The sequence below is a fragment of the Streptomyces sp. NPDC032198 genome, assembly GCF_040636975.1.
Lineage (GTDB): Bacteria > Actinomycetota > Actinomycetes > Streptomycetales > Streptomycetaceae > Streptomyces.
The window spans coordinates 1-228,843 of record NZ_JBEZVL010000012.1; the positions used below are offsets into that span (position 1 = coordinate 1).

Annotated in this window: 203 protein-coding genes and 3 pseudogenes (1 of these 206 only partly in view); 92 read left to right on the forward strand and 114 right to left on the reverse strand. The window is 70.4% G+C overall.

The window, feature by feature from the left end; genetic code table 11:
* The 4 genes from AB0E78_RS29260 to AB0E78_RS29275 form a co-directional block, all read right to left on the reverse strand.
* Positions 1–9,749: type I polyketide synthase (locus AB0E78_RS29260; RefSeq protein ID WP_361838506.1), on the reverse strand; the 9,749-nt coding region annotated here is incomplete at its 3' end.
* Positions 9,750–9,892: 143 nt separating this feature from the next.
* A complete protein-coding gene (locus AB0E78_RS29265; protein ID WP_361838508.1) occupies positions 9,893–10,156 on the reverse strand; it encodes an acyl carrier protein in 264 nt (87 codons plus the stop codon).
* Between the two features lie 106 nt (positions 10,157–10,262).
* On the reverse strand, positions 10,263–11,705 hold the full coding sequence (locus AB0E78_RS29270; RefSeq protein WP_361839158.1) for an amino acid adenylation domain-containing protein: 1,443 nt from the start codon (positions 11,703–11,705) through the stop codon (positions 10,263–10,265).
* Positions 11,706–11,776: 71 nt separating this feature from the next.
* Complete coding sequence (locus AB0E78_RS29275; protein WP_361838511.1) at positions 11,777–12,916, reverse strand: acyl-CoA dehydrogenase family protein; 1,140 nt, start codon at positions 12,914–12,916, stop codon at positions 11,777–11,779.
* Between the two features lie 248 nt (positions 12,917–13,164).
* On the opposite strand from AB0E78_RS29275, the gene AB0E78_RS29280 reads away from it, so the two are divergent.
* Positions 13,165–13,602, forward strand: a complete 438-nt coding sequence (locus AB0E78_RS29280; protein WP_361838513.1) for an ester cyclase — start codon at positions 13,165–13,167, stop codon at positions 13,600–13,602.
* 162 nt (positions 13,603–13,764) lie between these two features.
* Here the strand turns inward: AB0E78_RS29280 and AB0E78_RS29285 are convergent, their stop codons facing one another.
* Positions 13,765–16,476, reverse strand: a complete 2,712-nt coding sequence (locus AB0E78_RS29285; RefSeq protein WP_361838515.1) for an AAA family ATPase — start codon at positions 16,474–16,476, stop codon at positions 13,765–13,767.
* A gap of 651 nt (positions 16,477–17,127) precedes the next feature.
* Here AB0E78_RS29285 and AB0E78_RS29290 point away from each other — a divergent pair.
* Entirely contained in the window at positions 17,128–17,643 is a 516-nt protein-coding gene (locus AB0E78_RS29290) for a hypothetical protein (RefSeq protein ID WP_361838518.1), read from the forward strand.
* An 87-nt stretch (positions 17,644–17,730) separates the two neighbouring features.
* The gene (locus tag AB0E78_RS29295) at positions 17,731–19,161 is read left to right on the forward strand and encodes an SPFH domain-containing protein (RefSeq protein WP_361838521.1); all 1,431 of its coding nucleotides are present in this window, start codon (positions 17,731–17,733) and stop codon (positions 19,159–19,161) included.
* A gap of 3 nt (positions 19,162–19,164) precedes the next feature.
* Here the strand turns inward: AB0E78_RS29295 and AB0E78_RS29300 are convergent, their stop codons facing one another.
* Complete coding sequence (locus AB0E78_RS29300) at positions 19,165–20,220, reverse strand: helix-turn-helix domain-containing protein (RefSeq protein ID WP_361838524.1); 1,056 nt, start codon at positions 20,218–20,220, stop codon at positions 19,165–19,167.
* 415 nt (positions 20,221–20,635) lie between these two features.
* On the reverse strand, positions 20,636–21,568 hold the full coding sequence (gene sigJ, locus AB0E78_RS29305; protein ID WP_361838527.1) for an RNA polymerase sigma factor SigJ: 933 nt from the start codon (positions 21,566–21,568) through the stop codon (positions 20,636–20,638).
* A 252-nt stretch (positions 21,569–21,820) separates the two neighbouring features.
* On the opposite strand from sigJ, the gene AB0E78_RS29310 reads away from it, so the two are divergent.
* Complete coding sequence (locus tag AB0E78_RS29310) at positions 21,821–22,294, forward strand: carboxymuconolactone decarboxylase family protein (protein WP_361838530.1); 474 nt, start codon at positions 21,821–21,823, stop codon at positions 22,292–22,294.
* Positions 22,295–22,333: 39 nt separating this feature from the next.
* Here AB0E78_RS29310 and AB0E78_RS29315 read toward each other — a convergent pair whose 3' ends face one another.
* The 6 genes from AB0E78_RS29315 to AB0E78_RS29340 form a co-directional block, all read right to left on the reverse strand.
* Positions 22,334–23,350 carry a TIGR03842 family LLM class F420-dependent oxidoreductase gene (locus AB0E78_RS29315; RefSeq protein ID WP_361838532.1) on the reverse strand — a complete coding sequence of 339 codons (1,017 nt, stop codon included), beginning with the start codon at positions 23,348–23,350 and terminating at the stop codon, positions 22,334–22,336.
* A gap of 11 nt (positions 23,351–23,361) precedes the next feature.
* Complete coding sequence (gene hydA / locus AB0E78_RS29320) at positions 23,362–24,765, reverse strand: dihydropyrimidinase (RefSeq protein ID WP_361838535.1); 1,404 nt, start codon at positions 24,763–24,765, stop codon at positions 23,362–23,364.
* A gap of 70 nt (positions 24,766–24,835) precedes the next feature.
* On the reverse strand, positions 24,836–26,119 hold the full coding sequence (locus AB0E78_RS29325; protein WP_361838538.1) for an aspartate aminotransferase family protein: 1,284 nt from the start codon (positions 26,117–26,119) through the stop codon (positions 24,836–24,838).
* On the reverse strand, positions 26,116–26,958 hold the full coding sequence (locus AB0E78_RS29330; RefSeq protein WP_361838541.1) for a nitrilase-related carbon-nitrogen hydrolase: 843 nt from the start codon (positions 26,956–26,958) through the stop codon (positions 26,116–26,118). The genes AB0E78_RS29325 and AB0E78_RS29330 overlap by 4 nt, the downstream gene beginning before the upstream one ends.
* 191 nt (positions 26,959–27,149) lie before the next feature.
* On the reverse strand, positions 27,150–28,868 hold the full coding sequence (locus AB0E78_RS29335; RefSeq protein WP_361838544.1) for a hypothetical protein: 1,719 nt from the start codon (positions 28,866–28,868) through the stop codon (positions 27,150–27,152).
* 106 nt (positions 28,869–28,974) lie between these two features.
* Positions 28,975–29,568 carry a TetR/AcrR family transcriptional regulator gene (locus AB0E78_RS29340; RefSeq protein WP_361839161.1) on the reverse strand — a complete coding sequence of 198 codons (594 nt, stop codon included), beginning with the start codon at positions 29,566–29,568 and terminating at the stop codon, positions 28,975–28,977.
* A 109-nt stretch (positions 29,569–29,677) separates the two neighbouring features.
* Between AB0E78_RS29340 and AB0E78_RS29345 the strand changes: the two genes are divergently transcribed.
* Both AB0E78_RS29345 and AB0E78_RS29350 read left to right on the forward strand, forming a co-directional pair.
* Positions 29,678–30,145, forward strand: a complete 468-nt coding sequence (locus AB0E78_RS29345; RefSeq protein ID WP_361838547.1) for a nuclear transport factor 2 family protein — start codon at positions 29,678–29,680, stop codon at positions 30,143–30,145.
* Positions 30,142–30,993: an NAD(P)H-binding protein gene (locus tag AB0E78_RS29350; RefSeq protein WP_361838550.1), complete on the forward strand. Its 852-nt coding sequence runs from the start codon at positions 30,142–30,144 to the stop codon at positions 30,991–30,993. Before AB0E78_RS29345 ends, AB0E78_RS29350 begins: the two co-directional genes overlap by 4 nt.
* 45 nt (positions 30,994–31,038) lie before the next feature.
* Here AB0E78_RS29350 and AB0E78_RS29355 read toward each other — a convergent pair whose 3' ends face one another.
* Together AB0E78_RS29355 and ggt are read right to left on the reverse strand one after the other, a co-directional pair.
* Entirely contained in the window at positions 31,039–31,299 is a 261-nt protein-coding gene (locus tag AB0E78_RS29355; RefSeq protein WP_361838553.1) for a helix-turn-helix transcriptional regulator, read from the reverse strand.
* Positions 31,300–31,399: 100 nt separating this feature from the next.
* Positions 31,400–33,211 carry a gamma-glutamyltransferase gene (ggt, locus tag AB0E78_RS29360; RefSeq protein WP_361838556.1) on the reverse strand — a complete coding sequence of 604 codons (1,812 nt, stop codon included), beginning with the start codon at positions 33,209–33,211 and terminating at the stop codon, positions 31,400–31,402.
* 104 nt (positions 33,212–33,315) lie between these two features.
* Between ggt and AB0E78_RS29365 the strand changes: the two genes are divergently transcribed.
* From AB0E78_RS29365 to AB0E78_RS29375, 3 genes are all read left to right on the forward strand, one after another.
* Positions 33,316–34,074, forward strand: coding sequence for a hypothetical protein (locus AB0E78_RS29365; protein WP_361838559.1), 759 nt, complete (start codon positions 33,316–33,318; stop codon positions 34,072–34,074).
* A gap of 162 nt (positions 34,075–34,236) precedes the next feature.
* Complete coding sequence (locus AB0E78_RS29370) at positions 34,237–35,400, forward strand: Ig-like domain-containing protein (RefSeq protein ID WP_361839164.1); 1,164 nt, start codon at positions 34,237–34,239, stop codon at positions 35,398–35,400.
* 148 nt (positions 35,401–35,548) lie between these two features.
* A complete protein-coding gene (locus AB0E78_RS29375) occupies positions 35,549–37,144 on the forward strand; it encodes an alpha/beta fold hydrolase (RefSeq protein ID WP_361838562.1) in 1,596 nt (531 codons plus the stop codon).
* 37 nt (positions 37,145–37,181) lie between these two features.
* On the opposite strand, the gene AB0E78_RS29380 is transcribed toward AB0E78_RS29375, so the two are convergent.
* From AB0E78_RS29380 to AB0E78_RS29400, 5 genes are all read right to left on the reverse strand, one after another.
* A complete protein-coding gene (locus tag AB0E78_RS29380; protein ID WP_361838564.1) occupies positions 37,182–38,051 on the reverse strand; it encodes an amino acid ABC transporter permease in 870 nt (289 codons plus the stop codon).
* Entirely contained in the window at positions 38,048–38,692 is a 645-nt protein-coding gene (locus tag AB0E78_RS29385) for an amino acid ABC transporter permease (protein WP_361838567.1), read from the reverse strand. Before AB0E78_RS29385 ends, AB0E78_RS29380 begins: the two co-directional genes overlap by 4 nt.
* Positions 38,693–38,701: 9 nt before the next feature.
* Positions 38,702–39,607, reverse strand: coding sequence for a glutamate ABC transporter substrate-binding protein (locus tag AB0E78_RS29390; protein ID WP_361839166.1), 906 nt, complete (start codon positions 39,605–39,607; stop codon positions 38,702–38,704).
* Between the two features lie 16 nt (positions 39,608–39,623).
* Positions 39,624–40,367: an amino acid ABC transporter ATP-binding protein gene (locus tag AB0E78_RS29395; RefSeq protein ID WP_361838570.1), complete on the reverse strand. Its 744-nt coding sequence runs from the start codon at positions 40,365–40,367 to the stop codon at positions 39,624–39,626.
* Positions 40,368–40,488: 121 nt separating this feature from the next.
* A complete protein-coding gene (locus tag AB0E78_RS29400; protein WP_361838573.1) occupies positions 40,489–40,929 on the reverse strand; it encodes a DUF6278 family protein in 441 nt (146 codons plus the stop codon).
* A 341-nt stretch (positions 40,930–41,270) separates the two neighbouring features.
* On the opposite strand from AB0E78_RS29400, the gene AB0E78_RS29405 reads away from it, so the two are divergent.
* Positions 41,271–43,037 carry an SGNH/GDSL hydrolase family protein gene (locus tag AB0E78_RS29405; RefSeq protein ID WP_361839169.1) on the forward strand — a complete coding sequence of 589 codons (1,767 nt, stop codon included), beginning with the start codon at positions 41,271–41,273 and terminating at the stop codon, positions 43,035–43,037.
* Between the two features lie 69 nt (positions 43,038–43,106).
* On the opposite strand, the gene AB0E78_RS29410 is transcribed toward AB0E78_RS29405, so the two are convergent.
* The 5 genes from AB0E78_RS29410 to AB0E78_RS29430 form a co-directional block, all read right to left on the reverse strand.
* The gene (locus AB0E78_RS29410) at positions 43,107–43,889 is read right to left on the reverse strand and encodes an exodeoxyribonuclease III (RefSeq protein WP_361838575.1); all 783 of its coding nucleotides are present in this window, start codon (positions 43,887–43,889) and stop codon (positions 43,107–43,109) included.
* 45 nt (positions 43,890–43,934) lie between these two features.
* Positions 43,935–44,567, reverse strand: coding sequence for an MBL fold metallo-hydrolase (locus AB0E78_RS29415; RefSeq protein ID WP_361839172.1), 633 nt, complete (start codon positions 44,565–44,567; stop codon positions 43,935–43,937).
* Between the two features lie 40 nt (positions 44,568–44,607).
* Complete coding sequence (gene pcaC / locus AB0E78_RS29420; RefSeq protein WP_361838578.1) at positions 44,608–45,906, reverse strand: 4-carboxymuconolactone decarboxylase; 1,299 nt, start codon at positions 45,904–45,906, stop codon at positions 44,608–44,610.
* Between the two features lie 32 nt (positions 45,907–45,938).
* Positions 45,939–46,538 (reverse strand): hypothetical protein, encoded by a 600-nt coding sequence (locus AB0E78_RS29425; RefSeq protein ID WP_361838580.1) that lies wholly within the window; start codon positions 46,536–46,538, stop codon positions 45,939–45,941.
* 367 nt (positions 46,539–46,905) lie between these two features.
* Entirely contained in the window at positions 46,906–47,475 is a 570-nt protein-coding gene (locus AB0E78_RS29430) for a TetR family transcriptional regulator (RefSeq protein WP_361838583.1), read from the reverse strand.
* A gap of 83 nt (positions 47,476–47,558) precedes the next feature.
* On the opposite strand from AB0E78_RS29430, the gene AB0E78_RS29435 reads away from it, so the two are divergent.
* The gene (locus AB0E78_RS29435; RefSeq protein ID WP_361838586.1) at positions 47,559–48,491 is read left to right on the forward strand and encodes an NADP-dependent oxidoreductase; all 933 of its coding nucleotides are present in this window, start codon (positions 47,559–47,561) and stop codon (positions 48,489–48,491) included.
* A gap of 48 nt (positions 48,492–48,539) precedes the next feature.
* On the opposite strand, the gene AB0E78_RS29440 is transcribed toward AB0E78_RS29435, so the two are convergent.
* Positions 48,540–49,478: an alpha/beta hydrolase gene (locus AB0E78_RS29440; RefSeq protein ID WP_361838588.1), complete on the reverse strand. Its 939-nt coding sequence runs from the start codon at positions 49,476–49,478 to the stop codon at positions 48,540–48,542.
* 153 nt (positions 49,479–49,631) lie between these two features.
* Between AB0E78_RS29440 and AB0E78_RS29445 the strand changes: the two genes are divergently transcribed.
* Positions 49,632–50,663: a helix-turn-helix domain-containing protein gene (locus AB0E78_RS29445; protein ID WP_361838591.1), complete on the forward strand. Its 1,032-nt coding sequence runs from the start codon at positions 49,632–49,634 to the stop codon at positions 50,661–50,663.
* A 651-nt stretch (positions 50,664–51,314) separates the two neighbouring features.
* Here AB0E78_RS29445 and AB0E78_RS29450 read toward each other — a convergent pair.
* Positions 51,315–51,490 (reverse strand): annotated as a pseudogene (locus tag AB0E78_RS29450) (MerR family transcriptional regulator); the annotation flags it as partial.
* An 871-nt stretch (positions 51,491–52,361) separates the two neighbouring features.
* The gene (locus AB0E78_RS29455) at positions 52,362–53,015 is read right to left on the reverse strand and encodes a hemolysin III family protein (protein WP_361839174.1); all 654 of its coding nucleotides are present in this window, start codon (positions 53,013–53,015) and stop codon (positions 52,362–52,364) included.
* Between the two features lie 200 nt (positions 53,016–53,215).
* Here AB0E78_RS29455 and AB0E78_RS29460 point away from each other — a divergent pair, with 200 nt between their 5' ends.
* A complete protein-coding gene (locus tag AB0E78_RS29460; RefSeq protein WP_361838593.1) occupies positions 53,216–53,728 on the forward strand; it encodes a hypothetical protein in 513 nt (170 codons plus the stop codon).
* Positions 53,729–54,024: 296 nt separating this feature from the next.
* Here AB0E78_RS29460 and AB0E78_RS29465 read toward each other — a convergent pair whose 3' ends face one another.
* The 6 genes from AB0E78_RS29465 to AB0E78_RS29490 form a co-directional block, all read right to left on the reverse strand.
* Entirely contained in the window at positions 54,025–54,228 is a 204-nt protein-coding gene (locus tag AB0E78_RS29465) for a cold-shock protein (protein ID WP_065965692.1), read from the reverse strand.
* Between the two features lie 242 nt (positions 54,229–54,470).
* Complete coding sequence (locus AB0E78_RS29470) at positions 54,471–54,809, reverse strand: MerR family transcriptional regulator (protein ID WP_361838596.1); 339 nt, start codon at positions 54,807–54,809, stop codon at positions 54,471–54,473.
* A gap of 1,723 nt (positions 54,810–56,532) precedes the next feature.
* Positions 56,533–57,258: a GAF domain-containing protein gene (locus AB0E78_RS29475; protein ID WP_361838599.1), complete on the reverse strand. Its 726-nt coding sequence runs from the start codon at positions 57,256–57,258 to the stop codon at positions 56,533–56,535.
* A 596-nt stretch (positions 57,259–57,854) separates the two neighbouring features.
* On the reverse strand, positions 57,855–58,499 hold the full coding sequence (locus tag AB0E78_RS29480) for a LysE family translocator (RefSeq protein WP_361838601.1): 645 nt from the start codon (positions 58,497–58,499) through the stop codon (positions 57,855–57,857).
* Positions 58,500–58,692: 193 nt separating this feature from the next.
* Positions 58,693–60,969, reverse strand: coding sequence for an FtsX-like permease family protein (locus AB0E78_RS29485; protein ID WP_361838603.1), 2,277 nt, complete (start codon positions 60,967–60,969; stop codon positions 58,693–58,695).
* 29 nt (positions 60,970–60,998) lie between these two features.
* Complete coding sequence (locus AB0E78_RS29490; RefSeq protein ID WP_361838606.1) at positions 60,999–61,709, reverse strand: ABC transporter ATP-binding protein; 711 nt, start codon at positions 61,707–61,709, stop codon at positions 60,999–61,001.
* A gap of 154 nt (positions 61,710–61,863) precedes the next feature.
* On the opposite strand from AB0E78_RS29490, the gene AB0E78_RS29495 reads away from it, so the two are divergent.
* Positions 61,864–62,712, forward strand: coding sequence for a histidine kinase (locus tag AB0E78_RS29495; protein ID WP_361838609.1), 849 nt, complete (start codon positions 61,864–61,866; stop codon positions 62,710–62,712).
* Positions 62,712–63,437 (forward strand): response regulator transcription factor, encoded by a 726-nt coding sequence (locus AB0E78_RS29500; protein WP_361839177.1) that lies wholly within the window; start codon positions 62,712–62,714, stop codon positions 63,435–63,437. Before AB0E78_RS29495 ends, AB0E78_RS29500 begins: the two co-directional genes overlap by 1 nt.
* A 5-nt stretch (positions 63,438–63,442) precedes the next feature.
* Here the strand turns inward: AB0E78_RS29500 and AB0E78_RS29505 are convergent, their stop codons facing one another.
* Positions 63,443–64,105 (reverse strand): response regulator transcription factor, encoded by a 663-nt coding sequence (locus tag AB0E78_RS29505; RefSeq protein WP_361838611.1) that lies wholly within the window; start codon positions 64,103–64,105, stop codon positions 63,443–63,445.
* Positions 64,102–65,304, reverse strand: a complete 1,203-nt coding sequence (locus AB0E78_RS29510) for a sensor histidine kinase (protein ID WP_361838613.1) — start codon at positions 65,302–65,304, stop codon at positions 64,102–64,104. Before AB0E78_RS29510 ends, AB0E78_RS29505 begins: the two co-directional genes overlap by 4 nt.
* Positions 65,305–65,513: 209 nt before the next feature.
* Here AB0E78_RS29510 and AB0E78_RS29515 point away from each other — a divergent pair, with 209 nt between their 5' ends.
* Positions 65,514–66,434, forward strand: coding sequence for an ABC transporter ATP-binding protein (locus tag AB0E78_RS29515; RefSeq protein ID WP_361838616.1), 921 nt, complete (start codon positions 65,514–65,516; stop codon positions 66,432–66,434).
* Positions 66,431–67,279, forward strand: a complete 849-nt coding sequence (locus AB0E78_RS29520) for an ABC transporter permease (RefSeq protein WP_361838618.1) — start codon at positions 66,431–66,433, stop codon at positions 67,277–67,279. The genes AB0E78_RS29515 and AB0E78_RS29520 overlap by 4 nt, the downstream gene beginning before the upstream one ends.
* A 69-nt stretch (positions 67,280–67,348) precedes the next feature.
* On the opposite strand, the gene AB0E78_RS29525 is transcribed toward AB0E78_RS29520, so the two are convergent.
* The gene (locus AB0E78_RS29525; protein ID WP_361838621.1) at positions 67,349–68,386 is read right to left on the reverse strand and encodes an AraC family transcriptional regulator ligand-binding domain-containing protein; all 1,038 of its coding nucleotides are present in this window, start codon (positions 68,384–68,386) and stop codon (positions 67,349–67,351) included.
* A 354-nt stretch (positions 68,387–68,740) separates the two neighbouring features.
* Here AB0E78_RS29525 and AB0E78_RS29530 point away from each other — a divergent pair, with 354 nt between their 5' ends.
* Both AB0E78_RS29530 and AB0E78_RS29535 read left to right on the forward strand, forming a co-directional pair.
* Complete coding sequence (locus tag AB0E78_RS29530) at positions 68,741–69,133, forward strand: DUF4267 domain-containing protein (protein WP_361838624.1); 393 nt, start codon at positions 68,741–68,743, stop codon at positions 69,131–69,133.
* The gene (locus AB0E78_RS29535) at positions 69,130–69,681 is read left to right on the forward strand and encodes a DUF2871 domain-containing protein (protein ID WP_361838627.1); all 552 of its coding nucleotides are present in this window, start codon (positions 69,130–69,132) and stop codon (positions 69,679–69,681) included. Before AB0E78_RS29530 ends, AB0E78_RS29535 begins: the two co-directional genes overlap by 4 nt.
* Here the strand turns inward: AB0E78_RS29535 and AB0E78_RS29540 are convergent.
* Complete coding sequence (locus AB0E78_RS29540) at positions 69,626–70,537, reverse strand: LysR family transcriptional regulator (RefSeq protein ID WP_361838629.1); 912 nt, start codon at positions 70,535–70,537, stop codon at positions 69,626–69,628. The genes AB0E78_RS29535 and AB0E78_RS29540 overlap by 56 nt on opposite strands.
* A gap of 237 nt (positions 70,538–70,774) precedes the next feature.
* Here AB0E78_RS29540 and AB0E78_RS29545 point away from each other — a divergent pair, with 237 nt between their 5' ends.
* The 5 genes from AB0E78_RS29545 to AB0E78_RS29565 all read left to right on the forward strand — a co-directional run bounded on the left by AB0E78_RS29545 (position 70,775) and on the right by AB0E78_RS29565 (position 75,430).
* Complete coding sequence (locus AB0E78_RS29545) at positions 70,775–71,710, forward strand: NADP-dependent oxidoreductase (protein ID WP_361838632.1); 936 nt, start codon at positions 70,775–70,777, stop codon at positions 71,708–71,710.
* Between the two features lie 87 nt (positions 71,711–71,797).
* Positions 71,798–72,415 (forward strand): Type 1 glutamine amidotransferase-like domain-containing protein, encoded by a 618-nt coding sequence (locus AB0E78_RS29550; RefSeq protein WP_361838635.1) that lies wholly within the window; start codon positions 71,798–71,800, stop codon positions 72,413–72,415.
* A gap of 43 nt (positions 72,416–72,458) precedes the next feature.
* Entirely contained in the window at positions 72,459–72,902 is a 444-nt protein-coding gene (locus AB0E78_RS29555) for a carboxymuconolactone decarboxylase family protein (protein WP_361838638.1), read from the forward strand.
* A gap of 190 nt (positions 72,903–73,092) precedes the next feature.
* On the forward strand, positions 73,093–74,004 hold the full coding sequence (locus AB0E78_RS29560) for an NAD-dependent epimerase/dehydratase family protein (protein ID WP_361838641.1): 912 nt from the start codon (positions 73,093–73,095) through the stop codon (positions 74,002–74,004).
* Positions 74,005–74,206: 202 nt separating this feature from the next.
* Complete coding sequence (locus AB0E78_RS29565) at positions 74,207–75,430, forward strand: MFS transporter (protein ID WP_361838643.1); 1,224 nt, start codon at positions 74,207–74,209, stop codon at positions 75,428–75,430.
* 57 nt (positions 75,431–75,487) lie between these two features.
* Here the strand turns inward: AB0E78_RS29565 and AB0E78_RS29570 are convergent, their stop codons facing one another.
* Positions 75,488–75,826 (reverse strand): hypothetical protein, encoded by a 339-nt coding sequence (locus tag AB0E78_RS29570; RefSeq protein WP_361838645.1) that lies wholly within the window; start codon positions 75,824–75,826, stop codon positions 75,488–75,490.
* A gap of 310 nt (positions 75,827–76,136) precedes the next feature.
* Between AB0E78_RS29570 and AB0E78_RS29575 the strand changes: the two genes are divergently transcribed.
* The gene (locus AB0E78_RS29575) at positions 76,137–76,319 is read left to right on the forward strand and encodes a hypothetical protein (RefSeq protein WP_361838648.1); all 183 of its coding nucleotides are present in this window, start codon (positions 76,137–76,139) and stop codon (positions 76,317–76,319) included.
* A 120-nt stretch (positions 76,320–76,439) separates the two neighbouring features.
* Here the strand turns inward: AB0E78_RS29575 and AB0E78_RS29580 are convergent, their stop codons facing one another.
* Complete coding sequence (locus AB0E78_RS29580) at positions 76,440–76,841, reverse strand: STAS domain-containing protein (RefSeq protein WP_361838650.1); 402 nt, start codon at positions 76,839–76,841, stop codon at positions 76,440–76,442.
* Between the two features lie 470 nt (positions 76,842–77,311).
* On the opposite strand from AB0E78_RS29580, the gene AB0E78_RS29585 reads away from it, so the two are divergent.
* Entirely contained in the window at positions 77,312–77,671 is a 360-nt protein-coding gene (locus AB0E78_RS29585; RefSeq protein ID WP_361838653.1) for a hypothetical protein, read from the forward strand.
* Between the two features lie 18 nt (positions 77,672–77,689).
* Here the strand turns inward: AB0E78_RS29585 and AB0E78_RS29590 are convergent.
* A pseudogene (locus AB0E78_RS29590) lies at positions 77,690–77,811 on the reverse strand (LysR family transcriptional regulator); the annotation flags it as partial.
* On the opposite strand from AB0E78_RS29590, the pseudogene AB0E78_RS29595 reads away from it, so the two are divergent.
* Positions 77,809–77,961, forward strand: a pseudogene (locus AB0E78_RS29595) (3-oxoacyl-ACP reductase); the annotation flags it as partial. The pseudogenes AB0E78_RS29590 and AB0E78_RS29595 overlap by 3 nt on opposite strands.
* A gap of 114 nt (positions 77,962–78,075) precedes the next feature.
* On the opposite strand, the gene AB0E78_RS29600 reads toward AB0E78_RS29595, so the two are convergent.
* Both AB0E78_RS29600 and AB0E78_RS29605 read right to left on the reverse strand, forming a co-directional pair.
* Positions 78,076–78,492: a DUF5994 family protein gene (locus AB0E78_RS29600; protein ID WP_361838655.1), complete on the reverse strand. Its 417-nt coding sequence runs from the start codon at positions 78,490–78,492 to the stop codon at positions 78,076–78,078.
* 72 nt (positions 78,493–78,564) lie between these two features.
* On the reverse strand, positions 78,565–79,551 hold the full coding sequence (locus tag AB0E78_RS29605) for an acyl-CoA desaturase (RefSeq protein ID WP_361838658.1): 987 nt from the start codon (positions 79,549–79,551) through the stop codon (positions 78,565–78,567).
* A gap of 797 nt (positions 79,552–80,348) precedes the next feature.
* Between AB0E78_RS29605 and AB0E78_RS29610 the strand changes: the two genes are divergently transcribed.
* Together AB0E78_RS29610 and AB0E78_RS29615 are read left to right on the forward strand one after the other, a co-directional pair.
* Complete coding sequence (locus tag AB0E78_RS29610; RefSeq protein WP_361838661.1) at positions 80,349–80,900, forward strand: DUF5994 family protein; 552 nt, start codon at positions 80,349–80,351, stop codon at positions 80,898–80,900.
* Positions 80,901–80,905: 5 nt separating this feature from the next.
* Positions 80,906–81,181 (forward strand): hypothetical protein, encoded by a 276-nt coding sequence (locus AB0E78_RS29615; RefSeq protein WP_361838663.1) that lies wholly within the window; start codon positions 80,906–80,908, stop codon positions 81,179–81,181.
* 233 nt (positions 81,182–81,414) lie between these two features.
* On the opposite strand, the gene AB0E78_RS29620 is transcribed toward AB0E78_RS29615, so the two are convergent.
* Together AB0E78_RS29620 and AB0E78_RS29625 are read right to left on the reverse strand one after the other, a co-directional pair.
* Complete coding sequence (locus AB0E78_RS29620; RefSeq protein WP_361838666.1) at positions 81,415–81,624, reverse strand: DUF6243 family protein; 210 nt, start codon at positions 81,622–81,624, stop codon at positions 81,415–81,417.
* 207 nt (positions 81,625–81,831) lie between these two features.
* The gene (locus tag AB0E78_RS29625; protein ID WP_361838669.1) at positions 81,832–82,896 is read right to left on the reverse strand and encodes an aldo/keto reductase; all 1,065 of its coding nucleotides are present in this window, start codon (positions 82,894–82,896) and stop codon (positions 81,832–81,834) included.
* Positions 82,897–83,129: 233 nt separating this feature from the next.
* Between AB0E78_RS29625 and AB0E78_RS29630 the strand changes: the two genes are divergently transcribed.
* From AB0E78_RS29630 to AB0E78_RS29640, 3 genes are read left to right on the forward strand one after another with little or no spacing between them, the layout of a single operon-like run.
* Positions 83,130–83,987: a helix-turn-helix transcriptional regulator gene (locus AB0E78_RS29630; protein ID WP_361838672.1), complete on the forward strand. Its 858-nt coding sequence runs from the start codon at positions 83,130–83,132 to the stop codon at positions 83,985–83,987.
* A gap of 47 nt (positions 83,988–84,034) precedes the next feature.
* Positions 84,035–85,084 (forward strand): hypothetical protein, encoded by a 1,050-nt coding sequence (locus tag AB0E78_RS29635; RefSeq protein ID WP_361838675.1) that lies wholly within the window; start codon positions 84,035–84,037, stop codon positions 85,082–85,084.
* Between the two features lie 59 nt (positions 85,085–85,143).
* Positions 85,144–86,079: an ornithine cyclodeaminase family protein gene (locus AB0E78_RS29640; protein ID WP_361838678.1), complete on the forward strand. Its 936-nt coding sequence runs from the start codon at positions 85,144–85,146 to the stop codon at positions 86,077–86,079.
* 4 nt (positions 86,080–86,083) lie between these two features.
* Here the strand turns inward: AB0E78_RS29640 and AB0E78_RS29645 are convergent, their stop codons facing one another.
* The 8 genes from AB0E78_RS29645 to AB0E78_RS29680 form a co-directional block, all read right to left on the reverse strand.
* Complete coding sequence (locus AB0E78_RS29645; protein WP_361838680.1) at positions 86,084–87,382, reverse strand: sulfite oxidase; 1,299 nt, start codon at positions 87,380–87,382, stop codon at positions 86,084–86,086.
* A gap of 53 nt (positions 87,383–87,435) precedes the next feature.
* Positions 87,436–88,053: a sugar kinase gene (locus AB0E78_RS29650; protein WP_361838683.1), complete on the reverse strand. Its 618-nt coding sequence runs from the start codon at positions 88,051–88,053 to the stop codon at positions 87,436–87,438.
* 3 nt (positions 88,054–88,056) lie between these two features.
* The gene (locus tag AB0E78_RS29655; RefSeq protein ID WP_361838686.1) at positions 88,057–89,214 is read right to left on the reverse strand and encodes an ROK family glucokinase; all 1,158 of its coding nucleotides are present in this window, start codon (positions 89,212–89,214) and stop codon (positions 88,057–88,059) included.
* A 221-nt stretch (positions 89,215–89,435) separates the two neighbouring features.
* Positions 89,436–90,257: an ATP-binding cassette domain-containing protein gene (locus tag AB0E78_RS29660; protein WP_361838690.1), complete on the reverse strand. Its 822-nt coding sequence runs from the start codon at positions 90,255–90,257 to the stop codon at positions 89,436–89,438.
* On the reverse strand, positions 90,254–91,324 hold the full coding sequence (locus tag AB0E78_RS29665) for an ABC transporter permease (RefSeq protein WP_361838693.1): 1,071 nt from the start codon (positions 91,322–91,324) through the stop codon (positions 90,254–90,256). The genes AB0E78_RS29660 and AB0E78_RS29665 overlap by 4 nt, the downstream gene beginning before the upstream one ends.
* Positions 91,321–92,334, reverse strand: coding sequence for a sugar ABC transporter substrate-binding protein (locus AB0E78_RS29670; protein WP_361838696.1), 1,014 nt, complete (start codon positions 92,332–92,334; stop codon positions 91,321–91,323). The genes AB0E78_RS29665 and AB0E78_RS29670 overlap by 4 nt, the downstream gene beginning before the upstream one ends.
* Before the next feature lie 95 nt (positions 92,335–92,429).
* Positions 92,430–93,431 (reverse strand): sugar ABC transporter substrate-binding protein, encoded by a 1,002-nt coding sequence (locus tag AB0E78_RS29675; RefSeq protein WP_361838699.1) that lies wholly within the window; start codon positions 93,429–93,431, stop codon positions 92,430–92,432.
* Positions 93,432–93,622: 191 nt separating this feature from the next.
* Positions 93,623–93,796 carry a CsbD family protein gene (locus tag AB0E78_RS29680; protein WP_361838700.1) on the reverse strand — a complete coding sequence of 58 codons (174 nt, stop codon included), beginning with the start codon at positions 93,794–93,796 and terminating at the stop codon, positions 93,623–93,625.
* A gap of 172 nt (positions 93,797–93,968) precedes the next feature.
* Between AB0E78_RS29680 and AB0E78_RS29685 the strand changes: the two genes are divergently transcribed.
* Both AB0E78_RS29685 and AB0E78_RS29690 read left to right on the forward strand, forming a co-directional pair.
* Positions 93,969–94,835: a SigB/SigF/SigG family RNA polymerase sigma factor gene (locus tag AB0E78_RS29685; protein ID WP_361838703.1), complete on the forward strand. Its 867-nt coding sequence runs from the start codon at positions 93,969–93,971 to the stop codon at positions 94,833–94,835.
* A gap of 104 nt (positions 94,836–94,939) precedes the next feature.
* Positions 94,940–95,500, forward strand: a complete 561-nt coding sequence (locus tag AB0E78_RS29690) for a DNA starvation/stationary phase protection protein (RefSeq protein WP_361838706.1) — start codon at positions 94,940–94,942, stop codon at positions 95,498–95,500.
* Between the two features lie 40 nt (positions 95,501–95,540).
* Here the strand turns inward: AB0E78_RS29690 and AB0E78_RS29695 are convergent, their stop codons facing one another.
* Entirely contained in the window at positions 95,541–96,290 is a 750-nt protein-coding gene (locus tag AB0E78_RS29695; protein WP_361839180.1) for a GntR family transcriptional regulator, read from the reverse strand.
* A gap of 127 nt (positions 96,291–96,417) precedes the next feature.
* On the opposite strand from AB0E78_RS29695, the gene AB0E78_RS29700 reads away from it, so the two are divergent.
* A complete protein-coding gene (locus AB0E78_RS29700; protein ID WP_361838709.1) occupies positions 96,418–97,437 on the forward strand; it encodes a Gfo/Idh/MocA family oxidoreductase in 1,020 nt (339 codons plus the stop codon).
* A 36-nt stretch (positions 97,438–97,473) separates the two neighbouring features.
* Here the strand turns inward: AB0E78_RS29700 and AB0E78_RS29705 are convergent, their stop codons facing one another.
* Positions 97,474–98,145 carry a response regulator transcription factor gene (locus tag AB0E78_RS29705; RefSeq protein WP_361838711.1) on the reverse strand — a complete coding sequence of 224 codons (672 nt, stop codon included), beginning with the start codon at positions 98,143–98,145 and terminating at the stop codon, positions 97,474–97,476.
* Positions 98,146–98,383: 238 nt separating this feature from the next.
* Here AB0E78_RS29705 and AB0E78_RS29710 point away from each other — a divergent pair, with 238 nt between their 5' ends.
* Positions 98,384–99,148, forward strand: coding sequence for an alpha/beta fold hydrolase (locus AB0E78_RS29710; protein ID WP_361838713.1), 765 nt, complete (start codon positions 98,384–98,386; stop codon positions 99,146–99,148).
* On the opposite strand, the gene AB0E78_RS29715 is transcribed toward AB0E78_RS29710, so the two are convergent.
* A complete protein-coding gene (locus AB0E78_RS29715) occupies positions 99,119–100,327 on the reverse strand; it encodes a histidine kinase (RefSeq protein WP_361838716.1) in 1,209 nt (402 codons plus the stop codon). The two genes, AB0E78_RS29710 and AB0E78_RS29715, sit on opposite strands and share 30 nt — an antisense overlap.
* A 159-nt stretch (positions 100,328–100,486) precedes the next feature.
* On the opposite strand from AB0E78_RS29715, the gene AB0E78_RS29720 reads away from it, so the two are divergent.
* Positions 100,487–100,693: a hypothetical protein gene (locus AB0E78_RS29720; RefSeq protein ID WP_361838719.1), complete on the forward strand. Its 207-nt coding sequence runs from the start codon at positions 100,487–100,489 to the stop codon at positions 100,691–100,693.
* A gap of 28 nt (positions 100,694–100,721) precedes the next feature.
* Here AB0E78_RS29720 and AB0E78_RS29725 read toward each other — a convergent pair whose 3' ends face one another.
* The 3 genes from AB0E78_RS29725 to AB0E78_RS29735 all read right to left on the reverse strand — a co-directional run bounded on the left by AB0E78_RS29725 (position 100,722) and on the right by AB0E78_RS29735 (position 102,636).
* Positions 100,722–101,150 (reverse strand): ribonuclease, encoded by a 429-nt coding sequence (locus tag AB0E78_RS29725; protein WP_361838721.1) that lies wholly within the window; start codon positions 101,148–101,150, stop codon positions 100,722–100,724.
* Positions 101,151–101,242: 92 nt separating this feature from the next.
* On the reverse strand, positions 101,243–101,677 hold the full coding sequence (locus tag AB0E78_RS29730; protein ID WP_361838724.1) for a hypothetical protein: 435 nt from the start codon (positions 101,675–101,677) through the stop codon (positions 101,243–101,245).
* Between the two features lie 44 nt (positions 101,678–101,721).
* Positions 101,722–102,636 carry a DMT family transporter gene (locus tag AB0E78_RS29735; RefSeq protein ID WP_361838726.1) on the reverse strand — a complete coding sequence of 305 codons (915 nt, stop codon included), beginning with the start codon at positions 102,634–102,636 and terminating at the stop codon, positions 101,722–101,724.
* Between the two features lie 199 nt (positions 102,637–102,835).
* Between AB0E78_RS29735 and AB0E78_RS29740 the strand changes: the two genes are divergently transcribed.
* Positions 102,836–103,576: an SDR family oxidoreductase gene (locus tag AB0E78_RS29740; RefSeq protein WP_361838729.1), complete on the forward strand. Its 741-nt coding sequence runs from the start codon at positions 102,836–102,838 to the stop codon at positions 103,574–103,576.
* An 85-nt stretch (positions 103,577–103,661) separates the two neighbouring features.
* Here AB0E78_RS29740 and alc read toward each other — a convergent pair whose 3' ends face one another.
* Positions 103,662–104,786: an allantoicase gene (gene alc, locus AB0E78_RS29745; protein WP_361838732.1), complete on the reverse strand. Its 1,125-nt coding sequence runs from the start codon at positions 104,784–104,786 to the stop codon at positions 103,662–103,664.
* 5 nt (positions 104,787–104,791) lie between these two features.
* Positions 104,792–106,126, reverse strand: a complete 1,335-nt coding sequence (gene allB, locus AB0E78_RS29750; RefSeq protein ID WP_361838734.1) for an allantoinase AllB — start codon at positions 106,124–106,126, stop codon at positions 104,792–104,794.
* Positions 106,127–106,533: 407 nt separating this feature from the next.
* Here allB and AB0E78_RS29755 point away from each other — a divergent pair, with 407 nt between their 5' ends.
* Entirely contained in the window at positions 106,534–107,349 is an 816-nt protein-coding gene (locus AB0E78_RS29755) for an IclR family transcriptional regulator (protein ID WP_361838737.1), read from the forward strand.
* Between the two features lie 80 nt (positions 107,350–107,429).
* Here AB0E78_RS29755 and AB0E78_RS29760 read toward each other — a convergent pair whose 3' ends face one another.
* Entirely contained in the window at positions 107,430–110,852 is a 3,423-nt protein-coding gene (locus AB0E78_RS29760; protein ID WP_361838740.1) for a helix-turn-helix transcriptional regulator, read from the reverse strand.
* A gap of 172 nt (positions 110,853–111,024) precedes the next feature.
* On the opposite strand from AB0E78_RS29760, the gene AB0E78_RS29765 reads away from it, so the two are divergent.
* The gene (locus tag AB0E78_RS29765) at positions 111,025–111,231 is read left to right on the forward strand and encodes a hypothetical protein (protein ID WP_361838744.1); all 207 of its coding nucleotides are present in this window, start codon (positions 111,025–111,027) and stop codon (positions 111,229–111,231) included.
* Between the two features lie 37 nt (positions 111,232–111,268).
* Here AB0E78_RS29765 and AB0E78_RS29770 read toward each other — a convergent pair whose 3' ends face one another.
* Positions 111,269–111,925 (reverse strand): response regulator transcription factor, encoded by a 657-nt coding sequence (locus AB0E78_RS29770; protein ID WP_361839183.1) that lies wholly within the window; start codon positions 111,923–111,925, stop codon positions 111,269–111,271.
* 29 nt (positions 111,926–111,954) lie between these two features.
* On the reverse strand, positions 111,955–113,184 hold the full coding sequence (locus tag AB0E78_RS29775; protein WP_361839185.1) for a sensor histidine kinase: 1,230 nt from the start codon (positions 113,182–113,184) through the stop codon (positions 111,955–111,957).
* 219 nt (positions 113,185–113,403) lie between these two features.
* Here AB0E78_RS29775 and AB0E78_RS29780 point away from each other — a divergent pair, with 219 nt between their 5' ends.
* Both AB0E78_RS29780 and AB0E78_RS29785 read left to right on the forward strand, forming a co-directional pair.
* Positions 113,404–114,495, forward strand: coding sequence for an ABC transporter permease (locus AB0E78_RS29780; protein WP_361838747.1), 1,092 nt, complete (start codon positions 113,404–113,406; stop codon positions 114,493–114,495).
* On the forward strand, positions 114,492–115,193 hold the full coding sequence (locus AB0E78_RS29785) for an ABC transporter ATP-binding protein (RefSeq protein WP_361838750.1): 702 nt from the start codon (positions 114,492–114,494) through the stop codon (positions 115,191–115,193). The genes AB0E78_RS29780 and AB0E78_RS29785 overlap by 4 nt, the downstream gene beginning before the upstream one ends.
* A 138-nt stretch (positions 115,194–115,331) precedes the next feature.
* On the opposite strand, the gene AB0E78_RS29790 is transcribed toward AB0E78_RS29785, so the two are convergent.
* A complete protein-coding gene (locus AB0E78_RS29790; protein ID WP_361838753.1) occupies positions 115,332–115,646 on the reverse strand; it encodes a DUF5955 family protein in 315 nt (104 codons plus the stop codon).
* Between the two features lie 205 nt (positions 115,647–115,851).
* On the opposite strand from AB0E78_RS29790, the gene AB0E78_RS29795 reads away from it, so the two are divergent.
* Together AB0E78_RS29795 and aceB are read left to right on the forward strand one after the other, a co-directional pair.
* Positions 115,852–116,463: a nucleotidyltransferase family protein gene (locus tag AB0E78_RS29795; protein ID WP_361838756.1), complete on the forward strand. Its 612-nt coding sequence runs from the start codon at positions 115,852–115,854 to the stop codon at positions 116,461–116,463.
* 226 nt (positions 116,464–116,689) lie between these two features.
* Complete coding sequence (gene aceB / locus AB0E78_RS29800; protein WP_361838759.1) at positions 116,690–118,309, forward strand: malate synthase A; 1,620 nt, start codon at positions 116,690–116,692, stop codon at positions 118,307–118,309.
* Positions 118,310–118,423: 114 nt separating this feature from the next.
* Here the strand turns inward: aceB and AB0E78_RS29805 are convergent, their stop codons facing one another.
* From AB0E78_RS29805 to AB0E78_RS29875, 15 genes are all read right to left on the reverse strand, one after another.
* Positions 118,424–119,329 (reverse strand): HipA family kinase, encoded by a 906-nt coding sequence (locus tag AB0E78_RS29805; RefSeq protein WP_361838761.1) that lies wholly within the window; start codon positions 119,327–119,329, stop codon positions 118,424–118,426.
* Between the two features lie 25 nt (positions 119,330–119,354).
* Complete coding sequence (locus tag AB0E78_RS29810; RefSeq protein ID WP_361838764.1) at positions 119,355–120,851, reverse strand: cytochrome P450; 1,497 nt, start codon at positions 120,849–120,851, stop codon at positions 119,355–119,357.
* A complete protein-coding gene (locus AB0E78_RS29815; protein WP_361838767.1) occupies positions 120,848–121,771 on the reverse strand; it encodes an SDR family NAD(P)-dependent oxidoreductase in 924 nt (307 codons plus the stop codon). Before AB0E78_RS29815 ends, AB0E78_RS29810 begins: the two co-directional genes overlap by 4 nt.
* A gap of 177 nt (positions 121,772–121,948) precedes the next feature.
* On the reverse strand, positions 121,949–122,368 hold the full coding sequence (locus AB0E78_RS29820; RefSeq protein WP_361838769.1) for an ester cyclase: 420 nt from the start codon (positions 122,366–122,368) through the stop codon (positions 121,949–121,951).
* Positions 122,369–122,441: 73 nt separating this feature from the next.
* Positions 122,442–124,850 (reverse strand): KR domain-containing protein, encoded by a 2,409-nt coding sequence (locus AB0E78_RS29825; protein WP_361838772.1) that lies wholly within the window; start codon positions 124,848–124,850, stop codon positions 122,442–122,444.
* Positions 124,851–124,869: 19 nt separating this feature from the next.
* Entirely contained in the window at positions 124,870–130,935 is a 6,066-nt protein-coding gene (locus tag AB0E78_RS29830) for an SDR family oxidoreductase (protein ID WP_361838775.1), read from the reverse strand.
* A 54-nt stretch (positions 130,936–130,989) separates the two neighbouring features.
* Positions 130,990–132,495 carry an acyltransferase domain-containing protein gene (locus AB0E78_RS29835; RefSeq protein ID WP_361838777.1) on the reverse strand — a complete coding sequence of 502 codons (1,506 nt, stop codon included), beginning with the start codon at positions 132,493–132,495 and terminating at the stop codon, positions 130,990–130,992.
* 104 nt (positions 132,496–132,599) lie between these two features.
* Entirely contained in the window at positions 132,600–133,952 is a 1,353-nt protein-coding gene (locus AB0E78_RS29840) for an NAD(P)/FAD-dependent oxidoreductase (RefSeq protein WP_361838780.1), read from the reverse strand.
* Positions 133,953–134,013: 61 nt separating this feature from the next.
* The gene (locus AB0E78_RS29845; RefSeq protein WP_361838781.1) at positions 134,014–135,477 is read right to left on the reverse strand and encodes an MFS transporter; all 1,464 of its coding nucleotides are present in this window, start codon (positions 135,475–135,477) and stop codon (positions 134,014–134,016) included.
* Between the two features lie 48 nt (positions 135,478–135,525).
* Positions 135,526–136,815, reverse strand: a complete 1,290-nt coding sequence (locus AB0E78_RS29850; protein ID WP_361838784.1) for a wax ester/triacylglycerol synthase domain-containing protein — start codon at positions 136,813–136,815, stop codon at positions 135,526–135,528.
* A 67-nt stretch (positions 136,816–136,882) separates the two neighbouring features.
* Positions 136,883–137,131, reverse strand: a complete 249-nt coding sequence (locus tag AB0E78_RS29855) for an acyl-CoA carboxylase epsilon subunit (RefSeq protein ID WP_361838786.1) — start codon at positions 137,129–137,131, stop codon at positions 136,883–136,885.
* Positions 137,128–138,672, reverse strand: coding sequence for an acyl-CoA carboxylase subunit beta (locus AB0E78_RS29860; RefSeq protein WP_361839188.1), 1,545 nt, complete (start codon positions 138,670–138,672; stop codon positions 137,128–137,130). The genes AB0E78_RS29855 and AB0E78_RS29860 overlap by 4 nt, the downstream gene beginning before the upstream one ends.
* Positions 138,673–138,897: 225 nt before the next feature.
* On the reverse strand, positions 138,898–139,218 hold the full coding sequence (locus AB0E78_RS29865) for a helix-turn-helix transcriptional regulator (protein ID WP_361838789.1): 321 nt from the start codon (positions 139,216–139,218) through the stop codon (positions 138,898–138,900).
* Positions 139,219–139,581: 363 nt separating this feature from the next.
* Positions 139,582–140,403 carry an IclR family transcriptional regulator C-terminal domain-containing protein gene (locus tag AB0E78_RS29870; RefSeq protein ID WP_361838792.1) on the reverse strand — a complete coding sequence of 274 codons (822 nt, stop codon included), beginning with the start codon at positions 140,401–140,403 and terminating at the stop codon, positions 139,582–139,584.
* Between the two features lie 261 nt (positions 140,404–140,664).
* A complete protein-coding gene (locus AB0E78_RS29875) occupies positions 140,665–141,309 on the reverse strand; it encodes a helix-turn-helix domain-containing protein (protein ID WP_361839191.1) in 645 nt (214 codons plus the stop codon).
* A gap of 93 nt (positions 141,310–141,402) precedes the next feature.
* Here AB0E78_RS29875 and AB0E78_RS29880 point away from each other — a divergent pair, with 93 nt between their 5' ends.
* The 11 genes from AB0E78_RS29880 to AB0E78_RS29930 all read left to right on the forward strand — a co-directional run bounded on the left by AB0E78_RS29880 (position 141,403) and on the right by AB0E78_RS29930 (position 151,195).
* On the forward strand, positions 141,403–142,614 hold the full coding sequence (locus AB0E78_RS29880) for a pyridoxal phosphate-dependent aminotransferase (protein ID WP_361838794.1): 1,212 nt from the start codon (positions 141,403–141,405) through the stop codon (positions 142,612–142,614).
* A gap of 35 nt (positions 142,615–142,649) precedes the next feature.
* Entirely contained in the window at positions 142,650–143,258 is a 609-nt protein-coding gene (locus AB0E78_RS29885; RefSeq protein WP_361838797.1) for a peptidase, read from the forward strand.
* 32 nt (positions 143,259–143,290) lie between these two features.
* Positions 143,291–144,529 carry an FAD-dependent monooxygenase gene (locus AB0E78_RS29890; protein WP_361838800.1) on the forward strand — a complete coding sequence of 413 codons (1,239 nt, stop codon included), beginning with the start codon at positions 143,291–143,293 and terminating at the stop codon, positions 144,527–144,529.
* 84 nt (positions 144,530–144,613) lie between these two features.
* Positions 144,614–145,930 (forward strand): VWA domain-containing protein, encoded by a 1,317-nt coding sequence (locus tag AB0E78_RS29895; RefSeq protein ID WP_361838803.1) that lies wholly within the window; start codon positions 144,614–144,616, stop codon positions 145,928–145,930.
* Positions 145,930–146,724, forward strand: a complete 795-nt coding sequence (locus AB0E78_RS29900; RefSeq protein WP_361838806.1) for a hypothetical protein — start codon at positions 145,930–145,932, stop codon at positions 146,722–146,724. Before AB0E78_RS29895 ends, AB0E78_RS29900 begins: the two co-directional genes overlap by 1 nt.
* Positions 146,725–146,801: 77 nt before the next feature.
* Positions 146,802–147,395: a histidine phosphatase family protein gene (locus tag AB0E78_RS29905; protein WP_361838809.1), complete on the forward strand. Its 594-nt coding sequence runs from the start codon at positions 146,802–146,804 to the stop codon at positions 147,393–147,395.
* A gap of 53 nt (positions 147,396–147,448) precedes the next feature.
* Positions 147,449–148,033, forward strand: coding sequence for a TerD family protein (locus tag AB0E78_RS29910; protein ID WP_361838811.1), 585 nt, complete (start codon positions 147,449–147,451; stop codon positions 148,031–148,033).
* A 137-nt stretch (positions 148,034–148,170) separates the two neighbouring features.
* Positions 148,171–149,076 (forward strand): TIGR03619 family F420-dependent LLM class oxidoreductase, encoded by a 906-nt coding sequence (locus AB0E78_RS29915; RefSeq protein ID WP_361838814.1) that lies wholly within the window; start codon positions 148,171–148,173, stop codon positions 149,074–149,076.
* 97 nt (positions 149,077–149,173) lie between these two features.
* Complete coding sequence (locus tag AB0E78_RS29920; RefSeq protein ID WP_361838817.1) at positions 149,174–149,821, forward strand: hypothetical protein; 648 nt, start codon at positions 149,174–149,176, stop codon at positions 149,819–149,821.
* Positions 149,822–149,863: 42 nt separating this feature from the next.
* Positions 149,864–150,286, forward strand: a complete 423-nt coding sequence (locus AB0E78_RS29925) for an acyl-CoA thioesterase (RefSeq protein ID WP_361838819.1) — start codon at positions 149,864–149,866, stop codon at positions 150,284–150,286.
* A gap of 96 nt (positions 150,287–150,382) precedes the next feature.
* On the forward strand, positions 150,383–151,195 hold the full coding sequence (locus AB0E78_RS29930; RefSeq protein ID WP_361838822.1) for an SAM-dependent methyltransferase: 813 nt from the start codon (positions 150,383–150,385) through the stop codon (positions 151,193–151,195).
* Between the two features lie 47 nt (positions 151,196–151,242).
* On the opposite strand, the gene AB0E78_RS29935 is transcribed toward AB0E78_RS29930, so the two are convergent.
* Positions 151,243–151,638, reverse strand: a complete 396-nt coding sequence (locus tag AB0E78_RS29935; RefSeq protein WP_361838825.1) for a helix-turn-helix domain-containing protein — start codon at positions 151,636–151,638, stop codon at positions 151,243–151,245.
* A gap of 75 nt (positions 151,639–151,713) precedes the next feature.
* On the opposite strand from AB0E78_RS29935, the gene AB0E78_RS29940 reads away from it, so the two are divergent.
* Positions 151,714–153,225 carry an MFS transporter gene (locus AB0E78_RS29940; RefSeq protein ID WP_361838828.1) on the forward strand — a complete coding sequence of 504 codons (1,512 nt, stop codon included), beginning with the start codon at positions 151,714–151,716 and terminating at the stop codon, positions 153,223–153,225.
* A gap of 114 nt (positions 153,226–153,339) precedes the next feature.
* Positions 153,340–154,272: a hypothetical protein gene (locus AB0E78_RS29945; RefSeq protein ID WP_361838831.1), complete on the forward strand. Its 933-nt coding sequence runs from the start codon at positions 153,340–153,342 to the stop codon at positions 154,270–154,272.
* An 18-nt stretch (positions 154,273–154,290) separates the two neighbouring features.
* On the opposite strand, the gene AB0E78_RS29950 is transcribed toward AB0E78_RS29945, so the two are convergent.
* Positions 154,291–154,725: an ATP-binding protein gene (locus tag AB0E78_RS29950; RefSeq protein WP_361838834.1), complete on the reverse strand. Its 435-nt coding sequence runs from the start codon at positions 154,723–154,725 to the stop codon at positions 154,291–154,293.
* Positions 154,726–154,881: 156 nt separating this feature from the next.
* On the opposite strand from AB0E78_RS29950, the gene AB0E78_RS29955 reads away from it, so the two are divergent.
* Together AB0E78_RS29955 and AB0E78_RS29960 are read left to right on the forward strand one after the other, a co-directional pair.
* Positions 154,882–155,706, forward strand: a complete 825-nt coding sequence (locus tag AB0E78_RS29955; RefSeq protein ID WP_361838836.1) for a helix-turn-helix transcriptional regulator — start codon at positions 154,882–154,884, stop codon at positions 155,704–155,706.
* Positions 155,703–155,948 carry a DUF397 domain-containing protein gene (locus tag AB0E78_RS29960; RefSeq protein ID WP_361838839.1) on the forward strand — a complete coding sequence of 82 codons (246 nt, stop codon included), beginning with the start codon at positions 155,703–155,705 and terminating at the stop codon, positions 155,946–155,948. Before AB0E78_RS29955 ends, AB0E78_RS29960 begins: the two co-directional genes overlap by 4 nt.
* A 6-nt stretch (positions 155,949–155,954) precedes the next feature.
* Here AB0E78_RS29960 and proP read toward each other — a convergent pair whose 3' ends face one another.
* Positions 155,955–157,478 carry a glycine betaine/L-proline transporter ProP gene (proP, locus tag AB0E78_RS29965; protein WP_361838842.1) on the reverse strand — a complete coding sequence of 508 codons (1,524 nt, stop codon included), beginning with the start codon at positions 157,476–157,478 and terminating at the stop codon, positions 155,955–155,957.
* A 181-nt stretch (positions 157,479–157,659) separates the two neighbouring features.
* Complete coding sequence (locus AB0E78_RS29970; protein ID WP_361838844.1) at positions 157,660–159,540, reverse strand: alpha-L-fucosidase; 1,881 nt, start codon at positions 159,538–159,540, stop codon at positions 157,660–157,662.
* A 261-nt stretch (positions 159,541–159,801) separates the two neighbouring features.
* On the opposite strand from AB0E78_RS29970, the gene AB0E78_RS29975 reads away from it, so the two are divergent.
* Complete coding sequence (locus AB0E78_RS29975; protein ID WP_361838846.1) at positions 159,802–160,209, forward strand: hypothetical protein; 408 nt, start codon at positions 159,802–159,804, stop codon at positions 160,207–160,209.
* Here the strand turns inward: AB0E78_RS29975 and AB0E78_RS29980 are convergent.
* A complete protein-coding gene (locus AB0E78_RS29980) occupies positions 160,178–160,531 on the reverse strand; it encodes a helix-turn-helix domain-containing protein (protein WP_361838848.1) in 354 nt (117 codons plus the stop codon). The two genes, AB0E78_RS29975 and AB0E78_RS29980, sit on opposite strands and share 32 nt — an antisense overlap.
* Positions 160,532–160,795: 264 nt before the next feature.
* Between AB0E78_RS29980 and AB0E78_RS29985 the strand changes: the two genes are divergently transcribed.
* The 3 genes from AB0E78_RS29985 to AB0E78_RS29995 all read left to right on the forward strand — a co-directional run bounded on the left by AB0E78_RS29985 (position 160,796) and on the right by AB0E78_RS29995 (position 164,786).
* Complete coding sequence (locus AB0E78_RS29985; RefSeq protein ID WP_361838851.1) at positions 160,796–162,988, forward strand: alpha-N-acetylglucosaminidase; 2,193 nt, start codon at positions 160,796–160,798, stop codon at positions 162,986–162,988.
* 148 nt (positions 162,989–163,136) lie between these two features.
* Positions 163,137–163,982 (forward strand): chitosanase, encoded by an 846-nt coding sequence (locus AB0E78_RS29990; protein ID WP_361838854.1) that lies wholly within the window; start codon positions 163,137–163,139, stop codon positions 163,980–163,982.
* Between the two features lie 159 nt (positions 163,983–164,141).
* Positions 164,142–164,786, forward strand: a complete 645-nt coding sequence (locus AB0E78_RS29995) for a LysE family translocator (RefSeq protein ID WP_361838857.1) — start codon at positions 164,142–164,144, stop codon at positions 164,784–164,786.
* A gap of 120 nt (positions 164,787–164,906) precedes the next feature.
* On the opposite strand, the gene AB0E78_RS30000 is transcribed toward AB0E78_RS29995, so the two are convergent.
* The 9 genes from AB0E78_RS30000 to AB0E78_RS30040 form a co-directional block, all read right to left on the reverse strand.
* Positions 164,907–166,112: an MFS transporter gene (locus AB0E78_RS30000; protein WP_361838859.1), complete on the reverse strand. Its 1,206-nt coding sequence runs from the start codon at positions 166,110–166,112 to the stop codon at positions 164,907–164,909.
* Positions 166,113–166,346: 234 nt separating this feature from the next.
* Positions 166,347–167,705 carry a nucleobase:cation symporter-2 family protein gene (locus AB0E78_RS30005; RefSeq protein ID WP_361838862.1) on the reverse strand — a complete coding sequence of 453 codons (1,359 nt, stop codon included), beginning with the start codon at positions 167,703–167,705 and terminating at the stop codon, positions 166,347–166,349.
* 371 nt (positions 167,706–168,076) lie between these two features.
* Positions 168,077–169,465, reverse strand: a complete 1,389-nt coding sequence (locus AB0E78_RS30010; RefSeq protein ID WP_361838864.1) for an 8-oxoguanine deaminase — start codon at positions 169,463–169,465, stop codon at positions 168,077–168,079.
* Positions 169,466–169,544: 79 nt separating this feature from the next.
* Positions 169,545–170,957, reverse strand: a complete 1,413-nt coding sequence (locus AB0E78_RS30015) for a nucleobase:cation symporter-2 family protein (protein WP_361838867.1) — start codon at positions 170,955–170,957, stop codon at positions 169,545–169,547.
* Between the two features lie 67 nt (positions 170,958–171,024).
* Entirely contained in the window at positions 171,025–171,948 is a 924-nt protein-coding gene (gene pucL / locus AB0E78_RS30020) for a factor-independent urate hydroxylase (protein WP_361838868.1), read from the reverse strand.
* Between the two features lie 5 nt (positions 171,949–171,953).
* Positions 171,954–172,343, reverse strand: coding sequence for a hydroxyisourate hydrolase (gene uraH, locus AB0E78_RS30025; protein WP_160507956.1), 390 nt, complete (start codon positions 172,341–172,343; stop codon positions 171,954–171,956).
* On the reverse strand, positions 172,343–172,855 hold the full coding sequence (uraD, locus tag AB0E78_RS30030; RefSeq protein ID WP_361838871.1) for a 2-oxo-4-hydroxy-4-carboxy-5-ureidoimidazoline decarboxylase: 513 nt from the start codon (positions 172,853–172,855) through the stop codon (positions 172,343–172,345). Before uraD ends, uraH begins: the two co-directional genes overlap by 1 nt.
* Positions 172,856–173,012: 157 nt before the next feature.
* Positions 173,013–173,381, reverse strand: a complete 369-nt coding sequence (locus tag AB0E78_RS30035) for a helix-turn-helix domain-containing protein (protein WP_361838873.1) — start codon at positions 173,379–173,381, stop codon at positions 173,013–173,015.
* The gene (locus tag AB0E78_RS30040; RefSeq protein WP_249586930.1) at positions 173,378–173,638 is read right to left on the reverse strand and encodes a hypothetical protein; all 261 of its coding nucleotides are present in this window, start codon (positions 173,636–173,638) and stop codon (positions 173,378–173,380) included. Before AB0E78_RS30040 ends, AB0E78_RS30035 begins: the two co-directional genes overlap by 4 nt.
* A gap of 125 nt (positions 173,639–173,763) precedes the next feature.
* On the opposite strand from AB0E78_RS30040, the gene AB0E78_RS30045 reads away from it, so the two are divergent.
* From AB0E78_RS30045 to AB0E78_RS30055, 3 genes are all read left to right on the forward strand, one after another.
* Entirely contained in the window at positions 173,764–174,591 is an 828-nt protein-coding gene (locus AB0E78_RS30045) for a TIM barrel protein (protein WP_361838875.1), read from the forward strand.
* 91 nt (positions 174,592–174,682) lie between these two features.
* The gene (locus tag AB0E78_RS30050; RefSeq protein ID WP_361838878.1) at positions 174,683–175,573 is read left to right on the forward strand and encodes a 2-hydroxy-3-oxopropionate reductase; all 891 of its coding nucleotides are present in this window, start codon (positions 174,683–174,685) and stop codon (positions 175,571–175,573) included.
* 212 nt (positions 175,574–175,785) lie between these two features.
* Complete coding sequence (locus AB0E78_RS30055) at positions 175,786–177,243, forward strand: catalase (protein WP_361838880.1); 1,458 nt, start codon at positions 175,786–175,788, stop codon at positions 177,241–177,243.
* 384 nt (positions 177,244–177,627) lie between these two features.
* On the opposite strand, the gene AB0E78_RS30060 is transcribed toward AB0E78_RS30055, so the two are convergent.
* Together AB0E78_RS30060 and gcl are read right to left on the reverse strand one after the other, a co-directional pair.
* Entirely contained in the window at positions 177,628–178,836 is a 1,209-nt protein-coding gene (locus AB0E78_RS30060) for a Shedu anti-phage system protein SduA domain-containing protein (RefSeq protein ID WP_361838882.1), read from the reverse strand.
* A 105-nt stretch (positions 178,837–178,941) separates the two neighbouring features.
* On the reverse strand, positions 178,942–180,729 hold the full coding sequence (gene gcl / locus AB0E78_RS30065) for a glyoxylate carboligase (protein ID WP_361839193.1): 1,788 nt from the start codon (positions 180,727–180,729) through the stop codon (positions 178,942–178,944).
* Between the two features lie 263 nt (positions 180,730–180,992).
* Between gcl and AB0E78_RS30070 the strand changes: the two genes are divergently transcribed.
* Positions 180,993–182,252, forward strand: a complete 1,260-nt coding sequence (locus AB0E78_RS30070) for a protein kinase (RefSeq protein WP_361838883.1) — start codon at positions 180,993–180,995, stop codon at positions 182,250–182,252.
* A 92-nt stretch (positions 182,253–182,344) separates the two neighbouring features.
* Here AB0E78_RS30070 and AB0E78_RS30075 read toward each other — a convergent pair whose 3' ends face one another.
* Positions 182,345–182,566 (reverse strand): hypothetical protein, encoded by a 222-nt coding sequence (locus AB0E78_RS30075; protein ID WP_361838886.1) that lies wholly within the window; start codon positions 182,564–182,566, stop codon positions 182,345–182,347.
* A gap of 157 nt (positions 182,567–182,723) precedes the next feature.
* Between AB0E78_RS30075 and AB0E78_RS30080 the strand changes: the two genes are divergently transcribed.
* Positions 182,724–183,083 (forward strand): hypothetical protein, encoded by a 360-nt coding sequence (locus tag AB0E78_RS30080; protein WP_361838888.1) that lies wholly within the window; start codon positions 182,724–182,726, stop codon positions 183,081–183,083.
* Positions 183,084–183,101: 18 nt separating this feature from the next.
* Positions 183,102–183,656 carry a GNAT family N-acetyltransferase gene (locus AB0E78_RS30085; RefSeq protein ID WP_361838891.1) on the forward strand — a complete coding sequence of 185 codons (555 nt, stop codon included), beginning with the start codon at positions 183,102–183,104 and terminating at the stop codon, positions 183,654–183,656.
* Here the strand turns inward: AB0E78_RS30085 and AB0E78_RS30090 are convergent.
* Positions 183,619–185,259 carry an AMP-binding protein gene (locus tag AB0E78_RS30090; RefSeq protein WP_361839196.1) on the reverse strand — a complete coding sequence of 547 codons (1,641 nt, stop codon included), beginning with the start codon at positions 185,257–185,259 and terminating at the stop codon, positions 183,619–183,621. The genes AB0E78_RS30085 and AB0E78_RS30090 overlap by 38 nt on opposite strands.
* Positions 185,260–185,297: 38 nt before the next feature.
* A complete protein-coding gene (locus AB0E78_RS30095; protein WP_361838893.1) occupies positions 185,298–187,016 on the reverse strand; it encodes an AMP-binding protein in 1,719 nt (572 codons plus the stop codon).
* A 149-nt stretch (positions 187,017–187,165) separates the two neighbouring features.
* On the opposite strand from AB0E78_RS30095, the gene AB0E78_RS30100 reads away from it, so the two are divergent.
* Positions 187,166–188,002: a LuxR C-terminal-related transcriptional regulator gene (locus tag AB0E78_RS30100; protein ID WP_361838896.1), complete on the forward strand. Its 837-nt coding sequence runs from the start codon at positions 187,166–187,168 to the stop codon at positions 188,000–188,002.
* 103 nt (positions 188,003–188,105) lie between these two features.
* Here the strand turns inward: AB0E78_RS30100 and AB0E78_RS30105 are convergent, their stop codons facing one another.
* Complete coding sequence (locus tag AB0E78_RS30105) at positions 188,106–189,338, reverse strand: winged helix DNA-binding domain-containing protein (protein WP_361838899.1); 1,233 nt, start codon at positions 189,336–189,338, stop codon at positions 188,106–188,108.
* Between the two features lie 214 nt (positions 189,339–189,552).
* On the opposite strand from AB0E78_RS30105, the gene AB0E78_RS30110 reads away from it, so the two are divergent.
* From AB0E78_RS30110 to AB0E78_RS30140, 7 genes are all read left to right on the forward strand, one after another.
* Complete coding sequence (locus tag AB0E78_RS30110) at positions 189,553–190,725, forward strand: magnesium and cobalt transport protein CorA (protein WP_361838901.1); 1,173 nt, start codon at positions 189,553–189,555, stop codon at positions 190,723–190,725.
* A gap of 98 nt (positions 190,726–190,823) precedes the next feature.
* Positions 190,824–191,666, forward strand: coding sequence for a mycofactocin-coupled SDR family oxidoreductase (locus AB0E78_RS30115; protein WP_361838903.1), 843 nt, complete (start codon positions 190,824–190,826; stop codon positions 191,664–191,666).
* A gap of 30 nt (positions 191,667–191,696) precedes the next feature.
* Positions 191,697–193,373 (forward strand): amidohydrolase, encoded by a 1,677-nt coding sequence (locus AB0E78_RS30120; RefSeq protein WP_361838906.1) that lies wholly within the window; start codon positions 191,697–191,699, stop codon positions 193,371–193,373.
* A 95-nt stretch (positions 193,374–193,468) separates the two neighbouring features.
* Positions 193,469–193,798 carry a PadR family transcriptional regulator gene (locus AB0E78_RS30125; RefSeq protein WP_361838909.1) on the forward strand — a complete coding sequence of 110 codons (330 nt, stop codon included), beginning with the start codon at positions 193,469–193,471 and terminating at the stop codon, positions 193,796–193,798.
* Between the two features lie 2 nt (positions 193,799–193,800).
* A complete protein-coding gene (locus AB0E78_RS30130) occupies positions 193,801–194,190 on the forward strand; it encodes a DUF1048 domain-containing protein (RefSeq protein WP_361838912.1) in 390 nt (129 codons plus the stop codon).
* Between the two features lie 245 nt (positions 194,191–194,435).
* Entirely contained in the window at positions 194,436–195,434 is a 999-nt protein-coding gene (locus AB0E78_RS30135; protein ID WP_361838914.1) for an ATP-binding cassette domain-containing protein, read from the forward strand.
* Positions 195,431–196,222, forward strand: a complete 792-nt coding sequence (locus AB0E78_RS30140; RefSeq protein WP_361838916.1) for an ABC transporter permease — start codon at positions 195,431–195,433, stop codon at positions 196,220–196,222. Before AB0E78_RS30135 ends, AB0E78_RS30140 begins: the two co-directional genes overlap by 4 nt.
* A 74-nt stretch (positions 196,223–196,296) precedes the next feature.
* Here the strand turns inward: AB0E78_RS30140 and AB0E78_RS30145 are convergent, their stop codons facing one another.
* Entirely contained in the window at positions 196,297–197,826 is a 1,530-nt protein-coding gene (locus tag AB0E78_RS30145; RefSeq protein WP_361838918.1) for an FAD-dependent monooxygenase, read from the reverse strand.
* On the opposite strand from AB0E78_RS30145, the gene AB0E78_RS30150 reads away from it, so the two are divergent.
* Positions 197,803–198,879: a PLP-dependent aminotransferase family protein gene (locus AB0E78_RS30150; RefSeq protein WP_361838921.1), complete on the forward strand. Its 1,077-nt coding sequence runs from the start codon at positions 197,803–197,805 to the stop codon at positions 198,877–198,879. The two genes, AB0E78_RS30145 and AB0E78_RS30150, sit on opposite strands and share 24 nt — an antisense overlap.
* Here AB0E78_RS30150 and AB0E78_RS30155 read toward each other — a convergent pair.
* On the reverse strand, positions 198,839–199,792 hold the full coding sequence (locus AB0E78_RS30155) for a helix-turn-helix domain-containing protein (RefSeq protein ID WP_361838924.1): 954 nt from the start codon (positions 199,790–199,792) through the stop codon (positions 198,839–198,841). The two genes, AB0E78_RS30150 and AB0E78_RS30155, sit on opposite strands and share 41 nt — an antisense overlap.
* Positions 199,793–199,863: 71 nt before the next feature.
* Between AB0E78_RS30155 and AB0E78_RS30160 the strand changes: the two genes are divergently transcribed.
* Positions 199,864–200,703: an alpha/beta hydrolase gene (locus tag AB0E78_RS30160; RefSeq protein ID WP_361838926.1), complete on the forward strand. Its 840-nt coding sequence runs from the start codon at positions 199,864–199,866 to the stop codon at positions 200,701–200,703.
* Between the two features lie 223 nt (positions 200,704–200,926).
* Entirely contained in the window at positions 200,927–202,222 is a 1,296-nt protein-coding gene (locus tag AB0E78_RS30165) for a phosphatase PAP2 family protein (protein WP_361839199.1), read from the forward strand.
* A gap of 30 nt (positions 202,223–202,252) precedes the next feature.
* Here AB0E78_RS30165 and AB0E78_RS30170 read toward each other — a convergent pair whose 3' ends face one another.
* The 6 genes from AB0E78_RS30170 to AB0E78_RS30195 form a co-directional block, all read right to left on the reverse strand.
* On the reverse strand, positions 202,253–203,428 hold the full coding sequence (locus AB0E78_RS30170) for an LCP family protein (RefSeq protein WP_361838929.1): 1,176 nt from the start codon (positions 203,426–203,428) through the stop codon (positions 202,253–202,255).
* 20 nt (positions 203,429–203,448) lie between these two features.
* Positions 203,449–205,590, reverse strand: a complete 2,142-nt coding sequence (locus AB0E78_RS30175) for a bifunctional polysaccharide deacetylase/glycosyltransferase family 2 protein (RefSeq protein ID WP_361838931.1) — start codon at positions 205,588–205,590, stop codon at positions 203,449–203,451.
* Positions 205,587–205,994, reverse strand: coding sequence for a hypothetical protein (locus AB0E78_RS30180; RefSeq protein ID WP_361838933.1), 408 nt, complete (start codon positions 205,992–205,994; stop codon positions 205,587–205,589). Before AB0E78_RS30180 ends, AB0E78_RS30175 begins: the two co-directional genes overlap by 4 nt.
* 480 nt (positions 205,995–206,474) lie before the next feature.
* Positions 206,475–206,843: an STAS domain-containing protein gene (locus AB0E78_RS30185; protein ID WP_361838936.1), complete on the reverse strand. Its 369-nt coding sequence runs from the start codon at positions 206,841–206,843 to the stop codon at positions 206,475–206,477.
* On the reverse strand, positions 206,840–207,967 hold the full coding sequence (locus AB0E78_RS30190) for a cobalamin B12-binding domain-containing protein (protein ID WP_361838939.1): 1,128 nt from the start codon (positions 207,965–207,967) through the stop codon (positions 206,840–206,842). Before AB0E78_RS30190 ends, AB0E78_RS30185 begins: the two co-directional genes overlap by 4 nt.
* On the reverse strand, positions 207,964–209,703 hold the full coding sequence (locus tag AB0E78_RS30195; protein WP_361838942.1) for a PP2C family protein-serine/threonine phosphatase: 1,740 nt from the start codon (positions 209,701–209,703) through the stop codon (positions 207,964–207,966). Before AB0E78_RS30195 ends, AB0E78_RS30190 begins: the two co-directional genes overlap by 4 nt.
* A 315-nt stretch (positions 209,704–210,018) precedes the next feature.
* On the opposite strand from AB0E78_RS30195, the gene AB0E78_RS30200 reads away from it, so the two are divergent.
* The 9 genes from AB0E78_RS30200 (at position 210,019) to AB0E78_RS30240 (ending at position 220,515) form a co-directional block, all read left to right on the forward strand.
* A complete protein-coding gene (locus AB0E78_RS30200; RefSeq protein WP_361839202.1) occupies positions 210,019–211,347 on the forward strand; it encodes a phytase in 1,329 nt (442 codons plus the stop codon).
* A gap of 748 nt (positions 211,348–212,095) precedes the next feature.
* Positions 212,096–213,622 carry an aminotransferase class V-fold PLP-dependent enzyme gene (locus tag AB0E78_RS30205; protein WP_361838944.1) on the forward strand — a complete coding sequence of 509 codons (1,527 nt, stop codon included), beginning with the start codon at positions 212,096–212,098 and terminating at the stop codon, positions 213,620–213,622.
* Positions 213,623–213,895: 273 nt separating this feature from the next.
* Positions 213,896–215,209: a hypothetical protein gene (locus AB0E78_RS30210; RefSeq protein WP_361838946.1), complete on the forward strand. Its 1,314-nt coding sequence runs from the start codon at positions 213,896–213,898 to the stop codon at positions 215,207–215,209.
* A 20-nt stretch (positions 215,210–215,229) separates the two neighbouring features.
* Complete coding sequence (locus AB0E78_RS30215) at positions 215,230–215,769, forward strand: hypothetical protein (RefSeq protein ID WP_361838948.1); 540 nt, start codon at positions 215,230–215,232, stop codon at positions 215,767–215,769.
* A 66-nt stretch (positions 215,770–215,835) separates the two neighbouring features.
* Positions 215,836–216,651, forward strand: a complete 816-nt coding sequence (locus tag AB0E78_RS30220; protein WP_361838951.1) for a hypothetical protein — start codon at positions 215,836–215,838, stop codon at positions 216,649–216,651.
* Between the two features lie 33 nt (positions 216,652–216,684).
* Complete coding sequence (locus tag AB0E78_RS30225) at positions 216,685–217,119, forward strand: hypothetical protein (RefSeq protein ID WP_361838953.1); 435 nt, start codon at positions 216,685–216,687, stop codon at positions 217,117–217,119.
* A 34-nt stretch (positions 217,120–217,153) separates the two neighbouring features.
* Positions 217,154–217,720, forward strand: coding sequence for a hypothetical protein (locus AB0E78_RS30230; protein WP_361838956.1), 567 nt, complete (start codon positions 217,154–217,156; stop codon positions 217,718–217,720).
* Positions 217,721–217,837: 117 nt separating this feature from the next.
* Positions 217,838–219,589: a CotH kinase family protein gene (locus tag AB0E78_RS30235; protein ID WP_361838959.1), complete on the forward strand. Its 1,752-nt coding sequence runs from the start codon at positions 217,838–217,840 to the stop codon at positions 219,587–219,589.
* Entirely contained in the window at positions 219,586–220,515 is a 930-nt protein-coding gene (locus AB0E78_RS30240; RefSeq protein ID WP_361838962.1) for a hypothetical protein, read from the forward strand. The genes AB0E78_RS30235 and AB0E78_RS30240 overlap by 4 nt, the downstream gene beginning before the upstream one ends.
* 25 nt (positions 220,516–220,540) lie before the next feature.
* Here AB0E78_RS30240 and AB0E78_RS30245 read toward each other — a convergent pair whose 3' ends face one another.
* From AB0E78_RS30245 to AB0E78_RS30270, 6 genes are read right to left on the reverse strand one after another with little or no spacing between them, the layout of a single operon-like run.
* On the reverse strand, positions 220,541–221,239 hold the full coding sequence (locus AB0E78_RS30245; protein WP_361838964.1) for a GntR family transcriptional regulator: 699 nt from the start codon (positions 221,237–221,239) through the stop codon (positions 220,541–220,543).
* A 51-nt stretch (positions 221,240–221,290) separates the two neighbouring features.
* The gene (locus AB0E78_RS30250; protein WP_361838967.1) at positions 221,291–222,292 is read right to left on the reverse strand and encodes a proline racemase family protein; all 1,002 of its coding nucleotides are present in this window, start codon (positions 222,290–222,292) and stop codon (positions 221,291–221,293) included.
* A gap of 52 nt (positions 222,293–222,344) precedes the next feature.
* Positions 222,345–223,247 (reverse strand): dihydrodipicolinate synthase family protein, encoded by a 903-nt coding sequence (locus AB0E78_RS30255; RefSeq protein ID WP_361838970.1) that lies wholly within the window; start codon positions 223,245–223,247, stop codon positions 222,345–222,347.
* A 50-nt stretch (positions 223,248–223,297) separates the two neighbouring features.
* Positions 223,298–224,770, reverse strand: coding sequence for an FAD-dependent oxidoreductase (locus AB0E78_RS30260; protein WP_361838973.1), 1,473 nt, complete (start codon positions 224,768–224,770; stop codon positions 223,298–223,300).
* Positions 224,767–225,087, reverse strand: coding sequence for a (2Fe-2S)-binding protein (locus AB0E78_RS30265; protein WP_361838975.1), 321 nt, complete (start codon positions 225,085–225,087; stop codon positions 224,767–224,769). Before AB0E78_RS30265 ends, AB0E78_RS30260 begins: the two co-directional genes overlap by 4 nt.
* 17 nt (positions 225,088–225,104) lie before the next feature.
* Entirely contained in the window at positions 225,105–226,283 is a 1,179-nt protein-coding gene (locus AB0E78_RS30270) for an FAD-binding oxidoreductase (protein WP_361838977.1), read from the reverse strand.
* A 110-nt stretch (positions 226,284–226,393) separates the two neighbouring features.
* Here AB0E78_RS30270 and AB0E78_RS30275 point away from each other — a divergent pair, with 110 nt between their 5' ends.
* The 3 genes from AB0E78_RS30275 to AB0E78_RS30285 form a co-directional block, all read left to right on the forward strand.
* Positions 226,394–227,824, forward strand: a complete 1,431-nt coding sequence (locus AB0E78_RS30275; RefSeq protein ID WP_361838980.1) for an aminopeptidase P family protein — start codon at positions 226,394–226,396, stop codon at positions 227,822–227,824.
* Positions 227,825–227,993: 169 nt separating this feature from the next.
* Entirely contained in the window at positions 227,994–228,737 is a 744-nt protein-coding gene (locus tag AB0E78_RS30280) for a polysaccharide deacetylase family protein (RefSeq protein ID WP_361839205.1), read from the forward strand.
* 39 nt (positions 228,738–228,776) lie between these two features.
* Positions 228,777–228,843, forward strand: partial view of an SRPBCC family protein gene (locus AB0E78_RS30285; RefSeq protein ID WP_361838983.1) — the start only. The gene runs 392 nt beyond the window's last position; only the first 67 of its 459 coding nucleotides appear in the window; it begins with the start codon at positions 228,777–228,779; its stop codon lies off the right edge, out of view.

Consider the following 228,843-nt stretch of genomic DNA (forward strand, 5'->3'; position numbering starts at 1 on the left):
AACGAAAACACCCCGGCAACATGCGCCGCAGCAATCTCCCCCACCGAATGCCCCAACAAGAAATCCGCCCGGACACCCCAACTCTCCACCAACCGAAACAACGCCACCTCAAACGCAAACAACGCACCCTGCGTAAACCGCGTCTGCGCCAACAACCCCTCATCATCAAAAACAGCGGCATCCAACCCCAACGCCGCACACACCTCACCCAACGCCTCGGCAAACACCGGAAACGCAGCAGCCAAACCACACCCCATCCCCACACGCTGCGCACCCTGACCCGAGAACAAAAACGCCGTCCGCACACCACCACGAGCCACACCCTGTTCGGTGACGCCGCCGGCCAGCTCGGCCAGTGCGGACATCAATTCGGCGCGGTCGGCGCCGGTCACCACGGCCCGGTGCTCCAGGGCGCCGCGGGTACGGACCAGCGCGTGGCCGACGTCGGCGGGGCGCAGCTCCGGGTGGGCGGCGAGGTGGGCATGCAGCCGCTCGGCCTGGGCGGGCAACGCCTCGGCGGTACGGGCGGACAGGGCCCATGCCACGACCTGGTCCCTCGCGTGCTCGACCGGGGGTTCGGCGACGTCAGGAGCCTGTTCCAGGATCAGGTGGGCGTTGGTGCCGCTCATGCCGAACGAGGACACACCGGCCCGTCGCGGACGGTCCGTCTCCGGCCACGGCCGGGCCTCGGTGAGCAGCGACACCGTGCCGCTGGACCAGTCGATGCGCCCCGAGGGCTCGTCCACGTGGAGGGTGCGCGGCAGGACGCCCGCGCCGAGTGCGAGCACCGTCTTGATGACGCTGGTGACTCCGGAGGCAGCCGCTGTGTGGGACACGTTCGACTTGACCGAGCCGAGCCACAGGGGGCGGTCGGCCTCGCGTCCCTGTCCGTACGTGGCGAGCAGCGCCTGCGCCTCGATCGGGTCACCGAGCGAGGTACCGGTACCGTGCGCCTCCACCGCGTCCACCTCGTCGGCGGACAGCCCGGACGCGGCGAGCGCGGCGCGGATGACGCGCTGCTGGGACGGGCCGTTCGGCGCGGTGAGCCCGTTGCTCGCACCGTCCTGGTTGACGGCCGAACCCCGCACCACCGCGAGGACCCGGTGCCCGTTGCGCCGCGCGTCCGACAGGCGTTCCACCAGGAGCACGCCAACGCCCTCGCCCCAGCCGGTGCCGTCCGCGCCGTCGGAGAACGCCTTGCAGCGCCCGTCGGGCGCGAGCCCGCGCTGCCGGCTGAACTCGGTGAACGCCCGTGGGCTCGCCATCACCGTGACGCCGCCGGCCAGGGCGAGCGTGCACTCTCCGCTGCGCAGCGACTGGGCGGCCAGGTGCAGGGCGACCAGGGACGAGGAGCAGGCGGTGTCGACGGTGACGGCCGGGCCCTCCAGGCCGAAGGTGTAGGAGATGCGACCGGAGATCACGCTGGCCGCGCTGCCGGTGAGGGCGAAGCCCTCCAGTTCCTCGGGGATGCGGTTCTCGCCGGTCGCGTATCCGGCGGAGCCCGCGCCCATGAACACGCCGACTTCCTCGCCACGCGCCGACGCCGGGTCGATGCCCGCCCGCTCGAACGCCTCCCAGGAAGACTCGAGCAGCAGCCGCTGCTGCGGGTCCATCGCCAGCGCCTCGCGCGGCGAGATGCCGAAGAAGTCGGCGTCGAAGTCGCCCGCATCAGCCAGGAACCCGCCCCGGCGCACATAGCTGCGGCCGGCCGCGTCGGCGTCCGCGTCGAAGAGCGAGTCGAGGTCCCAGCCTCGGTCGTCGGGGAAGTCGGAGAGTACGTCGTCGCCGTCGGCCAGGAGCTGCCACAGCTGCTCCGGCGAGTGGATGCCACCGGGCAGGCGGCAGGCCATACCGACGATCGCCACCGGCTCGTCCGGCGCCGGTACGGTCCGGTCGTGGTCGGTGCCGCGGGCGATGGGCCGCGGCTCGTCCCCGCCGGTCAGTTCGGTGCCCAGGAAGCGGGCGAGCGCGGCCGGCGTGGGGTGGTCGAACACCACCGACGCGGGCAGCCGCAGACCGGTGGCCTCGTTCAGGCGGTTGCGCAGCTCGACGGCGGTCAGCGAGTCGAAGCCCAGGTCGCGGAAGGCGAGTTGGGTGTCCAGGTCGCTCGTGCCGGGACCGGTGTGGCCGAGCACCCCGGCAGCTCCGGTGGTGACCAGGTCCTGCAGTATGCGTTCGCGGCCCGCGGGGGTGGACTCGGCTATTCGGTGTGCCAGTTCGGTGCGGGCCGACACCTCGTCGGTTTCGGTGTCCGCGGTCGGCACGGCCAAAGCCCGTACCTCGGGGATCTCGTCGAGCAGCGGACGCGGGCGGGCCACCGTGAACAGGGCGGCGAACCGTTCCCAGGTCACGGCGCTGACGACCAGGTTCGTCTCGTCGTGGTCCAGGGCCTGTCGCAACGCCTCGAACGCCAGCCGCGGATCCAGCCGGGGCAGGCCCTGCTGGCGGGAGCGTGCGGTGAGCAGTTCCCGCATGGTGGTGTCCTCGTCGCGTTCGTTGAACGCGTCCCAGATGCCCCAGGCGATGGCGGTGGCGGTGCGCCCGGCGGCGCGCCGCCGCTCGGCCAGCGCGTCCAGGTAGGCGTTGGCGGCGCCGTACGAGCCCTCGCCGCTGCTGCCCCAGACGCCGGCGATGGAGGAGAACAGCACGAACGCGTCGAGGTCGGTGTCGCCCAGGAGTTCGTCCAGGTTGCGGGCGGAGACCACTTTGGCCCGTACGGAGGTGGCGTACCCCTGGAGGGTGGCCTCGTTCATCGGACCGACATCGGCGACGACAGCCGCGTGCACGACGGCACGCAACGGGGTCTCCGCGGCGCGGAGTTCGTCGAGGAGGGCGGCGAGCGCGTCGCGGTCCGCCGCGTCGCAGGCGGCCACCGTGACGCGGATCCCGTGCCGTTCCTCGAGGGTGGCGCGCAGTGCGTCCGCGCCGGGCGCCGCCGGACCTCGGCGGCTGGTCAGCACCAGGTGTTCGGCGCCCTGTTCGGCGAGCCAGTGCGCGAGGTGCCCGCCGAGCGCGCCGGTGCCGCCGATGACGAGGACGGTGCCGCGGGGGCGCCAGGTGCGCGGGGCGGGGATATCACCGTAGGGGGCGCGCACCAGGCGCCGCACGAGGGTCCGGCTGCCGCGGATCGCGATCTGGTCCTCGTCGCCGGTGCCGGAGAGCGCGGCGCACAGCCGGTCCAGGGCCGCCGGGTCGGGGTGGGCGGGCAGGTCGGCGAGGCCGCCCCAGTACCCGGGATGCTCCAGGCCCGCCACCCGGCCCAGGCCCCAGATCTGGGCGTGCTCGGGCCGGTCGATGCCCTCGTCGTCCGCCGCGGCGACGGCCCCCTGGGTCAGGCACCACAGCCGGGCGCGCAGTGCGGTGTCACCGAGCGCCTGTACCAGGGTGAGGGTGCCCGCGACGCCTGCGGCGAGGTCAGGGTGGTTCGGGTGCGGGGTCTCGTCGAAGGCCAGCAGGGACACCACGCCGACGGCATCCGCGGCGCCGGGCAGTTCGCGCAGCAGGGCGGCGAGCGAGGCCCGGTCGGTGCGCCCGGCGTCGTACGTCACCGGCACGACCTGCGCCCCGCGCTCGGCCAGCGCCGAGCCGAGGGACTCGGTCCACTCGGTTCCGGTGGCGTCCTGCCCGGACGAACTCACCAGCAGCCAGGTGCCTGTGGCCGGGGCCGTCACGGCCGGGCCGGTCAGCGGGCGCCAGGTGACGCGGTAGCGCCAGTCGTCCAGCACCGTCCGCTCCTGTCGGCGGCGGCGCCAGGCGGACAAGGCGGGGACCAGTTCGCCGAGCGCACCAGTCGGACCGGCGGCCTCGGCGGCCGACTCGTCGTGGGTCAGCCCCAGCGTGCGGGCGACGGCGTTCAGGTCACCCTCGTCCACGGCGGCCCAGAACGCGTCGTCGGCCGGATCGCCGGCGCCGGCGGACGCGGGGCGGGTGGCGCCGGACTCCAGCCAGTAGCGATTGCGCTGGAAGGCGTACGACGGCAGCTTGACGCGTCGCCCGGCCGGTACGACCGCGGTCCAGTCGAGTTCGGCGCCGTGGACGAACGCGGTGGCCACTCCGCGCAACAGCGCCTTGTCCTCGGGCAGGTCCCCCCGCAGCAGCGGGACGGCAACGGCCTCGGAGTCCGCGCCCAGGCACTCCTCGACGAGCGCGGACAGCACGCCGGAGGGGCCGACCTCCAGGAAGCGGGTGGCACCCTCGCGGGCGAGGGTGCGCACACCGTCGGCGAACCGCACGGCCCGGTGCACGTGCTCCACCCAGTAGTCCGGCGAGCACAGTGTGGCGGGCTCGGCGAGTTCGCCGGTGACGTTGGAGATCACGTCCAGTCGGGGCTCGTGGTACGTGATCTCCTCGGCGATGCGGCGGAAGTCCGCGAGCATCGCCGCCATGCGCGGCGAGTGGAAGGCATGGCTCACCCGCAACCGCTTGGTACGCCGCCCCTGCTGCGCGAAGGTCTCGGCGAGGGCGAGCACGGCGTCCTCGTCACCGGAGACGACCACGGAATCGGGTCCGTTGACGGCGGCGACGCCGATCCGATCGGGTGATGCCGAGGCTGCCAGCGCCGCGGCCACCTCGGCCTCCGGCGCGGCGACGGCCACCATGGCCCCGCCCTCGGGCAGCGCCCCCATCAGCCGTCCACGGGCGGCGACCAGCCGGGCCGCGTCCGGCAGAGTGAACACACCCGCGACATGGGCGGCGGTGATCTCGCCGATGGAGTGACCCATCAAGTGGTCGGGCCGGATGCCCCAGGACCCGGCGAGCCGTGCCAGCGCGGTCTCCACCGCGAACAGGCTCGTCTGGGTGTACTGGGTACGGTCGATCAGCGTCGCCGTGTCCGAGCCTTCGGGTGCGAACAGCACCTCGTACAGGGGACGTTCGAGCCATCGGTCCAGTTCCGCGGCCACCTCGTCGAGTGCGTCGGCGAACACCGGGAACTTCTCGTACAACGTCCTGCCCATGCCGGGCCGCTGGCTGCCCTGGCCGCTGAACAGGAAGGCGGTGCCGCCCTCGCGTACCCGGCCGCGCACCACGGCCGCCGATGCCCGGCCGCCGTCCGGGCCGGCCAGCGCGGTCAGGCCCGCGAGGACGCCGTCTCGGTCGGTGGGCGCGGCCAGCACCACGGCCCGGTGCTCCAGGGCGGTACGGGTGGTGACCAGCGAGTGCACCGCGTCGGCGGGCTCAAGACCCGGCCGGTCGGCGACGAATGCGGCCAGTCGGCCGGCCTGGCCCGCCAGTCCGGCGGCGCCCCGCCCGGTGACCACCCACGGCAGCAGCGCGGGCACGCGGTCCGCCGCGGGCAGTGCGGGTACGGGGGCGGCGGGCGCCTGCTCGACCAGGACATGGGCGTTGCTGCCGCTGAAGCCGAACGAGGAGACGCCGGCCCGGCGCGGCCGGTCCCGCTCCGGCCAGGCCCGCAGCCGGGTGACCACCTCGACGGGCAGCGCGTCCCAGTCGATGCGACTGGAGGGGCGGTTGAGCAGGTGCGGCGGCAGTTCGCCGTGCTGCACCGCGAGGACGGTCTTGAGCAGGCCGGTGATGCCCGCGGCGGCCTCCAGGTGGCCGATGTTCGCCTTGGACGAACTGATCAGCACCGGGTTGTCCGCGTCTCGCCCCTCGCCGAGTGCCTCGGCCAGGGCACGCACCTCGATGGGGTCGCCCAGCGGGGTGCCGGTGCCGTGCGCCTCGACGTGGTCGACGTCCGCCGGGGCCCAGTCCGCGCGCGCCAGGGCCTGCCGGATCAGCGCCGTCTGAGCGAGGCCGCTCGGCACGGTGAAGCCGCCGCTCGCCCCGTCCTGGTTGATCGCGGTGCCGGGAAGCAGCGCGTGAATGTGGTCGCCGTCGCGTTCCGCGGCCTCCTGCGACTTGAGGACGAACATCACGGCGCCCTCGCCGCGACCGTACCCGTCGGCGTCCTCGTCGAACGTCTTGCAGCGGCCGTCGGGGGCCAGCGCCTCCTGCATGGCCACCGACACGGTCGGCGTGGAGATCACATTGACGCCACCGACCAGCGCGATCTCGCAGTCGCCGGACTGCAGCCCCTGGACGGCGAGGTGAACGGCGGTCAGCGACGCGGAACAGGCGGTGTCCACCGCGAGCGACGGGCCTCGCAACCCCAGGAAGTACGAGAGCCGGCCGGCGGAGGCCGCGAAGACGTTTCCGGTGCCGTAGTACAGGTCGATGTTGTCCATGTCCCGGGTGAGCAGCTCGTGGTAGTCGGCGGTGTTGAGTCCGACGTACACGCCTGCCTGGCGCTCGAGCAGCGCGGGAGTGGTGCAGCCCGCGTCCTCCAGCGCCTCCCAGCCGACCTCGAGCGCGAGCCGCTGCTGCGGGTCGAGCGAGAGGGCCTCGCGCGGCGAGATGCGGAAGAATCCGGCGTCGAATTCGGCGACGTCGTCCAGGTAGCCGCCCCGGGTCGGCACGCCGGGCCCGGCCTCCGCCCAGATCGGGTCCTCACGACGCCCGGCCGGGGGTTCGCCGGTGACATTGCGTCCGTCCTTGAGCAGTGCCCAGAACTCGTCCGGCGTCGACGCCCCCGGCAAGCGGCAGGCCATGCCGACGACGGCCACGGCGCCCTTGGGCCCGGGTGCCGAACCCTCGTGCCGCGCGTCCGGGGCTTCCTGCCGGGCCTGCGGGTTCCGGGACTCATGGCCGGCGCCGAGTTCGGTCAGGTGCGCGGCCAGGGCGGCGATGGTGGGGTGTTCCAAGACGAGGGTGGCCGGCAGGGACAGTCCGAACGCGGTCTCCAGGAGTCCGCGCAGCTGCACCGCGGTGAGCGAGTCGAGCCCTTGCTCGAACAGGCCGCGGCGACGCGGCAGCGGCCGATCGGGCCCGATGCCGATGACCTCGCGCACGGCCGCGTCGATCCGCTGCACCACCCACGACGCCGGCTTGACCGGCCCCGCCGTGGCCGTGCCCGCGGGCCGGCCCTGGGCCGTGGCCCGCTCCGCAGCCGTGGTGGCGACCGACTGCACCGGGGCATGGGCGGTGGTCGGCGCCGCCGGGGCGTCGGCCGGGATCCGTGTCGTCCGGTCTCCGCGCCGCAGGCCGGGCAGCCAGTGCCTCTCGCCGCTCCAGGACGGCACCGGCAGGTCGACGAAGCGGCGGGGCCGCCCGGTGATCTCGGCCCACTCCAACGGCACTCCAGCGACGTGCAGTTGGGCGAGCGTACGGTGCAGGGCCAGCGGGCCGGGCATCTCGCGGCGCAGGGTGCTCAGCACTTCGGCAGCGCTGTCCCGGTGCGCGACGGCGTCGGCCAGCGGGCGACGGAGCACGGGGTGCGGGCCGACTTCGAGGAGGAGCGGGGCGCCTTCTTCGGCCAACAGCCGGTCGACGGCGGGCCACAGTCGCACCGGCTCGGTGATGTTGCGCCCCCAGTAGGCGGCGTCGAGCAGGCCCGCGTCCTCGTCGGGGTCGACGCTGGACAGCAGGCGCAGTCCGGGCCGGGCCGGGGCGAGGTCCGCGAACTCGGTGGCCAGGCGCGGGCCGCACTCGGCGACCAGCGGGCTGTGGAAGGCGTAGTCGACGCGGGTCCGGCGGCAGCGCAGCCCGGCCTGTTCCAGGAGGGGTTCGGCGGCGGTCACCGCGTCGTCGAGGCCGGCGACCACCACGGAGGCGGGGCCGTTGACGGCGGCGATGGTGACCGGCAGACCGGCGGCGGCGAGGAGGCCGCCCACGGTGGTCGCGTCACCCTGCACGGCGAGCATCCGCCCCAGGCCCGCGGTCTCCTCGAGGAGCTGCCCGCGGCGCACTATGAGGCGTACCGCGTCCGGGAGTTCGAGGGCTCCCGCGGCGTGCGCGGCGGTGAGCTCGCCCACGCTGTGGCCGACCAGCGCCGCGGGCCGCACCCCGCGGGCGGTCAGCCACCGCACCAGTGCCACCTGGACGGCGAAGACGGCGGGCTGGGCGAGGTCGGTACGGTCCAGGCGGCTGTCCGTGGTGCGGCGCAACTCCTCGACGAGGGACCAGTCGGCGTCCCGGCGCACCAGGGCGTCGATCTCGTCGAGGGTGTCCCGGATCGCCGGGTCCGCGTCGTACAGGTCGGCCGCCATGCCGGGCCACTGGCAGCCCTGTCCGGAGAAGACCAGGACCGGCGCGGGCTCCCCGTCGTCGCCGACACGTCCGGTGAAGGCGCCGTCGGGCAGGTCCTCGGGGTCGGCGGAGTCGGCGAGCACGGCGGCGAGTCGCGCCCGCCCGGTGGCGACGGCCGTGTAGCGGTGGCGTTCGTGGGTACGCCGGGTGGCGGCGGCGGCAACCAGTTCGTCCAGGGGGACGCTCTCATCGGCCACCTTGGCGCGCATCGCCTCGACCTGCTCGGCCAGCGTGGCGGGCGCGCCGGCGGAGACCAACAGGATGTGGGGGCGCTCGTCGCCGGAGCCGTCGGCATCGGCATCGGCATCGGCATCGGCGGCCGGCTCGTCGGCCCCGGGCACGGGCGGCGCCTCGGCGATCAGGTGGACGTTGGTGCCGCTGAGCCCGAAGGCGTTGACACCGGCGCGCAGCGAGCGGTCGGCGGCGATGAGCTCGGTGCCGCCCGCGGCGGGCAGGGCGATGCCGTCACCCTGCCAGTCGACGGCGGGGGTGGGCTCGTCGACGTTCGGCTGAGCGGGCACCAGGCCGTTCTTGACGATCCAGATCACCTTGAGCAGGCCCACCACGCCGGCCGCCGAGTCGGTGTGCCCGAACACGGCCTTGTGCGAGCCGACGAGCAGCGGTGCCCGGTCCTGACGCGCCGCTCCGTAGACCTCGGACAGCGAGCCCAGCTCGATCATGTCGCCGAGCGGGGTGCCGGTGCCGTGCGCCTCGACGTAGTCCACCGCGTCGGACGTCAGACCCGCGGAGTCCAGCGCCTGCCGGGCCACGGCCGCCTGCGACTCGGCGTTGGGCGCGGTCATCCCCATCGTGGCGCCGTCGCTGCCTGCCGCCGAACCGCGGATGACGGCGTGGATGCGGTCACCGTCTGCCAGCGCGTCGGCCAGCCGCTTGAGCACCACCACGCCACAGCCCTCGCCGCGCACGATGCCGTCGGCCGAGGCGTCGAAGGGGCGGCACCGTCCGCTGGGCGAGATCGCGCCGATGCCGCTCATGAAGACACTGATCTCAGGGCTCAGCATCAGGCTGACCCCGCCGGCCACCGCGGCGTCGATGTCGCGGGTGCGCAGGCTCTGGCAGGCCTGGTGGACCGCGTAGAGGGACGAGGAGCAGGCCGAGTTGAGGGCGATCGCGGGACCGCGCAGATCGTAGGTGTACGCCAGGCGCCCGGCCGCGAAGCTGAACTCCATGCCGGTGACGTAGTGCGGGCCGAGCTCACTCAGGTCGACGTCCTTGGCGTGCAGCAGGTGGTAGTCGCCGGCGAGCAGGCCGACGTACACACCGGTGCGGGTGCCCCGCCACTGGTCCCGCGGGCGGCCGGCGTCGGCCATCGCCTCGGTCGCCACCTCGAGCAGCAACCGCTGCTGCGGGTCGACGGCGTCGGCCTCGCGCGGGGCGATGCCGAAGTACGCGGCGTCGAACCTGTCGACTTCGTCGAGGAAGCCGCCGACGTGGTTGACGACGGTGCCGGGCCGACCGCGCTCGGGGTCGTACAGGGCCCGTCCCCAGCGATCCTCCGGTACCTCGCGCAGAACGTCCTGGCCCGAGCCGAGCACCCGGCCGAGGGAGCCGAGGTCGCGGACGCCGCCGGGCAGGCGACAGCCCACACCGACGACAGCAATGGGCTCGACGGGGCTGACGGTCTCATCCGTGCTGGCGGCCATGGTCGCGAATTCGCCTTTCACCTCGGGCTCGGGACCCCCCGATGGGGCCGCGGGAACGGAATGCGCCGGAAACGTTCTGTGGGGTGTGCGGAGCAGGTGGTACCTCTGGTAGCCCCGTCGCGGGGCTACCAGAGCGGGAGGGGTCAGGCCGCGGCGGCGCTCTGACGGGTCACCAGGGTGGTGATGCTCCGCACATCGCGGAAGTTCTCCGAGTTGACCTGCATAGCGGGGATCTTGATGCCAACCGTCGTACGTATGTGGCCGATCAGCAGGGCGGTGTTCATCGAGTTGAGGACGCCCCACTCGAGCAGGGGGCTTGTCTCCTCGAGCTCGCCCTTGGTGTCTCCGTCGAGGAAGCGCTCGCGGATGTAGGCGGTGATGGACTCACGGATCTCGGACTCGTTCATCAGGGGTCACCTTTCGGGTGGGAGATGGTGGGGCAACAGGTGGTGAGCGCACGTCATGGCCCCGCCCGCCACCGGACGTGGCGGGCGGGATGGCGGTCGGACACGGTCAGGAGCCGCACTCCTCGAGGCCGGCGGCCAGCCGCCTGCGGTCGGTCTTGCCGTTGGCGGTACGGGGCAGTTCGGCGACGATGCGGACATCGTCGGCGAGCATGTAGCGGGGCAGTTGGCGGGAGGCGTGGGCCTTGAGGCCGAGCACGCCGGGCTCACGGCCCTGCGCGGGCAGGACGAACGCGGTCAGCCGGGTGTCCATGCCGGTGCCGGATACCACCACCGCGGCCTCGGCGACGTCCGCGTGCAGCGCGAGCACGGCCTCGATCTCGCCGAGTTCGATCCGGTGTCCGCGCACCTTCACCATGTGGTCGCGCCGGCCGACGTAGGCGTAGGAACCGTCGGGCAGTTCGCGCACCAGGTCGCCGGTGCGGTAGGGGCCGTCACCGTGCGGCTCGCGGCCCCAGTAGCCGAGCATGACGGTGGGTCCGTCGACGAGCAGTTCGCCCTGCTCGCCCGGTGCCGCACGACCGCCGTCGGGCGCCTCGGCCCAGACCCGGTCGCCGCTGACGGCCCGCCCGATCGGCAGCGGTCTTTCGCTTTCCAGGTCGGTGTGGGTGACCTCGTGGGCGGTGCACACATTGGTCTCGGTCGGGCCGTACAGGTTGAGCAGCCGACGTCCCGGGACCTGCGCGGCGAGCGCCTTGACCTGCGCGATCGGGAAGGGTTCACCGGCGAACAGAACGGTGCGCAGCGCCGGTGGCGCGGGCCGGTCGAGGAGTCCTCCGTCGCGCATCATCAGCGTCAGGGCGGACGGCACGGAGTACCAGACGGTGATCCCCTGCTCGTATACGAAGTCAGCCAACTGGGCGGGGGCGTAGGCGAGTTCGTGCGGGATCAGGTGAACGCTCGCTCCGGCGGAGAAGGCCGCGTACAGGTCGAGCACCGAGAGGTCGAAGCCGAAGGGCGCATGGCTGGAGAAGCGGTCGTCGGCGGTGGGCTTGAGCTCGTCGACCACCCAGTCCACAAAGGCGCGGGCGTTGCGGTGACTGACGCAGACGCCCTTGGGGGTGCCGGTCGAGCCGGAGGTGTAGAGGATGTACGCGAGGTCGTCCGGGCACACGGCGGCGTCGACGGGGGCGATCGCCGGGCCGGGCTCCTGCGCGAGGTCCGCGCACGGGATCACGCCGTCGAGTTCGGCCACCGTCGCGGCCAGGCGTGCGCCGTCGACGAGTACCACCGCTGCGGCGCAGTCCCGGGCCATGGTCGACACCCGGGCCACCGGCAGCGAACCGTCGGCCGGCACGTAGGCGGCGCCGAGCCGCAGCACCGCCTGCATGCCGACCACGACCGCGGCCGACTTGGCGCCGTACAGCACGACCCGGTCACCCGGGCGGACGCCGAGGTCGCGCAGCCGGTGCGCCAACGCATCTGCGGCTCGGTCGAGTTCGGCGTAGGTCAGCTCGGCGCCGGGGCCGGCCACGGCCAGTCGGCCGGGCATGGTGCGGGCGGCGTCGATGACCGGCCGGTGCAGGGCGCCGGCGGTGGTCGGGGATTCGGTCGGACGGCTGCTCACAGTCCCAGCTCCCTGGCTATGAGCTCCTTCTGGATCTCCGAGGTGCCGGAGAAGAGCGTGGTCGGTACGGAGTCGCGCAGCTGGCGCTCGATGCCGGCGTGCCGCAGATAGCCCTCGCCGCCGAAGATCTGGATCGCGTCCAGGCTGTTGGCCACCGCGGCCTCCGAGACGGCCAACTTGGACAGGGCGACCGCGGAGGTGTGTTCGCGCTCCTGATCCATCAGCCAGCAGGCGCGGTAGAGCAGCAGCCGTGCGCTCTCCAGGCGCTGCTTCATGCCGACGATACGGTGCGACACGGCCTGGAACTCGGCTATGCGGCGCCCGAACTGCCTGCGGCTGTCGGCACGTTCGACGCACTCCGCGAGCTGGCGATTCATCATGCCGAGGTAGCCGCCGAACAGGCAGGCGCGCTCCCAGCCCATGGATTGCTGGAAGATGGCGCCACCCTGGCCCTCGGCGCCGAGCCGGTACTCGGCCGGCACCTGGCAGTCACGGAACGACACCCGGCCGGCCGGGCAGCCCGCCAGCCCCATCTTGTCGAAGAGCGGCCCCGCTTCGGCGCCGGGCAGCTCGGCGGGCACCGCGAAGGCGGACACGCCGAGGAAACCGGCCTTCGGTGCGGTGACCGCGTAGGTGACGAACAGGTCGGCGAGCGGCGCGTTGCTGGCGAACGACTTGTCGCCGTGCAGGAGGTAGTTGTCGCCGGTGCGCCGGGCGGTCGTTGCCAGGGTGCCGACGTCGGATCCGGCCTCGTCCTCGGTCATCGCGTTCGCCGCGATCAGGTCGCCGCGTGCCATGCCGGTGAGCAGTTCGCCGCGGACCTCGGTCTGGGCGTGGTCGCGGACCGGCACCGCGCAGGCGAGCAGATGAGCGGAGACGCCGAAGACGAGTCCGGTCTCGGGGCACCCCTGTCCGAACGCCTCCAGACACAGCGCGGTGTCCAGGGCACCGAGGCCGCCGCCACCATATTCGGTGGGCAGGCACAGACCGGTGAGTCCGATGTCCGCGGCGGTCTTCCACTGAGCGCGGGTGAAATGCTGCCCGTCCGGTGTGTTCGAGGATCCGAGCCGGGTACGGACTTCACCCAGAATGTCATCGAAGCGTTTCCGCTGCTTTTCGGTGAGATCGAAATCCACGGGGCCCGGCACCCTTCGTATTCACTGCGGACGAGAAAACGCTTTGTAGGATGGCCAGATTAGGTCGGCTGCCGGGGGCCCGTCAGCCCCTAGGTCCACCCCCCTAGACCCCTAGACAACTCCCCCTGAGGGCCCGGCGCTCGCACCGGCAAGGGGCACCCATTCTGGGGTTGTGGCGTCCGTCGCGCAGCTCCTAGAGTCCATCTCCTGCAAGCCTTTGGTACACCCATCGTTCGGGACGGAGCACCATGTCTAAAACGCCCTCGGAAACAGTTCGCTGTCTTTACGACGCGTTCAACTCGAATGACCTGGAGGCGCTGCGCGAGATCATCGCGCCGGACATCATCGCCCATCTCCCCGGCACCTCCGCCGACGCCGAACACCCGCCGGGCACGCCGCGCGACCGCGAGGGCTGGCTCGGGGTGTGGCAGTTCACCCAGGCGTTCTTCCCGGACATGCAGGCCGAGGTCCAGCAGATAGTGGAGACCGGCGACACGGTGGCCACCCGATGCGTGGCGCGCGGCACCCACTCGGTGGAATTCATGGGGGCGCCCGCGAGCGGCAAGGTATTCGAGATGACGATGCTCAACATGAGCCGGGTCATTGACGGGAAGATCGTCGAGCACTGGACGATCAGCGACAACGCCACCATGCTCGCCCACCTCGGCATCAAGCTCAGCCTCTGAGTCCGCCGGGGTTCGTCTCGGCGCGACAGCCCGGCGGACACCACCGGCCCTCCGCATCGGTCCCCCTGAACCGCTCCACCGGAGCGGTTCAGGGGGACAAGCGCGTACAGCCGGACCGCCTCGGTCACCGCGCCCAGGACGCGTCGTCCGGCGTACGGCCCGCTACAGGTCGACCGGTATCTGGTCCCGCCTGGAGATCTGCAGCTTCTGATAGACGCGGGTGAGGTGCTGCTCGACGGTGCTGATGGTGATGCTGAGCCGTTGCGAGATCTCGCGGTTGCTGCGTCCGCGGGCGGCGAGTTCGGCGACCCGGCGTTCCGCCTGGGTCACCTTGCCCGGTGCCAGCGCGGTCGGCTCCTCGTCCTTGAGCACGGCGCGTTCCCGGGTGGACAGGGCACCGATGCGTCCGTCCCGGTCCAGCCGCCAGCACAGTGGCCCGGCCCCGCACTCCCGGGCCAGGTGCCAGGCGCGACGGCGGGCGGCGTCGGCGCGGTTGGGGCTGCCAGTGCTCTCGTGCGCGTCGGCGAGGTCGGCGAAGGTCTTGGCCAGCTCCAGCAAGTCGCCCGTGTCGTGCAGCAACTCCACGGCCTGGCCGAGCAGCAGGGGACGATCCGCGACCGGGGCGAGGGCAGCCCTCAGCCGCAGGGCGATGCCCCGGCTGCGGCCGTTGCTCGGCAGCTTCTTCACCTCCTGCTGGGCCAGCAGCTCGGACGCCTGTTCCGGCTCGTCCAGGCGGATCCAGGCTTCGGCCGCGTCGTAGCCCCACGACACGATGAGCGGGTGGTCGAGGCCGAGCCGGCGGGCGATCTTGCCGATGCGCAGGAAGTCGGAGAGCGCGGCGTGCGGCCGGTCGGTGGCCAGGTGCAGGCAACCGCGAGCTCGGAGGTAGCCGAGCCAGAAGATGCTCTTCTCCCAGTCCACGGGCACCGGCAGGTCGAACAGCCGGGTGGCCTCCTCGTACGCTCCCATCTCGGTGTAGATGACGCCGAGGACGGCGCGCGCGCCGCAGACCAGGACGCTCCAGGTGCGCTCCGGCAACACGCTCTGGGCCAGCTCGATGCAGGAAAGGGCGTCGGCCAGGCGGCCCTGACGTACCGCCACCATCCCCTGTATCACGGCGAACACGGCCTCCCATCCCGGGCAGCGCCGTCGCCGTGACTCCTTGACGAGCTGTTCGCACCAGTGCCATGCCGAGTCCAGCCGGTCCGCGAACAGGAGCGCCTTTATAGCGCTGCACAGCGAGCCCACGGCGGAGTCGGTGAGCGGGGTGACCTTGAGGAAGTTCTCCGCGGCCGACACCCACTGCGCCGGGTCGTGCGTCAGCAGCGTCTCCGCGGAACTCTTCAGCCGCGGCATCCCCGGAATGCGCGGGTCCGCGCCGTCGGGTACCGCACCGGGCACCGTGGCAGGGCCCTCGTCGGGGAACTCCAGCGCGTGGAAGCTGTAGCGCACCCACATCCAGGCGACGTCCGGGGCGATCTCGCTCTCGGTCTCCGGCGCGCTGTGCTGGTCCACGCCCTGCTGGTGCAGCGCCTCCAAGGCCTCCTCGATGCGGCCGTGGGCGATCAGGAGCCGTACGAGGACGCTGACGGCGGCGGGGGAAAGGCGCCCGGCCCGCATCGAGGCGATGAGTTCCGGCAGGTATCCGGACTCCACGGCGGCCGGGTCGATGCGCCAGGTGATCAGGCCGAGCCGCAGCAGGATCTCGATCCGCCGTTCGTCGTCCGGGCAGTTCTCCAGGGCGAGTTCGAGCAGGTCGATGGCGCGGCACGCGTCGTCCTCGGTGAGTGCCTCCTCCGCCGCGTGCCGCAGGATGACTTGCTGCCAGGGCTCGGCGCCGCAGCGCCCGAGCAGCAGCTGCGTCGCGACCACCGGGGACGGCAGGCCCGCCTCGTACAGTACGGAGGCCGCCGTGCGGTGCATTGCCTCGCGGGCCGCGGGAGTCATGTCGGCCAGCACCGTGGCGCGGGCGGCCGGGTGCCGGTAGCGCAGGCCGTCAATGATGCCGGCGCCGCGCAGCGCCTGGATGTGGTGGTCGAGCTGAGCCGAGGGACGGTCACTGACCCGCGCGAGCAGGGCGGGGGTGGCGACCTCCTCGAGAACCGCGAGGAGGTGCCCCAACTGCAAGGCCACTTCGCCGCTGCGGTACAGGCAGGTGAGCACCGCCTGTCCGTACATCCCGCCTTCCAGGGGCTGTGGTTCGGTGACCGCGTCGTCCCAGCGGCAGCACTCCTCGATCAACGCGCGCAGGAGCAGCGGGTTGCCGGCGCTGATGCGGTGCAGCTGATCGACGACCGTGCCTGCGTGCGGCCCGCCGATCCGGCCGTCGACCATCTCGGCGACGCCCTTCTTGTCCAGCGGGCCGAGGCGGATCCGCAACGAGTCGGACTGCCGCAGCAGTTCCGTCTTGATCACCGGGTCGCGGTGCGGGAGATGGAGGCTCTCCGCGAAGACCATCAGGGTTCGCGGTTCGCGGCCGACCGCTTGGAAGAGCTGGAACAGCGAGGCGTGATCGGTGTCCTGGGCGTCGTCCACGCAGATCACGATCGGCCCCTTCCGCGACAGGACACGCAGGGCGTCGGACAAGTGCCGTACCGGATCGGCCGCCGCCTCCTCGGGCTGTTCCCCGGAAGGCAGTTGAGCGTTCAGCTGATGGAGCACGGTCATGTACTTCTCCGGGTTCGCGCCCATGCCGCGCGCGCCGAGCACGGTGGCGCCCGCTTCCTCCGCGTACTCGGCGAAGGCGGCCAGCAGAGCACTCTTGCCGCAGCCGACGCCACCCTCCACGACGATCGTCCGTGACCGAATGCCGGAGCACTCCGCCAGCGCCGCTTTCAGGTAACCGAGTTCGCCATCACGATGGACAAGCAGCATCCCTAAACCATCCCCCCGTAAGCAGCACAACGATCCCTGCGGTTTCTGGGGCACGCCGATGGGCCCGCGCCAAGCTAGAGCAGGTCTGTGCCCTGCGAGGCGCCATCAGGGAAACTGCACTGCAATACTGCACAGCAATAGAGTTCACAGCGCGTCAATAAATGGAAAAGTCATTGCCGGGCGACCCTCGATAGCGGGCAAGTGAGAAGTCTCGGCCAGATCGAATGAATCTCGGACATCCGTGACATGCTCTCCCCCGATTTGTGACTCACTGCATCCAGCCATTGACACTATCGTGTACATGGCCCGCACACACGTCCTCCGAGTGGCGCACCGGCGCCTCGTCAAGCCCGACGGCAATGCGAGTTGGCGGCATGATGGACTCTGACCCCAGGTCAGCGACTTGCGGGCCAACCTTGGTATCCCCAGGGCCTGTTGGGCGAGCGCGGCCGACAAGCTGTCGGCATTCTCACTCCCGGGCAAAGCGAGGATGACGCGGAAACGGGCGCCGGGGCGTCGTGGGCCATGCGACGCGCAGACCGGCATGAAAGACCGCCGATGATTGCCGGATCACGGCAATGTGCCCCATCTGCCCCGCATGCGAAGATCCCCACCTCACCGAGACATCCGTCAAGTTGGGGAGGTGCTCCGGTGACTGTCTTTCTGGGTCTTGGTGTCGCGGGGATCGTGCTGCTGGTCCTCTCCCTCGTCCTCGACGGGGTCCTCGAAGGCCTCTTCGACGGTGTGGGCGTCCTCGACGGGCTCTTCGACGGGCTGCTGTCCCTTCCCGTCGTCGCCGGTTTCGTGTCCATGCTCGGCTTCGGCGGCGCGATCGCGCTCGGCACGACCGGCCTCGGCGCGGGCGCCGCCACCGCCGTCGGAGCGGCAGTCGGCGTGGGTGCGGGCCGGCTGACATGGACGTTCAGCCGCGCCCTGATGCGGGATCAGACCGCGGCCACGCCACGGGGCGACGATATCGTGGGCACCGCGGGGGCCGTGGTCACCGCGATCCCGGTCGACGGCTACGGCGAGGTACTGCTCCAACTGGGCGGTCAGCCGGTCAAGTTCGCCGCCAAGAGCGCCGAGGCCGTCACCCGCGGCACCGAGATCTGGGTGGAGGCGGCACTCTCGCCGACCTCGGTCGCGGTCCGCCCCGTGCGGCGCTGAGCACCGCCCTACGACCCCACCGCACCACCCGCGTCCACGTACAACATCACCGATCTGCCGCCCCCGGGAGGCAGGGGGGAATTCACCATGAGTCCAGTCCTGACCGCCGCCATCGGAGTCGTCGTACTCCTCGTGCTGCTCGCGCTCGTCGTCGTGACCCGCTACAAGGTCGCCGGGCCCAGCGAGGCCTTCATCGTGACCGGGCGGCGCGGCAAGAAGTCCACGGACCCCGACACCGGCCTGATCTCCACCGACAACAGCGGCCAGAAGGTCGTGGTGGGCGGCGGTGTGTTCGTCGTGCCGTTCGTCCAGCAGAAGTTCACGCTCGACCTGTCCTCGCGGCACATTCCCGTCGCGGTGCGCGGTGCGGTCACGCTGCGCGGGGTGAAGGCCAACCTGGAGGGCGTCGCGATCGTCAAGGTCGGCGGCACCGAGGACTCCATACGCGCCGCGGCCCAGCGCTTCCTCGCCCAGCAGGGCGGCATCGTCGGCTTCACCCAGGAGGTGCTCTCCGGCGCGCTGCGCTCCATCGTGGGCCGGATGTCGGTGGAGGACATCATCCGTGACCGCGCCGCCTTCGCCGGGCAGGTCGCCGAGGAGGCCGAGGCGAGCCTGTCCGGGCAGGGCCTGGTGCTCGACGCCTTCCAGATCCAGGACATCACCACCGAGGGCTCCTACCTGGAGGACCTCGGCCGTCCCGAAGCGGCCCGCGCCAAGCAGGAGGCGGACATCGCCGAGGCCGTGGCCCGCCGCGCCGCCGAGCAGGCACGGCTGAAGGCCGAGGAGGAGATCGCGATCGCCCAGCGGACGTTCGCCCTCAAGCAGGCCGAGATCAAGGCCGAGACCGACGAGGCGTCCGCCCGCGCGGGAGCCGCGGGACCGCTCGCCGACGCGGCCCGCCAGCAGGAGGTCCTCACCGAGCAGGAGAAGGTCGCCCAGCGGCAGGCCGCCCTGACCGACCGCGAGCTGGACACCAAGGTCCGCAAGCCCGCCGACGCCGCCCGCTACCAGGCCGAGCAGGAGGCCGAGGCCCGCCGCGTCTCCCTGGTCAAGCAGGCCCAGGCCGACGCCGACCGGGCCCGTCTGACCGGTGAGGGCGAGAAGGCCCGGCGTGCCGCGCTCGCCGACGCCGTACGCCTGGAGGGCGAGGCCGACGCCGCGGCGATCGGCGCCAAGGGGGCCGCGGAGGCGGAGGCGATGCGCAAAAAGGCCGACGCGTTCGACCGGTACGGCGACGCGGCGGTGCTCCAGATGCTCGTCGAGGTGCTGCCCAGCGTGGTGGCCAAGGCGTCCGAGCCGCTCAGCGCGATCGACAAGATGACCGTGATCTCCACGGACGGCGCGAGCCAGCTGTCGCGCACGGTCGCCGACAACGTCGCCCAGGGCGTCGAACTCCTCAGCTCCACCACGGGAGTCGACCTCGCCGAACTCCTCAAGGGCATCACCGGCGGCACGTCCCCCGTGCCCGCGGGCGCCGCTCCCGCCAAGCTCAACGGCAAGATCGACGTCACCGACTGATTCTCACAGCGAGGTGGCGGGCCAGCCGAGCAGCCGCGCGCCGATGACCGCCGTCTGGAGGGTGTAGCGGTCCAGCGGGTCGGCGGGGTCGGAGCCGGTGAGGGTGCGGACGCGCTCCAGGCGGTACGTGAGGGCTCGTACGCTCAGCGACAACTCCCGCGCCGCCTGGGCTGCCACGCACCCCGAGTCGAAGTAGGCGAGCAGGGTCTCCAGCAGGGGCCCGGCTCCGCCCCGCGCCTCCTCCAGCGGGCCGAGCGTGTTGAGCACCAGGTCCACCAAGGCCTGGCGGTCGCGGGCGAGGACGGGGAAGACCAGGAGGTCGGCGGCGCGCAGCACGGGCTCGTCGAAGCCCATGCGCGTGGCGAGGTCCAGGGTGCTGACGGCTTCCTCGTAGCTGTGGGCGATGCCTGCCGCTCCGGGCTGGGGGCGGCCGATGGCGATGCGGCCGCCGTCGGTGGCCGCGTGGGCCCGCTTGGCGAAGTGGGTGAGGACCTCCTCTTGATGGGCGGGGGCGATGCACACGAGGCGGCCGTCCTTGGTGGTGAGCAGGATGTGGCGGTCGCCGAAGCGGCCGACGAGGTCGCTCTCCACGTCACGTGACACGGGATCGGTCTCGTCGTACGCGGTCGGCCCCTCTGCCACGGCCACCGCGTGCGCGTGGGACAGCCGCAGGCCGAAGCGCTCGGCGCGTGCCGCGAGGCGCCCCAAGTCGCCTCTCCCGTACAGCAGGTCGTCGATCAACTCCCGGCGCGCGGCTTCCTCTTGGCGTACGACGAGACGCTGAGCGTGTTCGTAGCCCTCGGCGAAGGCGTCGATGGCCTGTTCCGCGGTCGCGAGCAGATGGTCAGGGTCGCCGGTCGCGGGACGGTGGACGCGGGTGGCGTTGAGGTGTTCGCGAATGAGGACGCGCCATGCGTATCCGGCGTTGGCGGCCTGCGCGCCGAGCGCCCGGCGTGACGTCAGCTCCTCACGGGTCAGGCGGCGGCCGGTCGCGGCGGCCCCGGTGAGAATGTCGGCGTAGCCGTCGAGGAGTCGCTCGGGAATCTCCTGGGTGGTCATCTGCTCTCCCTGGTCGGGTCGACGGCAGACGCGGCGGCGCGGCGCTGGCGCCGTCGGCAGGTGGAGGTGGGTGACGGCAACTGGGCGCACGCGGAACGGGGTCGGGACCCCGAAGGCGTCAGAGGCGCGGGCTGCTCGGCATTGGGCCGTCGGTATCAGGCACGCTGTCGCGGCCGGAGTTGTCGATGCGCACGACCCTGGGAGCGCGCACCTCGGCGCGGTCACGGAAGACACCGGACACGGGGAGCCGGGCGGCGCGCGTACTGCGACCCATCTCCTGCCCCCACCCCTCGGACCGTCGGCGATCAACGTCGCCGCTTGAGAATTGAGCAACTGTCAGCTCAATGGAGCGCCTTGGCTCAGTTCGTCAGTTTACCGTACGACAAAGATCACAAAAGGGCCACATCCCGCTGCGTCATGCCGTCCAGGCCCAGAGCTTCTCGGGGTTCCGGACCGCCCAGCAGCGCGTGATCCGGTCGCCCACGACCTCGAACGCGATCACCGACGTGGTGACGCCGGCGTGCTGGACCACCAGGCCGGGCCGGCCGTTCACCGTGCGCTCCAGGATCGTCTGGCGGGGCACCTTGCCTGCGACGGCGATCAGGTAGCGCGCGATCTGCTCGCCTCCGACGACGGGGTGGATCGCGGCGTCGACCAGGCCCCCTCCGTCGGCGAGCGCGGTGGCACCGGGGTCGAGGAGGCCGATGAGCGCGGCGATGTCCTTGGCTTCCCACGCCTGCTTGAAGTCCCTGACGACGTCCGCGCTCCGGGCCGCGGACATCGCGGGAGCGGGCGAGGCGCGCATCCGGCGCCGGGCCGAGGAAGCCAGCTGACGGCACGCCGCCGGACTCCGGCCGACGATCTCGGCGACTTCGGCGAAGGAGTAGCGAAAGACGTCGTGCAGGATGAAGGCGACACGCTCGGCCGGGGTCATCGATTCGAGGACGACGAGGAAGGCCATGCCGACCGACTCGTCGAGCGTGACCCGGTCGGCCGGGTCGGCGGCGGCGCCACCGGGCCGCCCCTCCCACCACTCCGTACGGTCGGGCAGCGGCTCCGGGATCCATGCGCCCACGTACCTCTCACGCCGGGCCCGTGCCGAGCGGAGCTGGTCGAGGCAGATGCGACCGGCGACTTTCGCCAGCCAGCCACCGGGTGATTCGATGGCCTCCCGCTGCCGCGGCGACATGGCGTACCAGCGGACGCAGGCCTCCTGCACGGCGTCCTCGGCGTCGGCCAGGGAGCCGAGGAGCCGGTACGCGAGATTGATCAGCTGACGCCGCTCGCCCATGATCACGCTCAGGCCCGGATCGAGCCGTGCCTCTCCGGGCTCGCACTGGGTCCCCATGAAGTCGCCGCTCCCTCCGCCGCGTCCGCGCGGCCGACTACGCCTGGCCGCCTACGTCTGGCCGCCTACGCCTTGTCGCGTCGGCCCCTCCCCCTACGACGAGACAGCCCCTCGGATTGTGACGTCGGCGCCTGGCCTCACCACCCGCCTCACCTTTCCAGAGGCTGCGTCGTCGGTGGTACCGAGACGAACTCGCCCCCGCGAAGGGCAGGTTCGTCCCTCCGCCAGCCCCTTCACGATGAGGAGAGCACCATGCAAACCCGTCTCGACTTCCTCGCCAATCCGGTCTCGGCCGGTGCCGTCAAGCACATCACCGCCGCGGGCAGGGCGCTCGCGGACTCGACGCTGCCGCCCTCGACACACGAGCTGGTCGCGCTCCGCGCCAGCCAGATCAACGGGTGCGGTTTCTGCGTCGACATCCACACCAAGGAGGCCGCGCACGCCGGGGAGACCCAGGTACGCCTCCACCTGGTCTCCTCCTGGCGCGAGGCCACGGTGTTCACCGACGCCGAGCGCGCCGCCCTGGAGCTGGCGGAGGAAGGCACCCGCATCGCGGACGCGGCCGGTGGCATCCCGGACGACGTATGGGCGAACGCCGCCGAGCACTACGACGAGGACCAGCTCGCCGCCCTGGTGTCGATCATCGCCATCATCAACGCCTTCAACCGCCTGAACGTCCTCACCCAGCGTCCTGCGGGCCAGTACAAGGTCGGCCAGTTCGGATAGCCGCGGGGCCGCGCACCGCCCGAGCCCGCCGCCGGCCACTCACGACAGCGCGGGGATGACGGTGGTTCCGTACCCGTCGATGACGTCCTCACGGGCGTCGTGCATCGCGTACAGCGCGAACTGGTCGACTCCCAGGCGCTTCAACTCCGCCAGTTTCGCGATGTGCCGGCTCGGCGTGCCGATGACGCAGAAGCGGTCCACGATGTCGTCCGGGACGAAGGTCGTGTCGGGGTTGTCGGCGCGCCCGTGGTGGGAGTAGTCGTAGCCCTCGCGGGCCTTGATGTACTCGGTGAGGGCCTCGGGGACGAGGTCCGAGTGCTCGCCGTACTTGGCCACCAGGTCGGCGACGTGATTGCCGACCATCCCGCCGAACCAGCGGCACTGTTCCCGGGCGTGGGCCAAGGAAGCCGGTGAGTCGTCCTGCGTCAGGTACGCGGGAGCCGCGACGCAGATCGTGACCGAGGACGGGTCGCGGCCCGCCGCCGCGGCGGCGTCGCGGACCGCCTTCACCATCGTCTCCGTCAGATACGGGTCGGCCAGCTGGAGGATGAACCCGTCGGCCTCCTCACCCGCCATCTTCAGCGCCTTGGGGCCGTACGCGGCCATCCAGACGGGAAGTTGCGCGTCCGGCTTGATCCAGGGGAAGCGGATCGTGGTGCCGCCCAGGTCCGCTTCCCCGCCCGATGCCAGCGCGCGGATGACCTTCATCGCCTCGCTGATCCGGGCGAGGGTGTTCGGGGTGCGGCCCGCCACCCGCATCGCGCTGTCGCCGCGCCCGATGCCGCAGACGGTGCGGTTGCCGTACATGTCGTTGAGCGTGGCGAACGTGGAGGCCGTCACCTCCCAGGTGCGCGTGCCCGGATTGGTGACCATCGGGCCGACGATCAGCCGTTCCGTGTGGGCCAGGATCTGGCTGTAGATGACGAAGGGTTCCTGCCACAGCACGGCCGAGTCGAAGGTCCAGCCGTAACTGAAGCCGTTCCGCTCGGCGCGCTTCATCAGGCTGATGACCTGCGCGGCCGGCGGATCGGTCTGCAGGACGAGTCCGAAGTCCATGGTCGCGTCTCCTAGCCGAGGTACTGGGTGGTGGAGCGCGGGACGTACGCGCCGTGCCCGGCGTGGCCGGTGAACTTCCGCTGGTCGATGACCACTTCACCGCGGGACAGGACCGTCTCCACCTGGCCCGTGACGCGCTTGCCCTCGTAGGCGGAGTAGTCCACGTTCATGTGGTGCGTGTCCGCCGACATGACCTGCTCGGCGGCCGGGTCGTAGATGACGATGTCCGCGTCGGCGCCCGGCGCGATCGTGCCCTTCTTGCCGTACAGGCCGAACATCCGGGCCGGGCTCGCGCAGGCGATCTCGATCCAGCGGCGGCGGCCGATGTGGCCGTCCACCACGGCCTGGTGGAGGAGGTCCATGCGGTTCTCGACCCCCGGCAGGCCGTTCGGGATCTTGGAGAAGTCCCCGCGGCCCAGCTCCTTCTGTCCCACGAAGCAGAACGGGCAGTGGTCCGTGGAGACCACCTGGAGGTCGTTCGTGCGCAGCCCGCGCCAGAGCGCGGCCTGGTGCTCGCGCGGTCGCAGCGGGGTCGAGCAGACGTACTTGGAACCCTCGAAGTCGGGCTCCGCGAGATTGTCCGTGGAGAGGAACAGATACTGCGGGCAGGTCTCCCCGAACACCGGCAGGCCCTCGTCGCGGGCCTTGGCCAGCTCGGCCACCGCCTCCTGCGCCGACACGTGCACCACGTACACCGGCGCGCCCGCCACCTGGGCGAGCTTGATCACCCGGTGCGTCGCCTCCGCCTCCAGGAGCGACTTGCGCACCTCGCCGTGGTAGCGGGGATCCGTCTCGCCCCGGGCGAGCGCCTGCTCCACCAGTACGTCGATGGCGAGGCCGTTCTCCGCGTGCGTCATGATCAGCCCGCCGTTGGCGGCGGCCCGCTGCATCGCGCGCAGGATCTGACCGTCGTCGCTGAAGAAGACTCCTGGATACGCGGTGAAGAGCTTGAAGGAGCTGACCCCTTCCTCGATCAGGTGGTCCATTTCCTTGAGGGTCCGCTCGTTGACGTCCGAGAGGATCATGTGGAAGCCGTAGTCGATCGCGCACTTGCCGTCCGCCTTCGCGTACCAGGCGTCGAGGCCCGCGCGCAGCGCCTGTCCCCGGGTCTGCACCGCGAAGTCCACGATGGTGGTGGTGCCGCCCCAGGCCGCCGCGCGGGTGCCCGTCTCGAAGTCGTCGGACGAGAACGTGCCGCCGAACGGGAAGTCCATGTGCGTGTGCGCGTCGACTCCCCCCGGGATCACGTACTTGTGGGAGGCGTCTATGACGCGGTCCGCGGTCCACGCCTCGGCGGCGCCCGAGCCGTGTGCGGCGAGGGCCGCGATCCTGCCGTCCTCGATCAGCACGTCGGCGTGGACCTCTTCGGCGGCGGTGATGACGAGTCCGCCGCGGATCAGGGTGCGGGTACTCATGATGGGGCGCTCCCTTTCATGCTCGTACGTTCATACCGGAAGGCACGTGAACTACCGCGAGGCACGTGAACTAGACGCTCCGCAGGGCCTGTTCGAGGATCGCCGCTCCTTCTTCCGCCTCCGCCACGGTCAGCGAGAGCGGCGGGGCGATGCGCAGGACGCTGGTGTCGTGGCCGCCGCCCTTGCCGATGAGGAGTCCTCCTTCACGGGCCGCTTCGAGGACGGCGGACGCCCCCTGCGGATGGGCCTCGCCGGTCTCAGGGTTGATCAGCTCGATGCCGATCATCAGGCCCCGGCCGCGCACCTCGCGTACGACGGGCAGCTGGGCGCAGATGGCGCGCAGCCGCTCGATGAGCAGACCGCCGACGCGCCGCGCGTTGCCCTGGAGGTCGTGTTCCAGGAGGTACGTGAGGTTGGCGAGGCCGGCCGCCATGGTGACCGGTGAGCCGCCGAAGGTCGAGATGGAGTTGGAGTCCAGGGAGTTCATGACCTCGGCGCTCGCGACGACACCGCCGATGGACATGCCGTTGCCGATGCCCTTGGCGAAGGTCAGGATGTCCGGCGGGCCGCTCGCGGCGTGCGCCTGCCAGCCCCAGAAGTGCTCGCCGGTGCGGCCCCAGCCGGTCTGCACCTCGTCCGAGATCCACAGGACGCCGTGCTCCCACAGGACTTCGCGGAAGGCGGCGTACAGCCCGTCCGGTGGTGAGGTGAAGCCGCCGACGCCCTGGATGGGCTCGGCGATCAGCGCCGCCACTCCCCCGCGCGCCTGCCCGAGCATGTCCTTCAGGTCGGCGACGCATGCCTCGATGAACTCGGCGTCGCTCAGCGCGGCGTACGGCCCCCGGCTGCGGACGCCGCCGTGCACGTACAGCGTCTGGAGCGGCGAGAGGCTGGTCGGCGACCAGGCGTTGTTGCCGGTGATGCCGACGGCCGTGAAGGAGCGGCCGTGGTAGCTGTTGCGCATCGCCAGGATCTGGTTCGAGCGGCGGTGCGAGGTGGCCAGGAGCAGGGCCGTGTCGTTGGCCTCGGTGCCCGACGTGGTGAAGAAGACCCGGGCGTCCGGGATGCCGGAGAGGCCCGCGACCCGCTCGGCGAGGTCGATCATCGGCCGGTTGAGGTAGAGCGTGGACGAGTGGATGATCCGCCCGGCCTGCTCGCTGACCGCCTTGGTGACCTCGGGCAGCGCGTGGGCGGTCATGGTGGTGAGGATGCCGCCGAAGAAGTCGAGGTACTGCCTGCCCTCCGCGCCCCAGACGCGGCGGCCCTCGCCGTGGGTGATCTCCAGCGGGTCGGCGTAGTAGAGGGCGAGCCACTCGGGCAGGACGGCCCGGTGGCGGGTGTGGAGGTCCTTCACGGCTGTACCAGTCCTTCGTACGCGTCGGGGCGGCGGTCGCGGTAGAACGCCCACTGCTGGCGTACTTCCTCGATGAGCCCCAGGTCCAGGTCCCTGACGACGAGTTCCTCGGCCTTGTCGCTCGCGGTCTCGCCGACGAACTGGCCGCGCGGGTCGACGAAGTACGACGTCCCATAGAAGTCGTTGTCGCCGTACTCCTCGACGCCGACGCGGTTGATCGCGGCGATGAAGTACTCGTTGGCGACGGCCGCGGCGGGCTGTTCCAGCTGCCAGAGGTAGGCGGAGAGGCCGCGGGAGGTGGCGGAGGGGTTGTAGACGATCTGGGCGCCGTTCAGGCCCAGCTGGCGCCAGCCCTCGGGGAAGTGGCGGTCGTAGCAGATGTAGACGCCGATCTTGCCGACCGCCGTGTCGAAGACGGGCCAGCCCGCGTTCCCCGGCTTGAAGTAGTACTTCTCCCAGAAGCCCTTGACCTGGGGGATGTGGTGCTTGCGGTACTTGCCGAGATACGAGCCGTCGGAGTCGATCACGGCGGCGGTGTTGAAGTAGAACCCGGACTGCTCGACCTCGAAGACCGGGACGACGACGACCATGCCGGTCTCGCGGGCCAGCTCCCGCATCCGTGTGACGGTGGGTCCGTCCGGCACGGGCTCGGCCCAGCGGTAGTGCTCGGGCTCCTGCACCTGGCAGAAGTAGGGGGCGTTGAACACTTCCTGGAAGCCGATGATCTTCGCACCCTGGCGGGCCGCCTCGCGGGCGTGCTCCTCGTGCTTGGCAATCATGGATTCGGTGTCGCCTGTCCAGGTTGCCTGGACCAGTGCGGCGCGTACGACGTTGGCCATGAGCTGCTCCTTCGACGGGACGTCAGAGAGCCTCTACGCCCGTAGACTTGGTGCGTAGACAGGAAAACGTAAGCCTCCCCGACGGGCTGGGCAAGACCATCGCCGTGAACCGGCGGAGTCGATCATGTTTCGCACCCAAGCGGACGAGAAGCGGAAGACAACGCGCAGGCGCGACGGGTGCGTCAGGCGGGTCAGGCGCTGAATCCGGCCACCCGCAGCGCGTGCACGAGATCCCAGTGGCGCTCGTCCGACACCCCCTCGGCCGCCCGGAGGAGCAGCGGGATGAGGCGGTAGGGATCGGTGTGCGCGCACGCGGCCGCGTCCTCGGGGGTACGGACGCGGATGTAGGCGTCGAGGAGGGCGCGGGCCTCGCGCTCACGGCCCGCGTCGACCAGCGCGAGCACCGCCTCGGCGATCTCCGGGGCGGGCCGGGAGACACCCTGCCGCAGCAGCTTGCGGCAGTCGTCGGCGCGGCCCGCTCCGGCGAGGGCGTCGGCGAGCGCGACGAGCCGGTCGGGCGGCAGCGACGCGGCCTCCCAGAGCAGTGTCGACCAGTCGGCGCCGAGGCCCGCGCGGTGCAGCTCACCGGCGAACACGGGCAGGCGCGCCGCGGGCCAGCAGGCGGCCTCGACGAGTACGCCGTGCGCCTCGCCGCTGCGGCCCTCGCCCCGGAGCTTGATGAGCGCGGCGACGGCTTCGGCGGTGACCCGCTCGGCGTCGCGGTCCGGCCCCGCGGAATCACCGCGCCCACCGTCACCGGTGCCGCCCGGCCCCTCGGCGGCGTGCGCGAACCGCGCCCCGCGCGGGGTGTTCGCGGCGGGCGACTGCGCGGCCGGCTCCGGTACAGCGACGGCCTCGGACCCGCCCTCGTCCTCGCTCTGCCCGACGAACCCCGCGAAACGGGCGCCGCGGGGGCGGCGCGGACGACGGGACGTGTCACGCGACTTGCGGCCCTGCTTGGGGACGCGGGGGGCTTCGGGGGCGGCTGCGCCAGATGGGGCGGATGGGCCTGATGGGGCGGATGGGCCTGATGGGTCGGCCGACAGGGTGCGGGCGTCGGGGGCCGGGTCACCCTCGCCGTCCGGGTAGGTGCCGAACTCGGGCGTGCGGGTGCCGGGATGCGGCGAACCCGCGTCGAGATCACCCGCCGTCGCTCCGAACCCGTCCGCGGCCCCGAACCCGTCCGCGGCCCGGACCCCGAAGGCGTTCCGTGTCTGCTCCCCGAAGTCGTCGAACTCCTCGGCCCCGAGAGCGGCACCGGCGCCGAAAGCCGCCGGCCGGCTCCGGAAACCGCCCGCTCCTGCGTCAGGGCCGCCCCCCGTTCCGTCCTCGAAGTCGTCCGCCCCCACGGCCGCGAAGTCGTCCGAGACCGGAGTGCCGAGGTCGACCCACTGCGGGCGGTCCGCCCGGTCCAACCGCTCGATGCGCTCCCGGAGTTCGGCGCACCGCGCGGTCGCCCGCTCGTGGTCGTCGCGGACCCAGGCCAGATCGCGGTTGAGCCGCTCCACCTCGTCCTGCGTGGCCGCCGCCGCGAGCGAGTAGCCCAGCTCCACCTGCCGTTCCACGGCGAACCGCTGCTCGGTGAGCATCATGTCGAGGCGCTCGCCGAGCAGCCCGCGTCCCCCGGCCCGCGCGTCGTACGCGGCGAGCGAGGCCGTGTGCAGCGCCCGCGCCCACTCCGTCTCACGCTCGGCGGCCCGCGCTCCGTACCCGGCGGCCAGATCGTGCAGCAGTGCCGCCACCACGTCCCAGGGGGGCACTTCCGAGCCATCCAGGCAGGCCTGCATCCCCTCGGGGTCACGGGACCAGAACACGCCGCACCACCCGGCGCCCGGATCGAGCCGCGCCAGGAGGTCACGCAGGTACCTCGCGAACTCCCTGACCTGTTCCGGGAGTTGTCCAACTGCCATTCGAGCCAGCACCGCCCCATGGAGCCGGAAGTGTTCTGGTCCGGAAGATAACACCAGTCGCGTTACGGGACGGCTACACGCAGTTTTCCGGCCGCCCGGCAGCACCTCACACGCCGCTCTCCTCGCCGTGAGCGAGGACGGAGGCACAGAGCTTTCGCAGGCCCGCGTGCAGTTGCGCGGGACCGGCGCCCTGGCTGGTCAGGTGCTCGACCAGGTCGCTGCGGACGGCGGCGAGCAGGGCGTGCGCGAGGTAGTCGACATCCTCGCGCCCGTGTACGGCGGACAGCATCCCGGCGACTTCGGAGTGCCAGAGTCCGTACGCCGGATTGAGGTAGGGACTGCCGGCCCCCGCCCGCTCCAGGGCCAGCATCAGCGCGCGCTGGTTCAGCTTGAGGTCGAGGAGCGCGGCCATGAGCGCGGGCACCCGCTCGGCCACCGGCGTGCCGGGACCGAGCGGCGGCGGACCGTCGGTGACCTGCTCGCGCAGCTGCTGCGTCTCCTCGACGACCAGCGCGCCGATCAGGCCGATGCGGTCGGAGAAGTGCCGGAAGACCGTGCCCTTTCCGGCACCGGCAGCCTGGGCGATGTCGGCCATCTTGACGCTGTCGGGGTCGTCGGCGTCCTTGAACAGCCGGGCGGCGGCGGCCAGCAGCGCGGCCCTGTTGCGGACGGAGTCGGCTCTCTCCTTGCGGGCGGCGATGGTTCCTCCTCGATGAGCGCCCCATGGGCGGGGCGAGCAGACCCCAGCATAAGTCGACCCCGGGTCCGGTACTTGTAAACGGACCCGGGGTCAGGTTAACGTCGCCGCCATGACGACACACCCCGCCACAGAGAAGCCGCACGCATCGGCGACCGACGTGTTCACCCGCTCCCTCGACCTGCTGCTCGCCAAGGACGTCGACGGCTGGGTCGGCCTGTGGGCGCCGGACGGAGTCTTCGAGTTCCCCTTCGCGCTCCCCGGAGCCCCGCAGCGACTCGTGGGCCGCGATGCCGTAGGCGACTACATGGCCGACTATCCCGACCACATCGACCTGCGGAGCTTCGAGGACCTGACCGTCCACCGCACCGACGACCCCGCGACGATCATCGTGGAGCTGCGCGGCACCGGCCGGGCGGTCGCCACCGGACGCCCCTTCGACATGCCGTACATCCAGGTCGTCACGGTTCACGAGGGCCGCATCACGCGCTTCCGCGACTACTGGAACGGCGCACTGGTGGCCGACGCCTTCGACGGGGAGATCCCCGTGGGCGCCGCCCGCTCCGGAGAGGACCGATGACGATGCGCTTCCTGATCACCGGCGGTACGGGCACCACCGGCCGCCGCGTGGCGGCAGCCCTGGACAGCCAGGGCTTGTCCGTACGCACCGGGAGCCGTACCCCGGCGCCGGGCACCGGCCAGGTCCGCTTCGACTGGGCCGACCCCGCCACGCACGGCCCCGCCCTCACCGGCGCGGCCGGCGTCTACCTCGTGCCGCCCATCGGGGACGCCGCCCCGGCCCGGCTGATGGTGCCGTTCCTGGAGCGCGCACTGGAGGCGGGTGTGCGCCGCTTCGTGCTGCTGAGTTCCTCCGCCATCGCCGAGGGGGACCCCGGGGCGGGCGAGGTCCACCGGGCGCTGCGCCAACTGGCCCCGGAGTGGGCGGTGTTGCGCCCCTCGTGGTTCATGCAGAACTTCGTCACCCCGGGCCACCTGCACGTCGAGAGCATCCGCACCGCGGATGAGATCGTGACGGCCACCGGGCGCGGGCGGGTGGCGTTCGTCGACGCGGACGACATCGCGGCCGTCGCCGTGCGGGCCCTGACGGACGAGCGGCCGCACAACGCGGCGCATCTGATCACCGGTCCGCAGGCGCTCGGTTACTCGGATGTCGCGGCGGCTGTCTCCAAGGTCTCGGGGCGCGACATCTGGCATCGCTCCGTCCCGGTCGCGGAATTCCGCGAGCGGCTCTTGGCCACGGGGATGCCCGAGGCGTTCGCCGAGGTCCTCGCGGCCATGGACGAGGCCATCGCGCACGGGTCCGAGGACCGCGTGGACCCCGCCGTCGAGCGGATCACCGGCCGGGCGGCCCGCAGCTTCGCGGACTTCGCCGCGGAGAACGCCGCCGCGTGGGCTCCCGCACCGTAATAACCGCGAAGGCGAGAACCGCGAAGGCCCGCGGCACGGCGTCACTCACACCGGCGCGAGCGGCACCAGCGCACAGGCCCGGGCGACCTCGTCCAGCGAGAGGCCGAGTGCGAAGGCCAGCGCCGACACGGTGAAGAACGCGGGCGTGGGCGCCCGCCCCGTCTCGATCTTGCGGAGCGTCTCGGCGGAGAGCCCGGCGCTCGCGGCCACCTCCACCATGCTCCGCTCACCACGCGCGGAACGCAGGAGCCGGCCGAGCCGCTCGCCGCGTTCGCGCTCTTCAAGGGTCAGGGGGGTCCGCACCATGCGGTCAGTCTAGTCCGTAGCCACCCAGAAGACCATTCTCATACCGGTATAGTTATTGGCGTAATCGCCGGGCGGGCCGGAAGGCCCGCCCGGTCCTGACTCAGCCGGGACGCACCACCATCGCCGACCCGCCACCGCGACGCGTCTTCTCCGCCGCGGCCAGCCACTTGCCGCCCGGCAGCCGCTGCACGCCCGTCGCGGCCCCGATCTCCGGGTTCTGCTTGAAGGAGTGGCCGATCGCCTCCAGGTCGGCCCGCAGCGGGCTGTCCCAGAGCCCCGGCTCCAGCTCGGTCTGCGCGGCGTTGCGCTGACTCGCCCGCGGCGCGGCGATCGCGTCGACGAGGGGCAGCCCCCGGTCGACGAACCCGGTGAGGGTCTGCAGCACGGTGGTGATGATCGTGGCACCGCCGGGCGAGCCCAGGGCTACCAGCGGCTTGCCCTTCTCCAGGACGATCGTCGGCGCGATCGAGGACCGGGGCCGCTTGCCCGGACCCGGCAGGTTCGGGTCGTGCACGGCCGGGTCGGCCGGCGCGAAGGAGAAGTCGGTCAGTTCGTTGTTGAGCAGGAACCCGCGTCCCGGCACAGTGATCCCGCTGCCGCCCGTCGACTCGATGGTCAGGGTGTAGGCGACGACGTTGCCCCACTTGTCGGCAGCCGTGAGGTGCGTCGTGTTCTCGCCCTCGTACGTGGTCGGCGCCGCCTTGTCACCGGACCCGCAGTGTGCCGGGTTCCGCGGGTTGCCCGGCGCGAGCGGGCTCTTGAGGACCGCGTCGTCGCGGATCAGGCACTCCCGCGAGTCGGCGAACCGCTGCGAGAGGAGCTCCTTCGTCGGTACGTCCTCGAAGGCGGGGTCGCCCACCCACCGCCCGCGGTCGGCGAAGGCGACGCGGCTGGCCTCGATGTACCGGTGCAGGTACTTCTTCTTGGAGGCCTTCGAGAGGTCGGTCCGCTCAAGGATGTTGAGCGCCTCGCCGACGGTCGTGCCGCCGGACGACGAGGGAGCCATCGAGTAGACGTCGAGCCCCCGGTAGGAGGTCTTCGTCGGCGCCTGCCGCTTCGCCGCGTACGCCTTCAGGTCCTTCGCCGACAGGTCACCGCGCCGGGCCAGCCGCCCCGACGCCGGGTCCACCGGCGGCTTGTTCACGGTCCGTACGACGTCCTTGCCGATGTCGCCCCGGTACATCGCCCCGACGCCCTTGCGCCCCAGTTCCTCGTACGTCCGGGCGAGATCGGGGTTCTTGAAGGTCGAGCCGACCACGGGCAGCGCGCCACCGGGCAGGAACAGCTTCGCCGTGTCCGGGAAGTCGGCGAACCGGGCCTGGTTCGACTCGGTCTGCGAGCGGAAGGTGCCGTCCACGGTGAACCCGTCGCGCGCGAGCCGCTCCGCGGGCTTCAGGAGCGTGCCGAGCCGCTTGCTGCCCCACTTGTCGAGGGCGGACTGCCAGGTCGCGGGGGTGCCGGGGGTGCCCACACCGAGGCCGCTGGTGACGGCGTCCGCGAAGGGGATCGGTTTGCCGTCCTCCAGGAAGAGGCCGGAGTCCGCGGTCCGCGGGGCCGTCTCGCGGCCGTCGATCGTGCTCACCTTGCCGCTCTTGGCGTCGTAGTGGACGAAGTAGCCACCGCCCCCGACGCCCGCGGAGTAGGGCTCGGTCACGCCGAGGGCCGCCGCCGTGGCGACCGCCGCGTCCACCGCGTTACCGCCCTTCTTCAGGACCTCGATCCCGGCGGCCGACGCGTCCGCGTCGACGCTGGAGACGGCACCGCCGTAGCCGACGGCCACCGGCACCTTCGGCGGGGACTGCGAAGCCTGTTCAGCCGAGCGCGGAGACGAAGGGGGCGCGGCCGCACCGACCGACACCAACACCCCTCCGACCGCCAATAGCGTCAGATTCCGTACGACAGCACGACGCATTCGTACCTCCAGTCAACAACCGTCCGCGCAGCGTAACTTCGGTCCACCCGCCACGTCAGGACCCCCTCGAACACGGGTCCTAGAGCCCGCTAGCATGCGCCCCCATGACTGACGACGTGCGCACCATCGTCCTCGGCCTGATCGCGGCCGGCCTCGGCGCCGTGCTGGGCTGGCTCGCCCGTACCTACCTCTGGCGGCGCAAGCTCCGCCGCAAGCAGGCCTTCTTCGGGTTGCCCGACAACTCCGAGTCGCTGCTCGTAGTGAACCGCGAGGCGGGCGGCCCCGAGCTGACCGTCGTACGCCACGACGTGTTCGCGCTCCTCGAACTCGCCGCGCTGATCAAGGACTGCGGCGCGCACGCCCAGCTCGTCGCCCATGACGCCGCCCAGCAGAGCTTCGGCGAGCGCACGGAATTCTGCGTCGGCTCCCCGGCCGCGAACCGCCGGATGGCCGCGCACATGCACTCCCTGCTGCCCGGCGTCCGCATCAACACCGACCCGGAGCCGGGCCCGGACCGCGGCGCCTTCCAGATCGGCGGCGAGCGGTACCGCATGGAGGGCGGCATCACGGAGTACGTGATCCTCGCGCGCCTCACCGCGGGGCAGGACCAGGAGGCGAGACCGGTCTTCGTCTTCTGCGGCCAGCGCGCGATCACCAACCAGGCGGCCACCCGCTACCTCGCCCGCCACCACGAGCGCCTCGCCCGCAAGCACGGCGCCAACACGTTCGTGCTGCTCCTGAAGGTCGTCAACTCCCAGGCGTACGGCGCCGACGTCGTCGAGCTCGTCGGGGACGTCACGCGCGCGGCCCAGACCCCGGCCCCGGCGGTCGCACCGCCGCGCAACTCCCACCGCGCGAAATAGGCACCTGGCCGCCCGGCGCACATCCGGCCTCTGTGACCTATTCGGCAATTCAGGGCAAGAGGCAACCCACCGGGACCTTTGCCCCTCTCTCCGTGCAGTTCCACATTCGCACGGAGGTACGTTCCCTTGAGGCTCCTGAGCTCGACGAGTCGCCGACGCCCCATACGCACCCGCCACACCGGGGCCGCGGTCACGGCCGCGGGTCTCGCGGCCCTTGCCGCCGCGCTGACCGCCTGTTCGGGCAGCACCCCGGCAGCCGCCGACACCTCGACGAAGAAGCCGGACATATCGGTCAACCTTCAGGGCAAGCAGGCCAAGGCGGGCTCCCCGGTGAAGGTGAAGCTGGCCGACGGCAGGCTGAAGCAGGTCGAGGTCACCGACCCCGAGGGCGCGAAGCTCAGCGGCAAGGTCGCCGCGAACGGCACCACCTGGACCTCGGACCGCAAGGCGGTGCCCGGCACCTCGTACAAGGTCGAGGCGACCACGGACAAGGGCGGCAGCGCGCGGACCTCCTTCAGGACGGCCGCCCCTGAGCAGGTGAACAAGCTGTCCCTGACGCCCGGCAAGGGCACCACGGTCGGCGTCGCGCAGCCCCTCTCCGTCGTCTTCGATCACCCGGTGAAGAACAAGGCCGAGGTCGAGAAGCACCTGAAGGTGACGACCTCGAACGACACGACCGGGTCCTGGGGCTGGATCAAGAACTACGACGGCAAGGACCGCGTCGACTGGCGCCCCAAGGAGTACTGGGAGTCCGGCACGAAGGTGAAGCTCGACGCCCGCCTCGGCGGCATCGACTCGGGCACCGGCGGCGGCTGGTTCGTCCGTGACTACGTCACCGGCTTCACGGTCGGCAAGAGCCAGAAGGTCAAGGTCGACCTCGACAGCAAGCAGGCCACGCTCGTGCGCGACGGCAAGAGCGTGAAGACCGTCCCGATGTCGGCGGGCACCCCCGGCGGCGACAAGGCGTCCTGGGGCGGCACGTCCGTCCTGATGGCCAAGGAGGGCACGATCAACATGCGCTCCGAGACGGTCGGACTCGGCGACGCCTACGACAAGATGGTCGACAACTCGATGCGTCTGACCTGGTCGGGCATGTACGCGCACGCGGCCCCGTGGAACGCCTCGCACTTCGGCAACACCAACCACAGCTCGGGCTGCATCGGCATGAGCGACGGCGACGCCTCCTGGCTCTACGGCCAGGTCCAGGTCGGCGACCCCTTCGAGGTCTCCGGCAGCGGTTCGAAGGGCGTGCCGGACCCGGGCAACGGCTACGGCGAGTGGAACATCTCGTGGGCCGACTGGCAGGCGAAGAGCGCGCTGAGCTGACGCTCCACCGCGCTGAAGTAGACAGCTCAACAACTGAAGTAAACAGCTCAACAATCGTTACCGGTGCGTAACTTACCGACGGGTTACCCCGGGTAAACCCTCGCGGTTACCGTCGGGTCACTTTGCTTGCACGAGTAAGGAGTGACCCGTGGGACAACCGCGCAAGGCACTGCGTACGACCACCGTGGGCGCCGCGTCGGCGGCTCTCGTCGCCGGCGCCGCCTTCGGCCTCGCCCCGGCCGCCCAAGCCGCCCCGGCAGCCGCCCCACAGGCGGCGAGCTCCACGGACGTGCGCTTCGTCGACATCCCCGGCGACGGCGGCACGATCCTCAAGGCCAACGTCTTCAGCCCCGAGGGCGCGAAGGCGGGCGAGAAGTTCCCGGCGATCGTGCTGCCCACCAGCTGGGCCATGCCGCAGGTCGAGTACGTCGCGCAGGCCCAGAAGCTCGCGAACTCCGGCTATGTCGTGGTCAGTTACAACTCGCGCGGCTTCTGGCAGTCCGGCGGCGAGATCGAGACCGGCGGCCCCGAGGACATCGCGGACGCCTCCAAGGTCATCGACTGGACCCTGGCGAACACCCCGGCCGACCCCGCGAAGGTGGGCATGGGCGGTGTCTCGTACGGCGCGGGCATCAGTCTGCTCGCCGCGGGCCACGACAAGCGGATCAAGGCCGTGGCCGCCCTCAGCGGCTGGGGCAACCTCATCGACTCGATCTACAGCGGCCGCACCCAGCACCGCCAGGCAGCCGGGCTGCTCGGCGGCGCGGGCGCCCTCACCGGCCGCCCGAGCCCCGAACTCCAGCAGACCCTCGAGGACTTCCTCGCGTCCGACCTGGACAAGGAGGACGAGATGATCGCGTGGGGCAAGAAGCGCTCCCCCGCGACGTACATCGACCAGATCAACAAGAACGGCGCGGCCGTCATGCTCGGCAACGCCTGGGGCGACACGATCTTCCCGCCCAACCAATACGCCGCGTTCTACGAGCAGTTGACCGGGCCCAAGCGCCTCGAATTCCGTCCCGGCGACCACGCGACCGCCGAGCTGACCGGCCTGCTCGGGCTGCCGAACGACACCTGGACCTCGACCCAGCGCTGGTTCGACCGCTACCTCAAGGGCGAGAAGAACGGCGTCGACAGCGAGCAGCCCGTCCAGCTCAAGTCCCGCTCCACCGGCGGCTACGAGGGCTATCCCGACTGGAAGTCCGTCGGCGCGACGAAGAAGAAGATCGACCTGGCGGGCTCCACCACGCTCCGCACGAACGTCGACTCGGGCGCCAACGGCGGCACCGTGCTGCTCTCGAACGCCCTGGACCAGTTCCTCAAGATCCCGCCGGTGGCCTCGATGCCGCTGCTCCCGCGGCGCTACGCGGGCGTCTGGCAGTCCGAGAAGTACGACACGGCTCAGCGGGTGCGCGGTACGGCGAAGCTGCACACGACGCTCACCAGCACCAAGGAGAGCGGCACCCTCGTCGCGTACCTCTACGACGTGGGCCCGCTCGGCCTCGGCAAGCTGGTCAGCAACGCGCCGTACACCTTCCACGGCAAGACTCCCGGCCGGCCGTTCGGCGTGGACCTGGAGTTGTTCTCCACGGCCTACGACGTACCGGCAGGCCACAGACTCGCCCTGGTGGTCGACACGGTCGACCCGCTCTACATCGAGCACAACCCGTCCGGCGCGCAGCTGACCTTCTCCTCGCCGGCGTCCGACCCGTCTTACGTGTCGGTCCCGCTGCGCGAACAGTGATCACCGGCTGCTGCCGGGTGGGCCCTGGCCCCTTTAGCTACTGCGGACCCGGCAGCAGCGTCCCTGGTTCGGCCGGGGCCACATCAGCGGCCTCGGTCTTGGGATTGCGCCGCTGTCGTTTGGACACCCACTGGGCGAACCACGAGAGCAGCATGCACATCCCGATGTAGATCGGCGAGATCACCAGAACCACGGGGATGAAAGGTAGATCGTAGTCGAGGTTCGACGCGATCAGCTTCCCGGCGTGGAGGAACTCCTCATAGGTGATCAGATAGCCGAGCGACGTGTCCTTCAGTGCCACCACCAACTGGCTGATGATGGCGGGCAGCATGGCGCGCACGGCCTGCGGTACGAGGACGTGTGTCATCACCTGCGTCTTGCGCATCCCGAGCGCGTATGCCGCCTCCCGCTGGCCGCGTTCCACGGAGTTCACGCCCGAACGGAAGACCTCGGCGAGCACCGAGCCGTTGTAGAGCGTGAGCCCGGTGACCAGGGCCGGCAGCGGCTGGACCTTCAGCGCCACGAAGACGAAGAAGATCATCACCAGGACCGGCATCGCGCGGAAGAACTCCACGAGGAGCGTGGCCAGCCAGCGCACCGGCCGGTGGTCGGAGAGCCGCCCCATCGCGAGCAGTCCGCCGAGCGCGAGTGCGAGCACCGCGGAGATGGCGAAGGCCTTGAGTGTGTTGCCCAGACCCTTCAGGAGGAGTTCCTGGATGCCCTTGTACTCGAAGGGCGTCCACTTGGTCGCGGTGAACTGGTCGGTGTCGAAGAGCAGATAGAGGAGCCAGCCGACCAGGGCGAGGAGCACCAGGGTGGAGAGGAGCCCGTAGAGCTTGTGCCTCCGCTCGGTCTTGGGGCCCGGTACGTCGTAGAGGGCGGTGGATTCGTGGGAGAGGGCTTTCATCGGGCGACTCCCCAGCGCTTCTCGAGGACATTGAAGACGGCGCTGATGGCGAGGGTGATGATCAGGTAGCCGACGGCGATCCAGACGAACGTCCAGATGATGTTGTAGCCGAGCTCACTGAGCGTCTTGTACGTGCCGAGCAGTTCGGTGACGCTGAACGCGCCCGCGATGGCCGAGTTCTTGGCGAGGGCGATGAGGGTGGAGCCGACCGGCGGGATGACGGACCGGAAGGCCTGCGGGAGCACGACCATGGACAGTGTCTGTCCGAAGCTCATCCCCAGGCTGCGGGCGGCCTCGCCCTGGCCCTTGGGGACGGTGTTGATGCCCGAGCGCAGTGCCTCACAGATGAAGGCGGAGGTGTAGCAGCCGAGCGCGAGGACGGCGAACACCTTGAAGGGCAGGACGAGTCCGAAGCGCGGCAGCCCGAGCAGCACCGCGAAGAAGAGCAGCGTGAGCGGGGTGTTGCGCAGGATGGTCACCCAGGCGGTGCCGAACGCCCGGAAGGAGCCGACCGGTGCCACCCGGAACGACGCCATGACGAACCCGAGCACGAGGGCCAGGATCGAGGCGTAGACGGTGAGTTCGACGGTGCCGACGAACCCCTTGCCGAAGGTGGAGAAGTTGTCTGTCAGTACGTCCACGACGCCTCCTCAGCTCGCCGGGTAGCGGTCGATGGCGGGTGGCTTCGGCGCCGGGACCCCGGAGAGTCCGAGGGTGGCGTCGTAGGCCTTCTTCCAGTCGCCGTTCTTCTCCCGGGCGGCCAGGGCGTCGTCGACGGCGAACCGCAGGGCGTTGTCGCCCTTGGGGACGCCGATGCCGTAGGGCTCCTCGGAGAACGGCTTGCCGACCACCTTGAGCTCGTCGGGCACCTTGGCCGCGTACCCGATCAGGATCGCGTCGTCGGTGGTGACGGCGTCGACCTGGTAGGTCAGCAGGTTGTCGACACAGACCGAGTAGGTGTCGTACGCGACGAGCGTCGCCTTCGGGTAGTCCTTCTGGATGCGCTGGTAGGGGGTCGAACCGGCGGCCGAGCAGACTTTCTTGCCGTTCAGGTCCTGCGGCCCCTTGATGCCGTCCTCGTCGGAGCGCACGAGGAGACCCTGGCCCGCCATGTAGTAGGGACCGCCGAAGCCGACGAGCTTCTTGCGGAGGTCGTTGATGGTGTAGGTGCCGACGTAGTAGTCGATCTGCCCGTTCTGCAGGGCGGTCTCGCGGTTCGCCGACGCGATCGTCTTGAAGGTGATCGACGTGGGTGCGAAGCCGAGCGAGGCCGAGATCATCTTGGCGATCTCGATGTCGAAGCCCGAGTACGCCCCCGTTGCGGGGTTCTTCTCGCCGAGGAAGGGCTGGTCCTCCTTGGCGCCGACGACGAGGTGACCGCGCCGTTTCGCCTTCTTCCAGGTGCCGGAGTCCGGCAGCGTGAAGCCCTTCGCCACCTGGTATTTGGGCAGTTCGTCGGGCTGTGGCCCCTTCACCGGGGGGCTGCCTTCCTTGCCGCAGGCGGTCGCGGCGCAGGCGGCGAGGACGAGCGCCGCGAGCAGACGTGTCGTACGCATCATGGCCGGCCCCCCGTCAGTGCTTCAGGATCTTGGAGAGGAAGTCCTTGGCACGGTCGCTCTCCGGGTTGCTGAAGAAGTCCTCGGGGGCCCGGTCCTCGACGATGTGGCCGGCGTCCATGAAGACCACCCGGTTGGCGGCCGACCGGGCGAAGCCCATCTCGTGGGTGACGACGACCATGGTCATGCCGTCGCGGGCGAGTCCCTGCATGACCTCGAGCACTTCATTGATCATCTCGGGGTCGAGGGCCGAGGTCGGCTCGTCGAAGAGCATCACCTTGGGCTCCATGGCGAGCGCGCGTGCGATGGCCACGCGCTGCTGCTGGCCACCCGAGAGCTGTGCGGGGTACTTGTCGGCCTGTGTCGCGAGGCCCACCCGTTCCAGGAGCTCGTGGGAGCGCCGCGTGGCGTCGTCCTTCTTCTTGCCCCGCACCTTGACCGGCGCGAGGGAGACGTTCTGCAGCACCGTCTTGTGCGCGAAGAGGTTGAAGGACTGGAACACCATGCCCACGTCGGCACGGAGCGAGGCCAGTGCCTTGCCCTCTTCCGGAAGTGGCTGCCCGTCCAGTGCGATGGCTCCCGACTGGATCGTCTCCAGCCGGTTGATCGTCCTGCAGAGCGTTGATTTCCCCGACCCTGACGGGCCGATGACCACGACCACCTCCCCCTTGCCGACGGTGAGGTTGATGTCCCGCAGGACATGCAGCTCCCCGTAGTACTTGTTCACATCACGCAGCTCGATCAGAGGATCGACGGCCATGCCCTGCCCTGCCCACTCTCGGCGGTGTCGGTCCGCGCAAACTATCCACGTGAAAACGGGACTTACTGGACGACACGCACTTATGGGCATTAACCGTATTTGCAGTTACTTCATCCCGCGGCTATGCCTCCGACGCCTCCGCGTAGACCTGGGACAGCTCGGGAGCACCCGTCACCGCCCAGTCGAGCCCCGCCTCCACCACCTGGATCTCCCGCCCCGAGGCGAGCCGCACGACGGGGCTGCCGCCGGGCCAGACGTGCCAGGTGGTGCCGGGCACCGTACGGACGATGACCGAACCCAGGTACAGGCCCGCGTCGTTGCCGAGCCACGGAAGGAGCTCAGGGTCGTCGCGCCAGCGCGGCAGGAGCTGATCGAGCGCGGTCAACGAGCCCGGGGAGTCGTCGAGTTCGAGCCCGGCGGAGGCCGCCTGGGAGCGCAGCAGCTCGCATTCGGCGAGGAGCTCGGCCACTCCGGCCGGGTCCCGGTCGAACGCCGAGGCGAGTCCTGGGCTCCGGTCGGCGGACTGCTCCCTGCGCCACCTGCCGAAGAAGGAGATGTTCATGATCGGCCTCTCCGTAAGGGTGTGTCTGCTCCCCGGTCCAACGAATGTAACTTGCGTAAGTTGATCACGGAATCATGCGAATGGCGCCACGCGGGGGCGAACTGCCGGAGCGCGTCGGCGAGTAGCACGCGCTCCCATCAGGGGCCCGGGCGGCATCCGGGCGGGCGCCGCCCACCGGGCTACGGCATCTCGGCGAGTTCGGGTCATGTTCACGCGCACCTCATTGACGCTGCTCCCCCGCCTCCTTAGCTTCATGGCGCACCCGTCGTCACGTCAGCTTCAGCCAAGGGGAGGGGTCTGGTGTGCGCCCACACAGCTCGCGTACCTCGCGTACGTCACGCATGTCACGGGTCTGGGGAGCGGCCGCCGTGCTCGCGGTACTCACGGGCGCCGTACCCGTGGCGGCGGCGCAGGCCGCCCCGCACAGACCCGGGCCGCTCCCCCTGGAGCGGCTCTTCGACAACCGGGCGGTCAGCGACGACGCACGGCCCGGCGACGCGGACTTCGACGGTTCGGGAAGCTCCCTCTCGGCGCGGGACCTGACGGCGGCGGGCTGGACGCCGGGCCGCTCGCTCGCCGTGGACGGGGCGCGGCTCAGCTGGCCCACAACGCGCCCCGGCCGGGCCGACAACGTGCGCACCGACGGACAGTCCGTGCGGGTGCGCGGACGCGGCGACGCCCTGGCGTTCCTGGTCGCGGGCACGGGCGGCGACGCGAGCGGCGCGGGGACGGTGCGCTACCGGGACGGCTCGAAGGGGGCGTACCGCCTGACGGCACCGGACTGGCGCTCGGGCCCGCTCGCCACGAAGGCGGTCGCGTTGCCGCACGTGAACACTCCGGGCGGCCAACTCGTCGAGAAGGCGCGGCTGTACGTCGTGACCGTACCGGTGGCGCGCGGGCGCGAGGTCGCCTCGGTGACCCTGCCGAAGGATCCGGGCGCCCCCGATCTGCACGTCTTCGCGCTCTCCGTGCGGCAGCCGGCCAAGGGGTGGACCGGCAGCTGGTCGGCGTCGACGGCCGGGTACACGGCGGTGGGCCCGTGGGCCGACCGGACCGTGCGGCTCGTCGTCCACACCAGCACGGGCGGGCCGCGGGTGCGGATCCGGCTCGACAACACGTTCGCCTCGGCGCCGGTACGGATCGGGAGCGCGACGGTGGCGGTGCAGGAGTCCGGGGCGGGGGCGCGGGGCGAGCCGCAGCCGCTGTCCTTCCGGGGCGAGGCCGGCACCGAAGTCCCGGCGGGGGCGCAGGCGTTCAGCGACCCGCTCGACTTCGACGTGCCCGAGGACACGAATCTCCTGGTGAGCTTCCACCTCCCGGAGACGGTGACGACCGCGCCCGTGCACAGCCAGGCCATTCAGCGCTCGTACGTGAGCGGCCCCGGCGACCACGCGGCGGAGGGCTCCCCGGCGGCGTACACCTCGACGATCACCACATGGCCGCTGCTCACGGGGGTCGACGTGGCCGGCGGGCCGGGATCGGTGGTGCTGCTCGGCGACTCCATCACGGACGGCGTGAAGTCGACGCAGGACGCGAACCACCGCTGGCCCAACGTCCTTGCCACACGGCTGCTCCAGCAGGACGAGGTGCCCCGCTTCGGAGTCCTGAACCAGGGGATCTCGGCGAACCGGGTGATCGCGGACCGCTACCCCGGCGACGGTGTCTCCACCGACACGGGCGGCGTCAGCGCGCTGCACCGCCTGGACCGTGATGTGTTCGCCCAGACCTCGGCCCGTACGGTCGTCGTCTTCGAAGGCGTCAATGACGTGCGGTGGGGCGCGACGGCGGATCAAGTCACCGCCGGGATGCGGGAGATCGCCGAGCGGGCCCGCGCGCGGGGCCTGCGGGTGGTGGCGGCGACGATCGCGCCCTGCCAGGGCGAGTCCCTGTGCACGGCCGCGGCGGACGCGGAGCGTGTGAAGGTCAACGACTACCTGCGGGGCGGCGACGACTTCGACGCCGTCCTGGACTTCGACGCGGTGCTGCGGGACCCGGCGAATCCGTCGCGGATGCTGGCCGCGTACGACAGCGGGGACCATCTGCATCCGGGGGACGCGGGGCTCGCCGCGCTCGCGGAGTCGGTGGATCTGCGGGAGCTGGGGCCGTAGGACGGGGGCGGGGGCGGCGGCGGCGGGGAAGGTCTTCCGCCCGGCCAGCGCCCCGTACCCCGTACTACTTCACTTCACGTCGAGGTCGACCACGACCGGCGCGTGGTCGGACGCGCCCTTGCCCTTGCGCTCCTCACGGTCCACGTACGAGTCCGACACGGCCTTCGTGAACGCCTCGTTCCCGTACACCAGGTCGATGCGCATCCCCCTGTTCTTGGGGAAGCCGAGCTGGCGGTAGTCCCAGTACGTGAAGGGGTGGTCGTACTTCAGGGGCCGCGGCACGACGTCCGAGAGCCCCGCCTCCCGCAGCGCGGCGAGCGCCGCGCGCTCGGCGGGCGTCACATGCGTGGCGCCCTCGAACAGGGCGGGGTCCCACACGTCCGCGTCGGTCGGCGCCACGTTGAAGTCGCCGAGGACCGCGAACGGCCGCGCGCCCGCCGCGTCGGCGGCGACCGCGCCCTTCAGCGCCTCGAACCACTGCAGCTTGTACGCGAAGTGCGCGTGGTCGACCTCGCGGCCGTTCGGCACGTACACCGACCAGACGCGCGCGGGGCCGCAGGTGGCGGAGATCGCGCGGGGCTCCTGGACCCCGTCGTAATCGGGACCGCCGGGCAGCCCGGTCGTCACGTCCTCGAGGCCCACCCGGGAGACGAGTGCGACGCCGTTCCACCGGCCTGTCGCGTTCACCGCCGACTCGTAGCCGAGCTCGCGCAGCTCGTCGGCGGGGAACTGCTCCGCGGTGGTCTTGGTCTCCTGGATGCACAGCACATCCGTACCGCTGCTCTCCAGCCAGGCGAGCAGCCTCGGCAGCCGAGCGGTGATCGAGTTCACGTTCCAGGTGGCAATGCGCATGCCTCACAACCTACCGGGCGCCACTGACAGCCCCGGGTCCACCGGTCACAACTGGGCGGACTCCCCCGGTGTGAGCCGCAGGTGCTCCGCGCCGCCGAGGGACCCGATCTGCGAGTCGTAGATGGGCCGGGCCAGGTCCGTGAGCAGCGCGTCGTGGATGTCGTAGGCACGCTGGGGCTTGAGCTCGCGCACGTAGTCGATGACCTCGGAGATCTTGCTCCAGGGCGCCATCACCGGCAGCATCAGCGTGTCCACCGGCTGCTCGGGGACGGTCAGCGCGTCGCCCGGATGGAAGACCGAACCGTCCACCAGATAGCCGACATTGGTGATGCGCGGGATGTCCGGGTGGATCACGGCGTGCAGCTCGCCGTGCACCTGCACGGCGAACCCGGCGGCCTCGAAGGTGTCGCCGTGCCCGACCGTGTGCACCCGCCCCGGGAAGGCCGCCGAGATCTTCTCCGCGACGGAGCGCAGGGTCCAGATCTCGGCGCCGGGGTTGGCTTCCATGCCGGCCCGCAGCCGGTCCTCGCTGAAGTGGTCGGGGTGCTCGTGCGTGACGAGGATCGCGTCGGCGCCGAGCGCCGCGTCCTCCTCGCTGAAGGCGCCGGGGTCGATGACGAGACTCCGGCCGTCCCGCTCCAGGCGGACACAGGCGTGTGTCTTCTTCGTGAGCTTGATGCGCTTCGCGGCAGTCGTCATGCCCCCATCCTGCTACGCGTTACGCCTGGGGAGTGGTTTCCTCACGGATCACGGCCTGGGCGACCTTGAAGGCGGAGTTCGCCGCGGGTACTCCGCAGTAGACGGCTGCCTGGAGCAGCACTTCCTTGATCTCCTGCGGGGTGAGGCCGTTGCGCAGGGCCGCGCGGGTGTGGAACGCCAGCTCGTCGAGGTGGCCGCCCGCGACGAGCGCGGTGAGGGTGACGCAGCTGCGGGAGCGCCGGTCCAGGCCGGGCCGGTTCCAGACCTCGCCCCACGCGTAGCGCGTGATGAGCTCCTGGAAGTCCGTGGAGAAGTCGTCGGCGGCGGCCAGCGCCCGGTCGACGTGGGCGTCGCCGAGGACCTCGCGGCGGACCTTGATCCCCGCTTCGTACGGGTCGGGGCGTCCGCCGCCCACGGCCTCGGGCTGCTCCGTGGGGCCGATCTCGGCGACGGGGAAGACGGGCGTCGGCGGGGCGATGACCGGCTTGACGGGCGGTGCGCTGATCGCGGCGTGCGTCCCGGTGGCGTCGGGCCCGAGCTGCCAGGCGGTGGAGAAGTGGCGTACGAGGAGGTCGGTGACGGCCGCGGGCTGCTCGACCGGGGCGAGGTGGGAGGCGCCGGGCACCACGGCGAGACGGGCGTCCGGGATGCCGGCGACGAGGGTGCGGGCCTCGCCCTGCCCGGTGACCTGGTCCTCTGACCCGACCAGGACGAGCGTGGGCACGCCTATCCGCCCGAGCTCGGCGCGCACGTCGAAGGCGGCGAGGGCCTCGCAGGCCGCGATGTAGCAGCCCGGGTCGGTCGTCCGCACCATCTGTACGGCCCAGTCGGTGATCGCGGGCTGCGCGGCGGCGAAGCCGGGCGTGAACCAGCGCTCGGGGGACGTACGCGCGATGGGGTCGAGGCCGTTGCTCCGCACGATGACCCCGCGCTGGCGGAACTCGTCGGCGCTGCCGAAGCGCGGCGACGCGGAGATCAGGGCCAGGGAGGCGACGCGCTGCGGGTGGCGCAGGGCGAGCTCGGCACCGATCGCGCCGCCGAACGCGCAGCCCGCGTACCCGAAGCGCTGTACGCCGACCTCGTCGAGGGTGGCGAGCAGCCGCTGGGATATCTCGGCGACGGAGCCGGCCGGGTGGGCCGGGGCGCCCCCGTGTCCGGGCATGTCGAAGCGGAACACGCGCCACTGCTTGACCAGCTCGGGTACTTGCCTGTCCCACATGTGCCATGTGGTACCCAGCGAGGGACCCAGAATCAGGACAGGAGCATCTTCCGGCCCGTCAAAGCGGTACTGCAGGGTGTTCTTCGGTGTCTCGCTCACTCGCCCGACCCTCTCATCTGTCACGACAGCCCCTATGAGCGGGGTCCTGGCTGTAGCTGTTTGACCAGGTGGAAGACCTCTCGGGCAGCGTAGCGTTTGAGGCAACGGACCTGCCGACGTCCCGAGGAACGCTCGACGGGGCTCACCCCGCACAAGGCAGCGAGCAGCTGAGGGGCATGACCTTCCACCCGCCGGGTCAGACGAGCATCCACATCCCGGATCTGCTCGGAGAGCCGGCCGATCCGGTCAGCCAGCAGCCCCAGCGTGATCCAATTGGCCTGCAGCACCGACTCCTCGCCTGCCCCCTCGTGACTGCTCACGTCGGTGAACCGCGCACAGGTACGCAAGAGTTCGGCATTGCCCAGTCCGGCCAGTTCCTCCCGCAGGGCGGGATCGGCGGTGACGAACACGGCCTTGAGCTGGTTGATGGCCTGGCTGCGGGCTTTCACGGCCGACGCCCTCGTGAGCTTGTACATCCTGGCGATCTGCACCGACCCATCGCCCGATTTGGCCCGAGCACAGGCCCGCCCGCTCAGCACAGCTCGCGCCGCATTCTGGGCATCGAGTGGATCCGATTTGCCGCGCCTACGGCGATCGGCCCGGTCCATCCAGTTCACGTCAAACACATCCACGCCCTCTCCTGGGGTAGCGACCGTTTCGGTGACGACGAGGCGAGGGCGCGACGCCGGGTTCATCGACGGCGGGAGTCGAGCAAGGGCACTGGCGGGGACAGGAAGGGGCAGGGTCTGTTACGCCCCCTGCCCGCCCGTAGACTCCGGGCCCTGAAGCCGCGCGCCTCAGGGCGCCCCGCGCGAAAGGGATCGTCCCGGAACACCCTGCTGCGGGGTTCATACGAGCACGGTTGAGCGTTGGCGAGAGTACTGAACAGCCTTGACCGGCATGACTCGGGCAAGCTCGACTGGGCCGTACGTAGACACGCTGTTCAACGAACAGGAAGGTCAAGTCGCTCGCCAGGAAGTAGCCGCCCTGACACATTGATCAGTGCACAGCTCCGGCCGCGCGTACGTCGGCGAGCGCCTGCCGTGCCAGCGGGCCGAAGCCCTCACTGTTGTCGGTGCCGATCCACTGGTCGTAGGCGATCTCCCAGGCGAGCGCGCCCAGTTGCGCGGCCACACGCGCGGTCAGGCTCGGGACTCCGCGGCGGTTGAGGGCCTCGATCATCGAGGCGGTGAGCTCGATCCTCTTCAGGGCTTCACGTTCGCGCAGTTCTGTATTGGCGTTCAGCACGGCCTGGCGCCGGCCGCTGAACTCGCGGCGGTCGGCGGTGAAGAACGTCCGGCCGAGCGCATCGAGGGCCTCCGCCACCGCGTCGAGCGGCTCGGACTCCGGCGGCGCCGAGGCGATCCCTTCGACGAGCAGACCGGCCACCGTGCCCCCGCCGAAGAGCACCTCGCGCTTGTCCGGGAAGTACCGGAAGAACGTGCTCTTGGTGAGCCCGGCGTGCTCCGCGATCTCGATCACGGTCGTCTTCTCGTAGCCCTGCTCCTCGAAGAGGTCGAGGGCAGCGGCGGCGAGTCGTCCTGGTGCGTCGGGTTGCCAGCGAGCCATGGGAACAGTGTACGGGACTTGGTCCCATCACTGGTGTACGGTCGATAAGACCAAGTCCCATCACTGGCCAGGAGAGGTCACCCATGAGTAGAGCTGTCCGTTACCGGCGATTTGGCGGTCCCGAAGTACTGGAGCTGCAGGAGATACCCGAGCCGCACGCCGCGCCGGACGAGGTTCGCGTCCGGGTCACGGCCGCCGGGCTGAATCCGATGGACTGGCAGATCACCACCCAGCCCGACATGGCGGCGCGGTTCGGCATCACGTTGCCGGCCGGGTTCGGCAGCGACTTCGCCGGAGTGGTGGACGAAGTGGGCGCCGAAGCCACCGGATTCGCGTCCGGCGACCGGGTGTTCGGGGCGGCGATCGGCCGGTCCGTCGCGGATTTCGTGCTGGTCAAGACCCCCGCCGCAGACCTGTGGCCCACCCCGGATGGCATCGGCGACGAGGTGGCGGCCACGCTTCCGGTGTCCGGTCTGACGGCCTCCGCCGCGCTCGCCGCGATCGAACTCCGCGCCGGAGACACCGTCCTGATCGGTGGAGCGGCGGGTGGCGTGGGCATCTTCGCCGTGCAGCTGGCGAAGCTTGCGGGTGCCCGAGTGATCGGCACCGCATCCGAGGGCACGTTCGGATTCCTGCGCGGGCTCGGCGCCGAACCCGTGGCCTACGGCCCTGGCCTGGCGGACCGGGTGCGGGCCCTGGCGCCCGAGGGGATCACCGCCGCAACCGACCTGTTCGGAAGGGAGGCGGCCGAGACCGCCCTCAAGCTCGGCGTGACACCCGAGCGGATCTCCGTCGTAGCCGACGGCCCCGCCCCGCCGCCCGGTGTCAGCAAGGCGGGCGCCCTCGACGCGGGTCCGGGCGCCCTGGAACGGATCGCCGACGCGATCCATGCCGGCGAGATCACGGTTCCGATCGCGGCGACCTTCCCGGTCGAACAGATCCGCGAAGCCGTGACGACGCAGGCCGAGAGGCACGTTCACGGCAAAATCGTGATCGCCCTGTGCGACAAGCCCTAAATAGGGTCGGTGGCTTCCACTCCGTTTCCCGCCCCCGACCCTACTCAGTCAGGGGTGGAGGGCGTCGCGCAGGGTGCGTACCTGGTCGGTGAGGTTGTGTTCGCTGATGCGGGCCTGGGGGAAGAGGAGGTCAAAGCCGTGGACGGCGCCGGGGACCTGGACGAGTTCGGTGGTGACGCCGGCGGCTGACAGGCGTGCGGCGTAGTCGCGGCCCTCGTCGCGCAGCGGGTCGATCTCGGCCACGGCGATGTAGGTGGGCGGCAGGCCGCTGAGATCGGTGGCGCGGATCGGGAAGGCGTACGGGTCGGCGTGGCCGTCCTTCGCGTAGTACTGCACGGCCAGTTCCAGCGCGCCCCGGTTGAAGACCGGGGTATCGGTGAACTCCCGTGCCGAGGCGCTGGTCAGACTGCCGTCGAGGCTGGGGTAGGTCAGGGACTGGAAGAGCAGGTGCGGGCCCGCCTGGTCGCGGGCACGCAGCACGGTGGAGGCGGCGATGTTCCCGCCGGCGCTGCCGCCGGCCACCGCGATGCGCGTTGGGTCTCCGCCGAGTTCGGCCGGGTTGTCGGCGATCCAGGTCAGGGCGGCGTAGGCGTCGTCGGCTGCGGCCGGGTAGGGGTGCTCGGGGGCGAGGCGGTAGTCGACGGAGACGACGACGGCGTGGGCGTCGCGGGCGTAGCGCAGGGAGCGTCCCTCTTCGGCCTCGGGGGATCCGTAGGTGAAGGCGCCGCCGTGTATGTAGAGGATCATCGGCAGGTCTTCGGAGGTGTCGGGGCGGTAGACGCGTAGTCGCAGTTGTCCTGCGGGGCCGGGGATGTACAGGTCTCGCACCTTGACCTGGTCGTCGACGGGGGTATCGGGGTGTGCGCGCAGCAGTGCGTAGCGCTGGGGGTCGGCGAGGACGGCGTCCAGGCCGTGGACGGGGAAGACGCCGGTGTCGGCGGTGTCGAGCAGGGTCTGGATCTCGGGATCGACAGCGGGGGCAGTCATGGCTGGATAGGTGCCTTTCGGGTGTTCGACCGGGTGCTGCCCGGTCTGTTGTGCGTCTGTTGTGCGGGCTGTTGTGCGGAACTGACATCAGTCTCTGCCGATCACGAGCGGCACAGAAGTGGCCTGAGAGCCACTATGTGCAACTATTGGGCCATGACTGTTGCGACGCCGCATCATGTGGCCGTCCTGGCCCTCGCACCGGTGGTGGCCTTCGACCTGAGCATCCCGGCCCAGATGCTTGCCTCGGTCGAAACCCGCGCGGGCACCGCGGCCTACGAGGTACGCACCCTCACCCCGGACGGGGCCCCGGTACCGACGGTGAACGGGTATGGCGTCACGCCGCAGGGCGACCTGTCCCTGCTGGAGCACGCCGACACGGTGATCGTCGCCGGCACCCGCTGCCCGGAGGTACTGGACGCCGGCGCGGTGGATGCCTCCGTCGCCGAAGCGCTGCGCCGTGCGGCCCGGCGCCGCGCCCGGGTGGTATCGCTGTGCACCGGCTCGTTCGTACTCGCGGCCGCCGGCCTGCTGGAAAGCCGCCGGGCCGCGACCCATTGGCGCTATGCGCAGCAGTTCAGGCGGCTCTTTCCCGCAGTCGACCTCGACACCGACCCGCTCTACATCGCCGATCGCGGGATCCTGACGTCAGCCGGTGGTGCGGCCGCCATCGACCTGTGCCTGCACCTGGTCCGGGAGGACCACGGCAGTTCCGTGGCGAACCGGGTGGCGCGGTACAACGTCGTCGCGCCCATGAGAGACGGAGGGCAGGCACAGTACATCGAGCACCCGGTCCGGGAGGACGCGGGCACTTCAACGGCCGGGGCGCGGACGCTGATGACGGAACACCTGGATCGGCGACTGTCCCTCAAAGACCTCGCGGCCCACTGCCACATGAGCGTACGGACCTTCACCAGGCGCTTCCGACAGGAGACCGGACTCTCCCCGGCCGAATGGCTCGCCTCGGCCCGCTTGGCACACGTACGCCATCTGCTGGAGTCGACCGAACTGCCTGTTGACGACATCGCCGCCAGGGCCGGCCTGGGCAGCGGCACCAACCTGCGGCAGCACATGCGCACCGCCCTGGACATCACCCCGTCCGCCTACCGCAGGGCATTCCGCTCGGCCACCACCGCCTTCGCACCGCCCCTCTCCGAGGACCAGCGGGGCCGGTCCGCAGGCACGTGACGCCGTTCGGCGCGGGGTGCCCCGGGAACACGACCGCTTGCACCGGGAGTCGGCGGCGCCGAGAGGCCGCGGAGCGCGGGCGGTGCGTCGGCGTTCCGGTCAGCGCGCGTGGCGCAGCGACGCGCGCTTGATAGTGAGGTGGGATCAGTCAGTCATTGGTCAGGCTGCTCGCCAGGGGGCCGCGAACCAGCAGGCTAGACGCCCCTTCACCTGAGTCAGACCCCAAACCCGGGACAGCACCCATCCATCCTCCCGCCCATCGCAGCATCCCCACCCACACACACTGAGCATGCTCACTCCCAGCTCAAGGAACATCCTCAACCTGACTCCGGCCGATCGATATACGGCACACGGGCCCACACCGTGGTTCAAGTTCCTCCACGACCGATACGGCTTCTCCACGGCTGCGCCACGAGGCAGGGCACCACAGCGCGGGCATTCGGACCGATCCACAGCAGGACCCGGCCGAGTGGCTGCCCCCGGCAGCCGACGCCCACTGCACCTACGCCACCGACTAGGTCTCCACCAAACCCCGCTGGAAGCTCACCGCCAACAAACTCAAGACCCAAACGCTGAACGAGATCGCCGCCAACTGCCCCCCATCGACACCACGCCAGCCAACGCACCCACCGACACCGGCAACGCCTAAGACTGGTAGCGGGAGTAGCGGCGGTGGCCGCCCGCCGAGCGCAGCGGCGTGATCAGGCGTGCTTCGCCGATGGCGCGCAGGAAACCTTGTGTCGTGCCGAGCATGTCGGCGGCCGGCCCATGGTGTAGGCGGGGTAGTCGTCGTCATCGAGACGCCCGAACGAATCGTCTGCTGTCATCTGCACCTCTCTGTGGAACACGTGGAGGGGCCCGGGTGCCGTATGGCACCCGGGCCCCGAAGGAACTGCTACACCATCTGCCGACCCTGATACTGCGTCGGCCTACTGTTTCCGCAGACCCGACCAAGATGCTGTCGGGGCTGCCCGGATCGCGGTTGCTTGACCGGAGACCACCTCACTAACGATGTCCTGCGGTACCCGGGCTCAAGACTCCACCCGGGCGATCCTGATGGCGCTCAACTCCTCCGTTTCTTCCCTCTTGGATCAATCACTTACCTACTGCTGGTGATGCGAACTACTGGTGGCCTGTATCAGCGCCACTCTTCGGCAGCCAGCCCCGTCGCCCCTCCTGCATCTGCTCTGGCTTAGAACCCCACTGCCGAACCTCCCGGTGCGCGCGCCCGCAGCCGACGCCTTCACCGAGGTGCTGCTCACTTGCCTTCACTGCTGGGTACTGCGAACTGCACTTACAGATACTGCACTTGCGTGTACTGCGGTCCTGCTCACGGAGGCCCCTGATCACTGCGGGCCGCCCGGTCCGGTCGTCAGTCCCGTCGCCGTCCTGCAACCGCTCTGGCTTCGGAACTCCACCACCGCACCGTCCTGCGAACTGCACTTGCGGGTACTGCTGCCCGGCAGTTCGTCTCTGCCAGGCCCTGCTCGATCTCGGCTACGAGAGAAACCATAACCACACCACCACCCAATGTCTACTCCAGCCGACATAGATTTCCGTGTGTTCGATGGTGAGGTAATCGCCTTCGAATGCCGAGAGTCGGGCGTGCGCATGGGCGTCGCTGCCGGGACTCGAGTACTGCTCCGGTAGTCAGCTCCGGCCGGCCCCGGCCGCCGCCGCGGGCACGGGCCGAGCCGGTCAGTAGGTGGCCAGGGAGATGGCGGTGTAGTGCGCGGTGAAAGCTGCCACGGTCAGCGCGTGGAAGACCTCGTGGAAGCCGAACCAGCGGGGTGAGGGGTCGGGCCGCTGGAGGGCGTAGACCACCGCGCCCGCGCTGTAGAGGAGGCCGCCGACCACGATCAGGACGAGTACGGCCACTCCGCCGGCGTGCAGGAAGTCGGGCAGGTAGCGCACCGGTGCCCACCCCAGGATCAGGTAGCACGGGGTGTACAGCCAGCGCGGAGCTGCGACCCACAGGACCCGGAAGATGATGCCGGCCAATGCGCCCGCCCATACGATCCACAGCAGCACGGATTGCTGGTCCGGCGGGAGGAGGAGCACGGCCAGGGGGGTGCAGGTGCCGGCGATGATCAGGAAGATGTTGGCATGATCGAGGCGCCGCAGAAGAGCCTCGCCGAGCGGCCCCCAGGTGCCGCGGTGGTAGATGGCGCTCGTGGCGAACAGCAGCCAGGCGGTGACCGAGTACACGGCGCAGGCCAGGACCGCCTGCGGAGTATCGGCCAGGCAGATGAGTACGACGCCTGCGATCAGCGCGGCAGGGACCATTCCGGCATGGAGCCAGCCACGCAGTCTCGGCTTGATCGGTTCGACCAGTTCGGCCGCTCGCTCCACCACAGCAGCAACCGAGTGGGCCTCATCGCCCGCATCGCCACCTTGTGATCCGCAGGTCAGTCCGCCCTCATCGCGCTCTCCACGCGCTGAGGCAAGGTGACTGCATTCGACCTCAGCGGCGTCGCGGGACACAGCTTCCCGGCCTCTCCCGGGCTCCTGGGCGTCAGTGGCAACCATGCGGTCATGCTAAAAGATCTCACTTGGACAGCATCGCGGGAGGCCGGTCCCAACTTGAGGCCGGCCAACTTGATGTGGAGGGCGTCGCCAGCATCGCAGTCGTCGCAACTGCCCACTCCGCCGGCTATGCGGCCACCGGTCATCTCCTTGGGCTGCTGGCCGCGCTGCCTTCCCCCACGAAGGAAGGAGAGCGCTTCTGGTCGAACCTGTGGAGATCTTCGGGCACCGCGTACCTGCTACCCGTCAACATCAAGGCGCTGGTGCTGCGGTCCCTGGCGGGAGAAGGAACCGCCCTGGCCCGACAGATTCTCTCGGCGGTCGATGAGATGACCCCGCCCCAGCGTGCCGCGGCCGGGGAGGTGATCGGTCAGGCCCTCGTCGAGTCCGACCATCTTCCCGACCTCAAGACACAGGTCATCGGAGAACTGTGGCTCAGAGATCTCGAGCTCACCGCCTGGCGCGTCCTGCACGCGGACCGCCGGTCGGACGATCCGGCTGGACGGAAAGCCTTCCTCAACGCCTGGACCAGTGTCTGAACGCGTCCCGACCGGGCCGACCGGCCACACCGTACGGTGAGACGACCGGCCCAGCCGGGGACAACGCTTGCAGCGACCGAGTACAGGAAGTCGCCGGCCGAGGTCGGCCCTCAGGTCCGCCTCAACAGATCAGGGCCGCGCAGCCATTGCCGCGCGGCCCTGACCCTGCCCGCCCATGAGTCCTGTCGACGCCCGGCGCGAGAGCGGGGCCCATGGTCCGGCTGACAAGGACACCCCGCACAGGTTGCGGCAGTCACCGACACGGCGGACGCGATCCCGCGGGAACGGCCCAGAGGTCAGGCCAGGTTGATGTTCTCGGCCTGCGGACCCTTCTGGCCCTGGGTGACGTCGAACGTCACAGCCTGGCCCTCCTGGAGCTCACGAAAGCCGGAGGAGTTGATCGCGGAGTAGTGCGCGAAGACATCCGGGCCGCCACCGTCCTGAGCGATGAAGCCGAAACCCTTCTCCGCGTTGAACCACTTCACAGTCCCCGTAGCCATAGTCATGCCTTCCAGTCGATGAATGCCTCCCACTCCTTGTGGAAGGCAGAGGTGATCGCCCTGGTTCCTGCGGCACAGCACAGCAAAATGCCCACGCCAAAAAGCGTGGGCAAAAGGGGAACTCCGAACCACGACAGCTGACGCAGAGGCTACACGTCCGCACTCCACGTCACCATAGGAATGATCACTTCGTACACCGGGATCGAGCGTGACGCGACCGCCGCTACCCGCGCATGCTCATCTCAGACCGCGACCGGGGCGCTGGGTGATCTTGCGGTGCGGCGGTGTTCGGCGTTGATGCGCTGGGCTTCTCCGAGCTGTTCTTCGAGGATGACGATGCGGCAGGCAGCCTCGATGGGGGTGCCCTGGTCGACGAGTTCGCGGGCGCGGGCGGCGATGCGCAGCTGGTAGCGGGAGTAGCGGCGGTGGCCGCCCGCCGAGCGGAGCGGGGTGATGAGGCGGGCCTCGCCGATGGCGCGGAGGAAGCCCTGGGTGGTGCCGAGCATGTCGGCGGCCCGGCCCATGGTGTAGGCGGGGTAATCGTCGTCGTCGAGACGGCTGAACGAATCGTCTGCTGTCATCTGCACCTCTCTGTGGAACGCGTGGAGGGGCCCGGGTGCCGTACGGCACCCGGGCCCCGAAGGAACTGCTACACCATCTGCCGGCCCTAGTGCTGCGCCGGCCTATTTGTTCCGCAGGCCCACCCGGGAGAGGGCGGGCAATGCGGGGATCGCGGATGCGTGACCGGAGACCACCTCACTAACGATGTCCTGCGGTACCCGGGCTCAGCACTTCCGCCCGGGCGATCCTGATGGCGCTCGGCTCCTCCGTTTCTTCCCTCTGGGATCAATCACTTACCTACTGCTGGTACCGCTCTCCTGCGTACCGGTGATGCGAACTACTGGTGGCCTGTATCAGCGCCACACTTCGGCAGCCAGCCCCGTCGCCTCTCCTGCATCCGCTCTGGCTTAGAACCCCACTGCCGAACCTCCCGGTGCGCGCGCCCGCAGCCGACGCCTTCACCAAGGTGCTGCTCACTTGCCTTCACTGCTGGGTACTGCGAACTGCACTTACAGATACTGCACTTGCGGGTACTGCTGCCCGGCAGTTCGTCTCTGCCAGGCCCTGCTCGATCTCGGCTACGAGAGAAACCATAACCACGTGACCACCCAATGTCTACTCCAGCGGGCATAGATTTTTGCGTGCTCGAAGATTAGGTAATTCGCTGCGGTCGGTTCATGGATGGTCGGCGCAGCCCCGAAGCTGAGGTCCGGCGCGCTGAGTGGCCCACAGGCCGCGCAGCCCGAGAGCTCTTCGTGAGGTCGGTGGCAGTGCCGTAATCCGCAGACCGGCGCCCTGGCTACCGCCTCAGCGCCTCAGCGCCTCAGCGCCTCAGCGAGGATCTACTCCCTCGGCCCGCGGTGACTCTCGCACCCTCGCCCGCCCGCCTGTGCTCGCCCTATCGGTAGCGTCGCCCGAGGTGGGCCGCCTGCTCGACGATTCAAACATCCGAAGCCGACGGGTTCCCCTGAATCTCGCTGTACACATGCGCTGAGCCAACAGGCCAAACGGAGCAACTGCAGGCGTTGGAAAGCGAGTTCGCACTGACTCCAGGTGACAGGCGATCGTGTCCAGAGGCGTCCGAGCGCTCGATAGGACCATCCGGCTTCGCGCGAGGGGCGGGGAGTGTTGCGACCGTGCTGTTGCGCTGCAACCCGTACCAACGTGTTCCGGGCGAACCCTCTGTTGCTGGGGCGGCTGGGGCAACCACTGTTGCATCAGGTGGACTCACTGCCAGGGCCCGGTATCGGTGCCGGTGAGTCGATGAGGAGAGTCCAGGATCCGCAAATCCGGTGGCGGTGACGGTGGTTCGTCAGCGGTGGACTAGCAAATCTCCGCGTTTCCATCGACAGCGAATACGCTCAGCAGCGTCGCTATCGTGCCGCGTCCGACCTTTGTGCGTGCGTGCCGTCCATCCGCGCCACTGGGTCGTCGAGCGGTCCTGGTCACGCTGCCCGCGCATGGGATACTCGCAAGACGCGCGCAATCGCCCGAGAATGCGACAGCCTGAGCTGCCGGTTCTCCTCCGAGAGTCGGCGGTTCTCCTCGACCAGCAGCCGAGCGCAGTCCTGAGCAGCTGCCAGTCGCTCCGCCAGGGCAAGCCGCCGTTCCGGCGTCTCTCCTCCATTGATGCGTCCCACGCCGAGTCCTCTCCCTGCCGGCTCGGCAACCGATCAAGCCGTCACGTCGTAGCTGGGGCCCGCCCCGCCTCGGACGCAGGCCGTTCGGAAGCAGGTGAGGCGACTAGGCAGGTGGGGAGTCGCGGTCTTCCTCAAGGCGTAGCTGCCCGGTGAGGATGTCGCGGGCGACGTCCTCAAGGAGTTGCTGGTGACTGAAGGCATGGGCGCGCATGCGGGCCAGGGCTTCGGCGACGGGGACGTTGCTGGCCTCGGCGGCTGCGCCGGCCGCCTGGTGCACGGCGGGTGGATAGCCCACGGGGCCCGCCTCCGGGGCTGCTTGTTCCCATCCGATCAGCACGGGGTGGGCATCCAGTGCCAGGAGGGCAAGGATCCGGGCGTATGCCTCCAGCCTGGCGTGATTCGCCGCACTGAGGGGAGCGCGGGCGGTGTGGTAAACGTCCATGGCGCCGACCGGGACGTTATTGCCGACCAGCAGCGGCACGGCCACCACGCGGCGGATGCCGAGTTCACCGGCCGTCCGCAGAAAGACGGGCCACCGCCCGGAGGCGGACTGCATGTCCGCCTCCACGATCCGGCGTTGCAGGTATGCCTCGGTGCACGGGCCTTCCCCCGCCACCAGCTGCGCGTCCTCCAGCAGGTAGCTGCGCTCGTCAGCCGCATGGGCCACGGTCCTGATCCGGCCCGAGGTGATCAGGCTGACTCCCAGGCCATCCGCGCCCACATCCTCCACACACGCCGTCACGGCAGACGGCAACGCCACCGGACGGTCGGCGGCACTCGCGATCTCAACGACACGCTTCCAAGCCGCGGTGTTCTGCCGCACATCCATGACACAGCCCCAATGCTCACCTGGAGCCGCGGACAGGGCACCTGCTCGCTCACCAGTACAAACAAGGGTAGACCCCCGCAGGGATCTCAGGTAGGAGGCCCCGCGCCCGCTCGGGGCCCATCCGGCGGGCTTTCCGGACACCTGCCGTACGAATCGGGCGGCCGGCAGCATGAAGAATAAGGCGAACCACCCGAAGGACTCCGCCGCCGTGAGGCTTTGGGCAAGGCCCTCAGCAACCACGCCAGGAAAAGCAAGGGGGACAGCACGAGGGAGCTCGGCACAGGGGACGCACACCGGATCTCCAAACCCGAGAAACGCGACACCGCCAGAGGTGGCCAAGGATCCAGGTGCCCGGGTGATGTGCGAAGTGGCCCTCGTGTAGCGAGAGTTGGTTAATGAACGATGGCGGGAGAGCGGGCGTCAGGTCGGCAGGAGTTCGAGGATGCGCGTGACACGGCCCCAAACCCGCCACCAATGTCGCGGCGAGAACCGCCACTCCTGAGGTTTGCCGTCGAACCGGTGGCCGGTGAAGCCGAACATATTGGTTCCCCGGGCCAGCCGCAGCAGCCTCAAGGTGACGTGCGTCGCGGAACGGCTCAGGTGGAGACAACATTGCGGGACAGCGCCGTATGCATGGCGAAAGCGCCGAGCAGACCGCCTGCCGTGAAGCGTTGGGCGGTCAGGACGCGGGGCCGGGTGGCCAGGAACTTCGACATGCGTGCCGCGCCCAGCATGATCAGGGCGTTCACGGAGATTCCCACGACGATCTGCACCGCCCCGAGCTGAAGCAGCTGTCCCCAGGCCGGGCCTGCCTGCGGGTCCAAGAACTGGGGCAGCAGTGCGGCATACATCAGGGCGATCTTGGGGTTCAGCAGGTTGGTCAGCAGCCCCATCGAGAACAGGCGGGCGTCGGAGACCGGAGGCAGGTCCTGGGCCGGGGCGAAGGGCGAACGACCGCCGGGCTTGATCATGTCCCAGGCGAGGTACGCCAGGTAGGCGGCCCCGGCGAGCTTGACCACCGTGAAGGTCACCGGCACGGCGGCGAACATCGCGGACAGGCCCGCAGCCGCGGCCAGCAGGTAGCACACGAATCCCACGGCGGTCCCACTGAGGCTGACCAGGCCCGCCCGGCGGCCTTGGGTGATTGCCCTGGAGGCGAGGTGAATCATGTTCGGTCCGGGAGTCAACGCCATACCCAGTTCGACTAGGGCCACTCCTCCGACTGCGGTCAGAGCGATCACCGGTCAACCTTCCGTTGTTCGTCGGGAGCCTCGTATGGAGGGGCGCCCGGCTGCAGAGGGCGGGGGTAGCGCACGAGCTGCGCCCGCCTCGCCCGGCTCAGCATATGGCTTGGCCACTCGGTATCTTTATGCGCCCAGCGAGACAACTGGCGCTCTGCGCGGGCCATCGGGTCCAGCCGCCGCGCCGTGGCGACTATTCCGTGTGCAGAACCGCGGCGATGGTGGTGCGGGCCGCCGTGCGGGCGGGGATCAAGGCACCGAGCACGGCGATCGTCACTCCGGCCAGGAGCATCGCGGCCAGTTGGGGCGCGTGCCATACGTCCTTCATGTACTCGGGGAAGTCGACTACGCCGACGTTGTCCACGACGAGGCGGTGGGCCGCGATCCCGAGGGGGATGCCGAGCAGTGCGCCGACGGCGCCGAGCCCGGCGACCGAGGTGACCGTCATCAGGATCACCTGACGGGGCGTCATGCCGATGGACTTGAGCATGCCCAGGTCCCTGCGCCGTTCACGGGTGTTGAGCAGGACGGTGTTGAAGACGCCGAGCGAGGACACCAGGGTGAGCAGCACGGTGAAGACGGTGGAGAAGGCGATGACGGTGGCGGTGCCGGCGTTGCCGGGGTCCAGCACGGAGGCGTGCACGGCCGGGTCGAGCTTCCCGGCAGCCTCGGCGTAGGCGCGGGCGTCGGCGTCAGGGGCGAGACGGACCGTGTACTCGGTGGCGTGGGCGTTGGGTGCGAGGTGGGTCAGAGTGTCCCACGTGGCTTCCAGCGCACGGGCGTTGCCTTCGATGACCTGGCCCACGACAGTTGCGGTGATCTTCTTTCCGTTCAGTTCCAGAGTGGTCCGGTCGCCGATCTTCAGGCCGCGTTGGGTGAGGAAGGCCGGTCCGGCCACGATCTCGCCGGCCGCCTTCGGGGCTCGGCCCTTGACGATGGTGTGCTCGTAGAGGGAGTTGTCGCCACGGTAGAAGTCGGCGAAGACGGACTGGTGCTGGCCGGTCATGCTCGCCTGGGAAAACGCGCGGGCCCGTACCCCCTTCGCACCCGGCAGGGCGCTCAGCCGCGCCTCGATCTGTGCGTCGCTGAGGCGGGGCGCCGTCGTGTCGTCGCCGGATCCGCCGGTCGTCACCTGGATGCGGGCAGCGCCGTCCTCCTTGCCGACGTTGCCGTACGCGACCAGGGTGCTGGTCAGGCCGGTGGACAGGGTGACGGTGGTGACGCCGAGGACGATGGCGGCCAGGGTCAGCAGGGTGCGGGCGGGGCGGGCGAAGGGCTGGCCCATGCCCAGACTGACCGGGCGTGGCAGACGGGTGGCACCGAGCATCCGCTGGACGCGCAGTCCATGTCCGGTCCGGGGTGCGCCGCCGGCGCTGATGGCCTGTGCGGCGGGCAGCCGGTGGGCCCGCAGGGCGGGGATCAGTGTGGTGAACAGGACGAGGGCGGGCATGCCCAGCAGGCAGGCCACGGTCACCCACGGGCTGACCTCTCCGACCGTGGCCCGGCCGACGTCGATGCCGGTGAAGGCGACCTTCATCATCGGCCCGGCCAGTGCGTTACCGACCAGCGTGCCCAGCACGCAGCCTGCCAGGGCCGGTACGAGGAGCATGGTCAGGTAGACGGCGACGACTTGGTTGGGGGTGAACCCCAGCGCCTTGAGGACGCCGATGTGCCGGTATCCGGAGACGACCGCCCCGCTGACCACGTTGCCGACGATCAGGACGGAGACCAGCAGACCGAGGATGCCGAAGAGGGTCATGAAGGGGAGGTAGGAGTCGACCAGTGCGGAGAACGCCTGCTTGAGGGTGAGGTAGGTCTGCGCGCCGGTGAGTGCGTCCTTGGGCAGTCCCTCGGTTGCCCGCTCCAGCGAAGTGCTCAGCTGGGCTTCGGTGTCGGATTTCGTGAAGCGGTAGAGCATCTGGGCGGAGGTGGGGTGCAGGGCGGTCATCTGCGCGGGTGAGACCCAGGCGCTTGCCGACTTGCTCATGCTGGTGGCGAACCCGACGACGGTCAGCGTCGCTCCGCTCGGTGTCTTCAGCTTCGTACCGAGGAATTCGGTGCCGGGAGAGCCCTGTACGGACCAGTTGACGACGATCTCGCCGGTGCCGGTGGCCCACCGGCCCTCCAGCAGGTCGATCCGGTCCACGGGGCCCGCCGGGTCGGCCCGGCCCACGACGCTGAGGGTGCCGCCTGCCATCCACAGCCAGTTCTTGGGTATGCCGACGACTGCCTGTCCGAAGGGTCCCGCAGCCGCCTCCACTCCGGGCTGCTTCGCGGTACGGGCCAGTTGTTCCGGGGTGACCTTCGTGGTGTCGAAGGAAGCGGCCGTGTGCGCGCCGCGCTGTTCGGCGTACGCCTTGTCGAAGGGGCTGGACGCCGCGGTCAACAGGGTCAGCGCGAGCAGGACGGTGGTGGTGGAGCAGAGCACCACAAGACCGATGACGAAGGTCTGGACCCGGCGCCGCTTCACCGCTGCACGCGAGGCTCTCCACACGGCCCTCACGCCGACACCTCCAGCGTGCGCTCGCGGGCGACCCGGCCGTCGGCGACTTCGACCAGGCGGCTGGCGCAGCGGGTGGCCAGCTGCGGGTCGTGGGTGACGATCAGCAGGGTCTGGCCGATCTGGTTCAGGTCGATCAGCAGATCCATCACCTGTTCGCCCGACCGGCTGTCGAGGGCGCCGGTCGGCTCGTCCGCGAGGAGCAGTGCCGGGCGGTTCATCAACGCCCTTGCCACGGCGACGCGTTGGCGCTCACCGCCGCTCAGCGTCGCCGGGTAGTTGTTGCGGCGCTTGGCGACACCGAGTTCGTCCAGCAGCTCCAGGGCCCGGCGGCGCGCCTGCCGGGCCGAGGTGCCGGTCAGCTGTGCGGCCAGTGCCACGTTGTCCAGGACGGGCAGGTCGTCGATGAGGTTGAAGAACTGGAAGATCATGCCGACGTGGCGGCGTCGAAACAGGGCGAGGCCCGTTTCGTTCAGCTTGCCCAGGTCGTGGCCCTGCACCTCGACCGTGCCCGAGGTCGGCCGGTCCAGCCCGGCCACCATGTTGAGCAGCGTGGACTTGCCGCAGCCGGAAGGCCCCATCACCGCCACCGCGTCGCCCGCCTTGATCTCCAGCGACAGCCCGTCCAGGGCCTTCGCGTCGCCGTACTCCTTGTGTACGCCGTCCAGCCGTACCACTGTCTGCCGGGCACCTTCGTGATCGTTTGTCATGCCCCGAAACCTAGGCCCGGCGGGATCGTGGTGCGTCGCCCCCCGGGTGTATCCGTATGCGCAGGTCATCCTGGGGATGTACGCGGGGGGATGCAGGGGGTCGCGTCCTTCAGGCCGGCGCACCGCACCACCGCGCCCCTGGGAAGATGACCGCATGGGGGAATCATGGACGACCTTGCTGTTCGTCGCGCTGACTGTGGCAATGGGCGCCGCCGGATGGCTGGCTGTGGCAGCGGCGCGGTGGCGGCGACGCCACCGCGAGGCCATCGAGGAGCGTGGCTGGCTGCTGGAACGTGAGCGAGAGGGCGCGACACGGGCTGCGGTCGATGCCGAACGGGCAAGGATCGCCTCGGAGTTGCACGACATCGTCAGCCACAACGTCAGCGTCATGGTGGTACAGGCCGGTGCTGCCCGCGAAGTACTGACCACTCTGCCCGAAGAAGCCGCGGCTGCGATGAGCGCCGTGGAAACCGCGGGCCGGAACACGATGACCGAGCTGCGGCACCTACTCGGCCTGCTCGCCCCCGCGCAGAACGGCGAGGACGCTCCCTACGACCCCGACCACGTGGACCTGTCACCGCAACCGAGCCTGAGACGGCTCGGTCCACTCATCGACAAGATCGCCTTCGCCGGCCTGCCCGTCGAGATGCGGGTCTCGGGCGAACCTCGCCCCCTGCCGCCCGGGATCGACGTCACCGCCTACCGGATCATCCAGGAGGGCCTGACCAATGCACTCAAACACGGAGACGGGGCGAGAGCCGAAGTGACGGTGCGGTACGCGGACAACCACCTGCGCGTCGAAGTACTCAACAGCGGGCCGAGCGTCCTGTCGGGCGGCACACCCGGCTCGACGGCGCCGGACCGGGAAAAGGCGGACGGCACGGGACGCGGGCTGCTGGGCCTGCGCGAGCGGGTCTCCGTCTACGGCGGCGACCTCGACGCACGCCGTCGCCTCGGCGGCGGCTACCGCGTTCGCGCCCGCATCCCCCTGGACCGCCCGTGATCACCCCGGCCGCGCCCGCCCCGCGTGTGGTGATCGCCGATGACCAGGAACTGCTGCGCGCCGGCTTCCGGATGATCCTCACCGCCCGCGGCATCGACGTGGTGGCCGAAGCCTCCGATGGCGTGGAGGCTGTGAGCGCGGTTCGGGAACTGCGGCCCGATGTCGTCCTCATGGACATTCGCATGCCCAACATGGACGGCCTGGAGGCTACCCGCCACATCCTCGCCCAGGCCCCGGACTGCCGGGTGATCATGCTGACCACCTTCGACCTCGACAAGTACGTGTATGCCGCCCTTGCCGCCGGAGCAAGCGGGTTCCTCCTCAAGGACGTCACCCCCGCGCACCTGGCTGCCGCCGTACGCCTCGTCGACACCGGCGACGCCCTCCTCGCCCCCGCGATCACCCGCCGCCTCGTGGAACGCTTCGCTGCGGACGCCCCGACGCGGGGTACGGGCCAGGGCCCCCACCGCGCCGTCCCGGCGGTCCACCGGGATCTGGCCGCGCTGACACCACGGGAACGGGAGGTGCTGGCGTGGATGGGCCGGGGCCTGTCCAACACCGAACTGGCCGGTCGGCTGACGCTCAGCGAAGCGACGGTGAAGACCCATGTCGCGCGGATCTTCTCCAAGTTGACCCTGCGCGACCGCGCCCAGGCGGTCGTCGTCGCCTACGAGACCGGGCTCGTCTCCCCGGGTGACGCCGAGGAGATCGTCGGCCCCGCGTGACGTGCTCAGTGCGGCGGAGCGACGAGTCCCCACTCGTACGCGGTGATCACGAGCTGGACCCGGTCCCGGGCGCCGAGCTTGGTGAACAGCCGCGACACGTGGGACTTGGCGGTTGCCACCGTGATGAACAGGTCGTCCGCGATCTCGGTGTTCGACCGGCCCTGCCCGACCAGAGTGAGTACCTCCTGCTCGCGTTCGGTGATGCCTTCGACCGTCCGCAGGGGGCGCCGCGGAATGCCTTCGCGGTGTTCGACGAAGTCCGCGATCAGACGCCGCGTCACCCCCGGCGCGAGCAGTGAGTCCCCCGCAGCGACCACGCGGATCGCCGCGACGATGTCATCCAGGGCCATGTCCTTGACCACGAAGCCGCTGGCACCCGCGCGCAGCGCGGCGTAGACGTGGTCGTCCTCGTCGAAGGTGGTCAGGACCAGGACTCGGGTCCCGGTCGTGCCGTCGGTGATCAGGCGGGTCGCCTCGATGCCGTCCATGCCCGGCATGCGGATGTCCATCACCACGACGTCCGGCCCGACTTCCGCGACGCGTTGGACCGCTTCGGCGCCTGTCGCGGCCTCGCCGACGACCTCCAGTTCCGGGTACTCGCTCATGATCATGCGCAGGCCGGACCGCACCAGCGGCTGATCGTCGGCGAGCACTACGCGTACGGTCATGGGCTCTCCAGCACAACTGAGGTGGTTTCCGGCAGTGGCAGTCGGGCCGAGACCCGAAAACCGCCGTTGTGGCCCGGTCCGGCACTGAAGCGGCCGTTGAGCAGGTCGACCCTCTCCCGCATGCCCACGAGGCCGAATCCGTGGCCGGGATGCGGGACCGGGCCGCCGGGACGGGAGCCTGGTTCGTCTCCTGGGCCGAGTCCGTCATCGACGACTTCGACGCACAGTTCGCCGTGCTCGTGTCCGATGGTCACTTGGCAGTGCCCGGTGCGGGCGTGCCGGACCACATTGGTGAGTGCCTCCTGCACGATGCGGTAGGCGGACAGGTCGATATCGGGCGGCAGTGGGCGCGCATCACCGGTGCGGCGTACGTCGACGCGGACCCCGGCGGCGGCGGTGCTCGCCGCCAGCCGCTCCACGTCGGCGAGTCCCGGTACGGGTGGGAGCGGTGACGTCCGTGGGGTCGCCGCCTCCGGGTCCGCCCGGCGGAGTGAGACCAGAGTGCGCCGGAGACCGGAGAGCGCTTCCCTGCTGGTGTCCTCGATGGCCCGCAGCGCTTCCTGTGCCTTCGCGGGCTGTGTGCGGATCACTCTGCTGCCCGCGCCTGCCTGGATGGCGATGATGCCGATGCTGTGCGCGACCATGTCGTGCAACTCCCGGGCTATGCGCAGCCGTTCCGCGGTGACGGCCTCGGTCACCTCCTGCGCCCGCAGGGCCACCGCATGCTCACGCCGCTCGCTGACCAGCAGGCCGGTCGCACACGAGGCGACCAGTGCCAGCAGCGTGATCAGCACGTTGACGATCATGCTGTTGCCGCGGGAAAAGACACCGGCCATCAGCAGTGGCACGGCGCCGACGACGGTCGCGGCGGCGATCGCGGTCCGCCGCGGGCGGGTGGCCACGATCCGTACGAGGACGAAGTCGCCCGCCAGATAGGCCAGGAACTGTCCCTGGTAGGCGACCGACGACCGCGCCCCGGCGGCACTCGGGTCACCCGCGATCATGAAGGTGACCCCCAACAGCACCAGCGCCAGTGCTGCCACGGGCGCGCGTCGCACCACTTCGGCGAGCAGGCTCAGCGCCAGCAGGGAGCCCACCGCCCGCACCGTGCCGGAGGTCTGCGTGGCGGCCCCTACCAACAACCCGTGCACCAGGACGTGCAGGAAGCCTCCGGCCCACGCTGCGGCTCTCGTTCTCATCGTGCGTGCGCCCGCTCCGACGTGCGGTGACGGTCCGATCCGTGGCGGCACGAGGAGGCGTTCGATCTGGTGTTCACCCGGAGAGATTAGCCATCCCGCGACGGGCGGTCGCCATCCCCCGGGCTTACATCCGGGGGATGGAGCGCGGGACCGAACTGCCATCCCCGGTCCGATGCCCGGAAGCAGCCCCCTGACGGAGTGTTGTCCTCGTGATCGAAGTCAACGAACTCACCAAGCGCTACGGCGGCAAAACAGCCGTCGACCAGCTGACCTTCACCGTGCGGCCGGGCCGGGTCACCGGATTCCTCGGCCCCAATGGAGCGGGCAAGACCACCACCCTGCGCATGATCCTCGGCCTGGACGCACCCACCAGCGGCACGGCCACCGTCAGCGGCGTCCCCTTCCGCAGCCATGCACGTGGACTGCACCAGGTGGGCGCCCTCCTGGACGCCCATCAGGTGCACGGCGGACGCAGCGCCAGGTCCCACCTCTGCGCCCTCGCCGCCGGCAACGGAATCCCGCCGCGCCGAGCGGACGAGGTACTGGAGGAGGTGGGGCTCGCCGACGTCGCCGACCGCCGCGTCGGCGGGTTCTCCCTGGGTATGAAGCAACGTCTCGGCGTGGCCACCGCCCTGCTGGGCGACCCGCCGGTGCTCATGTTCGACGAGCCCGTCAACGGCATGGACCCGGAGGGCGTGCTGTGGATGCGCCGCCTCTTTCGCCGCCTGGCCGCCGAGGGCCGCACCGTCTTCCTCTCCAGCCACCTGATGTCGGAGATGGAGAACACCGCCGACGACCTGGTCGTCATCGGCCGGGGCAGGCTCATCGCCGCCGAACCGGTACGGGACTTCGCCGCCCGCGGCACCCGGGGCACGGTGGTGGTGGGCACGCCCCAGGCCGATGAGCTGACCGGACTCCTGGCCGCCGCGGGGGCGGCAGTCGCGCCGGAGGGCTCCGCGGGCACCGAGAAACTCACGGTGACCGGGCTGTCCGCGGACCGCGTCGGCGCGATCGCCCGCGACAACCGGATCCTGCTGACCGAACTGGCCACCCGGACGGCCTCGTTGGAGGCCGCTTTCATGGAACTCACCGCCGACAGCGTCGAATACACGGCAGGAATCACCTCATGACCACCCTCAGCCACCGCACGGCGACCCCTTCGTCCACCCGCACCGGGCGCCCGCCCCGCTTCGCCGATCTGGTCCGCTCCGAGTGGATCAAAACGCGGTCACTGCGTTCCACCTGGTGGACCATCGCTCTGATCAGTCTGTTCGTCATCGGCTCCGCCGCCGTGGCGGCGATCGCGAACAACAACCTCGCCGCCCCCGGCCGGAGCGGCCAGGAGCCCCCTGCCTTCCAGCCCTTCACCGCATTCCCCCAGGCCGGCTACATGACGCTCATGCTCGTGGCCGGCGCGATCGGCGCCCTGGGCGCGGTGAGCGAGTACAGCAACGGCATGATCCGCACCACCACGGTCGCCGTCCCCGCGCGCGGCAGCGTCGTACTGGCCAAGGCAGTGACCACCGCCGGGCTGTGGGCCGCCGTGGGAACGGTCATCTCCCTCGGCTCCTTCCTGACCGCCCAGGCCATCCTCGACGCGGAACACGCGGGAGTTCCGCTCACCCACCCCGGAGTGCTGCGGGCACTGGCGGCCTCCGCCCTCCTGGCCCCCCTCTGCGCGCTCGTCGGTCTCGGCCTCGGCTTCCTGCTCCGCCACGGCGCCGCCACCATGATCGCCAGCACCTTCGTCCTGCTGATCCTGCCCACGCTCTTCTCGACGAGCACCCGATGGTCCGCCTCCGTCAACCACAGCACTCTGATGGCTGCCTGGAAGCGGCTGGTCCAGAACTGGGGCCCAGCACCGGACTCCCTTGCCTTCATGCCCACCGTTGCCGGCTCCTGGCTCATGTACGCACTCTGGCCGCTGATCACGCTGACACTCGCCGTGGTGCTCGTGCGGCGCCGCGACGTCTGAGCGGCCGGGCCGGGGCAGCGGAGTGGGCGCGGTCCTTCCCGCCGAAAGCCCGGTCGGGTGACGCCCCCGTCACCTGGAGCGGGCCGTTGGCTGCCGGAGGGCATGGGGTGGCCGGCCCTCCCAGCGGCGCACGGCCCGGCGCAGTGCGCGGACGTCGCTGTAGCCGACGCGGGCGGCGATCGACTGCAGGGGCAGGTCGGTGGTGCGCAGCAGGTCCATCGTGTGTTCCTGGCGTACGGCCTCGATTTCCTCGCGCCAGTTGGTGCCGAGGTCACCCAGTCGACGCTGGAGGGTGCGCGGGCTCATCGCCAGGCGCTGCGCCACGTGGTCGAGCGATGCGGTGTCCTCGTGGAGGGCCGCGATGAGGGTGGCGCGGAATCTGTCGCGCCACTGCAGGACGGGTCTGGAAGTGGCCAGGGTCAGGTCGGCGTGGCGCATGAGGATCTTCTCCAGGCCCGGCTGCGCCTTGGGCAAGGGAGCACGTACGTCCTCGTCGAGCAAAGTGAGCGAGTTGGAAGGGGAGTTGAACTCGATGGTGCGCGTGCCGAAGAACTCGACCAGGTGCCGGTGCTGGTGCGGCGCGCGGTGGGTGAAGGTGACGCGGAGCGGAACGACCGGGCGTCGAGTGGCTGCTCTGGCTCTGGTGAGGAACGTCGCCAGGGCGAAGATGTCGATCGCCTCGACCACATCGGGAGCCCAGGGGCCGGTGGTGTGGCGGATGGTGAAGTGCGGCCCGTCCTCGGTCGTCTGGATTTTTTCCCCGGCGGGATCGCCGATGCATTCCAGGTAGGCGACTGCCCTCTCGATCGTCTCGACGAGGTTCCCACCGGTGGTGAGCAGGTAGTCCCAGATGCCGAAGGTGCCGATCGGGGCGTGGTGGGTGATCAAAGCACCGATGGCCGACGCGGGTTCCGTCAAGGTGAGTTGCTCCCACAGCACGAGCGCTGTGGGGCTGGATATCCGGGACAGGTCGTCGCGTAACACCTCGGGGTCGAGGTCGGGCAGGCGGGCGAACCGGCCCAGGCTCGTTCCCGAGCGGCGCACCGCTTCAAGGAGGAACCGTGCCAGGTGGACGGAGACCGTGCCCTCGTTCACATGGGGCTGCATAAGGCGAGTGAGAGTACCAGCACAATCCCGGAACATGGCGTGTTCGGTCCCCTGCCTGACGTGAACGGTCCCCTCCTGTCGTGAACGGTCCGCCGGTGGCGTGAACGGTGCCGCAGTGGCGTCGAGGGTCCCCTTCCTGACGTCCGGACGCCCTTATCGACGGCCGCTCGGCGGATCTAGGTTCAGCGGTGGGCCGGATGTCCGGGGCTCCACGCCGTGGGCGACTCGTGGAGCGTCGGAGACGGGCGCTCCTGCACGGCCGGCGACCCGCACGCCCCGCGGCGCGTGCGGCCCATGCGCGGCCCCGGTTCCTCCCGGCGCACAGGCGACCACACCTCATCGAAGGGCAACAGCATGTCCACAAAGACCGTCGGCACCGTTCTCACCACCCTCGGCGCCCTGTTCATCATGTACGTCGGCGCGAGCTACGTGCTCGCCCCTGAATCGACGGCTCCGGACTTCGGGCTCGCGACCTGGCCACAAGGCGACGGAGGCGGTTTCCTCACCCTCAAGGGCGTGCGCGACCTCGTCTCCGGCCTGGTCCTGCTCGTGCTGCTCGTGACCGGCCACCGTCGCGCTCTCGGCTGGGTGCTCCTGGTCGCGGCCTGCACTCCGTTCGGGGACATGATCACGGTCCTGGCCCACCACGGGTCGGCGGCCGCCGCCTTCGGCATTCACGGAGTCACCGCGGTGGTAGTGCTCGGGACCGGGCTTCTGGTCCTCAGAGAACCCCTGCCCTCCCGATGAGGAAGATCCTGCGCGCTCTCCTCGCCCACGGCGAAAGCCCCCGGAGAGCCTGCGGGAGGTCCAGGAGCTCTACGACACCAGTATCCGGGCTGTACTACCGGGAGTTCACCAAGCATCACGACTTCGACGGGCGTACTCAGCTCGCACTCGTCCACACGCATCTGCTGGCGCTTGGCATGCTGGCCTTCCTTGTCGTCCTGGCCCTCGACAAGCTGTTCCATCTGTCCGGGAGCAGGCTGTTCACCACGTTCTTCTGGGTCTACAACGCGGGCCTCGTCCTGTCCGCCGCCATGATGTTCGTCCACGGCAGCCGAACGGCTCTCGGCCGTCCCGTTCCGGTGGGGGTATCGCTGTCCGCCGGCCTCGGCCACATCCTGCTCACGGCCGGGCTCGTCCTGCTGTTCGTCCTCCTCGGCAGACGCCTCAAGGAAAGTGCTCCGGCTCGCGGCCCCAACCCCGTACGCCCGTCCGGAGCCGGTGCACGGACCGGCATCAGCTCCGGACAGGAGGAGAGACCCGAACGGCGACGTTCTGGGCAGCCCGGTTGAAGGCGTGGATCTCAGGTGCGGTGTTGGTGACGAGCCAGGTGGGTGCCCATTCCAGGGGCGCTGCGTCGCTCAGCGGCAGATAGGTCACGCCGGGGCGCGCGTAGAACCGTGACACCTGGGCGCCCATGACGAAGGCGCCCTCGTCGGCGTCGATCAGCGCCAGGGCCTCCTGGAGCGTTTCGAACTGGGGGCCCTGTGCGATGGGGCGGCCCGCGGGCGTCAGGCGGGGTGTGCGGTCTGCGCGCCAGTATTCGGGAAAGGCTTCGGCCACCTGCAGCATCTTGACCGCAGCCAGGTCTTCCAGCGAAACGCTGTCACGGCGGGCGAGCGGGTGGCCGGACGACACCCCCAGCACCCGGGGTTCGGAGAACAGGACCGGCCCGGTGACCATGTCGGGTTCGTGGTGCGGAAGGCTCACGACCAGCAGGTCGACATCGCCTTCCCGCAACCGCCGGAGGCCGTCGACGATCTGCATTTCCCTGAGCCGGGCTCGCCAGCCGGGGTGACCTTGGTCGAAAAGCCTGGCGGCCTGTGCCATGAGCTGTCCTGCGGCGGCGCCGAGGAACCCGACCCGGAGAAGGCGATCGATGCCGCGCGCGGCGTTGATCGCCTTCTCCACCCCGGCCTCGATCTGGTCGTAGGCCGGGCGCACGTCCTCGTGCAGCCGTCGGCCGGCCTCGGTGAGGCAGACATGACGACTGCTGCGTTCGAACAGCGGTGTACCGATGTGACGTTCCAGCCTCTTGATCGTCTGGCTGATCCGGGCGGTGCTCACGTGCAGGCGTTCGGCCGTGCGGCCGAAGTGCAACTCCTCGGCCAGCGTCAGGAATGCCTCCAGCTCAAGCCGCTCCAGCACTCGTTTCTCCGAACGTTAAATCCACCTTAACGACCGTTGCACTATGCCAGCTTGTTGGCGCATCGGACCCGTAGGAGTCTGAACGGGCCGGCTTCACCCGGCACTTGCGCCCCTCGCCCGAGGCTCCCGCCCCGTCTCTCCGACCGGGCCCGCCCCTCCGGACGCGAGACCTCCGCTCTTTCCACCCGCATGGCCGGACCACCATGGACGGCGTGCCGGACACAAAGGAACCTCACTATGCGCGCCATCGGGCAGGACTCCTTCGGCGGACCTGACGTCCTGAAGATCGTTGAGGTACCGCGGCCGGTTCCCGGCCCCGCCGAAGTGCTCGTCCGGGTGCGTGCGGCGGGAGTGAACCCGACCGACTGGTGGCACCGGGCCACCGGAGGGCTTGCGGGCGATGTTCCGATCCGCCTGGGGTGGGACGTATCCGGTGTGGTCGAAGCCGTCGGGCCGGGTGTCACCCTGTTCGGGCCGGGCGACGAGGTGTTCGGCATGCCGCGCCAGCCGGCTCCTGCGGGTACCTACGCCGAGTACGTGGTCTCTCCCGCGCGGCACTTGACTGCCAAGCCGCCGGCGCTCTCCCACGTGGAGGCCGCGGCCCTCCCCCTGGCCGCGCTCACCGCGTGGCAGGCCCTGGTCGACACGGCCGATGTCCGTCCCGGGCACAGGGTGCTGGTCCATGCCGCGGCCGGTGGCGTCGGGCACCTGGCCGTACAGATCGCCAAGGCGCGCGGCGCCCACGTCATCGGCACCGCTCGTACCGCCAATCACGACTTCGTACGAGGACTGGGGGCCGACGAGGTCATCGACTACACCCGCGCCGACTTCACCACCGCCGCCCGGGACGTCGACGTCGTGATCGACACCATCGGTGGCGACTACGGGCCCCGCTCCCTCAAGACCCTGCGCCCGGGGGGCATCGTCGTCTCGCTCGCCTCCCCCGCCGAGGCACACCTGGCGGACCGGGCCCGAGCGCTCGGACTGCGCTCCATCTTCATGATCACCGAAGCCGACCAGGCGGGGTTGAAGGAGATCGCCTCCCTCGCCGCGTCCCACCGGCTGCGGGTGCGCGTCGACACGGCCCTGCCGCTCGAACAGGCGGCCAAGGCCCACGAGATCGGCGAGACAGGCCGTACCGCCGGAAAGATCGTGCTCACCGTCTCCGGCTGACCCTCCCCTCGCCGCGACGGAGCACGGAGCCCCGAAGCCCTTGCCCCGAACCCCTTGTCACGAACCCCTTGTCACGAGAGCAGGACCATGCGTTTGTTCCTTTCCTCCTGGAAACTGGGGGACGCCCCCGAACTGCTTGACGACCTCGCCAACGGTGCCCGGAACGCAGCTGTCATCGGCAACGCGCTGGACGCCCTCCCCGGCCCGCAGAGGCAGCAGGCCACCGGCCGGGAGATCGCGATGCTGTGCGACCGCGGCTACCTGGCGACCGAGGTGGATCTGCGGGACCACTTCGGTGACGCGGGCACGCTCGCCGAGCGGCTGTCCGGCTTCGGCGTCGTCTGGGTCCACGGCGGCAATCCGTTCGTCCTGCGGCTGGCGATGGCCCTCAGCGGCGCCGACCGGATCCTGACCGACCTGCTGTATCGCGACGCCCTCGTCTACGCCGGCTGGAGTGCCGGCGCCTGCGTCCTGTCGCCCAGCCTGCGCGGCCTCGAACTCGTGGACGATCCCGCCGACGCCGTCACCGCCTACGACCGGCAGGTGCTCTGGGAGGGGCTCGGCCTCCTGGACTACGCCTTCGTGCCCCACTACCGCTCACCGATCCCCGAGAGCGAGTCGATCGAGCGCGTCGTGGAGCGCTACGACCGCGAAGGAGTGCTCTACCGCGTTTTCCGCGACGGCGAGGTCACCCTCGTCTCCTGACCGCCGACCCCTGCCATCCGATCGCCCCTCGAAGGAGAATTCCGTGACGTCCGTACGACTGCCGGTGGACGAGCTGGCCCCGCACATCAACCGCGCCCTCAATACGCTCGACGCCGCCTCCCGGAAGGTCAGCCTGGAGCCCGCGCTGCTGGAACTGGTGCGGGCTCGCGTCTCCCAGCTCAACGGCTGCGCCTACTGCGTCGATATGCACACCCGCGACGCACGTACGGGAGGCGAGAGCGAGCAGCGCCTCTACGCACTGCCCGTGTGGCGCGAGACGCCCTTCTTCACCGACCGCGAGCGGGCCGCCCTGGAGCTGGCCGAGGCGGCGACGCGTCTCACCGACGGCCCCGTGACCGACGAGGTGTACGACCGGGCGGCCGGCGAGTTCACCGAGGTCGAACTCGCCGAGCTGATCTGGACCATCACCGTGATCAACGCCTGGAACCGGCTCGGCGCCACCGCCCGGCCCTGGCCGCTCGACTGACCGACGACACGACCGGGCCCGCGGGCAACCTGCGCCGACCCCACAGGCTCGCCTGCCCCTGGGTCGTCGCGCCGGGTCCCGGCCGCCCTCCTCTACGTATCGCCCGGAGGGCGGCCGGGCCCGCCGGCCCATGACCTGACCCGGACAGAACGCACCGCCCCTTTCCCCGCCCTCGAATTGGAGCCCTCCCATGCGCGTCTTCGTCACCGGAGCCACCGGCTACATCGGAGGCACGGTCGCCGATCTGCTCCTGCACTCCGGACACCAGGTCGAAGGTCTCGTCCGCACCCAGGACAAGGCCCACGAACTGGAGCGCCGAGGCATCACCCCCGTCCTCGGCACCCTCGACGACGGCGCCCTGCTCACCGCGCGGGCCCGCGCGGCCGACGCCGTCGTCAACGCCGCCGACAGCGACCACAAGGGAGCCGTCGAAGCGCTCGTCGAAGGGCTGGCGGGAACCGGCCGCCCCCTGGTGCACACCAGCGGCTCCAGCATCGTCAGCACCGACTCCCGAGGTGAAGCCGCGGACGAGATCTTCAACGAGGCGATCGTCGCCCCCGGGTCGGGCTGGCAGCCCGTCAAGGAGAAGGCCGCCCGCGTCGCCCTCGACCGTTACGTCCTGGACGCGGCGCACAGAGGCGTGCGTTCGGTCGTGCTGTGCAACTCCCTCATCTACGGGTACGGCCGGGGGATGGCCCGCGACAGCGTGCAGATTCCCGTGCTCGCGCAACAGGCCCGCGACAGTGGAGTCGTGCGGTACGTGGGAAGGGGCCGCAACATCTGGTCGACCGTGCACATCGACGACATGGCCGACCTCTACCTGCGCGCCCTCACGCACGCCGCGCCCGGATCCTTCCACTTCGTCGAGAACGGCGAAGCCTCGTTCTCCGACATCTGCGCCGCGCTCGCCTCAGCACTCGGCCTCGGCCCCGCCGAGTCCTGGGACGCGGACACCGCCGTTGCCTTCTGGGGGCGCGAACTCGCCTTGTACGTACTCGCGTCCAACAGCCGAGTACGAAGCGGGGGCGCCCAGCTGGGCTGGCGTCCGGCCCACTCCTCCGCCCTCGACTGGATCAAGAAGGATTACCCGCACTCCCACTGACCCCCTCGCTCCCGCTGACATCCGACCGTGTGGTCGGTGCACGAGGCTCCGGCTCTGTCGGTTCCGAAGCAACTCCTGCCTCCCGCCGGCACAGCCCCGCCGCAGGACCAATGCGCCCACGGTTCCGCAGTCGAAGTGGCTCGCTCACCCCGCCACCCATGGGCCCCGTGGTTCAGCCCCACACCCACTCACGGTCAGGGACATGATGAAGCTACTACCGCCCGCAGGGCCCCCGCGCACTCTCGCTCTGGCCCAGTTGAGCAACTCCGTCGGCGACGGTGCGTTCTACGTGACCTCCGCGCTCTACTTCACCCAGGTCGTCGGCCTCGCGCCCGCCCGCATCGGTCTCGGCCTCGCAGTGGCCTGGGCCGTCGGCTCGATCGTCGGAGTACCGCTCGGGCGCCTCGCGGACCGCAGGGGCCCACGCGGTACGGCCGCGCTGCTCGCCCTCGCGACCAGTGCCTCCGTCGCTGCGTTCCTCGTCGTACGGGACTTCCTGCCGTTCCTGCTGGCCGCCTGCCTGTACGCCACCGCGCAGTCCGGCCTGGCCGCCGCCAGGCAGGCACTCCTTGCCGGCCTCATCGCCAGGGAAGAACGCACCGGCGCACTCGCCCACCTCCAGTCCACCCTCAACGCGGGCCTTGCCATCGGCGCGGCCCTCGGCGGCCTTGCCCTCTCCGCCGGTACCCGCAGCGCCTACCTGGCCGTTTTCGCAGTCGACGCGGTGAGTTTCCTGCTCTGCGCCCTCGTCCTGCTGCGCCTGCCGACGGTGGCCCCTCTTCCCGCGCCGAAGGGTGCCAAGCTCGCGGTGCTGCGCGACCGCCCGTACGCCGTCCTCACCCTCCTCAACACGGTGCTGCTGCTGCGGATGCCCCTGCTCAGCCTCGGCCTGCCGCTGTGGATCACCGAACGCACCACCGCCCCCGCCTGGCTGGTCTCCGCGCTCTTCGTCCTCAATACCGTCGCGGTCATGCTCTTCCAGGTCCGCACTGCCCGCTCCGTCACCAGTACACCCAGCGCGGTCAAGGCCCTCCGCCGCTCCGGCACCCTCATGCTCCTCACCTGCGCGGTCTTCGCCCTCTCCGCGGGAACGCCGACCTGGGCGGCCGTCGCCGCCCTGATCGCGGGCTCGGTCCTGCTGGCCGCTGGGGAAATGCTCCAGTCCGCTGGCTCCTGGCAACTCGGCTTCGACCTGGCCCCGCCCGACCGGATCGGCGAGTACCAGGGCTTCTTCGGCACCGGCGTCACCGTCGCCCGCACCCTCGGCCCACTGGCGCTCACCACTCTGCTGATGGCCGTGGGAACGATGGGCTGGCTCCTGCTCGGCTCCCTCTTCCTGGCTGCTTCCTGTGCCATGGGCCCGACGGTCCGCCGGGCGGCCAGAACCCGCCCGCTCCCGGCGCCCGCAATGATCGAAGCGGCCTGAACCTGGCCTATGGAATGTCACATCCTTTTCATGCGGGCCCAGCGCAGGCTGCGCGGGTCACGGCCCCTCGTCCACCGGCCGCACGGTCCAGCAGGTAGCGCAGGAGGTCCCTGCCTGACCGGCGGCCGCGATGAGGAACTGCGGAGGGTTCGTCAACGGATCCTCAGCCTCGATCCAAAGATCGTGGCCCGCCAGCCGCAGAGCAACACCATCCCCGTTCGGCACAGCGGTCCAGGTCGTATGCCCCGTACCGCTCGACAGCGTCGTCACGACCGCCCCGAACTCTGCGGCCGGCACCCCCAACAGCCTGCCGGTCGCCGCGTTCTTCAACTGGACTCCGACCCCCAAGACATCGACCGTCCCCAGCACCGAGCCCGCATCTGACTCCAGCGTCACGGTGCCAACCAGCGCAACCCGGGTATCTCGACTCACCCCGGCGGGATGGGTGCTATGCGGTTTTCGAGGTTCCACAGTCAGTGCGGGGCGTCGGCACGGGTGCGGTACTTCCGCGCTGCGGCCTCGATCACTGTGGGGTGGCTGTGCCACCGGCCGCCCCGTGCAAGCCGGCGTGGGAGCAGGTCCTTGATCCGCTTCCACGCTGTGTCGGTCACTGCGCACGCGTGATCAGTGCTGGGTGGGGCACTCGTCTGTCGGCGTAGCCACCGGAATCGCCTGTGGTTCGCCGCCCATCGACAGGAGAAGACAGATGCTGGCATTCGCGGCGGCCGTGCTCTTCGTCATCGCCTTCGTCATCAACGCAACCGAGACGTCGACCGAGGCAGTCTTCAGCCCGACGAGTCTCATGCTCGTCGGGCTCGCCCTCCTCGCCCTGCACTCGGGCGGCCTGGGGTCCGGATCGTCCCCCCGCAGCCGCGGTCGCCGGCGCTGAGTGTTCTGGCTCTCCGACTGGACTGTCGCACGACCTCGGTGACGTCGTTCGAGAGCAGGCGAAACGACTGGCCTGGTGGGGCGTCGCGGTCTTCCTCGAGGCCGGCCTGCCTTTCGGGGGTCATTCGGGGGTGGTGGCTTCCTCGATGCTGGTGAGGGGGTGAAGGCGGGTACGCAGGCCCGCGGTGTCGAGGATTTTGAGGTGCCAGGGGCGCATGCAGACGAGGTGCAGTTGGCCTTGGTGCCGGCGGGCCTGGCGGTGGGCGCGGCAGAGCAAGGCGAGTACGGTGCAGTCCAGGAAGTCGGTGGACCGCAGGTCCACGATCACCTGGGCGCCGACGGGGATGGTCGCGGCGTCGAGGTGCTGCTGGACTTCGGGGGCGGAGGCGAGGTCGATCTCTCCGTGGAGTTCGACGACGGTGACGCCCGGCAGGTGCACGGTGCGGATACGCGGGCCCGGTGACGGTATGTCCTGGGCGTGGGCCTGGTGGGTGACCGTCGGTTCTCGGTCTGTGATTCCCATGGGGTTCCCCCTGGTGCATGAGCCTCGGGCACGCAGCAAGCGCACGGGCGGGGCAAGCGGTCACCGGGGTCCGGGGTGCTGACTCCCAGCGTAGGGAGCGACTCGGCGAAGAAACGCGCCTGTTGACCAGAGGAGCACCCAAAGGATGAATCCAGCGGGTCCTCAGCTTGCCGGCCAGCGGTCGGATCAGGACGACGGACGGCGCCCCAGCGACGAAGGCGACGACAGCGCCGGGCATCCAGGCGTCGGCGCTCGCCCCGGCGGAATTGATCTCGACGAGGCTACGGCGCACCCGTGGATTCTTCGCACTCTGCGGGCAGATTGCAGATGAGGTCGAAGGCGGGACCGCAGAGGACTGATCGGTCCTCTCCCACACGCGAGACCTCTCCCTCACGCGAGAGAAGAGTGGGCAGGGCGCCCGCCTTTACCCATCGGCCGCAACATCGCCGGACCCGAATATAATCTTGCGCATGTCGAACCCTGACGAGCTGCTCGTTGACGTCGCCGCCCTGGTGGAATCCGGGCAGAGCAACCAGATGTCCCTGACCGTGGTCACCGGTGGTGCTGTCATCACGGGCCGCCTTGCTCCCGAAGCGGTGTGGAGGCAGAGGGTGTCGGAGGTGCTCACGGCCTCGGACCGCCTGGCAGAGTTCTCCGCCATTTTCGATACCCCCGCGAAGAAGGACGGGCCGCCCACGCACCTGCACTTCCATGTCGCCCGGATCCTGCAGGGCACGGTAGGGATTCCCGAGACGGGCGGGATGTACCGCGTGGCGATCGAGGACATCAACACCTGGACCGTGGGCGACTTCAGCTATTCCGACCACTGAGCGGCCACTGGGCAGGAACTCCCGCAGCCAGCTGTGGGCGCCGTCGTGCGTGTGCACCGGGTGCCACCACAGGGCCTCCTGCAAGGAAACCGCCTCGTAGGAGGTTCCACGACGCGGACGGGGGCGATCCGTGCGAGGACGAGATCACCCCGCTCGTCACGTTCCTGCTGTCGGACGACGCCTCCTTCATCACGGGGGCCGAGATCCCGGTCTACGGCGGCTACACCGCTCACAGCGGGCGCACTCTCACAGACCGAACGGGACCGCGCCCGGGGTCGCGGAGAACGTAGACAGTGCTCCTATCCGCCGCCAGGCACGACGTGCGTCTGCTTTCCTTATGGATCGAGTGGGATCGAGTGGCCTTCTGAACCGGGTGGTTGAGGGCGACCGAGGCACCCCGCCCGTCACGGATGGCGAAGGGTGCCGCTCGCCCGCGCCGCTCGCGCCATGATCGGCTCCGCGGCCTCCTCGGCCGTGTCCGGAGGGACGACGATCAGGTCCCAGCGCCCTTGGCCGGGGGCGGTGAGGACGACGGTGTGTGCGGCGGCGGTCCGGCGCCTTCGCAGGCAGACGACCTGACCGGCGACGAACATGCGTCCTGGCGCCGGCGACCATGGCGCGCCGTTGAGTACGACGCTGGCGATGTGACCCCAACTGTGGGGCAACCCGGCGATCAGCGCGGGGAGTTCGGCGAGCAGGTCGTACGAGCGCGGCCACCATGCCCCGTCGATCGCGCGGGGCCCGCCGGCGGGGGGTGCCAGGCGCAGGCGGAGCAGGGGCTGGGGCGGAGAGGTTAGCGGGGAGATCGGTGCGAGTGTCATGGGGTGTGGCTCCTGCCGACTGCTGTGCGTGGAGGGGGGTGCGGATGCTTGGGGACGTTCCGGAGGAAGCCGTCAGGCGCGGCGGGCGGCGACACGGGCCGGCGTCGGCCAGCGCACGTCACGCACGAGGCCGAGGCGTTCGAGGAGGCGGATGACCGCGGCCGACGGGTCCAGCTGGTATCGCCCCACCCCGTGCCGGGCGCTGGTCGGGTCGGCGTGGTGGAGGTTGTGCCAGCTCTCGCCGAAGGAGAGCAGGGCGAGTGGCCACAGGTTGGTGGCCCGGTCGTGGCTCCGGGTGCGGAACGGGCGCTCACCGATCATGTGGCACAGCGAGTTCACGCTCCAGGTGACGTGATGCAGCAACGCGATACGGACAAGTCCTCCCCACAGCAGTCCGGTCACTCCGTGGAGCCAGCTGCCGCCGATCACCCAGCCCAGGCCGAACGGCAGGGCGAGGGTGATGATGCACAGCGTCGGAAAGGCGCGGGAGACCGCACGGATGTCGCGGTCGGCCAGCAGGTCCGGGGCGTAACGCTCGGACGACGTAGGGTCGTTGCGGAACAGCCAGCCGACGTGCGCGTGCAGCAGACCGCGCAACTGGCCGCGCAGATGTGTGCCGTAGCGGTACGGGGAGTGCGGGTCGCCCGGGCGGTCGGTGAACGCGTGGTGGCGGCGGTGCGTGGCGACCCAGCCGATGACATCGCCCTGGAAGCTCATCGACCCGGCCACCGCGAGCGCGACGCGCACGGGGCGGACGGCCCGGAAGCTCCCGTGCGTGAGACCGCGGTGGAAGCCGACCGTGACACCGAGACCCGTGACCACGTACAGAGCGATCCCGAGCACCACGTCCCCGGGATGGATCAGACGCCCCCACAGCAGCCATGCGGCGGCGCCGAGCGCCACGAAGGGCAGCGCGACGATCACCGCCGTCACCGCCACGTACAGGCGATCCCCGCCTTCCCGTGGCGGCGCCGAACTCCCCTCAGGGAACGGCGAGTTGCCGTCGTATGTCCGGTCCGGCGGGAGTGTGGTGACATCTGCGGTGGAGTTCAAGGACATCTACGGACTCCTCGGCCTGGTTGCGGATGGCGCGGCCGGGGTCGGGGGCTGGCCCTGAACGGGTGGCAAGGGTGAAGGTGGGTGCTCCGGAGTGATCGGGCAGCGGTTATTTGCACGCCCTCGCACCTTCCACCGTACTCCTGCTCGCCCAGAAACGGACTGGACGTACGCCGGAGTCCACCGGGTGGTCCTCGTACTCCGACTCCGTTCGACGTCACTTCCGGCGCACCGCGGCCCGAGGCCCCGGGCCCCACCGTCACGCGACCCCGCGGAAGAGCATGTGCCATGAACGCGCCTACCGCCCCGTCGAGTTCAACCGTCTCCGGCGGGTCCGAGTGGCACCCGCCCGCTCGACCCGCACTGCGCCCCGACTCTCACGCCGGAGCCGGTGTGCGTGCGGAGCCTGGTAGCCCCGTGACGGGCCACACGGTCACGGCGTCCTGGTACGCGCCCCGCCTCGGCCCGCGCAGATGCGGCTCTTCTCGCGAGGTCGCCGGACGCTAGGACCTGCTTGTCGTGCCACCACACAGCGAGGCCGACGCGGCTATCCGGCCGATGATCACGCCGGTCGACTCCGCTCTCCGCCCCACCGGGCCCGCGCCGACGGCGTCCGCGGCACCGCGCCGGCAGGGAAGCCGACAACGGACGGCGACGGACTCGTCACCGAGCCGGGCTTGCAGGAGTACCGTGTAGGCACCAAGGGCACTTCGCACTCCGGCATCCACGCGGGTCTCGTCCTCGGTGACCATTTGGCATCGAGAGCAGCCGTCGCGCCGCTCCGAAGACGGGTTCGCCCCATGATCGCGACCTTCACGCCCTCCCGCACCACCATGCCTCTTCCGGCACCCACCGCCCGTGTGGCACTGAAGTCCCCGACGGGCCGCGGCCTCCTCGACGGCGCCTGGTGGCCCCGCTCGCGCGACCTGGCCACCGAACTCCCCGCTCTGGCGGACGAACTCGATCCGCGGTGGGGCCGCATCACCCGGGTCGCCGTGAATCCAATGCTCTGGCCCGTCGTCCCGCACAAGGTGACCCTCCACGGCCGCGTGCTCAAGATCGGCTGGTTCACCCCTGAACTCGACCCCCACAAGCTGCTGTTGCTTTCCTACGGGGCCGACCGATGGGATCTGCTGGTGATCCCGCCCGAGACGGATGACGCGAGCGCCGCCCGGCTCATGAGCGCTGCCTGCGCCCCGGACGGGCCCCCGCTGACCGCCACCGATCTCATCGCCGCCGAAACCGCGCGCGACATGGCCGCGGGCGACCGGCCGCAGAGCGCGCAGGAGTCCTGGGAGTACGAGGACGGCGCCGCCTCCGCCCACGCCGTCCACCCGGACACCAGGCGGTGACCACGATGGACGCCGCACTCACCACAGCCGCCTTCCTGCTCCCGATCACCGTCGCCGCGTACGCGATGCACTGCCTCGACGCCCGCCACGCCGAAGGGGTGGCCATGCACACCTACAGCCGCGCCCTGCCCGGTGGCAGGACCCCCGCCAGTCCGAGCGGCGGCGGGACCCTTCCCCGGCCCGCTCCGCCGGCCGACCGGCACGATCACCGCGACGGCGGCCGAGGACGCTTCCGGGCGCGCCGCCGCCGTAACCGCACCACGCCCAAGCGGGCCCGCTGAGCCGGTCCGTGCCGAAGGTGCCGCCACCGCACCGGACGGTCGTGTCACCTTTCTGTCACCAAGACCTTCGACGCACCTGGCCCACAAGGGCCACACCCGAGTGAACGGCGTCGATCTGGACCACCTGGACGTCAGAGGGCGGACGATTCCGCGCCGGTACGGCGGCAGGGCCCGGAGCGCATGATGCGGTCCGGGCCCTGCCTCGTGATGTGCCGCCCTGCGGCGGCGGTGCGTCAGCTCTGGGTGGTGTCGTCGCTCGCCTGTCCGGCGTTCTCGGCCTCGGCGGTCTTCTCGCGCATCTTGCGCACCAGCTCCGCCTTCTGGTCGGCGGCGCCCTTGCGGTCGAGGTTGCGGTGCGGACCGTTGTTCTGGCGCTCCGCGCGGGACAGCTTCTTGCGCTTGCCGCCGCCCATGCCCACGGGGTTGTTGATGTTCTTGCTCACGGGTTCTCCCGGAATGGTGTGAAGTGATCTACGGATTCATCGGTGGGGGACGGGCACGGCGACGTCGGAGGACGTCAGCGGGGGCCCATCACGCTCTCACTCGTAAATCGGCGTCTGGAAGAACATGACCATGACGTTACCCGGTCCCGTCACCCTCTCACACCAATTTTCCACTCCGCGGTCATCTCATACGCGGTGGATCGCGCATCAGCGGCGGCCCTCGATCGACATGTCGCCGCGGGTCAGTGTGCGGCCGAAGTCGCCGGCGAGCAGGTCGTGCGGGATGCCGAGGGCGATCGCGCTCACCTCGTCGAGGCGGGCCAGCTGGGCGGCGGTGAAGTCGACCTCCAGGGCGCCCAGGTTGGCCTCCAGTTGTGCGGGGGTGCGTGCGCCGATGACCGGTGCCGTCACGCCCGGGTTCCGCAGGGTCCAGGCAAGACCGACCTGGGCGGGCGTGCGGCCCAGCTCCGCGGCGACCTCCTTCACGACGTCCACCACGGCGAAGTTGCGTTCGGTGAGCGCTCCGCCCGCGACGGTGACACGCCTGCGGGTGCCGTCGTCGACCGCGGCGTTCGCCGCGGTCAGGTCGTCGCGGCCGTACTTTCCGGTGAGCACCCCGCCGGCCAGCGGCGAGTACGGCAGCACGCCGAGCCCCAGCTCACGCGCCATGGGGATCAGGTCACGTTCCCCGGTGCGCTCGATCAGGCTGTACTCGATCTGCAGCGCCACCAGCGGCGACCAGCCCCGCAGGTCGGCGATGGCCTGCATGCGCGACACCTGCCAGGCCGGGGCATTGGAGATCGCCACGTACAGGACCTTGCCCTGGCGGACCAGGTCGTCCATGCCACGCAGGATCTCCTCGACCGGCGTCGTGAAGTCCCACACGTGCAGGTAGAGCAGGTCGATGTAGTCCGTCCGCAGCCGGCGCAGGCTCGCCTCCACCGAAGCGAACATACTCTTGCGGTGGCTTCCCCCGGAATTGGGGTCGCCGGGCCTGCGCAGGGTCGTGTACTTCGTGGCCAGCACCAGGCTCTCGCGGTGGTCGCGGGTGAACTCGCCCAGCAGGCGCTCGGAACTGCCGTCGGTGTAGGTGGTGGCGGTGTCGATGAAGTTGCCGCCGCGCTCGACGTAGAGGTCGAACAGCTTGCGCGCCTCGTCCTGCTCGGCGCCCCAGCCCCATTCGGTGCCGAAGGTCGCCGCGCCCAGCGCCAGCGGGGAGACCCGCAGTCCGGAGCGGCCGAGGAGCCGGTAGCTGTCGAGAGTGAGGGACATCGGGTGCTCCTGTGTCTGTGGTGCTCGTCGTGTCTGTGGTGCTCGCCGTGCTTGTGGTGCTCGCCGTGCCTGTCGTGCTCGCCGTGTCTGTGGTGCTCGCCGTGCCTGTGGTCCGTTGCCGGGATCGAGTCTGTGACCGCCGGGGGCCGGGGGTAAGGGAAGGAAGTTCCTGGGAACAGCAGTCCCACCCCGGCTGTTGGACCGGCCATGACGACCTGGCTGCTGGACCGACCATGACGACGGGCACCGTCGACCCGACACAGGAGCTGGCCGCGTTCCTGCGGGCCCGGCGCGAACGCCTGGACCCGCACGATGTCGGCCTGCCGCAGCGTCGGCGGTCCCGGCGGACCCCGGGGCTGCGCCGCGAAGAGGTCGCCGAACTGGCCGGGGTGAGCATCGACTACGTCGTGCGGCTGGAACAGGGCCGCGGGCTGCGACCCTCGGCGGACGTGGTGGAGGCGCTGTCCCGGGCGCTGCGCCTGGCCCCCGACGAACGCGCCTACCTCTTCGACCTGGCCCAGCGGCGTCCCCGTAAGGCCGCCGAGCCCGCCACCACGGCGGCACCGCAGCTGGCCCGGCTGGTCGACGACCTGTCGCCGCTGCCCGCCATGCTGCTGAACCACCGCTACGACATCCTGGCGTGGAACACCGAGATGGCGAGGCTGCTCCTGGATTTCGACACCCTGCCGCCGTCGCGGCGCAACGCGATGTGGCTGTGCCTGATGCACCCGGGGATGCGCGAGGTCTACGTCGACCGCGAACAAGTCGTGCGGGAGGGGATCGCCCACTTGCGCGCCGCGTGGGCCGCGCATCCGGAGGATCAGGAGCTGGCCGAACGCATCACCCAATTCGCCGCGTACGACGAGGACTTCGCACGGTTGTGGGCCGAGCGGGACATCAAGGTCAACGGCCGCGGGCGCAAGGTGCTGCGGCATCCCGACATCGGTGAGGTCGCGGTGCGGTTCGAGGTGCTCGTGCCGCTCCAGGACCCGGACCAGCAGTTGGTGATCTACCGTGCCGCGGACGACGAGAGCCGTTCGGCGTTGGACCGGCTGTCGGCATCGGACCGGCCGCGCGGGGCGCGTGGGTAAGAGGGCGCCGCGGAGTTCGGGCGGCGGCTGACCACCGCGGGCCGCGCATGGAGACCTTCACCGAGGTCGCGCTGCCGAACGCGGACCGGCCGCGGCGCCCCGACGGCGTCATCAGGGTCGAGCGTGCGGGAAAGCTCTGGACGGCGCTGGTGGAGACGAAGACCAACGGCAACCCGCTCAGGCCCGAACAGGTCCAGGACTACGTGTACATAGCCGCCCGGCGTGGCTACGAGGCGGTCGTCACGCTCTCCAACGACGTGGCGCTGGACGGCAGTCCGCCGGTCGGCATGAAGGCCGACGGCCGCCGCCGCCGCAACAAGGTCGCGCTCTGGCATCTGGCGTGGGCGGACGTGACGCACCAGGCGCAGCTCCTGCTCCTGCTCCTCCACGAAGGCGTACGCCAGGAGCCGCACGCCTGGCTGCTGCGCGAGCTCCTGCACTACCTCCAGCACAAGAACTCGGGCTGTCACGGCTTCCAGAACGTGGGCCCCGCCCGGGTCCCGGTCCGCAACGGCGTCGACGACGAGACCCTGGTGCCCGGCGGCTCGCGCGCGGTCCTCGTCGTCGAGAGCTGGGAGCGGCTGATCCGCCAGGTGTGCCTGCGGCTTGGCGGCGAGCTCGGCGAGAAGGTGACCCCCGTCCAGCGGGCGAAGCGCGGCACGGATCCGCACTCACGGCGTCTGGCGCTGGCCAAGTCGCTCTGCGAGGAGGGCAAGCCGCACGCCGAGATCCGGATCGAGGGCGCACCCGGCACCCTGCAGATCACCGCGGATCTGCGCCTGAGCCGCCTCCGTACGTCGATGGCGGTCCCCGCGCCCGAGCAGGGCTACCCGCTCACCTGGGTGAAGCGCCTGATGAAGCAGCTGTCCGACGCCCCCGGCGACCTGCACGTCCAGACGCTGATCCGCGGCGAGGTGCCGGGCCCGCGCGGCACCCTGGACAAGCTCCGCCCGGAACCGGCGGACCTGCTCCCCGCCCCCGGCAGCCCGATCACCGGATTCCGCCTGTCCCTCTCCCGCGGCGTTTCGGGGTTCATCCGCAGAGTCGACCAGGCGGTGGAGATGTTCTATAAGGGAGTGATCATGAACGTGATGTGATGCGAGCAGAGCTGCGAGCAGAGCGCCCCGGGCAGACAGCAGCCCCGAAAGGACCAGGCATGAGCGAGGCCCCGCCCTACATCGACGCCGAGGCGATGGCCCGGCTCGTCCCGATGTCCACGGCGATCGAGGCGGTGGAGGCCGTCCTCAGAACGGGCCTGGACCCGGAGAAGGAACCGCCGCGGGGAGTGGTGGACGTACCGGGCGGCCAGCTCCTGCTGATGCCGTCGTCCACGAGGTCGTACACGGGGGTGAAGATCGCCACGGTCACCCCGCGGAACGCGGCCCGCGACCTGCCCCGCGTCCAGGGTGTGTACCTCCTCCTGGACGGAACGACCCACACGCCCGTCGCCCTGCTGGACGGCATCGCGCTGACGTCCCTGCGCACCCCCGCGGTGTCGGGCGCGGCGATCAGGCACTTGGCGGTCCCGGAGGTCGGTCGTCTCCTGGTCTTCGGCACCGGCCCGCAGGCCTGGGGCCATGTGGAGGCGGTCCGCGCGGTGCGCCCGACGCTGGCGCACGTGGACGTGGTGGCACGGAACCCGGAACGGGTGGCGGCCTTCGTCGACCGGTGCCGCGCCGCGGGCCTGTCGGCGACACCCGCCACTCCGGCCGACGTCGCCACGGCCGACGTGGTCTGCTGCTGCACGACAGCCCGCGAACCGCTCTTCGACAGCGCACTGCTCCCGTCCCACGCGACGGTCGCGGCGGTGGGCTCACACGAACCGGACGCACGCGAGGTCGACGAGAAGCTCCTGCGACGCGGCCTGGTGGTGGCCGAGTCGCACGAGGTGGCGATGCGGGAGTGCGGCGACATCGTCCTCGCGACGGCATCGGGCGCCTTCGACACGAACACCCTGCGAACGCTGGCCGAGTTGGTGAGGGGCGAGGTAAAGCAGCCCGATGAACAGCCTCGCCTGTTCAAGTCTGCGGGAATGGCCTGGGAGGACCTGGCGGTGGCGGCGGCTGTCTACGAGGGAGTGAAGGCCGGCTAGGGGCTCACACCACCCGTACCGCATGTCGTACCACCGCGTCGAACAGGTAGCCCTGGGTGTTGTGTGTCGTCGTGGGCGGCTGGGTGTGGCCCGTGGTGTCCGTCGTGCGGGCCAGGAGCGTGGCCGGGCCGGGGGTTTTGGGGTGCCAGGGTGTCGTCCAGCGGGTCCAACTGCCCTGGCGGGGCTTGTCCTTGAGGTGGGCCTTGTGCCAGGTGCGGCCCGCGTCCGTGCTGATGTCCACGTGCGAGATCGCACCCGTCGCCGACCATGAGCGGCCCGTCAGGTGGTGGGTCCGTCCCGCGGGCAGGGCCGCATTCCAGGGGAGTTCGAAGGCCGACTTCAGGGTCTGGTGGGTCAGTGGGGCGCTGCCCTCCGGCGGGTACGTCTCGCCGAACAGGCGGTAGAACCGCGTGTTCCAGGGGGAGTAGAGCGGCGTCGACGAGACCTCGATGTCGCCCACCCATTTGATCGACGCGATGCCCACCCACGCCGGGACCAGGAGCCGCACCGGGTGGCCGTGGTCCGCGGGGAGCGGGGCGCCGTTCATCTCGTACGCCAGGATCACGTCGTCCATCGCTTTGGCGAGCGGCAGCGGGCGGCGGACCCGGCCCAGGTTCGTGCCGTCGTCCGTGACGTACTCCGCGTCCAGGCCGCTCGGCATGACGTCCACCGCGTGGCGCGACACGCCTGCCAGGCGCAGGACGTCGGAGAGGCGTACGCCGCGCCAGCGCGCGTTGCCAATCGCTCCCAGGGTCCAGGCCGTGCCGGAGGCCGGCTGTCCCTGCTGGGTCGTGAAGAAGCTTCTGCCGTTGCCCGCGCATTCGACGAAGGCGGTGCGTGACGTCGACGGCAGGCGTTCGAGGTCCGCGAGCGTGAACTCCCTTGCCCTGCCGCCCTTCAGGCCGTCGCCCCAGATCTTCAGGCTCCACGTCTTGGCGTCCAGGCGTGGTGTCGCCGTGTGGTTGCGGACGAAGAAGTGGGAGGCGGGGGTGTAGTACCCCGTCCCTGCCAGCGCCTCGAACTTCGTTTCCGCGTTCGTGCCGCGGATCGTGAAGCGGTCGGCGGGGAGCGGTTTCACGATCCCGGGGGCGGCCGTGGGTACGGAGTCGGCGGGGTCGGCCGCCACTGCCGTCGGTGCTCCCAGGGACGCGACCGCCCCAGCGGTCCCGGCCGCCGCGAGGAGCCGCAGCATGTCCCTGCGTGCCACTCCGTCCGCCCGCGCCTCCCCCGCAAGCCACTGGGCATGCCGCCGCCCGTCGTAGCCCTCTTCGGATGCCCCTGCGGACGTGTCTCTGGAGATCATGGGCGTCATCGTACGAGTCGACCCTGGGTCAACTCACCGATGAAACACGCCAGTTACGGGGTTGTCGTAGACACTACATAGACCATCGGGTGCTCCGGGTTGGCGCGGTTCACCACCACGTCGAGGGTCGGCACCGGGTCCCTCTGCACATGGGTGAGGCCGAGCCAGGGGCCCGGGTCCGTGAACTCCCAGCCGACCACCTTGCGGTCGCGCTTGCTGATGGTGATGTCGTTCTTCTTCAGCTTGTCGGTGCTCGTACCGATCCGCTTGAGGAACTTGTCCAGGCCCTTGTTGCTCGTGAGGAACTGGGCGTACAGCCGGCTGGTGCGCCAGTTGTTCGTCTCGTAGTAGGCGACTTCCCGGGAGTACGGGGGGATCGGCACGTCGTAGAGACGGCGCTGCACCCTGGAGGGCCAGCCCGCGGTGAGACCCGTCGCGGAGTACTTGGCCTCCTTGTCGCGGCCGCTGTTGCGGCTCTGGTTCGCGGAGATCACCAGATAGCCGGCCGGTACGCCGATCAGGAGCACGATGATCGTGGCCGTCAGCCAGCGGCGGCGGATCATGTGGCGGTGGTCCTCGCGGGGGCCGCCCCCGTCGGCGGATTCCGGGGAGCCCGAGGATTCCGGGGAGTCGGGCGAGTCCGGGGACGAGGGCTGGCGCGGCACGGTCATCACTTACTGGGTTCCCTGCGAAGTGCGGTCGTTGGTGCGGCGCGCTTCCACGTACCGCTCGTAGCGTTCGTGGCGCTCCACCCGGCGGCGGTTCGCCCTGCGGAAGCGGCGGGCCACCAGCCGCGCCAGGTCGGCGGCGCCCACCATGCCGGCCTCGGGGCCGAGCTGGGCGCGGGCGATACGGGCCTCGGGGCGGTAGCCGCGGCCCGTGAGCTGGCGGCGGAATGCGTCGCGGGCCGGGCCGATGAGGAGGTCGTCGGCGGCCGAGACGCCGCCGCCGATCACGAAGCAGGACGGGTCGAGGGCGGCGGCGAGGTTCGCGATGCCGACGCCGAGCCACTGGCCGATGTCCTGGAGCAGCTCCACGCACATCGCGTCGCCCTCGCGGGCCAGCTCCGTGATGAGGGGGCCGGTGATGTCGGGGATGTTGCCCTTGACCCGCTCGATGATCCCGTACGCGACCGGGGAGTCGGCCGCGGCGAGCTCGCGGGCCTCCCTGACCAGCGCGTTGCCGGAGCTGTACTGCTCCCAGCAGCCGCGGTTGCCGCACGGGCAGCGGTGGCCGCCGGGGACGACCTGCATATGGCCGAACTCCCCGGCCACGCCGAACTTGCCGCGCTTGACCTGGCCGTCCTCCAGGATCGCGCCGCCGATGCCGGTGCCGAGCGTGATCATGACCAGGTGGTCCTCGCCGCGGGCCGCTCCGAAGCGCCACTCCGCCCACGCGGCGGTGTTCGCGTCGTTGTCGACGAGCACGGGGACCGCGAGGCGGCCCGAGATGCGGTCGCGGAGGGGTTCGTTGCGCCACGACAGGTGCGGGGCGAACAGGACGCGGTTGCGGTCCGCGTCGACCCAGCCCGCCGCGCCGATGCCCACCGCGTGCACGTCGTGCCGGTCGGAGAGGTCGAGGACCAGCTCGACGATGGTGTCCTCGACGACCTTGGGGCTCTTGGACTTGTCCGGGGTCTCCGTGCGGAGGGTCTCCAGGATGTTGCCGTCGGCGTCGACGACGCCCGCCATCACCTTCGTGCCGCCGATGTCGATGCCGACGGTGGGCACACGGGGCGCCGTCAGATGTGATCGGCGCTCCCGCGTGCCCACGGTACGCAGAACGGTGGCCCGGGCGGAGCCGCGGTGCGCGAGGTCGCGGTAGGTGCTCATTGCGGCGATTCTGCCTCACACTCGCGGGGGCGCGCACAACGGGACTCGGGGTGCGGAGCGCCCCGTAAGGGGCGCGGGGAACTGCGCGAGCAACCACAGAAGTGCCGCAGTCGCGTCTGCCGGGTGTCCAGGCAGACGCGACTGCGGCTTGTTGGTGGCTTGTCGCGCAGTTCCCCGCGCCCCTTACGGGGCTTTTCCGCACGCCCCTGAAGGGGCGCCCGTCAGCGCTTCTCCAGCTCGTGACGCAGGTCGTCGAGTTCGCTGCCGCCCGCCATCTGGCGGGTCAGCTCGTCCAGGGTGACCTCGTCGCGTGCGTAGCTGCCGAACATCGTGCCGCGCTTCAGGAGGACGAAGCGGTTGCCGACCAGGTACGCGTGGTGCGGGTTGTGGGTGATCAAGACCACTCCGAGTCCCGCGTCCCGCGCCGCCGCGACGTACTTCAGGACGACGCCCGACTGCTTGACGCCGAGCGCCGCCGTCGGCTCGTCGAGCACGAGGACCTTGGCGCCGAAGTAGACGGCGCGGGCGATCGCCACGCACTGGCGCTCGCCGCCCGACAGGGTGCCGATGGGCTGGTCGACGTCGCGCAGGTCGATGCCCATGCGCAGTAGCTCCGCGCGGGTCGTCTCGCGCATCAGGTCGACGTCCAGGCGCTTGAAGGGGCCCACGCCCTTCGTCGGCTCGGAGCCGAGGAAGAAGTTGCGCCAGACCGGCATCAGCGGGACCACGGCGAGGTCCTGGTAGACCGTGGCGATGCCGCGGTCCAGGGCCTCACGCGGCGAGCCGAGCTTCGCGTCCTCGCCGTCGATGCGGAATTCTCCCGCGTCGTGCCGGTGCAGACCCGCGATGATCTTGATGAGGGTCGACTTGCCCGCGCCGTTGTCGCCCAGGACGCAGGAGATCTCGCCCGCGTGGACCTCCAGGGAGACGCCTTCGAGGGCGCGGATGTTGCCGTAGTACTTACTGACGTCGTCGAGCTCGACGAGCGGGGTGCGGTCCGGTCCCGGTACCGCATCGGTGACGTCGGTCGGTTCGGTGGTCACTTCGTCGCCTCCGCGCGCTTGCGGACCCAGTGGTTGAGCAGGGTCGCCAGGAGCAGCATCACTCCGAGGAAGAACTTGAACCAGTCCGGGTTCCACTCGGCGAACACGATGCCCTTGCTGACCATGCCGAAGATGAGGGCACCCACGGCCGCGCCGACCGCCGAGCCGTAGCCGCCGGTGATCAGACAGCCGCCGATGACGGCCGCGATGATGTAGACCAGTTCGTTGCCGACGCCCTCGCCGGACTGGACGACGTCGTACGAGAACAGCAGGTGCTGGCCCGAGATCCAGGCGCCGAAGGCGACGCCCATGTAGAGGCCGATCTTGGTTGCCGCGACCGGGACGCCGACCGCGCGGGCCGCGTCCTCGCCGCCGCCGACCGCGAAGATCCAGTTGCCGACGCGGGTACGGAGCAGAACCCAGGTGGCGACCGCGATCAGGGCCAGCCACCAGAGGATCGTGATCTTGAAGTCGACGCCGCCGATGGTGATCGTCGAGGCGAAGACGTTCTTGGCGGAGGTGAAGCCCTCCATGTCGGCGATCGACTTCGTGGAGACCGTGCCGCTGATCAGCTTGGTGAAGCCGAGGTTCATGCCGGTCAGCATCAGGAACGTGCCGAGCGTGATGATGAAGCTCGGCGGGTCGGTGCGCGTCAGCATCACGCCGTTGAAGACGCCGACCCCGAGCGTGGCGATCAGCGAGACGAGCACGCCGACCCAGACGTTCGCCGTCATCTGGTAGCTGAACATCGACGAGATCAGCGCGGACGTCGTCACCATGACGCCCGCCGACAGGTCGAACTCGCCGCCGATCATCAGGAGCGCCACCGGCACCGCCATGATGCCGAGGGTCGATGCCGCGTAGAGGACCGTGGCGAGGCTGGTGGCCTGCAGGAAACTGTCCGCGGCGACCGCGAAGAAGATGAAGACGGCGATGGCGCCGACGACGGAGCCGAGCTCGGGGCGGCCCATCAGCTTCTTCAGCGGCGAGGCCTTCAGGAGGCGCTCGTCCGTCTTGGTGTCCGGAGAGCCGGGGGACGGGGCGGGCGCCGGGGCTGTCGCTGTCATCGGGTCCCTCGCTTCGCGTAATCCTCCAGCTTGGCGGCCTGGTCCTTGGTGATGATCTGCGGTCCGGTGAGGACCGGCTTGCCGCCGCCGAGCACGTCGTCGTTGTACTTGTAGAGCCAGAGCAGGTCCACGGCCTCGTAGCCCTGGAGGTAGGGCTGCTGGTCGACGGCGAAGCCGAGCGTGCCGTCCTTCAGGCCCGCCGCGACCTTCTCGTTCAGATCGAAGGTGTCGACCTCGGCCTTGCTGCCGGCGCTGTCCGCGGCCTTCACCGCGGTGTCCGCGAAGGGCGCGCCGAGCGTGACGACCGAGTCGATGGACTTGTCGGACTGGAGCCTGGCCTCGATGGAGGACTGCACGTCGGGCATGTTCGTGCCGGTCACGTACAGGTTCTGCATCTTGCCGTCGAAGGTCTTCTTGGCGCCCTCGCAGCGCTGCTCGTGGCCGACGTTGCCCTGCTCGTGCAGGATGCAGAGCGCCTTCTTCTTGCCGCGCTTGTTGAGCTCGTCGCCGACGGCCTCGCCCGCGATCGTCTCGTCCTGGCCGATGTGGGTGAGCGCGCCGAATTCCTTGGACTCCGCGGAGCCTGAGTTCACGGTGATCACCGGGATGCCGGCCTTCTTCGCGCGGGCCAGGGCGCCCTTCATCGCCGCGGGCTTGGCGAGGCTGACGATGATGCCGTCGACCTTCTTGTCGATGTACGAGTCCACGAGCTGGGCCTGCTGCTGGGCCTCGGCGTTGTGGGAGTAGAGGAACTTGATGTTGTCCTTGCGGGCCGCCTCCTCGGCGCCCTCCTGGACGATGTCCCAGAACGTGTCGCCGTCACCCGAGTGGGTCACCATGCCGAACGTCCACCGCGGCGTGCTCACCGCGGCCTTGCCCTGTGCCGTTGCCGCCTTGCGTGCGTCCTCGGCGCGCTTGCCACCGGTGCTGCTGCACCCCGCGAGGGATACCCCGAGCACCGCGACCAGCACGGCGCCCACCGCACGTACCCCTGTCTGAACCCTTGCCACGACGCCGTGCCCTTCTAGCTCTGCTCCTCGGTGAGGCCGGTCCGGATCCCCGGCCCCAGCCGCCCAAGTATCGGTCACGCGGATCACGCATGTGTTCATCGGGTACCGCGGGCGGTGTACTTCTCCAGCTTCGGCACGTCCTTCTCGGTGACGATCGCGGGTCCGGTGAGGACGGGCTTGCCGCCGCCGAGGACGTTCGCGTTGGTCTTGTAGAGCCACAGCTCGTCGATGGCGAGGTAGCCCTGGAGGTAGGGCTGCTGGTCGACGGCGAAGCCGACCTCCTTGGCCTTGAGGCGCTTGACGACCTCGGCGTTCAGGTCGAACGTGTCGACCTCCGCCTTGCTCTTCGCGTCCTCCTTGGCCTTCACCGAGATGGCGGCGATCGGCGCGCCGAGGGTGACGACGGCGTCGATGTCCTTGGTCGCCTGAAGTTTCGCGCTGATGGAGGACTGGGCGCCGGGCGCGTTGGTGCCCTCGACGTTCAGGTTGTCGACCGATCCCTTGAACGTCTTCTTGACGCCCGCGCAGCGCTGCTCCAGGGAGACGTTGCCCTGTTCGTGGATGACGCAGAGCGCCTTCTTCTTGCCGCGCTTGTCGAGCTCGTCGCCGACGGCCTCGCCCGCCACCGACTCGTCCTGGCCGATGTGGCTCAGGGCGCCGAAGTCGGCGGAGAACTCGCCGCCGGAGTTGATCGTGACGACCGGTATCCCGGCTGCCTCGGCCTTGCCGAGGACCGCCTTCATCGCCTCGGGCTTGGCCAGGGTCACGACGATGCCGTCGACCTTCTTGTCGATCGCCGACTGGACGAGCTCGGCCTGCCCCTTGGCCTCTTTGTCGTTGGAGTAGAGGAACTCGACGTTGTCCTTGCGGGCCGCCTGCTTCGCGCCGCTCTGGACGATGTCCCAGAAGGTGTCGCCCTCGCCGGAGTGCGTGATCATCGAGATCTTGAGGCGGGGCGTGTTCACGCCCTTGCCGCCTCCCCCGCCGTCACCCGACGTGTCCTCGTCGTCCTTGCCGCCGGAGCTGCTGCACCCGGCGGCGAGCGCGATGACGGCCATGCAAACGGTGATGCCTGCTGCCCTGCGGGCTGTACGCATGGTGGGACCACCTCTTCTTCCGGCCGCCCGAGTGCGGCTGGAGGAGTTCTAGCGGCGGCCGCGCGGCAGCGTCAATGGCTTTGTCAGAACATTCTGACGACCGTTGGCGAGTTGGTATCTGCGGCGGTGCGCGCACCACGCCGTCGGGGCGGCCCCGAAAGACGGGACCGCCCCAACAGTGCTGTGCGAGTTCAGTGCTTGCCGATGTCCTTGGTCTTCTCCTTCGCCTGCCGTGCGTCGCCCTTCATCTGCTGGGCGCGGCCCTCGGCGGTGAGGCGTTCGTTGCCCACGGCGCGTCCGGCGGCTTCCTTCGCGGCACCGGTGGCCTGCTCGGTCTTCGCCTTGGCCTTCTCGTTGGCGGTCATGGTCCGCTCACGCTCCTTGGCATCGACATCATGTGCTGCCACTCCGGATGACCGCTCAGCCGCCCGGCAAACATCACCGCGTTGCTCGGAAATGCGCGTGTGTGGGCGGCGGACAGCGGGGTACACGGGCGCTCGCCGAAGGAAGATTCGATCCTAAGAAGGAGCGGAACGCATGAGCACCGCGGCGCTGGAGCAGACGCAGGACCCGGCCACCCGAGCCGGGGACGAACTCGCTGAACGCGCGTACACGGACCCCTCCTCCATCGCGCCGAGGGACGCGCGGGAGGTCGGCAAGCGTTTCTTCGACCGCCTGACCCAACTCGAGGAGGGCACGCACGAGTACCAGTACGTGCGCAACGCCCTGATCGAGATGAACCTCTCTCTCGTGCAGTACGCGGCCTCCCGGTTCAAGCACCGCGGCCATCAGGAGATGGAAGACATCATCCAGGTCGGCACCATAGGCCTGATCAAGGCCATCGACCGGTTCGAACTGTCCCGCGAGGTCGAGTTCACGTCCTTCGCCGTCCCTTACATCACCGGGGAGATCAAGCGGTTCTTCCGGGACACCTCCTGGGCCGTGCACGTGCCGCGCCGCCTGCAGGAAGCACGCATCGAACTGTCCAAGGCCACCGAGGAGCTGCGCACCCGTCTGGGCCGGATGCCCTCCACGGCCGAGCTGGCGGAACTGATGCAGCTCAAGCCCTCCGAGGTCGCCGAGGCGCAGAAGGCGTCCAACGGCTACAACGCCGTCTCCCTGAACGCGGCCGTCAACGGCGCCGACGACGAATCCGACACGATGCTCGCCGACTTCATCGGCATCGACGAGCAGTCCTTCGAACTCGTCGAGAACTTCCACTCGCTCGCCCCGCTGATCGCCGAACTCGACGAACGGGAACGCACCCTCATCCATCTCCGCTTCGTCGAGGAGCAGACCCAGCAGCAGATCGCCGACGCGCTCGGCTGCTCGCAGATGCACGTCTCCCGGCTGATCACGCGTCTCGTGGGCAAGCTCCGCGTCGGCCTGCTGGCCACCGACTAGCCCCGCGCCGACCGCGTCCGGGCAGTGGCGGGTGTAACGGCGGTCTCCCGGGGCACCAGGAGACCGCAAACCCGTACAGAACATACGAGACAGGAGGCAGTCCGTTGACTTCCGAGGCCACCCCCAAGTACACCGTCCCCGGCCTCACGGTCCGGGAGGCCGGCACGGTCATCGAGCTGCTGCAGCAGCGGCTGCACGCGCTCAACGATCTCCACCTCACGCTGAAGCACGTGCACTGGAACGTGGTCGGCCCGCACTTCATCGCCGTGCACCAGATGCTCGACCCGCAGGTCGACCGTGTGCGTGAGCTGGCCGACGACGCGGCCGAGCGGCTCGCGGCCCTGGGCGGCATCGCCCACGGCACCCCCGGCGCCCTGGTCAAGGAGCGCACGTGGGACGACTACAGCGTGGGCCGCGCCGACGCCATCGCCCACCTCGGCGCCCTCGACCTCGTCTACACCGGGGTCATCCAGGACGTGCGCGCGGCCATCAAGAAGGTGGGGTCCATCGACCCCGCCACCGAGGATCTGCTGATCGAGCAGCTGCGGGCCCTCGAGCAGTTCCAGTGGTTCGTGCGGGCCCACCTGGAGACGGCGGGCGGCACGCTCACCACGGACGGCGCCACGACCGAGGCGGAGGCCGCCGAGAAGTCTTCGGGCGAGTGACTCCCTTCGCGGCTCCGCCGTTCCGGCTCCTCGTACGGTCCTAGGGGCGTACGAGGAGCTGGAACTCGAAGGAGTAGCGCGTGGCCCGGTAGATGTGCGACCCGAACTCGACCGCGCGGCCGGTGTCGTCGAAGGTCGTGCGCTGCATCGTGAGCAGCGGGGCCCCCGCGGGCTCGCCCAGGCGTTCGCCCTCGTCGGTGGCGGCCGCGCGGGCCCCCACGGACTGGCGCGCGCTGTGCAGGGTGATGCCCGCGGCGCGCATCATCCGGTAGAGGCCGGTGGCCTCCAGGCGTGCGGTGTCGAGGTCGATCAGCCCGGACGGGATGTGGTTGCGGAGACAGGCCATGGGTTCCCCGTGGGCCAGTCGGAGCCGCTCGATCAGGTGGACCTCGTCGCCCTCCGCGACGCCGAGCGCGGCGGCGACCTCGGCGGACGCGGGCTCGACGGTGTTGCGCAGGACGCGGGTCTCGGGGCGCTGGCCCGCGGCCTCCAGGTCGTCGTAAAGGCTGCTGAGTTCAAGGGGGCGCTTGACCTTGCTGTGCACGACCTGGGTACCGATGCCCCTGCGGCGCACGAGCAGTCCCTTGTCGACGAGCGACTGGATGGCCTGGCGGACGGTCGGCCGGGAGAGGCCGAGGCGGCCCGCCAGCTCGATCTCGTTGCCGAGCAGGGTGCCCGGCGTCAGGGCGCCGCGCTCGATCGCCGCCTCCAACTGCTGGGACAGCTGGAAGTACAGCGGGACCGGGCTGCTGCGGTCGACGCCGAGCTGGAGCGAGACGGTCGGGTCCACGGCTGGTTTGTCGGCTGATGTGGGCACGTGGTGAGCGTAGTCGCAGGGAATGATGACGGGAAGTTCTGAAGTTCTGTTGTCCGGACAAAGGATTGACAGGATCGCGGCGCGTAGCGAGGGTGGGTCCATGCGCATCGGACTGATCGGAACGGGTCGTATCGGCACATTTCACTCCGCGGCCCTGCAGCGGCATCCGGAGGTGCATTCACTGGTCGTCGCGGACGCCGACGCCGGGCGTGCGGCGGGGCTCGCGGCGCGGATCGGCGCGGCGTCGGCGTCTTCGGTGGACGACGTCTTCACCGGGAGCGGCCGGTCGGGCTCCGTGGACGCGGTGGTGATCACCGCGGCGACCGCCGCGCACGCCGAGCTGATCGGCAAGGCGGCGCGCGCCGGCCTGCCGGTGTTCTGCGAGAAGCCCATCGCCCTCGATCTGCCCGGCACGCTCGCCGCGCTCCGGGAGGTGGAGGCCGCGGGCACGGTGCTCCAGCTCGGCTTCCAGCGGCGATTCGACGCTGGGTACGTGGCGGCGCGCGAGGCCGTGCGGTCGGGGCGGCTCGGGCGGCTGCACACGGTCCGCGCGATGACCTCCGACCCGGCGCCGCCGCCGGCCGCGTATCTCCCGCTCTCCGGCGGGCTCTACCGCGACTGCCTGGTCCACGACTTCGACATGCTGCGCTGGGTGACGGGCCGTGAGGTGACGGAGGTGTACGCGACCGGGTCGGACGCCGGGCCCTCGATGTTCCGCGACGCGGGCGATGTCGACACGGCCGCGGCGGTCCTCACCCTGGACGACGGCACGCTCGCCACGGCGACGGCCACGCGGTGCAACGGCGCGGGCTACGACGTACGGATGGAACTGGCCGGAGAGGACGACCAGATCGCGGTCGGCTTCGACGACCGCACGCCCCTGTCGTCCGTGGAGCCCGCGGGCCCGCCGCCGCCCGACAAGCCGTGGCCCGGCTTCCTGGAGCGGTTCACTCCGGCGTACGAGGCGGAGCTCGCGGCGTTCGTGGACGTCGTGCGCGGCGAGCGGACCAATCCCTGCGACGGCCGCGAGGCGCTGGAGGCGCTGCGGATCGCCGAGGCGTGTGAACTGTCGCGCGGGGAGGGGCGGTTGGTGCGGCTGGCGGAGATCGACGGGTTCTGATCATCTGCCCGGCCGGCTCCCTATAAGGGGCGCGTGCTACTCCACCCCGTCCAGCAGACCCGCGTCATGCGCCAACAGGGCGATCTGCACCCGGTTGTTGAGGTCCAGCTTCGTCAGGACGCGGGAGACGTGGGCCTTGACGGTGGCCACGCTCAGGTAGAGCTCCGCCGCGATGTCCGCGTTCGACGCGCCCCGCCCCACCGCGACCGCCACCTCCCTCTCCCGCTCCCCCAGCAGCGCAAGCCGCTCCAACGCCCGCTCGCGGCGTCCCTGTTGGGGGTCCACGCCTGTCACCTGAGTGATCAACTGCTGCGTCACCGTGGGCGAGAGCACCGGCTCCCCCGCCGCGACCGCCCGTACCGCCGCGACGATCTCGGCGGGCGGGGTGTCCTTGAGGACGAACCCGGCCGCCCCGGCCCGCAGGGCCCGCAGCACCTGTTCGTCGGCGTGGAAGGTGGTGAGGACGATGACCTCGGGGGCGTCGGGGCGCTTGCGCAGGGCCTCCGTCGCCGCGAGACCGTCCATCGTGGGCATCCGGATGTCCATCAGTACGACGTCGGGGCGGAGCTCGCCGACCAGCGGGGCCACCTGGGAGCCGTCCGCCGCCTCGCCGACGATCTCGATGTCGTCCGCGCCGCCCATCATGAAGGACAGACCGGCGCGGACCAGCGGGTCGTCGTCGACGAGAAGCACGCGGATCGGGTTCATGGACCCACAGTAACGAGCTCCCGGGACTGCCGATCACACGTGCCGTACGCGGGCCCGCGCGAGGCCCGCCCGCATCTCTCCCGGCCGGTCAACTGCCCTGGGATTCATCGGCACTGAGGCCCTGGAGCGAGCCTCCTGGGTACGATCGCCGGGATGCCGGCCGGATGCCGGCCACGACACGACTGGTCGTTACGCGCGAACCGCGGGGCGTCCCGCTGACCGGACAGGACGGTGTGCTGTGAGTGGTGGACAGGGGAGCGGCCGGAGCGCCTGGATACGGCGCTACAAGCCGGCGGAGGATGCGGACTGCCGACTGGTCTGCTTCCCGCACGCGGGAGGTTCGGCGAGCTATTTCCTCGGCCTCACACAGCTGCTCGCCCCGGAGGTCGACGTCCTTTCGGTGCAGTACCCGGGCCGTCAGGACCGCATCTCGGAGCCGTCCCTCGAGAGCGTCTCCGACCTCGCCGACCAGGCGTACGAGGCGCTGAAGCCGTGGACCGGCAAGCCGCTCGCGCTCTTCGGCCACAGCATGGGCGCGGTCGTGGCCTTCGAGGTGGCGCTGCGGCTCGCGGCCGACGGCACCGTCCCGCTGCGGCTCTTCCCCTCGGGGCGCCGGGCGCCCTCGCTCTTCCGCGAGATGTTCGTGCACCTCCTGGACGACGACGGCCTGCTCCGGGAGGTGGCGAGCCTCGCGGGGACCGACAGCGAGCTCCTGGCCGACCCGGACGTGCGCGAGATGATCCTGCCGTCGCTCCGCGCCGACTACCGCGCCATCGAGACCTACCGGCACTCCGACGGCAAGCGCCTGGACTGTCCGGTGCTCGCGCTGACGGGTGCGGACGACCCGATGGCTCCGCTCGACGAGGTACGGGCCTGGGGCGAGCACACCACCCAGGAGTTCGCGATGGAGGTGTTCCCCGGCGGCCACTTCTACCTCACCGACGAGATGCCGGCCGTGGCCGCGCTGCTGCGCTCACAGATCGCCGCCGCGACCCGGGGCTGAGTCCCACGGCAGCCAGGCGTCGACGCGGAAGCCGCCGTCGTCCGCGGCCCCGTGCTCGATGCGGCCGCCCGCAAGCGTGGCCCGTTCCGTCAGACCGATCAGCCCCTGCCCGGAACCGGGGACCTTCGGCACCTCTCCGGGCGGCGGCGGGTTGCGCACCGACAGGGTGAGGCCTTCGCCGGGGGCGCCGGACAGCAGGACGGTCACCTCGGCGCCCGGGGCGTGCTTGCGGGCGTTGGTCAGGCCTTCCTGGGCGATGCGGTACGCGGTGCGGCCGACGGCGGCGGGCACGGCGGCCGAGTCGGGGACGCGGTGGTCGAGTGCGACCTTCATGCCCGCCTCGCGCGACTCGGCGACCAGGGTCTCCAGGGCGGCGAGGGTGGGCTGCGGCCGTCCCGACGCCTCGCCGTCGCCGCCGCCGCGCAGGACGCCGATCACCTCGCGCAGGTCCTGCAGCGCTTCGTGCGCGCTCTCCCGGATGACACCGGCGGCGCGGACGATCTCCTGTTGGGGGGCGTCCGGGCGGAACTCCAGGGCCCCCGCGTGCACGCTGAGCAGGGTGAGGCGGTGGGCGAGCACGTCGTGCATCTCGCGGGCGATGGACTCGCGGGCCAGGCGCTGGGCCTGTTCGGCGCGGAGCGTGGCCTCGTTCTCGGCGCGGATCGCGCGGTCGCGCAGGCTGAGCAGGAGGTGGCGGCGCGAGCGCACGAACATGCCCCAGCCGATGACGGAGGCGTTGACCAGCACCCCGAACAGGACGGCGACCAGGAAGGGTACGTCGGCGTCGGGCCGCACCCAGTAGATGAACGGCATCAGACAGATCGAGGCCCCGCCGATCCAGCCGACGTACCGGAAGGGCCGGTGCACGGCGAGAGTGAACAGCGCCACGGCCAACGCGCCGCCCGCGGTGTCCGAGACCACGCTGACCAGCACCATGGCGACGGCGAGGCCGACCGGCCAGCGCCTGCGCAGCCAGACGGCGGCGCAGGCGAGTGCGCCGATGACCTGGTCGGCCTCCGCGAGGCCGGGCGAGACGTGCGGGTTGTTGCCGACGGCGTCCGCGCCCACCATCCCGATGGCGACGGCCACGAAGAAACAGGCGAAGTCGACGCCCCAGTCACGCATGGTCCGCCGGGGCCTGCGCCGGCCGGGGACAGCCGGGGTCTCGTTGCCGCTCATGGTCGACAAATCTACGCACTGCCGGGGCCGTCGGGCGCGGCCCGGACATGATCGCCTACCAAAGTCGCGCGGGCGGAGACTTTGGGAGGGGGCCGAGGTGAAGAAGCCTCGCCCCGTGGCCGATGTGCGTGGGGGGTCCACGGGACGAGGCTCTTCGGCATGAAGCAGGTACTTGAGGTCCTCGGCGTCCTTCTCCTGATCCAGGGCGTGGCCGCTTTGGTGCACGAGCTGACCGGCCGGCTGCGTGGCTGGGGCATCGTGCAGCGGATCGGGTTCCTCGACGGCCACGAGATCTACGCGGGCGTCACACTGATCGTGCTGGCGCTCGCGCTGTTCGGCGTCGCGGAGAGCCGCAAGGCCCGTTAGTACCGTGCCGCGGAATCAGGTGCGTGGCTCAGCAGGTGTGGTCGACCAGGTCGAAGGACTCGTAGTGGTCGGCGGTGTAGTAGTCCTCCTTGCTCTTCTCGCCGGTCACGATGCGGCGCGCGCCGCGGTCCGGTGAGCCAGGGGTGACCACGGTGTACTCGTGGTAGTAGCTGGAGCTCTGCGCGGGCAGGACGCCTTCCCTGTTCTGGAAGACGGTGCCGTCCTGCGGGTACGGGTAGGGGCCGCCCGCCTCGATCAGGTCCAGGGTGTCGTGCGCCTGGTCGGGCAGCTTGGAGTAGCAGATATCGCCGACGGCGGCGGCGGACGTGACGGAGTACGCCGTCGACACGGAGGCGTGGTGGTCCGGGACCGCGCTCGCGGAGGCGGCGACGGGGCCGCCGACGAGGAGGGCGGCGGCGAGGGCTGTGACGCTCACGATTCGTGGGGGGATTCGCATGCGACCAGTGTGACGCGCGTAGAGGTTGTCGTGTCAACGTCAAGTACGGTGAATTTTCCGGGAGTTAACCAAGCGCCCCCGGTTCGCCGCCGTCAGTCCTTCCGGGCCGCGTCCTTCTCGGCTCGGGCCGCGTCCTTCTCGGCGGCGACACGGGCGGCGATGCGGTGCTCCGCCATGTACTCGCGCATCCGCAGGCTGGTGGACCCGCTGGTGTAGAGCACCGCGCCGCCCACCGAGAGCGGCACCGAGAGCCCCAGCCAGCCGAGCATCTCCGGCCACCGGCGCTCCGCGCGGCAGTCGTCCCACGTGGCGTCCGCCCAGGTCGGGTCGTCGTCGCCCTCATCCTCGTAGAACAGCATCGACTGGCACTTGCGGCTGCCGGAGGAGTCGTCGCCTTCGCTGAACGGCGCGATCAGCTGGTAGGCGAGCACGAGCCAGATGAGGCCCGCAGCGCCGAGCAGCACGCCGCCCCAGGCCCGGCGCCGCTGCGCGCTCGTGGCGAAGTCCTGCTCGAAGTGCTCACTCATGGGCTCCCCCTGCGCTCCCCCTGTCGGACTGACCACGGAAGGTATCACCGCACTCCACGGCCCCAACTGGTCCCCACCAGAACCAGCACACCTCCCACCAGACCCAGCACACCCAGCCGCTCCCCGCCCACCGCGATCCCCACCGCGGCGGCCCACAGCGGCTCCGTCCCGAGCAGCAGGCTCACGCGCGAGGGAGACGTCCTGCGCACCGCCCACATCTGTACGAAGAAGGCGAAGAGCGTGCAGAACACCGAGAGGAAGAGCAGCCCGGCCCACTCGCGCGCCCCGAATCCGACGGCGACGGACCAGGGCGCCTCCCCCGTGCCCGTGGCGGCAAGGACCGCGAACACGGCGACGGCAGAGCCCAGTTGGACGGTGGTGAGCGAGAGCGAGTCGGCGTCTTTGGCGGCCCGCACCGCCTTGATGCGCGACATCGCCAGGACGTGCACCGTGCGTGCGAGCGCCGCCAGGAGGATCAGGCCGTCGCCCGCCGACGGCTGGGTGAAGCCGCCGCCCTGGGTCAGCAGGACCACGCCGAGCACGGAGAGTCCCGCCGCCGCGAGGAAGGCGCGCGGCGGCCGCTGCCGGGTCACGGCAGCCTCGGCGAGCGGGGTGAAGATCATGGTGAGGCTGATGATGAGGCCCGCGTTGGTCGCCGACGTGCGGACGACGCCGTACGTCTCCAGGAGGAAGATCCCGCTCAGGATCAGGCCGAGCACCGCCGCCCCGCGCCACTGCGGCGCGGTCAGCGCGCGCAGGCCGCGCCATCCGGCCACCACGAGCGCGGGCAGCACGACGGCGAACCTCAGCACCAGGACGGCGACGACCGTGTGCGTCGTCGTGATGCCCTTCGCGGCGAGATAGCTGGCACCCCAGACCACGGCCACGAGCAGGAGGGGCAGATCGGTGAGCCAGGCGCGGCGCGCTGCGGGCGCGGCGGGAACGGCGAGCGTCGACACGGGGCGCGGTCTCCAACGGATGCGGCGGTGTGGAGACTTCGGCGGCTCTCACGTGGGTCGATCACGGTATCCGGCGCAGACGCGCCGGGAAAGCGGTGTCCATTTCCCGCCAGCCCCGGCGCGCGCCGGCCGCTTTCATTGAACCCACAAGCACTTCTTCGGCACTACGCCGCATACCCACGCGAATGAGGTTCAAGAAATGTCTTCTCTGACCGGCAAGACCGCTCTCGTCACCGGTGGCAGCCGCGGCATCGGGGCGGCGATCGCCCTGCGGCTCGCACAGGAGGGAGCCGATGTCGCGATCACGTACGTCAAGGAGGAGTCGGCCGCTCTCGACGTCGTCGCCAAGATCGAGTCGGCCGGACGGCGCGGGTTCGCCATCAAGGCCGACGCGGCCGACCCCGGTGACGCCGCGGGCGCGGTGGAGCGCGCCGCCGACGACCTGGGCCGCCTGGACATCCTGGTGAACAACGCGGGCATCGGGGTCCTCGCCCCCATCGGGGACCTGGCGCTCTCCGACGTCGACCGGGTGCTCGACATCAACGTGCGTTCGGTCTTCCTTGCCTCGCAGGCCGCCGCCGGACGTCTGGCCGACGGGGGCCGGATCATCTCCACCGGATCGGCGCTCACCCGGTACTCCGGTGGGGGCGGCGGCACGCTGTACGCGATGAGCAAGGCGGCGCTGACCGGCATGACGAAGCCCCTGGCCCGGGAGCTCGCCGGGCGCGGGATCACCGTCAACGTGATCCACCCGGGCGCGATCGACACGGACATGAACCCGGCCGACGGGCCGTTCGCCGAGCCGCAGAAGGCGGGGACCGCGCTGGCCCGCTTCGGCTCCGCCGACGAGGTGGCCTCGCTCGTCGCCTATCTCGCCGGTGAGGACGCCGCGTTCATCACGGGCGCGGAGCTCGTGGCCGACGGCGGGTACACCGCGTAACCGCGCGCGGGCATGGTGATGGGGCGCACCGGGGGTGTCCACCCGGTGCGCCCCACGTTCTTCAGGGGGCCTCAGCGGCTCCGGTTCAGCCGCCCAGCTCCTGGTGACGTGCCGTCAGGCGGCGCTGTCCCGCCTCGGTGAGCGAACCGAAGAGGCGCAGGCGGGAGATCCCGCCGTCCGGGAAGATGTCGATGCGCACGTGCGTGCCGACGACCGGGGCGTCCAGGACGAAGCGGTGGTTGGTGTCGGGCTGCAGGCGGGTGCGGGGCAGTGCCTCGACCCACGCCCCTTCCTCGTCGGTCCCGCCGTCCCGGACCGAAAGGGCGGCCCAGCCGGCCGAGTTGCCCTTGAGGTAGGCCGTGTCGATCTCGACGGAACGGATCTCGGACTGGGCCACCAGCTGGTAGCGGATCCAGTCGTTGCCGTTGTCGCGGCGGCGGCGGGTCTCCCAGCCGTCGTCCATCTTGCGGGAGCGGCCCGGCTGGATGGTGTTGGTGGCCGGGGAGTAGAAGCGGTCGGACGCGTCCTCGACCTGGCCGCCGTTCTCCAGGGCGACGACGTCGAACGTGCCCAGTGCCGCGAGCCACTTGGGGTCGGCGACGACCTCGCCGTAGACGCGCAGGCGGGCGACGCCGCCGTCCGGGTGCTGGTTGACGCGCAGGTGCGTGAAGCGCTGCTCGACGTCGACGGCGAAGCCGTTGGCCGCATGGCCGCCAACTGCCGTGCGCGGTACGAGAGTCGTCCACTTCACGTCGCCCGAGAGGAGTTCCTCGGGGGTCGGCGAACCGTCGACGCTGGTGCCCTCGACGGACACGGCCTGCGGGTAGTTGCCGCGGAAATGGGCGGTGTCGATGACGATGCCGCGCACGACGCCGGGGGCGCCGAGGCGTACGAGCGCCCAGTCGTGGTCGTCGGAGGTCGGCCACGGCTGCTCGGCGGAGACGCCACGGCGGCGGCGGGTCTCCCAGCCGTCCATGACCTTGCCCTTGTGCCCGAAGTGCTCCGGGTCGAAGACGGCCGGGTGCGCGAGGAGGAGGTTCTCGCGCATCGCGAAGAACTCGTCGTTGGCGGCGATCACACCGGCGCCGAGCTGCCGGTCGGCGAGGTTGGCGTACTGGGTGAAGGGGAAGTCCGCGGTGCGGTAGTCCGCGTAGGGGTCGCCGCCGCCGTAGGGGCTCGCGTCGCCGGTGAAGGTCGGTATCGCCGTCACAGTGATCAGTTGTTCCTTTCCAGAAGTCGGCCTGCGGGTTCGCTGAACTCGCCGCCGTGCAGGATGCGTTCGCCGCGCAGCCAGGTGGACTTCACGACGCCGCTGAGGGTCTTGCCCGCGTACGCCGTGACTCGGTTCCGGTGCTGCAGCTCCGCGGGGTCCACGGTGAAGGTCTCGTCGGGCGCGAGGACCGCGAAGTCGGCGTCGCGGCCGGCCTCGATGGCGCCCTTCTGGTCGAGTCCGACCAGTTCGGAGGTGCGCGTCGACATCCAGCGCACCACGTCCTCGAGGCTGTGGCCGCGCTTGCGGGCCTCGGTCCAGATCGCGGGGAGGCTGAGCTGGAGCCCGGAGATGCCGCCCCACGCGGTCGCGAAGTCGTCGGTCTTGAGGTCCGCGGTGGACGGCGAGTGGTCCGTCACGATGCAGTCGATGGTGCCCTCGGCGAGCGCGTCCCAGAGCAGGTCCTGGTTGGCGGCCTCGCGGATGGGCGGGCAGCACTTGAACTCGCTCGCGCCGTCCGGGACTTCCTCGGCGGTGAGCGTGAGGTAGTGCGGGCACGTCTCGACGGTGAGCTTGACGCCCTCGCGCTTGGCGGCGGCGATCAGGGGCAGCGCGTCGGAGGACGACAGGTGCAGTACGTGGACACGGGCGCCGAGCCGCTTGGCGAGCCCGATGAGCCCCTCGATCGCGACGTCCTCGGAGACGCGCGGGCGGGTCTGCAGGTAGTCCGTGTACTTGGGGCCGCTCTTGTGCGGGGCCGCGTCCAGCTCGTGCGGGTCCTCGGCGTGCACGATGAGCAGGCCGCCGAAGCCGGCGATCTCCGCCATGGAGGTGGCGAGGCGGTCCTGGTCCAGGTGCGGGAACTCGTCCACGCCCGACGGCGAGAGGAAGCACTTGAAGCCGTAGACACCGGCGTCGTGCAGGGGCTTGAGGTCGCCGACGTTGTCCGGCAGGGCGCCGCCCCAGAAACCGACGTCGATGTGCGCCTTGGTGCGGGCGACGTCCTGCTTCGTGCGCAGGTTGTCGACCGTCGTGGTCGGCGGCAGGGAGTTGAGCGGCATGTCGACGAGGGTGGTGATGCCTCCGGCGGCAGCGGCGCGGGTGGCGGTCCAGAAGCCCTCCCACTCCGTGCGGCCCGGGTCGTTCACATGGACATGTGTGTCGACGAGCCCGGGCAGCAGGACGTCGTCGCCGAAGTCCTCGACCCTGGCCCCCGCCGGCACGTCGGCGTCGTGTGCGAGCACGGCCGCGATCTTCCCCCCGGAGACCGTGACCGACGCGGCGCGCGTTCCCTGCGGGGTGATCACGCGAGTCGAGCGCAGCACCAGTTCTACGTCCACGTCCTCAACGCCCTCTCTTCGCTGTTGCCTGGCTGTTGCTTCTGTTGCTTGGCTGTTCGTTCTTTTCCGCTACACAGACCATTCGATTCCGCTAAACGGAATTCAACGTTCTGTTGAATGAGTCTTCACGGCCGACCCCGAGCCGTCAAGAGGCCGCCTGAAGCACTCTGGACGTTTCCACAAAGTGGAATTAGAATTCCGCAGGCCAGAACGTAGCTACGCACAACCGGGCCGTCAAACGATCACCAGGCGTGACGGCGGAGAAGCGGACAAAGGCTCCCTGACCGGTCCCTGACCGGGCTCTGACCGGCCCTGACAGGCACTGACAGGCACTGACGCCAAGGGACCCGGCGAGGAACCGCCCGGTAGGCTGCTGCCTTGCCCGTCAGCCCCGAAAGGACTGCGCCGTGCCGACGTCAAGCGCCAGCGACGCCTCCACCGAAGTCGCCGCCTCCAAGCCGCCCGCTGCCAGCGGTGGTGTCCAGTCCCTCGAGCGCGCCTTCGACCTCCTCGAACGGATGGCGGACGCCGGAGGCGAGGTCGGCCTGAGCGAGCTCTCCGCCAGCAGCGGCCTCCCGCTGCCCACGATCCACCGCCTGATGCGCACCCTGGTCGCCTGCGGCTACGTACGCCAGCAGCCCAACCGCCGCTACTCCCTGGGCCCGCGCCTGATCCGCCTCGGCGAATCGGCCTCGCGCCTCCTCGGCACCTGGGCCCGCCCCTACCTCGCGCGCCTGGTCGAGGAGACCGGCGAGACCGCGAACATGGCGCTGCTCGACGGGGACGAGATCGTCTACGTCGCGCAGGTGCCGTCCAAGCACTCCATGCGGATGTTCACCGAGGTGGGCCGACGGGTCCTCCCCCACTCCACGGGCGTCGGCAAGGCCCTTCTCGCCCACACCCCGCCGGAGGAGGTGCGGGCCCTGCTCGCCCGCACCGGGATGCCCGCCGCCACGGAGAAGACGATCACGACGCCGGAGGGTTTCCTCGACGCGCTGGAGGAGGTCCGCAGGGCGGGCTTCGCGGTCGACGACAACGAGCAGGAGATCGGGGTGCGCTGCCTCGCGGTGTCGGTCCCCAACTCCCCCACGTCGGCGGCCATCTCGATCTCCGGCCCGGCGGGCCGCGTGACCGAGGCCGCGGTGGAGAAGATCGTGCCGGTGCTGCAGGAGGTGGCGGTGGAGCTTTCCGCCGCACTGGCCAGCTCGGGGCCCGCGGCCTGAGGAGCCAGGGGCCTGAAGGGGCGGGGGCCTGGGGCGGGGGCCTGAAGGGGCGACGGCCCTGGGGTCACGCTTGCGCGCGGCTACCCGCCCCAGGCCCACGGGGCGGAAGCGCGGCCGTCGGGGTCGGCTCCGTACGGTAGGAGGGGCTCCGCGGGGAGGCACCCCGCGGCCCGGGCCCGCCGGGCGAACTCGTCCGCTTCGGGGGAGTCGGCCTTCCGGAGGTTCGCCAACAGCTCTTTGCCACAATCGGATGTCGCCCAGTTGAGGTCGACCTGCGAGGCCGGGGCTCGCCGCAGGAGGCCCTGGAGCGCCTCCTCGTCCTCCAGGGCCATGAACGCTTCGAGCAGCTTGGAGACGCTGTTCATGTGTCCGAGGTTCGCGCCCGCGACGGCACGCCGTACGAGGACGTCTCGCGGCCCGGACAGCCCCGCGGCGTTCATCACTTTCAACAGGGCGGCGATGCCGATCGTGTCCCTGAGGTCGATGCCGACGGCGGCACGGTCGGCGAAGACCCGGGCGGCCTCATCGGCCCCCGCGGAGACGAGGACGTCCAGGAGCGTCTCGTGCGGTTCCAGGTCCGTGTAGATCCCCACGACGACCCGGCCCACCCGGCCTTGGTCCAGCAACGCCCTTATCGCGTCCGGGGCATGAGCCGCGTGGCAGTACCACGCGAGAATGCTGACGTCGTCCAGATCCGTGCTGGTGGTGTGGGTGACGTGGTGCATCGCCAGCCGCCGGGCGGCGTCGTGCGCGCCGGCCTCCGACAGGGCGAGTACGGCGAGAAGTCCGTGCCCCGTCCCCACATTCGCCTCGGCGCGCGTCACGAGACCATCGATCGCGCGGTCGGCGCCGACCGACAGCAGGACCTCGACGACTCCCTCGATGAACTCGGAGACGTGGAGGTCCAGATCATCGACGAGCTTCATCGCCATGGCGTCGAAGACGTCCACGGCACCGGCCCTCCGCAGGGCGACGAGCAGGGGCTGGATCTCCTGCGGGTCCTCGTACCACACGTGCCCGGGCACGTCCCGCCGCAGCAGTGACGCCAGGGCTTCCTCACTTTCCGCCGAGATGAGCAGCTCCAGGAGAGTGGTGACGGTTACCGGGTCGGCCAGTTCCAGCTCGGCGGCGGCGCGGTCGGCCAGAACGGCGAACTCGTCCATGGCCCCGGACTCCCGAAAAGCACCGAGCAGTTCGCACACGTCCCTCTCGACATCATCGACCGGCCCCGGCATGAGGCCCACATGCCGGGCCGGCCCGCGGCTCAGCAACGTGCGAAGGCCGTCGTCGTCCCCGGCGAGGCGAAGAACTCCCAGCAGACACCGCACAGTTGCGGCATCGGTCAACCCGATCCGGGCCGCCACGTCGAGCGCGAGCAGGGAGCGCACGGCGCCCTCGGCCCCGGCGTACCACAACTCCTCCATCAGGTACGGGATTTCATCGGGCCCCAGTCGCGAAGCCTCGGTGGTGATCCGGGTGGCGAAGATGTCCAGGAGGTCGTGAGCCTCCGCCGCGCGCAGGGACCGGATGAGCGACACGGCCGCCCAGGTGTCCGCCGGGTCGACTTCGTCGGCCGCACGCCGGGCCGACGACCGGAAGGAATCCTCGGAGCAGACTCGCCGGAGAGGGGGCAGGGCGAGCGCCAGGTCACGCGGGCCGATCCGAGCGGCGTGGCTCCGCAACGAGTTCAGCAGAGCCTGGACGACGTCAGGAGAGGCACCTTGGGCACCGGTGGCGGCCTTGTCACCCTTGCCCGTCAGAAGCGCGGCCAGTCGGGCGCCGGCCGAGACGTCCGCCGGATCGGTCCGGGCCACGAGCCGGCGCGCGAGCACGTCGAGGGCTTCCTGGTCCTGCGCCGCGGCCAGGAGATTCCACACCCGCTCGACGTGCTGCGAGTCGTACAGGCCCGCCTGCGCTGCCGCCCAGCGCGCGATCCGGTGGGCGTCCGGGTGCGTCGCGGTGCGTTCGAGGACACGGACCAGGGCTTCGGGACTGCCCGCCTGCGCGGCCCTGCGGTCGAGGTCGATGGCGTACCGGAACAGCCCGCGCTGCCAGGCGGCATCCTGTAGCAGCGCGAGATCCGCGATGCTCGTCGTGTGGCGGCACAAGGCCTCCCACAGGGCCGCCGAACCGGCCTGGTCGGCGCGGACGCGAGGGATGTGCTGACGTAGGTAGTCGGTCGGCTCGTACAGGGGCGGGGCTCCCGCGGCGTCCCGGCGAGCCCTCAGTGGCGTCAGGGTGCAGCGGATGTCGGTGCGCGTGCCGTCGGGCCGTTCGCCGTCGGCCAGCGCGTCGAGGAGGGGCGCCGCCCAGTCCGCGCTCGGCGCCCGGTGGTGCGGGTCGAGGGTTCCGTCGGCGGCTTGCGCCAAGAGGGCCACGGGCAGCGGAGAGGTGTGGCCGAAGCGGTGGGCGTCGAGCGCGGCGGTGATCAACGCGTGCTCATGGCGCGTGAAATGGTCGCCGGGGCCGCTCAGGTAGGCGTCGAGCAGTTCCGGGCCGCCGCTGAGGTGCTGCACCAGGCGCCCGTCCCGCGCTCCCGCCTGCTCCGCGTAGATCAGACGGACGTCCCCATGGGACTCGGCGAGGTCTCGCCACTGGTCCCGCTCCTCGGGGGACAGCTCGGCCGGTACCCGGATCCGGTACGCGTGGGCGCCGATGAGCAGGGCGCGCGCATGCGGATAGGGGTCCCGGGGCTTTCCCTGCCTGGTCAGCGTCTGCCAGTGCGGGTTCTGCCACAGGGTGGCGACGGCTGCGACGCCGGGGTGCCGGTCGAGGAAGAGACGCAGTTGCGCGGCGGCGGCTTCGCCCTCGGTGTCGTACAGGATCCGCTGGAACTCGTTCAGCCACAGGAGGGTTCCGGGACGTACCGCCCCATCGGCCAGCAGCGACAGCAGGTCCCGTGCGGTCGCGGGCCGCAACAGTGGTTGTTCGGGGGCCAGTTCACGTACGGCTTCGTAGAGGGCCCGGGTCTTGCCGGTGGAGGACTCCCCCGTGAGAACCAGTAGCGCCGAAGATCCACCGGAGAGCGCCTTCCGAAGCCGGTCGCGCAGTTCGCCGTCCAGTTCACGGCTCAGGTACGGGGACAGGGTGGGCGGCGTCGGGCGCCGGGGCTTGGGCAAGGGCGCTTCATGCACCTCCAGTTGCTCGGCGGTCAGGTCCGAGAGCGATTCTGCTTTGAGCCGGCCGGGCGGTGGCGTATGCCGCGGGGTGGCGTCGTGGTCCCGCAACGCGGCGTCGCGCGCGTCGTCGGCGGCCACGGCACACAGCCGAAGCCGCAGCAGGGCGGGAACATCGAGTTTCAGGGCACGCGCGAGTGCCCCCACGGTGTCGGGGGTGGGGATGTCGTGGCCGGGGTTGAGGGCGGCGCTGACCGATGTGCGTCCCAGCCGGGCTCGGCGAGCGAGCTCGGCCTTGTTGAGCCCCGCGGCCACTCGCCCGGCTTCAAGGCGCGCCCGCAGCTCCCGCGATGCGTCCACCGGGTCCCGCGTACCGTCCGCTGCCACCCTCCCTGCCCCTCAACTCCCCGTGCCGTCCACCGGTGTTCGTCCACCGGTGTTCACCGGTGTTCATCTTTGTCCGCGCGCACCACGGCGAACAGCCGTTTCGGCAGATTCGGCACAGCATCCCTCATCAACCGCGGCCCTCACCTGGCCGGTACCGAAGGAGAAGAACGCCGTGTCCGACCGCACCGTCATGATCGCGCTCGCCCTGGCCTTGACCACCGTGATCGCCGCGTTGGTCGCGGCCGGGGCGGGGTATCTGGCCCGTCGCGACCAGGCCGGCTACCCAGCCGCGCTGACGCGCGCCGCCGTAGCCTTCGCCGCCACCCTGACCCTGACCGCCGTGCTCACGACAGCGCTCGTCGCCGTCAGCGCCAACTGACGCAACGAGAGTTCTGCGTCAGCACTCTCATACCTCCCTAGCCCGAAGACCGGTGCCCGGCGTCACCCCGGATCAGCCCCCGCCCCGTCGCCACCGCCACCGCCGCCGTGCGGGAGTCGACGCCGAGCTTCGCGTAGATGTGCACCAGGTGGGACTTGACCGTCGCCTGGCTCAGGAAGAGTTGGCGGCTGATCTGGAGGTTCGAGAGGCCCTCCCGCACCAGCCGCAGTACCTCGAGCTCCCGCCCGGTCAGCGCCTCCCCCGGCGCCCGCATCCGGTCCATCAGGCGGTGGGCGATCGCGGGTGCCAGCGCGGACTGCCCCGCGGCGGCGGTCCGTACCGCCGCGGCCAGCTCCTCCGGCGGCGCGTCCTTCAGGAGGTATCCCGCGGCCCCCGCCTCGACCGCGGCGAGGATGTCGGCATCGGTGTCGTACGTCGTCAGGATGAGCACGCGCGGCGCTCCCGGCTGGGCGGCGATCGCCGCCGTGGCCCGCGCCCCGTGCATCCCCGTTCCGAACTGAAGGTCCATCAGGACGACGTCGAACCCACCGGTCGCGGCGAGCGACACCGCGGCCTCCGCCGTCGCCGCCTCGCCCGCGACGGCGAAGTCCGGCTCGGTGTCGAGCACGGCGCGCAGCCCGGCCCGTACGACGGGATGGTCATCCGCGAGGAGCAGCCGGATGGGCTCCGGCACCCCGGCGCTCACCGTGTCGGCCCCGGCGCTCACGGCGTGGCCGCCGTCGGGAGCGGCAGCGTGACCGCGACGGCCGTCCCCTGCCCCGGCGCCGACTCCACGCTCAGCGTCCCGCCCAGCGAACGCGCCCGTGCCCGCATCGCGGGCAGCCCGAATCCCCCGTCGTCCCCGGTCTCGCGGGGTGCGGACGCCGGGTCGAAGCCGCGCCCGTCGTCGACCACGTCCAGGGACACCGACGTGTCCATGAAGCTCAGCGTGATCTCGGCGCGCCCGGCACCCGCGTGCTGGAACGTGTTGGCGAGGGCGGACTGCGCGGTGCGGAGCAGGGCGACCTCGTAGGGGGTGGGGAGCTCGGCGGGCGTACCGCTCACGCTGAACTTGACCTGTACCTCGGTGGACGCGGCGTCCTCGGCGCCGGGCGGCGCGGACGCGGAGAGCCGCTCAAGTGCTCCCGCGAGCGACCCGTGTTCCAGATCCGGCGGGCTGAGGGCCCGTACGAAGCGGCGTGCCTCCGCGAGGTTGTCCTGAGCGGCGACACGGGCCTGCTCGATGTGCGGGGCGGCGGGCGATCCCGCGGGCAGGGCGCGTTGCGCGGCACGCAGCAGGAGCTGGATGGAGGAGAGCCCCTGCGCGAGCGTGTCGTGGATCTCGCGCGCGAGACGCTCACGCTCGGCGAGGGTGCCCGCGGTCCGCTCGGCGGCGGCGAGCTCGGCGCGCGTGGCCATGAGCTCGTCGATCAGCTCACGGCGCCGCTCGCTCTCCCGGTACAGCGCCTCGTACCCGAGGACGGTGGCGACCGCCATGGCCGCGCCGAGCAGCGGTCCGATGAAGCTGCCCGGCGAGATGGGTGAACCGTGCAGCAGGAAGCTGGCGATGGCGGCAGCGGCGGTGAGCGCGACGGCGGGCAGGGCCCAGCGCAACGGCAGCAGATGCAGTTGCAGGAAGTACAGGGGGAAGGCCGTCCACAGCCCGTCCGGGGACAGGACGAGCAGCACCGCCCAGCACACGCCGAGCGCCGCGAGCCACACCGCTGCCGCGCGCTGCGAGCGCGCCACGGCCGGACTGAGCGTGCCCGCCGCGTAGACCGCCCCCATGAGCAGCGCGACGCCCACCACGGCACCGCCCCGCGGTCCGCCGTCGGCGACGGCCCGCACCGCGGCGAGCGCGAGCAGCCCGGCGAGCAGCGCATGCAGGCAGAGGCGCAGGGTCAGGGCGACGGGGGTGGTCCGGGAGGGCGTCAGGGAGTCGGCGGAGAGCATCGGAGCCTCGGTCGGGGATGAGGGCGGCGTCGGGGGTCCGGCGCTCCCCACGGGCCGGGGCCAGGGCGCGGTGGAGGTGTTCATCGGACCCTCCAGCGTAGGCGCAGCCGCCCTCGCTTCCGTCAACCGAAAGGTTGATCGCGGGCTCCCTCCTTCGATTCGGGTGAAGCGTGCTGTGGCGCGATGCCGTGGGGGCGTGCGCGGACGGAGGGTGGGGGCATGTTCGTCGCATGGAGAGACCTTCGGTTCGCCAAGGGGCGGTTCGCCCTGATGGGAGCCGTCGTCGTGCTCATCACTCTGCTCGTGGGGCTGCTTTCCGGTCTCACCGCCGGGCTCGCCAAGGAGAACACCTCCGCGATCACCGGCCTGCCCGCCGACCACCTGGCCTTCGCCGCGCCGCCGTCCGGCCAGTCGGTCTCGTTCACCGCGTCCCAGGTGGAACAGCGCGCCTGGGAGAGCTGGGCGGATCAGCCCGGCGTAGGGTCCGCCGAGCCGATCGGCATCAGCACCCTGAACGCCACGGCGGGCGACCGCTCGGCCGCCGTGTCCGCGTTCGGCGTCGAGCCGGACTCCGGGATCGCGCCGTCCGGCATCGCGCCGGGCGAGGTCGTGCTCTCGGAGAAGGCCGCGGCTGACCTCGGTGTCGTCCCCGGGGACACGGTGCGCCTGGGCGGGGGCGGAAGCCGGGGCGAGGAGCGGGTCGCGCGGGTCGCGTCGGACGCCTCGTACAGCCATACGCCCGTCGTGTGGACCGCGCTCGACGACTGGCAGGGGCTCGGCCACCGGGGTACGTCGATGGACGACCAGGCCACGGTCATCGCGCTGCGGACCGGTGGCGGGGTGGACCTCGCGGCCGGGGACGAGGCCGCGGGCACGGAGACGAAGTCCCTCGACGGCGCGCTCACGGCCATCGGCTCCTACCAGGCGGAGAACGGTTCGCTGCAGCTCATGCGCGGCTTCCTCTTCGTCATCTCGGCGCTCGTCATAGGAGCGTTCTTCACGGTGTGGACGATTCAGCGCGCCGGTGACATCGCGGTGCTGAAGGCGCTGGGCGCGTCCACTCCGTATCTGCTCGGGGACGCTCTCGGACAGGCCGTGCTGATGCTGGCCGCCGGGACCGCCCTGGGGACGGGGATCGCGGCGCTGGTCGGCGCCGCGATCAGCGGCGGCGACGTCCCCTTCGTACTCGATCCGCCGACCGTACTGTGGCCCGCCGCCGTGATGATCGCCCTCGGGGCGCTGGGCGCGGGCCTGTCCGTCCGGCGGATCACCGCCGTTGATCCGCTGACCGCGCTGGGGAGTGCCCGATGAGTCTGTCCCTCCACGACATCACGCTGACGTACCCGGACGGGGAGGGGAGGCTCACGGCGCTCGACGGCGTCGGCCTCGATGTCCCCGCCGGAACACTGACGGCGGTCGTCGGCCCGTCCGGCTCCGGGAAGTCCAGCCTGCTGGCGGTGGCGGCGACGCTGGTGACGCCCGACCGGGGGCGGGTCGTGGTCGGCGGCACGGAGACGGGTCCGCTGTCGGCGGCCGAACGTGCGGAGCTGCGGCGCAGGAAGATGGGAATCGTCTTCCAGCAGCCGAATCTGCTGGCGTCGCTGACGGCGCTGGAACAGGTGGAGCTGATGGCCCGCCTGGACGGCGGTGCGGGTGCCGGCACCGCCAAGGTCCGGATCCGGGCCCGGTCGCGGGAGCTCCTCGACACCGTGGGCCTGGCGGATCTCGCACACCGGCGCCCGCACCAGCTCTCGGGCGGCCAACGCCAACGGGTCGGCATCGCAAGGGCGTTGATGAACGCCCCTGCGGTACTCCTGGTCGACGAGCCGACCAGCGCACTGGACCACGAGCGGGGCGCGGCGGTCCTGGAGCTCCTGGGCCGGCTCACACGCGAGTGGGCGACAGCAACGGTCCTGGTCACCCACGACCGCGCGCGACTGGGCGTCGCCGACAGGGTGGTGGAAATGACGGACGGCAGGCTGGGCGCTTTCAGCGCTTCGGGGGCGTGAGGCTGCCGGGCGGTGGTGCGATCTCAGCCCGTCCGGCGTTTGAGGACGAGCTCGGCGGAGCCGGTGATCGACGGTGCCCGAAGGTTGGCGGGGCGGGAATTTCGTGCCTCGCCCCACCACCCGCAGCAGGCGTAAGCCCTACCTGGCCCCCGGCTCCCCGAAGAGCTCCACCGCTCCCCGGACCGCCGCGAGCCCCGACGCAAGCGCGCTGACGGAGCCGATCGCCCCCGCGACCAGGAGCAGCGACCGCCGCAGCCTCGGCACCTCCGGCGCGCCGCTCAGTGCCATCGAGGCCAGCGCCGCCAGCTCTTCCTCGGCGATGCCCCGGTCGGGAAACTCGACCGGATGCGCGGCGAGCTCACGGCGCAGCTTCGACACCGCCGTGCCCAACTCCGCGACTCGCGGATCCTCATCGCTGCCGGTCACTCGCCTCTGCCCCACGCTCCGCAACACAGCTCTCCCCCTCGCACGACTCGTGCGCTCGTGCGTATGTTCTCGTGCAGATCTTGCCGTCCCCGCGCGGCGTTGGTCAGACGCCAGAGGGACGCGGATCAGTAAACGCCACAGGAAGCAGGACGCGCCACTTTGTGGCCGGAAGACACCGCCTCCGGCGCCGGGAGCCCGCGACCGCGCGGTCCGGGTGCGGTATGCAGGAGCCATGACGAATCCGATGATCGCCGGTCTCCTCCTCGCCGCGGGCGGCGGGCGACGCCTCGGCGGCCGGCCGAAGGCGCTCCTCGACCACCAGGGTCGGCCCCTGGTGGAACACGCGGTCCGCGTCCTGCGCGAGGGCGGCTGCACACGCGTGCACGTGGTGCTCGGCGCGGACGCCGATGTCGTACGGAAGAAGGCCTCGCTCCCCGGGTGCGTACTGATCGACAACCCCGAGTGGGCTCAGGGCATGGGTTCGTCCCTGCGGGCGGGGCTCGACTCCCTGCTACGGAGCGGCGCCGAAGAGGGGGGCGCGGCGAACGCCGCACTCGTCTCGCTCGTCGACCAGCCCGGCATCGGCCCGGCCGCGATCGCCCGCGTGCACGCCGCGTACCGCTCCCCCGCCACCCTCGCGGCCGCCGCGTACGACGGGGAGCGCGGCCACCCGGTGCTCTTCGGCGCCGACCACTGGGCGGGCATCGCGGCGAGCGCGGTCGGCGACCGCGGGGCGCGCGCCTATCTGAAGGAACACGCGGGAGAAATCACCCTCGTCGAGTGCGGGGACGTGGCCGAGGCGTACGACATCGACACCCCCGCCGACCTGATCCACCTTGAGTGACCGGGATGGCACTCAGCGACACGTTCTGTCGATGAAGAGAATCTCGACATCAACAGACGATTGAACTTCCACTATGAGGAAACTAGTATCCACTGTTCAGAAGCACCCGTTCCCTCAAGTGGGGTCCACGGCCGTATCTCGGCTCCTGTGGCACTGAGTGTCACTGAGACTGCCCGGCGGCCGCCGCGGCACCACTCGTGAAGCTCGCTGAAGGAAGTGACAGCTCATGTCCGCACCAGCGCAGTCCCCGCTGGCCATCGTCGACGCGGAGCCTCTGCCGCGGCAGGAGGAGGTCCTCACCGAAGCGGCCCTCGCCTTTGTGGCCGAGCTGCACCGGCTCTTCACGCCCCGCCGTGACGAGCTCCTCAGCCGCCGCGCCGAGCGCCGCGCCGAGATCGCCCGCACCTCCACGCTCGACTTCCTCCCCGAGACCGCGGCGATCCGCGCGGACGACTCGTGGAAGGTGGCGCCGGCCCCGGACGCCCTGAACGACCGCCGCGTCGAGATCACCGGTCCGACCGACCGGAAGATGACCATCAACGCCCTGAACTCGGGCGCCAAGGTCTGGCTCGCGGACTTCGAGGACGCCTCGGCGCCCACCTGGGAGAACGTGGTCCTCGGCCAGCTCAACCTCGCCGACGCCTACGAGCGCAACATCGACTTCACGGACGAGCGCAGCGCCAAGTCGTACTCCCTGAAAGACGCCGGCGAGCTCGCCACCGTCGTGATGCGCCCGCGCGGCTGGCACCTGGACGAGCGCCACCTGCAGTTCGAGGGGCAGCCGGTGCCCGGCGCGCTCGTCGACTTCGGCCTGTACTTCTTCCACAACGCCAAGCGCCTCATCGAGCTCGGCAAGGGCCCGTACTTCTACCTCCCGAAGACGGAGTCGTACCTGGAGGCCCGCCTCTGGAACGACATCTTCGTCTTCGCGCAGGACTACGTCGGCATCCCGCAGGGCACCGTCCGCGCCACGGTCCTCATCGAGACGATCACGGCCGCGTACGAGATGGAGGAGATCCTCTACGAGCTCCGCGACCACGCGTCGGGCCTGAACGCGGGCCGCTGGGACTACCTCTTCTCCATCGTCAAGAACTTCCGTGACGGCGGCTCGAAGTTCGTCCTGCCGGACCGCAACCTCGTGACGATGACCGCCCCCTTCATGCGGGCGTACACCGAACTCCTCGTCCGCACCTGCCACAAGCGCGGCGCGCACGCGATCGGCGGCATGGCGGCGTTCATCCCGTCCCGCAAGGACGCGGAGGTGAACAAGGTCGCGTTCGAGAAGGTCAAGAACGACAAGGACCGCGAGGCGGGCGACGGCTTCGACGGCTCCTGGGTCGCGCACCCGGACCTGGTCCCGATCGCGATGAAGTCCTTCGACGCCGTCCTGGGCGAGAAGCCCAACCAGAAGGACCGTCTGCGCGAGGACGTGAAGGTCGCGCCCGGCGACCTGATCGCCATTGACTCCCTCGACGCGAAGCCCACGTACGACGGCCTGGTCAACGCCGTCCAGGTCGGCATCCGTTACATCGAGGCCTGGCTGCGCGGCCTGGGCGCCGTCGCCATCTTCAACCTCATGGAGGACGCGGCCACCGCCGAGATCTCGCGCTCGCAGATCTGGCAGTGGATCAACGCGGGCGTCGTCTTCGAGAACGGCCAGACCGCCACCGCCGACCTCGCCCGCGAGGTGGCCGCCGGTGAACTGGCCGCCATCCGCGCCGAGATCGGCGAGGAGGCCTTCGAGGCCGGTAAGTGGCAGCAGGCCCACGACCTCCTCCTCCAGGTCTCCCTGGACGCGGACTACGCCGACTTCCTGACCCTCCCGGCCTACGAGCGGCTTCGCTGATTTCTCGTACGCAGTTCATGGCTGAGCCCCCGGCACCGCACAGCGCCGGGGGCTCAGTCATGGGCCCCTCAGGGGGCGCGGGGAACTGCGCGACAAGCCACAAACGGCCCGCAGCTAACCGAGATGCGAGGACCAGTCCTGTTCAGCCGCGGGCTTCCCGTGCAGATCAGGCACCCGCTTGAGCCAGGCGGGCCGCCCCTTCTCAGTAGCCGCAGCACGCCGGGCATCGGCGGCGGCAAGCTCACCCCGGGACGGGAAATCCACCGGCAGCCAGGCCGCCGAGGCCCGCGCCCGGGCCAGCAAGAAGGCAACGTACGCCTCCCGCACCTCGTCAGGCGACGAGAACCCCGGCTCATCCGCCAGCCACGCGTCAGGCACCAGGGCGGCGATGTCACTGAGCACGGTCTCCGTGACGAGAGGCGCCAGCTCGGCATCAGCGGCGGCCGTATCGGGCCCGTACCCCCCGAGGGCGTGGTGGCGGAAGTCGTAGACCTTGTCCGGCGCCGACGCGCCCCAGCGGTGGTGGAAGACCAGTGCCGCGCCGTGGTCGATCAGCCACAGCTTCGGCTGGTGGATGCCGAACGTGGGCCAGATCATCAGGTTCGAACTGTGCACCGTGCGGTCGACGTTGGCCGTGAGGGCGTCGAGCCAGACCACCTTGCCCGCCTCCAGCGGGTCCACGTCCAGCGCCTCGGGGGTGAAGTCCACGGCGCCCGGCAGGAGGTCCATGCCGAGGTTGATTCCGGCGCTGGCGTCCAGCAGATCCCGCACCTCCTGGTGCGGCTCGTCCGTCGCCACCGCCGGGTCGAAGTCGACCAGGACGAGCTCGGGGAAGCGCAGGCCGAGCCGGCGGGCCAGTTCGCCGACGATGATCTCGGCGACCAGTGCCTTGCGGCCCTGCGCAGAGCCGGTGAACTTCACCACGAAGGTGCCGAGGTCGTCGGCCTCGACCACGCCGGGCACGGAGCCCCCGGTGTGCAAGGGGTTCACGTACCGGGTCGCGGTGACTTCTCTGAGCACCTCCCCAGGCTATACGGCCCTCACCTCATGATCCCGAGGTGCCCGTGACCGGGCACTTCTGCGCCGCCGGAGCGGCCGGAGCCGACGCCGTGGAGGTGGACGCGGGTGCGGGTGCGGCCACCGTGCGGCTCACCGCCGCCGCGCCCTCGCGTGCCTTCACGCGCACCATGACGTCCTGCAAGGGGCGCAGCGAGATCACCGGTGAGCCGTACTGCAGGGAGTGGCCCGGGATCATGCTCAGCTTGAACCGCTGGTTGATCATCGTCACGATGGTCCGCAGTTCGAGCAGGGCCATGGTGTTGCCGATGCACTGCCGCGGGCCCGCGCCGAACGGGAAGTAGGCCATGCGCGGGCGCTCCTTCACCGCCTCCGGGGTGAAGCGGTACGGGTCGAAGGCCAGCGGGTTGTCCCAGTGGAGCGGGTTGTGGTGGGACACGAGCGGTGAGAGCAGGATCGACGAGCCCGCCTCGATGTCGTAGCCGCCGAGGCTGTCCGGGCCGACGGCGGCGCGGGGGAAGATCCAGATCGGCGGGTGCATCCGCAGGCTCTCGTCCACCACCATCTTGGTGTACGTCAGCGCGTCGGTGTTCTGCGTGTCCGGCAGGCCGCCGCCCAGGACCTGGGCGATCTCCGCGTCCAACTCCTCCTGCACCGGCGGGTGGTTGGCGATCGAGAGCAGGGTCCAGCAGAGCGACACCGCGGTCGTCTCGTGCCCCGCCAGGTAGATGGTCAGGAGTTCGTCGCGCAGCTCCTGGTCGGTCCAGGGCTCACCGGTGACGGGGTCCTTGGCCTCTTCCATCAGGGATATCAGCGAGCCCTCGCCGGTGCGCGCGTAGCTCTCGCGGACATCGGCGACGATCTTGTCGAAGACCCGGTGGATGCGGGCGATCTTGTGCTTGCGGTCGGTCGGCAGCCAGGACGGCATCATCTCGGACGGCGTACCGCGCCGGAACATCACCTCGACCACGTCGTCGACGATGTGCTTGAGCACCTTCGACGAGGGCTTGATGTCGTAGGCGAACAGCGAGCGGCTGAGCGTGATCAGGGTGAGCTTGAGCATCTCCGTCATCAGGTCGACGGGCTCGTCGCGCGCGGCCTTGGCCTCCCACTCGTCGAGCATCTCGTTCGTCGCGGTGACTATGTTCGGGACGATGTCGAGGATGGTGTTCTTCTGGAACGCGGGCTGGACCGCACGGCGGTGCCCACGCCAGTACTCGCCGTCCGTGGTGAGCAGGCCCTTGCCCATGACGACGCTGAACTGCTCGTACAGCGGGCCGCGTACGTAGTTGCTGTTGTTCTTCACCAGGACCTGCTGCACCGCTTCGGGGCCGGTGATCTGGTGGACCGTCATCGGTCCGAGCCGCATGCGTACGGTCTCGCCGTAGTCGCGCTGCAGGCCGAGGAGGAACTCGGCGGTGTTGCGCCGCCAGGAGCCGAGGCTGCCGAGCAGCGGGACTCCCTTGGGGCCGGGAGCACGGGCGGCGCCGCTGGGTGTGGTGGCGGGGGCTGTGGTGGCGGTCATCGGCGGTCTCCTTCGTGGCGGGGCTGCGGGCGGAGCTGCGGGCTCGGCGTCGCCCGGCGGGTCTCGTCGCGGGGCACCGGGAACACCCGCCGCACGAAGAGGTTGTCGAAGACGACGTCCGGGGCGAGGCGGCGCAGGGCGAGGGTGCTGCGGGCGAGGAATCCGACGGGGTAGCGGGCGCTCGGGCGTGGGCTGCGGACCGTGCGCTCCACCACCTTGGCGACGTCGTCGGACTGGATGGCGAAGGTGCCTGCCAGGGAGCGGCGGCTGCCCGTGTAGATGGCGTCGAAGTAGTCGGCCGTGCGCCGGCGGAACGCTTCGTAGTCCTGGCTCACGGGCTTGAAGTTGGCCACGTAGGTGGCACCGAAGTCGGTCGTGCGCACCGGGCCCGGCTCGATGAGGACGACCCGGACGCCGAAGTCCGCGACCTCCAGGCGAAGGGCGTCGCTCAGTGCCTCGACCGCGTGCTTGGACGCCTGGTAGAAGCCGCCGCCGGGGACCGCGTAACGGCCGAAGATCGACGAGATGTTGATGATGGTGCCGCGCCGCGCGGCACGCATCGCGGGCAGCACGAGCTGGCTGAGGCGGGCGAGTCCGAACACGTTGGTCTCGAACTGCTGCCGCATGTCCTCGATTCCGACCTCCTCGACGACGCCCGAGGTGGCGTATCCGGCGCTGTTGACGAGGGCGCCGACCGAGCCGTGCTCGGCCTCGATGAGGTCGACGACCTCACGCATGCTGTCCTCGTCGGTGACGTCCAGGCGCAGCGTCCGGATGCCTTCGGCCGCCAGCGGGGCGAGGGTCTCCGGCCTGCGCGCCGTGGCGTACACGATCAGGCCGGACCGGTGCATCCGCAGGGCGCAGGCGCGGCCGATCCCGGAGGAACAGCCGGTGATGAGCACGGGCAGGGATGTCGTCATCCCACTCTCCTATTCTCTGCCCCGATCATCGGGGATGTCCCTGTGCGGGGTACCGCGGCAGCAAGGGGAATTCGGGTCTCTTGGAATTCGGGTGACTTGAGATTCGGGCTTCTTGGAGTCCGGGTCTTCGGGTCGCGCGCCGGCCCCGGCACCCGAGGGCGCCGGGGCCGGTCCTTTTCAGCCCAGGGCGCCGAGCTGCTTGGCGAGTTCGAGGCCGTCCAGCGAGAACCAGCTCTCGACGATCTTTCCGTCCTTGAATTCGTCGATCACGATGCCGCTGACGGCGAATGCGCGGCCGATGGCCGGCACGCCCTCGTAGGGCTCACCGGTGTGGGTGCCGCGCGCGGTGAACCGGCTGACGACCTTCTCGCCCTCCAGGATCCAGTCGTCGACCGTCACGTGCAGGTCGGGGAAGGACGCGCGCTGGAGGCGCACCCACTCCTTGAGGTGCTCGACGCCTTCCTTGCCGTTCGGGGCCGTTCCGTGGCTGATGTGGTCGTCACCGGCGCCCTCGTAGATCACGTCGAGGTTGCCCTTGTTGAGGCACTCCTCGTAGTAGCGCTCCAGTACGGCCTTGTTCTCCTGCAGATTCGACATGTCTACCTTTCCTTATTTCCGTGCGGTGATATTTCGTGCGGTGATATATGGAGCGTTGGTACAGGGGCGGTGGTCAGCCGTTTCCGACCGGCCCGCGCGGGCCCGAGACGCTCATGACGGGGGTCCCGGATTCCGCGTTCTTCACTTTCCACACCCCGAGGGCCGTGTCGCCCTCGACGAGGGAATTTCCGTGCTCCTCGGAATGGAGCGTGATGCGGCCGAGGACCAGCGGGTCCCTCGCGACCGAGACGCCTTCGCCCTGGCTGGCGCCGGCCCGGACCACGTTCTCCAGCGCGGAGACGGGCAGTACGGTGCGCGGCGAGTGGAGCGTCGCCCACAGGTCGTTGGGGACGCACGGCCGCACCACGGCGGTCAGGAGGCCGTCCGGCCCTTCGGACCAGTCGGCGGCCGGCACCACCGAGCCGCGCCAGCTCAGCAGCGGCGGGCCGGAGCGCCAGACGGTCGTCGGCTTCACGTCGGGCCGTGCCAGGACGGGAGAGCGGGTGCCTCCCGGCTCGTGGACGACCCGCAGGCTCGCCTCGGGGCCGTCCCCGGCGGCGTCCGCAGCCCGCCGGAAACGCACGGTGACCACCCAGGTGTCCCCTTCGTGCGCACCGGTCACCTCCCGCTCCCACACGGTCGCCCCCGCGTCCAGCCGCAGCAGGTCGAGCGGTACGACGACCTCCTCCAGGGAGCCCGCCCGCAGCGCCGGGAAGTCCTCGGGGACGATCCACTCCGCGCCGCGTACCGCGCTTTCCAGGAGGATGCTCACCGGGACCGCCGCCGTGCCGTCCACCTGGAAGTCGCCGAGGACCGGCGCCCGGTGACGGTCGAACGTCACCCGCGACACCATGCGTGCGTGCGGCTGATACGTCGTCACCTCCCCCAGGTGGAAGATCCGCGGGAAGGTGTCGTTGAAGCCGGGCAGGTCCGGCACGACGGGGTAGTCGGTGGCCTGGCCGGGGCTCATCGCCCTGCCCAGCGGCCCCACGAAGGTGACCTCCCCGTCGGATCCGGCCCGCAGCTCCGCCTGCCACTTGGCGAGGCCCTCGGTGATGTCGATGGCCGCCATGTAGCGCAGCGTCGCCGAGAAGTTGGAGATGAGGCCGATGCGGTCCCAGGTCGGCCAGGCGAGCGTCATCACGGGGAAGTCCGCGCGGCGGCTCGCCCACCGGCCGAGGCGTGCCAGACCTTCGTTGGCCGCCGCGTATTCGAGCTGGCCGACCATGCCGCCGAGCCGCCCGGTGAGGGAGCCGACGCTGCAGAAGAACTTGAGTTGGTGGCCCTGCAGTTGGTCGAAGAGGTTGAGGAAACCCCCGATCTTCGTGCGGACGGTCCGCAGGATCTCCTCGTCGCTCTTCTTGGGCAGCCTGGCCGCGGTGTCCACGCCCGCGTTGTGCACGACCCCGGTCAGCGCGTCGCCCTCGCGCTCCACGAGGGCGCGCACCTGCTCCAGGTCGGTGAAGTCGCAGCGGGCGTAGTCGACGCGCAGCCCGCCTGCCCTGGCTTCGGTGATGTTCGTCGAGAGTTCCCACAGGCGGCGGGTGCGGGCGATGTCACGGCGGATCTCCACCGGTGTCGCCCCCTGCCGCAGCCGGGCCCACAACTCCTTCTCGTAGGCCTTGAGTTCGCTCTCCCCGGCGCCGAACCACGGTTCGTCGCCGGTGGGGAACTCCTCCCGGCCCGTCACCACGACCCGCAGGCCGTGGGTGGCGGCCAGCGAGCGGGCCAGCTCCCAGCCGATGCCCCGCCCGCCGCCCGAGATGAGCACGCAGTCGTCGGGGCCCAGCGGGACGGTGGGCCGCCCGGCGGTCCGGGCGACGGGGGTGAGGGTCAGCCGCTGTCCGTCGCGGTGGCCGACCTCCAGCTCGCCGGGCCTGCCCAGTTCGGCGGCGACGATGCCCGGCAGGTCGGCGAGGGCGTCCAGGCTCGTGTCGACGACGCGTGCGTTGCAGTTCGGCAGTTCGCGGTGCAGCGTCTTCGCGAGCCCCGCCCAGATGCCGCCGAGCGGCTGCGTCAGGTCGTCATCGGGGTGGTGGCCCATGCCGCCGCCCAGGTAGGTCACGGCCAGGTAGTACAGGCGCCGTGCCGAGGTCTCGGCGGACCAGTCGTCGTAGTGCTCGCGCAGCGCGGCCACCGTCTGGAGGAGCGGCTCGCGCCAGGCCTCGCCCAGGTCGCCGGGGCCGGACGCGCCGCCGCCCACCGTGAGGTCGACGATCGCGTCCACGGCTCCCTCGGAGGCCGCCGGGTGGCGGCGCACCAGGGCGCCGTACCCGGTCAGTTCACGCTCCACGGCCGCGGCGGTCCCGTCGTCGCCGCCGACGATCAGGACCCGCATCCCCGCGAGGCGCGCGGGGTCGGCGGGGGGCGCCGGCAGAGCGGTGAGGTACCACTCCATCCGGCTCACCGCCTGTACGGAGGCCGTGTCCGCTGTGTCGGCGGCCACCGGCGAGGGCGGCCGTTCGCGTACGGATGTCGTCATGCTGCGGTCTCCTCCCTCGTCAGTCACGGTCGGCCGAGACGGCTTCGCCGGTGCGGGCGTCGACGTAGCCGATCAGCGTCGCCTGCATGTCCTTCATCTGCAGGAGCATCCGGCCGTCGGGCCGGGTCGCGACGAACCGGTTGTCGATCAGGTCCGCCGTCAGGTCGAAGCCGGGCGGCGTGGCGTACAGCTCGATGTCGTCGCCGGACCGGGACAGGGACAGGTCGTTCGTGTCCTCGTACAGGTCGATGCGGCGGATCGACAGTGGCGCGGCGACGGGGATCAGATGGCCGTCGACGAGGTCGAGGACCCCGACCCGGGCCAGGCCGTCGAGCAGGATGCTCGGGACCGTGAACCGGGGCCACGTCGGGTCGCCGTCGGGCAGCGACAGGGCGTAGCGGCCCCGCTTGCCGTTGGGGTGGATACGGGTGTCGGTGGTCGACACGAAGGGGCCGGTGAGCTGCACCGGTGAGCCCGGCTGGTGGTACGGGTCCGGTACCGGGGTGTCGTCGGCGGTGTCCCACGCCTCCCACCGCGGGGCGGTGGAGTAGGAGTCAGCGAGCAGGACGCGGGCCGTGAAGTGCACCCGGTCCTTGATGAGCACGACACCTGTCGGGGACACCACGTCCTCGGTGATCCGCACCTCGACGGCGGTCGTGGAGCCGTCGGTCGACGCGATCCGCGCGTGCAGCCGCTTGGGGGCCGTCGGCAGGTCGCGGTAGACGCGCAGGAAGTGCTCGAACCGCAGGTCCTCGAAGGCGACGACGTGCTGGTCGGGGACCAGGTACCGGGCGGCCTCCGCGGCCAGTTCGGTGACGAACGTACCGGGCAGGGTCGGCTCGCCGCGCACCGTGTGGTGCTCCAGATAGCCGTCGGTGTCCAGGTCGAAGGGGCACTCGAACTCGGCGGACGTGGCCGTCGACTCCACGAGGCGGCGCAGGAAGAAGCCGGGCTGTGTGGGCGCCGCCTCAGCGGTGGCCGGGTCCTCCGTGAGGTAGCCGGGGTAGAACTCCTCGACGGTGGCGCGTTCGGCCTCTCCCAGGTGCACGAGGGAAGGCCGCCTGACGGGCGCGTGCAGTTCCTGTACGAAGTGGTGCACGCCCTCGGGCACGGCCATGCTGCTGTAGGAGCCGGCCCGTTCGTAGTACGCCTTGGTCAGTTCGTTGGCGCCCATGCCGACACCGGCCCACAGCGTCCACCCGACGGTGAACTCGTCGAGCCCCGAGGTGGCCGCCGCGTAGGTCGCCGCGGTACCCAGGAAGTCGTTGGCCGATGCGTAGTCGGACTCGCCGAGCTGCCCGAAGTACCCGAGCAGCGAACCGAAGTTGCACCACATGCGGGGCGGTGCGTCGCGCAGCGCGTACTTGAGGTTCAGGTACGACTCGACCTTCAGGTCACGGATCGAGGTGAACTCCCCGAAGTCCTTGTCCTTGATGAGTGCCGAGCGCTGCAGACCCGCGGCGTTGACCAGGAGGTCGATCCGCCCGTGCTCCTCGAGCACCGCGCCGATCGCCTTCTCCACCTGGGCGCCGTCACGCATGTCGCACTGCACATAGGTGACCCGGCCCGCGCCGCTGTGTTCCGTCATCGCGTCGAGGTTGTGGCGGGCGTCCCGGGCGTTGAGCATCCGGTCGAAGGCCTTGTTGAGGTCCGCGACCGAGGGGCCCTTGGCCGCGCCCTTGCCCTTGCCCCTCGCCTTGCCCTTGTTCTTGGACTTGGCCTTGGCGAGTTCCGTCTTGATGTACGCCGCCCGGCCCGCCGCGAACTCCTCGTCGCTGCCCTCGAAGACCGACGGCGGGTAGCTGTCCAGGTCGTTGCTGCCGAAGACGTGGATACGGGGGCCGAACTCGGCGGCGACCTCCTTGAGCACCTCGGCGGTGATGCCACGGGCGCCGCCCGCGACGACGACCACGGAGTCCCGGTCGAGCGCCGCCGGTGCGGAGGCGTCGAGGACGATCGGCTCGTCGTGCAGCCGGGGGGTGCGGCGCACCCCGTCGGCGTCGACGACGACGGGGAAGGTGCGGTGTGCCCGGCTCTCCTCCTCCACGCGCCGCACCCCGTCGGCCACTTCGGTGGCCGAGGTGAGGAGCGCGAAGCTGGTGCTGTCGGTGAGTTCGCGTCCCGCGCTCTTGAGCAGGCCGGTGAAGAGCCCGGAGTAGGGGTGCGGGGTGCCGCCGGGCACCGCGTCGAGGAACAGCATGACGAGGGTGGACTCGGCGGTGGAGAGACCGGCATGGGTGTTCTGGAGTGCCAGGTACGTCGCGTCGTGCAGGGCGAGTACCGGCGCCGAGCCCTCGGTGAGCGGCTGTCCGGCGGGCGCGGAGCTCCCCAGGCCCGCGAGGACCCGCAGGTGCGTGACCGGTTGCCCGGCGTCCGCCAGGGCCGCGCGGACCGTGTCGGGAGTGACCTCGGGCAGGTGGTGCCAGCCGGGCCTCGGGGCCTTGAGCGGGGTGGTGGACAGCACGGTCAGCGCGCTGTCGGGGCCCACCGCGTCGGCCAGCGGGCCGGGTATGTCGGTGACGACGAGTGCGCCGTCCGGCAGGAACGCGATGGGCTCCCGCACCTGCCGGGCCGGGATCGCCTCGAGGACCGGAACCTGGCGGCGTACCCGCAGGGGAACGCCCTCGCCGGTGTGCGTGTCCGACACGAAGCTCGGCGGCAGGGTGCCGGTGACGGAGGACCCGTGCTCCCCGCCGTGTTCCGAGGCGGGCTCGACGGGACCGGGGACGGTCAGCCGCAGCCGGGCGCCCGGTGCGCCGCCGGTCTGGTCGCAGGAGACCTCCACCGTGCCGGCGGGCCCGTGCAGGGCCTTCAGCACGGCGAGACCGCCGGCCGCGCCCAGGTAGCGGGCGTGCGCGGGCTCCGTGCACCGCACGGACTCCCGCTCGGGTGCGGCGCCGGGCTGCTCGGCGGCGCTGCCGAGCGGCTCGTCGACGTACGCCAGGATCGGCAGGCCCTCGGCCACGGCCCGCTCCTCGGTGGCGAGGGCGAACAGGAAGGCGCCCTCGGCGAGTTCCTCCTCCTGCTCGGGGAGCAGGCCGCCGATCAGGGAGCGGTACGCGGGGAGGCTGTTGCCGTTGATGCCGCCGGCCAGCGCGAAGTCCAGCTCGCCGGTGCGCAGGTAGCGTCCGGCCGAGGTGATCGACGACAGCGCGGAGGCGAAGCCCGAGTCCATGGTCATGTTCGGGCCGTTGAGGTCGAAGTAGTTCGCGACCCGGGCGGAGATGATGTTGGGCATCTGGCCGGGGAACGCGTCCTCGTTGGACTCCGGGATCATCGCCTTGACCTGCTCGCGCAGCCGGTCGAGGACCTGCCCGGCGGCCGGTGAACCGGCCAGCGGCGAGTCGGCGACGGCCTGCCCGATGTCGTCGAGGTAGCAGCGGTTCGCGTACAGCATGGCGGCCCGGGTCGGGCCCATGTGCCCGACGAACACACCGGTCTTGGCAGCCTGCTTGCCCCAGAACTCGGGCATCTGGTCGCGGAGGCGGTGGGCGCACTGCAGGATCATCAGCTGGCAGCGGTCCAGCGCCCTGATGGTCTTGGGGGGCAGCCGCACCTCGTTGAACGGCGGCGACGGGTAGTCGGCGCCGAAGGTGTCCAGCGGCGGCTTGCCGCCGGCCAGCCAGTCCGAGACCTCGTCGCGGTCGGCGAGGCCGGGCAGGTGCGAGGACCAGCCGACGATGACGACGCGGCTGTCGGGGTCCGGCTTCTTGGTGGCGGGGATCGTCTCGGCGGGGGCCTCCGGTGCCTGTGCCTGCACGCGAGGTGTCTCCAGGCGCGGCTGGTTCTCGGCGACGATCAGGTGCGCGTTGGTCCCGCCGAAACCGAAGCCGGACACGGCGGCGAGCCTGGGCCTGTCGCCGTGTTCGGGCCACTGCGCCGCCTCGGCCGGGATGTCCAGCTGGGTGTCGGCGAGCCGGAAGTCCTCGCGGGGGTTGGTGAAGCGGAACTGGCCGGGCACGGTCTGCTTCTCGAGACCCTTGAGGTTCTCGATGAGCGAGACGACGCCGGCCGCCCAACCGGTGTGTCCGATCAGGGACTTGTTGGAGGTGACCGCCGTCGCCCGCGAGGTGCCGAAGTGCTCCCGCAGGGTGGAGAACTCGGCGAGGTCACCGGCGGGGGTGCCGGTCGCGTGCGCGTTGATCCAGTCGACGTCGTCGCCGTTGACGTCGCCGTTCTCCAGCGCGCGCTGCACGGCGAGGCTCTGTCCCGCCGAGTTCGGGGCGTAGATCGCCTTGCCCTTGCCGTCCGACGAGGAGCCGAACGCCCGCAGCACACCGAGGACCTGGTCGCCGTCCGCCTGGGCCTTGCTCAGCCGCTTCAGTACGACCAGGGCGGCGCCGTCGGCGAAGATCACGCCGTCGGCGGCCTCGTCCAGGGCGTGCACCTTGCCGCTCTTGGACAGTCCCTGGAGCTTGGAGAAGAGCACGGTGCCGCGCGGCGCGAGGGCGAAGGCCCCGCCGCACACCGCGATGTCCTGCTTGCCCATCAGCAGGCCCTTGGCCGCGATGTCGATGGCGTACAGCGACGAGGAGCACGCGGTGTCGACCATGTGCAGCTCGGTGGACGAGGGCAGGATGCCCTCCATGGCGAGCTCACCGACGCGGTGCGGCAGGAACCGGGAGGGGTTCTCGCCGCGGCGCCGGTAGCGGTCGGTGAGGGAGGTGTCGATGCCCCCGCGCAGCGCCTGCCGTTCGGCGTCGGACATGGCCAGGTCGTCGATGATGTCGTGCGTCATCCTGGTGACGCTGTCGAGGACCCCGGCCTCCTCGAGGTGCTGGCTGCCGTCGGGGGTGTAGCCGACGACGAAGGAGCAGTTGTCGGTGTCGCTGCGGCGGACCCCGTCGAGCGCCTGGACCAGGCTGTGGCGGAGCCACTGGGTGGTGAACTCCTGGTCGTCGGGGCTCCCCTCCATGCCGTCAAGGGAGCCTTCGGCGGGCTCAAAGCCGGTGATGAACACACAGTGGTCGGCGTACGCCTTGTCCTCGGCGGCGGTGTCCGGCGAGTGGAAGCGCTCGTGTTCCCAGCGGTCGGCGGGGACCTTGACGAACAGTTCGTCCCCCGTCATGCGGAGCTTCCAGAACTCCTCGGGGCTGTTCGCCCCTGCGACGGCCAGACCCATGCCGACGACGGCGATCGAGTCGTCCCCGAACTCCGCCTCGGTGAGGGGCACTTCGGCTTCCACGACCCGCACGGGCGCATCGTCCTGGGGCACGTCGGCCTGGGGTGCCTCGACCACGGGCGACGAGGCCACCGGCGCCGAGGTCACCGGCGCCACGACCGGCTCCGCAGCCGGCACCGCCTCCGCCGGAGGCGACAGCAGCGCCGCGCCCAGCGTGAGGCCGCCGTCGGCGAGGACGACCTGGCCGGTGATCCAGCGGGCGTCGTCGGAGGCGAGGAAGGCCACCACGGTGGCGAACTCCTCCGGTGTGCCGAGCCGCCCGAAGGGGGTGGCACGGGCGATGACGTCCTTCATCCGGTCCGCGTCGGGGAACTTGTCCGCGACCTCGCTGGTCAGCATGGCGGCGGACGCCGTGTTGACCCGGATGCCCAGCGGCGCGAGCTCCACGGCCAGATAGCGCGACGCGGCCTCGGCCGCGGCCTTCGCCGGGGCGCAGGCCAGGTAGTTGGCCATCACCATCTGGGAGCCGCCGAGGGCGGAGACGGTGACGATCGAGCCGCCGCCGCCCCTGGCCATCAGCGGTGCGGCGCCGCGCGCGACGCGCAGCCCGCCCTTGTAGTTGGTCTCGATGGCCTTGTCGAGGTGTGCGTCGGTGACCTCGGCCACCGGCAGCAGCGCGCCGTCGGCGGCGCTGTTGACGAGGATGTCGAGCCGGCCGTGCAGCCGGTCGATCTCCGCGAACATCCGGTCGACCTGCTCCTGCCTGGCCACCGATGCGCGGATCAGGTCGACCCGGTGGCCGTCGGCGGTCAGCTCGTCGCGGGTCGCCTTGGCCTGGTCGTGCGAATGGAAGTAGTTGAGGACGATCGAGGCGCCGCGCGAGGCCAGTTCACGCGCGATGGCCTTGCCCACACCCTTCGATCCGCCGGTGACCAGGGCCACCTTGCCTGTCAGGTCTTTCATGGAACACGTGCCCTTCTGGAGCCGATTGGACGAGCGGAAGCCGGGAGCGGGCGGTCAGCCCGCCGCGACGGGCTCCCGGCCGGACAGCTCCGAGACCACGAAGTCGACGATCTTGTCCATGGTGTTGTAGTTCTCCAGGCGGAACCCGGCCTCCCGCGTGGGCAGGCCGTACCGCTTGGAGGCGCGGGCGAGCAGCTCGACCTGCTTCACCGAGTCGACGCCCAGCTCGGCCTCCAGCTGCACGCCGTCCTCGAAGACCTCCTCGGGGTACTCCAGGGCCTCCGCGTACAGGGTCCGCAGCTCGGCGTGGATCTCGGCGCGGTCCGGGGCGTCGGCGGCCGGAGTGGAGGCGGCCGGAGTGGAGGCGGCAGGAGCGGAAGCGGCAGGTGCGGCGGCGGGCGCCGGTGTCTGCACGGCCTTCTTCGGGGTGAAGGCGCCGATGTCGTCGGCGATGCGGCGGAGCACCTCGTCGCCGTGCTCGGCCCAGTACGCCTCGAAGACGTCGGCGGGCACGGTGGGGGCGAGCAGTTCGGCGAGGCCGGGGGCCTCGACCTCACCGGCGAGGCCCGCGTCGCGCAGGATCCGCAGGGTGGCGTCCAGCGCGAGGCCGCCGTCGCCGTCGATCGCGAGGGACGGCAGGGCGCGGATGTCCGAGCCCTTGGTCAGCCGGGCGACGAGCTTGGTCAGCGCGGCACGGCCGCCCGCCTCCACGAATGTGGTGACACCGGCGGCCTGGAGGTGGCGCACCGCGGCGGCGAACCGCACGGGGGTGACGAAGTGCTCGGCGAGGCGGTCGGCCAGGGCGTCGTCGGGCTCGTAGTAGCGCTGGAGGATCGGCGAGTACACCAGGCGCTGCAGCGGGTGCTGGTCCAGCTTGCCGACGTACGCGGCGAATTCGGGGACGGCGGGGGCGAGTGCCGGGGTGTGGAAGGGGAAGGGGGTGTCGATCTCGATGGCGCCGATGCCGAGCTGTCCGGCGATGGCGATGACCCGGTCGAGGACCTCGCCGGGACCGCTCACCACGGTCTGCTCGTCGTGGTTCTCGGTGGCGACGGCCAGCAGCGGGTCGTCGAGCAGGTCAAGGAGGCGGCGGGCGCGGTCGGCGCCGGCCGACAGCGCCACCATGCGGCCCTCGATGCCCTTCTGCCGCTGGATGACCGCCACGCGCTGGGCGACGATCCGCACGCCGTCCTCGACGGAGAACGCTCCGGCGGCGACCAGTGCGGTGATCTCGCCGAGGCTGTGCCCGGCGAGGACGTCCGGGCGTACGCCCTGGGCGTCCAGGATCTCGTACGAGGCCAGACCGGCGGCGTAGATGGCCACCTGGGAGGCCCATGCGTCGTCGTCGAGGAGCCCGCGCAGTTCGGCGCTGTGGTCCCCGAGGACCAGGTCGGTTATTCGGCGCGAGAACAGGTTCATGGTCTCTGCATCAATGCGCTCGAAGATGCGCTTGACCTGCGGGTACTTCTGCGCGGCGCGGCGCAGGGCTTCGCCGTCGAAGCCGCCTTGGCCAGGGAAGAGGAAGGTGGTGCGCAGGTCCGCCGAGGTGTGGACGGTCATGGTCGTGCCTCCAGGCTGGTAGTGCGGTATCGGGATGAGTACGTGAGATGTGTGAGGTACGTCAGGTGTGTGCGTGCCGCGGGGTGCGCGCGCGAGGCGGTGGCTCAGGCGGCCAGGTACTGGCCCATGGGCCCGAGGTTCTTCGCCACGAGCCGGTCGGCGGTGCGGGTCGCGCCGGGGATGTGCCGGGGCGTCCCACGGGCCAGCCAGCGCACCATGCGCAGCTTCCAGCCCGGCGCGGCGCCGGGCTCCAGGTGGTCGAGCAGGGCGTGGATGCTGTCCGGTGAGTAGAACTCCGCCGGGTGGACCATCGTGGCGAACATGCCGACCATCGCGCGGCCGTGCGTGGGGCTGCGGTGCATGGCCTGGATGAACGCCAGTTCCTCCCGCGAGTGGTTCGCGATCGTCGCGTGGTCGCGGGTGTAGCGGTAGTGGCCGGTGACCAGGGCGTCGCGGTCACGGGCGTAGCCGGCGAGGGCGGACGACAGCGATTCGCTGCCGCCCAGGCCCGATCCGATGGCGGCGGCGAGGAGTTCGGCGCCGCGCAGTCCGTCGGTGATCCCGGCGGCGGTGATCGGGTCACGGGTGTAACCGGCGTCTCCGGCGAGGGCCCAGCCGGGGCCGTGCGAGAGGCGCAGGAAGTTGGGCACGGACCCGGTCATCCAGCGGTCGACCCGCTTGGTCTCGCGCAGCAGCTGGGCCCGCTCGGGGTCCACCTCCTCGAACGCGGAGATGACCGTGTGGTCGCGCTCCTCGTCGCTGGTGGCCTTGAAGTCGGCCACCGGCAGGGCCACTCCCACGATGGTGAGCCCGTCGTGGGTCGGCCAGGTGAACGCGTGCTTGCCGTTCTGGCGGTAGGTGCGGACCCGGCCGTCGTGCGGCAGGCCCTCCCAGTAGGACCAGTGGCTCTTGTTGAGGACCGGGTGCGCGTCGTACTTCGGCGCGTCCAGGAGCCGGGCCAGGGTCGAGTTGGAGCCGTCGGCGCCGACGACGACGCGGGCGTGTTCGACGACGGGGGTACGGTCCGCCGTCTCTCCGCGGACACCGGTGACCGTGCCGTCGTCGTCGGTGATCAGCTCACGGACGGACACGCCCGCGCGCAGTTCGGCCCCGGACTTGACCGCGGCGTCCAGCAGGATCTGGTCGAGCTTGCTGCGCTCCGGCGAGTACGCCTCGTCCACCCCGTCCTCGGCGGGCAGCCTGGCCATCAGCTCCACCGGGCCGCTGCGCAGCCCGTACTCGGTGATGGGCGGGCAGCCGGTGGCCTTCAACTCGTCGAGCAGGCCCCACCGTTTGAGGCGCAGGATGCCCGGCGGGTGGACCAGGTTGGTCGCGGCCGCCTTGCCGCCGGGGAACACGGCCCGGTCCAGGAGGAGCACCTTGTGGCCGGCCCGGGAGAGCAGCATGGCCGTGGAGGCGCCGCTGATCCGTGCGCCGACAATGATTGCGTCGTACATCTCGACTCCTGCCACTGGCTGGTCGTCTGCGGGCGATTGCGTGCGGGGGTGTCCGGGACCGTCAGTGCCGCGAGGGCTCAAGACGCTCCGAGGGCTCGGCGCCGCTGATGTCAGGGCGCTCCTCTTCCTGCCACGCGGCGCCGTTCTCCTTGGAGCGGCGCGGTGCGACGAGGATGGCGACGCAGCCGAGGGCCGCGATTCCGGCGCCGATCCAGGTGGCGGGGACCAGGCCGTCCACGAAGTCCTGCGGCGAGGCGTATCCGCCCTGCGCGGTGAACACCGACGTCAGCACGGCAACGCCGAGCACACCGCCGAGCTCACGGAAGGTGTTGTTGGCGCCGGAGGCGATGCCCTGGTCGCGCGGGGCGACGATGTTCATGGCCATCTCGGCGACGGGGGCGAAGAACAGTCCGAGCCCGATGCCGCCGAGCACGAGGCCGGGGACCTGGTCGGCGTACGCGGTGTGCACCTCGGTCACCAGGGCGAGCCAGCCGAGGCCGACGGCCTCGAAGAGCAGACCCGCTGCGACCACGAGACGGTTGCCGAACCGGGCGGAGAGCAGCGCGGTGAGCGGGGCGACGAGGACCGGCATCGCGGTCCACGGAAGCATCCGCACACCCGCTTCGAGCGGCGAGAAGCCCTGGATGTTCTGCATGAACTGGGTCAGCAGGAACACCAGGCCGAACATGGCGGCGAACATCAGCAGGCTGGCCGAGTTGACCGCGCTGAACGACCGGTTGCGGAACAGCCGCATCGGCAGCATCGGATGGCGGGCGCGCAGCTCCCACAGGACGAAGGCCGCGAGGATCACCGCTCCGGCGATCAGGTAGATCAGCACATGGCTGTCGGCCCAGCCGTACTCGGTGGTCCGTACGAGGGCGAACACCACGCCGAACATGCCGAGGCACACCAGGATCGTGCCCACCGGGTCGAGCGTGCTCTCCGGGTGCTTGCTCTCGGCGAGCTTCCACAGGCTGAGGGCCAGGACCAGCACGCCGATCGGCACGTTGACCCAGAAGATCCACTCCCAGGAGATCTTCTCGACGACGGCGCCGCCGATGAGCGGTCCGAGCGCGACGGCGAGTCCGCTCAGCGCGCCCCAGACGCCCAGGGCGAGCGCGCGTCGGCGGGCCGGCACGGCGACCGTCAGGAGGGTCAGGGTCAGCGGCATGACGATGGCGGCGCCGAAGCCCTGCACGGCGCGGGCGATGATCAGCTGCTGGGAGGTGTCGGAGAGCGCGCACGCCGCCGATGCCGCGGTGAAGACGACGAGGCCCACCACGAACATCCGGCGGCGGCCGAAGCGGTCACCGGCCGCCGCACCGGCCATCAGGAAGACCGCGAAGGACAGGGTGTAGGCGTTCACCGTCCATTCGAGGTCCTGGAGGCTCGTGTCGAGGGACTCCTGGATGGCGGGGAGGGCGGTGATGACGACCAGGTTGTCGAGCGCCGCCATGAAGACGGCGAGGCCGGTGACGATCAGGGTCCACACGGAATGACCGCGTGAACTGGACCGACTGGGCATGGGGAACCTTCCGGAAGGTGGGTGGCGGGTGGGGGGAAGGGCAACCGGCTAGGCCGCCGGCCGTGCGTCCATCCCGTCGAGCTCGTCGAGGGCCTCGCGCCACAGCGCCGCCAGCCGGTGGGCACCCGGCAGCCTGCGGTCGTACAGGAAGCTCACCTGCACCCGTGAGCCGCAGGACAGCAGCGTCACGGACAGGGCGTTGCCCGGCAGCAGCACACCGAGCGGGATGACGTCCACCACCGGGTCCTCGCGGAAGGAAAGGCAGGCGGGGAGCGTGTAGTTGGAGGCGTAGAGCGGTGAGGCGCGGGGGCTGAGCAGGCGCTTGACCGTCCAGCGGATCAGGGACGCGGGCAGCAGCGCGATCAGGGCCCTGCTGGCGGGCCGCAGACCGTTGGAGCGCATCCGCTGGGTGCTGGCGACGACTTGCGCGAACGCCTCGGCGGGCGGCACCTTGCGGCCGGGCAGGGTGACGACGGCCGTGGTGAGGTGGTTGCCGACGGCGTCCTCCTCGCCCGTGTACCGGGTGCTCAGCGGCATGCGGACGGGCACGGGTGACGCCCGGAACACCGAGCGCACGTCGCGGCGGCCGTCGCCGGTCGCGCTCCAGGCGGACAGGGCACCCCACAGGGCCATGAGGAAGGCGTCATTGACTGTGCCGCCGAATCCCCGGCCAAGTTCGCTCAGTTCACGCCGGGTCGCGCTCGTGCTGCACACGGCCAGGTTCTCCGCGGAGGGGCACTGCGCCTTGGGCCAGAGCTTGCCGGGCGCGAGCCCTCGCAGCACTCCGGCGCCCACGCTGAGCGCGCCGTGCAGCAGCTCGACGGGACCGGAGGTGAACAGCGGTCCGGTGCGCCGCCCGTCGCGCTCACCGCCCCGGGAGGTCCGGCCCGGGATCGGGGTGCCGAACAGGACGGCGGCGACGTGGGCCGCGCCCATCCCGTCCTCCAGGGCGTGGTGGACGCGGTAGCAGACGGCGTACTCGTCGTCGGCGTAACCGTGCACGAGGTGGATCGTCCACAGGGGGCCGCTCTCGCACAGCGGCCGGCCCGCCAGGGCGCTGAGCACCTCGTCCAGCGAGGTGCCGGCCGGGAGCTTCAGTTCCTGCACGTGGTCGCGCAGGTCGAAGCCGGAGCAGGGGGCACGGAACGCACCGCGCCGTCCGGTCACCGCGCGGTGGGTGAGCCGGGGCAGGCCGGGCAGCCGCTTCGCCAGGTGGTCGTGGAGCTGGTCCAGCGAGGGCGCCGTCCCGCGGAAGCGCAGGAACTGCCCCTGGAGCAGACCTAGTTCCCGGTCCATGGCGAGGAAGACCTCGTCGATCGGGTTGAGTGGATGTTTCACTATCCGCTCCCAGTCGATTGTGTGGGGGAAACCGGCGTCGGTACGGCGGGGCCGCCTTGGGGGCGGCTCATGCCGTGCCCCGGGGGCGGCCCGCGGGGCCGGGCCGGTGACCGCCGCCGGAGCGCCACGATCCGGCGGGCCGGGTACGGCCGTCGCCGCCCGCCCAGCGCGCGTGCGCCGGGCCCGGCACCGTCTGCGGCGCTGCCGCGTCCGCCCGCTGGGCCATCGCCCGCAGGACGGCGGTGACGGCGGCCAGTTCGACGTCGTCGGGGCGTCCGCGCAGCACCGTGAGCGCGGTGTCCGCCGGGGCCGTCACGCGGGCGGGTTGCCGTGCTTGCGCGACGGCAGGTCGACGTCCTTGCTGCGCAGGACACGCAGCGCCTCGATGAGCGAGGAGCGGGTCTGCGCCGGATCGATGACATCGTCGATGAGTCCGCGCTCGGCGGCGTAATAGGGGTGCATCAGCTCCGTCTTGTACTCCTTGACCAGCTGGGCCCGGGTCGCCTCCGGGTCGTCCGCGGCGGCGATCTCCCGGCGGAAGACGACGTTCGCAGCTCCCTCCGCGCCCATCACCGCGATCTCGTTCGTCGGCCAGGCGTACGTCAGGTCGGCGCCGATGGACTGGGAGTCCATGACGATGTAAGCCCCGCCGTAGGCCTTGCGCAGCACCAGGGAGATGCGCGGCACGGTGGCGTTGCAGTAGGCGTAGAGCAGCTTCGCGCCGTGCCGGATGATGCCGTTGTGCTCCTGGTCCACGCCGGGCAGGAACCCGGGTACGTCGACGAGGGTGACCAGGGGGATGTTGAAGGCGTCGCAGGTGGTGATGAACCGGGCGGCCTTCTCCGAGGCGTGGATGTCCAGGGCGCCCGCCAGTTGGGACGGCTGGTTGGCGATCACGCCGACGGTCCGCCCGTCCATCCGGGCCAGCGCGCAGATGATGTTGCCCGCCCAGCCCGCGTGCGTCTCCAGGAGTTCGCCGTCGTCGACGATCTCCTGGATCACCGTGCGCATGTCATACGGCCGGTTGCCCTCGGCGGGGACGAGGTCGGCGAGCCCGTCGGTCGTGCGCTCGGCCGGGTCATCGGATTCGAGGACCGGCGGCATCTCCCGGTTGTTGGAGGGCAGCAGCGAGAGGAGGTAGCGCACTTCCTCCAGGCACTCGGCCTCGTCGTCGTAGACGAACGCGGCGACGCCGGAGACCGTGCCGTGGACGTCGGCGCCGCCCAGGCCGTTCTGGGTGATCTTCTCGCCCGTCACCGCCTGGACCACGTCGGGTCCGGTGATGAACATCTGGGAGGTCTCACGGACCATGAAGACGAAGTCGGTGAGGGCCGGCGAGTACGCCGCGCCGCCCGCGCACGGGCCGAGCATCACTGATATCTGCGGGATGACGCCCGATGCCCTGGTGTTGCGCTGGAAGATGCCGCCGTACCCGGCGAGCGCGGAGACGCCTTCCTGGATGCGGGCGCCGGCACCGTCGTTGAGCGACACCAGCGGGGCACCGGCCTTCACGGCCATGTCCATGATCTTGTGGATCTTCGTGGCGTGGGCCTCACCGAGGGAGCCGCCGAAGATGCGGAAGTCGTGGGCATAGGCGAAGACCGTGCGGCCGTGGACGGTGCCCCAGCCGGTGACCACACCGTCGGTGTGGGGCCTGCGGTCCTCCAGCCCGAAGCCGGTGGCGCGGTGTCTGCGCAGCTGCTCGACCTCGGTGAACGAACCCTCGTCGAAGAGGAGTTCCAGGCGTTCACGGGCGGTCAGCTTGCCGCGGGCGTGCTGCGCTTCGGTGGCGCGTGCGCCGGGCCCCTCTTCGGCGGACCGGCGGATGGCGTGCAGGGCACCGATGCTGTCCCGCATGCCGGGCGGGCCGGGCTCGGGCGGATGCGCCGTACGGTGCTGCGTCGGGCTCCCGGCGAGAGCCGCGGGCTTGGCCGGCATGGGCGTGTCCTTTCTCCGTCACCGCGAAAATGGAAGGGGAAAGCAGCGGGTCCGCCGCAGTGCGGGCCTGCTGGATGTGCTTTCCGGGAAGTCCTGGAGAAAGACCGGGCCCGTGACCTCGCGTCTCCCTTTCCAGAAATAAAACTATCTGGCGTTCCTTCGGCAGGGAACTGCACTTTGGTACAGGCGGCGGTCGGAGTGGGCGACAAGGCCTGCCTGTAACCTGGATTCAACACCCAATTTACTGAGCACCTGCGCCACATGAAACTTGACCGTGCGTTCGGCGATGTCGAGCCGCCGCGAGATACTGCGGTTGGAATAGCCCTCACCGAGCAGTTCGAACACTTCCCGCTCCCGTACGGAGAGCAGCGGCACCCGGGCCAACTCGGCTTCCCATGATGTGTGTTGAAGACCACTCCGGCCGACGGAACCGCTGGCGGCCGCGTCCTGCACGGTGCAGCTCACCCGCTCTTTCCCCGTCCCGTCCTTCGGTGTGTGCGAACGGGCAACCACAGCGCGGACCAAGGCAACTCCCCCATGACAGCGAATCCGGAGCTTCAGAACTCCGGCTTTCCTGCCTACGAGTATTGGCCACTCGCACCTGGGTTTGTCAAGAAACGCCAATGCTCTCCCGCAGGACGAGAATCCGGGCGGCGCCAATCCCGGCACGTGAGAAACGACAGTCGTTTCTCACGTGCCGAGAAGCGCACATTGTGTGAAGGCCGAGCGCCTCAGCATGCCATCTGGAGGCAGTATTATGACAGCGACATTAAATCGCGATTTCGGCTTCGGTTCCGCGGAACTCACGCCTGCGGAAGTGAAGTCCCGTCAGAAAGAGCTGGCGGTCTCCGCCGACCAGGCGCCGGGCCCACCGGTCTCGGTGAACGCGTCGGCGGCCTCCTTCATGGCCCACAGCGCACTGGCCGACCACTGCGGCATGGCGTGCTGGGGCTTGAGCACCGAGACGGAGCCCATGATCAGCCCGTCCCAGCGGACGGGCGCCGCAAGGCCGTTCCAGCCCGCGGCACACTCCTCCGAGTCGACGGCCACCCCTTGCTCGCGCACCGCCTTGAGGGAGGTGAGCAGGGCACCTTGGTCCCGGAACGCCCCGGGGCCCGCCTCCACGGGAGGCGGTTCCGCGAGCACGCCCTCCTGGATGACCTCCGGCAGGTGGGCGAGGATCGCCCGCCCGCAGGCCCCTGTACGCAGCGACTGGAAGACCAGCAGGAGCGCGCGCCTGCTGATGCCGAGCTCCGCCAGGTCGGAGTCGCCGACGGCCATGTCCAGGCACTGTTTCCTGGCCCCGCCGAACGGGGCGAGACCGAAGAGGAAAACGAGTCCCCCGTCGGTGGCCTTGCGCAGGTCCTCGAGCACCTCGTGCGCCACATCGGTGTTGGGCGCGTGCGTGAGGGCCTTCAGGCCGAGCCGCGCGGCGCCGGGGCCGAGCCGGTAGAGGCCGCGCCCCTCTCGTACGAATATCCCGTCATGGATGCCGGACTGCAGAATGCGATGGACCGTCGAGTCGTCGAGGCCGGTCGTCTCGGCCAGCTCCCCGGGACCGTGCACCTGCCCCTCGAGCTCGGTGAAGGCACTCTGGACCCGGAAGACCCGGACGGCGTGATTGCTTCCCTGATTACCGTTCTTGACCATGTTCCCCGTTCCCCTGTTGGGCGCCCTCGCCGGCGCCAACCGCCCGTGCCTGACAAAACGACACGGACCCCTACGACCCTAGCGTCGCCTGCCCGGTATGCCGACTGTGTGATCATGAACATTGCGACACACGGGGTGGGACGTTTACGGGTGGGGAGCAAAAGCCCAACGGAGCGCTGCCCGGACGCAGTTGGAGGGGCTCATCCAAGGTCGGGAAGTGGCCATAATCACTACCGCCCGCGCCGGGCCACGGTCACCCCTTCAGGATTCCCGGAGCACCTTCGCGAGCACGCCGTCGCCCGACAGCCCGATGCGGCCGGCCCGCACCCCGTCCCCCACGGTCAGCGCGCCCCGGCTCACCTCCACGCAGGTCTCCGAGTCCAGCACCAGACGGACGTCGGGCTCCGCGAGTGAGGGCCCGTCACCGCAGGACTCCGCCCCGTCCCCGACCCGCAGGTGGAACTCACCCTCGTCCAGGCGCACTTCCACCACTCCTTCGGCGCCGAGGCCCGCCAGGGCGCGCAACAGGGGCAGCGCGAACCAGTGGGCACGGACCGCGTCCGTCGGAGCCCGCTCCTGGAGGGCGGGCGCACCCCAGGTGGCCAGCGCCTGGAGCACCGGCAGCAAGGCACGTCCCCGCTCGGTCAGTTCATAGACGTACGCGGCCGAGGGCGGGGCAAGGCGGCGGCGCGTCGTCAGGCCCTCGCGCTCCATGTCCTTGAGCCGCGACGCCAGGACGTCCGTGCTCACGCCCGGCAGGTCGGCGTGCAGGTCGGTGTAGCGGCGCGGCCCGACCAGGAGCTCACGGACGATCAACAGGGTCCAGCGGTCACCGACGGCGTCGAGGGCGCGGGCGGCGGCGCAGTACTGGTCATAGCTTCGGCGGGACCTGGCGGCAGGTGGCATGCGACCCATGCGGCACAGTCTATGCAAGTTGTTGGACTTTCCAAGCTCCCGCTTGGTAAAACCAAGTAACTCACGTCACGGGAGGCACAGCGCATGGAGTTCCGGCAGTCCAGCAAGCTCAGCGAGGTCTGTTACGAGATCCGGGGCCCGGTCATCGAGCACGCCAACGCCCTGGAGGAGGCGGGCCACAGCGTCCTGCGCCTGAACACCGGAAACCCCGCGCTCTTCGGCTTCGAGGCGCCCGAGGAGATCGTCCAGGACATGATCCGGATGCTCCCCCAGGCACACGGCTACACGGACTCGCGCGGCATCCTCTCGGCCCGCCGCGCCGTCGCCCAGCGCTACCAGGCGCTCGGCCTCGACGAGGTCTCCGTGGACGACGTCTTCCTGGGCAACGGCGTCTCCGAGCTGGTCACCATGGCCGTCCAGGCGCTCCTGGAGGACGGCGACGAGGTCCTCATCCCCGCACCGGACTTCCCGCTGTGGACCGCCGTGACGACCCTCTCCGGGGGCAGGGCCGTCCACTACACGTGCGACGAGTCCGCGGACTGGTACCCGGACCTGGACGACATGGCGTCGAAGATCACCGACCGCACGAAGGCCGTCGTGATCATCAACCCGAACAACCCGACGGGCGCGGTGTATCCGAAGGAGATCCTGGAGGGCATCCTCGACCTCGCCCGCCGCCACGGCCTGATGGTCTTCGCCGACGAGATCTACGACCAGATCCTGTACGACGACGCCGTCCACCACAGCGTCGCGGCCCTCGCCCCCGACCTCGTCGTCCTGACCTTCTGCGGGCTCTCCAAGACGTACCGCGTGGCGGGCTTCCGCTCGGGCTGGCTGGTCGTCACGGGCCCGCGGCAACACGCGAAGAGCTACCTGGAGGGGCTGACCATGCTCGCCTCCATGCGGCTGTGCCCGAACGCCCCCGCTCAGTACGCCATCCAGGCCGCGCTCGGCGGCCGCCAGTCCATCCGCGAGCTCACCGCTCCGGGCGGCAGGCTGTACGAGCAGCGCGACATGGCGTGGCGGAAGCTGAACGAGATCCCCGGCGTCTCCTGCGTGAAGCCCAAGGGTGCCCTCTACGCCTTCGCGCGCCTGGACCCCAAGGTGCACGCCATCCACGACGACGAGAAGTTCGTCCTGGACCTGCTCCTCCAGGAGAAGATCCAGGTCGTCCAGGGCACGGGCTTCAACTGGCCGCGCCCCGATCACTTCCGCATCCTGACGCTCCCTTACGCTGACGACCTCGACGCGGCGATCAGCCGCATCGGCCGCTTCCTCAGCGGCTACCGCCAGTAAGGCCGCCAGTAGGAACGCATGACGACGGGGGTCGCGTGTCTCTCTGCTCCACCTGCCAGGTCCCTTCACTCACCCAGTTCGCCTCGCCCGACCTCGTCGAGCGGATCGTGTACGGCGGCCACGACCGGGCCGCCGACCCGGCCTGGGCCGAATCGGGCGCCTCCACTCTCGACGACTACGCCCGCTGGTGCGGCCATCTGTGCGGGCTGACGTGCCTGCGGATGGCGCTCGGCCCGTCCGCGCCCCCGCTCTTCGAGCTGCGGGACGGCGCGCTGAAGTACGGCGGGTACACGGAGGATGCCGACGGCACGATCCGCGGGCTGATCTACGCCCCGTTCGCGGAGTACGTGCGGGAGGTGCACGGCGTCAACGCCACGGTGCACCGGCACCTCACGGTGGACGAGATCACCGGCCTGCTCGACGAGGGCCGCTCGGTCATGGTCTCGGTGCACTACGAGATCCGCCGCCCGCACCGGCCCTCGCCCGGCCGGGGCGGCCATCTGGTGCTGGTCACGGGACGCTCCGCGGACGGCGGTCTGCACCTGCACAACCCGTCCGGGGTCGACGCGGGGACGCGGATGGCGGACCTGTCGCTTTCGGCCTTCGAACCGTTCTTCGCCGGACGCGGGGTGTCCTTGCCCTGACAGAGGGTCATCCGTGCTGCCAGGATGGCGCGATGATGCGTGGAGGCAAGGTCGCCGTCGTGGGTGGGAGCATCGCCGGATGCGCCGCCGCACTCGCCGCGTACCGCGGTGGCGCCGATGAGATCACGGTGTACGAGCGGGCCGCGGGACATCTGGCGGACCGCGGAGTCGGGCTCGCGGTGCACAACTCCCGTTACGCGGAGCTGGATTCCGCCGGGTATCTGGACGCGGACATGCCGTGGGTGCAGCTGGAGCGGCGCCGCTGGTACGTGCGGGACGGGTCGGCGGCCGGGCCGCTGGGGCACGAGGTCGGGGCGATGCCGTTCCCTTTCCGTACCTACAACTGGGGTCCCCTGTGGCGTGAGTTGCGCGGCCGTGTACCCGAGTCCGTGGTCTTCCGGACGGGCGTGACGGTGGGGGACGTACGCCCGGGTGCCGAGGGCGTGGAGGGCGCCGATGTGGTCACCGCCGAGGGCGCCGAGCGGGTCGACCTGGTGATCGGTGCCGACGGCTACCGCTCCGTGGTCCGCGAGACGGCGTTCCCCACCGTGCGTCCCGCGTACGCGGGTTACCTCGCCTGGCGCGGCGCCTTCCCGGTCGACCGCCTTGCCGACCCGGAGCTGTGGGCGAAGGAGGACTGCGCCTACGTCGTCTTCCCCGGCGGCCACGTCATCGTGTACCGCATCCCCGACGGAGTCGGCGGGCACCGCGTCAACTGGGTCCTGTACACGGCACCGCCGCCGGACCTCGATCTGGGGCTCGGCCTCGACCTGCGGCTCACCGCGCCCACCAGCCTGCCGCCCGGCGGACTCACGGAGGCCCTCTCCTCTCATCTCACGTACGTGTGCGACGAGTTGCTGCCGCCCTACTGGGGCGACCTCGTCCGTGCGACCACTCCCGACGAGCTCTTCCTCCAGCCGATGTACGACTACACGGCGCCCCGCTACACCTCGGGCCGTGTACTCCTGATGGGCGACGCGGCCACCGTCGCCCGGCCGCACACCGGGGCGGGCGCGGTCAAGGCACTGCAGGACGCGACGGTCCTGGAGTCCGCCTTCGCCACGGCCACGACCTGGCCGGACGCGCTCGACACGTACGACACGGACCGCACCGTCGCCGGGGCCGCCATGGTCGACCTCGGGCGCCGCCTGGGCCACGCGCTCGTCGAGGAGACGCCGCCGTGGCGGTCGATGGACCAGACGGCGCTGGAGACGTGGTGGAAGCAGGCCGACGGGGGCGGGGCGTTCGGGGGCCGTGAGCTGAAGCGGTGATCCGCGGTCGCGGGCCGAGGCGGTGAAGGACGATACCCACCTGCCGGTTTGGGTATGCACCGCCAAGATCAATAAGATCCGGCGATGATCACAAGACAACGGCTGGCGGCCGGGGCCCTCGCCCTGCTCGCCGCCCTGAGCGCCGGGCTCGGCACCGCCGGCCCCGCCGCGGCCGACGGCGAAGAACCGGCACAGCCCTCCCCCAAGGTCGAGCTGCTCCTCGACGTCAGCGGTTCGATGCGGGCCCGCGACATCGACGGCAAGTCCCGGATGGCCGCGGCGAAGCAGGCGTTCAACGAGGTGCTCGACGCCACGCCGGACGAAGTCCAGCTGGGCATACGGACGTTGGGCGCCAACTACCACGGCGACGACCGCAAGACGGGCTGCAAGGACACCGAGCTCCTCTACCCGGTCGCCGAGCTCGACCAGGCGGGGCGCACCGACGCGAAGACCGCGGTGGCCACGCTGGCGCCCACCGGCTGGACGCCGATCGGCCCCTCCCTCCTGAAGGCCGCCGACGACCTCAAGGACGAGGACAAGGAGCGCAGCCGCCGCATCGTCCTCATCTCCGACGGCGAGGACACCTGCCAGCCGCTCGACCCCTGCGAGGTGGCCCGCAAGATCGCCGCCGAGGGCATCCACCTCACGGTCGACACGCTCGGCCTGGTGCCGGACGCCAAGACCCGCGACCAGCTGAGCTGCATCGCGGAGGCCACCGGCGGTACGTACACGTCGGTGCGGCACACCGATGAACTCTCGGGCCGCGTCAAGCAGTTGGTGGACCGCGCCGCTGACCCCGTGGCCACTCCGGTGGCGGCCGAGGGCGCCGCCCAGTGCTCCGAGGCCCCGCAGCTCAAGGCGGGCGTCTACACCGACCGGGAGAAGTTCGGCGAGCACCGCTGGTACCGCGTCGACGTCAAGCCCGGCCAGGAGCTGCGCGCTTCCGTCAGCGTCGGCGCCGACCGCGCGGTGAACCAGGACTACGGCGTGCTGCTGCGCGCCTCGACGACGCACGGACGCGAGATCGTGCGCGGCTCCGAGGCGGGCGACGGACGCACGGACGTGATCTCGACCGGTCTGCGCTATCCGAAGCCGGAGTCGGACGACGAGGCCGATGACGGCGATGACGGCGATGACGGCGGTGAGCCCGCCGCCGAGACCGTGTGTCTCCAGGTCAGCAACTCCTTCTCGGCGCCCTCCTCGGTCAAGACGACCCCGGGTCTGCCCGTGGAGCTGGCCGTCGACCTGGTGGACGCGCCCGACGAGGCGTCGGACGTGGCGTCCTTCGGCCTGGGCAACGGCTGGTGGCTGCTCGGCGTACTGATCCTCACCGGCTTCGTCGCCGGTCTGGTCTGGGGCTGGGTCTCACGCTGGCGCTTCGCGGTCTGGAGGACCAACTGATGCGTACGACACGTGTGCTGAGCCGGGCCGGCCTGCTGGCCGGCGCCGCGCTGCTCGCCCTCTCAGGGGCCGCGGGAGCGGCATTCGCCGACGACTCCGACGACGCGGACGACAAGTCCGCCGCGCCGACCGAGGCCGGTACGTCCTTCCGTACGGCGACGGCGATCCGTCCCGACCAGGAGGCGACGGCGGAGGCCTCCACCGGCGACTACCTGTACTGGTCGTTCCCCGCGGACATCGGACAGCGCCCCACCGTGCACGCCACGGTGAAGCTGCCGAAGGACGCCGCCCGGCACGGCGACTCCACCTGGCAGGTCGATGTCTACGACGGACTGCGGCGCCGCCAGGCGTGCCGGTTCGGGGCGCAGACGAAGACGGCCGCGCAGGACGCCGCCACGGTCGAGCTGTCCTGCACGCTGCGCACCGTGCGCGCCTTGGCCGAGCCGTGGGCCAACGACCCGCTGCCCGGCACGTACTACGCGCGCCTGACGGTCACCGGCCTCAAGGCGGACGACCTGGGTCTTCCGATGCGGGCAGCGACGAAGGTCACGTCGAGCGACGCGGGCGGTGCGCAGGCGGTGGACGGCGCGCTCGCGGAGCCCTTGGTGCCGGGCATCGGCACGAAGACGGCGGCGGAGGCCGGTGAGCCGGAGGACGGCTGGGCCTCGGGCTGGTGGTCGTCCCGCTGGCTGTGGACCGCGGGCGGCGGCATTCTCGGCGCCCTCGCGGGCATCGGGGGCTACTGCCTGACGCGCGGCTCGGGCCGCCCGGCGCGCGTACCTGCGGGGATCTAGTCTCGGTGGTGGCCGGACCAGGCTTCTCGCCGGTCCGGCCACCACCGACAGACTCGACAGACAGGAAGTTCCGCACCATGGGTGACCTGCTCCTCGTCCGGCACGGCGAGACCGAGTGGTCGATGAACGGCCGGCACACCAGCTGGACGGACATCCCGCTCACCGAGAACGGCAAGGAGCAGGCGCGCGGGCTCGCATCGCTGGTGGGGCGGTTCCGGATCGGGGCGGCGTTCACGAGCCCCCGGACGCGCGCCAGGGAAACGGCGGAGCTGGCCGGGTTCCCGGACGCCCGGGTGGATCCCGACCTGGGTGAGTGGGACTACGGGGCGTACGAGGGGGTCACGACGGTGGAGATCCATCGCACCCGCCCCGACTGGTATCTGTTCACGGACGGTGTGGCCCCGGGGCCCGCCGAACACCCCGGTGAGACCCCGGAGCAGGTCGGTGAGCGGGCCGACCGGATGCTGGCCAAGGTCGACGCCGCGCTCGCCAACTACGAGAGCAGCGTGGTCCTCTTCGCGCACTCCCACTTCCTGCGGGTGCTGACGGCCCGGCGCCTCGGACTGCCGGTGTCCGGTGGGTCGTTGTTCCAGCTGGCCACGGGAACGGTCTGCCGCCTCAGCACGGAGCACGGCCGCCCGGTGGTGGCGAGCTGGAACATTCGGCCATGAAAACAGGCAGACTCTGTCTCATATAGCACTCTCTCCACCATGAAGGATCGCGAATGATCACGCTCAAGAAGGAAGACGGACCGGCGGATCTGGGCGGCGTGACCCGTCTGTCCATAGGGGTGTCCTGGGACCCGACCGTCGGCAGCAGCGGCGGTCTGCTGGGCAAGCTCCGTCAGAAGGCCGGCACGGACCTCGACCTGATCGCCATCGCGATGGCGGGGGCGGACCCGGTGCGCCTCGCGGGCCTCGACTCCCTTGACCCGCTGGGCAACGGATCGCTGGTGCACAGCGGCGACAACCAGACGGGCAAGGGCGACGGCGACGACGAGACGGTCACCGTCGAGTTCGAGCGCGTCCCGGACAACATCACGTCCATCGTGTTCGTCGCCGCCGCGTACAAGAAGCGCAGCGCCTTCCAGAACGCGCGCAACATCAGCTTCAAGGTGTACGACGCCACGGGCGGCAGCACCCAGCAGGTCGCCGACATCTGGCCGAGCCTGCTCACGAACGACAACGGCTGCGCCGTGGCCAAGGCGATCCGCGAGGGTTCGTCCTGGAAGCTCCAGGTCATCAACGAGACCGGCAAGATCAAGCAGGGCGACGAGCAGGCCCTGATGCGCTTCGCGATGAGCAAGTAGCGCACGTAGCGGGAGTCCGGGCCGGCCGCACCACCGCGGCCGGCCCGGTTGCGGGCCCGGCCCGGTCGCGGACCCAGCCCGGTTGCGAACACGGCCCGGTTCGACACGCACCCCCAAGATCATCAAGACTTGCGGTCATGCGATACGGCGTGAACCTCCTCAACTTCGGCTCCGGCACCACCCCCGACTCCCTCGTCCGGCAGGCGACCGACGCCCGTGAACTGGGCTTCGGCTTTGCGATGATCTCCGACCACATAACGGTCACCCCCGACGTGCACGCGGTCTATCCGGCCCCGTTCTACGACCAGTTCGTGCTCGCCGCGCATCTCGCGGGCCGCGTACCGGGGCTGCGGCTCGGCACGACGATCACCGTGATCCCCTACCGCCACCCGCTCCAGACCGCCCGCCTGGCCGCCAACATCGACCAGCTGAACGAAGCGGGCTTCATCCTCGGCGCCGGTGTCGGCTGGTCCCGCGCCGAGTACGAGGCGCTGGGTGTCCCGTTCGAGGAGCGCGGCGCCATCACCGACGAGTACCTCACCGCGATCCGCGCCGCGTGGTCCGAGGAGACGACCTCCTTCCAGGGCCGGTACGTCGCCTACGAGGACATCCGCAACGCCCCCGCCCCCGCGACGCCCCTGCCCGTCTGGGTCGGCGGCAACTCCCCGGCCGCCCAGCGCCGCGCCGCCCGGCTCGGCGAGGGCTGGCACCCGTTCATGCCGACGCTCGAAGCCGTGCGTACGGCGCTGCCCCGGATCGCGGCGGAGGCCGAGGCCGCCGGGCGCCCCGCCCCGGACCTCGTGCCCCGCCTGCAGCTCAAGCTCACCCCGCAGCCGGACACGGCGGACCGCCCCCTCGGGCACGGCAGCGTCGACCAGCTCCGCGCCGACCTGGAGGCCCTCGCCGGGCTCGGCGCCACGGACGTGCTGCTCGACACCTACCCCGGTACGCCCGGCGAGCGCGGCAGCGCCGACGACGACCGGCGCACGCTGGAGCTCGTCGCCGAGAAGGTGGTCGACCCCGCCACGGGAACCGTTCGCTGAGCCGGCAGCCTGCGGACAGGTGACGTCCGGCGGCCGTTGTCAGTGGGGCGAGGCACTATCGGAACCAGACAGATGGACCTGGGGAAGAGGTGGGCGCATGACGAAGCCTCCGACGGCCGCTCAGCGGCGCGTCATCGAGGCCGCCGACCCGGCGACGGGACGGCTGACCGGGAGCGAGGCACAGCTCGCGGGACTCGTGCGCCACCGCCTCGCCTTCCGGCACCCCCGTCCGCCGCACGCCTATTTCCTGACGCCCACGGGCCATCGCATACGGGAGGGCGCACAGGCCCCTCCCGCCGCCGAAGCTCCCGGCCCTCCCCCGGCGGCTCCCGTGGCGTCCGGTCTCTTCGCCGCCCGCACCGGCGCCGAGCCCGAGCCATCGCCGGGCACCGCCGTCCGCCCTGAGGCTCGCGCACGTGACGTACGCAGCGCCTGGGAGGGCCTCCTGGAGATGCGCCGCATGACCAATCCGGACGGTGCGCGGGGCCGTCCCTGTGCCTGGGAGCGGACGCATCTGGTGCAGGCCGCGGCGCTGGCCCTGGAGGCGGCGGGCTGCCCGCCGGGTCCCGACGGCTATCGGGTGGGCGAGACACCGCAGCCCGAGGCCGTCGCCGTACGCGATGCGGCAGCCGAGGGACTGCGGGCGTGCGCGACCGCGCTGGAAACCGCGGGCTGGCAGGTCAGCGAACACGCGGAGCGGCCTCATGGCACGCGCTATCTCCTCGCCTCGCCCCGCAGGAACTAGGCGATCTTGGAGCCGTTGATGGGAACCGTCGAAAGGAATGCCGTGTCCGAGCAGTTTTCCGTGAGCATCAGCGTCCGTGGGTACGAGACGGACTCGCAGGGCCATCTGAACCAAGCCGTCTACCTCCAGTACGCCGAGCACGCCCGCTGGTCGGTGCTGCGCGCGGCGGGCATCGAGCAGGCCGATCTGCTCGCCAAGGGGGTGGGTCCGGTCGCCCTGGAGAACACCATCCGCTACTTCAGCGAGCTGCGCGCGGGCGACGAGGTGGAGGTGACCTGCACCTTCGTGTGGGGCGAGCGCAAGACGTTCCGCATCGAGCAGTCGATCCGCAAGACGGACGGCACCCAGGCCGCGGAGGTGCACTCCGTCGGTGGCCTCCTGGACCTGGCCGAACGCCAGATGGTGACCGATCCGCGCGAGTACTTCAGGGCGCTGGCGGACGACCCGACGGTGATCGGCCTCTGACCGGCGCCCCCGGGAACCCGGAAATCCGGGAACTAGATGGGCGGGTGATCGTTCTTTCAAGTACCAGCAGAGCCCGATCACTTACCGGAGGCCCCCGTGTCGGACCGCGACCCCCAAGCCGAAGCAGCCGCGGAGATACGCGCGCGCATCGACACCAGCACGCCGCACTCCGCGCGCTTCTGGAACTACTTCGTGGGCGGCAAGGACAACTACGAGAAGGACCGTGAACTGGGCGACCACATCAAGGGGATCCACCCCGGCCTGGTCGACGTGGCGCGTCTGAGCCGGCAGTTCCTCGGCCGCGCGGTCCGGCATCTGGCGACGGAGCAGGGCATCCGCCAGTTCCTCGACATCGGCACGGGCCTGCCGACCGCCGACAACACGCACGAGGTCGCCCAGCGCGTGGCCCCGGACTCCCGGATCGTGTACGTGGACAACGACCCGCTCGTCCTCGCCCACGCCCGCGCGCTGCTCACCAGCACGCCCGAGGGCGAGACCTCGTACATCGACGCCGACCTCTACTCCCCCGAAGCCATCCTGGAGTCGGCGAGCGCGACCCTCGACCTCTCCCGGCCGGTCGCCCTGATGATCCTCAACACCCTTGGCCACGTGGGTGATTACAAGGAGGCGCGCGAGTTGGTGTCCCGGCTCATGGCGGGTCTGCCGTCCGGCAGCTATCTGGTGATCAGCGACAGCACCGCCACCAGCGAGGGCATGATCGCGGCGTCGGACGCGTACAACAAGAGCGGCGCGATTCCCTACCACGTACGGAGCGTGGAGGAGATCGGCGGCTTCTTCGACGGCCTCGAACTGGTGGATCCCGGTGTCTCCCAGGTCACCCGGTGGCGCCCCGACTCCGAGGACGCCACACCGGTCGACGCGTACGGAGCGGTGGCCCGCAAGCCGTAGCCACCTCGGCATCTCGCCACCCGCAGGGCGCCCGCGAGCGGCGGGGGCTACGCGTCCGCCAGCCCCCGCTTCTCGTCGTAGTCCGCGCGCGACTCCGCGATCGTCACCCGGTGCCGCTCCGCCCACCCCGTCAGGGTCAGCAGCGTGCCGTGCAACTCCTCGGCGACCGGCGTCAGTTCATACTCGACCTTCGGCGGGACCGTCGGATACACCCTGCGCGTGAGCAGGCCGTCGCGCTCCAGGTTCCGCAGGGTCAGGGTCAGCATGCGGCGGCTGATGCCCTCGATGCTGCGCTCCAGCTCCGTGAAGCGGATGGGGCCGTGGGCCGCCGCGACCAGGATCGGGATGCTCCATTTTCCCACCACCCTGTCAAGAACTTCCCGCAGCGGACACGCCTGCGCGTTCACCACCTGCGCCGTAACACCGGTGTTCCCTTGGGACATCAAAGTTCCTCCTTCACCCGGCCTCCATGGTCACGCACGATGAACCCCGTTACAAGTCGTGCACCTATGCAGTTCATGGAGGTTTTCATCGTGTCCGAGGCCAAGGAACGTCCCACCGCACCACGCTCCCGCCGGGCTTCGCTCGCCGTGCTGTCCTCGGGTCTTCTGATGACGATCATCGACGGCAACATCGTCACCGTCGCGATGCCCGCCATCCAGAGCGACCTCGGCTTCTCGGCGCCGGGTCTCGCCTGGGTCGTGAACGCCTACCTCATCGCCTTCGGCGGACTGCTCCTCCTCGCGGGCCGGCTCGGTGATCTCATCGGCCGCAAGCGGATGTTCGTCTCGGGCCTCGCCGTGTTCACCGCGGCATCGGTGCTGTGCGGAGTCGCCACCGACCAGGGCCTGCTCATCGCGGCACGCGCCGTGCAGGGCGTCGGCGGGGCGATGACCTCGGCGGTCGTGCTCGGCATGCTGGTGGCGCTCTTCCCCGAGCCGCGCGAACAGGCCAGGGCCATCGCGGTGTTCAGCGCGGTCGGCGCGGCGGGCGGCGCGCTCGGCACGTTCCTGGGCGGTGCGCTCACCGAACTCCTCACCTGGCACTGGATCTTCCTGATCAATCTGCCGATCGGGGCCGTCGCGTTCGTCGCGGCGGTACGCGTCCTGGCGAACGACCGCGGCACAGGTCTGGCCGGGGGCGCCGACTACCCGGGCGCGGCGCTCGTCACCGGCGCGCTGATGCTCACCGTCTACACCATCGTCGGCTCCGCGGAGCACGGGACGCCCGCCACGCTCGCGCTCGCCGCACTCTCCCTCGCTCTGTACGCCGCCTTCGCCGTGCGCCAGACCCGAACGGCCCGCCCGCTGCTGCGCCTGCGCGTCTTCCGCTCCCGCATCCTGACCGGCGCCAACGCCGTGCAGATCCTGATGATCGCCGGGATGTTCGGCTTCCAGTACATCGGTGCGCTCTACTTTCAACGGGTGCTCGGATACGGCGAGTTGCAGACCGGCTTCGCGTTCCTGCCCGCACCCGTGGTCATCGGTGTCCTGATGGTGGGCCTGTCCGCCAGGTTGATCGGCCGCTTCGGCCCATACCGTTCGCTGCTCGCGGGGCTCGCCCTCATCACGGCCGGTCTCGCCCTGCTCGGCCGCCTGCCCGCCGACGGTTCGTACGTCGTCGACGTGCTCCCCGCGATGCTGCTGCTCGGTGCCGGGTTCGCGGCGGCGATGCCCGCGGTGACGGGGCTCGCGATGTCCGGGGCACGCGAGGAGGACGCGGGCGTGGCATCCGGACTCTTCAACACCACGCAGGTGGTGGGCGGTTCACTGGGCCTCGCGGTGCTGACCACGCTGGCGGCCGGCCGCACGGAAACCCTTCTCGCGGACGGCGGGCAGACCGTGGCGGCCACGGCCGACGGCTACCGCCTCGCCTTCTGGGTGGCCACGGGCATCGCGACCGCGGGCCTCGCCCTGGCGGCCGTACTGCTCCGCCCGGAGCGCGGGACGACCGCCTCCTCCGATACGCACACCCCCGCCACCGCCGCGGTCGAGCAGGAGCAGGAACACCGCGAGCACGTGGCGGCGTGAAGTGCCTGTTAGACCGATCCGGGTACGCCTCTTGCCTCACGGATGGCCGGGCCATTACGGTCCGGCCAGCCGTGAATCTACGCGCGTCGTGCACCAATCGAGAGGCCCCTGACCATGCGTAAGACCGTTCTGTCCGCAATGACCGCACTGGGCGCGGGAATTGCCCTCGCGCTCAGCACCGGCCTGTCAGCGGCGCAGCCGGAGTCAGGACGGTGGCATCAGATCGGGGACGACATGAAGTCCGGCATCAGCGGGCTCGCCGTCACCTCTCGTTCGGGTGACGACCTTCGCGCCCTCGTCGTACGCGACAACAAGCGGCCCGGCGAGAACCGCATCGCCGAGGTGACCCACCGCGCCGGCCGGCCCGCCGAGGTCGCGGCGATCACCTGGCAGGACGGCATCGAGCCGGTCGACCTGGAGGCGGTCGACGCGGTGCCGGGGACGTCCGACGAGTACGTGGCCGTGGCCAGTCGTGGGCTCGCCTACCACGTCAAGCTGACCGACGCCGGGGAGAGCGCGGAGGTCCTGGACATCACACCGCTGCCGTCGATCGGCTCGGGCGACAACTTCGAGAGTTTCACGCTGACCTCACGGCACGGGAAGACAGCGGCGGTGTGGGCGGACCGGGGCGAGGGCGCGGACCGCCCCGCGACGCTCTACGCGGCGCGGTTCTCGGTCAACTCCTACGGTGAGTCGAAGTTCGGCGCGGTGCACAAGGCGACCCTCCGCGCGCCGTACCCGACGGGGAACGTGCGCCACGCCTCCGACATCGAGGTGACCAAGTCGGGCCGCATCCTCGTCAGTTCGGCGTCCGACGCCGGTGACGACGGACCGTTCGACTCCGCCGTCAGCGACGCGGGCAAGCTGACCGTCACCTCCGCCGGGAAGGTCCGGCTGTCCGTCGACAGGTCGCCCGAACTCCTCGGCACGTTCAAGGGCTACAAGATCGAGGCCCTGCACTGTGTCCCCGGCTCCGACCTCGCGGCCCTCGGCACGGACGACGAGAACGCGGGCGGCTCCCTCACCACGCGCCACCTCTGCGACTGACACCCGCACGATCGGCCGTCAGCGCCCTGGAGCGGTGACGTCGGCCCACACCGTCTTGCCGACGTCCCGCCCGACCACGCCCCACACGTCGGCCAACGCCGCCACGATGACGAGGCCCCGGCCCGAAGCAGCCTCGGGCACGGGTAGTTCGGTCACCCCGGACGGCCTGCGCTCGCTCAGGGTGTCCGACACCTCGATACGCAGCGTGTGCGCGTGGAGCGCCAGGCGGAGCTCGAAGTCACGGCCGGGTACGCGGCCGTGGGTCACGGCGTTCGCCGCGAGCTCGGCGACGATCGCCTCGACGGCGTCGGACAGCTCACTGTCGTACGGGATGCCCCAGCCGTCCAGGTGATACCTGGTCAGCCTGCGTGCGAGGCGAGCGCCTCGGGGCGTGGAACTCAGGCGCTGGGTGAGTTCCCGCAGGGGCGTGGCGGGTTGGGCTTGGGTCGGCATGGCAACCACCGTGGCCGTACCGGTGGCCGTGCACCAGCAACCAAACTCGTACGCTCCGTCAGCGTACGAGCACAAAGGGTGGACAGACGGGGTAACGGACCGTGACCATGGGGCTGTTGGCGGGGATCAGCACACGAGCGTCGGGGGTTACCCGTGATGTCGTCAAGCAGCAAAGAGCCTGTGCCGTCGGACGGCATGAAGACCTTCGGCGCGGTACTCAAGAGCTTCCGCAAACGCGCCGGGGCGACCCAGGAGGGGTTGGCCGATGAGGTCGGGTGCTCCTCGCACTTCCTGGCCTCGATCGAGCAGGGCAGGCGCTTTCCACCACCCGGCTTCATCGATCAGTGCGAGGCCGCACTCGACGCGTTCGGCACCCTGCGGCTCGCCGCGAACCAGCTGTCGCGCAAGCCGGGTCTCGCGTCCTGGTTCCGCCAGTGGGCCCTCCTTGAGCAGGAGGCGCTGGCCCTCAACACGTACGAATGCCGACTGATTCCGGGCCTGTTGCAGACGGCGGCCTACGCCCGCACGCTCTTCGTCAATCAGCTTCCGCCGCTGGGCGACGAGCAGATCGAGGCGCAGTTGGCGGCTCGGATGGAACGGCAACAGCTGCTGACGGACCGGCCGAACACGGCGTACAGCTTCATCCTTGAGGAACATCTGTTCCTGCGCCGCATGGGCGGGCATGACGTCACCATGGAACTCATCGACCACGTCCTCGGCCTCGCCGAGCGTCGGAACATTGAACTTCAGGTCATGCCGGTGGTGAGAGAGAGCCATGCGGGCATGGACGGGCCCATGCGGTTGCTGGAGACTCCAGAGAACAAGTGGTTCGCCTACGCCGAGGGGCAACGGAGCGGTCTGTTCATCTCCGACCCAAAGGAGATCAGTGTGCTCCACAAGCGGTATGCCAGGATGCGCGCACAGGCTCTCTCGTTCGAAGACTCGGTGAGCCTGTTGGAGCGGATGCGAGGAGCAGCATGAGCACCCCCGAACTGGCCTGGTTCAAAAGCAGCTACAGCAGTGGCGGCTCCGGCGACTGTGTAGAGATCGCCCTCACCTGGCACAAGTCCAGCTATAGCGGCGGTGACGGCGACGACTGCGTAGAAATCGCCCCCTGCCCCACCACCATCCATGTACGCGACTCCAAGAACCCCGCAGGCCCCCAACTCGCCCTGGCGCCGCAGGCTTGGGCGGCGTTCACGGAGTACGCCGCCCAAGCCTGACCGCCGTCAGTACTGGGGCTGGGACGAGGGCTGCGCCTCCACCAGTTCCCGCGCCTCCTCGTCCGTGGCCACGGACGGCGGGGAGCCCTCCAGGGGCTGGCGGGCCGACTCCTTCATCGCGGCCACCGCGATGATGCCGACCAGGCCCGCCAGCATCGTGTAGAAGGCGGGCATCAGATCGTTGCCGGTGGCTCCGATCAGCGCCGCGACGACCAGCGGGGTCGTACCGCCGAAGAGCGAGACGGAGATGTTGAAGCCGATGGACAGCGAGCCGTAGCGGACGTCCGTCGGGAAGAGGGCCGGCAGCGACGAGGACATGACGCCCAGGTAGCAGACCAGGCAAAGGCCCAGGATGAGCAGGCCGGAGAAGACCGCGACGGTGCCGCCCTGCTTGATGAGGAGGAACGCCGGGAGGGCCAGGACGAAGAAGCCGACCGAGCCCGCCATCAGGACCGGCTTGCGGCCGATGCGGTCGGAGAGCCGGCCGAAGGAGTTGATGAGCGCCATCAGGATCAGCATGACGATCACGATGGACATCAAGCCGCCGGTCTCACCGAAGCCGAGATCCGTCAGGTACGTCGGCATGTAGGAAAGCAGCATGTAGTCGGTGATGTTGAACGCGGCCACCAGTGCGATGCAGAGCACCATCGCGCGCCACTGGCCGACGAACGAGTCCTTGAAGGACTTCTTCTGGCGCTCGGCTGCCGGGCCGCTCTCCGCCTCCGCCATCTTCTGGAAGGCGGGCGACTCGTCGAGCTTGAGGCGCAGGTAGAGGCCGATGAGGCCGAGCGGGGCCGCCACGAGGAACGGGATGCGCCAGCCCCAGGACTGCATGGAGTCATCACTGAGGCCCATGGTCAGGGCCGTGACCAGGACCGCCGCGACGGTGTAGCCGATCAGGGTGCCGAATTCCAGGAAGGAACCCCAGAATCCGCGGCGCTTGTCGGGCGCGTACTCGGCGATGAAGGTCGCGGCGCCGCCGTACTCACCGCCCGTGGAGAAGCCCTGCACCATGCGGCAGAGGACGAGCAGGATCGGCGCCCAGACGCCGATGGTGCCGTAGCTGGGGATCAGGCCGATGGCGAGGGTCGCCGTCGACATCATGATCATGGTGAGCGCGAGGATCTTCTTGCGGCCGACGCGGTCGCCGAGCGGGCCGAAGAACATGCCGCCGATGGGACGCACCAGGAAGGCCGCGGCGAAGGTCGCCAGGGAGGAGAGGGTCTGCGCGGTGTCGTTGCCCGAGGGGAAGAACTCCTTGCCGATGATCACGGCGAGGTAGGCGTAGACACCGAAGTCGTACCACTCCATGGCGTTGCCGAGCGCGGTCGCCTTGACCGCCCGCTTGACCTGGGCTTCCTCGGTGACCGTGATGTCGGACTGGCGCAGGCGCGGGTTCTTGCGGCGGTGGATCGCGCGGAAGAGGGTGCGGTGTCGTGCCACGGCCTCCGGAGCTGGCGGTGCAGGTATTTCGGGGGCTTCGGGCGCGCTCACGGTGCAGTCACTCTCTTGGTCGGCAATGGCTGTCATCGACCGCCTGACCTGGGTGGTCAAAGATCGACGGACGATTGCCTGCCCAGTTGGCGTCGATCCACACTGCCTATTTCGAAGAACGGAAGATGCCCGCCATTGGTCCTCGGGGCGGGGGCCCCAAGTCCTGACTCCTCAGGACTTGGGGCCCGAATCGCTCAGCGAGGGGCCCGCGGGCCGCTCAGCGCGCGTACAACTGCGCCGACGGCACGATCTGCTGCTCCTGGCCGGGGCTGGACCAGAGCAGTTTCATGTGGGCCTCGCCGGTCTGTTCCGCGTACTCGATCTTGATCGAGTGCCGCTTGCCCGCGGTGAGCGCGACCTGCGCCTTGTCGATCTTCGCCTCGTGCGGCGACCACGAGTCGATGACCAGCTTGCCGTCGACCCACACCCGCGCCATGTCGTCCGAGACGGTCGTCAGCGTGTACGTCTCCGAGCGGCGCGGCTCCAGCGTGCCGGTCCAGCGGACGCTGAACTTGTCGGAGGAGATGCTCGCCGCCGGTGAGCCCTCGTACTTCCAGGCGTGGTTGACGGTGGCGTCGGTGCGGGTGATCTTCGGGGTGCCGGTCAGGTCCGCGTTGTCGAAGATCTCCTGCTTCAGGCCCGTGCCCTTGCCGGGGCGGGCCGTGGGCCCCGGGTCGACCTTCAGCTCGATGACCGTGGCGGTGTCGTTGGTCGCCGCGCCGGACGGCTTCAGGTCGAAGCCGTCGCCGGACTTGGTGACCGTCACCCTCTGACTGCTGCCGAGCACCCGCGCCGACGTGACCCGGAAGTCCGTGCGCGCCTTCAGGTGCAGGGCGGCGCCGGACGCCGGCCACTGGGTGACCGCCGTGTACAGCTTGTCGCCCTTGCGGCTGACCGAACCCCAGGACGGCTCCTCGACGAGTCCGCCGAAGCGTGCGCCGAAGACCGCGTTGCCCTGGCCCGACGTGCGCAGCCAGTCGCCCATCTGCTTCAGGCGGTCGACGGAGGGCTGCGGGACACGGCCGCGGGCGTCGGGGCCGACGTTCAGGAGGTAGTTGCCGCTGCGGGACGTCGTGGAGAGGAGGTTCTTGACCAGGGTGGACGACGACTTCCAGTGGGTGTCGTAGCCCGCGAAGCCCCAGTGGTCGTTGAGGGTCATGCAGGATTCCCAGAGCTGGCCGTCGACCGGGGCACCGGGGATCTCCTGCTCGGGAGTGCCGTAGTCGCCGTCGACGACGCGGCGCTTGCCGACGCGGTTGTTGATGATCAGGTCCGGGTCGAGGTCACGGAGGTAGGCCTCCAGTTTCTCGCCGTCCCGTGACGTCCAGGGGTTGTGGGGCTTGTCGGTGTCCCACTCGCCGTCGAACCAGAGCAGGGCCGGGTCGTAGTTGTCGACCAGCTCCTTGAGCTGCGCGCGCATCCGCTTCTCGTACTTCGGGAAGGTGGCCGGGTCGGGGAAGTCCGGGTCGTGCCAGTCCCAGATCGAGTAGTAGAAGCCGAGCTTGATGCCCGCGTCGTCGGATGCCTTCTTCAGCTCGGCGAGGATGTCGCGGTTCTTGTCGAAGGACGAGTGGTCGCGCAGGTTCCAGTCGTTGACCTTCGTGGGCCACATCGCGTACCCCTCGTGGTGCTTCGAGGTGATGACGATGTAGCGCATTCCGGCGTCCTTGGCCGCCTTCACCACGGCCTTGGCGTCGAAGTCGGCCGGGTTGAACGTCGCGGCCTGCTTCTCGTACTCGGCCTTCGGGATGTCACACTGGCGCTGGATCCACTCGGCGTCGCGGCAGGCCGAACCGTCGGCTTTCTTGTACTCGCCCTCCAGGTTGGAATACGCGCCGAAGTGGATGAACATGCCGAAGCGGTCCTGCCGCCACCAGTTGGTGCGGTCGGCGGTGAAGGGGTCGTCGGTGGCGTGGTCGGTTCCCGGGCCGGTGGCCGGCGTGGCCTTCGAGGGCGTCTCTGCCGTTGCTGCCGTACTGGCCGGGGGTTCCGTCGGTGCCGCGACCGCCGCGGGGACGGCGGTCGCGGCGAGGGCCGACGCGAGGAGCAGGGCGATCCCGGCGACTCTTCGCCGAGTGCGGCTGAGCTGTGTGCGCATGGGGGCGGCTCCCTGAGGTTGAGGGGTCGCTCGGGAACCTAGGGTCGAATACATCGGATGTCAATGCGCTCAACTGAGCCCGATGGGCCGGATGTTGGCGTGATCATGCGCCATCGCTCCGATGACTGGTGATCACGTCACCGCCCGCACGAGGACGGGACAAAGTCCCGGCGGGGGGCTACGCTTCGGAGGGTGCTTCGAAATCCGAAGCAGCGGCGATCATGCGGTCATAGAGCTACACGGCCAGAAGGAGCGGAACAGATGGGCATAGACATACGTGACGTACTGGCACCGGGCACATCGGGCGCACTCGACCGGACCCGGCTGCTGCTCGCGCGGGACGTCGTCTTCCACAGCCCGGTGGCCGACTACGGCGGGCGGGACGACGTGGCGCACCTGTTCGCGAAGATCGGGCAGTGCCTGGCGGGGCTGGAACCCCTTCAGGAGTTCACCGAGCCCGGGGCGGGCGGGGACGACCGGCAGAGCGTGACGACTTTCACGGCCAGGATCGGCGAGGAGTCGGCGTACGGCGCGTTCGTCCAACACACGGACGTTGAGGGGAGGTTGTCGGAGGCGACGCTACTTCTCCGCCCCCTGGGCGCGCTGAAGGCGGCGGTCTCCCGGATGGGTGAAGCGCTCAGCGCCGACCCTCTGCCGAGTCGGCGCTGACCTCGGTGGCCCAGCGGTCGGCCCACGCGTCCAGGGGGCGCAGGGCCTGGTGGGCGTCGCGCCCGAGCGCGGTCAGGACGTAGGAACTGTCGGGCAGCTGCCGCACGAGCCGCGCTTCGAGCAGCTCGGTCAGCCGCTGCCGCAACACGCTGGACGACATGGCGTCACACCGCTCCTGCAACGCACGAAACCCCAACGGCTCGCCCCGCAACTCCCACACGATCCGCAGACTCCAACGCCGCCCGAACAGGTCCAGGGCAGCCATCAGAGGCCGCCCGGTGGTGGAGGCGCGGGTCGGCTTACCGGGCAGAGGAGCACTCATCCGGCGACGCTAGCACTGCCACGTGGGCCTTTGCCGCGAGAGCGGGGCGGGGACTGCAACCAGTGGGCGGGAGCGGCTGCCGACGGGCACGCGGTGGGGCGGGGCCGCCCCCGGACACACGACGGGATCGCTTCCGCCCCTGTAGGTCCCATGGCCTCTCTCCGTATCTTGACCATGGTCCGTCCGCGGTTCATCGTGGCGCCGTCTCGCACTGCCCGCCGCGTCCGCGCGGGCTTCGTCGACACGGGAGGGTATCCCTACGTCATGCCCCTGGCCCGCCGCACCTTCCTCACTGCCGTTGCCGGAACCACCGGCGCCGCCGTCGCCTGTTCCGGGTCCGTCGCCGACGGTGCTCCGACCCCGGCCTCCGGGGCAGCCGCAGTCAAAGCCGCCGCCCGGCGGCTGTTGCCCCGTCACTGGAAGCAGCTGACGTTCACGACCGCGGGTGCCGACGACACCTTTCGGATCTCCGGGCGGCGCGGGCACATCGTCGTCGCCGGACCGACTCCGGCTGTCCAACTCACCGGTTTGCGGCACTACTTGAAGCACTTCGCGCACGCCAACATCACCTGGGCGGGCTCTCAGCTCGACCTGCCCGACCTGCTTCCCGGCCTCGACAAAGCCGTGACCAGGACGGCCAACGCCCCGCACCGCTTCGTCCTCAACGACACGAACGACGGCTACACGGGGGCGTACCACGACTGGCCGTACTGGGAGCGCGAGATCGACGTGCTCGCCCTCCACGGCTACAACGAAGTCCTCGCGTACGTCGGCGCCGACGCGCTCTACCACCGCGTTTTCCAGGATTTCGGCTACTCCGACAAGGAGCTGCGCGAGTGGATCCCGGCCCCGGCCCACCAGCCGTGGTGGCTGCTGCAGAACATGTCCGCCTTTCCGTATCCCGTTTCGCGTCAACTCCTGGACAAGAGGGTCGCGTTGGGGCGACGCATCACCGACCGGCTGCGCGAGCTCGGCATGACCCCCGTCCTCCCCGGCTACTTCGGGACCGTCCCGCCCGGCTTCGAAGCGAAGAATCCCGGCGCGAGAACCGTGCCGCAGGGCGACTGGGTCGGCTTCGCGCGGCCCGACTGGCTCGACCCGCGCACCGAACACTTCGGCCGGGTGGCCGCCGCCTTTTACCGCCGGCAGGACGAGCTGTTCGGCAGCTCGACCATGTACAAGATGGATCTCCTCCATGAGGGTGGGAAGCCGGGTGGCGTGCCGGTCCCGGAGGCCGCGAAGGCCGTCGAGACGGCCCTCCAGGACGCGCACCCCGGCGCCACCTGGGTGATCCTCGGCTGGCAGAGCAACCCGCCCAAGGCCATCGTCGACGCCGTCGACAAGTCGAGGATGCTGGTGGTCGACGGCCTCTCCGACCGCTTCCCCAAGGTCACCGACCGCGAGTCCGACTGGAACGACACCCCGTACACCTTCGGCTCGATCTGGAACTTCGGCGGCCACACGACGCTCGGCGCCAACACCCCCGACTGGGCCGCGCTCTACGAAAAGTGGCGCACCAAGGAAGGCAGCATGCAACGCGGCATCTCCCTGATGCCGGAAGCCGCCGACAACAACCCCGCCGCCTTCGAGCTCTTCTCCGAACTGGCCTGGCAGAAGGGTGACTTGGACCTCACGCGGTGGTTCGCAGACTGGGCCTTGGCCCGCTACGGCGCCGCCGACCCGCACGCCTCCGCCGCCTGGGACATCCTGCGCCGCACCGCGTACGGCACGACCCGCGCCGACGAGTGGTCCGAGGGCGCGGACGGCCTCTTCGGCGCACGCCCCGACCTCGCGGCGAAGTCGGCCGCCGCCTGGTCACCGGAGGCGATGCGGTACGAACCCGCCGACTTCGAACCCGCCCTCAGGGAACTCACCGCAGTGCGCCCCGAGTTGAGGAAATCCTCCGCCTACCGTCGCGACCTCCTCGACGTGGCCCGCCAGGCGCTCTCCAACCGCAGCCGCACGCTCCTCCCCCGGATCAAGCAGGCGTACGACGACCGGGACACCCCCCGCTTCGACCGGCTGACCCGGACCTGGCTCGGCCACATGGACCTGCTCGACAAGCTGATGGCCACCGACTCCCGCCACCTGCTGGGGCGTTGGGTCGCCGACGCCCGCTCCTGGGGTGCCGACGCCGAGGAACGGGAGCACCTCGCGTACGACCAGCTCTCGCTCCTCACCGTGTGGGGCGCGCGGTCCGGGGCGGACGCGGGGCTGCGCGACTACGCCAACCGGGAGTGGGCCGGACTGGTCGGCGGGCTCTACCGGCTGCGCTGGGACACGTACTTCAAGGAGTTGCGGGCGGCACTCGGCGAAGGACGCGAGCCGAAGGCCGTCGACTGGTTCGCGCTCGAAGACGGATGGATTCGTGACCCGGGGCGCCTCGCCGCCCGACCGACCGGAGACACGTACAAAGTCGCTGTTCAGGTGCGCGAACGGCTGACCGGGACCCGCTAACCGGCGGGGCACGGCCTCCAAGATCACCAACTCGCCCTCCCTTGACGGGTATACGTCATCCTCGAACTCTGGTAGGAAACCTTCCTAACAGTACGCGGAAGAGCCCAAGCGTCATCGGATCGACGAACTCCCCCACCTTGGAGGTCCCGTGCCCACCCCCCATCGCGCCCCCACGCCCCGCCTGCACACCTCACGCCGCACCCTGCTCGGCTTCATCGGCGCCTCGCTCGTCGCAGGTCCCGTCATCGCCTCGCAGACGGCGGGCGCCGCGCCCACCGCCAAGGCGGGCGGACTCGACGATCCGGCGAAGAAGGAGATCGCCATGCAGATCGTGTGCAGCGCCGAGAACTCCGACCTCAAGTGGAAGGACTACTACCGCTACTGCGAGGACATAGACGACGGCCGCGGCTACACCGCCGGGATCATCGGCTTCTGCTCGGGCACCGGCGACATGCTCGACCTCGTCGAGCTCTACACCCAGCGCAAGCCGAACAACGTCCTCGCCAAGTACCTGCCCGCGCTGCGCGAGGTGGACGGCACCGACTCCCACGAGGGTCTCGACCCCAACTTCAAGCGCGACTGGGAGAAGGCCGCCCAGGACTCCGAGTTCCAGAAGGCGCAGAACGACGAGCGTGACCGCGTCTACTTCAACCCGGCCATCAAGCAGGGCAAGGCGGACGGCATCGGGGTCCTCGGGCAGTTCGCGTACTACGACGCGATCGTCATGCACGGCAACGGCGGCGACAGCACCAGCTTCGCCAACATCCGCAAGCGCGCCCTGCGTTCGGCCAAGACACCGGCCCAGGGCGGCGACGAGGTCACCTACCTCAACGCCTATCTGGACGCGCGCGTCTGGGCGATGAAGCAGGAAGAGGCACACGAGGACACCAGCCGCGTCGACACGGCCCAGCGGGTGTTCCTGAAGAAGGGCAACCTGAACCTGAACACGCCGCTGGAGTGGAAGGTGTACGGAGACCCGTACCGCATCGGCTGAGCCGTCCGCCATCCGCCGTCCGCATCGGCGCGGGCACCCCGCCGTCCCGGCACCCCGCCTCCCCGGCACCTGGTGCTCGCGCCGATGTAGCAGCGCTTACGAGTCGCGTGAAGAATTCCTCGCTGGTGCCGGACGGTGCGGCCGTCCGATGCTTGCCCAATGATCGGAATGAACGCGGTCCTCGGCGTCGCAGTGGTCTCCCTCGGCATGGTGCTCACCCCTGGGCCCAACATGATGTACCTCGTCTCGCGGAGCATCACCCAGGGCCGGCGCGCCGGGGCGGTGTCCCTGGCGGGGGTGGCCGTCGGCTTCCTCATCTACCTGACGGCGGCCAACCTCGGCCTGTCCGTGGTCTTCCTGGCGGTGCCCCAGCTGTACCTGGCCGTGAAGCTGGCGGGTGCCGGATATCTGGCGTGGCTGGCCTGGAAGGCCCTGAAGCCGGGCGGCACTTCGGTCTTCAGCCATCAGGAGCTCGCCCCCGACTCGCCGTGGCGGCTGTTCACCATGGGAGTCCTCACGAACCTCCTGAACCCGAAGATCGCCATCATGTACGTCTCACTGATCCCGCAGTTCATCGACCCGACGGCCGGCCACACCCTGGCACAGGGTTTCGCGCTCGGCGGCATACAGATCTCCATCAGCCTCGGGGTGAACCTCGCCATCGTCATGGCGGCGGGCACGATCGCGGTGTTCCTGGCCCGCCGCCCGTCGTGGCTCCGCGCCCAGCGCTACGTGATGGGAACGGTCCTCGGCGCCCTCGCGATCAAACTCGCGACGGACCGGACACCGGCCGCGGCAGCCTGAGACGACGGTGGGCGTATCGCCGGAGATTGCAGGAAAGTCCCACGGAAAGCGCCCGGGGCGGGCCTGAGGCGGGACTTCTGTGCATTCGGCCCCCACCCGACCCGACCGATACCCCGCCCGTCACACCGAAGGCGGCCGGCGGCCTGCGGGCATGACAGTCAGGGCCGCCAGGGCCGCTGCCACTGCGCCGACCGTCATGACCGCAGTGGTGGAAGCGGCGTCCACGACCATGCCGCCCGCCAGCGCGCCGAGCGAGATCGTCGCCTGGAACGACGCGGTGAACAGCACGGACGCCGCCTCGGGCGCGTGCGGCGCCGCGGTCACGAACCATGTCTGCGAGCAGACCGGCACCGCCCCGTACGCGATGCCCCAGAGCAGGAGCAGCGCGAGCGCGCCCGGCTCCCCCGTGCCGAGGGCGGGCAGCAGCAGGGTCGCGGTGGCGAGCAGACCGGCGGCCGTGGCGAAGGTGGCGCGCGGCGCGCGTCGCGCCCAGGCTCCGGCGAGGAAGTTGCCGAGGACGCCCGCGGCTCCGTAGGCCAGCAGGAACAGGGTGATCGTCCGGGGGCCCGCCTGGGTCACCTCCGCCAGGAACGGGGTGACGTACGTGTACGTGCCGAAGTGGGCCGTCACGATGAGGAAGGTCGCGGTGACGCCGACCCGGACGCGGGGGGTGCCGAGCAGGGAGCGCAGTACCGCGAGCTGGGTGACGTGCTGTGCGGGCAGGGGTGGCACGGTCACCACAAGCGCGGCAAGAACGGCCAGCGTCAGGACGCCCATGACAACGAACACGGCGTGCCAGCCCGCGAGTTGACCGAGCAGCGTACCGGCGGGCACGCCCAGCACGGAGCCGAGCGGTACGGCGGAGAAGATCACGGCGGTCGCCCGGCCCGTCTGTGCCTCGGGGACGAGCCGGGAGGCGAGGCCCGCGCCGATGGACCAGAAGGCGCCGATGACGAGTCCGACCAGGACCCGGGAGACCATCATCAGCCAGTAGGCGGGCGCGAGTGCGGCGAGGAAGTTCGCGAGGGCGAGCACCAGGATCAGGGCGCAGAGCATGCGGCGCCGGTCGACGCGTCCGGTCGTGACCGTCACGGTCGGTGCGGCGACGGCGGCGATGATGCCGGGCAGGGTCATCATGAGGCCGGCCGTGCCGTCCGAGATGCCGAAGCTCTCGCCGATGGGGGTCAGCAGGCCGATCGGCAGGATCTCGGTGGTGACGATGGAGAAGATCCCCAGCATCACGGCGATGACGGCCGGCCACCCGCCCCTGCCTGGGCGGGCGGAGGTGGCCTCGGCGGACGCGGGTGACGTGGTGGGTGCGGGCATGCTGCCGAGTTCAGCAGCGCCGCCGGGTCCCGGTCTGGCACGTATCCGACCTCAACGTGCCGCGGCGAGAGTGACGCCGGATTTCCGCGCGGCACCCCGTCGGCGACTCGGCTCAGTGCGTGACGCCGGAAGTCGGCCCTGCCGCGCGGGAGTTCACGAGGCGTGCGGCGGGGCCGACCATCATTCCGACTGGAGAGCAACTTTCTCGATGCGGGCGGCGTCACGCACGTGACGTCAGTGGGCCCCAGCCGGGGAAGACCCTTCGTGCACCCTCTGTTCAGCGATTTCTCCCCCCGGCTCCATCGGATTGGTCACGTCGTCGTCCTCACCGCGCTTGCCGATGTGGTTGAAGACGAGGTTGAGCAGCACGGCCGCGACACAGCCCGTGGAGATGCCCGAGTCGAGGATGATCTTCGCGGTCTCCGGGAACGCGTGGTAGAACTCCGGGGCCGCGATCGGGATGAGGCCGACGGCCAGCGAGACGGCCACGATCAGGACGTTGTTGTCGCGCTCCAGGTTCGCCTTGACCAGCGTCTGGATGCCGCTCGCCGCGACCGAACCGAAGAGGACGACACCCGCGCCGCCGAGCACCGGACGCGGTACGACGGCGATGAGCGAGGCGGCCATCGGGCACAGGCCCATCAGGACCAGGAAGCCGCCGCCCACGGCGACGACGTACCGGCTGCGGATCTTCGTCATCGCGACGAGGCCGATGTTCTGCGCGAACGCGCTGCACATGAAGCCGTTGAAGAGCGGGCTGATCGCCGAGCCGAGGGTGTCGGCACGCAGACCGGCCGCGATGGTCTTCTCGTCGGCGGGACGGTCCACGATCTCACCGAGCGCCAGCATGTCCGCGGTGGACTCGGTCATCGAGACGACCATGACGACGCAGAGGGAGACGATCGCCGCCGCCGCGAACTGCGGTGCGCCGAAGTGGAACGGCGTCGGGAAGCCGATGACGTCCGCGTCGCCGATCGGGCTGAAGTCCGTGGCGTCGAAGGGGATCGCGATGACCGTGCCGATGACGAGGCCGAGGAGCACGGCGATCTGCTTGACGAAGCCGGTGGTGAACCGGCGAAGGAGCAGCACGATCACGAGGGTGATGCCCGCGAGACCGAGGTTCTTCATCGAGCCGTAGTCGTCGGCGCCCGGCACGGGGCCCTGCGCCCAGCCGAAGGCGACGGGCATGAGCGAGATGCCGATGAGCGTGATGACCGTGCCGGTCACCACCGGCGGGAAGAAGCGGACCAGCTTCGAGAAGAACGGCGCCGCGATGAAGCCGAGTACACCCGCGACGATGACCGCGCCGAAGATGATCGGGAGCGCGTCGTCCTTGTTGTCGGTCGATTCGACGACCGCGATCATGGGGGCGACGCCGGCGAAGGTGACGCCGTTGACGAAGGGCAGGCGGGCGCCGATCTTCCAGATGCCGAGCGTCTGGAGGAAGGTGGCGAGGCCCGCGGTGAACAGACACGCGCCGGTCAGGAAGGTGAGTTCCTTCGCGGAGAGGCCGATCGCCGCACCGACGATGAGCGGCGGGGCGACGACGCCCGCGTACATGGCCGCCACGTGCTGGAGGCCGGTCGTCGCCATCTTGAGCGGTGGAAGCTTCTGGTCGACGGGATGTATCTCAGGTGTCCCTGATATGGCGCTCTCGCCGTCGACTTCGGATGGGTCTGGGGTGGTGCCTGGGGTGGTGCCTTGCTTGGTGAACCTGGGCTGAGTGGCCACTGTGGCTCCTCCGGTTGTTTTCCAGTACGGGCGGTGCCGGCACTTTTCGCTTCTGGGAGGTGGTGCGTGATGCAAGGACTTGCTCGGTATGAAGTTGTGGTGGTGCGCCCAGGTAGTACTGACCGCCCCGGGAACGTGAAGCTTTGGGCCACGTTCCGGGGCGGCACTTGAGCAACCCGCTCGGCTGCTCAAGTCCGGTCAGGGGCCGTCCCCCCTGACCGGAGTTCTTGGGGTCAGGCCTCGGCGGCGATCCGCGCGAGGCGCTGCGCCTCGTCCCGCGCGGAGCGGGCGATGGCGTCCTCGTCGACGTGCAGCAGACGACCGTCCTCGACGATCGGCTTGCCGTTGACGAGGGAGAGCGTGACCGGGGCCGCCGCGCCGAAGACGATGGCGGTCACCGGGTCGGCGATCGAGGAGTGCCCGATGCCGTCGATCTTCCAGAGGACCAGGTCGGCGAGCTTGCCCGGTTCGAGCGACCCGATCTGCGTGGAGCGGCCCAGGACCTGGGCGCCGCCGAAGGTGCCAAGACGCAGCGCCTGACGTGCGTTCAGGGCGGCCTCGCGGTGCGCGCCGAGGCGGTTGATGAGGAGCGCGTTGCGCAGCTCGGTGTGGAGTTCACCGGACTCGTTGGACGCGGTGCCGTCGACACCGAGACCGACCGGGACGCCGGCCTTCAGCATGTCCGGTACGCGGGCGATGCCTGCCGCCAGACGCGCGTTGGAGGACGGGCAGTGGGCAACTCCCGTACCGGTACGGGCGAATGCCGCGATGTCGGAGTCGTTCATGTGGACGCAGTGCGCCATCCACACGTCGTCACCGAGCCAGCCCGTCGACTCGAAGTAGTCGGTCGGGCCCATGCCGAACAGCTCCTTGCAGAACTGCTCCTCCTCGACGGTCTCACTGCCGTGGGTGTGCAGGCGTACGCCCTTGGCGCGCGCCAACTCGGCGCCCTGCTTCATGAGTTCGGTGGAGACCGAGAACGGCGAGCAGGGGGCGACGGCGACCTGGGTCATCGCGTCGAAGGAGGCGTCGTGGTGCTTGTCGACGGTCTCGGCGGTCGCGGCGAGCGCGCCTTCGAGGGTCTCGACGGCGAAGTCCGGCGGCAGGCCGCCGTCCTTGACGCTGCGGTCCATGGAGCCGCGGGCGAGGGTGAAGCGGACACCCATGTCGCTCGCGGCGCCGATGATGGCGCCGGACAGGTCGCCCGAGTTCTTCGGGAAGACGTAGTGGTGGTCCATCGCGGTGGTGACACCGCCGCGGGCCATCATGCCGAGCGAGCCCTGGGCCGCGGCCTTCACCATCTGCTCGTCGATGCGCGCCCACGTGGGGTAGAGCGCGACGAGCCAGTTGAAGAGGTTGTGGTCGGTGGCCAGGCCACGGGTGATCCACTGGTAGAAGTGGTGGTGCGTGTTGACCAGGCCGGGGGTCACCAGGTGACCGGTGCCGTCGACACGGCGTACGACGTTCTGAAGGCCTTCGGGGGCCTTCCCCGCGCCGATGGACTCGATCTTGTTGCCCGCGACGACGACGTATCCCGATGCGTACTCGGTGTCGTCGGCGTCGACGGTCGCGATCGCACAGTTCTCGATGATGATGCGCTGCAGGTCTGCCGGTGCTGCCATGGTGCTTCTTCCTTCTCTTGATTGTGGCAATGGGGGTCCCCCTGCTCCTTAAGAGCTTGGGGGAGGGCACGGCATGACCCTAGGAAGATTTGAGTGCCGCGGCCGCGGGGCTGCGGGTGCCGAGATGGTTGAAGAACAGGTTGAGCAGGACCGCGGTCAGCGCTCCCGCACTGATTCCGGAGCCCAGGACGGTCTGCGCCCAGGCCGGGAATTCGGCGTAGAAGGTGGGCGCGGCGAGCGGGATGATGCCCGCTCCGAGCGCGACGGCCACCAGGATGATGTTGGAGCTGTCGTCCAGGCCCGCCTCGGAGAGCGTACGGATGCCGCTCACCGCGATGGAGCCGAAGAGGACGATGCCCGCGCCGCCGAGCACCGGCATGGGGACCACGTTGACGACGGCTCCGAGTACGGGGAAGGCCCCGAGCACGATGAGCGCGCCACCGGCGACGGCCACGACATAGCGGCTGCGTACACGTGTCAGGGAGACGACACCGACGTTCTGTGCGAAGGCGGAGGTCGGGAAGCCGCCGAAGACGGGGCCCACCAGCGTGGCGATGCCGTCGGTGCGCAGACCGCGGGTGATGGTCTTCCCGTCGGTCTCGCGGTCGCAGATCTCGCCGAGGGCGAGCATGCCGGCCGCCGACTCGGTCATCAGGACCAGCATGACGATGCAGAGCGAGAGGATCGCGGCGGGCTGGAAGGTGGGGGCACCGGCGGCGAACGGCGTCGGCAGCGCGGCGAGCGGAGCGCTCTGTACGGAGGTGAAGTCGGCCATGCCGAACGGGATCGCGGCGAGCGTTCCGATGAACATGCCTGCCAGCAGGGCGACTTGCTTGAGGAAGCCTCGTCCGAAGCGCTGGAAGAGCAGGATCACGACGAGGGTGAAGGCGGCGAGCGCCAGGTACTTCATGTCGCCGAACGTCGGGTCGGTGTCGTCCCCGCCCTGCGCCCACTTCACGGGCACGGGCATCAGCGTGACGCCGATGAGGGTGATGACGACCCCGGTGACCAGGGGCGGGAAGAAACGCAGCAGCCTGCCGAAGAACGGGCCGATGGCGAGGCAGAAGACGCCCGCGACCATCACCGCGCCGTAGATGGCCGGGAGTTGGTCGCCTTTGGCGTTGGTCTCGGCGATGGCGAGGATGGGCGCGATGCCGGCCGACGAGGCGGCGTTGACGAAGGGGAGCCGGTTGCCGGCGAATCCCTTGACGCCGAGCGTCTGGAGGATGGTGGCGAGTCCGGCGATCAGCAGACCCGCCGCGATGAGCCGGGTCTGGGCCACGGTGTCCAGGCCGCAGGCCTGCCCGATGATCAGCGGCGGAGTGACGACGCCCGCGTACATGGCGGCGATGTGCTGGAGCGCGGCGGGGACCAGCCGCGAGGGGTGAAGCTTCTCGTCCACCGGGTGACAGGCGGGAGTTGACTCTCCGCCGGCTATGTCCGATGGGGTGGAACACGGACCTTTGGAAGGCCCTCCTGCAGGCTGTGCCATTGCTGCTGTTCCCTCCGGTGTGGCGCGCCCCCGTCCGCTGCGGACGGGCGGGGGCGCGCGTCCCGCGTCAGAGGTTGGTCATGTCGACCGGGATCTTCGGCTGGACGCCGTCCCTGAGAACCGTGGCCTCGATCAGGCCGTAGGGGCGGTCCGCCGCGAAGTAGACCTCGTTGTCGTTCTTCAGCCCGAAGGGCTCGAGGTCCACCAGGAAGTGGTGGTTGTTCGGCAGCGAGAAGCGGATCTCGTCGATCTCGCTCCGGCTGTTGATGACGCGCGAACCCATTTGGTAGAGGGTCTGCTGCAGCGAGAGGGAGTACGTCTCGGCGAAGGCCTGCAGGATGTGCTTCTTGGCCTGCTCGTACGACTTCTCCCAGTTGGGCATCCGGTCGGCGTCGCTGGTCCAGTTGTAACGCCAGGCGGCGGAGACGTCGGTGCACAGGATGCGGTCGTACGCCTCCTTCAGCGTCGTGTACTTGTCCTTGACGTAGCCCCAGAACTCCGAGTTGGTGGAGTTCATGACCGTGAGGTCCTTGAGCCCGGAGATGATCTCCCAGTTCTCGCCGTCGAAGGTGATCTGCGTCGTGCGCAGCTCCTGGCCCTTGCGGGCGAAGGAGTGGTTCACCTCGTCCGAGCCGATGAACTTGGAGTTGTTGTCCGAGGTCGCGATGCGCTCCCAGGAGTACTCCTGGATGCGGATCCGCGCGACCTTGATCGGCTCCTGCGTCGTCACGAAGTGACGGGCGAGGTGGATGCCGAACTGCTCGGCGGACTCGATGCCGTACTCCTTGGCGAACGCGAACACCGTGTTCTTGGTGGTGTCCGTCGGCAGGACGTTGGCGTTCGAGCCGGAGTAGTGCACGTCGTCCATGTCGCCGGAGAGCGCGACCGAGACGTTCAGGTCCTTGATGTGGTGGGTGTCGCCGTCCCGCGTGATCTTGACGACGCGGTTCTCTGCTTTGCCGTACTGGTTCTGGCCGAGAATCGTGGGCATGTCTGCTAGCTCCCTCGGTAAACGGAGTAGCCGAACGGGTTGAGCAGCAGCGGTACGTGATAGTGCTCGCCCGGCGTGACGGCGAACGTGATCGCCACCTCCGGGAAGAACGCACCGCTGTCCCTTACGCGGGGGGCGTCCTGCTGCGCCTCGGCTTGCTTCTTTGAGAAGTAGGTCTCGACCTCGAAGTCGAGTCGTACGTGGGTCGTGCCCTCCGGCAGGGCCGGGAGGTCCTTGCAGCGCCCGTCCGCGTCGGTCGCGGAGCCGCCGAGCGCCACCCACTCGGCGTCACGGCCGCTGCGGGCCGTGAGCGAGATGGCGACGCCCTCGGCGGGGCGGCCGACGCTGGTGTCCAGGATGTGCGTGGACACCGAGGCGGTGGTGTCAGTGCTCATCAGTCCTTGTCCTCTTCTACGAGACGGGTCAGCCGGATTCGGTTGATCTTCCCGAGTTCGGTGCGCACGTTGCCGCGCTCCTCCTCGGCGGTGTTGCCGATCCGGGTCTTCACCGCATCGCGCATCTGCTCACCGGTCGCGCCGGTGGCGCAGATCAGAAAGACGTGACCGAACTTCTCCTGGTAGGCCAGGTTCAGTTCGAGCATCTCTGCCTTGAGCTCTTCGGAGGCCCCCGCCATGCCGCGCTGTTCACGCGACGACGTGGGGTCCCCGGGCTTCGGGCGGCCGATCGGCGGGTGCCCGGCCATCGCCTCGGCCAGATCCTCGTCGGTCAGCTCGGCCGTGGCGGCGTCACTGGCGGCGAAGAGTGCTTCGACGGTGGGGTACGGGCGCTGGGAAAGCAGCTTGCTTCCCCAGGCCGATGAGGCGCAGGCCTCTTGGAGGGCGGCGGTGGCCGCACTCTCCGGCAAGGCGTTGAACCGGGCAAGGCCCGGCGTCGAGCTCGAAGTCACGGGTGCCTCCGTGGCCATAGGGCCTTGTGCTGGACGGGCTGCGGATAGCTAACGCCAGGCGAAACACCACGTCAACACTTTGTTGAAAACTTCGAGTAACAAAGGCCGCCGTCCGGTTAACGGACGGCGGCCTTCAGGGGTGCTCTGACCTGCGACGTCAGGTGGAGCGGTTGAGATAGTTGTACACGGTGAAGCGGGAGACGCCGAGCGCGCCGGCCACCGTCTCCACCCCGTGCCGCACGGCGAAGGCGCCTCGCGCCTCGAGTATCCGTACGACCTCCTGCTTGGCCTTGCGGTCCAGCTCCGACAGGGGCACGCCGCGCTTGCGCTCCAGGGCCAGCAGGATGTGGTCCAGGGAGTCCGCGAGCTGCGGAAGCCGCACGGCGAGCACGTCCTGCCCCTCCCAGGCGAGGACGACGTCGTCGGCGCCCGCCTCGTCGGGGGGCACGATCTCGCCGCCCATGGCGTCCACGAGCGGCTTGACGGCGGCCACGAAGGGGCCGTGATCGCCTCTGGCACCGGTCATTCGATGGCCTCCCCCGACTCTCCGAGCACGTTCACCTGGAGCGAGACGCGCGTCGCGCCCGCTTCCAGGGCCTTGCGCAGCAGCGCGTCGACGGCGGTCAGGACCTCGTCCGCGCCGCCTTCCGCGGTGTTGCCGAAGGGGCCGACGTCCACGGCGTCGAGCTCGGCCCCCTGGATGACGTCACGGGCCACCACCGCATGGGCGGGCGCCTCGTCCAGGTCGAAGGGTTCGGTCGTGAACTCCACTCTCAATCGCACGCGCACAACCTAACGCCGCGTGGTGATTTTCCGGCAGCCCCCTCTTGACAAGGGCGGATCCTCGACGGCAATCTTCCATCAGACAGAAATTAACTTCCGCAATACGGAAGGAGCGCGGAAGCCCCATGGGATACTCCGACCAGCGCTTCAATGTGAACCTGTCGATCCTCTTCACGGAACTCCCGCTCCTGGAGCGCCCCGCGGCTGCCGCCGCGGCGGGCTTCACGGCGGTCGAGCTGTGGTGGCCCTGGGTCGACGCCCCCACCCCCGAGCAGTCCGAGCTCGATGCCCTCAGGGCCGCGATCACGGACGCCGGCGTACAGCTGGTGGGCCTGAACTTCTACGCCGGGCAGCTGCCCGGACCGGACCGCGGCGCCCTGTCGATTCCGGGTGAGGAGAGCGAGAAGTTCCGCGCGAACCTCTCGGTGGCGGCGGACTTCGCCCAGTCCCTCGGCTGCAAGGCGCTCAACGCGCTGTACGGCAACCGGGTGGAGGGCGTGGACCCCGCGGTCCAGGACGAACTCGCCCTGGAGAACCTGGCGGCGGCGGCCCGCGAAGCCGACCGCGTCGGCGCGATCCTGCTGATCGAGGCCCTCAACAAGCCCGAGTCGCCGCGCTGCCCGATCGTCAGCGCACCCGCGGCGATCGCCGTGGTGGACAAGGTGAACTCGGCCACCGGGCTCGGCAACGCCAAGTTCCTCATGGACCTGTACCACCTGTCCATGAACGGTGAGGACCTGCCGGCCGTCATCGATCAGTACGTGGCCCAGACCGGGCACGTGCAGATCGCCGACAACCCCGGCCGTGGGGCCCCGGGCACGGGGTCGCTGCCGCTGGAGGAGCTGCTGGACCAGCTCCGCAAGGCCGGATACGAGGGATACGTGGGCCTTGAGTACAAGGCGGGCGATCGTCCCAGCGCCGAGGCGTTCGGCTGGCTGCCTGCTGCGGACTAGGCCGCCGCTTCGCGGCGGATGTCTCCCACCCGCCCACCCGGCGCCCCGCACCCGATTCGTCGACGTAGACAAGCTTTAGAAAGGCTCCACCATGAGCAACCTTCCCAAGATCGCGTGGATCGGACTCGGCATCATGGGGTCCCCCATGTCCGAGAACCTGATCAAGGCTGGTTACTCCGTCACCGGCTTCACCCTTGAGCAGGACAAGCTGGACCGCCTCGCCGCGGCCGGCGGCTCCGTCGCCAAGTCGATCGCCGAGGCCGTCAAGGACGCCGACGTCATCGTCACGATGGTGCCCGCGTCCCCGCAGGTCGAGGCCATCGCGTACGGCGAGAACGGCATCCTGGAGAACGCGAAGTCCGGCGCGCTGATCGTCGACATGTCGTCGATCACCCCGCAGACCTCCGTGGACCTGGCCAAGGCCGCCAAGGAGAAGGGCATCCGCGTCCTGGACGCCCCCGTGTCGGGTGGCGAGGCCGGTGCCATCGAGGCCGTGCTCTCCATCATGGTCGGCGGCGAGCAGGCCGACTTCGACGAGGCCAAGCCCCTCCTCGACGCCCTCGGCAAGACCATCGTGCTGTGCGGTCCGCACGGCTCGGGTCAGACCGTGAAGGCCGCCAACCAGCTCATCGTCGCCGTGAACATCCAGGCGTGCGCCGAGGCCGTCGTCTTCCTGGAGAAGTCCGGGGTGGACCTGACCGCCGCCCTCGACGTCCTGAACGGGGGGCTTGCGGGCTCGACCGTCCTGACCCGCAAGAAGGACAACTTCCTCAACCGCGACTTCAAGCCCGGCTTCCGGATCGACCTGCACCACAAGGACATGGGCATCGTCACCGACGCCGCCCGCAATGTCGGTGCGTCGCTCCCGGTCGGTGCCGTGGTGGCCCAGCTCGTCGCCTCGCTGCGCACGCAGGGTGACGGCGGCCTCGACCACTCCGCGCTGCTTCGCGGCGTGGAGCGCCTCTCGGGCGCCGAGCTCTAAGAGCTCCTCAAAACTTCCGGGTCGCGGCGGCGCTGACACCTGTCCTGTCGCGCCCAGGCGTCGCCGCGGCCCGGAACCCAAGCCACACCAGCAAGCCGCAACAAGCCCCACCCAAAACTTCAACAAACTGTTGACGTAGCTGTTCAGGCGTACTTACGCTCACGTCACCTCAGCAGTTTCAGCAGTCCGTACGGAAGGTCAACTCCGCCACCATGTCGAAGCGTGTGCTCACGACCGAGTCCGGCGCCCCTGTCGCCGACAACCAGAACTCAGCCACCGCCGGCGTCGGTGGCCCGCTCCTCCTCCAGGACCAGCACCTCCTCGAGAAGCTCGCCCGCTTCAACCGCGAGCGCATCCCGGAGCGTGTGGTGCACGCGCGTGGTTCCGGTGCCTACGGCTACTTCGAGGTGACCGACGACGTCACCGCGTACACCTCGGCCGACTTCCTGAACACCGTCGGCAAGCGCACCGAGACCTTCCTGCGCTTCTCCACGGTGGCGGACAGCCTCGGCGGCGCGGACGCGGTCCGTGACCCGCGCGGCTTCGCGCTGAAGTTCTACACCGAGGAGGGGAACTACGACCTCGTCGGCAACAACACCCCGGTGTTCTTCATCAAGGACCCGATCAAGTTCCCCGACTTCATCCACTCCCAGAAGCGCGACCCCTTCACGGGCAAGCAGGAGCCGGACAACGTCTGGGACTTCTGGGCGCACGCCCCCGAGGCGACGCACCAGGTGACGTGGCTGATGGGTGACCGCGGCATCCCCGCGTCGTACCGCCACATGAACGGCTACGGCTCGCACACCTACCAGTGGACGAACCAGGCCGGCGAGGCCTTCTTCGTGAAGTACCACTTCAAGACGAACCAGGGCGTACGCAGCCTGTCGTCGGAGCAGGCCGCCGAGCTCGCGGGCAAGGACGCCAACTCGCACCAGACGGACCTCCTGCAGGCCATCGAGCGCGGCGTGAACCCGTCCTGGACGCTGCACGTGCAGATCATGCCGGCGGCGGACGCGGCGGACTACCGCTTCAACCCCTTCGACCTGACGAAGGTGTGGCCGCACAGCGACTACCCGCTGCAGCGCGTGGGCCGTCTGGTCCTTGACCGCAACCCCGACAACGTCTTCGCCGAGGTCGAGCAGGCCGCCTTCTCCCCGAACAACTTCGTTCCGGGCATCGGCCCCTCCCCCGACAAGATGCTCCAGGGCCGCCTGTTCGCCTACGCGGACGCGCACCGCTACCGCCTGGGCGTCAACCACACGCTGCTCGCGGTGAACGCGCCGAAGGCGACCACCGCGGACAACTACGGCCGTGACGGTCTGATGGCGTCCAACGCCTACGGCCGCGACCGCAAGAACTACGAGCCCAACTCGTACGACGGCCCGGTCGAGACCGGTCAGCCGCTGTCCGCCCCGCTGGCCGTCAATGGTCACACGGGCACGCACGAGGCGCCGCTGCACACCAAGGACGACCACTTCTTCCAGGCGGGCGAGCTGTACCGCCTGATGTCGGCCGAGGAGCAGGCCCGTCTGGTGGCGAACATCGCGGGCGGCCTCTCTCAGGTCACCCGTGACGACGTCATCGAGAAGAACCTGGCCCACTTCCACGCCGCCGACGCCGAGTACGGCAAGCGCGTGGAAGAGGCTGTCCGCGCCCTGCGCGAGGACTAGAACTCCCCGACTGCGCCAGGGAATTGACGGGAGGTCAGTTCCTTGGCGCTGCGCCCGCACCATCACGGACCCGGATGAGGGGTGGTCCCGTGATGAACAGCGGGCCGGACGAGGACCGCGGCGGCTCTGCGAGCCAGTGCGGTGGTCAAGGCCCTGCGATCCCCTTCTCGACCTGAGGGAAGAGGATCCCGCAGAGCCATTCGCAGCCGCCGCGGTCCCAGCCGTCCTCGGGCCCCTGGGCCCCCACGAACTCCGTCCGGCAGCGCGTATGCATGTTCCGCCAGTCGCGCGCGGTCGGACGGCTACAACTTCACACGGCAGTACGGCATTTCAGCTGAGCCAGAGCGCCGAGTACGGACGGTCCCGTACTCGGCGCTCTTCCGTCTACGGCGACCCGGCGAGCGAGCGGTGCGCGTTGTCGACCAGTTCCTTGTAAGTGAGTACCTCGACGCGGGTGACATGCGAGTTGAACGTCCGCAGCGCCTCGTTGATCCGACTCTCCGGCACGTCGGGCTGCTGTGCCGGGTGTCCGATCAGCACCAGCGCGCTCGCCCTGCGGGTCTCGATGCCGAACTCCTCGCGGATGCGGTCACGGTTCTCGTCCAGACCCACGAGGTAGTTGACGGCCTGCCCTACGGCATCGTGTACCTGGGCGGTGGGCACCCAGGCGTTGCGGTACCTCTTGACCAGCGCGCCCCTGAGACTCATCGCGCGCTTGAGCTCCACGATGTGCAGGGCGCCGTCGCCCCGGATCAAGGGGATGTCCACTTCGTCGCCCGGCACCAGCCTGCGCTGAACGGCCTCACCTATGAAGCGGCCTCCGAAGATCCAGGGCTGGCCTACCAGGGCCCGCTGGAGGTCGTGCTCGGACGATCGAAGGTCTTCGACAACCTCGCGCAACCCCTCCAGACCGGCGGACCGTCGCTTCAACTGCGCCGCCTGGAGCAGTAGTTGACCTTCGTCATCGGCTGCGAGCAGCGCCAGCGCGTCAGGCGAGGTGACGATCTTCCGGGCGGCCTCGGCGGGGTCCTCGATGTCGATGCGGCCGTCGCACAGGATGCGCTCGAGCCAGAGCGCGAGCTCCGCCGTTCCGCGCGGAACGACGTAGCGTCCCGGCCGGTCGGGGGGTGCCTGCAGAAACCGCGCATCGCGCTCCAGGTCTCGTAGGTGACCGATGAGCTCCGGCGCGCCGGCCTCCGGATGCGCGTCCAGGAACTCTTCGCCGGCGTGCGCCGCGTAAGCGTAGCCCGCTGCCGTGATCCTCCCGAGGGGCTCCTCGTGGCTCACCCGCCGATTGCCGTCCTTGAACAGCCGCAATCGGTCGTCCAGTTCCGGCTTCAGGATGCGCCCATCGGCGTAGTCCACGGCATCCTGTACGAGGCGTACGACATCCCACTCGTCCAGCGCCGCGGCCCTGCCACGTGCCTCGGCGAGCAGGCCCATGAGCTTCTTGCCACCCCGGATCTTCCCGCCCGGCCCTCCACGCAGATGCCCGGCCACGGCCGTCAGGCAGGCTCGTACGCCCGCGTCCAGCGCGGCCCCTGCCGCGACTTCCACCAGCTGCTCAAGCGTCGCGTCCGCTCTCGGTTCCATGCCGGGCAGTGTGCCGCGCGCCACTGACAATGCCCCTGGAACGCCGAAGGGGCGGTCCACCCCGCCGGGTGGACCGCCCCCTCAGTGAGCTGTGTGACGCTGCCGTCAGACCTTCAACGGGCGGATCGCCGTGGGCGCGTGGCCCGGCTCCGTGGCGAGTTCCTCGAACTCCTTGACCGCGCTGATGTCGGCCGTGGGGCTCATCGAGATGTTCGTGATGCGCTCCAGGATGGCCTCGACGACGACCGGGACCTGGTGTTCCTGGGCCAGCTTCTTGGCCTGCTCGAAGGCCTCGCCCAGTTCGTTCGGGTCGGTGACGCGGATGGCCTTGCAGCCCAGGCCCTCGGCGACCTTGACGTGGTCGACGCCGTAGACGCCCAGCTCAGGACTGTTCTGGTTCTCGAATTCCAGGTTGACCTGGAAGTTGATGTCCAGACCGATCTGCGCCTGGCGGATCAGGCCCAGGTAGGCGTTGTTCACCAGGACGTGGACGTACGGGATGCGGTGCTGCGCGCCGACCGCCAGCTCCTCGATCATGAACTGGAAGTCGTAGTCGCCGGAGAGCGCGACGACCGGGGTGTCGCGGTCCGCGGTGGCGACGCCCAGCGCGGCCGGGATCGTCCAGCCGAGGGGGCCCGCCTGGCCGCAGTTGATCCAGTGCCGCGGCTTGTAGACGTGCAGCATCTGGGCGCCCGCGATCTGCGAGAGGCCGATGGTGGTGACGTAACGCGTCTCCGGGCCGAAGGCCTTGTTCATCTCCTCGTAGACGCGCTGCGGCTTCATGGGGATGTTGTCGAAGTGCGTGCGGCGCTGGAGGGTTTCCTTGCGCTCCAGGTGGGAGGCGACCCACGCCGAGCGGTCGGGCAGCTTGCCGGCGGCCTTGAGCTCCTTGGCGACCTCGACGAACAGTTCGAGGGCGACCTTGGCGTCGGAGGCGATCCCGTAGTCCGGCGCGAAGATCTTGCCGATCTGGGTCGGCTCGATGTCGACGTGCACGAACGTGCGGCCCTCGGTGTACACGTCCAGCTTGTAGCCGGTGTGACGGTTGGCCCAGCGGTTGCCGATACCCAGGACGAAGTCCGACTCCAGGAACGTGGCGTTGCCGTAGCGGTGGCCGGTCTGCTGGCCGACCATGCCCGCGTTCAGGTCGTGGTCGTCGGGGATCGTGCCCCAGCCCATCAGGGTCGGGACGACCGGGGTGTTGGTGATCTCGGCGAACTCGACCAGCAGGTCGGAGGCATCGGCGTTGATGATGCCGCCGCCGGCGACGATCAGCGGACGCTCGGACTCGACCAGGAAGGTGATCGCCTTCTCGATCTGGGCACGGGTCGCGGACGGCTTGTAGACCGGCAGCGGCTCGTAGGTGTCGATATCGAACTCGATCTCGGTCTGCTGGACGTCGATCGGCAGGTCGATGAGGACCGGACCCGGGCGGCCCGAGCGCATCAGGTGGAACGCCTGCTGGAAGACGCCGGGGACCTGCGCGGCCTCCAGGACCGTGACGGCCATCTTGGTGACCGGCTTGGCGATCGTCGCGATGTCGACGGCCTGGAAGTCCTCCTTGTGGAGCAGGTGCGTCGGCGCCTGGCCCGTGATGCAGAGGATCGGGATCGAGTCACCGATCGCCGAGTACAGACCGGTGATCATGTCGGTGCCCGCCGGGCCCGACGTACCGATGCAGACGCCGATGTTGCCCGGGTTGGCGCGGGTGTACCCCTCGGCCATGTGCGAGGCGCCCTCGACGTGGCGGGCGAGCGTGTGGTCGATGCCACCGCCCTGCTGGAGGGCCTTGTAGAAGGGGTTGATCGCGGCGCCGGGGACTCCGAACGCGTTGGTGACGCCCTCGCGCTTGAGGATCTCAACTGCCGCGCGGACAGCGGTCATACGAGCCATGGGGTTCTCCTGCTTCGACAACAGCTTCGACAGCTGCGCCGACCTCTCGGCCGGCGTGTTCGGCTGGCGGATCCGGCTCCCGTCGCGCCCCGCGGTGAGCTTCTGTTTCCGCATTGTGGAAATTATGTTCTGCTATATGGAAGCAATGTAGGGGGGTGTGGTGGAGACCGTCAAGAGATGTCCGGGAACCGGGCCGCCCGAAGGGCGCGTCCCAGTCGTTGAATTCGCATTGAATTCGGGGCCACACCACCGGGGGGTCGACCGTGGCCAGTGCACCGGACACGCCGCCCGCCGGGCAGGGCCCGCCGAGCCACGGCCGCTGGACGGTCGGGCCCCTGCTGGGCCAGGGACGCCTCGGGCGGGTCTTCCTCGCGCACGACGGGACGGGACGCGCCGCAGCCCTGCGGGTCGTGCACGCCTCCCTCGCCCGTGACCAGGAGTTCCGCGCCCGCTTCGCCCGCGAGGTCCGGGCGCTCGGCGCGGCCCGGGGGCGCCGCATCGCCGCCCTCGTCGACGCCGACCCGCACGGCGCGGTGCCCTGGCTCGCCACGGAGTACGTCCCCGGACCGACGCTCGCCACATGGGTACGCGATATGGGCGGGCCCCTCGCTACGCCGGAACTGCGGGCCCTGGCGAACGCCCTCGCCGGGGCACTGAACGACATCCACCGGGCGGGGCTCGTACACGGTGCCCTCCGGCCGTCGAACGTGCTCCTGTCCGCCGACGGCCCCCGCGTCGTCGACTTCGGTGTGGCGGGGTGCGTGGGGCGGGGCGGGGAGGTGGGGCAGGCCAGGGACGCGGGGCGGGCCGGGGACGACGGGCAGGCCAGGGACGTGCGGCGGGCCGGGGACGCAGGGCGGGACGGGGGCGCAGGGCGGGACGGGGACGCAGGGCGGGCCGGGGATGTGGGGCAGGCCAGGGACGCGCGGCGGGCCAGGGACGCGCGGCGGGCCAGGGACGCGGGGCAGGCCAGGGACGCGGGGCAGGCCAGGGACGCGGGGCAGGCCAGGGACGCGGGGCAGGCCAGGGACGCGGGGCAGGCCAGGGACGTGCGGCGGGCCGGGTGCGGGGGGTTTGGCGGGCTCACGGGGGCGCGGGGGTATACGGCACCCGAGGTCCTTGCCTCGTCCCGGGGCGAGGCACGGCCGCCGTCGGACGTCTTCTCGCTCGGCGCGGTCCTCGCCTTCGCGGCGGCGGGGCGCGGGCCCTGCGATGCGGCGTGCTTCGATGCCGCGTGCTTCGAGACCGCCCGCTTCGATGCCGGAGGCGAGGCCGCTGACATGGCGGGCGTGCCGGAGGAACTGCGGCCCCTCATCACCGCCTGCCTCGCCCGGCACCCCGCGGCCAGGCCCACGCCGCGCACCGTCGCCCGCATGGCGGGCCTCCCCCTGCCGGGCAGCCGGCGCCGGGCCCTGACGCTGGCGGGCACGCTGACCCTGACGGGCACCCTGCTCCTGGCTCAACCGGCTGCCGTGGCGGGCCCACTTGGTGGACGATGGGCGTCACGAACCGGCGAGCGGTGACGGCAATGGTGACGGGTGAGAGTGATGACGGACAGCGGCGTCCCGGTACGGTGCCCGGTCTGCCGGCGTGAGCATCTGTACGCCCCGCCTTCCTACCCCTGCGCGTGCGGCGCCCCCGTGGTGCCGCCGATCGCGCGCGGGGCGACGGTGGCCCCGGTGACCGACCGGTCGTGGGCGGACGAGTGGGTGACCGTGCGGTGCCGGATGTGCGGGCGCCGCGACCAGTGGCCGCAGCCCGAGCTGGGGTGCGGGTGCGGGGCGGTGCTGCGTATTCCGGTACGGGCGGTGCAGGCGCCTTCGGAGGCTCCGACCACTCCGGCCCCACCGGCGACTCCGGCCGCTCAGGTGCCCCCGGGCGCTCAGGTGCCGCCCACCGAACCGGCGGCTCCGACCGCTCCCGCGCAGCCGGCCGCTCCGGCGCACATACCGCTTCCCCGGACTGCTCCGACGCCTCGGCCCGCGTTCCAGCCTGTGCCGGTCCGCACGGCGCGGGACGCGGTGACGGTGGCGGGGCTGTATCTGCGGTGGCTCGGGTACGGGGAGGTCCGCGGCGCGGTCAGGCGGGCGCCTTCCGGGGTGCGGGTGTCGGCGCGGGGTGTGATCGCCCTGATCGAGCCGTCCGTGCAGCCGACGTCCCTGCGTGACGTGGAGTGCGTGTGGCTCAGCGCGATGTCCGACGCCGTGAGCTGCGTCTGCTTCTCCCTCGCGGGGTACGAGGGGGCGGCCCGCGCACGGGCGGACGCGCTGTCCATCCCCCTGTTCGTCATCGACCTAGCGGGGACACCGCAGCCGGTGAACAGCGCGGCGGACGAGCTGATCGCCTCGGGGTGACCGAGGCATACTCGCCGGATGCGCATCCGCCCGGCCACGCAGGCCGACCTCCCCGCCCTCCAGGACATCGAACGCGCCGCCGGTGAACCCTTCCGCGCCCTGGACATGGCGGCGATCGCGGACGACGAACCCCCCACCATCGAAACCCTGGAGAGCTTCCGCACCGCGGGCCGGGCCTGGGTGGCCGCCGAGGCGGACGGCGCCACCCCGGCAGCCCTGCCCCTGGCGTACCTCATCCACGAACCCGTGGATGCCGCGGAACACATCGAGCAGGTGACCGTGCACCCCCGGGCGGCCCACCGCCGCATCGGCCAGGCCCTGATCGAGCACACCGCCGGGCTCGCCCGCGAGGCAGGCAGGGAAGCCCTCACCCTGACCACGTTCGCGGACGTCCCGTGGAACGCCCCGTACTACGCCCGCATCGGCTTCCGCGTGCTCGGCGAGGCCGAACTCACCCCGGGGCTGCGGAGGATCCGCGCCCACGAGGCCGAGCTGGGCCTCGACCGCTGGCCGCGCGTGGCCATGCGCCGCGAGCTCACCCGGGGTGGGCCCCGGTCCCGTACCGCTCCCTGAGCTCGATCTTCCGCACCTTCCCGGACACCGTCATGGGGAAGCTCTCCAGGATCCGCAGCCCGGCCGGGATCTTGTAGTGCGCCAACTGCCCCTCGCAGAAGGCACGAAGCTCATCGAGCGTCAGCGGATCCGCCGTGTCCCGCAGGATCACGCAGGCCAGCGGCACCTCTCCGTAACGCTCGTCGGGGACGCCCACCACCTGCACGTCCGAGATCTTCGGGTGGCCGTACAGGAACTCCTCGATCTCGCGCGGGTAGATGTTCTCGCCGCCGCGGATGATCATGTCCTTGATGCGGCCGACGATCTGGACGTAGCCGTCCTCCCGCATGACCGCCAGGTCGCCGGTGTGCATCCAGCGCCCGGCGTCGATCACCTCGGCCGTCCGTGACGGCTCGTTCCAGTAGCCGAGCATCACGCTGTAGCCCCGGGTGCACAGCTCACCGGAGGTGCCGCGCGGCACTGTCACGCCGCTGGCCGGGTCGACCACCTTCACCTCGATGTGCGGCAGCACGCGGCCGACCGTTCCGGTGCGCCGCTCCAGGTCGTCCGTGCGGCGGGTCTGCGTCGAGACCGGGGACGTCTCCGTCATGCCGTAACAGATGGAGACCTCCTCCATGTGCATCTCGGCGACCACCCGCTTCATCACCTCGACCGGGCAGGGCGAGCCCGCCATGATGCCGGTGCGCAGTGAACTCAGGTCGTACGTCGCGAAGTCGGAGAGGTTCAGCTCGGCGATGAACATCGTCGGCACGCCGTACAGCGACGTACAGCGCTCGCGCTCCACCGCGTGCAGCGTGGCGACCGGGTCGAAGGACGGGGCGGGGATGACGACGCAGGCGCCATGGGAGGTGGCCCCGAGATTCCCCATGACCATGCCGAAGCAGTGGTAGAACGGCACCGGCAGGCACACCCGGTCCTGTTCCGTGTAACCGACCGTCCGGCCCACCCAGTAGCCGTTGTTGAGGATGTTGTGGTGGGAGAGCGTCGCCCCCTTGGGGAAGCCGGTGGTACCCGAGGTGTACTGGATGTTGACAGGGTCGTCGCAGCTCAACTCGGCTTCACGGGCGGCGAGTTGTTCGTCAGGCACCGCTCCGGACGCATCGAGCAGCTCGTCCCACGAGCCGTCCCCGATGTAGTGGACGGACCTCAGCTCGGGGCAGCCGGACCGCACCTGGTCCACCAGCGCCCGGTAGTCGCTCGACTTGTGCGCCTGCGAGGCGACCAGGACCGTCACCCCGGCCTGCTTGAGCACGTACTCCAACTCATGGGCGCGATACGCCGGGTTGATGTTGACGAGGATCGCGCCGATCCGCGCGGTGGCGTACTGCACGAGCACCCACTCGGCACAGTTCACGGCCCAGATGCCGACGCGATCGCCCTTGGCGACCCCGGCCCCCATGAAGCCGCGCGCCAACTGCGCCACCGCTGCGCCGAATTCGGCGTACGTCCAGCGTGTCCCCGCCGCCACGTCCACCAGCGCGTCCCGCTCGGGCCAGGCCTCGATCGCCCGGTCGAGGTTGCGCCCGATGGTGTCTCCGAGCAGCGGCGTCGAGCTGACACCGTGGGCGTACGAGAGGTCGTGGGCGTGCGGCAGCTCGCCCATCGACGCCCCGTTCATCGCCTCGTTCATCGGCCGCTCACTCACCGGAAGTCCTCCTCGCGGTACTCGGCGTCGGAGCCCGCGGCCGTGGCCTCGCGCAGCTCGATCCGGCGGATCTTGCCGGAGACGGTCTTGGGGAGCGGGCCGAACTCGATGCGGCGCAGCCGCTTGTAGGGGGCGAGGACCGCGCGTGAGTGCTCGAAGAGCAACTTCGCGGTGTCCGGTCCTGGTTCATGTCCGGCGGCGAGGACGACGTACGCCTTCGGGACGGCGAGCCGCAGCGCGTCGGGCGCGGGGACGACCGCCGCCTCCGCGACCGCCTCGTGCTCCAGGAGCGCGCTCTCCAGCTCGAACGGGGAGATCTTGTAGTCGGATGCCTTGAACACGTCGTCGGAGCGGCCGACGTAGGTGATGTAGCCGTCGGCGTCGCGGGAGCCGATGTCGCCGGTGCGGTAGTAGCCGCCGGCCATCGACTCGGCGGTGCGCTCCGGGTCGCCGTGGTAGCCGGCCATCAGGCCGACCGGGTTCACGGCGAGGTCGAGGGAGATCTCGCCTTCCTGCGCTCCCGGCTCTCCGGTGACCGGGTCGAGGAGTTCGACGGCGAAGCCGGGCGTGGGCCGCCCCATCGAGCCCACCTTCAGATTCTGGCCGGGCGAGTTGGCGACCTGTACGGCGGTCTCGGTCTGCCCGAAGCCGTCCCTGATGGTGACCCCCCAGTCGCGCCGCACCTGGTCGATGACCTCGGGGTTGAGCGGCTCCCCCGCGGCGACGACCTCGCGCGGCGGTGTCCGGAGCTGGGTCAGGTCGGCCTGGATGAGCATGCGCCAGACGGTCGGCGGGGCGCAGAAGGACGTGACCCCGGCCCGGTCCATCTCGGCCATCAGGCGGCCCGCGTCGAAGCGCGTGTAGTTGTGGATGAAGACGGTCGCCTCGGCGTTCCAGGGCGCGAAGAGGTTCGACCAGGCGTGCTTGGCCCAGCCGGGCGACGAGATGTTGAGGTGGACGTCGCCGGGCTTGAGGCCGATCCAGTACATCGTCGCCAAGTGCCCTACGGGGTAGGACACATGGGTGTGCTCGACCAGCTTGGGGCGGGCCGTCGTGCCCGAGGTGAAGTAGAGCATCAGGGGGTCGTCGGCGTGGGTGACGCCGTCGGGCTCGAAGACCGGGGAGGCCTCAGAGACCGCTTTGACCCCGCTGCCCCCGTCTGCCCCGCCTGCCCCGTCGTACGAGATCCAGCCAGGCCGGTCGCCGCCCACGACGATGCGGGTGTAGTCGCCGGGCACGTCGTCGAACTTCGCCGTGTCCTCGGAGCGTACGACCACGTGGCGGGCGCGCCCCCGCTGGATGCGGTCCCGCAGGTCGACGGGCCCGAGCAGGGGCGTCGCCGGGATGACGACGGCGCGCAGCTTCATCGCGGCGAGGGCGATCTCCCAGAGCTCGACCTGGTTGCCGAGCATCACGACGACGCGGTCACCGGCACGGACGCCCCGGTCGCGCAGCCAGTTGGCCACCTGGTTGGAGCGGGCGGACAGATGCGCGAAGGAGAAGCGGGTGGTGGGCCCGTCATCCTCCACGATGTGGAGCGCGGTCCTGTCGTTGTCCCGGGCGATGACGTCGAACCAGTCGAGTGCCCAGTTGAACCGCTCGGGCCGTGGCCAGGCGAAACCCTCGTAGGCGGCGGCGTAGTCCTCGCGATGCCGCAGCAGGAAGTCCCGAGCCGTGCGGAACTGTTCCGTGCCGCTGGTGCCCGTCGTCGTCATTGCGCTCTCCTCGTCGCCGGTCCGATGCCCGGCACCTTTGCCGGACCCATCGCGTGAGTCATTGCCGGACGCTACGTAACATCGTGTAATTCGTGATGCAGGTCTCACCACCCCCGGACGGGGGTGTCCCGAAGCGAAAGGTCTTGCGCGTGACGGCTGACGGAGGCGAGGCGGTCGAGATGCGGTCCGCGCTGCTGCGGCTGCGGCGCGGCACGGGGCTTCCGGTGGCCTTCGGCGGGCTCGTCGAGGGGCAGCGGCAGGTGCGGATCGCCGAGCTGACGGGCACGGGGACGCGTGCGCTGTGCGGTCTCGCGGTGTCGTCAGGGAACGGTCTCGGCGGCAAGGCGGTCGCGCTCTCGCGTCCCTGCGCGGTCACCGATTACCACGACTCGCGCCACATCAGCCATGAGTACGACGTCGCGGTGGCCGCGGAGGGCCTGCGCTCGGTGCTCGCGGTGCCGGTGGTGGTACGGCGCAAGGTCCGGGGCGTCCTGTACGGGGCCCTGCGCTCGGCCCAGCCGCTGGGCGACCGGACGCTTTCGGCGGCGGTGGCGGCGGCGCGTGACGTGGAGCAGGCCCTTGTCGTACGGGACGAGGTGCGCGCGCTCATCGCGGCGGCGCGGGAGCCGCAGGCGGGGGCCGGGGCCGCCTGGGAACAGGTCCGCGAGGCGCACGGCGCGCTGCGGGAACTGGCGCCGCGGATCGCCGACCCGGCGTTGCGGGCGGACATACTGGCGGTGTGCGGCCGGTTGGCTTCGGCGGCGACGGTGCCGCAGGGTCGGGAGCGTTCGGTGTCACTGGCGCCGCGCGAGGTGGATGTCCTCGTGTGCGTGGCCGGGGGCGTGACGAACGCGGTGGCGGCGGAGCGGCTCGGGCTGCGGCCGGAGACGGTGAAGGGGTATCTGCGGGCGGCCATGCGGAAGTTGGGCGCGCACACGAGGCTGGAGGCGGTGGTGGCGGCCCGCCGGGCGGGGCTGCTGCCGTGAGCCGCGGGCGGCGTTGACCGACGGTTTCGCCGGTGTCGGACGGAATGGACCCAATGGATCGTGGGACGGGGACCAGTGGGCTGCTGAGCCAGGCCTCCGCCGTTCAGCGTTCGATGACCGTGCCGAACCGGATGTCGTACGTGGCGGCCCCGTGCAGGGGGCCGCGAAGGAGCCGCTCCGCCTCTTCGGTCAGTTCGTGCCGCTGGGCCTTGGTCAGGGTGCCGAACGGCTCGATGGTGAGGACGGCGGAGTCGGCGGAGCCCTTGGCCTGTCCCGCACTCCGCCCCCCACCCTTTCCTCCGCCCTCTTCGACGCGCCACACGCCCGCCAGGAAGCCGTCGACCAGGAAGACGCTATAGGCGAAGTTGCCCTTCCAGGTGCGGCCCTTGTACTCCGGCGGCACGACTCTGCTGCGGTCGGCGTGCGAGAGGAGGAGGTTGTCGAACTCGGGCAGGAAGCGTGCCGGGGCCGGGGTGTCCGCGTCGGGGCGGGGCGCGTCGGGGAGGTCGAAGAGCTCGACACCGTTCTCGTCGCGGAACGTAAGCAGTTGGGGCCGCAGCCGCTCGAAGGCCTCCCGCAACCGCGTAAGACCCGCCCAGGTCTGCATGTCCTTGACGGAGGCGGGCCCGAAGGCGGCGAGGTAGCGAAGGACGGTGGCGTCGGGCGTGGGCACCGGCCCGCTCGGGCGGCCGAGCCAGTGCTCGGCGGTGGTGAGCGCGACCTGCCCGCTGCGCCGCCACAGGCCGCGCGGGGTGACCTGGACCAGCGGCAGCGAACAGCGGGCGGCGACGGCAAGGGACTGCGGATCGGCATCGGGCCAGCGGGGCAGCAGGACGTCCCGCAACTGCTTCATCGTGCGGGGCTCTTCCTCGACGGCGGCGCGGGCGAGCGAGGTGAGCTCCGCCAGGTCGACGCCGGTCAGCCCCTTACGGAAGGCGTGCAGCTCACGGTCGCGGGCGCCTTGCACCAGCGGGCGCAGGGTGAGGGCGTCGTCGGCGGTGTGCAGGTGGATGGTCGAGCGCATCGTGACGATGCGTACGAGGTCGCGCGAGGCGAGGAGCCCGGACAACTCCTCCGGGTCGAACCCCTCGATGCGGGCAGCGAGGGCGTAATAGGGCGGCTTCACGTTCTGCGCCTGGAGGCCGAGGAGGTGGGCGACGGCGCCCTCGACGGAGAGACCGGCCGAGCGATCCAGGAGGAGCTGACGGGCGAGGGTGGCACGGTTGAGGGCGCGCGTGCCGAGTACGGGGTCGGTGTGCTGGGCCCGCCCGGTCTTCGGAGAACGCGACGTACTCGACGTACTCGGTCTGCTGGGCGTACTCGGCGTGTTCGTCATGCTCCGCACGCTAGCGGGACTTGCGGACATCCTCTGTCCGCAAGCGCGCCGGGAGATACGCAGCGGCATGCGTATAGAGCGCATCGGGAGTGCACCGGATGGCGTCGAGATGGTCGAGATGGCGCCACGCCCGCGACTTTTAGGACGTATATCCTGCTTCGAGCTGGCAAGACGCACGTTCGACACCGACACACAGCCATCGGAGGCAGTCAGCATGGCGGAGCGCCGGGCCCGGCCCGTACCGAGCACGAAGAGGCACGGCTGGCGGCGCACCGCCCCGGCCAAGGCCTCCTCGGCCTCAGGGAACGGGAAATCCGGACATCCCGAGGGCACGCCCGCGTCCCCCTCCCCCGCACCGCCGGACGCCGCGAGCGTCGTACAGGCCGCGCTCTACCGCGACGGGGTGCGCGTCGCGACGCCGGCCACCCTCGCCGACACCTTCCGGGAGCTGCGCGAGCAGCCCGACGGCATGGCCTGGATCGGCCTCGCCCGGCCGACGGAGACCGAACTCCTGTCCCTGGCGGCCGAGTTCGACCTGCACGAGCTCGCCGTCGAGGACGCGATGGAGGCGCACCAGCGCCCGAAGCTGGAGCGCTACGGCGAGACCCTCTTCGTCGTCCTGCGCGCGGCCCGCTATCTGGACGCTCCGGAGGAGGTCGACTTCGGCGAACTGCACGTGTTCGTGGGCCCCGACTTCGTCATCACGGTGCGCCACGGCGCCGCCCCGGACCTGACCGCCGTACGCCGCCGCATGGAGGAGAGCCCCGAGCTCCTCAAGCTCGGCCCCGAGGCGGTCCTCTACGCGATCCTGGACGCGGTGGTCGACGGGTACGCCCCGGTCGTGGCCGGAGTCCAGAACGACATCGACGAGATCGAGACCGAGGTCTTCGGCGGCGACCCGGCGGTCTCCCGCCGCATCTACGAACTCTCCCGCGAAATGGTCGAGTTCCAGCGAGCGACCCGCCCTCTGGTCGCCATGCTGCACTCCTTGATGGCGGGCTTCGCGAAGTACCGCACCGACGAGGAACTCCAGCGCTACCTGCGCGACGTCGCCGACCACGTCACGCACACCAGCGAACGCGTCGACGGCTTCCGCCAGGCCCTCACCGACATCCTCACGGTCAACTCCACCCTCGTCACCCAGCAACAGAACGCGGAGATGCGAGCGCTCGCGGAGGCGGGCTTCGAACAGAACGAGGAGATCAAGAAGATCTCGTCGTGGGCGGCCATCCTCTTCGCCCCGACTCTGGTCGGCACGATCTACGGCATGAACTTCGAGACCATGCCCGAGCTGAAGTGGGCGGCCGGATACCCGTTCGCGATCCTGCTGATGGCCGTGGTGTGCGTGAGCCTGTACTTCATCTTCAAGCGGCGGGACTGGCTGTAGGCGGGAGATCTCGAGCCGGGGCCATTGCCGCCCGTGCGTCCGCGCTGCTATCGCTGGGACATGGCGGGGAGCAGCTGGGAGCCGCAGGGAGCCGTGGCATGCGAGATGAGGGAACTCGGATAGGGGTGGGGCGGCTTGGGGGCAAAGTTGCCTTTGTCACCGGTGCCGCCGGCGGGCTCGGGCGTAGTCATGTTCGGCGGATGGCCGAGGAAGGCGCCGACCTGGTCGTCGTGGACATGTGCCGGCCGGTCGACACCGTGCCCTATCCGCTGTCGACGCCGGAGGAGTTGGACGACGCCGTCGAGGAAGTGCGGGCCCTGGGGCGCCGCGTCGTGGCGCGGCAGACCGATGTGCGCGATCGGACCGCGCTGCAAGAGGCGTACGACGCCGGGCTTGATGAGTTCGGGGCGATCGACATCGTGGTTGCCAACGCCGGGATAGCGCCGCTGCTCGTGGAGGACCGGGTGCAGGCGTGGCATGACGCCCTTGATGTCAATCTCACCGGCACCTTCCACACCGTCGAGGTGGCCATCCCGTCGATGGTCGCCGCCGAGCGTGGCGGCTCGATCGTCATCGTCAGTTCCACCGCCGGGCTCGTCGGCATCGGCGGGGCGAGCAACGGCGGGCTCGGTTACGCCGCCTCCAAGCACGGCGTCGTCGGGCTGATGCGCACCTATGCCAACAATCTCGCCCCGCACAGCATCAGGGTGAACTCCGTGCACCCCACCGGCGTGGCCACCCCCATGGTCACCGACCCGGCCATCGTCGAGTTCGTCGCCCAGGACCCCATTCTCTCCGAGACGGCACCAAATGCCTTGCCCGTAGCGGTGGTTGAGGCGGTCGATGTCTCGAATGCCGTGGTGTGGCTGGCCTCGGACGAAGCCCGCTACGTCACCGGTGTCACGTTGCCCGTCGACGCCGGATTCATCAACCGCCGCTGACTCACCGAGCCGGGGATGGAAGGGAGCGCCATGACGGATCATCTGTACGCGGACACGATATTGGTGGGCGGGCGGGTCAGGACCTCGTCGGGCTGGGCCCAGGGGCTCAGCGTGCGCGCCGGTGTCATCGAGGTGGTCGGCGGCCGCGAGGACGTACTGCGGCGGCGCGGGCCGGGCACGCGGGTGCTGGATCTCGGCGGCGGGACCGTCCTGCCGGGGCTGCACGACCTGCACGTGCATCCGATCTACGCCGGAATCCGCGAACGCCGCTGCAAGGTCCCGCAGGGTTCGACCCTGGCCGCCACCCTCCGCATCGTGGCCGAGCACGTGTCCCGGGCCGCCCCCGGCGCGTGGGTACTCGGCGGGCAGTGGGACACGTCCGCGCTCGGTGTCACCCCTGATCGGACGATGCTGGACGCCGTCGCCCCCCGTAACCCGGTCCTCCTCGAGGACACCAGCGGGCACAGCTCATGGGTGAACAGCGCGGCCCTCGCGGCCACCGGAATCGGCCCCGGCACACCCGACCCGCCCGGTGGCATCTTCGAGCGGGACACCGCGGGACATCCGAGCGGCATCCAGCGCGAGACCGCCGCCGATCTCCTCGCCGCATCGGCCCCCAAGCCGTCCGACGAAGAGGTCGAGGCGGCTCTGGAATGGGCCCTCGGAGAAATGCTCTCCTACGGGATCACGTCGTTCACCGAGGCGGCGGTGGGGTTCACCGCCGGGCCGCGGGCCGAGCTGCGCGCCTACACCCGTCTCGCCGCTGCCGGAGCCGTCCGGCAGCGCGTACGCCTCTGCCTGGTGTGGTCCCCCGTCGATCCCGTCTGCGAAGACGTGATCGCGGCCCGGAATCTGCACGCGAGCGGCCATATCGCGCCCGACTGCGTGAAGATCTTCCTCGACGGGGTACCGACCGACAGCCATACGGCGGCGATGATCGAGCCCTACCAGGACACGGTGGAGGGGCGGGACGACGAGGCCAGGCGGCACGGGCTGCTCGCGATCGCGCCCGCGGTCCTGGAGCAGGCGGTCACCCGGTTCGACCGGATGGGCATCACCGTCAAGTTCCACGCCGCCGGCGACGCGGCGGTCAGGGCCGCACTGGACGCCATCGAGGCCGCCCGTGCGGCCAACGGGCCCGGCCCGTGCATGCACAACGTAGGGCACTGCACGTTCGTGGCGAAGGCCGACATCGAGCGCGCGTCGCGGATCGGCGCGACGTTCGAGGTCTCTCCCTACCTGTGGCAGCCCTCCCCCATCTGCTCCGACATAGCGACCGCCGTCGGCCCGGCAGCGATCGAACGCGTCTGGCCGGTGCGCGAGATGCTGGACGGCGGCGCCCTGGTCGTGGCGGGGTCGGACTGGTGCGTCGTGCCGTCGGTCAACCCGTGGTCCGCCATCGAAACGCTCGTCACGCGGCAGCAGCCAGGAGGCAGCGCCGAACGCTTCGGGGCGTCCCAGGCCATCACGCTGGATCAGGCCTTCGACCTGTTCACGGTCAACTCCGCGCGCCAGGCGCGCATGGCGCACCGCGTCGGACGCATCGAACCCGGCATGCTCGCCGACGTCATCGTCGTCGACCAGAACCCCTTCGAGGTGCCGATCACCCAAGTCCACGCCACCGCAGTCCAGATGACGTTCGTCGAAGGTGACCTGGTCTTCGACGCGGGGGCGCGGCGGCCACGGACGGAGGCGGTGGACGGCTGAGCCCGGAAACCCCTCGCTATTCAGTGTTGCCAAGTACCGGTAGTCAGCGTTACTGTGTACCAGTAGTCAATGACACTGAGTAGGTGAGGGTGCCCATGGGCAAGCAGGCAACGGAGATGCTCAAGGGCATCCTGGAAGGCATCGTCCTGGAGGTCCTGTCCGCACGGTCGGCCTACGGCTACGAGATCACCTCGTGGCTTCGGGAGCAGGGCTTCTCCGACATCTCTGAGGGCACCGTGTACGCGCTGCTGGTCAGGGTGGAGAAGAACGGCCTGGTCGACGTGGAGAAGGTCCCGTCGGAGAAGGGACCGCCGCGCAAGGTGTATTCCCTGAACGCGAAGGGCCGGGAGTACCTCGACGAGTTCTGGAGGACATGGAGCTTCCTCGCAGAACGACTGGAACAGCTTCATGAAGGAGGCAGATGACCATGCCCGAGACAGAAGAGCACGGTTTCCTCTCGAAGGTGATCGGACCGAAGAAGCGCTGGTGGGCGTACCGGGCACGCGTCAAGCAGCTTCCCGATGACTACCGCACGGCCGTCGAGGCGATCGAGCGCTACCTGATGCTCTTCGTGCCGGCGGACGGCGACAGCGCGTCGGCGGCATTCGAGGACCTCGCGGATCTGTTCGAGCAGGCCGCGGCGGACGGAACGCCCATCCGTGGCGTCGTCGGGGAGGACCCCGTGGAGTTCGTCTCGGCGTTCGCCGAGAACTACACGAGGGGCGGATACGTCCCCGACCGGGAGCGGGAGCGGCTGGTCAAGACCCTCGAGCGCGCCGCGGGAGAAGACGACGGCAAGGGCGGCAAGGCCTCCTAGCCAGGCGGTCCCGCATCCCCGTATCCCCATATCCCCGTATCCCTGCTCTCCTGTATCCCTCTGTCCCCACACCCCCACACCCCCACACCCCCACACCCCCACCCCCGCAGCCACGCAGCGGACCCCCGGGTGCCGAGAGTCCGCGGGTGCCGAGAGCCCGCGGACATCTCAGACGCCGCCCCGCGGCCCCCGGCTCCCCCACTTCCCTTCCCTCACCACTTCGACTTCCGAAACGGGAGGCCCCCATGCCTTCATCTGTCATGCCCACATCCAGTCAGGGTGACCGTGACGCGTCGCAGACCGCGATCTCCGCCATCGGCCTGCGCAAGGCCTACGGCGACAAGACCGTGCTCGACGGCATCGACATCCGCATCCCCACCGGTTCCGTCTACGCGCTGCTCGGCCCGAACGGCGCCGGCAAGACCACCGCCGTCAAGATCCTCTCCACGCTCATCGACGCCGACGCCGGCGAGCTGCACGTCAACGGCCACGACCTCGCCAAGGACCCGCAGGCCGTGCGCGCCGCGATCGGCGTCACCGGGCAGTTCTCCGCCGTCGACGGTCTGATCACCGGCGAGGAGAACATGCTCCTCATGGCGGACCTGCACCACCTGTCGAAGAGCGAGGGGCAGCGCATCACCGCCGAACTCCTCCAGCGGTTCGACCTGGTGGAGGCCGCGAAGAAGCCTGCCGTCACCTACTCGGGCGGCATGAAGCGGCGGCTCGACATCGCCATGACCCTGGTCGGCAGCCCGCGGGTCATCTTCCTCGACGAGCCGACCACCGGACTCGACCCGCGCGCCCGCCACAACATGTGGGGCATCATCCGCGAGCTCGTCACGGGTGGCGTCACCGTCTTCCTCACCACCCAGTACCTGGACGAGGCCGACGAACTCGCCGACCACATCGCGGTCCTCAACGACGGCAAGATCGCCGCAGAGGGCAGCGCCGAGGAGCTCAAGCGGCTCATCCCCGGCGGGCACGTCCGGCTCCGGTTCACCGACCCGGCCGCGTACCAGTTCGCCGCCCTGTCGCTGACCGAGGTCACCACGGACGACGAGGCACTGGTCCTGACCATCCCCAGCAACGGCAGCCAGGGTGAGCTGCGCTCCATCCTCGACTGGCTGGACTCCACCGGCATCGAGGCCGACGAACTCAGCATGCACACCCCCGACCTCGACGACGTGTTCTTCGCCCTGACCGGCCCCGACGTCCCCAACCAGTCCAAGGAGAACGCCCGATGAGTTCCCTCTCCCTCGCGCTGCGCGACTCGAACACGATGCTGCGCCGCAACCTCCTGCACGCCTGGCGCTACCCGTCCGGGACGTTGAACCTGCTGCTCACGCCGATCATGATGCTGCTGCTCTTCGTCTACATCTTCGGCGACGTGATGAGCTCGGGCATCGGCGGCGGCGGCGCGGACCGGTCCGACTACATCGCCTACGTCGTCCCGGGCCTGCTCCTGATGACCATCGGCAGCACCGTGATCGGGGCCGCGGTGTACATGTCCATGGATATGACCGAGGGCCTCATCGCGCGCTTCCGCACGATGGCGATCTACCGGGGTTCCCTGCTCGTCGGGCACGTCATCGGCAGCGTGCTGCAGTCGGTCCTGAGCGTGATCCTCGTCGGCGCCGTCGGCGTGGCCATCGGCTTCCGCTCCACCGACGCGAGCGCCCTGGAGTGGCTCGCGGCGTTCGGTCTGATCGTGCTCTTCTCCCTCGCCCTCACCTGGATCGCGATCGGCATGGGCCTGGCGAGCCCGAGCCCCGAGGCGGCCAGCAACAGCGCGATGCCGCTGATCCTCCTGCCGCTCATCTCCAGCGCCTTCATCCCGGCCGACACGATGCCGGGCTGGTTCCAGCCCATCGCCGAGTACCAGCCGTTCACCCCCGCCATCGAGACCCTGCGCGGGCTGCTCCTCGGCACCGAGATCGGCAACAACGGATGGATCGCGATCGCCTGGTGCGTCGGCCTGATCGCACTCGGCTACCGCTGGTCCATCTCCCAGTTCAACCGCGCCCTGAAGTAACCGGCGCGACCGCTCGCACACGCAGGAAGCCCGTGGCCCCCTGGTGGGGGCCACGGGCTGTTGGGGCCGGTGTCTCATCCTTGCGTCGGAGGGCCGAACCACGTGGTGAGGGCGGTCCGGAGCGCGGCGGTGGCGGGTGTGCCGCCGGTGGCCGCCCAGGCCACATGGCCGTCGGGGCGTACGAGGAGCGCGGCGGGGGCGGGGACCTCGCCGGCGGCCGGGACATACCAGTGGTCGTCCTCGCTCCGCGCCTCGACGAAGTCGACGCGGTCGGACCAGTCCTCGGCCACCGACGCCACCTCGGCGCTGCCGCACAGATCGAGCAGGACGGGACGGCCGGTGTGCAGCAGTGCGTAGACGTGCGAGATGCCGTCGGACGTCTTCAGGTCGGCATCGGGAACCCGGCGGCCCGCGACCGGGTGGTCGCCGTCCGACGGGTAGCGGATGTCCAGCGCGGTGAGCATGCCGCGCAGATACGCGTTGACGTCGTCGAACACGATGAGCGAGGTGAACACGTCGCGCAGCGCGTCCGCCTGGGGGCCGGGGCGGGCCAGGGCCGACTGTGCCCGGGTGTTGTGCAGCACACACTCCGCGACGGGGTGCCGCTCGGCGTGGTAGCTGTCCAGCAGGCTCTCCGGGGCCCGGCCGCGCACCACGGAGGCGAGCTTCCAGCCGAGGTTGACCGCGTCCTGCACGCCCATGTTCAGCCCCTGCCCGCCGGCGGGGAAGTGGATGTGCGCCGCGTCGCCGGCGAGCAGCACCCGCCCCTCGCGGTACCGGTCGGCCTGCCGCGCGGCGTCACTGAACCGTGAGACCCCGCGGGGGTTGCGCATGCCGTAGTCCGTGCCCGCGAGCCTGATCAGCGATTCCCGCAGCTGCTCGGAGGTCACGGGGGCGCCGCGGTCCGCGACACGGTCGTACTCGAAGGTGATCAGCCGGTGCCAGCCCGGCTCGAAGGCGATCGCCGAATAGTCGCCGGTGGGACGGCGCCGCCACCAGATGTACTCCTCGGACAGGTCGGGGAGTTCGACGTCGCCGATCATCGCGGTCATCGTCGCCGGAGTGCCGGGGAAGCCGATGCCCGCGAGCTTGCGCACCGCGCTGCGCCCACCGTCGCACCCCACGAGATAGCGGGCGCGCAGCGTCGCCGGTGCGGATCGCTCCGTCCGCAGGCCGACCGTCACGCCCGCCCCGTCCTGGCTGATGTCGCTCACCTCGGACGACCAGCGCACCCGTACACCGAGCTCGTCGGCCCACTCCTCCAGGAGCCGCTCGATGGCGGACTGCAGGATCATCAGCGGGTAGGGGTGCCTGGATTCGGACTCGTCGAAGTCCAGCCTGAGCCCGGAGAAATGGCCCACCGGCTGCAGTTCGCCGGCCGCGAGGAAGCGGTCGAGGATGCCGCGCTGGTCAAGGACCTCCAGGGTGCGGGAGTGCATCCCGCCGGCTCGCGACTCGCCCGTCCGTTCGGCGAGCCGCTCGACCACCACCACGTCGACGCCTGCCAGCCGCAGCTCGCAGGCGAGCATCAGGCCCGTCGGCCCGACGGCGGCGATGACCACATCCGTGTCCATGCCGGTGTGCCCCACGTCATTCCCGGTCACTCCACTGCCCCTCTGACATCGTTGGGTCGCGATCCACGTGCACGCGCTCAGAGGACTTCGCCTTCCCTCGTCCTGCGGGCGCTCTTCGCCGGCCCCGAGGACACCCTGCTGGTCAGTTCGCCCTGCTACGTGGGCATCACCGGCGTGGCCCGGCTGCTTGGCATCCGGGTGCGCCCCGTGCCCGAGGGCCCCGCCGGACCCGACCCGGAGGCTGTTGTCGCTGCCGTGCGCGACGCCAGGGCGGCGGGCGAACGCCCCCGGGCCTTCTACGTCGTCCCGGACTTCTCCAACCCGTCCGGCACCAGCATGAGCGGCGACGGCCGCGAACGTCTGCTGAGGGTGGCCGAGGAGGAGGACCTGCTCGTCCTGGAGGACGCCCCTTACGGGTTCTTCGTACGGACGGGCCCGGCCAGCCCCACCCTCAAGGCTCTCGACACCGGCCGCCGCGTGGTGCACCTGGGCTCCTTCGCCAAGACGGCGCTGCCCGGCGCCCGCGTGGGGTACGTCATCGCCGATCAGGAGGTCATCGGCCCCGGCGGACGGCGCTCGCTCCTCGCCGAGGAACTGTCCAAGATCAAGAGCATGACGACCGTCAACACCTCGGCCGTGAGCCAGGCCGTCATCGGCGGTCTGCTCATTGAGAGCGGCTGCCAGCTGCGCGAGGCGAACGCCGGGACCATCGCGTACTACCGCACGAACATGGACACGCTCCTGAACGAACTGGAGCGGCACTTCCCCGAGGAACGCCGTGCCGGACTCGGCCTCTCCTGGAACCGTCCTGACGGCGGCTTCTTCTGCGTCGTCACCGTGCCCTTCGCCGCCGACCACAAGGCTCTGGAGCTGTCCGCGCGCACCTACGGCGTGCTGTGGACCCCGATGAGCGACTTCCACCTGGACGGCGGCGGCACCCGCCAACTGCGCCTGTCGTGCAGCGCGCAGAGCGCGGAGGCCATCACCGAGGGCATCGCGCGGCTGGCGGCCTTCATCACCGCGCAGTGCGCCGGCCCCGCCGTCACGCCTCGCCGAAGGCCCGCCGGTACGCGCCGGGTGTAGTGCCCAGATGTCCGCGGAAACGACGGCGCAGATTGACCGCCGACGCCAGGCCGACCCGGGTGGCGATGGCCTCGACCGGCAGGTCGGTCTGTTCGAGGAGTACGCGTGCCGCCTCGATGCGGCGGGCGAGCAGCCACTGTCCCGGGCTGGTGCCCAGCTGGTCGCTGAACCGCCGGGCGAGGGTGCGGCCGGACAGACCCGCGTGGTCCGCGAGGCTGCCCAGGGTCAGCCGGGTGTGGAGCCGGGAGGTGGCCCAGTCCAGGAGCGGCGCCAGCGAATCGTCTGCCGCCCTGGCCGTTACGGGCTCTGCGGCGTACTGGAGTTGGCTGCCCTCCCGGTGCGGCGGCAGGACCATGTTCCGGGCGATCTGGGCGGCGTACGCCGCGCCGTGGTCGGAGCGCACCAGGTGCAGGCACAGGTCGATGCCCGCGCCGGTCCCGGCGCTGGTCGCCACGTCGCCGTGGTCCACGAAGAGCACGTCCGGGTCCACCCGCACGTCGGGGTAGGTGGCGGCGAGCTGGGCTGTGCCGCGCCAGTGGGTGGTGGCCCGGCGGCCGTCGAGCAGCCCTGCCTGGGCGAGGACGAACGCCCCGGTGCAGATGGCGACGATCCGCGCCCCGCGCCGGTGGGCGGCCCGCAGCGCGTCGATGACGGCGGGCGGCGCCGGTGCGCCGGGCGGCTGCCAGCCGGGGACGACCACCGTGTCCGCCTCTCTCAGGGCCGCAAGACCCGCGTCGATGAGCATCTCGAAGCCGATCGTGGTCGGCAGTCGGCCGGGGTGCTCGGTGCAGGTCCGGAAGCTGTAGCGGACCGGCACTCCCTGCGGGACGGTGCCGAAGACCTCGGCCGCGCAGGCGAGCTCGAAGGGCGACTGGGGCGGATTGAGCAGCGCCACCACGCGATGGAGGTTCATGGCAGGAATGTACCCATGGGTGTCTTTCTGGACTCTCGGCGCGGGAGGCGGGCCCGGGTCACGGTGGACCCATGAGTGAGACCAACGAAACGGGAGTGCTGCGAACCTCGGTCCAGGTCGACGGCGCGGCGGCGAGCTATCTGACCGTGGAGCGGGACGGCCCGGCCGTGTTGCTGCTGCACGGGACGTACTGGAGCCGGGTCTGGCTCCCGGTCCTCGGCGGTCTCGCCGATGCGGGGCTGCGGCCCCTCGCGGTCGATCTGCCCGGCCTCGGGCGCTCGGGAGGCGAGCTCACCCCGGAGACGGCCACGGTCCCTGCCCTCGCGGACTGGGTGGCGCGCTTCGCGTCCGCCCTGGGCCTCTCCGGGCCGGTCGCCGTGGCGGGCCATGACATCGGCGGAGCCATCGCCCAGCATCTCCTCGTCCACGGCGGCCGTGAGGTGTCCCGGCTCGCCCTGGTCAACTCCGTCATGTACGACTCCTGGCCCGCGCCCCACGTGGCTCGCTTCGGGGGCCCGGGGGACGTCGCGGGGAGCGCCGCCGACGATGTCCTCGCCGCCCGTCGACGGGCGGTGACGGCGGCGCTGGGCGGCGCCGCCACCGAGGAGCGGATCGCGGACTATCTGGATCCGTGGACCACAGCGCGGGTTCGCCGCTCGTGGCTGGCCATGGCGGGCGGGGCCGACAGCCGCTACACCCTCGATCTCGTTCCCGCGCTGCGGCGGTCCACGGTGCCCAAGCTGCTGATCTGGGGCGAGGACGACGGCTACGAGAAGGTGGAGTACGCCGAGCGGTTCGCCTCCGAGATCCCGCGGACGACGCTGATCCGTGTCCCCGACGCGGATCACATCCCCACGGAGAACGCCCCGGGCCGGATCGCCCGCGCGCTGGGCGAATTCTGCACGGCGTAGCATGATCGGCCTCTCGACGAATGCCTCATCGCCCTCCTTCACCGGAAACGACGCTGTGTCACCTGAAGGGTGATGTGCTTCAACAGCACCTACCAAATCGGCCAAACAATTGATACCTATGTTTTCGCGGACGAATCCGCGAATAAGCCGCAGAGTTGACGAAGCGGGCGCCGCAGACATCACGGGCAGTACCCAGGCCGCCGCGTGGAGTCGGCAGCGCGTGATCCTCTGGGCCACGGCAGGTCTGGTGGCCCTCGGGTTCCTCGTCGCCCTGGAGATCGCCGCGCGTCACTACGGCGGCGTGCCCGGGCCGATCACCAACCAGGCGCGGGAAGTACTCTTCCCGCCCAAGCCGGGCCCGCTGTACGGCGGTCTGGCGTTGATGATGGTGGTGCTGACCTGGCGGCAGCGGTTCATCGCCGCCGGTTTCGCGGTCGGCGTCGACGCGGTCTTCGTGCTGGTGCGGTGGGCGGTCGATGCCGATGTGCCCGAGGGGCAGTTCTTCGGCAACGGCGCGTTGTGGGCGATGCTGGGCTGCGCGGTCTTCGCGATCACGCGCCGCACCGGCGCGGAACGCGTCCTGCTCCTCAAGGGCGTCGGCCTCGGCCTGCTGCTGGTGGCCGGCCGCAAGACCGGTGACACCTGGCTGCTCATCACGGCGAAGACCCGGCCGACCGTGCTCGACCCCTACGTGGCGATGGCCGATCACGCGCTCGGTAATCCGTCGTGGCTGGCGGGCCGGCTCCTCGAGGCCTCCGGCCCGGTCAGCCCCGTACTCGACCTGGTCTACGCCCAGCTCGCGGTGGCCGCCGTCGCCGTCGCCCTGTACCAGCTGCGCAACGTGGCGACCGAGCGTCGATTCCCGCGCCACCATCTGGTGCGGACCTTCCTGCTGATCGGGCTCGTCGGACCGGCCTTCTACATGATCTTCCCGGTGGTGGGCCCGATCTTCGCCTACGGTCCCGGCACCTCCGGCACCGGCGGCGTCCAGTGGGCGGTGGCCGATCTGTGGCCGCACACGCCGCCGCCCATCACCGTGCCGCACCCGGTTCCGTACGACGGGATCACCCCGCGCAACTGCATGCCCAGCCTGCACACGGCGTGGGCCACCACGATCTTCATCCACTCCCGCAAGGGACCGCGCCTGCTGCGGTACGCGGGGACGTTCTGGCTGACCGCCACGCTCGGCGCGACACTGGGATTCGGCTACCACTACGGCGTCGATCTCCTCGCCGGTGTGGTGTTCGCGCTCACCATCGAGGCGGCCCTGCGCACGTACGACCACGGCTGGCACCGGTCGGGCGTCCAACTGGTCGCCTACGGCACGGCGGTCTTCGGCGCGCTCCTGGTGTCGTACCGCTATCTGCCGATGGAGATGGCCGCACACCCGTGGGTGTACGGCCCTCTCGTCATGCTGTCGACGGCTTCGGTGATCTACGGCTACGTACGGACCACCGGATCGTGGGAGCCGAAGACCCCACCGGCACTCCGGCCGGAACCACAGCCCGAAATGGTGTGAGCCTCAAGGGGCTCACGGATCCCAAGAACCTCAACGGCGTGTCCGGCTCCTTGTCTCCGTCACGGGTCGGTCCTGCCGCAGCTCGGAGAAGAGCCGCGCCGACGCCTTGGCGTCCCACTTCAGGACGTTGCCCTTGGAGGTGGGGACGCCGAAGCCGGACACGGGCACGTTGATGCGCTTGCCCTTTCCGCCCGAGACGCTCTGCACGGCGTGGAACATCTTGCCGAGGTCGCGCAGGCTCATGTCCTTGTCGACGATGAGGGTGTCCAGGCCCGCCTGCATGGCCGGGCCCATCTCCGTCGGGTCGAAGAGCGTGTCGGGGCGGGCCGCCTGGTGGGCGAGGGTCGACAGGAACTTCTGCTGGTTCTTCGACCGGCCCAGATCGCCCTCCCGCTCCTGATGCCGCTGGCGGACGAAGGCGAGCGCCTGCTTGCCGTTCAGGACGTGACAGCCCTTGCGCAGGTCGGCGCCCGACTTCTTGTCCTTGATGTCGCGGTCCAGACACATCCGGACACCGCCGATGGCGTCGACGATGTTCACGAACCCGGCGAAGCCGATCTCCGCGTAGTGGTCGATGCGCAGCCCGGTGTTCCGCTCGACGGTGTGCACGAGCAGTTCGGGGCCGCCGTAGGCGAAGGCGGCGTTCAGTTTGTCCCCCTCGGGCCGCTTGGTCTTGCCCGTCGTCGTGTCCAGGCGGCCGGGCACGGTGACCCAGGAGTCGCGCGGCAGGCTGACCATGCTGGTTCCGTTGGCCCCGGTGTGCAGCAGCATCATCGAGTCGGTGCGCCGCCCGCCGCCCCCGCCCGCGCGCAGGTCCTTCACGGCGTCCTCCGAGAGCCCGTCGCGGCTGTCGGAGCCCACGATGAGGTAGTTGGTGCCCTCGCCGGGTGCCGGGCGGTCCCCGTACGCGCCGAGGTCGACGTCACGCTGGAGCCGCGTCTCCGCCCAGCCGTACGTGCCGCCCGCCGCGACGATCACGCCGGTCAGCAGGACGAGCACCGCCCGCCGCAGCCTCCTGCGCTTCTTCGGCTGCCGGGCGTGCGCCCGCCGGGGTCCGTAGCGGGAGCTGGGGCGTTCGGCGAAACGCTCACGCGTGGCGGAGTCGTCCTCCGGTGCCACGGCCACGCCGCCGTCGCCGTCGCCGTCCCAGCCGTGCTCCCCCGGGGGCATGGCGTGTCCGGCCCGCTGGTCAAGCGGGTCTGTCATGGTCAACTCCCTTGGTCACGTCAGGGCGACGACAGGCTCCGCCGCGAGGGCGGGCCGTCGAGGGGGTCTGCGGGTGCGGGTGTCCCGGCGGACATCTCTCCGGTCGGCGCCTGCAGCAGGTACGGGTCGGCGGTGCCGGTCCGCTTCATGCTGTGCCACTTCAGACGGGTGCCGAGCAGCGCCGTGATCACGGAGTGGATGACCACCAGATACATCAACTGCCGGTACACGAACTGCTGGAGCGGCAGCACCCACAGCACGCTCAGCCGTTCGCGGTCGAGCCGCAGCGCGTACGCGGCGGTCACCAACTGGACGGAGAGGAAACCGAACCAGACGAGCGCCGCCTCAAGCGGGTCGCGGAAGAACGCCCCGAACAGGGCGAACATGTCCACGACCGGTGCGCACAGCGGCAGCACGATCTGGAACAGCGTGACGTAGAGCAGCACGCGACGGCCGAAGCGTCCGGCGGGGCCGACCTCCGTCACCGCGTGCCGGTGCTTCCACATCGACTGGAGCGTGCCGTAGCACCAGCGGTAGCGCTGGCGCCACAACTGCCGCACGCTGACCGGCACTTCGGTCCAGGCGACCGCCGACTCCTCGTAGACGACACGCCACCCGGCCCGCCAGAGCGCCATCGTCAGGTCGGTGTCCTCGGCCAGGGTCTCGTCGCTGACACCACCGACACCCATCAGCGCGTCCCTGCGGAACGCGCCGATCGCCCCCGGCACCGTCGGCATGCACTCCAGGACCTCGAACATCCGCCGGTCGAGGTTGAATCCGAGCACGTACTCCAGGTGCTGCCACTTGCCCATCAGGGTGCGCCTGTTGCCGACCTTGGTGTTGCCGCTGACCGCGCCGACCGCCGGGTGGGCGAGCGGCTGGATCAGGCGGGCCAGCGCCTCGGGCTCGAAGATGGTGTCCGCGTCGACCATCACGACGATGTCGTGCCTGGCGTGCGCCAGACCGGTGTTGAGGGCGCTCGGCTTGCCGCCGTTGGGCTGCCGGATCACCGTCACCCGGGGGTCGTCGATGTCCTCGGCGATGTCGGCGGTGGCGTCGGTCGAGCCGTCGTCGATCACGATGATCTGGAAGTCCGGGTGGGTGGAGGCGAGCAGCGAGTACACGGTGGAGGCGATGCCGGCCTCCTCGTTGTACGCGGGCACCAGCACCGTCACCGGGCCCCGCACCTCGCGCAGCCGTGGCGCGCCGGGCCGGAACCGGTGCAGCCTGCGCACGTGCAGCCGGGCGAACAGCGCGAACAGGAGCATCCGCAGGACGCCGAGCACGCCCGCGAGGGTCAGCGTCCACACCATCACGGTGAGGAAGGCGCGCCCGAGCCGCTGCGACCAGATCAGGCCCTCGCCCTCGACCTCCTGGGCGACCGGGACCCCGTCGTTGAGCGAGGGGCGCCCGAGGCCGCCGCTGACGGTGGTGAACGACTTGACCCTGCGGTCCTTCAGGAGCGCCTCGGCCTCGCGGTAGCCGAGGTCGGTCTGGCTGTGCTGCGACACCAGACCGCGCCACGGCTTGCGGGACTTGTAGTCCGACGCGACCACCAGATACCCCTGCTCGGCCGCGCGCTTCGCGGCCGGCCACTGCGGGCCGCAGAGCGTGTCCGCGGCCGTGGTGTGCGGCAGCCGCAGCAGGGAGGTGTTGATGCCGGCCGCGCCCGCGAAAGCGGTCTGCGTGAGGGACAGTTCGAGACGCGCGCGCAGCGGCGACGCAACGCCGAGGTCGCCGCCGCTGTACGTGTACGAGCCGACCTCGTGGCCCTCGCGCAGGATCCGCCGCATCAGCGCCGGGTGCCGGGCCGCGTCCTTCCCGTAGACGAAGAAGGTCGCCGGCGCGTGGTGTCTGCGCAGCAGGTCGAGCAGGCGCGGCGTCCACTCCGGGTCGGGCCCGCCGTCGAAGGTGAGCGCGACGGTGCCCGGCGGCATGGACGCGGTGGTCACCCCCTTCGGGCCGAACCGCAGCAGCGGCTTCCCGTCGTCCGCCGCGCGCGGAATCGGCCGCGTACAGAGCGGCTTGGTGCGCGCGGCGTCGACCTGGTGGGTCGTCCAGCCCTCGAAGAGGAGGGCGACGGCGACCACCAGGAGGACCAGCAGGAGCACGAGCCAGTGTCCGCGCGGCGGGCGGCGGACAGCGGCGGTGCGCCCGCTCACCGCTTCGGGTCTCCGGCCGGCGGCGGGGCGGATCTGGCGGCCGGTGGGCGGCGGCGGTCGTCGCGGTCCGCGTGGGCCGTGGCGGGCGACGGGTGGGCCTCGGCGCGGGCCGGTGTGCCCGGGCCGCGGGCCGCCTCTCCGGTGTCCGGGACGGAGGACGCCGGTGCGTTCGTGGTCGGCGGCTGCGTGCTGACGGGCCGCAGGAGTCCGCTGATCAGCGTGCCGACGAACAGCAGATATCCGAGGCAGGCGCAGCCCACGACCAGGGCCATGCCTTGCAGGGTCCGCCTGCGCCAGCCCGACTGGTCGATGAAGACGGGGAGTTGGGGAGTGGCGGCCGGGTGACGCCGTGCTGCCGGGGGCACGTGCGCCGCCACGCCCTGGCGCGGCATGTGCTGCGTCACGTCCCGTCCCGGCTGCCGCGATCTGTGCGCAGGGGGTATCGGCGCAGGGGGTGGTGCGGGCGAGGACCGCCCGTCGTGCGGTGTGCTGGCTATGTGGGGGGTGCCCTGCACTGGTGCTCCTGATCTGCGGCCGCGCACGCGCGGCTCTTTGTGTGGGGGGTAACGGACCCGAAGGCCCGCCGTACTGCCCGTGAGACGTCAGGAGTCGCATCCCGGTGCCCGGCGCGCACCGGGGATTCCCCGTACGCACGCATGCCGCGCGCTCTGCCGGGTGGGGCCGGGCAGACCACGTACGCATGGCCCTGACAAGGACCGGAAGGCCGGAATGCAGCCGTCAGCCGTCACGCAGCCCCTGACCCTACTCGGGCACCCGGGTGCCACGGCAACAGGACGCCCTGGACCGGAAGTCGGCAAAAGGCCTGCCTGAGCGGGTCTCCCGCCGGGACGTGAGATATGCCATGCCCGGCGGCCCGGCCCTCGTCACTCCCCCTGCATCTCCCTGGTCGCGGTGGAGGCCGTGAGATGGTCGAAGGTGCAGGTGATGTGCAGCAGCCGGTCCAGGGATTCGGGGCGGCGGCTGAGCACGAGGGCGACCCCGCGGGCGTCCGTGACGCGGCGGGCCATCAGCAGGGCGGCCAGGCCCATGGAGTCCACGAACGTCAACTCGGCCAGATTCAGCTGGAGTTGCTGGACGGGGCGGCTGCCCGCGCGGGCGCGGTCGAGTTGTTCGGTGACGGTGGCGACGAAGCTCTCCGTCACCCCGAACTCCAGGCTTCCACCGACGTGGACGGTCACGACGCCCTGCTGGAACTCGCTGCGCAGGCTGAGACGGGAGACGGGTCGGGTCATACGGATTCTCCGGTCCTGTTGCTCGCCGGCCGCGCCGCCAGGGCTTCGCGGGCCGTGTTCAGCACGCGCGTGGCGCGCGGGAAGTCGGACAGCCTGCGGCCCAGGACGTCCAGGGCGAGGAGAAGGCTGTGGGCGGGGACGTGCCGTGCGGTGAGGATGTCCGCGGTCCAGTCGAGGAAGCGGGTGAAGAGCCCGTCGTCGTCCACATAGAGCGCCGTGGCCAGGTAGTCCACGATGTGCGCGATGTCCTCCGCGGTGTGCCTACGCTGCCGCACCGTGTAGCGGGCCATCGGCGGGAAGAGCTGCTCCAGTTCACCGAGCACCTCCTTGACCAGCTCGCCCCGGGTACGGGCGACCATCGAGTACTCCTGGTCGATGAGGTGCGGCAGGTCGTCAACGGCCTGGTGGAGCATCACGTTCGGGCGGGCCAGGCCCTGGTCCAGCAGATCGGCCGCGTCCCGCGCGTCGGCCGCCCAGGCGTCGGCGCCGAGGACCTTGGCGTACCGCCCGCCCGGACCGAAGGCCGCGCCACCGACGAGCACCGGCGACCCGACGGCCTGGCATGCGGTGAGCGCGGCATGGGCGGCCGGAAGGTGTGTGGGGATCGACGAGGACAGTGCCACCACGTCGGGCACCTGCTGATGCAGATGCCGTACGAGGTGCGGGGTGGGGGTGTGGGCGCCGAGGAAGTCGACCTGCCAGCCGCGCTGCCGCAGCACCTCGGCGAGCAGCCGCGCGGGCAGGGCGTGCCACTCGCCGTCCACACAGGCGACGGTGATCCGCCTGCGCCGCTGGGCCGGGTCCGGGGCCGTGTCCGGGACGCCGACGTCCGCCGTGAGGGTGATGACCCGGTCGTTGATGGCCGTCGCCGCGTGTTCCTGGGCCACGCCGATGCGGTTCGCCGCCCATTCGACGCCGACCCGCGCCTGTACGGGGGCGATGAGGTCCAACAGGACGCTCTCGAAGGCGTTGCCCGCCTCGGCCGCGGCCCGCACCGTGCGGATGGCGCCGATCTCGTCGCCGTCGCGCACGTCGCGCCACAGCTGTGCGCGAGCGGATCCGAGCGGATCAGAGGCTCCGGCCGGCTCGGGGGTCCCGGTCAGATCGCGAAGGTGAGCGGTCATCCGGTGTACCTGCCTCGGGTGTGTCCGTCCACGGCGCTGAGGTGCTGGTGGCGCGGTGCGGCTATGGCGACCACGGCCATGTCGTCGTGGGGGCCGCGGCCCACCCACTGCGTGGCCAGCATCTGCACCCGCTCGACGACGGCTTCGGCCACCATGCCGAAGCACTCGGAGAGCGCCCACGAAAGCCGCTCCTCGCCGAACATCTCCGTTCCCAGCGGCCCTCCCTTGGCCTCGACGATGCCGTCGCTGAACATGAGGCACACCTCGCCCGGCTTCAGCCGGACATGCGCCGTACTGGACGTGACCTGCGGCAGGGCGCCGATCAGGGTGCCCCTCGTCTCGGCCTCGTCGACGGTGCCGTCCGCGCGGGCGATCAGCGGCGGCGGGTGCCCCGCACTGGTGAGCCGCAGGTCCACTGTGCTGCCGCGGCGGGTCACGGAGGCCAGGGCCAGCGTGGCGAACCGGGTGTGCCCGGCCTGCAGCAGCGACTCGTTGAGCAGGGTCAGCAACTGCTGGTGGTCGTGGCCCATCGGCCGCAGCGCCTGCACCGTATTGCGAATCTTGCCGGTGAGCGCCGCCGCCTCCAGGCCCTTGCCGCAGACGTCCCCGAGGACGGCGAGCGTCTCGTCCTCCGGGGTCCGGCCCGCGTGTACGTCGTAGAAGTCGCCGCCGACGTGCTCCCCCGCGCCCGCTGCGACATAACCTCCCGCGAACTCCACGCCGTGCACCGGCCGCAGCTCGGGCGGCAGCAGGTCACGCATGAGCGTGCGGGAGATGGCGCTCTGTTCGGCGTAGAGCTGCGCCGCCGAGACCGCCGCGCCGGCGCGGGCGGCGAAGATCCGGGCGAAGACCTCCTCGGCCTCGCTGAACGCACTGCGCTCGGTGGACCTCAGCAGTATCAGGGCACCCGCGGGCACGCCATGGCCGGGCAGCGGGGTGATCACCACCGAGCACACCGGGCCGGTGAAGTGCGCGGGCACGGCCCAGTCCGGCAGCGTGGCGGGGTCGATCCACCGCGAGGGCACCGGCGGGAAACCCTGCATCGCCTCGCCCAGGCCGGGCACCTCCGTCAGGTCCACCTCCAGGGTGGCGTGGGTGGCTTCCCCCGCCGGTCCGGTGTGGGTCACGGGGTACACGTTCCCGCGGCCCGGCGCGATCACTATGGCCGCGTCGCAGAGGTGCCCCGCCGCCATGGCGGCCGTCACCTCCATGCACCGCTCGACGTTGAGGGAGGCCAGCAACTGCTGGGAGGCGTCGGCGAGCAGAGCCGTACGTCTTCGTTCGGCGCGGAGGTCGTCCTCCGCCCTGCACCGGTAGGTGTCCTCGGCCAGCCACCATGCCCAGTGACCGTCGTCGAGGCGGGCCGGGCGGGCCTCGAAGCTCGACTCACCGATCTCGCCGCGCACGACGTCCGGCTCCCGCCGCGCTTGCGCCTGCGCCTCGGCAGGTGGGATGTCCGCGCCGGTAGGTGGGCTGTCCGCGCCGACAGGTGGGGTGTCCGCAGCGGCAAGCCGGGCGTGCGCGTCGGCCAGCCACTCCGGTACGGCCTCGCGCAGGGCGGTGCCGCCCAGCGCAGCCGGCAGAAGAAGCCTTCCGGCCTCGTTCGCGGCCGCCACCCGGCCCGCGCGGTCGGCGACGACCACGGGGTGCGGCGCGGTGACCCAGGCGTCGGCCAGAGCCGGTGGCGCGAGGCGCGTCTTCGTTTCCGACTGATCCAACTGTCTCGGTGCGCTCATGGCGTTGGGCACGCGATGCGAACCCCCACCTCCCTTCCGAAGCGTGTCAGTGGTCGTATGTCGACCGTCTCCCTTGAGTGCGACGGAAGCAAACCATTTGCGTGGATTCCACCCCATTGACGGTGATTTACGGCACTGGGCCCGCCAGACGCACGGGTACCACGCGCCCGTTCGGCCAAACTCACCACATCGGCACGGTCATCTTCCGTTCACCGCACGGACCGCCCCCCGTCGCACCACTTGACGGAAAGTCTTCACGGCAAGATCACAGAGTGGATTCGTCATGCAGTACCCATGACAGAAAGGGATCCCTTCATGGCCAAGCCCCGCAGACCCCGTTCCGGTCTCCCCCGCCCCGCGCTCACCCGCATCGCCCTCGTCGCGGCCCTCGCGGCGGTCGCCACGACCGCGCCCCTGGGCTCCGGCGCCGTCGCGGCCTCGCCGCTGCCCTCCGTCGCGCCGCGCTCCGAGACCCCCGCCGTGCACGACGACGACGCGGGCGGCAACGCCGACGCGGACGACCCGGCGATCTGGCGCAACTCCGCCGACCCGGGCCGCAGTCTGGTCGTCGCCACCGCCAAGCAGGGCGGGCTGCGCGTGTACGACCTGTCGGCGCGCGAGGTGCAGTCCGTTCCGGCACCCGCGGCGCCCGGACCGGACGACGCGCCCGGCCGCTTCAACAACGTCGATCTGGTGCACGGCCTGCGCCTGCCGTCCGGCCGCGCCGACCTCGCGGTCACCAGCGACCGCGGCAACGACCGGCTGCGCGTCTACCGCATCGACCGTGACCGCTCCGGCGGCCCGCTCACCGATGTGACCGACCCGTCGGCGCCGCCCGTCTTCTCGTCCTCGCAGGAGGAGATCAACGAGCAGCGCACCGCCTACGGCCTCGCGACGTGGACGGACCCGTCGACGGGCCGGTCGTACGCACTGGTCAGTCAGCGGGAGCGGACCCGCATCGCGCTCATCGAACTGACCCCGAAGAGCGACGGCACGGTCGGCTACCACAAGGTCCGCACGCTCGATCTGCCCGCCGACTTCCGCCTGCCGGACGGCAGTTCGTGGTCGCCGTGCGGCGAACCGGGCGAGCGGCCGCAGGTGGAGGGCATGGTCGTGGATCCGGCCAACGGCACGCTCTACGCGGGCCAGGAGGACGTCGGCATCTGGCGGCTGCGCGCCGACCTGACGGGCAAGCCCCAACTGGTCGACAAGGTACGTGAGTACGGAATACCCGGGACGTACGACCCCTCGACCGAGGAGTGCACCGCGGGCACCGACCCCGGCTACGGCGGCAAGCGCCTCAAGGCCGACGTCGAGGGCCTGACGCTCCTGGAGGAGGGCAACGGCGACGGCTATCTGCTGGCCTCCAGCCAGGGCGACAACACCTTCGCCGCCTACGACCGCGAGCTCTCCGACCGCAACGAGTACGAGGGCGGCTTCCGCGTCACGGCCGCCTCCGCCACGCTCGACGGCTCCGAGGAGTGCGACGGTGCCGCGGTCCTCAACAAGCCGCTGGGCGAGAAGTATCCGCACGGGCTGCTCGTGGTGCAGGACGGTCACGACGCGCCCGGCGACCCCGAACGCCCCTCCACCGACTTCAAGTTCGTGGATCTGGGCGACGTGCTCGACGCCGTCGACGACTGACGCGACAGCAGGTCAGGGTGGCGGCCCCTCGGGGCTGCCACCCTTTTCTTTTCCCGCTCAAGTAAATGGCGATCAAGGAGATCAATTGGCATGGGGTGGCCGGGGCTGCCATGGCCGGAATTTCACCCGCCAGGAATAAGACCCTCCTCCCGTCAGGAACGCGCCGGACTGGTCAGTCACATGACAACGGCAAGAAGCTTTCGCCGGTGACGAGATCTCGTCGGCGAAACTCCCTTTCACCCCTTGCGCGGCCCGGACCGGAACACCGGAGCCCTGTCCGAAAGCCGAGGGCGCCGTCCGACAACTGAGGTACGCGTGAATACGGGTGTGGCCAAGCGACATTGACGATCCATCAGGTCGTGCGCACTATTTTTTGGACAGACCATTGAAAGGGTCACCTCTTGGCAACATTTGGCTCTACGGTGCTCCATGTGGGGGGAAACACGAGGGGCACCAGGGGGGAGACGCCGGTCGTGTGGGTGTGGCGCGAGAACCGGGGGGTCCGTGCCGCCTGTAACACCAAAGGCTGTTCTTTCCAGGGGGATCCGTGTGGCTGCCCACTGACCGGGCGCCGCCGGAGCAGATGAAGCCGGCCGGCTCGACCAGCCGTACCGCCTCATCAAGTATCGAATCTCCATTCGAATTCCTGCTGCCCGTCGGCATGCTCAAAAAACAGAAATCTGCGCAGGTCGCGTCCGCCCCACACCTACATGTCGGGCAACACAGGGACTTTCCGAAGGAGACCCCCGTGACGGAATCTCGGCCGCACCAACCCGCTTCCGAAGGGAGCGGACTACTTCTCGAGGCGTTCGATGCCCAGCTGTTCCGGGCGACTTCCGAAACCGCTCTCGCGAAGCTGGAGAAGCACCTTTCCGATCTTTCCATCAGGGGGCTCGAACTGACCGATCCCGCGACGTTGTCGAATGCGGCGAAAGCCCTGATGACGACGGAGCGCGAGCAGGTGGCGGCGTTCGACGAGGAGAAGCTGGCAGGGATCATCGACCTGTACATCAGGACCGGCATCCAGGTGCACTCACCTGGCTACATGGGCCGCCAGTTCTCGGGCGTCGTACCGCTCGCCGGCGTCATCGACTTCGTCAGCTCGGTGGTCAACCAGCCGGCCTCGTTCTACGAGGCGGCGCAGTTGCCCAACGCGGTGGAACGGATCATGGCCGATGAACTGAACCGCTTCATCGGCTGGGATCCGGCGCGGTTCACCATGGTGACCACCTCAGGAGGGTCCCTGGCCAACCTCACCGCGCTCCTGGCCGCGCGCAACCAGAAGCTGCCCGGCTACTGGTCGGAGGGCGGATCCTGCCTGCGCGGCCAGCCGCGGCCCGCCATCGCGGTGGGCGCGGACGTGCACTACAGCGTCGCGCGGGCGGCCGGTGTGATGGGCATCGGCGAGGCACAGCTCGTACGGCTGCCGCTGAACAGCCGGGGGCAGATCTCCGTGGCGGACGCACGGCCCGCCCTGGAGGCCGCCGAGCGGCAGAACCTGAAGGTGTTCTGCCTCGTCGCGTCGGCCGGCAGCACGTCGGTGGGCGCCTTCGACCCGCTCGACGAACTCGCCGCCCTGGCCCGGGAGAGGGATCTTTGGCTGCACGTCGACGGTGCCCACGGAGCGAGCCTCCTGGTGTCGGACACGCTCCGCGAGAAGTTGCGCGGCATCGACAAGGCGGATTCCCTGACCTGGGACGCGCACAAATTGATGTTCGTGCCCGCACCCTGCACGATGCTCTTCTACCGGGACAAGGAGGCGAGCCGCACCGCCTTCCGGCAGAAGGCCAGTTATGTGTTCGACGAGGAGCCGGACATATACACCGCGTACGACAGCGGTGGCAAGAACTTCGAATGCACGAAACGGCCGATGATCATGACCCTGTGGTCGCTCTGGGCCATGTTCGGAAGGGCCTTGTTCGCGGAGAAGATCGAGTATCTCTGCCGGTTGACGGAGGAGGCCCACGGAATCGTCAGGGCCGACCCCGACTTCGAGACACTGCACCGTCCGGAAGCGAACATCCTGTGCTTCCGATATCACCCGGCCGGGATCAGGAAAGCGGACGTCCACCGCCTCCAGATCGCCATCCGCAACAGCGTGAAGCTCCGGGGAAACTTCTTCATCTCCAAGGTGAACGTCAACGGGGTGGCCGCACTGCGCGTGGTCATGATGAACCACCAGATCACCGGCGAACACTTCCGGATGCTGATCTCCGAAATCAGAAGGACCGGCCAGGACCTGCTCAGCAGCGAAGCGGGAACAGAAACAGCTTAGAGGGGACGGATGTTGAGTACCTCGCAAGTTCCACAGGCCACACACGTTCCGCCGATCGCACCGGTGCCCGGTGGCACCCATGAACTGGCCAACTGGCTCATCCCCGACTGGGAGTTACACCCGGAATCAGTTGACGCCGTAACCGCACTCCCCTCGTTCGCGAGCAAGTTACGTGAATGCGAACGGGTCTGTCAGACGCCGTACAGCGAGGTGTCGCACGAGGTTCAGGAAGCCGTCGTACTGCGTCGCCTGCAGCAAATGGTGAACACGGCGATGCTCAATCCCCTGTGGCGCGACCGGCTGCGCAACGCGGGGACCGTGCGCGCCCCCGAGACGTACGAGGCGTGGCAGCAGATCCCGCTGTCGGACAAGGACATCCAGCGCGACTTCTTCATGGAGTCGCGGCCCGGCATGGTGGTGCCCCTCACCCGCGGCGAGTTCGAGATCGTGGCGAGCGGCGGCACCAGCGGCGGACGACCGCTCGAAGTCGTGTACTCCCTAAGAGAGTTGAAGGACACGTACGAGATCGCGGGCCGCTTCATGGGCGCCTATCAGCTCGCCAGGTACCTCGCGGGCACCGACCCCAAGTGGCTGTTCACCACGCTGGCCGACTACCAGATGTGGAGCAGCGGCACGATGGTGGGCGGCGTGCTGCAGCACGTGCCCGGCGTCAACTACGTCGGCGCGGGCCCCGTCACCGCCCCGGTCCTGGAGCACATGTTCTCCTACCGGGGCCCCAAGGCCCTGATGGGGATCTCGGCGGGCATCGGGATCCTGAGCGAGCTCGGCGTGGGCATGCGCCAGGAGTCCAGGGAGAGCTTCCGTGTCGCCCTGTACGGCAGCGGGGTGCTCTCGCAGCGCAAGCGGGTGGAGCTCAAGGCGCTGTACCCGAACCTGTCGATCCTCAGTTACTTCGCCGCCACCCAGGCCGAGACCATCGGCCTGCAGCTGGACCCCGACTCCCCCCACCTCTCGGCGGTGCCAGGACTGCACTTCATCGAGATCGTCGACGAGAACGGGCGCTGGGTCCCCGAGGGCGAGGAGGGCGAGCTCGTCGTCACCCGCCTGCACGCCCACGAGGCACCGCTCCTGCGGCTCAAGCTCGGCGACCGGATGATCCGGCGGCCGAGGACCGAGGGCCCCGGCCCGAAGACCCAGCAGTTCGAGTTCGCGGGCCGCACCGGCGACGTGCTCCACATCAATGACAGCCAGTACTCGGCGGCTCGCGCCTACGACGCGGTGCGGGACGAGCTGAAGGCCGCCGAGGCGGTGGACCTGGACGAGGTGGCGCACGAGGTCCAGTTCGTGAACTACCGCGAGGGCAAGGTCATCACGCTCTTCGCCTCGGTCGACGACGTGCTCGGCCTGACCTACCGGGCGGACACGGCCCTTGGTCCCTACGGGCTGCAGCAGGTGTTCGTGAACGCCCTGCCGCGTTCCCTGTCGCTCTTCAACCACGGAGAAGCGAACCCCGCGTCGATCGAGAGGACCGGTTACACCTTCCAGCTCAAGTTCGTGCCCCGCCTCTCGGCCGAGATCGAGCGGACGGCCGTGGGCAAGGTCCCGCTGGTGCGGGACCGGGGCTAGCGCCTACAGGAGGAGTGAGGATGAAGCCGCAAGTGAACATCATCGCGGTCGTCGACGTCATCGGAGCGCTCTCGGGCAGCACGCTGCTCAACGGCAACCTCTGCATGATGGACGACGGCGGGGAGAACAGCGCCCACCAGGGGACGCCGGACCTGTGCACCGTGGTCAGGCCGGGACAGGTCGTCTCGTGGTCGGCCCTCGCCGTGGACCTGCAGACCCCGGTCGAGATCAAGAACATCTCGTTCATGCCCGAGAACGGGAGCCACAGCTCGGGCCGGGCCCAGGGGCAGAGGCAGGACCAGCAGCCGCAGGGCCAGCAGTACAACCAGCCGTACGGCCAGGGGCAGAGCCACTCGCAAGGCCAGCCGCACGGCCAGGCGCAGGGCGTCCAGAACGGCCACCACTCCGAGGACGACAAGCTCGACCTCGACGTCTGGACGGGCATCGTGCCCAACTGGCTCACGCCCGGGGTGGCCTACCGCTACCGCCTGGAACTCCAGATGTACGAGGGCGAGAACAGCGTCATGCACATCGACACCCCCGCGTTGATGTGCCAGTAGCACCAGGGCCGGCCGGAGCGCGACGGCAAGGGACGGGAATCCAGTAACGGCGACAAAGGCGGAATCATGCCCCAACAATTGGCGATCATCGTGCTCGTGGACGTCGGCAGTGCGCTGGAGTCCGAGTCACTCGAAGGCAACACCTACCTGTTCGACAACATGAAGCTGCAGGGCTCGACGAACCAGGGAACCGGCGAGCTCGTGACCGCGATCAACGGTTCCTACTGGAGGGACGGATCGCAGGCCAGTGAGCAGGTGCTCAACTGGCTTCCGTACAGCCTCGGTTCCATCCCGCCGACCGTGCCCCGCGGCTACGAGTTCGACCGCGCCCGGCAGACCGACGAGCAGGCCCTGGCCGACCTGCAGGATCTCGCGAGCAAGTCCTCGGTCGCCGGCACGGACCAGACCGAGCAGCTCAGCCAGGTCCGCAAGACCGTCGGTGCCCGCGTCAAGACCACGCGACGCACGCGCGGACGGCTGTCCGGGCAGAAGATCCTGGACGTCACCGGCAAGGTCGTCACCGAGGACAACACGGCCGCGTACACCTACCCCGCCCCGGTGATCACCGACATCTACGGCGAGGCCGTGGACTCGAAGATCATGTATCCGGCGGAGTACGGCTCCCCGGACCTGGTCACCGACGGCTGGTACTGGTCGGCGAGCGTCGACACCTCGCGGCCCGGGACCTACTCGTACGTGATGCGGATCCAGCTGCACAAGCTGGTGGGGCTCAACGGCGAACTGCGCTGGGAGGCGGTCGACCTGGCCTGTCCCTCGACCCTCAAGATCACCTCGGAGCCCCGGCGGAACGCCTTCACCAAGGCGGGCATGGGCATGCTGCCCATCCCTCCGGACGCGGGCATCCAGTCCGGCACCCGCTGATCCCGCACGGACTTCAGCCAGAAGGAGGAGCAGATGACGACCACCACGCCCAGGCGGCGTGAGACCGGTGCCGCGAAGCGGCCCATCTCGATCACCGCCGTAGTGGACTGTGTGGGCGCCCTGGCAGCCGGCAACATGCAGGGCCACCTGTACATGTACGACACGAACAAGTCTGCGGGTTCCACCGGCTTCGGCACCGAGGAACTGCAGACGCGCGCCCGCAAGGGCGACCAACTCCTGTGGAACGCGCTCGCGTTGGAGTGCGAGGCCTTCGTGGCCATCGACAGCATCGTGATCGACAGCTCCATCTGCGTGCCGGAGCGGAAGGTCTATCCGGGCACCGACGTCGCCTACTGGACCGGGACCGTGAAGCGGGACGTCGCGAACGTCACGTACCAGATCAACTTCAAGCTGGGCACGAGGGACGAACCGATCGCCACCACCCTGTCGTCGTCCCTCATCGGTTAGGGCCGGACATGACGGCGTACGCGAAGGAGGAGAGTTGACCAGCAGCGTGCAGGAGAAGTCGGCCAGCGCCGCGCACCAGAAGCAGAACCCCGGCCAGCTGAACTCGGTCCAGCTGAACATCGTGACGCTCATCAACATGGAGCGGGCCGTGGAGACGGGCTCCCTGAGCGACTCGATGTACATGATGGACAACAGCATCGGCGGCAAGGGGCAGGGGACGTCGTCCCTGGAGACGGTCTGCAAGCAGGGCCAGGTCCTGAACTGGATCGTGCGCCCGCTCGACATGGAGAAGCGCCCGGACGGCACCTGGCCTCCCATGCCGAAGATCAACAACATCACGTTCCTCGACACCGAGCTGGGTGACGAGGAGGACGTGGCCGAGCGGAAGATCTTCACCGAGCTGAAGATCTACGGGATGCCGGACCGCATGCGGGACAAGTTCACGCCGGTCTACTACTACTGGGCGGGCACGGTCCTGAGCAACGCCAAACCGGGCGTGCACCGGTACCGGCTCGTGATGGAGCTGGAGCAGGACCGCAAGAAGGAGAAGCTGTACCTGAACACGGCCATCCACCCGTCGATCCGGATCCTCGGGGTCTGAGGGATCTGACGGAGAGGCCCGTGGACGCGTGACCGCCAGGCCGGATATCGGCCTGGCGGTCATGTGGCACCGGGCGTAGAGAGGAAAGTTCACGCCAGGGACCCCAGGGAGGCCGTCGTGGACAGGACCATCGGCAAGGGCACGTTCCGGGACGCGTTCAAGAACCAGGTCATCGCGGTCTCCGCGCTGCCGCCGGGCACGGGACGGCGGCTCGCCGAGCGGGCCAACGCCGCGTCGGGCCCGACGGATGCCGCGCTGCGGACGAAGGCCGAGTTCAGCACGTTGTACGACCTGTTGCTCGCCGAGCAGGGGGATCTGCCGGGCGCTTCGGCCGACGGCAGCCTCGTGCTCCTCGACGCGGACGGGCAGCTCACCCAGATCGGGCGGATCGTCGACGAGCTCCTCAACTCGGCGCAGAATAAAACGGAGTTCTTCGCTCAGGACATGTATCAGGTCAAGGTCACGGGCTGGCCGCCCGGCGTCCTGACGGCCGACGAGGTGATGGAGGCGCCACAGGGCGCCCGGCTGACCCTGGCGAGGAGCGACACCCCGGACGACACGCTGCTCGCGACACCGTCGTTCTCGATGGTCAACAGCGGCAACATGACCGCGCGTGCCCCCAAGCGCTCCTGGAAGATCAACTTCGAGGTCGGCGAGAGCGAGGACCGGCTCTACGGCATGGAGCGGATCAACCTCAAGGCGATGTACAACGACCCGTCGCAGATGCGCGAGGCCGTCGCCTGGCGGCTCCTGGAACGCGCGGGCATCCCGGCGGCGCAGCACACGTACGCGACGTTCTCGATCAACGACCGCTACATGGGCCTCTACTCGGTCATCGAGCAGGTCGACAAGAAGTTCCTGAAGGACCACTTCGGCAAGAACGCCGAGGGCAACCTCTACAAGGCGTACTGCGGCGACGTCGGCTGCGCGACCCTGGAGCACCGCTCCGGCACGGACGGCAGCGACGGCGGACGGCACTACTTCACCGCGGGCAGCCTGGAGGACGACCGCACGTACCGCCTCAAGACGAACGAGGACGATCCGTCCGCGAACACCTATGACGACCTCGCCACGCTCGTCCGGGCCATCAACGGCGTCGAACTGGCGGGCCGCGGCGACCGGTTCACGTCCGACGCCTTCCGCGACGCGGTCGAGCGGGTGCTGAACGTGGCCGCCTTCCTGCGCTGGGCGGGCGCCAACGTCCTCCTGGGCAGCTGGGACAACTACTTCGCGACGCCGTCGAACTACTACCTCTACAACTCGGGCCGGCTCGGCGACCCGACGGGCTTCATGGCACGTCCGTACTTCACGCTCGTCCCGTGGGACTACGACAACAGCTCGGGCATCGACTTCTTCTCTACGCCGTGGCAGCACACGGATCTGCTCGACTGGCCCGCGATGAGCCGCAACTACTGCCGGATCACGCACGCGCCGCACGAGGTGTCCCCACTGCCGCTGTTCACCAACCTGCTGCGGCACCACGACTTCTGCCAGTACTACCTCGACCACCTCGAGTACCTCCTGGACACGGAGTTCGGCCCCGAGCGGGTGGCCGAGCTGCTCGGCGCGGAGGGCTCCGGGCGGACCGACGGCCTGTGGCAGCTCGTCGCGTCCGCCGCGTACGGCGAGTCCACGAGTCCGCACGGACAGGCCTTCACCGGGCGGCAGTTCACGAACGACGAGGTGTACCGCGCCGGATACCGGCAGTGGGAGCTGAGCCGGGGCTCGCAGTTCACGTACGGGATCTTCCACTACACGCGCATGCGCTACGACCACGCACGACAGCAGCTTGCCGAGTTGCGCAAGACCTACCCGAACGGTGCCAGCGGGGCGTCGTTCCCCGGCGCGATGGAGGTACTGCCCTCATGACCGCAACGAAGAAGTCCGCCAAGGCCGATGCCGCGCACGAGCTCCGTCTCGTCAAGGAAGCCAAGATCCGGGACCTGATCGGTGACGGCGCGGGCACCCGCCTGGAGGCGAGCGGTGTCGTCTACCACGACGGCTCCTTCCTGATCGTCTGCGACAACCTGCCCTCCCTCATCCGGGTCAGCAGCGAGCTGTCGCCCAAGGCGCCGGAGAACGGCGTCCTCAAGAACACCAAAGGAAAGAAGAACGGCAAGTCCAAGGCGAACGAGGGGTTCGAGGACCTCGCCCACGACGAGCGCCGCGACCACTACTTCGCGCTGAGCGAGGCCGAACCGATCAAGCCCAAGGGCTTCCGCGCCCGCGTCCACGAGTACGACGCGAAGCTGCGCCCGGTCGGCTCGACCCTGCTCGACTTCGATCTGCCGGACGTCAACAACGGCATGGAAGGCCTGGAGTGGATCGAGCGCTCGGGCGCGAACCACCTCCTCGCGCTGTGCGAGGGCAACCGGTGCGCGGGCGGCAAGAAGGGCAGGACGCCGGGCGGCGGCCGCATCCAGGTCTTCCGGCAGGGCGGCAAGCGCTGGATCCACACGGCCACCATCCGGCTGCCCGAATCGCTGCCCTTCGAGGACTTCAGCAGCGTGTCCGTGCGCGACGGGCGGATCGCCGTCCTGTCGCAGGCGTCGTCGGCGCTGTGGGTGGGCCGCATCTCCACCAAGAAGTGGGAGGTCGACGAGGGCACGGTCCACCGCCTGCCCACCGACGGCAAGGGCCGTAAGGTCTACGGCAATCCGGAGGGCGTCTCCTGGGTCTCCTCCGACCACGTGGTGATCGTGTCCGACCGGGCGAAGAAGGGCGCGGGGAGCGAGCGTTTCCGCGCGAAGGACCAGTCGATCCACCTGTTCCTGATCCCGGGCAACAACGGCTGACCCGCTCACCGAGCTGCTCGCCGGCCTATTCGGCCTCGGCCGCCCACAGGCCGCGTACGTGACCGAGGTGACGGGTCATCACCGCGCGTACGGCGTCCTCGTCGCGGGCGAGCAGCGCGTCCAGGATCTCCAGGTGCTCCTCGGCCGACGCCTCCAGGCGCCCCGCGTCGACGAGCGCCTGGAGGCCGTACAGGCGTGAGCGCTTGCGCAGGTCGCCGACCACCTCGACCAGGTGGTCGTTGCCCGAGAGCGCGAGCAGCCCGAGGTGAAAGCGGATGTCGGCCTCGACATACGCGATGAGGTCACCGTCCGCCGCCGCCGTGACGATCGCCCGCGCGGCCGGGCGCAGCGCCTCCAGGGCGGCGGGGTCCGCCGACGTGGCGAGCTCCGCCGTGGTCGGGATCTCGATCAGCGCGCGGATGTGCTTGTACTCGTCGAGCTGCTTCTCGGAGACCGCGGTGACCCGGAAGCCCTTGTTCGGCACCGTGTCGACCAGCCCCTCCTTGGCGAGGTCGAGCATGGCCTCGCGGACCGGGGTGGCCGAGACGCCGAAGCGCACGGCGAGGGTGGGCGCGGAGTAGATCTCACCCGCGCGGAGTTCACCGGCGATGAGCGCGGCCCGCAGCGCGTCCGCCACCCGCTCGCGGTAGCTGCTGCGCGTACCGCCCAGGCTCGGCAGGGCCGCGGGGGCGGCGGACGGGGCGGGGTTGCGACGGGCGGCCATGGGGTCGCTCCTCCTTGGTGCAATGTCACGTGCCACGAGTATCCCAGGCCACTAGAGAACGAACCCCGCCGGGAAGGGGTCGTCCGGGTCGAGGAGGTACTGGGCGGTGCCGGTCACCCAGGCACGCCCGGTGAAGCTGGGCAGGACCGCCGGGATGCCCGCGACGTCCGTGGTCCCCAGCAGCCGCCCGCTGAAGCGCGTGCCGATGAAGGACTCGTTGACGAACTCGGTGTCCAGGGGCAGCTCCCCGCGCGCGTGCAGCTGGGCCATGCGCGCGCTCGTCCCGGTGCCGCACGGCGAGCGGTCGAACCAGCCGGGGTGGATGGCCATCGCGTGCCGGGAGTACCGGGCGGTGGCGCCGGGTGCGTGGAGGTGGACGTGGTGGCAGCCGCGGATGGACGGGTCCTCGGGGTGCACCGGTTCGTCGGCGGTGTTGATGGCCTCCATGAGGGAGAGCCCCGCCGCGAGGATGTCGTCCTTGCGTCCCCGCTCGAAGGGCAGGCCGAACTGGTCCAGGGGCAGGATGGCGTAGAAGTTGCCGCCGTAGGCCAGGTCGTAGGTGACCGTACGGCCATCGGGCAGGGTGATCTTGCGGTCGAGGCCGACGGCGAAGGACGGCACGTTCTTGAGGGTGACGGCCTTCGCCGCGCCGTTCTCGACGGCCACCTCGGCGACGACGAGGCCCGCCGGGGTGTCGAGACGGATCGTGGTGACCGGCTCGACGACCTCGACCATGCCGGTCTCGACGAGGACGGTGGCGACGCCGATGGTGCCGTGCCCGCACATCGGCAGATAGCCCGAGACCTCGATGTAGATCACGCCGTAGTCGCAGTCGGGCCGGGTGGGCGGCTGGAGGATCGCGCCGCTCATCGCCGCGTGGCCGCGCGGCTCGTTCATCAGGAGCTGCTTGATGTCGTCGCGGTGCTCCCGGAAGTGCAGCCTGCGCTCGTTCATCGTGGTGCCGGGGACGGTGCCGATGCCGCCGGTGATCACTCGCGTCGGCATGCCTTCGGTGTGCGAGTCGACCGCGTGCAGGACGAGTTTGCTGCGCATGTGCGGTGCCTTTCGCTGGGTACGGCTGTCAGGTCGTCGCCGGGTACGGCTGTCAGGTGAGTCCGGCGGCGATGGCCCGCTCGGTGGCGGTGCGCACGGCCTGCTCCTGCTCGGGCAGCAGCGGAACCCGCGGGGGGCGGCACGGGCCTCCGTGACGTCCCGCGATGTCCATGGACAGCTTGATGGCCTGGACGAACTCGGGCCGGGAGTCCCAGCGGAGCAGCGGGTGCAGCTGCCGGTAGAGCTTGCCCGCCGTGCCCAGGTCGCCGGCCACGGCGGCGCGGTACAGCTCGACGGACGCGGCGGGCAGCATGTTCGGGTAGCCCGCGACCCAGCCCTTGGCGCCCGCGAGGGCGAGTTCGAGCAGGACGTCGTCGGCGCCGATCAACAGGTCGAGTTCGGGGGCGAGTTCGGCGATGCGGTAGGCGCGGCGTACGTCGCCGGAGAACTCCTTGACGGCGTGTATGTACCCCTCGGCGTGCAGCTTCGCGAGGAGCTCGGGCACGAGGTCGACCTTGGTGTCGATGGGGTTGTTGTACGCGACGACGGGGAGGCCCGCCTTGGCGACCTCCTCGTAGTGGGCGAGGACGGAGCGCTCGTCGGCGCGGTAGGCGTTGGGCGGGAGCAGCATCACGGAGGCGCAGCCCGCGTCCTTGGCCTGCTCGGCCCAGCGGCGGGCCTCGGCGGAGCCGTAGGCGGCGACGCCGGGCATCACGCGCTGCCCGCCGACCGCCGCGACGGCGCTCTCCACGACCTTGGCGCGCTCCTCGGGGGTGAGCACCTGGTACTCGCCGAGGGATCCGTTGGGCGCGACGCCGTCGCAGCCGTTCTCGACGAGCCAGGCGCAGTGCTCGGCGAATGTGCCGTGGTCGACGGAGAGGTCGTCGTTCAGCGGGAGTGCGGTGGCGACGAGGACGCCGTGCCAGGGGCGGGGATGGTTCGGGGGTGTGGTCATGGGCGTGGTCCCTTCGGTGCGGTGCGTTGCGGTGCGGGGAGGTGCGGTGGCTAGGAGGGGTCCGGTTCGTCGTCGGCGGTCCGTGCGAGCACCCCGAGCGGTACCGGCCGGGCGAACGGCCGACGCGCGGACCCCTCGGCGCAGCCCGCGAGTCCGGCGACGGCCGCCGAGCACATGCGGCCCTGGCACCAGCCCATGCCGGCCCGGGTCAGGAGTTTCACGGTCCGCACGTCGGTGGCCCCGAGTTCGTCGACGGCCTCGCGGACCGCCGACGCCGGGACTTCCTCGCAGCGGCAGACGAGGGTGTCGTCGCGGAGCTGCTCGGTCCAGTGCGCGGACGGCACGTACACGGCGCCGAGCACCTCGGCGAACTCCTGCGCTTTCGTACGTGCTGCGGCCGCGGCGGCCCATGTGGTCGGGTCGGGCGTGCTCCCCCGCAGCCGGGCGGCGGCCGAGCGTCCCGCGATGTGTCCCTCGGCGAGCGAGAGGGCGGCGCCGCCGATGCCGGTGGTCTCGCCGGCGGCCCAGACGCCGGGGACGTCGGTGCGCTGCTCGGCGTCGACGGCGACGTTCGGGCCGTCGACACGGCAGCCGAGACCCTCGGCGAGATCGGTGTGCGGGAGCATGCCGTGGCCGACGGCGAGGGTGTCGCAGGGGATGCGCCGTTCGGTGCCGGGCCTGACCCGGCCCGCCGCGTCGAGCGCGGCGATGGTCACCGCGTCCAGCGCGTCCTTGCCGTGTGCTTCGACGACGGTGTGACGTGACACCAACGGGACGCGGTGGCGCAGCAGTTGAGAGGCGTACCCGGCACCCTCGGCGAGTTTGTCCGGATGGGCGGCGAGGGTGGCCGCGTGCCGCGCGAAGGCCTTGGGGTGGGCGGACTCGACCAGGGCGGCCACGTCGGCCCCGGCCGCCGCGAGCCCTGCGGTGACGGGCATGAGCAGCGGGCCCGTCCCGGCCACGACCGCGGTGCGCCCCGGCAGGACGAGGCCTCCCTTGAGCATGGCCTGCGCACCACCGGCGGTCAGCACGCCGGGCAGGGTCCAGCCGGGGAACGGCAGGACCTTTTCGTATCCCCCGGTGGCAAGGAGCACGGCATCGGCGTGCACCGTCGCGGAGTGCTCCTGCTCGGGGCCGAGGAGCGCGTGCACGGTAAAGCGACGCCCGGCGCACGGAACTGCCCCGCCCGGTTCCGCCACCGAACCATCAACCGCAGCCGCCGTACCCCCCAAGTGGCGTTCCACGAACCAGACATGATGATCAGCCAGGTAAGTGATGCGCCCCGCGTCGATCTGTTCGGCGAGTCCGTCCCGCAGCCGTTCCCACGTCCGCCACCGGTGATGCAACGCCTGTGGGCGACGCGCGCCGAGCGCTCCGGCGGGCTGGCGGTAGAACTGCCCGCCCGCCTGCCCCGCGGAGTCCACCACGGTCACCCGCACCCCACACCGTGCCGCGACCACCGCCGCCGCAAGGCCCGCGGGCCCCGCGCCGATCACGGCAAGCGTGCCGCGCCCCGCCGTCACCGGCCCTCTCCCCCGCCATGACCGCCGCCGTGCTGCGTTCGGATCTCGGCGTGGGGCTCGGCGGGAGTCAGGCAAGCCCGTTGGTTCGGGCGGCCGTTGACTTCCACCAGGCAGTCGAAGCAGACGCCGATCCCGCAGAAGATGCCCCGCGGTTCACCGTCGCCCCTCGTGGTGCGCCAGGCGGTGATGCCCGCCGACCAGAGCGCGGCGGCCACCGTCTGGCCGGGCAGGGCCTGGATCTCGCGGCCGTCGAACGTGACGGTGTGCGGTGGGCCCGGACGGGCGTGGGCCAGGGCCAGGGGGGTGCGTTCGTTCATGGCACCTCCTCGGGTGTTCATGGCGCCTCCTCGGGCGGGCGGTCGGCGAAACGGTGCGGGCGGAACGGGTGGAGATCCTGATCCGGAGTCACCCCGCTCAGGACCTGGGCGATCAAGTACCCCGTCCCCGCGGCCAGTCCGATCCCCGCGCCCTCGTGCCCGCAGGCGTGGAAGAGCCCCGGCACCCGGGCATCGGGGCCGATGGCGGGGAGGTGGTCCGGAAGGTAGGGGCGGAAGCCGACGTACGCGCGCATCGCGCGGACCTCTTCCAGGAACGGGAAGAGCCGGGTCGCCCCCGCCGCCAGCGCCCGCATGACCGGCAGCGAGAAGCCCCGGTCGAAGCCGACCCGCTCGCGACTGGCGCCGATCAGGACCGGCCCCGCCCCCGTGCCCTCGACCACGGGTGACGTCTGGAGCGCGGCGGACCCGCTGGCCACGTCGGCCACGTAGTCGGCGGCGTACACCTTGTGCCGGACCATGCGCGGCAGCGGCTCGGTGACCAGGACGAAGCCGCGCCGCGGCAGCACGGGCAGGGCGACTCCGGCAAGGGCGGCGAGCTCGCCGCCCCAGGTGCCGGCCGCGTTCACGACGTACGGGGCGTGGATCTCCCCCCGGTCGGTGCGGACCCCGCGTATCCCGCCGTCCGCGGTCCGCAGCATGGCGGTGACGGTCCAGCCCGTACGAAGATCCGCCCCCAACAGCCGTGCCAGGCGCACCAATTGAGCTGCGGCGAGCGACGGCATCACCTGGGCGTCCTGCGGGTAGTACACGCCGCCCGCCGTGCCGGGAGCGAGGTGCGGTTCGAGTTCGTGGAGATCGGACGGCGTGACCGGTTGCGCGTCGACCCCGGCCTCGCGCTGCCCGGCCGCGAACTCCGCCAGCGCCGCGAGCCCTTCGCCGGACGAAGTGACGACCACGCCGCCCTTGGCCTCGAACTCGATGCTCGCGCCCACGCCCCGCTCGGCGGCCAGTTCCGTCCACAACCGCCCCGACAGCAGGGCGAGTTCGAGTTCGGGGCCGGGTTCCTTGTCGGATACGAGGACGTTGCCCTCGCCGGATCCGGTTGTGCCGCCGGCCACCGGGCCGCGGTCCACCAGGACGACGGAAAGGCCGGCCCGCGCCGCGTACAGGGCAGAGGCGGCGCCCACCATCCCGGCGCCGACTACCACAACATCGCAGGTCAGCCGCTTTGTCACGCCAGTACTATGTCACATGTTCCCTTGCGGGCCAAGGGTCTCTACGCTGGCGGTACCGACGTCCAGCACCCCACCACGAGCCCCGGAACGGGGAGGAAAAGGTGAACCCCATGGCCCAGTCGAAGGCGCGCAAGAACGGCCTGTACCCCGAGATATCCGAAGAGCTCTCCGCCCTGATGAGGACCGGCTGGGCCGACACGGAACAGCGCGACCTGCGCCCCGCCGAACAGGCCCCGCACGCCGCCCGCCGCCGCGCCGCCCTGTCCGCGCTGTTCCCGGGCGAGCGCCTGGTGATCCCCTCGGGGAAGCTCAAGACCCGCTCGAACGACAGCCATTACCCCTTCCGCCCGTACTCCGCGTACGTCCACATGACCGGCGACCAGGCGCGGGACTGCGCCCTCGTGCTCGAACCGCGCACCGGGGGCGACGGCCACGACGCGCACCTCTACCAACTGCCGCGCGACAGCCGGGACAGCGACGAGTTCTGGACCGGCATGACGGCCGAGCTGTGGATGGGCCGCAGGCGCAGCCTCGCCGAGTCCGAGCTCCTCCTCGGGCTGCCCTGCCGTGACGTGCGCGACGCCCCGGCCGAGCTGGCCGCATCGCCCGACGTGCCGACCCGCGTCGTGCGCGGCCACGACCCGGAGCTCGAGGCGGCCGTGACGACCGACGAGGAGCGCGACGCCGAGTTGGAGGAAGCGCTCTCGGGGCTGCGCCTGGTCAAGGACGACTGGGAGATCGGCGAGCTGCGCAAGGCGGTCGACTCGACGGTCCGTGGATTCACCGACGTCGTAGGTGAGTTGGCGACCGCCGTCGCCACGTCGGAGCGCTGGATCGAGGGAACCTTCTTCCGCCGCGCCCGCCTGGAGGGCAACCACATCGGCTACGGCTCGATCTGCGCGGCGGGCGAGCACGCCACGATCATGCACTGGGAGCAGAACGACGGCCCCGTGCGCCCCGGCGAACTGCTGCTCCTGGACGCGGGCGTGGAGACGCACACCCTCTACACCGCCGACGTCACGCGCACACTCCCCATCGACGGTACCTTCACCCCGCTCCAGCGCAAGGTCTACGACGCGGTGTTCGAGGCGCAGGAGGCGGGCATCGCCGCGGTGAAGCCGGGCGCCGCGTACCGCGACTTCCATGACGCGGCGCAGCGGTACCTCGCGTACAAGCTCGTCGAGTGGGGCCTCCTCGACGGCGACCCGGAGCGGGTCTTCGAGCTCGCCCTGCAGCGCCGCTTCACCATGGCGGGCACGGGCCACATGCTCGGCCTCGACGTCCACGACTGCGCACGGGCCCGCACCGAGGAGTACGTCGGCGGCGTACTGGAAGAGGGCATGGTGCTCACTGTCGAACCGGGCCTGTACTTCCAGCCGGACGACCTCACCGTGCCCGCGGAGTACCGGGGCATCGGGGTCCGCATCGAGGACGACATCCTCGTCACGGCCGACGGCAACGAGAACCTGTCCGCGGGCCTTCCCCGACGCTCCGAAGCCGTCGAGGCCTGGATGAGCGGCCTGGCGGGCGACCGCCACTAGGGCCCCACCAAGGCCGCCACCAGGGCGGAAACACCCTGGTCCCATGATCCGGGCAGACCCGGCGCCCCCTCTATACACTCCGTATATACACGCTATGTATAGTGCTGGCATGCCCGCTGCGAAAAGCAAGATGAACAGATCCGCCAAAGGGTTCCGTCGAGCCGCGTCCATGACGGCCATGACCTCCGTGGTCATGGCCGTCGCCCTGACGGGGTGCACCAAGGTGGACACCACCTCCCCCAGCTCCGCACGCAAGGACGCGGCGTCGGTCGGCGTCAAGAGCCAGGGGAAGCTCGGGACCGTCGACTGCCGCAAGGCGAAGTGCGTGGCCCTGACGTTCGACGCGGGCCCCAGCGAGAACTCGCCGCGGCTGCTCGACATCCTCAAGGAGGAGAAGGTGCCCGCCACCTTCTTCCTGCTCGGCAAGAACCACATAGCCAAGCACCCCGAGCTCGTGAAGCGGATGTACGCCGAAGGGCACGAGGTCGCGAGCCACACCTGGTCGCACAAGATCCTCACCGACATCACGCCGGACCAGGCACGCCAGGAACTGCGCAGGCCGAACGAGGCGATAGAGAAGCTGATCGGCCACAAGCCGACGCTGATGCGTCCCCCGCAGGGCCGCACCAACCCCGACGTCAACAAGATCTCGCGCGAGGAAGGCCTCTCGGAGGTCCTGTGGAGCGTGACCGCCAAGGACTACACGACCAACGACTCCGCCCTGATCCAGAAGCGCGTCATCGATCAGACCAAGCGGGACGGCATCATCCTGCTGCACGACATCTACAAGGGGACGGTGCCCGCGGTGCCGGGCATCATCGACGAGCTGAAGAAGCGCGGCTACGTCTTCGTGACGGTTCCGCAGCTGCTCGCGCCGGGGAAGGCCGAGCCCGGGAAGGTCTACCGGCCCTAGCGGGCGGGTTTCACCGCCGGGGCCTGGCAGGATCGCCGTGTGGCTCTCTTCCGTATCGACCGGGAATCATCCCTGCCCGCCGACGAGGTCTGGCGCCGGCTCACCG

Coding starts and splice junctions, on each gene's coding strand:
- aceB (WP_361838759.1), top strand. CDS start 116,690: ATGTCCGCACCAGCGCAGTCCCCGCTGGCCATCGTCGACGCGGAGCCT.
- AB0E78_RS30160 (WP_361838926.1), top strand. CDS start 199,864: ATGAGTGAGACCAACGAAACGGGAGTGCTGCGAACCTCGGTCCAGGTC.
- AB0E78_RS29645 (WP_361838680.1), bottom strand. CDS start 87,382: ATGATCTCCAGAGACACGTCCGCAGGGGCATCCGAAGAGGGCTACGAC.
- hydA (WP_361838535.1), bottom strand. CDS start 24,765: ATGAGTACCCGCACCCTGATCCGCGGCGGACTCGTCATCACCGCCGCC.
- AB0E78_RS29700 (WP_361838709.1), top strand. CDS start 96,418: ATGCGCATCGGACTGATCGGAACGGGTCGTATCGGCACATTTCACTCC.
- AB0E78_RS29915 (WP_361838814.1), top strand. CDS start 148,171: ATGCGATACGGCGTGAACCTCCTCAACTTCGGCTCCGGCACCACCCCC.
- AB0E78_RS30140 (WP_361838916.1), top strand. CDS start 195,431: ATGAGTTCCCTCTCCCTCGCGCTGCGCGACTCGAACACGATGCTGCGC.
- AB0E78_RS29775 (WP_361839185.1), bottom strand. CDS start 113,184: ATGCTCTCCGCCGACTCCCTGACGCCCTCCCGGACCACCCCCGTCGCC.
- AB0E78_RS29330 (WP_361838541.1), bottom strand. CDS start 26,958: ATGGCCAACGTCGTACGCGCCGCACTGGTCCAGGCAACCTGGACAGGC.
- AB0E78_RS29995 (WP_361838857.1), top strand. CDS start 164,142: ATGATCGGAATGAACGCGGTCCTCGGCGTCGCAGTGGTCTCCCTCGGC.
- AB0E78_RS29580 (WP_361838650.1), bottom strand. CDS start 76,841: ATGGGAATCACAGACCGAGAACCGACGGTCACCCACCAGGCCCACGCC.
- AB0E78_RS29365 (WP_361838559.1), top strand. CDS start 33,316: ATGACTGACGACGTGCGCACCATCGTCCTCGGCCTGATCGCGGCCGGC.
- AB0E78_RS29815 (WP_361838767.1), bottom strand. CDS start 121,771: ATGACGACATCCCTGCCCGTGCTCATCACCGGCTGTTCCTCCGGGATC.
- AB0E78_RS30190 (WP_361838939.1), bottom strand. CDS start 207,967: ATGACCGCTCACCTTCGCGATCTGACCGGGACCCCCGAGCCGGCCGGA.
- AB0E78_RS30265 (WP_361838975.1), bottom strand. CDS start 225,087: ATGAACGAACGCACCCCCCTGGCCCTGGCCCACGCCCGTCCGGGCCCA.
- AB0E78_RS29600 (WP_361838655.1), bottom strand. CDS start 78,492: ATGACACTCGCACCGATCTCCCCGCTAACCTCTCCGCCCCAGCCCCTG.
- AB0E78_RS30220 (WP_361838951.1), top strand. CDS start 215,836: ATGCCCCAACAATTGGCGATCATCGTGCTCGTGGACGTCGGCAGTGCG.
- AB0E78_RS29960 (WP_361838839.1), top strand. CDS start 155,703: ATGAGCACCCCCGAACTGGCCTGGTTCAAAAGCAGCTACAGCAGTGGC.
- AB0E78_RS29350 (WP_361838550.1), top strand. CDS start 30,142: ATGACGATGCGCTTCCTGATCACCGGCGGTACGGGCACCACCGGCCGC.
- AB0E78_RS29270 (WP_361839158.1), bottom strand. CDS start 11,705: ATGCCCGGCCGACTGGCCGTGGCCGGCCCCGGCGCCGAGCTGACCTAC.
- AB0E78_RS29820 (WP_361838769.1), bottom strand. CDS start 122,368: ATGTCGAATCTGCAGGAGAACAAGGCCGTACTGGAGCGCTACTACGAG.
- AB0E78_RS30255 (WP_361838970.1), bottom strand. CDS start 223,247: ATGACCACACCCCCGAACCATCCCCGCCCCTGGCACGGCGTCCTCGTC.
- ggt (WP_361838556.1), bottom strand. CDS start 33,211: ATGCGTCGTGCTGTCGTACGGAATCTGACGCTATTGGCGGTCGGAGGG.
- AB0E78_RS29615 (WP_361838663.1), top strand. CDS start 80,906: ATGGACGCCGCACTCACCACAGCCGCCTTCCTGCTCCCGATCACCGTC.
- AB0E78_RS30005 (WP_361838862.1), bottom strand. CDS start 167,705: ATGGCGACGACCGGCCTCCAGCACGTGGCGGCCATGTACGCGGGCGTC.
- AB0E78_RS30215 (WP_361838948.1), top strand. CDS start 215,230: ATGAAGCCGCAAGTGAACATCATCGCGGTCGTCGACGTCATCGGAGCG.
- AB0E78_RS29380 (WP_361838564.1), bottom strand. CDS start 38,051: ATGAAAGCCCTCTCCCACGAATCCACCGCCCTCTACGACGTACCGGGC.
- AB0E78_RS29740 (WP_361838729.1), top strand. CDS start 102,836: ATGTCTTCTCTGACCGGCAAGACCGCTCTCGTCACCGGTGGCAGCCGC.
- AB0E78_RS29650 (WP_361838683.1), bottom strand. CDS start 88,053: ATGACCGTGCCGCGCCAGCCCTCGTCCCCGGACTCGCCCGACTCCCCG.
- AB0E78_RS29705 (WP_361838711.1), bottom strand. CDS start 98,145: ATGAACCCGATCCGCGTGCTTCTCGTCGACGACGACCCGCTGGTCCGC.
- AB0E78_RS29445 (WP_361838591.1), top strand. CDS start 49,632: ATGACTGTTGCGACGCCGCATCATGTGGCCGTCCTGGCCCTCGCACCG.
- AB0E78_RS30200 (WP_361839202.1), top strand. CDS start 210,019: ATGGCCAAGCCCCGCAGACCCCGTTCCGGTCTCCCCCGCCCCGCGCTC.
- sigJ (WP_361838527.1), bottom strand. CDS start 21,568: ATGGGGACCCAGTGCGAGCCCGGAGAGGCACGGCTCGATCCGGGCCTG.
- AB0E78_RS29715 (WP_361838716.1), bottom strand. CDS start 100,327: ATGAGCGGCAACGAGACCCCGGCTGTCCCCGGCCGGCGCAGGCCCCGG.
- AB0E78_RS29875 (WP_361839191.1), bottom strand. CDS start 141,309: ATGCCACCTGCCGCCAGGTCCCGCCGAAGCTATGACCAGTACTGCGCC.
- AB0E78_RS30055 (WP_361838880.1), top strand. CDS start 175,786: ATGTCGAAGCGTGTGCTCACGACCGAGTCCGGCGCCCCTGTCGCCGAC.
- AB0E78_RS29560 (WP_361838641.1), top strand. CDS start 73,093: ATGCGCGTCTTCGTCACCGGAGCCACCGGCTACATCGGAGGCACGGTC.
- AB0E78_RS30045 (WP_361838875.1), top strand. CDS start 173,764: ATGGGATACTCCGACCAGCGCTTCAATGTGAACCTGTCGATCCTCTTC.
- AB0E78_RS29935 (WP_361838825.1), bottom strand. CDS start 151,638: ATGTCCCAAGGGAACACCGGTGTTACGGCGCAGGTGGTGAACGCGCAG.
- AB0E78_RS30135 (WP_361838914.1), top strand. CDS start 194,436: ATGCCTTCATCTGTCATGCCCACATCCAGTCAGGGTGACCGTGACGCG.
- AB0E78_RS30035 (WP_361838873.1), bottom strand. CDS start 173,381: ATGACCGGTGCCAGAGGCGATCACGGCCCCTTCGTGGCCGCCGTCAAG.
- AB0E78_RS30105 (WP_361838899.1), bottom strand. CDS start 189,338: ATGACGAACACGCCGAGTACGCCCAGCAGACCGAGTACGTCGAGTACG.
- AB0E78_RS29300 (WP_361838524.1), bottom strand. CDS start 20,220: ATGACCACCCAGGAGATTCCCGAGCGACTCCTCGACGGCTACGCCGAC.
- AB0E78_RS29795 (WP_361838756.1), top strand. CDS start 115,852: ATGACGAATCCGATGATCGCCGGTCTCCTCCTCGCCGCGGGCGGCGGG.
- AB0E78_RS30240 (WP_361838962.1), top strand. CDS start 219,586: ATGACCGCAACGAAGAAGTCCGCCAAGGCCGATGCCGCGCACGAGCTC.
- AB0E78_RS29605 (WP_361838658.1), bottom strand. CDS start 79,551: ATGTCCTTGAACTCCACCGCAGATGTCACCACACTCCCGCCGGACCGG.
- uraH (WP_160507956.1), bottom strand. CDS start 172,343: ATGAGCACTGACACCACCGCCTCGGTGTCCACGCACATCCTGGACACC.
- gcl (WP_361839193.1), bottom strand. CDS start 180,729: ATGGCTCGTATGACCGCTGTCCGCGCGGCAGTTGAGATCCTCAAGCGC.
- AB0E78_RS30280 (WP_361839205.1), top strand. CDS start 227,994: ATGACGGCCATGACCTCCGTGGTCATGGCCGTCGCCCTGACGGGGTGC.
- AB0E78_RS29345 (WP_361838547.1), top strand. CDS start 29,678: ATGACGACACACCCCGCCACAGAGAAGCCGCACGCATCGGCGACCGAC.
- AB0E78_RS29900 (WP_361838806.1), top strand. CDS start 145,930: ATGCGTACGACACGTGTGCTGAGCCGGGCCGGCCTGCTGGCCGGCGCC.
- AB0E78_RS29355 (WP_361838553.1), bottom strand. CDS start 31,299: ATGGTGCGGACCCCCCTGACCCTTGAAGAGCGCGAACGCGGCGAGCGG.
- AB0E78_RS30010 (WP_361838864.1), bottom strand. CDS start 169,465: ATGGCAGCACCGGCAGACCTGCAGCGCATCATCATCGAGAACTGTGCG.
- AB0E78_RS29435 (WP_361838586.1), top strand. CDS start 47,559: ATGAGTAGAGCTGTCCGTTACCGGCGATTTGGCGGTCCCGAAGTACTG.
- AB0E78_RS30245 (WP_361838964.1), bottom strand. CDS start 221,239: ATGGCCGCCCGTCGCAACCCCGCCCCGTCCGCCGCCCCCGCGGCCCTG.
- AB0E78_RS29575 (WP_361838648.1), top strand. CDS start 76,137: ATGCTGGCATTCGCGGCGGCCGTGCTCTTCGTCATCGCCTTCGTCATC.
- AB0E78_RS30210 (WP_361838946.1), top strand. CDS start 213,896: ATGCTCAATCCCCTGTGGCGCGACCGGCTGCGCAACGCGGGGACCGTG.
- AB0E78_RS29655 (WP_361838686.1), bottom strand. CDS start 89,214: ATGAGCACCTACCGCGACCTCGCGCACCGCGGCTCCGCCCGGGCCACC.
- AB0E78_RS29890 (WP_361838800.1), top strand. CDS start 143,291: ATGATGCGTGGAGGCAAGGTCGCCGTCGTGGGTGGGAGCATCGCCGGA.
- AB0E78_RS29975 (WP_361838846.1), top strand. CDS start 159,802: ATGGGCATAGACATACGTGACGTACTGGCACCGGGCACATCGGGCGCA.
- AB0E78_RS29880 (WP_361838794.1), top strand. CDS start 141,403: ATGGAGTTCCGGCAGTCCAGCAAGCTCAGCGAGGTCTGTTACGAGATC.
- AB0E78_RS29780 (WP_361838747.1), top strand. CDS start 113,404: ATGTTCGTCGCATGGAGAGACCTTCGGTTCGCCAAGGGGCGGTTCGCC.
- AB0E78_RS30085 (WP_361838891.1), top strand. CDS start 183,102: ATGCGCATCCGCCCGGCCACGCAGGCCGACCTCCCCGCCCTCCAGGAC.
- AB0E78_RS30250 (WP_361838967.1), bottom strand. CDS start 222,292: ATGCGCAGCAAACTCGTCCTGCACGCGGTCGACTCGCACACCGAAGGC.
- AB0E78_RS30195 (WP_361838942.1), bottom strand. CDS start 209,703: ATGAGCGCACCGAGACAGTTGGATCAGTCGGAAACGAAGACGCGCCTC.
- AB0E78_RS29825 (WP_361838772.1), bottom strand. CDS start 124,850: ATGACGACATCCGTACGCGAACGGCCGCCCTCGCCGGTGGCCGCCGAC.
- AB0E78_RS30185 (WP_361838936.1), bottom strand. CDS start 206,843: ATGACCCGACCCGTCTCCCGTCTCAGCCTGCGCAGCGAGTTCCAGCAG.
- AB0E78_RS29400 (WP_361838573.1), bottom strand. CDS start 40,929: ATGAACATCTCCTTCTTCGGCAGGTGGCGCAGGGAGCAGTCCGCCGAC.
- AB0E78_RS29430 (WP_361838583.1), bottom strand. CDS start 47,475: ATGGCTCGCTGGCAACCCGACGCACCAGGACGACTCGCCGCCGCTGCC.
- AB0E78_RS29470 (WP_361838596.1), bottom strand. CDS start 54,809: ATGACAGCAGACGATTCGTTCAGCCGTCTCGACGACGACGATTACCCC.
- AB0E78_RS29970 (WP_361838844.1), bottom strand. CDS start 159,540: ATGCGCACACAGCTCAGCCGCACTCGGCGAAGAGTCGCCGGGATCGCC.
- AB0E78_RS30130 (WP_361838912.1), top strand. CDS start 193,801: ATGCCCGAGACAGAAGAGCACGGTTTCCTCTCGAAGGTGATCGGACCG.
- AB0E78_RS30115 (WP_361838903.1), top strand. CDS start 190,824: ATGCGAGATGAGGGAACTCGGATAGGGGTGGGGCGGCTTGGGGGCAAA.
- AB0E78_RS30125 (WP_361838909.1), top strand. CDS start 193,469: ATGGGCAAGCAGGCAACGGAGATGCTCAAGGGCATCCTGGAAGGCATC.
- AB0E78_RS30060 (WP_361838882.1), bottom strand. CDS start 178,836: ATGGAACCGAGAGCGGACGCGACGCTTGAGCAGCTGGTGGAAGTCGCG.
- AB0E78_RS30110 (WP_361838901.1), top strand. CDS start 189,553: ATGGCGGAGCGCCGGGCCCGGCCCGTACCGAGCACGAAGAGGCACGGC.
- AB0E78_RS29405 (WP_361839169.1), top strand. CDS start 41,271: ATGTCACGGGTCTGGGGAGCGGCCGCCGTGCTCGCGGTACTCACGGGC.
- AB0E78_RS30120 (WP_361838906.1), top strand. CDS start 191,697: ATGACGGATCATCTGTACGCGGACACGATATTGGTGGGCGGGCGGGTC.
- AB0E78_RS29315 (WP_361838532.1), bottom strand. CDS start 23,350: ATGGACTTCGGACTCGTCCTGCAGACCGATCCGCCGGCCGCGCAGGTC.
- AB0E78_RS29845 (WP_361838781.1), bottom strand. CDS start 135,477: ATGCCCAGTCGGTCCAGTTCACGCGGTCATTCCGTGTGGACCCTGATC.
- AB0E78_RS29530 (WP_361838624.1), top strand. CDS start 68,741: ATGTCCACAAAGACCGTCGGCACCGTTCTCACCACCCTCGGCGCCCTG.
- AB0E78_RS29545 (WP_361838632.1), top strand. CDS start 70,775: ATGCGCGCCATCGGGCAGGACTCCTTCGGCGGACCTGACGTCCTGAAG.
- AB0E78_RS30225 (WP_361838953.1), top strand. CDS start 216,685: ATGACGACCACCACGCCCAGGCGGCGTGAGACCGGTGCCGCGAAGCGG.
- AB0E78_RS30155 (WP_361838924.1), bottom strand. CDS start 199,792: ATGAACCTCCATCGCGTGGTGGCGCTGCTCAATCCGCCCCAGTCGCCC.
- AB0E78_RS29625 (WP_361838669.1), bottom strand. CDS start 82,896: ATGTCCCTCACTCTCGACAGCTACCGGCTCCTCGGCCGCTCCGGACTG.
- AB0E78_RS29280 (WP_361838513.1), top strand. CDS start 13,165: ATGTCTAAAACGCCCTCGGAAACAGTTCGCTGTCTTTACGACGCGTTC.
- AB0E78_RS30275 (WP_361838980.1), top strand. CDS start 226,394: ATGGCCCAGTCGAAGGCGCGCAAGAACGGCCTGTACCCCGAGATATCC.
- AB0E78_RS29610 (WP_361838661.1), top strand. CDS start 80,349: ATGATCGCGACCTTCACGCCCTCCCGCACCACCATGCCTCTTCCGGCA.
- AB0E78_RS29685 (WP_361838703.1), top strand. CDS start 93,969: ATGAGCACCGCGGCGCTGGAGCAGACGCAGGACCCGGCCACCCGAGCC.
- AB0E78_RS30170 (WP_361838929.1), bottom strand. CDS start 203,428: ATGACAGACCCGCTTGACCAGCGGGCCGGACACGCCATGCCCCCGGGG.
- AB0E78_RS29490 (WP_361838606.1), bottom strand. CDS start 61,709: ATGACAAACGATCACGAAGGTGCCCGGCAGACAGTGGTACGGCTGGAC.
- AB0E78_RS29505 (WP_361838611.1), bottom strand. CDS start 64,105: ATGACCGTACGCGTAGTGCTCGCCGACGATCAGCCGCTGGTGCGGTCC.
- AB0E78_RS30000 (WP_361838859.1), bottom strand. CDS start 166,112: ATGCCCGCACCCACCACGTCACCCGCGTCCGCCGAGGCCACCTCCGCC.
- AB0E78_RS29535 (WP_361838627.1), top strand. CDS start 69,130: ATGAGGAAGATCCTGCGCGCTCTCCTCGCCCACGGCGAAAGCCCCCGG.
- AB0E78_RS29640 (WP_361838678.1), top strand. CDS start 85,144: ATGAGCGAGGCCCCGCCCTACATCGACGCCGAGGCGATGGCCCGGCTC.
- AB0E78_RS29860 (WP_361839188.1), bottom strand. CDS start 138,672: ATGCGGGACAGCATCGGTGCCCTGCACGCCATCCGCCGGTCCGCCGAA.
- AB0E78_RS29665 (WP_361838693.1), bottom strand. CDS start 91,324: ATGACAGCGACAGCCCCGGCGCCCGCCCCGTCCCCCGGCTCTCCGGAC.
- AB0E78_RS30095 (WP_361838893.1), bottom strand. CDS start 187,016: ATGACGACGACGGGCACCAGCGGCACGGAACAGTTCCGCACGGCTCGG.
- AB0E78_RS29725 (WP_361838721.1), bottom strand. CDS start 101,150: ATGCGAATCCCCCCACGAATCGTGAGCGTCACAGCCCTCGCCGCCGCC.
- AB0E78_RS29310 (WP_361838530.1), top strand. CDS start 21,821: ATGCAAACCCGTCTCGACTTCCTCGCCAATCCGGTCTCGGCCGGTGCC.
- AB0E78_RS29955 (WP_361838836.1), top strand. CDS start 154,882: ATGTCGTCAAGCAGCAAAGAGCCTGTGCCGTCGGACGGCATGAAGACC.
- AB0E78_RS29920 (WP_361838817.1), top strand. CDS start 149,174: ATGACGAAGCCTCCGACGGCCGCTCAGCGGCGCGTCATCGAGGCCGCC.
- AB0E78_RS29905 (WP_361838809.1), top strand. CDS start 146,802: ATGGGTGACCTGCTCCTCGTCCGGCACGGCGAGACCGAGTGGTCGATG.
- AB0E78_RS29285 (WP_361838515.1), bottom strand. CDS start 16,476: ATGCTGCTTGTCCATCGTGATGGCGAACTCGGTTACCTGAAAGCGGCG.
- AB0E78_RS29525 (WP_361838621.1), bottom strand. CDS start 68,386: ATGCAGCCCCATGTGAACGAGGGCACGGTCTCCGTCCACCTGGCACGG.
- AB0E78_RS29910 (WP_361838811.1), top strand. CDS start 147,449: ATGATCACGCTCAAGAAGGAAGACGGACCGGCGGATCTGGGCGGCGTG.
- AB0E78_RS29510 (WP_361838613.1), bottom strand. CDS start 65,304: ATGAGAACGAGAGCCGCAGCGTGGGCCGGAGGCTTCCTGCACGTCCTG.
- AB0E78_RS29410 (WP_361838575.1), bottom strand. CDS start 43,889: ATGCGCATTGCCACCTGGAACGTGAACTCGATCACCGCTCGGCTGCCG.
- AB0E78_RS29295 (WP_361838521.1), top strand. CDS start 17,731: ATGAGTCCAGTCCTGACCGCCGCCATCGGAGTCGTCGTACTCCTCGTG.
- AB0E78_RS29675 (WP_361838699.1), bottom strand. CDS start 93,431: ATGCGTACAGCCCGCAGGGCAGCAGGCATCACCGTTTGCATGGCCGTC.
- AB0E78_RS29785 (WP_361838750.1), top strand. CDS start 114,492: ATGAGTCTGTCCCTCCACGACATCACGCTGACGTACCCGGACGGGGAG.
- AB0E78_RS29495 (WP_361838609.1), top strand. CDS start 61,864: ATGGGGGAATCATGGACGACCTTGCTGTTCGTCGCGCTGACTGTGGCA.
- proP (WP_361838842.1), bottom strand. CDS start 157,478: ATGACAGCCATTGCCGACCAAGAGAGTGACTGCACCGTGAGCGCGCCC.
- AB0E78_RS29475 (WP_361838599.1), bottom strand. CDS start 57,258: ATGGATGTGCGGCAGAACACCGCGGCTTGGAAGCGTGTCGTTGAGATC.
- AB0E78_RS29520 (WP_361838618.1), top strand. CDS start 66,431: ATGACCACCCTCAGCCACCGCACGGCGACCCCTTCGTCCACCCGCACC.
- AB0E78_RS29730 (WP_361838724.1), bottom strand. CDS start 101,677: ATGAGTGAGCACTTCGAGCAGGACTTCGCCACGAGCGCGCAGCGGCGC.
- AB0E78_RS29390 (WP_361839166.1), bottom strand. CDS start 39,607: ATGCGTACGACACGTCTGCTCGCGGCGCTCGTCCTCGCCGCCTGCGCC.
- AB0E78_RS29680 (WP_361838700.1), bottom strand. CDS start 93,796: ATGACCGCCAACGAGAAGGCCAAGGCGAAGACCGAGCAGGCCACCGGT.
- AB0E78_RS29870 (WP_361838792.1), bottom strand. CDS start 140,403: ATGGTCAAGAACGGTAATCAGGGAAGCAATCACGCCGTCCGGGTCTTC.
- AB0E78_RS29830 (WP_361838775.1), bottom strand. CDS start 130,935: ATGAAAGACCTGACAGGCAAGGTGGCCCTGGTCACCGGCGGATCGAAG.
- AB0E78_RS29835 (WP_361838777.1), bottom strand. CDS start 132,495: ATGACCGTCCACACCTCGGCGGACCTGCGCACCACCTTCCTCTTCCCT.
- AB0E78_RS29810 (WP_361838764.1), bottom strand. CDS start 120,851: ATGACCGCCACCACAGCCCCCGCCACCACACCCAGCGGCGCCGCCCGT.
- AB0E78_RS29395 (WP_361838570.1), bottom strand. CDS start 40,367: ATGGCCGTCGATCCTCTGATCGAGCTGCGTGATGTGAACAAGTACTAC.
- AB0E78_RS29720 (WP_361838719.1), top strand. CDS start 100,487: ATGAAGCAGGTACTTGAGGTCCTCGGCGTCCTTCTCCTGATCCAGGGC.
- AB0E78_RS29265 (WP_361838508.1), bottom strand. CDS start 10,156: ATGAACGAGTCCGAGATCCGTGAGTCCATCACCGCCTACATCCGCGAG.
- AB0E78_RS29465 (WP_065965692.1), bottom strand. CDS start 54,228: ATGGCTACGGGGACTGTGAAGTGGTTCAACGCGGAGAAGGGTTTCGGC.
- AB0E78_RS29985 (WP_361838851.1), top strand. CDS start 160,796: ATGCCCCTGGCCCGCCGCACCTTCCTCACTGCCGTTGCCGGAACCACC.
- AB0E78_RS29940 (WP_361838828.1), top strand. CDS start 151,714: ATGGAGGTTTTCATCGTGTCCGAGGCCAAGGAACGTCCCACCGCACCA.
- AB0E78_RS29945 (WP_361838831.1), top strand. CDS start 153,340: ATGCGTAAGACCGTTCTGTCCGCAATGACCGCACTGGGCGCGGGAATT.
- AB0E78_RS29895 (WP_361838803.1), top strand. CDS start 144,614: ATGATCACAAGACAACGGCTGGCGGCCGGGGCCCTCGCCCTGCTCGCC.
- AB0E78_RS29630 (WP_361838672.1), top strand. CDS start 83,130: ATGACGACGGGCACCGTCGACCCGACACAGGAGCTGGCCGCGTTCCTG.
- AB0E78_RS29550 (WP_361838635.1), top strand. CDS start 71,798: ATGCGTTTGTTCCTTTCCTCCTGGAAACTGGGGGACGCCCCCGAACTG.
- AB0E78_RS29565 (WP_361838643.1), top strand. CDS start 74,207: ATGATGAAGCTACTACCGCCCGCAGGGCCCCCGCGCACTCTCGCTCTG.
- AB0E78_RS29950 (WP_361838834.1), bottom strand. CDS start 154,725: ATGCCGACCCAAGCCCAACCCGCCACGCCCCTGCGGGAACTCACCCAG.
- AB0E78_RS30015 (WP_361838867.1), bottom strand. CDS start 170,957: ATGGCACAGCCTGCAGGAGGGCCTTCCAAAGGTCCGTGTTCCACCCCA.
- AB0E78_RS29840 (WP_361838780.1), bottom strand. CDS start 133,952: ATGTACGACGCAATCATTGTCGGCGCACGGATCAGCGGCGCCTCCACG.
- AB0E78_RS29585 (WP_361838653.1), top strand. CDS start 77,312: ATGTCGAACCCTGACGAGCTGCTCGTTGACGTCGCCGCCCTGGTGGAA.
- AB0E78_RS30090 (WP_361839196.1), bottom strand. CDS start 185,259: ATGGGCGAGCTGCCGCACGCCCACGACCTCTCGTACGCCCACGGTGTC.
- AB0E78_RS29635 (WP_361838675.1), top strand. CDS start 84,035: ATGGAGACCTTCACCGAGGTCGCGCTGCCGAACGCGGACCGGCCGCGG.
- AB0E78_RS30050 (WP_361838878.1), top strand. CDS start 174,683: ATGAGCAACCTTCCCAAGATCGCGTGGATCGGACTCGGCATCATGGGG.
- AB0E78_RS29980 (WP_361838848.1), bottom strand. CDS start 160,531: ATGAGTGCTCCTCTGCCCGGTAAGCCGACCCGCGCCTCCACCACCGGG.
- AB0E78_RS29335 (WP_361838544.1), bottom strand. CDS start 28,868: ATGGCAGTTGGACAACTCCCGGAACAGGTCAGGGAGTTCGCGAGGTAC.
- pucL (WP_361838868.1), bottom strand. CDS start 171,948: ATGCCCACGATTCTCGGCCAGAACCAGTACGGCAAAGCAGAGAACCGC.
- AB0E78_RS29440 (WP_361838588.1), bottom strand. CDS start 49,478: ATGACTGCCCCCGCTGTCGATCCCGAGATCCAGACCCTGCTCGACACC.